Annotated in this window: 155 protein-coding genes and 1 pseudogene (1 of these 156 running past the window's edge); 73 read left to right on the forward strand and 83 right to left on the reverse strand. The window is 59.7% G+C overall.

Features of this window, described 5'->3' with window-relative positions:
* From mrdA to leuS, 7 genes are all read right to left on the reverse strand, one after another.
* Nucleotides 1-131, reverse strand: partial view of a penicillin-binding protein 2 gene (mrdA, locus tag G5306_RS09250; RefSeq protein ID WP_216953017.1) — the beginning only. It extends 1,792 nt beyond the left edge of the window; only the first 131 of its 1,923 coding nucleotides appear in the window; it begins with the start codon at nt 129-131; the stop codon falls past the left edge of the window.
* Nucleotides 132-180: 49 nt separating this feature from the next.
* Nucleotides 181-648, reverse strand: a complete 468-nt coding sequence (rlmH, locus tag G5306_RS09255; protein ID WP_005335166.1) for a 23S rRNA (pseudouridine(1915)-N(3))-methyltransferase RlmH — start codon at nt 646-648, stop codon at nt 181-183.
* A gap of 19 nt (nt 649-667) precedes the next feature.
* The gene (gene rsfS / locus G5306_RS09260) at nt 668-1,009 is read right to left on the reverse strand and encodes a ribosome silencing factor (protein ID WP_005335165.1); all 342 of its coding nucleotides are present in this window, start codon (nt 1,007-1,009) and stop codon (nt 668-670) included.
* A gap of 103 nt (nt 1,010-1,112) precedes the next feature.
* Nucleotides 1,113-1,763, reverse strand: a complete 651-nt coding sequence (gene nadD / locus G5306_RS09265; protein WP_157162082.1) for a nicotinate-nucleotide adenylyltransferase — start codon at nt 1,761-1,763, stop codon at nt 1,113-1,115.
* Complete coding sequence (holA, locus tag G5306_RS09270; protein WP_075115452.1) at nt 1,757-2,794, reverse strand: DNA polymerase III subunit delta; 1,038 nt, start codon at nt 2,792-2,794, stop codon at nt 1,757-1,759. Before holA ends, nadD begins: the two co-directional genes overlap by 7 nt.
* Complete coding sequence (gene lptE / locus G5306_RS09275; protein ID WP_005335160.1) at nt 2,794-3,276, reverse strand: LPS assembly lipoprotein LptE; 483 nt, start codon at nt 3,274-3,276, stop codon at nt 2,794-2,796. Before lptE ends, holA begins: the two co-directional genes overlap by 1 nt.
* Before the next feature lie 113 nt (nt 3,277-3,389).
* A complete protein-coding gene (leuS, locus tag G5306_RS09280; protein ID WP_421312766.1) occupies nt 3,390-5,966 on the reverse strand; it encodes a leucine--tRNA ligase in 2,577 nt (858 codons plus the stop codon).
* Nucleotides 5,967-6,111: 145 nt separating this feature from the next.
* Between leuS and G5306_RS09285 the strand changes: the two genes are divergently transcribed.
* Nucleotides 6,112-6,606, forward strand: coding sequence for a zinc ribbon-containing protein (locus G5306_RS09285; protein ID WP_005335155.1), 495 nt, complete (start codon nt 6,112-6,114; stop codon nt 6,604-6,606).
* Between the two features lie 140 nt (nt 6,607-6,746).
* Here G5306_RS09285 and G5306_RS09290 read toward each other — a convergent pair whose 3' ends face one another.
* The 3 genes from G5306_RS09290 to fldB all read right to left on the reverse strand — a co-directional run bounded on the left by G5306_RS09290 (nt 6,747) and on the right by fldB (nt 10,208).
* Nucleotides 6,747-8,087 (reverse strand): TldD/PmbA family protein, encoded by a 1,341-nt coding sequence (locus G5306_RS09290; protein WP_421312767.1) that lies wholly within the window; start codon nt 8,085-8,087, stop codon nt 6,747-6,749.
* Nucleotides 8,087-9,487 (reverse strand): TldD/PmbA family protein, encoded by a 1,401-nt coding sequence (locus G5306_RS09295; RefSeq protein WP_421312768.1) that lies wholly within the window; start codon nt 9,485-9,487, stop codon nt 8,087-8,089. Before G5306_RS09295 ends, G5306_RS09290 begins: the two co-directional genes overlap by 1 nt.
* A 202-nt stretch (nt 9,488-9,689) precedes the next feature.
* Complete coding sequence (fldB, locus tag G5306_RS09300; RefSeq protein WP_005335151.1) at nt 9,690-10,208, reverse strand: flavodoxin FldB; 519 nt, start codon at nt 10,206-10,208, stop codon at nt 9,690-9,692.
* 250 nt (nt 10,209-10,458) lie between these two features.
* On the opposite strand from fldB, the gene xerD reads away from it, so the two are divergent.
* A complete protein-coding gene (xerD, locus tag G5306_RS09305; protein WP_100654759.1) occupies nt 10,459-11,358 on the forward strand; it encodes a site-specific tyrosine recombinase XerD in 900 nt (299 codons plus the stop codon).
* Nucleotides 11,359-11,430: 72 nt separating this feature from the next.
* Here the strand turns inward: xerD and mscL are convergent, their stop codons facing one another.
* The gene (gene mscL / locus G5306_RS09310; RefSeq protein WP_042054731.1) at nt 11,431-11,841 is read right to left on the reverse strand and encodes a large-conductance mechanosensitive channel protein MscL; all 411 of its coding nucleotides are present in this window, start codon (nt 11,839-11,841) and stop codon (nt 11,431-11,433) included.
* A gap of 316 nt (nt 11,842-12,157) precedes the next feature.
* On the opposite strand from mscL, the gene G5306_RS09315 reads away from it, so the two are divergent.
* The 4 genes from G5306_RS09315 to nqrE all read left to right on the forward strand — a co-directional run bounded on the left by G5306_RS09315 (nt 12,158) and on the right by nqrE (nt 15,970).
* Nucleotides 12,158-12,805: a disulfide isomerase DsbC N-terminal domain-containing protein gene (locus G5306_RS09315; protein WP_421172117.1), complete on the forward strand. Its 648-nt coding sequence runs from the start codon at nt 12,158-12,160 to the stop codon at nt 12,803-12,805.
* Nucleotides 12,771-14,501, forward strand: a complete 1,731-nt coding sequence (recJ, locus tag G5306_RS09320; RefSeq protein WP_257691310.1) for a single-stranded-DNA-specific exonuclease RecJ — start codon at nt 12,771-12,773, stop codon at nt 14,499-14,501. The genes G5306_RS09315 and recJ overlap by 35 nt, the downstream gene beginning before the upstream one ends.
* Before the next feature lie 278 nt (nt 14,502-14,779).
* The gene (locus G5306_RS09325; protein ID WP_254204248.1) at nt 14,780-15,172 is read left to right on the forward strand and encodes a hypothetical protein; all 393 of its coding nucleotides are present in this window, start codon (nt 14,780-14,782) and stop codon (nt 15,170-15,172) included.
* 198 nt (nt 15,173-15,370) lie between these two features.
* A complete protein-coding gene (nqrE, locus tag G5306_RS09330) occupies nt 15,371-15,970 on the forward strand; it encodes an NADH:ubiquinone reductase (Na(+)-transporting) subunit E (RefSeq protein WP_257691309.1) in 600 nt (199 codons plus the stop codon).
* 65 nt (nt 15,971-16,035) lie between these two features.
* On the opposite strand, the gene lnt is transcribed toward nqrE, so the two are convergent.
* From lnt to miaB, 5 genes are all read right to left on the reverse strand, one after another.
* Nucleotides 16,036-17,580, reverse strand: coding sequence for an apolipoprotein N-acyltransferase (gene lnt, locus G5306_RS09335; protein ID WP_265773791.1), 1,545 nt, complete (start codon nt 17,578-17,580; stop codon nt 16,036-16,038).
* Between the two features lie 148 nt (nt 17,581-17,728).
* A complete protein-coding gene (corC, locus tag G5306_RS09340; protein ID WP_203118663.1) occupies nt 17,729-18,613 on the reverse strand; it encodes a CNNM family magnesium/cobalt transport protein CorC in 885 nt (294 codons plus the stop codon).
* A gap of 95 nt (nt 18,614-18,708) precedes the next feature.
* Nucleotides 18,709-19,173: an rRNA maturation RNase YbeY gene (gene ybeY / locus G5306_RS09345; protein WP_421312769.1), complete on the reverse strand. Its 465-nt coding sequence runs from the start codon at nt 19,171-19,173 to the stop codon at nt 18,709-18,711.
* Complete coding sequence (locus G5306_RS09350) at nt 19,170-20,219, reverse strand: PhoH family protein (protein ID WP_421312770.1); 1,050 nt, start codon at nt 20,217-20,219, stop codon at nt 19,170-19,172. Before G5306_RS09350 ends, ybeY begins: the two co-directional genes overlap by 4 nt.
* 54 nt (nt 20,220-20,273) lie before the next feature.
* Complete coding sequence (gene miaB / locus G5306_RS09355; RefSeq protein ID WP_421312771.1) at nt 20,274-21,707, reverse strand: tRNA (N6-isopentenyl adenosine(37)-C2)-methylthiotransferase MiaB; 1,434 nt, start codon at nt 21,705-21,707, stop codon at nt 20,274-20,276.
* A 265-nt stretch (nt 21,708-21,972) separates the two neighbouring features.
* Between miaB and G5306_RS09360 the strand changes: the two genes are divergently transcribed.
* From G5306_RS09360 to G5306_RS09370, 3 genes are all read left to right on the forward strand, one after another.
* Nucleotides 21,973-23,136: an FAD-dependent oxidoreductase gene (locus G5306_RS09360; RefSeq protein ID WP_421312772.1), complete on the forward strand. Its 1,164-nt coding sequence runs from the start codon at nt 21,973-21,975 to the stop codon at nt 23,134-23,136.
* A gap of 49 nt (nt 23,137-23,185) precedes the next feature.
* Nucleotides 23,186-23,752 (forward strand): cysteine hydrolase family protein, encoded by a 567-nt coding sequence (locus G5306_RS09365; RefSeq protein WP_247823304.1) that lies wholly within the window; start codon nt 23,186-23,188, stop codon nt 23,750-23,752.
* Between the two features lie 132 nt (nt 23,753-23,884).
* Complete coding sequence (locus G5306_RS09370) at nt 23,885-24,568, forward strand: excalibur calcium-binding domain-containing protein (RefSeq protein WP_421312814.1); 684 nt, start codon at nt 23,885-23,887, stop codon at nt 24,566-24,568.
* A 90-nt stretch (nt 24,569-24,658) separates the two neighbouring features.
* Here G5306_RS09370 and G5306_RS09375 read toward each other — a convergent pair whose 3' ends face one another.
* A complete protein-coding gene (locus G5306_RS09375) occupies nt 24,659-25,567 on the reverse strand; it encodes a LysR family transcriptional regulator (protein WP_216953030.1) in 909 nt (302 codons plus the stop codon).
* Nucleotides 25,568-25,683: 116 nt separating this feature from the next.
* Between G5306_RS09375 and G5306_RS09380 the strand changes: the two genes are divergently transcribed.
* The gene (locus tag G5306_RS09380) at nt 25,684-25,929 is read left to right on the forward strand and encodes a hypothetical protein (RefSeq protein WP_088868650.1); all 246 of its coding nucleotides are present in this window, start codon (nt 25,684-25,686) and stop codon (nt 25,927-25,929) included.
* A 20-nt stretch (nt 25,930-25,949) separates the two neighbouring features.
* A pseudogene (locus G5306_RS09385) lies at nt 25,950-26,618 on the forward strand (HAD-IA family hydrolase).
* Nucleotides 26,619-26,827: 209 nt separating this feature from the next.
* Here the strand turns inward: G5306_RS09385 and dcuC are convergent.
* The 3 genes from dcuC to G5306_RS09400 are packed head-to-tail and all read right to left on the reverse strand — an operon-like array spanning nt 26,828 to nt 30,977.
* The gene (gene dcuC / locus G5306_RS09390; RefSeq protein ID WP_227342077.1) at nt 26,828-28,189 is read right to left on the reverse strand and encodes a C4-dicarboxylate transporter DcuC; all 1,362 of its coding nucleotides are present in this window, start codon (nt 28,187-28,189) and stop codon (nt 26,828-26,830) included.
* A 54-nt stretch (nt 28,190-28,243) separates the two neighbouring features.
* Nucleotides 28,244-29,161, reverse strand: coding sequence for a ribonucleoside hydrolase RihC (gene rihC, locus G5306_RS09395; protein ID WP_421312773.1), 918 nt, complete (start codon nt 29,159-29,161; stop codon nt 28,244-28,246).
* Between the two features lie 16 nt (nt 29,162-29,177).
* Nucleotides 29,178-30,977, reverse strand: a complete 1,800-nt coding sequence (locus G5306_RS09400) for an adenine deaminase (protein ID WP_421312774.1) — start codon at nt 30,975-30,977, stop codon at nt 29,178-29,180.
* 135 nt (nt 30,978-31,112) lie between these two features.
* Here G5306_RS09400 and G5306_RS09405 point away from each other — a divergent pair, with 135 nt between their 5' ends.
* Nucleotides 31,113-32,051 carry a LysR family transcriptional regulator gene (locus G5306_RS09405; protein WP_216953035.1) on the forward strand — a complete coding sequence of 313 codons (939 nt, stop codon included), beginning with the start codon at nt 31,113-31,115 and terminating at the stop codon, nt 32,049-32,051.
* Nucleotides 32,052-32,229: 178 nt separating this feature from the next.
* Here G5306_RS09405 and G5306_RS09410 read toward each other — a convergent pair whose 3' ends face one another.
* Nucleotides 32,230-32,832: a nitroreductase family protein gene (locus G5306_RS09410; protein ID WP_216953036.1), complete on the reverse strand. Its 603-nt coding sequence runs from the start codon at nt 32,830-32,832 to the stop codon at nt 32,230-32,232.
* A gap of 273 nt (nt 32,833-33,105) precedes the next feature.
* Between G5306_RS09410 and G5306_RS09415 the strand changes: the two genes are divergently transcribed.
* On the forward strand, nt 33,106-34,641 hold the full coding sequence (locus tag G5306_RS09415; RefSeq protein WP_421312775.1) for a diguanylate cyclase domain-containing protein: 1,536 nt from the start codon (nt 33,106-33,108) through the stop codon (nt 34,639-34,641).
* A gap of 247 nt (nt 34,642-34,888) precedes the next feature.
* Nucleotides 34,889-35,371 carry a YMGG-like glycine zipper-containing protein gene (locus G5306_RS09420; protein WP_421208799.1) on the forward strand — a complete coding sequence of 161 codons (483 nt, stop codon included), beginning with the start codon at nt 34,889-34,891 and terminating at the stop codon, nt 35,369-35,371.
* Nucleotides 35,372-35,467: 96 nt separating this feature from the next.
* On the opposite strand, the gene G5306_RS09425 is transcribed toward G5306_RS09420, so the two are convergent.
* The 5 genes from G5306_RS09425 to G5306_RS09445 form a co-directional block, all read right to left on the reverse strand.
* Entirely contained in the window at nt 35,468-36,424 is a 957-nt protein-coding gene (locus G5306_RS09425; protein ID WP_421312776.1) for a D-2-hydroxyacid dehydrogenase, read from the reverse strand.
* 144 nt (nt 36,425-36,568) lie between these two features.
* Nucleotides 36,569-37,333 carry a DUF3530 family protein gene (locus tag G5306_RS09430; protein WP_164536241.1) on the reverse strand — a complete coding sequence of 255 codons (765 nt, stop codon included), beginning with the start codon at nt 37,331-37,333 and terminating at the stop codon, nt 36,569-36,571.
* 134 nt (nt 37,334-37,467) lie between these two features.
* Nucleotides 37,468-38,034 carry an elongation factor P gene (efp, locus tag G5306_RS09435; RefSeq protein WP_005335100.1) on the reverse strand — a complete coding sequence of 189 codons (567 nt, stop codon included), beginning with the start codon at nt 38,032-38,034 and terminating at the stop codon, nt 37,468-37,470.
* A gap of 45 nt (nt 38,035-38,079) precedes the next feature.
* The gene (earP, locus tag G5306_RS09440) at nt 38,080-39,276 is read right to left on the reverse strand and encodes an elongation factor P maturation arginine rhamnosyltransferase EarP (RefSeq protein ID WP_421312777.1); all 1,197 of its coding nucleotides are present in this window, start codon (nt 39,274-39,276) and stop codon (nt 38,080-38,082) included.
* A 96-nt stretch (nt 39,277-39,372) separates the two neighbouring features.
* On the reverse strand, nt 39,373-40,416 hold the full coding sequence (locus G5306_RS09445; RefSeq protein WP_005348017.1) for a GMP reductase: 1,044 nt from the start codon (nt 40,414-40,416) through the stop codon (nt 39,373-39,375).
* A gap of 381 nt (nt 40,417-40,797) precedes the next feature.
* Between G5306_RS09445 and G5306_RS09450 the strand changes: the two genes are divergently transcribed.
* On the forward strand, nt 40,798-41,292 hold the full coding sequence (locus G5306_RS09450; RefSeq protein WP_421276397.1) for an ATP-dependent zinc protease: 495 nt from the start codon (nt 40,798-40,800) through the stop codon (nt 41,290-41,292).
* 38 nt (nt 41,293-41,330) lie between these two features.
* Here the strand turns inward: G5306_RS09450 and G5306_RS09455 are convergent, their stop codons facing one another.
* From G5306_RS09455 to G5306_RS09485, 7 genes are all read right to left on the reverse strand, one after another.
* The gene (locus G5306_RS09455; protein ID WP_421235960.1) at nt 41,331-42,767 is read right to left on the reverse strand and encodes an ATP-binding protein; all 1,437 of its coding nucleotides are present in this window, start codon (nt 42,765-42,767) and stop codon (nt 41,331-41,333) included.
* Nucleotides 42,764-43,450 (reverse strand): response regulator, encoded by a 687-nt coding sequence (locus tag G5306_RS09460; protein WP_005335091.1) that lies wholly within the window; start codon nt 43,448-43,450, stop codon nt 42,764-42,766. Before G5306_RS09460 ends, G5306_RS09455 begins: the two co-directional genes overlap by 4 nt.
* Nucleotides 43,451-43,580: 130 nt before the next feature.
* The gene (locus tag G5306_RS09465; RefSeq protein WP_127005911.1) at nt 43,581-44,213 is read right to left on the reverse strand and encodes a tetratricopeptide repeat protein; all 633 of its coding nucleotides are present in this window, start codon (nt 44,211-44,213) and stop codon (nt 43,581-43,583) included.
* 1 nt (nt 44,214) lies between these two features.
* Nucleotides 44,215-45,084, reverse strand: a complete 870-nt coding sequence (locus G5306_RS09470) for an SDR family oxidoreductase (protein ID WP_270817691.1) — start codon at nt 45,082-45,084, stop codon at nt 44,215-44,217.
* Between the two features lie 42 nt (nt 45,085-45,126).
* A complete protein-coding gene (locus G5306_RS09475) occupies nt 45,127-45,780 on the reverse strand; it encodes a TenA family transcriptional regulator (RefSeq protein WP_421312778.1) in 654 nt (217 codons plus the stop codon).
* On the reverse strand, nt 45,777-47,243 hold the full coding sequence (locus G5306_RS09480; RefSeq protein WP_421312779.1) for an AMP-dependent synthetase/ligase: 1,467 nt from the start codon (nt 47,241-47,243) through the stop codon (nt 45,777-45,779). The genes G5306_RS09475 and G5306_RS09480 overlap by 4 nt, the downstream gene beginning before the upstream one ends.
* Nucleotides 47,240-47,914, reverse strand: a complete 675-nt coding sequence (locus tag G5306_RS09485) for a thermostable hemolysin (RefSeq protein WP_421312780.1) — start codon at nt 47,912-47,914, stop codon at nt 47,240-47,242. Before G5306_RS09485 ends, G5306_RS09480 begins: the two co-directional genes overlap by 4 nt.
* A gap of 144 nt (nt 47,915-48,058) precedes the next feature.
* On the opposite strand from G5306_RS09485, the gene G5306_RS09490 reads away from it, so the two are divergent.
* Nucleotides 48,059-48,706, forward strand: a complete 648-nt coding sequence (locus G5306_RS09490; RefSeq protein ID WP_421312781.1) for a class I SAM-dependent methyltransferase — start codon at nt 48,059-48,061, stop codon at nt 48,704-48,706.
* A 41-nt stretch (nt 48,707-48,747) separates the two neighbouring features.
* Here the strand turns inward: G5306_RS09490 and G5306_RS09495 are convergent, their stop codons facing one another.
* The gene (locus G5306_RS09495; protein ID WP_421312782.1) at nt 48,748-50,136 is read right to left on the reverse strand and encodes an NAD(P)/FAD-dependent oxidoreductase; all 1,389 of its coding nucleotides are present in this window, start codon (nt 50,134-50,136) and stop codon (nt 48,748-48,750) included.
* A gap of 28 nt (nt 50,137-50,164) precedes the next feature.
* A complete protein-coding gene (locus G5306_RS09500; RefSeq protein ID WP_421312783.1) occupies nt 50,165-51,088 on the reverse strand; it encodes an ABC transporter six-transmembrane domain-containing protein in 924 nt (307 codons plus the stop codon).
* A gap of 107 nt (nt 51,089-51,195) precedes the next feature.
* Here G5306_RS09500 and G5306_RS09505 point away from each other — a divergent pair, with 107 nt between their 5' ends.
* The 3 genes from G5306_RS09505 (at nt 51,196) to G5306_RS09515 (ending at nt 53,964) form a co-directional block, all read left to right on the forward strand.
* The gene (locus G5306_RS09505) at nt 51,196-51,789 is read left to right on the forward strand and encodes a TetR/AcrR family transcriptional regulator (RefSeq protein WP_005335070.1); all 594 of its coding nucleotides are present in this window, start codon (nt 51,196-51,198) and stop codon (nt 51,787-51,789) included.
* Nucleotides 51,790-51,896: 107 nt separating this feature from the next.
* Complete coding sequence (locus G5306_RS09510) at nt 51,897-53,123, forward strand: winged helix-turn-helix domain-containing protein (protein ID WP_421221915.1); 1,227 nt, start codon at nt 51,897-51,899, stop codon at nt 53,121-53,123.
* Between the two features lie 91 nt (nt 53,124-53,214).
* The gene (locus G5306_RS09515) at nt 53,215-53,964 is read left to right on the forward strand and encodes an amino acid ABC transporter substrate-binding protein (protein ID WP_167573476.1); all 750 of its coding nucleotides are present in this window, start codon (nt 53,215-53,217) and stop codon (nt 53,962-53,964) included.
* An 89-nt stretch (nt 53,965-54,053) separates the two neighbouring features.
* Here G5306_RS09515 and G5306_RS09520 read toward each other — a convergent pair whose 3' ends face one another.
* The 10 genes from G5306_RS09520 to mscM form a co-directional block, all read right to left on the reverse strand.
* Nucleotides 54,054-55,178, reverse strand: a complete 1,125-nt coding sequence (locus G5306_RS09520; RefSeq protein WP_421312784.1) for a M20 family metallopeptidase — start codon at nt 55,176-55,178, stop codon at nt 54,054-54,056.
* Between the two features lie 25 nt (nt 55,179-55,203).
* The gene (locus G5306_RS09525; protein WP_005335063.1) at nt 55,204-55,671 is read right to left on the reverse strand and encodes a YjiG family protein; all 468 of its coding nucleotides are present in this window, start codon (nt 55,669-55,671) and stop codon (nt 55,204-55,206) included.
* Complete coding sequence (locus tag G5306_RS09530; protein WP_320545889.1) at nt 55,668-56,396, reverse strand: nucleoside recognition domain-containing protein; 729 nt, start codon at nt 56,394-56,396, stop codon at nt 55,668-55,670. The genes G5306_RS09525 and G5306_RS09530 overlap by 4 nt, the downstream gene beginning before the upstream one ends.
* Before the next feature lie 252 nt (nt 56,397-56,648).
* Entirely contained in the window at nt 56,649-57,005 is a 357-nt protein-coding gene (gene frdD, locus G5306_RS09535) for a fumarate reductase subunit FrdD (protein ID WP_040066869.1), read from the reverse strand.
* A gap of 10 nt (nt 57,006-57,015) precedes the next feature.
* Entirely contained in the window at nt 57,016-57,414 is a 399-nt protein-coding gene (locus tag G5306_RS09540) for a hypothetical protein (RefSeq protein WP_005335058.1), read from the reverse strand.
* 16 nt (nt 57,415-57,430) lie between these two features.
* Nucleotides 57,431-58,165 carry a succinate dehydrogenase/fumarate reductase iron-sulfur subunit gene (locus tag G5306_RS09545; protein ID WP_005335057.1) on the reverse strand — a complete coding sequence of 245 codons (735 nt, stop codon included), beginning with the start codon at nt 58,163-58,165 and terminating at the stop codon, nt 57,431-57,433.
* Entirely contained in the window at nt 58,158-59,942 is a 1,785-nt protein-coding gene (frdA, locus tag G5306_RS09550) for a fumarate reductase (quinol) flavoprotein subunit (protein ID WP_047437968.1), read from the reverse strand. Before frdA ends, G5306_RS09545 begins: the two co-directional genes overlap by 8 nt.
* A gap of 509 nt (nt 59,943-60,451) precedes the next feature.
* The gene (locus tag G5306_RS09555) at nt 60,452-62,329 is read right to left on the reverse strand and encodes a methyl-accepting chemotaxis protein (RefSeq protein ID WP_257691287.1); all 1,878 of its coding nucleotides are present in this window, start codon (nt 62,327-62,329) and stop codon (nt 60,452-60,454) included.
* Between the two features lie 153 nt (nt 62,330-62,482).
* On the reverse strand, nt 62,483-63,166 hold the full coding sequence (locus tag G5306_RS09560; protein WP_270656437.1) for a glycerophosphodiester phosphodiesterase: 684 nt from the start codon (nt 63,164-63,166) through the stop codon (nt 62,483-62,485).
* A 24-nt stretch (nt 63,167-63,190) separates the two neighbouring features.
* Nucleotides 63,191-66,472, reverse strand: a complete 3,282-nt coding sequence (gene mscM, locus G5306_RS09565) for a miniconductance mechanosensitive channel MscM (protein ID WP_320545892.1) — start codon at nt 66,470-66,472, stop codon at nt 63,191-63,193.
* Between the two features lie 155 nt (nt 66,473-66,627).
* Here mscM and G5306_RS09570 point away from each other — a divergent pair, with 155 nt between their 5' ends.
* Entirely contained in the window at nt 66,628-67,965 is a 1,338-nt protein-coding gene (locus tag G5306_RS09570) for an MATE family efflux transporter (RefSeq protein ID WP_160882464.1), read from the forward strand.
* 88 nt (nt 67,966-68,053) lie between these two features.
* Here the strand turns inward: G5306_RS09570 and G5306_RS09575 are convergent, their stop codons facing one another.
* Entirely contained in the window at nt 68,054-68,875 is an 822-nt protein-coding gene (locus G5306_RS09575) for a peptidoglycan DD-metalloendopeptidase family protein (RefSeq protein WP_421312785.1), read from the reverse strand.
* 302 nt (nt 68,876-69,177) lie between these two features.
* On the opposite strand from G5306_RS09575, the gene G5306_RS09580 reads away from it, so the two are divergent.
* Nucleotides 69,178-69,957, forward strand: a complete 780-nt coding sequence (locus G5306_RS09580; protein ID WP_320545893.1) for a BPSS1780 family membrane protein — start codon at nt 69,178-69,180, stop codon at nt 69,955-69,957.
* Between the two features lie 66 nt (nt 69,958-70,023).
* Here G5306_RS09580 and G5306_RS09585 read toward each other — a convergent pair whose 3' ends face one another.
* Nucleotides 70,024-70,923, reverse strand: a complete 900-nt coding sequence (locus G5306_RS09585) for a LysR family transcriptional regulator (RefSeq protein ID WP_167573451.1) — start codon at nt 70,921-70,923, stop codon at nt 70,024-70,026.
* Between the two features lie 126 nt (nt 70,924-71,049).
* Between G5306_RS09585 and G5306_RS09590 the strand changes: the two genes are divergently transcribed.
* From G5306_RS09590 to oxyR, 4 genes are all read left to right on the forward strand, one after another.
* Nucleotides 71,050-71,910 (forward strand): Vmh family MBL fold metallo-hydrolase, encoded by an 861-nt coding sequence (locus tag G5306_RS09590; protein ID WP_421312815.1) that lies wholly within the window; start codon nt 71,050-71,052, stop codon nt 71,908-71,910.
* A 73-nt stretch (nt 71,911-71,983) separates the two neighbouring features.
* The gene (locus G5306_RS09595) at nt 71,984-72,628 is read left to right on the forward strand and encodes a DsbA family protein (protein WP_216953053.1); all 645 of its coding nucleotides are present in this window, start codon (nt 71,984-71,986) and stop codon (nt 72,626-72,628) included.
* A 171-nt stretch (nt 72,629-72,799) separates the two neighbouring features.
* Nucleotides 72,800-74,440 (forward strand): methyl-accepting chemotaxis protein, encoded by a 1,641-nt coding sequence (locus G5306_RS09600; protein ID WP_216978208.1) that lies wholly within the window; start codon nt 72,800-72,802, stop codon nt 74,438-74,440.
* Nucleotides 74,441-74,582: 142 nt separating this feature from the next.
* A complete protein-coding gene (gene oxyR / locus G5306_RS09605; protein ID WP_216953055.1) occupies nt 74,583-75,482 on the forward strand; it encodes a DNA-binding transcriptional regulator OxyR in 900 nt (299 codons plus the stop codon).
* 49 nt (nt 75,483-75,531) lie between these two features.
* Here the strand turns inward: oxyR and G5306_RS09610 are convergent, their stop codons facing one another.
* On the reverse strand, nt 75,532-78,003 hold the full coding sequence (locus G5306_RS09610) for a penicillin-binding protein 1A (RefSeq protein ID WP_421312786.1): 2,472 nt from the start codon (nt 78,001-78,003) through the stop codon (nt 75,532-75,534).
* Between the two features lie 299 nt (nt 78,004-78,302).
* On the opposite strand from G5306_RS09610, the gene tapM reads away from it, so the two are divergent.
* The 18 genes from tapM to G5306_RS09700 all read left to right on the forward strand — a co-directional run bounded on the left by tapM (nt 78,303) and on the right by G5306_RS09700 (nt 96,099).
* Nucleotides 78,303-79,364, forward strand: coding sequence for a PilM family type IVa pilus assembly protein TapM (gene tapM / locus G5306_RS09615; RefSeq protein ID WP_323137627.1), 1,062 nt, complete (start codon nt 78,303-78,305; stop codon nt 79,362-79,364).
* Nucleotides 79,352-79,930 carry a PilN family type IV pilus biogenesis protein TapN gene (gene tapN, locus G5306_RS09620; protein ID WP_216953058.1) on the forward strand — a complete coding sequence of 193 codons (579 nt, stop codon included), beginning with the start codon at nt 79,352-79,354 and terminating at the stop codon, nt 79,928-79,930. The genes tapM and tapN overlap by 13 nt, the downstream gene beginning before the upstream one ends.
* A complete protein-coding gene (tapO, locus tag G5306_RS09625) occupies nt 79,927-80,526 on the forward strand; it encodes a PilO family type IV pilus biogenesis protein TapO (protein WP_216953059.1) in 600 nt (199 codons plus the stop codon). The genes tapN and tapO overlap by 4 nt, the downstream gene beginning before the upstream one ends.
* Nucleotides 80,523-81,056, forward strand: coding sequence for a pilus assembly protein PilP (locus G5306_RS09630; RefSeq protein ID WP_216953060.1), 534 nt, complete (start codon nt 80,523-80,525; stop codon nt 81,054-81,056). The genes tapO and G5306_RS09630 overlap by 4 nt, the downstream gene beginning before the upstream one ends.
* Before the next feature lie 16 nt (nt 81,057-81,072).
* Nucleotides 81,073-83,286 (forward strand): type IV pilus secretin PilQ, encoded by a 2,214-nt coding sequence (locus G5306_RS09635; RefSeq protein ID WP_421255651.1) that lies wholly within the window; start codon nt 81,073-81,075, stop codon nt 83,284-83,286.
* Nucleotides 83,287-83,477: 191 nt separating this feature from the next.
* Nucleotides 83,478-83,996, forward strand: coding sequence for a shikimate kinase AroK (aroK, locus tag G5306_RS09640; RefSeq protein WP_266134309.1), 519 nt, complete (start codon nt 83,478-83,480; stop codon nt 83,994-83,996).
* A 14-nt stretch (nt 83,997-84,010) separates the two neighbouring features.
* Nucleotides 84,011-85,093 carry a 3-dehydroquinate synthase gene (gene aroB, locus G5306_RS09645; protein ID WP_421312787.1) on the forward strand — a complete coding sequence of 361 codons (1,083 nt, stop codon included), beginning with the start codon at nt 84,011-84,013 and terminating at the stop codon, nt 85,091-85,093.
* Nucleotides 85,083-86,663: an SPOR domain-containing protein gene (locus tag G5306_RS09650; RefSeq protein ID WP_421312788.1), complete on the forward strand. Its 1,581-nt coding sequence runs from the start codon at nt 85,083-85,085 to the stop codon at nt 86,661-86,663. Before aroB ends, G5306_RS09650 begins: the two co-directional genes overlap by 11 nt.
* Nucleotides 86,664-86,733: 70 nt before the next feature.
* Nucleotides 86,734-87,606 carry a Dam family site-specific DNA-(adenine-N6)-methyltransferase gene (locus G5306_RS09655; protein ID WP_005335008.1) on the forward strand — a complete coding sequence of 291 codons (873 nt, stop codon included), beginning with the start codon at nt 86,734-86,736 and terminating at the stop codon, nt 87,604-87,606.
* Nucleotides 87,607-87,795: 189 nt separating this feature from the next.
* Complete coding sequence (gene rpe / locus G5306_RS09660; RefSeq protein WP_421312789.1) at nt 87,796-88,470, forward strand: ribulose-phosphate 3-epimerase; 675 nt, start codon at nt 87,796-87,798, stop codon at nt 88,468-88,470.
* Complete coding sequence (locus tag G5306_RS09665; protein ID WP_139494141.1) at nt 88,457-89,125, forward strand: phosphoglycolate phosphatase; 669 nt, start codon at nt 88,457-88,459, stop codon at nt 89,123-89,125. The genes rpe and G5306_RS09665 overlap by 14 nt, the downstream gene beginning before the upstream one ends.
* A 42-nt stretch (nt 89,126-89,167) precedes the next feature.
* A complete protein-coding gene (gene trpS, locus G5306_RS09670) occupies nt 89,168-90,172 on the forward strand; it encodes a tryptophan--tRNA ligase (protein WP_005362251.1) in 1,005 nt (334 codons plus the stop codon).
* A 118-nt stretch (nt 90,173-90,290) separates the two neighbouring features.
* The gene (locus G5306_RS09675) at nt 90,291-90,506 is read left to right on the forward strand and encodes a hypothetical protein (RefSeq protein ID WP_005334997.1); all 216 of its coding nucleotides are present in this window, start codon (nt 90,291-90,293) and stop codon (nt 90,504-90,506) included.
* 21 nt (nt 90,507-90,527) lie between these two features.
* Nucleotides 90,528-91,109, forward strand: coding sequence for an aminodeoxychorismate synthase component II (locus tag G5306_RS09680; protein WP_216953065.1), 582 nt, complete (start codon nt 90,528-90,530; stop codon nt 91,107-91,109).
* A gap of 277 nt (nt 91,110-91,386) precedes the next feature.
* Complete coding sequence (locus G5306_RS09685; protein ID WP_421255653.1) at nt 91,387-92,604, forward strand: aspartate aminotransferase family protein; 1,218 nt, start codon at nt 91,387-91,389, stop codon at nt 92,602-92,604.
* A gap of 76 nt (nt 92,605-92,680) precedes the next feature.
* A complete protein-coding gene (gene astA, locus G5306_RS09690) occupies nt 92,681-93,700 on the forward strand; it encodes an arginine N-succinyltransferase (RefSeq protein ID WP_278167812.1) in 1,020 nt (339 codons plus the stop codon).
* A 72-nt stretch (nt 93,701-93,772) separates the two neighbouring features.
* The gene (gene astD / locus G5306_RS09695; RefSeq protein WP_421255654.1) at nt 93,773-95,242 is read left to right on the forward strand and encodes a succinylglutamate-semialdehyde dehydrogenase; all 1,470 of its coding nucleotides are present in this window, start codon (nt 93,773-93,775) and stop codon (nt 95,240-95,242) included.
* A 59-nt stretch (nt 95,243-95,301) separates the two neighbouring features.
* Nucleotides 95,302-96,099 (forward strand): DUF1338 domain-containing protein, encoded by a 798-nt coding sequence (locus G5306_RS09700; protein WP_421255655.1) that lies wholly within the window; start codon nt 95,302-95,304, stop codon nt 96,097-96,099.
* A 92-nt stretch (nt 96,100-96,191) separates the two neighbouring features.
* On the opposite strand, the gene G5306_RS09705 is transcribed toward G5306_RS09700, so the two are convergent.
* Together G5306_RS09705 and G5306_RS09710 are read right to left on the reverse strand one after the other, a co-directional pair.
* Complete coding sequence (locus G5306_RS09705; protein ID WP_421202767.1) at nt 96,192-97,298, reverse strand: anhydro-N-acetylmuramic acid kinase; 1,107 nt, start codon at nt 97,296-97,298, stop codon at nt 96,192-96,194.
* Nucleotides 97,299-97,421: 123 nt separating this feature from the next.
* A complete protein-coding gene (locus G5306_RS09710) occupies nt 97,422-98,747 on the reverse strand; it encodes a peptidoglycan DD-metalloendopeptidase family protein (protein ID WP_421312790.1) in 1,326 nt (441 codons plus the stop codon).
* A 109-nt stretch (nt 98,748-98,856) separates the two neighbouring features.
* On the opposite strand from G5306_RS09710, the gene tyrS reads away from it, so the two are divergent.
* A complete protein-coding gene (gene tyrS, locus G5306_RS09715) occupies nt 98,857-100,056 on the forward strand; it encodes a tyrosine--tRNA ligase (RefSeq protein WP_019445249.1) in 1,200 nt (399 codons plus the stop codon).
* A gap of 42 nt (nt 100,057-100,098) precedes the next feature.
* Here tyrS and G5306_RS09720 read toward each other — a convergent pair whose 3' ends face one another.
* Nucleotides 100,099-101,034 (reverse strand): LysR family transcriptional regulator, encoded by a 936-nt coding sequence (locus G5306_RS09720; protein ID WP_319919378.1) that lies wholly within the window; start codon nt 101,032-101,034, stop codon nt 100,099-100,101.
* Nucleotides 101,035-101,142: 108 nt separating this feature from the next.
* On the opposite strand from G5306_RS09720, the gene budA reads away from it, so the two are divergent.
* Both budA and alsS read left to right on the forward strand, forming a co-directional pair.
* Complete coding sequence (gene budA / locus G5306_RS09725) at nt 101,143-101,937, forward strand: acetolactate decarboxylase (RefSeq protein WP_005338506.1); 795 nt, start codon at nt 101,143-101,145, stop codon at nt 101,935-101,937.
* An 18-nt stretch (nt 101,938-101,955) separates the two neighbouring features.
* A complete protein-coding gene (gene alsS / locus G5306_RS09730) occupies nt 101,956-103,626 on the forward strand; it encodes an acetolactate synthase AlsS (RefSeq protein ID WP_227342117.1) in 1,671 nt (556 codons plus the stop codon).
* Between the two features lie 114 nt (nt 103,627-103,740).
* On the opposite strand, the gene G5306_RS09735 is transcribed toward alsS, so the two are convergent.
* Together G5306_RS09735 and G5306_RS09740 are read right to left on the reverse strand one after the other, a co-directional pair.
* The gene (locus tag G5306_RS09735; RefSeq protein ID WP_076492884.1) at nt 103,741-105,153 is read right to left on the reverse strand and encodes an MATE family efflux transporter; all 1,413 of its coding nucleotides are present in this window, start codon (nt 105,151-105,153) and stop codon (nt 103,741-103,743) included.
* Nucleotides 105,154-105,226: 73 nt separating this feature from the next.
* On the reverse strand, nt 105,227-106,165 hold the full coding sequence (locus G5306_RS09740; protein WP_064338523.1) for a LysR family transcriptional regulator: 939 nt from the start codon (nt 106,163-106,165) through the stop codon (nt 105,227-105,229).
* A gap of 498 nt (nt 106,166-106,663) precedes the next feature.
* Here G5306_RS09740 and G5306_RS09745 point away from each other — a divergent pair, with 498 nt between their 5' ends.
* Entirely contained in the window at nt 106,664-107,956 is a 1,293-nt protein-coding gene (locus G5306_RS09745) for an HAAAP family serine/threonine permease (protein ID WP_005338498.1), read from the forward strand.
* A 91-nt stretch (nt 107,957-108,047) separates the two neighbouring features.
* Here the strand turns inward: G5306_RS09745 and G5306_RS09750 are convergent, their stop codons facing one another.
* Both G5306_RS09750 and G5306_RS09755 read right to left on the reverse strand, forming a co-directional pair.
* Nucleotides 108,048-108,767, reverse strand: a complete 720-nt coding sequence (locus G5306_RS09750) for a substrate-binding periplasmic protein (protein ID WP_021229181.1) — start codon at nt 108,765-108,767, stop codon at nt 108,048-108,050.
* Nucleotides 108,768-108,858: 91 nt separating this feature from the next.
* Complete coding sequence (locus tag G5306_RS09755) at nt 108,859-109,881, reverse strand: MBL fold metallo-hydrolase (RefSeq protein ID WP_421312791.1); 1,023 nt, start codon at nt 109,879-109,881, stop codon at nt 108,859-108,861.
* Nucleotides 109,882-110,036: 155 nt separating this feature from the next.
* Here G5306_RS09755 and G5306_RS09760 point away from each other — a divergent pair, with 155 nt between their 5' ends.
* The 6 genes from G5306_RS09760 to pdxY all read left to right on the forward strand — a co-directional run bounded on the left by G5306_RS09760 (nt 110,037) and on the right by pdxY (nt 119,518).
* Nucleotides 110,037-110,936, forward strand: coding sequence for a LysR family transcriptional regulator (locus G5306_RS09760; protein WP_421312792.1), 900 nt, complete (start codon nt 110,037-110,039; stop codon nt 110,934-110,936).
* 101 nt (nt 110,937-111,037) lie between these two features.
* The gene (gene yjeH / locus G5306_RS09765) at nt 111,038-112,318 is read left to right on the forward strand and encodes an L-methionine/branched-chain amino acid transporter (protein WP_421312793.1); all 1,281 of its coding nucleotides are present in this window, start codon (nt 111,038-111,040) and stop codon (nt 112,316-112,318) included.
* A 392-nt stretch (nt 112,319-112,710) separates the two neighbouring features.
* The gene (gene cadC / locus G5306_RS09770; RefSeq protein ID WP_021229174.1) at nt 112,711-114,264 is read left to right on the forward strand and encodes a lysine decarboxylation/transport transcriptional activator CadC; all 1,554 of its coding nucleotides are present in this window, start codon (nt 112,711-112,713) and stop codon (nt 114,262-114,264) included.
* A gap of 755 nt (nt 114,265-115,019) precedes the next feature.
* The gene (gene cadB, locus G5306_RS09775; protein ID WP_216948159.1) at nt 115,020-116,354 is read left to right on the forward strand and encodes a cadaverine/lysine antiporter; all 1,335 of its coding nucleotides are present in this window, start codon (nt 115,020-115,022) and stop codon (nt 116,352-116,354) included.
* Nucleotides 116,355-116,431: 77 nt separating this feature from the next.
* Complete coding sequence (locus tag G5306_RS09780) at nt 116,432-118,564, forward strand: lysine decarboxylase CadA (protein WP_042055201.1); 2,133 nt, start codon at nt 116,432-116,434, stop codon at nt 118,562-118,564.
* A gap of 93 nt (nt 118,565-118,657) precedes the next feature.
* Nucleotides 118,658-119,518: a pyridoxal kinase PdxY gene (pdxY, locus tag G5306_RS09785; protein ID WP_108612855.1), complete on the forward strand. Its 861-nt coding sequence runs from the start codon at nt 118,658-118,660 to the stop codon at nt 119,516-119,518.
* A gap of 76 nt (nt 119,519-119,594) precedes the next feature.
* Here pdxY and G5306_RS09790 read toward each other — a convergent pair whose 3' ends face one another.
* Both G5306_RS09790 and G5306_RS09795 read right to left on the reverse strand, forming a co-directional pair.
* Nucleotides 119,595-120,032 (reverse strand): PliI family lysozyme inhibitor of I-type lysozyme, encoded by a 438-nt coding sequence (locus tag G5306_RS09790; RefSeq protein ID WP_257687151.1) that lies wholly within the window; start codon nt 120,030-120,032, stop codon nt 119,595-119,597.
* Between the two features lie 58 nt (nt 120,033-120,090).
* Nucleotides 120,091-122,124: a M13 family metallopeptidase gene (locus G5306_RS09795; RefSeq protein ID WP_421312794.1), complete on the reverse strand. Its 2,034-nt coding sequence runs from the start codon at nt 122,122-122,124 to the stop codon at nt 120,091-120,093.
* 180 nt (nt 122,125-122,304) lie between these two features.
* On the opposite strand from G5306_RS09795, the gene tilS reads away from it, so the two are divergent.
* Complete coding sequence (gene tilS / locus G5306_RS09800; protein ID WP_421312795.1) at nt 122,305-123,663, forward strand: tRNA lysidine(34) synthetase TilS; 1,359 nt, start codon at nt 122,305-122,307, stop codon at nt 123,661-123,663.
* An 83-nt stretch (nt 123,664-123,746) separates the two neighbouring features.
* Here the strand turns inward: tilS and G5306_RS09805 are convergent, their stop codons facing one another.
* Entirely contained in the window at nt 123,747-124,649 is a 903-nt protein-coding gene (locus tag G5306_RS09805) for a GGDEF domain-containing protein (RefSeq protein WP_005347848.1), read from the reverse strand.
* Between the two features lie 118 nt (nt 124,650-124,767).
* On the opposite strand from G5306_RS09805, the gene G5306_RS09810 reads away from it, so the two are divergent.
* Complete coding sequence (locus G5306_RS09810) at nt 124,768-126,720, forward strand: cation:proton antiporter (RefSeq protein WP_421312796.1); 1,953 nt, start codon at nt 124,768-124,770, stop codon at nt 126,718-126,720.
* A gap of 28 nt (nt 126,721-126,748) precedes the next feature.
* On the opposite strand, the gene G5306_RS09815 is transcribed toward G5306_RS09810, so the two are convergent.
* The 4 genes from G5306_RS09815 to G5306_RS09830 form a co-directional block, all read right to left on the reverse strand.
* On the reverse strand, nt 126,749-127,894 hold the full coding sequence (locus G5306_RS09815) for a patatin-like phospholipase family protein (RefSeq protein WP_421312797.1): 1,146 nt from the start codon (nt 127,892-127,894) through the stop codon (nt 126,749-126,751).
* 111 nt (nt 127,895-128,005) lie between these two features.
* The gene (locus G5306_RS09820; protein WP_270904695.1) at nt 128,006-128,884 is read right to left on the reverse strand and encodes an alpha/beta hydrolase; all 879 of its coding nucleotides are present in this window, start codon (nt 128,882-128,884) and stop codon (nt 128,006-128,008) included.
* Nucleotides 128,885-128,966: 82 nt separating this feature from the next.
* Nucleotides 128,967-129,563, reverse strand: coding sequence for a TetR/AcrR family transcriptional regulator (locus G5306_RS09825; protein ID WP_421312798.1), 597 nt, complete (start codon nt 129,561-129,563; stop codon nt 128,967-128,969).
* A gap of 113 nt (nt 129,564-129,676) precedes the next feature.
* Complete coding sequence (locus G5306_RS09830) at nt 129,677-130,321, reverse strand: response regulator (protein WP_005338467.1); 645 nt, start codon at nt 130,319-130,321, stop codon at nt 129,677-129,679.
* 170 nt (nt 130,322-130,491) lie between these two features.
* Between G5306_RS09830 and G5306_RS09835 the strand changes: the two genes are divergently transcribed.
* On the forward strand, nt 130,492-131,118 hold the full coding sequence (locus G5306_RS09835; protein ID WP_421312799.1) for a glutathione S-transferase N-terminal domain-containing protein: 627 nt from the start codon (nt 130,492-130,494) through the stop codon (nt 131,116-131,118).
* A 75-nt stretch (nt 131,119-131,193) separates the two neighbouring features.
* Here G5306_RS09835 and G5306_RS09840 read toward each other — a convergent pair whose 3' ends face one another.
* The 5 genes from G5306_RS09840 to G5306_RS09860 all read right to left on the reverse strand — a co-directional run bounded on the left by G5306_RS09840 (nt 131,194) and on the right by G5306_RS09860 (nt 136,688).
* On the reverse strand, nt 131,194-133,305 hold the full coding sequence (locus G5306_RS09840) for an alpha-amylase (RefSeq protein WP_421312800.1): 2,112 nt from the start codon (nt 133,303-133,305) through the stop codon (nt 131,194-131,196).
* A 228-nt stretch (nt 133,306-133,533) separates the two neighbouring features.
* Nucleotides 133,534-134,700, reverse strand: coding sequence for a hypothetical protein (locus G5306_RS09845; RefSeq protein ID WP_005338464.1), 1,167 nt, complete (start codon nt 134,698-134,700; stop codon nt 133,534-133,536).
* Nucleotides 134,700-135,071 carry a GtrA family protein gene (locus G5306_RS09850; RefSeq protein WP_005338463.1) on the reverse strand — a complete coding sequence of 124 codons (372 nt, stop codon included), beginning with the start codon at nt 135,069-135,071 and terminating at the stop codon, nt 134,700-134,702. Before G5306_RS09850 ends, G5306_RS09845 begins: the two co-directional genes overlap by 1 nt.
* Nucleotides 135,068-136,087 (reverse strand): glycosyltransferase family 2 protein, encoded by a 1,020-nt coding sequence (locus G5306_RS09855; protein WP_058056731.1) that lies wholly within the window; start codon nt 136,085-136,087, stop codon nt 135,068-135,070. The genes G5306_RS09850 and G5306_RS09855 overlap by 4 nt, the downstream gene beginning before the upstream one ends.
* A 55-nt stretch (nt 136,088-136,142) precedes the next feature.
* Nucleotides 136,143-136,688, reverse strand: coding sequence for a hypothetical protein (locus G5306_RS09860; protein ID WP_041202288.1), 546 nt, complete (start codon nt 136,686-136,688; stop codon nt 136,143-136,145).
* A gap of 316 nt (nt 136,689-137,004) precedes the next feature.
* On the opposite strand from G5306_RS09860, the gene G5306_RS09865 reads away from it, so the two are divergent.
* From G5306_RS09865 to G5306_RS09880, 4 genes are all read left to right on the forward strand, one after another.
* Nucleotides 137,005-137,769, forward strand: a complete 765-nt coding sequence (locus G5306_RS09865; RefSeq protein WP_421312801.1) for a substrate-binding periplasmic protein — start codon at nt 137,005-137,007, stop codon at nt 137,767-137,769.
* A gap of 92 nt (nt 137,770-137,861) precedes the next feature.
* Complete coding sequence (locus tag G5306_RS09870; protein ID WP_139432734.1) at nt 137,862-139,346, forward strand: L,D-transpeptidase family protein; 1,485 nt, start codon at nt 137,862-137,864, stop codon at nt 139,344-139,346.
* A 164-nt stretch (nt 139,347-139,510) separates the two neighbouring features.
* Complete coding sequence (locus G5306_RS09875; protein ID WP_421202826.1) at nt 139,511-140,056, forward strand: DUF882 domain-containing protein; 546 nt, start codon at nt 139,511-139,513, stop codon at nt 140,054-140,056.
* A 47-nt stretch (nt 140,057-140,103) separates the two neighbouring features.
* Entirely contained in the window at nt 140,104-140,355 is a 252-nt protein-coding gene (locus tag G5306_RS09880) for a lipoprotein (protein WP_005338457.1), read from the forward strand.
* 85 nt (nt 140,356-140,440) lie between these two features.
* Here the strand turns inward: G5306_RS09880 and G5306_RS09885 are convergent, their stop codons facing one another.
* Both G5306_RS09885 and cysZ read right to left on the reverse strand, forming a co-directional pair.
* The gene (locus tag G5306_RS09885; RefSeq protein WP_335841859.1) at nt 140,441-141,055 is read right to left on the reverse strand and encodes a trimeric intracellular cation channel family protein; all 615 of its coding nucleotides are present in this window, start codon (nt 141,053-141,055) and stop codon (nt 140,441-140,443) included.
* A 146-nt stretch (nt 141,056-141,201) separates the two neighbouring features.
* A complete protein-coding gene (gene cysZ, locus G5306_RS09890) occupies nt 141,202-141,966 on the reverse strand; it encodes a sulfate transporter CysZ (RefSeq protein WP_005338455.1) in 765 nt (254 codons plus the stop codon).
* 214 nt (nt 141,967-142,180) lie between these two features.
* Between cysZ and G5306_RS09895 the strand changes: the two genes are divergently transcribed.
* From G5306_RS09895 to ligA, 3 genes are all read left to right on the forward strand, one after another.
* Entirely contained in the window at nt 142,181-145,555 is a 3,375-nt protein-coding gene (locus G5306_RS09895) for an AAA family ATPase (protein WP_421312802.1), read from the forward strand.
* Between the two features lie 15 nt (nt 145,556-145,570).
* A complete protein-coding gene (gene zipA / locus G5306_RS09900) occupies nt 145,571-146,740 on the forward strand; it encodes a cell division protein ZipA (RefSeq protein ID WP_040066671.1) in 1,170 nt (389 codons plus the stop codon).
* A 99-nt stretch (nt 146,741-146,839) separates the two neighbouring features.
* The gene (gene ligA, locus G5306_RS09905; RefSeq protein ID WP_421312803.1) at nt 146,840-148,852 is read left to right on the forward strand and encodes an NAD-dependent DNA ligase LigA; all 2,013 of its coding nucleotides are present in this window, start codon (nt 146,840-146,842) and stop codon (nt 148,850-148,852) included.
* Nucleotides 148,853-149,050: 198 nt separating this feature from the next.
* Here ligA and ygjK read toward each other — a convergent pair whose 3' ends face one another.
* The 4 genes from ygjK to G5306_RS09925 all read right to left on the reverse strand — a co-directional run bounded on the left by ygjK (nt 149,051) and on the right by G5306_RS09925 (nt 154,528).
* A complete protein-coding gene (gene ygjK / locus G5306_RS09910; protein WP_421312804.1) occupies nt 149,051-151,531 on the reverse strand; it encodes an alpha-glucosidase in 2,481 nt (826 codons plus the stop codon).
* A 195-nt stretch (nt 151,532-151,726) separates the two neighbouring features.
* Nucleotides 151,727-152,527, reverse strand: coding sequence for a helix-turn-helix transcriptional regulator (locus tag G5306_RS09915; RefSeq protein ID WP_421205224.1), 801 nt, complete (start codon nt 152,525-152,527; stop codon nt 151,727-151,729).
* A gap of 11 nt (nt 152,528-152,538) precedes the next feature.
* Nucleotides 152,539-153,075: a YbhB/YbcL family Raf kinase inhibitor-like protein gene (locus G5306_RS09920; protein WP_421312805.1), complete on the reverse strand. Its 537-nt coding sequence runs from the start codon at nt 153,073-153,075 to the stop codon at nt 152,539-152,541.
* 196 nt (nt 153,076-153,271) lie between these two features.
* On the reverse strand, nt 153,272-154,528 hold the full coding sequence (locus G5306_RS09925; protein ID WP_005353870.1) for an adenylosuccinate synthetase: 1,257 nt from the start codon (nt 154,526-154,528) through the stop codon (nt 153,272-153,274).
* A 170-nt stretch (nt 154,529-154,698) separates the two neighbouring features.
* Between G5306_RS09925 and G5306_RS09930 the strand changes: the two genes are divergently transcribed.
* The gene (locus G5306_RS09930) at nt 154,699-155,613 is read left to right on the forward strand and encodes a LysR family transcriptional regulator (protein ID WP_216953092.1); all 915 of its coding nucleotides are present in this window, start codon (nt 154,699-154,701) and stop codon (nt 155,611-155,613) included.
* 107 nt (nt 155,614-155,720) lie between these two features.
* Here G5306_RS09930 and G5306_RS09935 read toward each other — a convergent pair whose 3' ends face one another.
* Both G5306_RS09935 and G5306_RS09940 read right to left on the reverse strand, forming a co-directional pair.
* Nucleotides 155,721-157,145, reverse strand: coding sequence for a TAXI family TRAP transporter solute-binding subunit (locus G5306_RS09935; RefSeq protein WP_421312806.1), 1,425 nt, complete (start codon nt 157,143-157,145; stop codon nt 155,721-155,723).
* Nucleotides 157,146-157,227: 82 nt separating this feature from the next.
* Nucleotides 157,228-158,373 carry a MalY/PatB family protein gene (locus G5306_RS09940; RefSeq protein WP_064340869.1) on the reverse strand — a complete coding sequence of 382 codons (1,146 nt, stop codon included), beginning with the start codon at nt 158,371-158,373 and terminating at the stop codon, nt 157,228-157,230.
* 181 nt (nt 158,374-158,554) lie between these two features.
* On the opposite strand from G5306_RS09940, the gene G5306_RS09945 reads away from it, so the two are divergent.
* Nucleotides 158,555-159,727 carry an MFS transporter gene (locus G5306_RS09945; protein ID WP_216953094.1) on the forward strand — a complete coding sequence of 391 codons (1,173 nt, stop codon included), beginning with the start codon at nt 158,555-158,557 and terminating at the stop codon, nt 159,725-159,727.
* Nucleotides 159,728-159,740: 13 nt separating this feature from the next.
* Here the strand turns inward: G5306_RS09945 and G5306_RS09950 are convergent, their stop codons facing one another.
* Nucleotides 159,741-160,655 (reverse strand): LysR family transcriptional regulator, encoded by a 915-nt coding sequence (locus G5306_RS09950; RefSeq protein ID WP_005353862.1) that lies wholly within the window; start codon nt 160,653-160,655, stop codon nt 159,741-159,743.
* Between the two features lie 105 nt (nt 160,656-160,760).
* The gene (locus G5306_RS09955) at nt 160,761-161,516 is read right to left on the reverse strand and encodes a YciK family oxidoreductase (RefSeq protein WP_005334909.1); all 756 of its coding nucleotides are present in this window, start codon (nt 161,514-161,516) and stop codon (nt 160,761-160,763) included.
* Nucleotides 161,517-161,738: 222 nt separating this feature from the next.
* On the opposite strand from G5306_RS09955, the gene sohB reads away from it, so the two are divergent.
* Nucleotides 161,739-162,746: a protease SohB gene (gene sohB, locus G5306_RS09960; RefSeq protein ID WP_216953096.1), complete on the forward strand. Its 1,008-nt coding sequence runs from the start codon at nt 161,739-161,741 to the stop codon at nt 162,744-162,746.
* Nucleotides 162,747-162,926: 180 nt separating this feature from the next.
* Nucleotides 162,927-164,150: an MFS transporter gene (locus G5306_RS09965; protein ID WP_421312807.1), complete on the forward strand. Its 1,224-nt coding sequence runs from the start codon at nt 162,927-162,929 to the stop codon at nt 164,148-164,150.
* 36 nt (nt 164,151-164,186) lie between these two features.
* Here the strand turns inward: G5306_RS09965 and G5306_RS09970 are convergent, their stop codons facing one another.
* Nucleotides 164,187-164,540, reverse strand: coding sequence for a DsrE/DsrF/TusD sulfur relay family protein (locus G5306_RS09970; protein ID WP_421312808.1), 354 nt, complete (start codon nt 164,538-164,540; stop codon nt 164,187-164,189).
* Between the two features lie 158 nt (nt 164,541-164,698).
* On the opposite strand from G5306_RS09970, the gene G5306_RS09975 reads away from it, so the two are divergent.
* A complete protein-coding gene (locus G5306_RS09975; RefSeq protein ID WP_216953098.1) occupies nt 164,699-165,094 on the forward strand; it encodes a DUF1090 domain-containing protein in 396 nt (131 codons plus the stop codon).
* A gap of 168 nt (nt 165,095-165,262) precedes the next feature.
* Here the strand turns inward: G5306_RS09975 and G5306_RS09980 are convergent, their stop codons facing one another.
* The 3 genes from G5306_RS09980 to G5306_RS09990 all read right to left on the reverse strand — a co-directional run bounded on the left by G5306_RS09980 (nt 165,263) and on the right by G5306_RS09990 (nt 167,871).
* On the reverse strand, nt 165,263-165,511 hold the full coding sequence (locus tag G5306_RS09980) for a YfhL family 4Fe-4S dicluster ferredoxin (protein WP_005334896.1): 249 nt from the start codon (nt 165,509-165,511) through the stop codon (nt 165,263-165,265).
* Between the two features lies 1 nt (nt 165,512).
* The gene (gene yegQ / locus G5306_RS09985) at nt 165,513-166,877 is read right to left on the reverse strand and encodes a tRNA 5-hydroxyuridine modification protein YegQ (protein WP_421312809.1); all 1,365 of its coding nucleotides are present in this window, start codon (nt 166,875-166,877) and stop codon (nt 165,513-165,515) included.
* Between the two features lie 256 nt (nt 166,878-167,133).
* Complete coding sequence (locus G5306_RS09990; RefSeq protein ID WP_421312810.1) at nt 167,134-167,871, reverse strand: EAL domain-containing protein; 738 nt, start codon at nt 167,869-167,871, stop codon at nt 167,134-167,136.
* Nucleotides 167,872-168,128: 257 nt separating this feature from the next.
* Here G5306_RS09990 and G5306_RS09995 point away from each other — a divergent pair, with 257 nt between their 5' ends.
* The 4 genes from G5306_RS09995 to G5306_RS10010 all read left to right on the forward strand — a co-directional run bounded on the left by G5306_RS09995 (nt 168,129) and on the right by G5306_RS10010 (nt 173,067).
* Complete coding sequence (locus G5306_RS09995; RefSeq protein WP_266134279.1) at nt 168,129-168,830, forward strand: hypothetical protein; 702 nt, start codon at nt 168,129-168,131, stop codon at nt 168,828-168,830.
* 42 nt (nt 168,831-168,872) lie between these two features.
* Nucleotides 168,873-169,355: a CS1 type fimbrial major subunit gene (locus G5306_RS10000; protein WP_266134278.1), complete on the forward strand. Its 483-nt coding sequence runs from the start codon at nt 168,873-168,875 to the stop codon at nt 169,353-169,355.
* 131 nt (nt 169,356-169,486) lie between these two features.
* A complete protein-coding gene (locus tag G5306_RS10005; protein ID WP_421263060.1) occupies nt 169,487-171,847 on the forward strand; it encodes a TcfC E-set like domain-containing protein in 2,361 nt (786 codons plus the stop codon).
* A complete protein-coding gene (locus G5306_RS10010; protein WP_421312811.1) occupies nt 171,799-173,067 on the forward strand; it encodes a hypothetical protein in 1,269 nt (422 codons plus the stop codon). Before G5306_RS10005 ends, G5306_RS10010 begins: the two co-directional genes overlap by 49 nt.
* A gap of 96 nt (nt 173,068-173,163) precedes the next feature.
* On the opposite strand, the gene G5306_RS10015 is transcribed toward G5306_RS10010, so the two are convergent.
* Nucleotides 173,164-173,802, reverse strand: a complete 639-nt coding sequence (locus G5306_RS10015; protein WP_421312812.1) for a response regulator — start codon at nt 173,800-173,802, stop codon at nt 173,164-173,166.
* Nucleotides 173,803-173,923: 121 nt separating this feature from the next.
* Between G5306_RS10015 and G5306_RS10020 the strand changes: the two genes are divergently transcribed.
* Nucleotides 173,924-177,382 (forward strand): ATP-binding protein, encoded by a 3,459-nt coding sequence (locus tag G5306_RS10020; RefSeq protein ID WP_421312813.1) that lies wholly within the window; start codon nt 173,924-173,926, stop codon nt 177,380-177,382.
* On the opposite strand, the gene G5306_RS10025 is transcribed toward G5306_RS10020, so the two are convergent.
* Nucleotides 177,353-177,646 carry a hypothetical protein gene (locus G5306_RS10025; protein ID WP_216953101.1) on the reverse strand — a complete coding sequence of 98 codons (294 nt, stop codon included), beginning with the start codon at nt 177,644-177,646 and terminating at the stop codon, nt 177,353-177,355. The genes G5306_RS10020 and G5306_RS10025 overlap by 30 nt on opposite strands.
* Nucleotides 177,647-177,849 lie beyond the last annotated feature (203 nt).

Below are 177,849 nucleotides of genomic sequence, written 5' to 3' on the forward strand. Positions count from 1 at the left end.
TGCAGATAATAGAGATTGCCCAGCAGCACCAGCATCAGCACGACGATGCCGATGTAGGCTACCAGGGTGCGCCGGAAGAACAGATTGCCCTCGGCACTGTGATCGCGCATCTCGATGCGTTGTTTCAGCATGCCTTTACCTCGGGTTTGTGGGGGGCAATAACAGCAGGAGCGGCATGGTTCACTCTCTGTGATAAGGGTGATTGGTCGTTATGCTCCAGGCACGGTAGAGGCTCTCTGCCACCAGCACCCGCACCAGCGGATGGGGCAGGGTGAGCGGTGACAGTGACCAGCTCTGTTCGGCTGCAGCCTTGCACTCGGGGGACAAGCCTTCCGGCCCGCCTACCAGCAGCGCGACATCGCGGCCATCGAGTTTCCACGCCTCCAGCTGGGTAGCCAACTGCTCCGTGGTCCAGGGCTTGCCCGGAATGTCGAGGGTGACGATGCGCGAGCGCCCCGCAGCCGCCAGCATGGCTTCCCCTTCCTTCTGCAGGATGCGCGGAATGTCGGCATTTTTGCCCCGTTTGCCTGCGCCAATCTCGACGAGTTCAAATGGCATGTCTTTGGGGAAGCGGCGACGATACTCTTCGAAGCCATGCTCTACCCAGGCGGGCATCTTGGTGCCCACCGCAATCAACTGGATCTTCATGGTCGTTACACTTGTGCTCTTATTGCGTATTCATTTGAGCGGCACCGCTCCACAGCTTTTCCAGTTGGTAGAAGTCACGATGTTCATCCTGCATCACATGCACGATCACCGAGCCCATATCTACCAGCACCCATTCACCGCTCAGTTGTCCTTCCACGCTCAGCAGATCCAGACCCGCGTGGCGGGCTTCGCTGGCCAGATGGTGGGCAATGGCGCTGACGTGACGACTGGAGTTGCCGGAACAGATGATCATGGTGTCAGTAATGCTGGATTTGCCGCGTACATCGAGGGTGATGATGTCGCGGCCTTTCATGTCATCGATCTTGTCGATGATAAAGGCATGCAATTCTTGGCCTTGCAATGAGTCTCTCCTGTATTCCGGCGCGCAGCGTTTGCGTCAGGGCGGCGGATTATATCATGGTCACTCCCGTTTCCCATCGGGTGAGGCGGGATTACGACAGAGGCTAGCGGCGGTTGGCGCGGTAGAGCCCCTGTTGATCAATATAGTGCGCAACCGACTCGGGCAAGAGGTAGCGGGTGTCTTGTCCCGCATCCAGCAAGGCCCGCAGTCGGGTGGCTGACAGTTCGATGGGCTGGTTGTCCGCCAGCCAGATATGGCCGGACAGACGCAGATGCAGCGCGTTGGCATCCGTGGTGTGCTGGCGCGCCAGCAACTGCGCCACCTCGGCCGGATAATCCGGTTGCCAGCCCGGCCGTACGCTCACCACCAGATGGGCATAGTCGAGCAGCTCCTGCCAGCGGTGCCAGCTTGGCAGGCTCAGCAGGGAATCCATCCCCATCAGAAAACAGAGCGGCGTATCGGGCAGTTCACGACGCAGCTCGATCAGGGTATCGATGGTGTAAGAGGGCTTGTCCCGTCTCAGCTCCCGCTCATCTACCACAAAGTGGTGGTTCTCCGCCGCCGCCAGTTTGACCATGGCAAGGCGCTGTTCGCTGGAGCAGAACGGATTGTCACGGTGGGGCGGGATATGGTTCGGGATCAGCCGCATTTCGGCCAGCCCGAGGGCATCGCGCGCCTCGATGGCCGGGCGAAGATGGCCGATATGGATAGGGTCGAAGGTGCCGCCAAGCAAACCGACAGGCGCCTTCAGCATGGCGCACTCTCCATCACCAGCGGCAGCGGGGTGCCATCACGAAAGCCGAGGGCAATGGTCTGCAGCATCAGCCACGCCTGTTCGGTATCGAAGCGGCGCTGGGCATCGTCCAGCTGGGCCATCAGCTGCCACAGTTGCTGCAACTTGGCAAACGGCAGGCGGGTCAGTGCTTGCTGAATGAGCTGCTGGCGGCTCTGCCAGATGCGCAGGCGGCTGAAGTGCTCACCCAGCGGCTGGCCGTTGCGCATCGCCAACGACAGCTCGGTCAGCTGCTCCAGCTCGCGGCAGAGGGTCCAGGCCAGCATCCCCGGCTCGGTGCCTTCGGCCCGCAGGGCGGCCAGAATGCGCTGGGCCCGGTTCACCTTGCCCTCCAGCAGGGTATCGACCAGCTGGAACGGGGTGAAGTGGGCGTGGCGGATAATGGTCTCTTGCAGATAGGTGACGCTGATGGGCTGGGGCGGCGAGAGCAGGGTCAGCTTCTCGATCTCCTGGCTGGCGGCCAGCAGGTTGCCCTCGTAGGAGTGGCACATGAAGTTGATGGCATCCGGCAGCGCCTTGAGGCCGAAACGCGCAAAACGGGCGCTCATCCAGCGCGGGAAGAACTTGGGCTCCGGATGGTTGACCGGCACATAGGTGCCAATCTGGTAGAGCTTGTCGAACCAGGCTGCCTTCATCTGGGTCTGGTTGAGGCGACCGCCACTCAGCACCAGCAGCAGGTCGGGATGAAGCTGCTTGCCAATTTCGCTGATGCGGGCAGCGAGATCCTTGTCCACCTTGGCGGGCAGCTCCAGCTCGATGATCTGGCGGGCGGAGAAGAGGCTCATGGCCTGACAGGCATCGTAGACCTGATTCCAGTCCAGCCCCTGTTCTACCACGAAGGTGTGGCGCTCATCGAAACCCTGCTTGCGGGCGACCTGACGGATGGCATCGATGGCCTCCAGTCGCAACAGGGGCTCGTCGCCAAAAACGAGATAGCAGGGCCGAAGCCCTGCTTTGAGGTGGTCACCAAATTGTTCCGGGTAAATCCGCATCAGAAGCTGACCTGACTCAACTGCCGGATCACCTGATTGGCCGCCTGCTCCTGCATCTCGCGGTTGAGCTGCTCCTGCTCACGAGAAGAGGCGAGTGCTGCATCAGGCTTGTTGAGGAAGCTGCGGTTGAAGTTGATGGGGAAGACCTGAGTCGGCTTGCCCGGTACCGAGATGGTGAACTGGGTGCCAAAGCCCAGTACATATTCGGTGTCCGTCCCCAGCGCGTTGACCGAGGCAACCTGACTGGTGCTGCCTACACCGCCCAGAGTGAGCACCGGAATGCCCTCCTTGTCGGCCAGGGTCACGCCAGAGGCCTTCAGGCGGGTGGTAACCATCCGGTAGAAGTCGCTCTTGTTGTCGCCCACGACCTTCATGGTCATCAGCTCGCTCGGAATGCCGTTGCCGCGCATGTGAAAGCCGCAGCCTTGCAGCAGCAGACCAGCCAGCACGATGGCCATCCAGCGGGTGAAGATGGTGCCCATAGAAAATCCTCTTTGCATTAAGGGAAAGCGGCGGGCGCAGGGCCCGCCGTTATCATCCGTTTGCTGTCACAGATTGGCAATGATCAGTTGGTAACCAATCAGTTGGCAGCCAATTAGTTAGCGACAATATTGAGCAGCTTGCCTGGTACATAGATCACCTTGCGCACGGTCAGACCGTCGGTGAACTTCTGCACGGAGGCATCAGCCATCGCCAGCTTCTCGACGTCGGCCTGGCTGATCTCGGCCGGCACGGTCAGTTTTCCGCGCATCTTGCCGTTGATCTGTACCACCACCAGCTTCTCGGTCTCGACCATGGCCGCTTCATCGGCCACCGGCCAGGCTGCGTGATCGATGTCGTCGCCCTTGCCCAGCATCTTCCACAGCTCGAAGCCGATGTGCGGGGTGATGGGGTAGAGCATGACTACCACGGCTTCCAGCGCTTCCTGCATCAGGGCGCGGTCCTGCTCGTCGTTGCCCAGCTTGGATAGATTGTTCATCAGCTCCATGATGGCGGCGATGGCGGTGTTGAAGGTCTGACGGCGACCCACGTCATCGCTCACCTTGGCGATTGTCTTGTGCAGTTCACGGCGTACCGCTTTCTGCTCGTTGGTGAGAGCAGTTACATCGAGTGCGGCAACGGCGCCACCGGAAACGTGTTCGAAGGTGACGCGCCACAGGCGACGCAGGAAGCGCTGGGCACCCTCTACGCCGGAGTCGGACCACTCCAGTGTCATCTCGGCCGGCGAGGCGAACATCATGAACAGACGGACGGTATCGGCGCCGTAACGCTCGACCATCAGCTGCGGGTCGATGCCGTTGTTCTTGGACTTGGACATCTTGGTCATGCCGGAGTGCATTACCTCACGGCCTTCGTTGTCGATGGCCTTGGTGATGCGACCCTTCTCGTCACGCTCTACCTTGACGTCAGTCGGGCTGACCCAGACGTTGCCGCCCTTCTCGTCCTTGTAGTAGAAGGCGTCAGCCAGCACCATGCCCTGACAGAGCAGGCGCTTGAACGGCTCGTCGCTGTTGACCAGACCCGCGTCACGCAGCAGCTTGTGGAAGAAGCGGGCGTAGAGCAGGTGCATACAGGCGTGCTCGATACCGCCGATGTACTGATCCACCGGCAGCCAGTGGTTGGCAGCAGCCGGATCCAGCATGCCCTTGTCGTAGTCCGGGGAGCAGTAGCGCGCGTAGTACCAGGAGGACTCCATAAAGGTGTCGAAGGTATCGGTCTCGCGGAACGCTTCCTGACCGTTGTAAGTGGTCTTGGCCCACTCGGCATCGGCTTTGATCGGGCTCTGGATACCATCCATCACCACATCTTCCGGCAGCCGCACCGGCAGCTGGTCTTCCGGCGTCGGCACTACGGTACCGTCAGCCAGGGTCAGCATCGGGATGGGGGCGCCCCAGTAACGCTGACGGGAGACACCCCAGTCACGCAGACGGTAGTTGACGGTGCGCTTGCCCTTGCCGAGCCCTTCCAGCTTGCTGGCGATGGCATCGAAGGCGCCCTGGAAGTCGAGACCGTCAAACTCGCCGGAGTTGAACAGCACGCCCTTCTCGGTGTAAGCGGCTTCGCTCACGTCGACGTTGCCATCAACCGGCTTGATCACCGCCTTGATGTCGAGGTCATATTTGGTGGCGAATTCGAAGTCACGCTGATCGTGGGCTGGAACCGCCATCACGGCGCCGGTGCCGTAGTTCATCAGCACGAAGTTGGCGACCCAGACCGGTACCTTGCGGTCATCCAGCGGGTGAATGGCATAGAGGCCGGTGGCCATGCCCTTCTTCTCCATGGTGGCCAGTTCTGCTTCGGCTACCTTGGTGTTCTTGCACTCTTCGATGAAGGCGGCCAGCTCCGGATTGTTCTGGGCCGCTTGCAGCGCCAGCGGGTGACCGGCGGCGATACCGACATAGGTGACGCCCATGAAGGTGTCCGGACGGGTGGTGTAAACCTCCAGCTGTTCAGTCTGCCCCTCGATAGCGAAGCTGATGTTGACCCCTTCGGAGCGGCCAATCCAGTTGCGCTGCATGGTCTTGACCATCTCCGGCCAGCCTTCCAGATTGTCGATGTCACTGAGCAGCTCTTCGGCGTAGTCGGTGATCTTGATGAACCACTGGGGGATCTCTTTTTGCTCCACCGGGGTATCACAGCGCCAGCAGCAGTTGTCGACCACCTGCTCGTTGGCCAGCACTGTCATGTCGTTCGGGCACCAGTTGACGGAGGAGGTCTTTTTGTAGACCAGACCCTTCTCGTAGAGCTTGGTGAAGAACCACTGCTCCCAGCGGTAGTAGTCCGGCTTGCAGGTGGCGATTTCACGATCCCAGTCATAACCCAGACCCAGCATCTTCAGCTGGTTCTTCATGTATTCGATGTTTTCGTAGGTCCAGGGCGCCGGTGCGGTATTGTTTTTGATCGCGGCGTTCTCGGCCGGCAGACCGAATGCATCCCAACCTATGGGTTGCAGCACGTTCTTGCCATTGAGGCGTTGATAACGGGAGATCACATCACCTATGGTGTAGTTACGAACGTGCCCCATGTGTAGTCGACCAGACGGATAGGGGAACATGGACAGGCAGTAGAACTTCTCCTTGTCTACCTTCTCCACGGCCTTGAAGGTTTTCTTGGCATCCCAGTGCTTTTGCACTGCTGGTTCGATTGATTGGGGAACGTATTGCTCTTGCATTGGTGACATCCGGATCTGTGAAATGAATAGATAAATCAGCTGGGAAATCGCAATAGAATACCCATATCCTGCGGCGGCAACAACCGCCAGCGTCCCTTGGGCCTTAAGCCGGGCCAGATCAGGGTTTAGTAGAGGAGTTAGAGCCATGGACAAACGTCAAAAAGGGTACGAAGCCTTCATTGCCGAGCTGCAAAAACAGTGGCAAGAGACTGAAGAGTTCCAGGGGGAGCGCCTCAACCGGATGATTGCCAAGGTGCAGGCCTATCTGGAGGCTGCCAGCGACCTGACCCAGGACGAACTGGCGCTCATCGCCGAGTACGTGAAGCGAGATCTGGGCAACTATGACGAGGGGCGCCATGACGATAGTGCGCAGGTGGAAGAGTCTGCCTTTATGCTGGCCCTCAAAGACACCGCCTGGTCCTGGCTGGCGGATGTGACCGACCGCGCCCAGGTGGAGTGGCGCGAGCTGGCCGACGAGCTGGAGCACAAGGGTGTTTACGAAGCGGGTGACTGGGTAGGGCTCGGGGTCATGGTGTGCGACCAGTGTGGCTGGCGTCATACCGTGCTGCATCCCCAGCAGCTCGATACTTGCCCCGAATGCGGCTGCGCCGAGTATCACCGCGAGCCGCTCTCGCCCTGAATCGACGTATTATCATTTTCATGTACCGACCTGTAGGGACGATTAGCGAAGCGTAATCGTCCATTTGGCCAGAGGTATCCATACCCAGCTTGCCAATAAGAGAGGCGCCCTCAGGCGCCTCTCTCTATTGATGGGCTTGATTACTTGCCCGCGACGGAGAGTCCACCAAAACGGATCAGCGGAGCGTAGAAGCCCTTGCCGTCGTTGTGGTGCAGGGTATCGCCGACCGCTTCCAGCTCGCCCAGCAGGCGGTAGAAGTTGCCTGCTACCGTGATGCCGCGCACCGGCCGCAGGCGAACTCCATCGCGACAGAGGAACCCTGACGCGCCAAAGGAAAAGTCACCGCTCACCGCATCGGCACCGGAATGCAGGCCGTCCAGCTTGACCAGCTCCAGATAGTCACCGCTCTGCACTTCCGCTTCGCAGTGGGGGCCCGCGCCAAACACCAGATGGCGAGCGGTCACATCGAGGGCGCTGCGGGCACCGCGAGCGGCAGAGCCGTTGCTGGCGACGCCAAAGTGGCGGGCGGTAGCGCTGTTGTGGAGCAGGGTTTTCAGCTCCCCTTCGCCAATCAGCAGCAGATCCGAGCTGGCCGTCCCCTCGCCATCAAACGCCTTGATGTTCATGCCGCCCGGCATATAGACCCGGCTCTCCAGAGTAAGCCAGCGTGACGCTACGCTCTGGCCGACCTTGCTGCGCCAGGGGTTGATCCCCTGCTGGGCCCACTTGCCCGACAGCACACCCTGAAAGCAGCCAAACAGGCTGGCGAAGCAGTTGGTGCTGAAGATGACGCTGTAGTGACCGCTCGGCACCGCTTCACCGGGCAGCAGACCATCGGCGATGGCGTAGATCTGCTCGATCAGGGCCTGACTGTCCAGCTCGTCGAAGCGGCGTCCATACTGCCCCTGCGAGTGCATCGACTGGCGGCCATCCCGTTCCACCAGCGCCGAGGTGTAGCAGCCGACGCTGAACTCGCCGTGCTGGCAGAGGGTGCCCTGACTGTTGGCGAGCCAGAGCTGGCTCTCCCCTTCGAAGAAGCTGTTGTAGGGGGCGCCGCTCACATCGGGCATGGCCAGCATGTCAGATTCCAGACGCAGGGCCAGAGCGATCTTCTCCTCAACCGGCGTGGTATCGGGCTGGTTGATCTCGGCGCAATCTGTGGTGATCCGGCTATTGGCCACCGAGATGCGCTGATCTGCATCCACCTTGGCAAAGCGGCTGGCATCGAGCGCATCCTGCAGCATGGCATCCAGCGCCAGCTCATCGAGGGATTCCGAGTAGGCGATGCCGACCCGACCCTCTTTTATCAGGCGAATACCGAGTTGCTGGCTGCTGGTGACCTTGTATTCACCCAGCTCGCCCTTGTCTGCCTTGAGGGAGAAGGCCTTCTCCTGATTGGCGATGATGTCTGCCTCGGCGCCGAGGTCGGCCACTTTATCCAGCAGGCGGGTGAGCAGTTGGTTCATGTCGATGGTGCTCATCAGGCGTTCCCTCCCACCAGAATATTGTCCACTTTTAGCGCCGGCTGGCCCACCGAGGTGGGGACCGAGCCCGAGACCGAGCCGCACATACCGGCGGCCAGTGCCAGGTTGCGGCCCACCATGGAGATCTCTTTGAGCACCTGCGGGCCGGTGCCGATCAGGGTGGCCGACTTGAGCGGCTTGGTGATTTTGCCGTGCTCAATGAGGTAGGCCTCCTGCACATTGAAGTTGAATTCACCGGTGCCGGGCTGTACCGAGCCGCCCCCCATCTTCTTGGCGTAGATGCCGTGCTCCACCGTGGCCAACATGTCGTCGAAGCTGTGGTTGCCCGGCTCGATATAGGTGTTGCGCATGCGCGAGGTGGGGGCGTACTTGTAGGATTCTCGCCGCCCCGAGCCGGTGCGGGCGTAGCCCGTCTTGAGGGCACCCATTCTGTCCACCAGAAAGCCGGTCAGAACGCCGTCCTTGATGAGCTGGGTGTGCTGGGTCGCCATCCCCTCGTCATCGACGTTGATGGAGCCCCAGGCGTTGCTCTGCAAGCCTTCATCCACCGCATTGACCACCGGATTGGCGATGAGCTGACCCATCTTGTCGTGGAACACCGAGGCCTTCTTGGCCACCGAGGTGGTCTCCAGCAGATGGCCGCACGCCTCGTGGAAGATGACGCCGCCAAAGCCGCTCTCCATGATGACAGGCAGGGTGCCGCTCGGGCAGGGAGCCGCGCCCAGTTTCACCAGCGCCTGACGGGTGGCGGTGAGGGCCAGCTCGCGCGGATCGATGCGATCGGCATGCTCCCAGCCCATCAGGGCGCCGGGGGCCTCGTAACCGACGCTCTGCTCGCTCCCTTCCATGGCGATGGTCTGGGCCATGATGCGGTTGTAGTGGCGGCGATCGGCGACTTGCACCCCTTCGCTGTTGAAGATTTCCACCTCCTGCTCCCAGCCCAGCACGTTGCCGGAGAACTGGCTCACCTTGCTGCTCTCGGCGCGGGCCGCCGCATCCATGGCGTGCAGATAGGCGATCTTCTGCTCCAGCAGCTTGTCTGCCGACAAGGGCCGCGCGACCGGGTTGCGATCGCTCAGGCGGGTGAAATCGAAGGCGGTGGCGGTCACCACGGGGTCGCGGCGGTCTTTGGCCGCCAGCAGGGTGACGATGCGCAGCAGCTCGTCGCGGCTGGCCAGATTGGTGTAGCCGTAGAGCACCTTGTGGCCGTAACAGAGGCGCACACCGATGCCGAAATCGAGGCCACCGCTGATGTTCTCTATCTGGCTGGAGAGCAGGCTGAGCTGGCTGCGGCGCTTGCGCTCGACAAACAGCTCGGCAAAATCGGCACCCAGCGCCAGCGCGTGATCGAGCACGTCACGGGCGATGGCGGGGGCCAACAGGGAGAATGGGGTCATAGAATATCCTTTTCTGGTCTGTCCGTTTGCTTCCGACATCCGGCTCTGATTGTTATGGGATGTCGAGTCCATTGTTGCAGACCAGCACAAAAAAGTCGCTATAGCGTCATGCGATGATACCGATTGAGAAAATCGGTGCGATAACTGCGCCCGGCGGCCAGGGCCAGGCGCTCAGGGTCGTTTTGCCAAAACGTGGGAAAGATCAGAGCAGGGCGTGGATTTCGCTCAGGATCTGCTCGACCCACTGCTCGATGCGCGGATCGGTCTGGTCATATTGGTTGGCATCATCGAGGGCCAGCCCGACGAAGTGACGGCCATCGTCGATCAGTGCTTTGGAGGCATCGAATTCGTACCCTTCGTTGGGCCAGTAGCCCACCAGCTTGACCCCTTTTGGCACCAGCTGATCGTGCAGCATGCCGAGGGCGTCCTGGAACCATTCGCCATAACCGAGCTGATCGCCGAGGCCAAACAGGGCTACGATGCGTCCCTCCAGATGGAGATCGGCGATATCTTCCCAGCGGGACTCCCAGTCCTCCTGCAGTTCGCCAAAATCCCAGGTGGAGATGCCGAGGATCAGGATCTCGTAATCCTCCATCCGGCGCAGGGAGACATCCTTGATATTGTGAATATCCACCAGCTCGGGGCCGATGAGGGCGCGGATCTTCTCGGCAGCCATCTCGGTGTAGCAGGTGGTGGAACCGTAAAACAGACCAATCTTCATCGCTCTTCTCTCTGTTGGCGCTTTCTCGCTTGCTTTTGGCGCGTTCTCGCATGCTCGTGTGGGCTGCGCCATGTTGGCAACACGATGGGTAACGTAAGGGGAGGGCGCCAGTCTAGCAGATTGCCATTTGACCTTCACCGCCCAGCAAGGGGCGTGGCAAACGTGCCTTATCTTTCCAATGAAAGTGCCTTGTCTTTCCAAGGAGTTGGCGCGTTACAATGGGCCATCGATCCCCTGATTGCAGCGCACCATGAGCAAACCCGACCCCCATCCCCTGATTGAACCCTTTCTCGACGCCCTCTGGCTGGAGCGGGGATTGTCTGACAACACGGTCAGCTCCTATCGCAGCGATCTGGAGAAGTTCTCCCTCTGGCTCGACGAGCAGGGGAGCTCGCTGCTGCTGGCGGGGATGGACGAGATCCAGCACTACCTCGCCTGGCGGGTCGATCACCAGTTTGCGGCCAGCAGCACCGCCCGCTTTCTGTCGGCCCTGCGCCGCTTTTACCAGTATCTCAACCGCGAGAAGCTGCGCAGCGACGATCCGACCGTGCTGCTGGAGGGGCCCAAGCTGCCGAAAAAACTTCCCTCCGATTTAAGCGAAGCGGAAGTGGAGGCACTCTTGAGTGCGCCGCTGGTGGATGACCCGCTGGAGCTGCGGGACAAGGCAATGCTGGAGCTGCTCTACGCCACCGGCTTGCGGGTTTCCGAGCTGGTGGGGCTCACTGCCGAGCATGTCAGTTTGCGTCAGGGCTTGGTGCGCGTAGTGGGCAAGGGCAACAAGGAGCGGCTGGTGCCGATGGGCGAGGAGGCGATGCACTGGCTGGAGCGTTACTACCGGGAGGCCCGCACCCTGCTGCTGGGGGGCACCAGCTCGGATGTGGTGTTTCCCTCCAAGCAGGCCCGTATGATGACTCGCCAGACCTTCTGGCATCGCATCAAGCTTTACGCGCAGCGGGCCGGGATTAACGGCGAGCTCTCTCCTCACACCTTGCGCCACGCCTTTGCCACCCATCTGCTCAACCACGGCGCCGACCTGCGAGTGGTACAGATGCTGCTGGGGCACGCTGATCTCTCCACCACCCAGATTTACACTCATGTGGCGAACGAACGGCTCAAGGCGCTGCACGGGGAGCACCACCCCAGAGCCTGAGTGGCTGACCTCCCAAAAACAAAAAACCGCCAGCAGGCGGTTTTTTTATCTCTACACGACAGGAGATGGCGCTTATTTCCCTTGCTGGGATTTCAGCAGATCACGGATCTCGGTCAGCAGCTCCTGATCCTTGGTCGGGCCTGCCGGGGCGGCGGCTTCCTCTTCCTGCTTTTTCTTGAGGGTGTTGATGGCCTTCAGTCCCATGAAGATGGCGAAAGATATGATCAGAAAGTCGATGATGGTCTGGATGAACTTGCCATAGGCGATGACCACGGCGGGTGTTGTCCCTTCTGCAGCCTTCAGGGTGACCGCCAGGTCGCTGAAGTCCACGCCGCCCAGGATCAGGCCGATGGGCGGCATGATCACGTCACCGACAAAAGAGGAGACAATTTTGCCGAAGGCGGCACCGATGATGATACCGACGGCCATGTCGATGACGTTGCCGCGGGCGGCAAAGGCTTTGAACTCTTGAATCAGACTCATTATTTCCTCCGAAATTAAACAAGATAGCGCGTTGACTACCCTGGCCAAAGGGCGAACTCTTGTCAGGAAAAACAGAGGCTAAGCTGCGTTATTCCTGTCGTCCTGACTAGCTTGCGGGCGTTATGAGTCCTTGGCAATCGGGGGGAACCATTTTTTTGGTACAAAGTGATATTAATTTTTTGATAAGTAGCTGGTTGAATGATGAGCTGTGCTGCTGTAGTTTGCTGGGTCGATTCATTCATACCGCGTGAGTAAACAAGTGAAGTATTTACTACTGGGAATGATGCTTTTGTGCACATTTGCTGCCAGAGCGGGGATGGATACCCAAACCTTGAAACAGACCATTACCGCCCGGTTAGGGGTCTCTGTTTATCTGGTGGAACAGACCCCCATTCCCGGGCTCTATATGCTGGGCACTTCACAAGGGGTGCTCTACAGCGATGCCAAGGGGAACTATGTGGTGCAGGGGGTCATGCTGGATATGACTCATAACATGAAGAACCTCACCATCTCGGGCATGCGCGAGCAGCGTCGACTGGGCTTGTCCCAGGTGACCCATACACCGGTCGTGCTCCAGGCCAGTAATGAGCGTCATCGGGTTGCGCTCTTTTTCGGTGAGCAGGATGCCGCTCGTCGCCAGCTGTCCGGCACGCTGCAACATCTGCAGGCGTCCGGGGTCAGTGTCGAGCTCTACCCCGTGATTGAACATGCAGGACAGGCTTCCCACTGGTGCCAGGATCCCCTGCTACAGAATGATCCCTTCAAAGCCTATTTGCCTCAAAAGGAATGTAGTGAGACCCTTATCGAGAATATTGGCCTGAGCCAGTGGTTGGGGGTCAAGGTACTGCCTGCCTGGGTCTCCTCTGATGGAGATCTGGTAAGGGGCTACCAGAGCCCGGAACAACTGCTCAAGATACTGGATCACATTGATGCCCCTGCAAATCCGTCGTCGTCCGCGAGTTGATGATTCCCATCTCCCCGCCACCCTGCACCCCCTGCTTCGTCAAATCTTCGCCAGCCGTGGCGTAGAGGATCCCGCTCTGCTCGAGCGCAGCGCCAGCCAGTTGCTGCCTCCCCAGCGCCTCTATGGGATGGAGCGTGCGGTGCCTCTGCTGGCGGATGCCCTGACTACCCAGAAACGGATCCTTATCGTCGGCGACTTCGACTGCGACGGCGCCACCAGCTCGGCCCTGTGTGTGCTGGCCCTGCGCGCCATGGGGGGGCGCCATATCGATTTTCTGGTGCCCAACCGCTTCGAGTTCGGTTATGGCCTCACCCCCGAGATCGTCGAGCTGGCGGTGGCCCGCGGCGCCGAGTTCCTGATCACGGTGGATAACGGCATCTCCAGCATCGCCGGGGTGGCGGCGGCCAAGGTGGCCGGAATGCAGGTACTGGTTACCGATCACCATTTGCCGGGTCAGGAGCTGCCTGATGCCGATGCCATCGTCAACCCGAACCAGCGCGGTTGCGATTTTCCCTCCAAGTCTCTGGCCGGGGTGGGGGTAGCCTTCTACCTGATGGCGGCCCTCAACACCCATCTGCGTCAGCTCGGCTGGTACGAACGGCAAGGGTTGCGCGCCCCCAATGTGGCGGATTACCTCGATCTGGTGGCCCTCGGCACGGTCGCCGACGTGGTGGCCCTCGATGGCAACAACCGCATTCTGGTCCATCAGGGGTTGCAGCGGATCCGGGCCGGGCGCTGTCGCCCCGGCATTCAGGCGCTGGTGGATGTGTCGGGCCGCGATGGTCGTCGCCTCACTGCCTCCGACCTCGGTTTTGCACTGGGGCCACGCCTCAATGCGGTAGGGCGCCTCGATGACATGTCCCTCGGGGTCGCCTGTCTGCTCTGCGATGATCTCAATCTGGCGCGCCAGCTTGCGGCCGAGATGGACAGCCTCAATCAGGAGCGCAAGGAGATCGAGCAGGGGATGCAGCAGGAGGCCCTCGCTACCCTGGAGCAGATCCGGTTTCGCGATGGCGAGGTGCCGTCGGGCATAGTGCTGCACCGCAACGAGTGGCATCAGGGGGTGGTGGGGCTGGTGGCCTCCAAGGTGAAGGAGAAGTACTACCGCCCGGTCATCGCGTTTGCCGAGAGCAGCGAGAGCGAGCTCAAGGGCTCTGGCCGCTCCATCCCCGGGGTGCATCTGCGCGATGCGCTGGAACTGCTCGACACCCGCCACCCGGGGCTGATGGGCAAGTTTGGCGGCCACGCCATGGCGGCGGGGCTGACCCTGCCCAAGGCCAATATCGAAGCATTCGGGCGGGCCTTTGAGGCGGTCATCAGCGAGCTGGTGACGCCGGAGCTCTTGACCGGGGTGCTGCTCACCGATGGAGAGCTGCTGCCGGACGAGCTCACTCTCGAGCTGGCGGAGCTTATTCGCGCCTCCGGCCCCTGGGGTCAGGCCTTCCCCGAGCCGCTGTTTGACGGCGAATTCGTGCTAGTGCAGCAGCGGCTGGTGGGGGAGAAGCACCTCAAGATGATGCTGACTACCGATTCTGGCCACGCGGTGGATGCCATCGCCTTCGGCGTCGATATCAAGCGCTGGCCCGATGCCTCGGTCAAGCGGGTGCGGCTTGTCTACCGGCTTGACGTCAACGAGTGGCGCGGCAACCGCAGTGTGCAGCTGCTGGTGGAGCATCTGGAGGCGGCCGGTCTCTGAGCAGGTAGGATTGCTGCTCTGATCGTTGACATCGCTGACAACGGCCACCCTCGGGTGGCCGTTTTACTGTGGGCCCGGGGGTGACTCTACCGCCTTGTTATGTTGGTATTTAATTGCTGGCTTTCTTAGAAAGAGGGTTTTTAGTATCGTTTTACGTCAGTTAGTACGGTTTCAAATTCAAGAAAAAGAGGCGTTGTGATACATTCATCCCCGCATCATTTTGTTGTTTGAACGGGACTGACTCTTTGCTGCCTTTTGGCCGACTATCGACCTGGGCGATGGTCCTCGCTATCGCCAGCCTGCTGTGGTTTGCCGCTTTCGCTGCGGTAGGGGTCACTGCAACACCTCATCAGGCGTCGGTCAGGCAGAAGGTCTCGATGCAGTTGCATGAGCAATCCGATCCGGGATTGGTCAACAGTGTCGGCCTTCCTCCTGCCTCCCAGTGGCGACTCGGCTTCGAGCCGGGGCGGCGACTCGAAGGGGCCACTCATTCCGAGCGCTATCAGATGGTGCTGGCCTGGTTCCAGCACGATATCCTCGGCCTGCTCTGCGGTCTGCTACTGGTTCTCCCTCTTCTCTATGTCAGGCAGCTCCCGGTCTACTTCGGTTATTTGCACCGACGGCTGCTGCGCTGTCGCCACCTGCAATATCGTTTCTGTCACGGCGACTAGCCCACCCTGCTGGCGGGCGCCCATCCACCTTTTCACTCGGTTTGTAACGCTCCTGATTGACTGACGGGCAGGCTGATACCTGCTGCCTGCGCTCTATCGTCTGGTGCTGCGTCCGCGCTTTCTGTTGTGTCGTCCATGCTGCTGGCCATCGGCCAGAGGCAGACTTTTCTTTGCGCAAACATCTGGTGAGCACACCCTATGGACTACTACTTCAACCTGTTTATTCACTCGATCTTTGTCGAGAACCTCGCCCTGGCCTTCTTTCTGGGCATGTGTACCTTTCTGGCCGTTTCGAAGAACATCAACACTGCCTTTGGCCTTGGCATGACAATCCTGGTGGTGATGGTGATCGCCATTCCCCTCAACAACTTGATTTACCGCCATATCTTGCGGGCAGGCAGTACCTTTTTCGGGGAATTCGATCTGGGATTTCTCGATTACATCATCTACATCGGGGTGTTGGCGGCGTTGGTGCAGGTGATGGAGATGCTGCTCGACAAGTACGTTCCGGCGCTCTATCAGGCGCTCGGCATCTATCTGCCTCTGTTGACGGTGCACTGCGCCATCTTTGGCGGGGTGATGTTTATGGCGCAGCGGGATTACGATTTTGTCGAGTCGCTGGTCTACAGCGCAGGCTCCGGGCTTGGTTGGCTGCTGGCCATTGTCGCCATGGCCGGTTTGCGCCAGAAGCTAAAATACGCCGATGTCCCCGATGGGCTGCGGGGCATCGGCATCACCTTTATCGTGGCAGGGCTGATGTCCCTTGGTTTCATGTCCTTCTCCGGCATATCACTTTGATTGGAGATGAAAAAAACGAGGCGCCTGCGGGCGCCTCGTTGTCTATCGGGGATGACGGGTTGGCATTACAGCTCGCGGGCCCAGGGGTGAGCCTTGGGGCGCAGTGCCAGCGCCAGACCCAGCAGCAGCACGGTCAGGCCGTAGAGGGGCCAGCTACCAAAGCGCATGTAGGGGGTCTCGCCGTGGGCGGGACGCACCTCGCTGCGCAGCACGCCCGCTTCAAACTGCGGGATCTGGCCGATGATGCTGCCATCGATCTCGGTCACGATAGTGATACCGGTGTTGGTGTCCCGCAGCAGCGGACGAGCTAGCTCCAGCGCGCGCATCCGGGCGATCTCCATATGTTGCCAAGGGCCGATGCTGGTGCCGAACCAGGCGTCGTTGGAGACGGTCAGCAGGAAGTCGGTATCGGTATTGACGTTGCGGCGCACCTCTTCCGGGAAGATGATCTCGTAGCAGATGGCGGCGGCAAACTTGAGCCCCTTGGCGATCAGGTTTGTCTGTACTTCGTCACCCCGGCTGAAAGAGGACATCGGCAGGTTGAAGAAGGGGGCGATGGGGCGCAACAGATCTTCAAACGGCACGAACTCGCCGATGGGCAGCAGGTGGTACTTGTTGTAGCGGTTGGAGTGGTTGTAGAAGTAGGACTCCTTGCCATCCGCATCCTGCACCCCCATGCCGAGCACGGTATTGTAGAAGCGCTGTTGCTGCTCGTCGTAGTGAATGATCCCAGCCAGCAGGCCGGTATCGTTCACCTTCATCGCCTTGTCCAGATTCTCCAGATAGGGGCCCATCGCCTTCTCGATGGCCGGGATCGCCGACTCCGGCCAGATGATGATGTCGGCATCCTGATTCTCGCGGCTCAAGTCCTGATAGGTGCGCACCGTGGGGGCCAGCGCCTCCGGATCCCACTTGAGGGACTGGGCGATATTGCCCTGCACCAGTGCCACCTTGACCGGTTCGCCACGGGTGACCCAGTTGAGCTGCATCAGACCGTGAGCACCTGCCACCAGCAGGGCAGGCACCGCCAGCCAGAGCGGGGAGCGGGATTTCCACACCAGCCAGATAGCGGAGGCGGACAGCAACAGGGCGAGGGTGATGCCCTGCACCCCGAGAATGGGGGCAAAGCCCTTGAGGGGGCCGTCGATCTGGCTGTAACCAAACCAGAGCCAGGGGAAGCCGGTCATCACCCAGCCACGTAGCCAGTCAGCCACCAACCAGAGGGCCGGGAAGGCGAGCAGCCAGCGGCTCCAGTGACGGCCGCCAAAGACGCGGGCAAAGACCCAGCAGGCGAGCGTCGGATAGAGTGCCAGATAGGCGGAGAGCCCGGCCAGCAGGACGAAGGCGACCGGCAGCGGGATGCCGCCAAACTCGGTCATGCTGACATGGATCCACCACAGCCCCGGCAAAAAGAGTCCCATGGCGTAGCCAAAACCGCGCCAGGCGGCCTGTTTCGGCGTTGCTTTGTCCAGCAGGGCGTAGAGGCCGAGCAGGGAGGGGATCACCAGCGGCCAGTAGCCGAAGGGGGAGAAGGCCAGCACTGCGATGGCACCAGAGGCCAATGCACTGAGGCTTAACAGAATTTTAGAAGTAACAGGGGATAATCTCACGGGCGATGGTGCTCGTCTTGGTGTGCAACTGGGGTCGAATGGCCGGTATCTTAACCTGTAAGCGGGGCAACGGCGAGCCTCGATGCCGGTGGCAGAGAGCACAACGCCCCGAGGTCGGGGCGTTGTTTCACACATTGAGCGGATCTGCCTATTGCGGCTCCGATTGCGCCGCCGCGTGGTGCTCGGGGATCTTCACCTGCAACTGCTGCAGACGACGCCGGTCGGCATGCATCACCTTGAACAGGTAGCCGTCCAGCTCGATCTCCTCGCCCTTCTTGGGCAGATGACTGAAGGCGTGCATCACCAGACCGCCTACCGTATCCACCTCTTCATCGCTGAACTGGGTGCCGAAGAAGTCGTTGAAATCCTCGATCTCGGTAAGGGCACTAACCGAGAAGACCCGTTTGCTGATGCGGCGGATTTCGTCCGGTTCATCCTCGATGTCGTCAAACTCGTCGTCGATCTCGCCAACGATCAGTTCCAGTATGTCTTCGATGGTCACCAGACCGGAGACGCCACCAAATTCGTCGACCACGATGGCCATGTGGTAGCGCTCTTCACGGAACTCCTTGAGCAGACGGTCAACCCGTTTGCTTTCGGGGACGATCACCGTGGGGCGCAAGATTTTCTCGAGCTGCAGCGGCTCGCTGGCGTGATGGCCGCCAAACCCGAAGGGGAGCAGATCCTTGGCGAGCAGAATGCCCTCCACATGATCCTTGTCCTCGTTGATCACCGGGAAGCGGGAGTGGCCGGACTCGATGATCACCGGCAGGATTGCATCCACCGGCTGGGACTTCTCGATGGTCACCATCTGGGAGCGGGGGATCATGATATCGCGCACGCGAAGATCGGCGATCTCCAGCACCCCCTCGATCATATCCTTGGTGTCCTGATCGATGAGGTCGCGCTCTTCGGCATCGGCTATCACGTCTACCAAATCATTGCGGTCTTTTGGCTCGCCCTGGAAGAGTTGGCTGAGCTTGTCGAGCCAGGTTTTCTTCGGCGAGCCGGTACTAGGGTGATCGTCGGTCATTTTCTCTCTTGGTTACTCGTATGAACACACTTGAAATAGTTCGGGTTATATAAGGATGGCCATCTGCTGTTTCAAGACGATGACCATCCGGTTCTTTACTCTTCGTCGTTCAGATAAGGATCGGCAAAACCTAGCTCCTGCATGATGTCGCGCTCAAGCGCTTCCATCTCTTCGGCTTCCTCATCCTCGATATGGTCATAACCTAGCAGATGCAGACTGCCGTGCACAACCATGTGGGCCCAGTGGGCCATGAGGGGCTTGTTCTGCTCCTCGGCCTCGCGCTCCACCACCTGACGGCAGATCACCAGATCGCCGAGCAGCGGCAGCTCCAGACCGGGCGGCGCCTCGAACGGGAAGGAGAGCACGTTGGTGGGCTTGTCCTTGCTGCGATAGGTGAGGTTGAGTTCGTTGCTCTCCGCCTCGTCGACGATGCGCACCGTCACTTCTGCCTCCTGCAGGAAGCCGAGAATGGTGCCGTCGAGCCAGCCTTGCAGCTGGGCTTCGGTGGGCAGGCCGTCAGTGCTGGCACTGGCCAGTTGCAGATCCAGGGTTACGCTCATTGCTCACTCTCTTTGCTGGCGTTTGTTTGGCCGGCCACCTTCTCGGCTGCCTGTTTGGCGTCGAACGCCTCATAGGCCTGCACGATGCGGGCCACCACCGGGTGGCGAACCACGTCTTTGGACTCGAAGAAGTTGAACGACAGACCATCGACCCCTGGCAGCACTTCCAGTGCGTGGCGCAGGCCGGATTTGGCGTTGCGCGGCAGGTCTACCTGGGTGATGTCGCCGGTGACCACTGCCTTGGAGTTGAAGCCGATGCGGGTGAGGAACATCTTCATCTGCTCGGTGGTGGTGTTCTGGGCCTCATCGAGAATGATAAAGGCGTCATTGAGGGTTCTTCCGCGCATATAGGCGAGCGGCGCCACCTCGATGATGTTGCGCTCCATCAGCTTCTCGACCCGCTCAAAGCCCAGCATCTCGAACAGGGCGTCGTAGAGCGGGCGCAGGTAAGGATCCACCTTCTGGGAGAGATCGCCGGGCAGGAAGCCGAGCTTCTCGCCCGCTTCCACTGCCGGACGGGTTAGCAGAATGCGGCGGATCTCCTGACGCTCCAGCGCATCCACAGCCGCCGCCACCGCCAGATAGGTCTTGCCGGTACCGGCCGGGCCTATGCCGAAGCAGATGTCGTGGCGCACGATATTGGCGATGTACTGGGCCTGATTGGGGCTACGTGGCTTGATGAGACCGCGCTTGGTCTTGACCGTCACCTCCTTGCCATAAGGGATGGAGGGGGCCGGTTCGTCATCCTGCTCCAGCACCCGCGACTCCAGAATGGCCAGATGAACCATGTCGGGGGTGATGTCGGTTACCTTGCCACCCTTGAGGGGCTGGGTTTCCACATAGAGGTGCTTGATGATGACGGCGGCGGCATCCAGCTGGGCCGGTTTGCCCACCAGCTGGAAGTGGCTGTCACGGTAGCTGATCTCGACGCCGAGGCGGCGCTCCAGCTGCTTGATGTTGTCATCGAAGGGGCCGCACAGGCTGGCAAGGCGCTGGTTGTCGGCGGGCTCCAGATGCAGATTCAGGGTCGAGATATGTCGGCTCAAAATATCCTCGTCTCAAGGCGCTCCCCATCCGCTGGGCGAATGGGGAGGAGGGGATTAATGGGGTGTGAAGGCGGCCACGCCCAGCTCGTCCGGCACGTTATCCGGGCGACGGGCCAGGATTTCGCTCGGGGCGGTGGCGATCCGCAGGTTCATCTCGCTCTCGCCGCGGATGAACTTGCCGCGCAGGGAGTTGGGACGTACCTCGGTGATCTCCACGTCGGCAAAGCCGCCGATCAGGGTGTGCTGGCCTTCGAAGTTGACCACCCGGTTGTTCTCGGTGCGACCGCACAGCTGCATCGGGTCGAGCTTGGAGGGCCCTTCCACCAGAATGCGCTGGGTGGTGCCCAGCATGGAGCGACCAATCTGCATCGCCTGGTTGTTGATGACGTGCTGCAGGCGGGCCAGACGGGCTTTTTTCACTTCCATATCGACATCGTCGGGCATGTCGGCGGCCGGGGTGCCCGGGCGCGGGCTGAAGATGAAGCTGAAGCTCATATCGAAACCCACATCCTCAATCAGCTTCATGGTCGCTTCAAAGTCTTCGTCCGTCTCATTCGGGAAGCCAACGATGAAGTCGGAGCTGATGGTGATGTCGGGACGGGCGGCACGCAGGCGACGGATCTTGGATTTGTACTCCAGGATGGTGTGCGGGCGCTTCATCATGGTCAGAATACGGTCGGAGCCGCTCTGCACCGGCAGGTGCAGGAAGCTGACCACTTCCGGGGTGTCTTTGTAGACTTCGATGATGTCGTCGGTGAACTCGATCGGGTGGCTGGTGGTGTAGCGAATGCGATCGATACCGTCGATGGCGGCTACCAGACGCAGCAACTCGGCGAAAGTGCAGATGCCGCCATCAAAGGTCGGGCCGCGGTAAGCGTTGACGTTCTGGCCGAGCAGGTTCACTTCGCGCACGCCCTGCTGGGCGAGCTGGGCGATTTCGTAGAGCACGTCGTCCAGCGGTCGGCTCACCTCTTCACCGCGGGTGTAGGGCACCACGCAGTAAGTACAGTATTTGGAGCAGCCTTCCATGATGGAGACGAACGCGGTGGCCCCTTCGGCGCGCGGTTCGGGCAGACTGTCGAATTTTTCGATCTCGGGGAAGGCGATATCAACCTGGGCACCACGGCCCTCTTGCACTTCCTTGATCATTGCGGGCAGGCGATGCAGGGTCTGCGGGCCGAACACGATATCCACATAGGGAGCGCGCTGGCGGATGGCATCGCCCTCCTGAGAGGCAACGCAGCCACCCACGCCGATCACCAGACCGGGTTTGTTGGCCTTGAGCTTTTTCCAGCGTCCCAGCTGGTGGAACACCTTCTCCTGCGCCTTTTCGCGGATGGAGCAGGTATTCAGCAGCAAGACATCTGCCTCTTCGGGCTCTTCGGTAAGGGTGTAGCCATTGCTGGCATCCAACAGGTCGGCCATTTTGGACGAGTCATACTCGTTCATCTGGCAACCCCAGGTTTTAATGTGAAGTTTCTTGCTCATTGCTTCTCTTGACTTGTTTTGAAATCGGCATGGTCAAAGGACCGCGCATTTTACTCCGCAATCTGGATACTGCCTAGCTAATATCCAGCTGGCAATGGTGCTCACCCGATACCTGTTGCCAGCAAGCTCAATAAGCTTTCTCCTTGATTTGACGCAGCAATTCCCCGTTTGTCTCACTGTTTATCAGTCGCCCTTGCGCTATCATGCAGCCATCCGGTTCACGTCCGGGCGCTGTCGCCGGACGCACCCTTTCAGGAATAAATGTATGGAACAGTGTGATATCGCCATCGTCGGCGCCGGCATGGTGGGCGCCGCCACCGCCTGTCTGCTGGCGGCTCAGGGCCTCTCGGTGCGGGTCATCGAGACCCAACTGCCGGAGCATTACGCACCGGAGCAGCCGCTGGATCTGCGGGTCTCCGCCATCAGTCAGGCCTCGGTGGCGCTGCTGGAGCTGGCCGGTGCCTGGCACCATCTGCAGCAGATGCGGCTCTGCCCCTATCGCCGACTGGAGACCTGGGAGCTGGACGGCTTTGCCACCCGCTTCAATGCCGCCGATCTCGGTCTGCCCCAGCTCGGCTACATCATCGAAAACCGGCTGGTGCAGCTCGCCCTGCTCAAACGGATGGAGGATTTTCCCACCATCCAGACCCACACCCCGGCGGCGGTGACCAGCCTGCGCCAGAGTGCGGATGAAGCTGTGCTGACTCTGGATGATGGCTCCGAGCTGGCGGCCCGCTGGGTGCTGGCCTGCGATGGTGCTGAATCCCACACCCGCAAGCTGGCGGGTATCGGTGTATCGCGCTTCGAGTACCGCCAGCACTGCATGCTGATCAATATCGACACCGACTTTGCGCAGGAAGATATCACCTGGCAGCAGTTCACCCCGAGCGGTCCGCGCGCCTTCCTGCCGCTGCCCGGTCAGCACGGCTCTCTGGTGTGGTATGACAGCCCGGCCCGGATCCGCGCTCTGGCGGCCATGAGCAACGAAGGGCTTGCCGCCGAGGTGCGTCGCCACTTCCCAAGCCGGCTCGGCGGGTTCACCGTCACCGGCAAGGGGAGCTTCCCGCTGGTGCGCCGCCACGCCAACGACTATCACTTCGGTCGGGTGGTGCTGCTTGGCGATGCTGCCCACACCATCAACCCGCTGGCGGGGCAGGGGGTCAACCTTGGCTTCAAGGATGTGGCCTGCTGGACTGATCTGCTGCAAGGAGCTGGCGCCGACTGGCATCAGCTGGCGTTGGCCGAGCGTTACGAGCGACGCCGTCGCCCCGACAACCTGCTGATGCAGTCGGGAATGGATCTCTTCTACGGGGTGTTCAGCAACGAGATTGGCCCCCTCAAGCTGGCCCGCAATCTGGCCCTCAATCTGGCGGACAAGGCGGGCCCGCTCAAGGAGATGGCGCTGCGCTATGCACTGGGGCTGGTTTGACAGGTAGAAACCAGATAACACGGGCTGAATGCGCGAAGGAGCAAAGGTGATGAGCAAGGCACTGCTGGTGATCGATTTTATCAACGATATCGCCCACCCCGACGGGCGCATTGCTGCCTCCGCAGCCCATGTGCTGGAGCAGAATGCCATCGCGCATGCCAATCAGGCGCTGGCCCATGCCCGCGCCAACGGCTGGCTGGTAGTGCTGATCAAGGTGGGCTTTGACGGCGGCTATCAGCTGCAACCCAAGGGGTCTCCCATGTTTGGTCGCGCTCACCAGTTGGGGGCGCTCTCTTTGGCTGACAGCGGCACCGACTTTCATCCTGATCTGGATGTGCAGCCCGGCGATCTGGTGCTGACCAAGCCCAGGGTCAGCTCCTTCTATGGCACGGCGCTGGAGCCTGCGCTGCGGGCCAATCACATCGACCACCTCTATCTGTGCGGGGTGAGCACCAGCTGGGCCATTCAGGCGGCAGCGCGGGATGGTCACGATCGCGACTACGCCATCACCATTCTGGATGATGCCTGCGCCGCCGCAGATGCCACCGAGCATCACACCTCGCTGCGGATGCTGGGTCGCATCGCCGAGATCATCAAGGTGTCCCAGCTGGCTTGATCCTTAACGCAGGCTGCGCCCGATCACCGTGTTGAGATTGACTCTGCAGATCCCTGTTGGGCCGCTGCGCTTTTGGGCAACATGATTGTCGGGCAAGATAGTGCTCACATGGATAACAACAAGGATGGACAGATGCGTTATCAGGGACGGATCGCGAGCTGGAACGAGGCGCGCGGCTTTGGATTTATTACGCCGGAGCAAAATGGCGCCGAGCAGACAATCAATGGATCACGCGGTGCAGGGCTGTTTGTGCATGTTACGGCGCTGCAATCAGATGGCCGGGTGCCCGAGCCGGGGGAGCATGTCACCTATCTGATCGGCAGTGGTCAGGATGGCAAGCCAAGGGCGTTGCAGGTCTTTTTCCCCGATCGCCCGCTCACGTTGGCGGGTGTTGTGCCGTCGGTCACACCATCAGCAGCAAGATCAGCCGCATCATCGGCGGCGCCTGCATTTCGGGCGGCAAGTCAGCCGCCAAGACCCACTTTTACCAGAGAGCGGAGTAACCCCTATCGACGTCGCAAGAGCAGCTGGAGTGGTAAATTGCTCCCCCTGTTGCTGCTCGTCGGCCTCTTTTCCATCTATTCCCGCTTCTTTGCCTATTTGCCGCCCGCATCGCCAGTTACTCAAGAGGAGGTTAGTCCCACCTTCAGTACGCCACAGGCAGCGACCTTTACTCGCCAGTGTGATGGTCGGCAGCATTGCTCCCAGATGACCTCCTGCGAGGAGGCAACCTGGTTTTTACAAAACTGCCCTGGTACCAAGATGGATGGGGAAGGAGATGGCATCCCCTGTGAAGATCAGTGGTGTGTTAATTGAAATGCTTTGATTCACAAAGGCCCGATTAATTCATCTCGATTGCTGAGCGCTATCTTCTCCTGGTTCCGTCTGCGGGAGTTTTTGGCTGGGTCAGCGATCGATTGTGGCTGGGTGCGGTGCGGGATGGGGATCGAGGACCAGCTGCACGAAGCGATCGCGGATCGGGTCGGCAAAGGCGGGGTTCCACACCAGACTTATCTCCCACTCGGAACAGGGGCCAAAGAGGGGATAGAGGGTGACGTCCGGGCCCGCGATAAAGCTGACGCTGTGCGGCAGGATGGCATTACCTATGCCTGCCGCAACCAATGCCACCAGAGTCTGAATATCCTCTGCCTCTTGAACCATGCCGGTCAGCCGGTTGGCGCCGAGAAACCCGGCGATCTGCCGGGTTAGGCCGGGACAACGGTAGCCCACCATCTGCAACAGGGGTTGACTGGTCAGTGCCTGCTGGACGTCAAACGATGACGGATCTGGCTGGGTCATCCGGGTTGGCACCGCCAGTACCAGCCGGTCGGTCAGCAGCCGATGCTCCTGCAACAGCGGAGTCTCTGGCCGACGCATAAAACCAAGTTGCAACTGGCCGGAGAGCAGCTGCTCCTGCTGGATCGCGGAGGGCATATCCTGCAGATGGACCATCACGTCCGTGACCTGCTGTTTGAAGCGGGCCACCAGCGCAGGGGCCAGCGCGAAACTCGACAGGCCAAACCCAATCTTGAGCCGACCGGCCACGCCACTCGCCACTGCCAGCGCGTGACGTTCAAACTCCCTGCCGTGTTTGACCAGTGCGCTTGCCTGAGTGAGCAGCTGGGCGCCGAGCGCCGTCAGCTCGGCACCATGGCGGCCCCGCTTGAACAGGGTGCAGCCCAGCGTCTGCTCCAGCCCCTGGATCTGCTTGGTGAGGGCCGGTTGGGTAATGAAGAGGCGATTGGCCGCTTCCCGGTAGTTGGCGGTCTCGGCCAGCGTCACAAACGCCTGCAGTTGCCTCAAGTCGAATTTCATTCCAATTGGTTATCCAAAGTGGCGATTTATTGATTATAAATTATCTAATCGCCTTGTTCTAATGGCTCGGCAAGGGGGGAATCGCCCTCCTCTGAACCGGAACAAGGAGCCATATCATGTCTACCCAACGTTATCTGTTTTTGATCAAGGGCAAGCTGGTGCTGGCTCAGCCGTTGGCGGCCCCGGAGACTGGGGAGCTGCTCGCCAGCCTGTTGCAACAGGGGTTTGTGGTCGGCCCGCTGCAGGTGTGGGCTGGCAGTACCGAGCAGGCGCTCGCCTGTTATGAGCGTGCCGCCCAGCAGCAGGCCTTTGCCGATGCGCTCTCTGGCTCTCTGCCCGAGCTGGCCGGGGTGCCTGTATGAGTGTCTGTATGAGTGCTGGCATGAACACGATCTCCCTGTCGGTATCCGCCCTGCTGCTCGATATGGATGGCACCCTGGTCTGCTCGACCGGCGATGTGGAGCAGGTATGGCAGCTCTGGTGTCGTGAACATCTGCTCGATCCCGAGCCGGTGTTGGCGATGTGTCACGGTATGCGTTCGCGCGAGGTGATCCGGTCGCTGGCTCCGCAACTGGATGTGGAGCGATAGGTCGCGCGGCTTGATGAGTTGGAGATGCTGCATACCGGCGGCGACGCCATCGCAGGAGCTGGCGAGTTGCTGCGCCACCTGCCGCCACAGCATTGGGCCATCGTGACCTCCGCTGGTGAGCGGGTTGCCCGCCATCGCCTGAATTGTGCCGGTTTGCCGCTGCCTAACGTGTTGGTGGGAGCTGAAGCGGTGGTCAATGGCAAACCCGATCCCGAGCCCTATCTGCTGGGCGCTGTACGGCTTGGCGTGCCACCCGCTCGCTGTCTGGTATTTGAGGATGCCCCAGCCGGTATTGAGAGCGCCCTGCGTGCAGGCTGCGCCGTGGTACAGGTGGGGGGCGATGCACCGCTCAACCCTGCGGTGGTGGCGGTGATCCGCGACTGGCGCGAGGTGAGAGTGGTGTCAGGGAAAGGCGAGTCCTTGCTGGTGATGCTGTCGATGCAGGGCGCCAACCAAGAATGACGGCACGAGAGCTCTGGGAGTTGAATTAGGGGGCTGAGCCTGATGGCTGGCGGCCAGTTACTCAGGCGTATGTGGCTCTTGGTCGCAAAAGTTATAGACGATCCCCACCGATTATCTTCCGGGCGTTTACATGCAGTGGGTTCACTTTCAACCGGAGGTAAAAAACCGTCTGCAGGCGACCGGATTGATCGCCTGCAGATGGAGCTGGTTTAGCTGAACAGCAGGTAGGAGAGGGTCATGCAGCAGATGATGCCCGAGATGATGGGCACCGAGGTGCGCTTGATGATCTCGATGGGATTGCTGCCGGTGATCGAGGCGATGACGATGATCACCGCGGCGACCGGCGACATGGATCGGATCAGGTTGGCAGTGAGCTGCATCGGCAGGGCCACCGCGACACTGTTGACGCCGACCTTCTCAGTGATCTCGGGAATGATGTTGATAAAGGAGTAGAAGACTGCCAGCCCACTGCCGCTGATAAAGCCGATCAGCGCCGCCGTACCGGAGAAGAAGAACATCAAGATGGAGCCGACGCCGTCGATGTGTTTCACGCTATCGACCAGGGTATCGATGATGCCGATGGCTTTCAGTCCCTCCACCAGCATGCTGGCCGCTACTATGAGCGAGACCACCTGAGCCAGACCCGTCCCCATGCCGGTGAAGAAGATGGCGAACTCCTTGCTGGTCTCCTTGATATTGCCTTTGCGCAAGAGTTCTACCCCTATGGTGAGCAGCAGGCAGACGAAGGTGATCTCCACCAGCCCGAGGGAGATATGGGTGAAGCAGATGCCGAACAGCAGTACCAGCACCAGCGGCAGTACAGGGAAGAGGCCGTAGTAGGCGGGTGGCAAGCCGGTGGGCACGGCGAGCGATTCCTCTTTTTCCTCCAGTCCGCTGCGCGACTGCTGCCGCTTGTCCATCGCCTTCTGCCAGAAGTAGTGCACCACTGCCATCAACGCCAGTGTCGGCAGCGAGATGGGGGCGTGGTAGGAGACGATGTACTCCACCAGCGGGATGCCCAGCTTCTGGGCGGCCAGCACGTTATCGGCCCCCAGCGGGCTGGGCATGATGGTGGCAGTGGTGGCAATGACGGCCCCCGCGGTGAGGGAGGACATGTTCGATGCCTTCAGTACCGGATAGAGGGTCGCCATCAGCAACACTGCCAGACTGGCAGCGCTTGGCACCACCAGCGAGAGCAGATTGCCCAAGAGGAAAATCACCGGCACCAGCAGGTAGGGGGAGCGGATGCGACTCAAGGGGCGGGTCAGCAGCATCACGGTGACGTCGTTGGCGCCGATGTGGCTCATGTAGCTGGAGAAGCCGAACAGCACCATGATGGTGAGGCCGACATTGCCCATCTGGCTGATGAAGATCTGCTTGATCTGGACGAAGGGATCAAGCCAGCTGAGGCCGCTGCTCTGCGCCGCAGGCAGCAGGGGGTGGCCCAGTCCGACGGCGGCAAACATCAGCAGCAGCCCGGCGCCAAACAGCACTATCTTGGCATCGTAGTTTTTGGCGATGAGATAGCCGCAGATGACCAGGATCAGGGTGCTGACAATTATTTCCAGCATGTTTCCAACACTCTCTTCTTGATGTGAATGGGCCAGCGGGCTGGCGGTTCGGGATCAGATGGCGCGGGCAAGGGTCTCCATGCACCAGGCCCTGAATCCGGGCACGTCGATATCGAGACACACCTCGGCGTTGGGCGGGCGTTTGAGCCGGTTGTTCATATCCATCGAGGTGGTGCCGAGGGTGTGCTCACCCCGGGTCTCGATGGCCACATGGCAGGCCCGGGTGATAAAGAGATCGGGGCGCACCAGATAGGCAATGGCGCAGAGATCGTGCATCTTGAGCCCGGTCTGCATACTGCCGCCGCGATAGTGGCCGAACAGGGCGTGGAGCATGGCGCCGGTGCGGTTGAGGGCGGGCAGCGCCGCAATCATCTCGCCGGTCAGGGTGGCCCGGCTGGTGACATCGAGTCCGCACATCACGATGGGCAGACCGCTGCTGAAGACGATGTGAGCCGCCTCCGGATCCACGTAGATATTGAACTCGGCATTGGGGGTGTGGTTGCCCCGACCGGCCGAGCCGCCCATCAACACGATCCGCGCGATCTTCTCCCGACACTCGGGGTGCAGGGTGAGCAGCAGGGCGATATTGGTCAGCGGCCCGATGGGCACCAGCGTCATGGATTGTTCGCTGGCGAGCAGGGTGGCCTTCATGGCTTCGACGGCATGCTCCGGTATCGGCTGTTGCCCGGGCTCGGCAAACTCGTAACCATCGAGGCCGGAGTGGCCGTGGATATGGCTGGCATTGTCGAGGGGGCGCACGAGGGGCTGGCTGGCCCCCTGTGCCACCGGCACCTCTTGGCCGAAAAAGTGCAGCAGGCGCAGGGCGTTGCGGGTGGTCTTGCTGACATCGACGTTGCCGGCGACCGTGGTGATGAGCGCCAGCTCGATCCCGGGGTGAAACAGGGCGGCGGCGATGGCAACGGCATCGTCGATGCCGGGGTCGGTATCCAGAATAATGGCGACAGGGTTCACGCTGTTCTCCTCGAGGTTAATCGGCTTGGCTGGCATCGTGGGGCCAGCAGCAGATAAAGGGGTCGACAATCTCGCGGGTCAGGCCATCGGTGAGACCGAGATCGGTCAGATGGGGCCCCGCATTGCAGGCAAGGCAGGTTCCCTCGATGGCCTTGAAGACACGGTAGGGGGGCTCCCACTCCACCACCTTGCCGCTCACTTCGCGCAGAGCGTGGAAGCTGGCGGCCAGCTCGCTGGCCGGCAGGTCGGAGAGCATGCCGGCGATGGGCATGGCAACGTGGGCCAGCACCTCACCCTGTTGGACGACCGCCATGCCGCCCCCGCTGGTGATCAGAGTGTTGGCGGCCAGCATCATCTCTTGCGGGTCGCGCCCCAGCACCACCAGATTGTGGGAGTCGTGGGAGTAGCTGGTGGCGATGGCCCCTTGCAGCTCGCCCCACCCCTCCAGCAGCGCCAGCCGGGTGCCCGCCTGATGGCGGCCATGGCGGTGTTGCACCGAGATGAGGCTAAATCCCGCAGGCACGATGACCTGACCATCCCGAACCTCAACCTCGGTTTCACTCCACTGGGTGAAGCGAGCCCCCTTGATGGTCTTGAAGCGGGCCCGACCCGCAGTCAGCCCGGGTACCCGGATGATGAACTCCTCCTGCGTGCGCAGGGGGATCTGCATGGTATCGCGCGGCGCCTGACAACCAGCGACAGGCTCGGAGGGTTTGAGAATGGCGCCATGGCGGGCGACCCGCTGGCCGCTGCTGTAGACCCAGAGCGGGTTGAGATCAGTGAGGTTGTCGAACACCACCAGGTCGGCGCAGCGGCCGGCGGCAACCAGCCCCAGATCGTTGCGCTGCAACCGGATGGCGGCATTGAGGGTGGCCATTCGCAGCACGTCGGGCACCGCCAGCCCCAGCTCTGCCAGCAGCTTGACCAGCGCAATCATGCCTCCCTTCTCCAGCAGCATGTCGGGCGGCACATCGTCGGTACAGAGGGTGACTTGGGAGGAGAGGTGGGGCAGCTGTTTCAGCGCAGCGACGATCTCCGGCAGCAGGTAGGGGTGGGAGCCGCGCAGCTGGAGGGTGAGCCCGGCCCGCAGCTTCTCCAGCGCATCGGCTGCCGAGGTGAGTTCGTGATCCGAGCTGACCCCGGCAGCCAGATAGGCTTGCAGCCGGTGACCAGTGAGGCCCCGGGCGTGTCCCTCAATCAGGGCATTGCGCTGCAAACCGGCATGCAGAATGCCGGTCATCCGCTCGCTGCCGCCCAGCACCCCCTGCATGTCCATCACCTCGGCGATCCCCGCCACCTCAGGCCACTCCAGCATGGTGGCCATCTCGGGGCCGTGGAAGTCGGCGCCCGACATCTCGAGACCCGGCGTCGAGGGAACGCTGGAGGGGGCGGCGCAGATGACCCGCAGCGGCAGATTGCGGCTGGCGTCGATGGCATAGCGTACCCCCGCCAGCCCGAGCACATTGGCCAGCTCGTGGGGATCCCAGAAGATGGTGGTGGTGCCCTGCGCGACCACCACATCGGCGTAGCGCTCCGGCGTCAGGTGGGAGCTCTCCACATGGACATGGCTGTCGATAAGACCGGGCGAGAGATAGGCGCCGGCCAGATCGTGGGTCTCGCGTGCCTGCTGGAAGGAGCCGACCGGATGGACGCTGGCAATCAGCGGGCCGACCAGCCCCACGTCGACGGGGCGGATCTCGCCGGTCACCATGTCGATCAGGTTGGCGTTGGTCAGCAGCAGATCGAAGGGGGCTTCGCCGAGGGCAGCCTGCACGGCGCGGCGGCGCAAGTTGAGGGATGCATCTTGTTCACACATGAAGGAGATGGCCTGACAAGGGGAATAATGGGCCCACTTTAGGGAGGGGATTGGTCCGTGCATAGCGCAAAGAATTTATAACTGGATAAGAAAGGGTTATGCTGCTGTAAACGTTTTTCTCCGGTTGTCGATTTCATGTCCGAACCCTGGCGCCGTCTGCCTGCGCTCTCTCTCAAGCAGATCCAGTATTTTGTCACGCTGGCCCAGCTGCGCCACTTCACCGAAACGGCCAATCAGATGGCCATCAGCCAGCCCGCCCTGAGCAGTGCCCTGCGCCAGATTGAATCTGTGCTTGGCGGTAAACTGTTTCACCGTACCGCGCAGGCGGTTACCCTGACCGAACAGGGGGAGGCGATCCTGCCCCACGCCAAGGGGCTGCTCAATGTAGCCCACGCCGCTTTTTCCGATATGCAGCAGGTGATGGTCGAAGGGGGCGATGGCACCCTGCGCATCGGTCTGATCCCGTCGGCCTGCACCCTGATGTTTCCGCTGGCGGCCGCCCGTCTGCAGCAGCAATTTCCGGGCTTGCGGGTCGAGTTTCAGGATCACACCAACGACGGTCTGTTGCAGGCGCTGGCCGAGGGGGCTCTGGATGCGGGAATTGGCGTGCTGGATGGCGAGTTGCCCGACTCGCTGGAGGTGACGCCGCTGCTGGACGATGCGCTGGTGGCGGTGATCAACCAGCAGGATCCGCTGGCAGGGGAAGAGGCCATCAGCTGGCATGAGCTGACCCGCCGCGACATCGCCCTTTTTGCCAGAGGCAACGTCAGCCGGCAGGTCAACGGACTGGCCCAGAGCCAGTTGCCCGGGCTCAAGCCCAGATACACCACAGATTATGTCGAGACGCTTTACGGCTTGGTGCGCTCAGGGTTGGCAGTTGCTATCCTGCCCGGACTCTATGCCGCGAACCTGCGCGATCCCCAGCTGAAAGTCGTGGCGCTGCACGAGCCAGTGCTGAGTCGAACCCTGGCGCTGATGTGGGCGAAAGGACTCTCCCGATCAACTCGCATCGACGAAGGGCGAGCCCTGCTGCGCGCCACCATTATCGAACAGCTAAGTAGTCAGCACGGCTGAGGCTGGCACGAGGTGAAGGTGGAACCTGGAGAGACATCCCTGCTGGTGACGCTGCCCGCCTGAGCTGTGGTGCGAGTGCGTGACGACCGCAGATTGCGGTATGAACCATCGCTATCCGAACTCTTGATGTCGCAATAAAAACGCCCCCGAGATGCGGGGGCGTTTTGCTATCTGGCCGTTATTTGAAAACGCGGAAACGGGTGGCATCGTCGATGAAGGTCTTGTCGCCGGCCGGTTGCTGGATGCTGCCAAAGGGCATCTGGGCACGCAGCAGCCAGCTGGCTGGCAGGTTCCACTCCTTGCGTACCGCCTCGTCGATGAGGGGGTTGTAGTGTTGCAGGGAGGCGCCGATCTTCTCCTGGGCCAGGGTGGTCCAGACCGCAAACTGGGCGATGCCGGTGGCATGTTCCGACCAGATGGGGAAGTTGTCTGCATAGAGGGCAAACTTTTGCTGCAGATCCTTGATGACGTCGGTGTCTTCGAAGAACAGCACAGTGCCGAAACCTGCGCGGAAGCTGCCATCCACCTTGGCCTCACTCTGGGCGTAGGCCTCCGGCGGCACGATCTTTTTCAGCTCGGCTTTGACGATATCCCACAGCTTATGGTGCTGGGCGCCAAACAGGATGACGGCGCGGGAGCTCTGGGAATTGAAGGAGGAGGGGCTGTGCCTGATGGCATCCTGGATCAGGGCCGTCAGTTGTTCCGGTGTATGGGACACCTGGCTGCCCAGGGCATAGATGGTACGACGTGCTTTGATCTGTTCGATAAACGGACTGCTCATAACATCTCCTTGTTCTGCTTGGCGTTGCAGCCGGTGATGGACGGTTTGTCCAGCGCCGGCCGCGTCAGGTATAGACTATAACACCCGCAATGCAGAGCGGGGTTAACCCGGGGTAACTAGCGTTTTTCCTGTCAGTTGATATTCGTTTGCGAACCTTGATGTTTTGTTAGTATTGGAAATGTCATTAAAGGGGCGTTGAAGTGATATTAATCAATGATTCACTCTCCTTTCTCTCGCACAATCCCGCTATGTTTTCCCCTGTTCGGATGTCATGTGAGCCGCTCGTATCTCAACAAGCGTTACTATGTGCTGGCCCCCCTCTCCGCACTGCTTGGCTTGTTGATCCTGATCGTGACTATCATCATGGCCATTGCCAGCTATCTGCGGGATATCGACATGACGGTATCCGGCTTCGGTCACATGGCTTCCTCCGTTGAGGCGTCCTTGATCCACGAGATGGTGAAGGTCAATGAGCGGCAACTGGCAGTGCTGGAGGGCTCCCTAGACAAGGAGAAGATAGCCCGCGGCGAGCCGGCCGACTCTCCCATCTGGGCTATTGCCCATCAGATCAAGCCCGGCAACCACTATATCTACTTTTACAACCTGAAAGCGGATCGCATCGACAGTTACCCGGAGTGGCTCGCGCCCCCAGGTTATAAGGCAGCGCTGCGCCCCTGGTATCAGGTGACCGCCATGCCGGGCGACGGGCCCGTCTGGTTTGGCCCCTACCCTGAATACAATACTCAGGAGCTGATTCTCAGCCTGATCAAACGGGTGAGGGATGAGCAGGGGCAGTTGCTGGGTCTGCTGATGGTTGACATGTCATTCGACTCGCTGCAGCAGGCGCTGCAGCGCACGGTCGGTAGTAATCAGGCGGCACTCTATCTGACCTTGCGTGACACTGATCAGCTGGTAGTGGGCAGCAATATGGATCTGCTGGCGGCCAACACCATCAAGCAGCATCAGAATCAGCAGTGGCTCGGCCTGGATGTGCTGTGGCATGGGACGTATATCAAGCGCGAGCTGGCGGATATTGGTTGGGATCTCAACATCTATCTGCCGCCAGTACTGTTTCGTGACAGCCTCTACGATGCGTTGCAGATGGTGGTTTTTCCACTGCTCTCTCTGTTTGCCATCTGGTGTTGCAGCCTGAGTCTGCTGGTGCGGATCTTCCGCCAGGAGCAGGAGCTGGTGTCGGGCTCATTGACCGGCATCGTGCGCGATCTGGAGCGTTCAGCGCCTGTCAGTGAGCCCAAGACCTGGTTCGTGAGGCGTAGCCTGAACGAGATCGATCAGGTCAGGGCCAGTTTTCTCAAGGGGCAGGATGCGCTGTTGCGGGATCCCCTGACCGGTATCATGAACCGACGAGCCTTCGAGCAGCACAAGGCGGCACTGGAGCAGAGGGGGGCGTGCTTCTGGCTGCTGCTGTTTGATGTCGATCACTTCAAGGGGATCAACGACAGCCAGGGCCATGCCTTCGGCGATCAGGTGCTGTGTCGGGTGGCCAACTGTCTTGCTGATGTGCTGGGGGTGAGTACGGTTTACCGGATAGGCGGGGATGAATTTGCCGCTCTGCTGCAACAGCCACAGGATGAGTTGGCGGAGAAACTCGGTTGTCTGCTTGAACTGGTGCGTCAGCAACAGTGGCGTGAACACCATGGGCCGATCACCCTGAGTGCCGGCGGCGCCTGCCATTCTCCTGCCGCCGGCCCTATCTTCGAGCGGGCTGATGCAGCCCTCTACCGCAGCAAGGAGGCTGGCCGGAACTGCTGGCACCTGGCTGAAGGGGTGGCAGGGGGCCTTGACTGACAGCTTTTGTCCCAGCGCGCTGACTATTCGACAGGACGCGGCTGCCAGGTTATCGGTCACTTTGTCGTGACTGTCTGGTTCAATGTTCATTTTCACGTTTTAATTCAATAGGTTGACTCTACTCTTCCTGTGTTGGCTGTGACTGTACTGCCATCGACTGTCGCATCCCTGTTTTCTGCTGGCTGGCGAACCTGATAGCTCTTTGTATAGTGCTGCTGATTATTAATCAGGTTTGACAGGAGTATCCATGGATATGAGTACGCGTGGCATCGGTGCTCTGGCTCTGTTGGGGGCGTTATTGCTGGGCAGCACTGCGGCCCACGGTTCGGAAACTCTCAACACCATTCTTGGTGGCGGGGCGGGCGGGGTGGCGGGCACCATGATCGGCAAGGAGCTGGGGGGCGATACCGGTGCGCTGGTGGGGGCTGCGTTGGGCGGTGCTGCCGGTGGGGCTGCGACGGCCAACAAGGGCAACAAGAATGAAGCGGCCCTTGGCGGCGCGGTGGGGGCGCTGGGCGGTGCCGCCATCGGCAAGAGTGTCGGTGGTGATACTGGCCAGCTGATCGGCGCCGGGGTCGGCGGGGCGAGCGGTTCGGCCATCGGTGCCAAGACGGGCGATGGCCACAAGAGCCAGGATCGCTATTATGATGATGACGATGATCATCACCATCACAAGCACCACAAGAAGTACAAAAAGCATAAGAAGCACAGATGGCATGACGACGATTGATGTGCGCGCAGTGAGTGCGAAAGATGCAAAACGGGGGCTGTTGGTCCCGTTTTGCATGGTGTGGTCACTCGATTTTACGGTGACTCGCTCGTGCGGTTACACCAGCCGGTGCTGGCGGCGACCGGCAGCAAAGGCGTTGATGTTGTCGATCAGCTGATCGGCGAGACGCTGCATCGACTCTTCGCTGGCCCAGGCCACATGGGGGGTCAGAATGAAGTGGGGGTATTGCAGCGCTTTCATCAAGTGATGGTCGGGGGGCGGGGGTTCGACGCTCGCCACATCGAAACCGGCGCCACCGAGGCGGCCGTTGGCCAGCGCTTGCAGCAGCGCCTCCTCATCCACCAGCCCGCCACGGCCGACGTTGATCAGCAGGGCGCCCGGTTTCATCAGATCCAGCTCCCGCTCGCCAATCAGGTTGCGGGTGTAGGGGGTGAGCGGGCAGTGCAGGCTGATCACATCCGAACTTTGCAGCAACTCGTCGAGGGGCAAGCGATCCTCGTCGTGACTGGCGCCGACCTGGCTCTGGGCGTAACGCACTGTCATCCCCATCCCTTTGGCCCGCTCGCCGAGCGCCTGTCCGAGCGTCCCTTTGCCGATGATGCCAAGCTGTTTGCCGTGCAGATCCATGATGTTGTGGTCGAAGAAGCAGAACTGGCCGCTCTGTTGCCAGCGCCCCTCCAGCAGCGACTGGCGCCAGCAGAAGAGGTTGCGCGACAGTGCCAGCATCAGCGCCATGGCGTGCTCCGGCACCGAGGGGCCCGAATAGTTGCGGATATTGCACACCCCGACGTTGGCGGCGTGGCACGCCTCCAGATCCACGTTGTCGCTGCCGGTGGCGGCGAGCGCTATGAGTTTGAGCTCCGGTAGCTGGGCCAGCTCGGCGGCGCCGATCCGTACTTTGTTGATGATGGCAATACTGGCATCTTTCAGCCGCTCGACTACCTGTTCCGGGGCCGTGCTGGGATAACTCTGCCAGTGGTGGGGGAAGTCGGGATGACGCAGGGTGATGCCCGCATCCAGGGTATCGCTGTCGAGAAATACGATTTGCTGCATGGTCCTTCCTGCCATTTTTCCGGTGTCGAGGGATCATGATGCCAAACAGGATACAGTCATTGCCAGCTCGCCGCTGTGTAATGGCTGGGCTTTATCCGGCAGATGTGATCTTGCGCGCTTTATTGCGCCACGCTAGCGGCCGGTTTAGAGCCAGCCCAGATGGTTGAGCCAGCCCTGAATGCGGGTGGGGGTCTCCTCCAGCTCCATCAGGGCGTAGGGGCGATAGTTGAGCTTGTTGCTGCGCCGGCTCTCGCTTTTGCGGGCCTCGGCGGCCAGCAGTGGCCAGCGACCGCCATCCTCCTGATAGAGGTCCAGGGTGGGGATGGCCGCCTGAGCCACCTGTTTGGCCAGGGTCTGGTTGCTCTGCTGATTGGGGAAGAAGCCATCGAGCAGCACCAGCGCGTCGGGGGCGGGCAACTGTTCGCTGGCGATGAGATTGGCAGTCCAGGCGGCGCCGGTACCTTGCGCCAGGATCAGCTTGAAGCCCCCCTCCTGCAGCTTGGCATCCGCCAGCTTGCTGATCCGCTCGGCAAACTGCTTGCGAAACTCATCGCTGTTTTTCGCTTTTTTCTCGGCGGCTGGGTCCAGTTCGGTCTGCTGGGGGGAGGGCAGCAGCAGCAGGGTATCAAAGCCCAGTCGGCTGAGGGCGCGAGTCAGTTGCCAGAGTTGGCCGCTGCGCTGCCAGTCGGGCAGTAAAATGGCGAGCCCCAGATAGTTTTCACTGTCGTGTTTGGCGAACAGCACCGTCTGCTTGTCGATCTGGGTAGCATCGGGCAACCCTTTCCAGTCGCTGGCTTGCCAGTGGTCGAGGGGCATAGGTTCGGCAACGGGGGGGGCGACCTCGCTCGCCTCTGCCCCATGGCCAGCCAGCAAGGTCAATAACAGCAGTGATAAGGATAATCTGGCCATAGTGTGCTCCCCCGGTTATCTGGGTTAGCGGCGGCGGCGGGATTTTCTGAAGGCGGGCGGTGTGATGGCAACTCGGAGGCAATAAAAAAGCGAGCCGGTGGCTCGCTTTTTTGTAATCAATTCAAAGCGGTCAATTAGTTGACGCGACGCTTGAATTCGCCGGTGCGGGTATCGATTTCGATCTTGTCACCGATCTCTACGAAAGCGGCAACAGCCAGCTCGTAGGTAGTGCCTTTCAGACGGGCAGGCTTGGTTACTTTACCGGAGGTGTCGCCACGGGCAGCCGGCTCGGTGTACTCAACTTCACGCACGATGGTGGTCGGCAGTTCTACGGAGATGGCTTTCTCGTTGTAGAAAGTCACTTCACACAGATCTTCCATGCCGTCTACCAGGTAGTTCAGCACGTCACCCAGGTTGTCTTTCTCTACGTCGTACTGGTTGTACTCGGTGTCCATAAAGACATACAGGGGGTCGGAGAAGTAGGAGTAGGTGCACTCTTTACGTTCCAGCTGAACAACGTCCAGCTTGTCGTCGGCCTTGAAGACGGTCTCGGTAGCGCTGCCGTTCAGCAGGCCCTTCAGCTTCATTTTGACCACGGCGGAGTTACGGCCGGATTTGTTGAATTCAGCCTTCTGGACCACCATCGGCTCGGTGCCGATCATGACTACGTTACCAGCGCGGATTTCCTGTGCGGTTTTCATGTAAAAAATTCCTGTTCGTGAAACGGACGGATAAAAACTGCCAGATTATATACGGCTTTCTAAAAATTTCACCAACCGTGTGACGAGATCCCCATCCCGGAGCAACTTCTGTGACCAGCTTCGCCCATGTTGCTGCCAAATGGCGCTATATCGTGGCCATTGGCCCCAAAGTTCGCGGCAATCTTCGCCACGATTGAGAGCCAGATTAAAGCGGCGCAGCCATTGAGCACATTCGGCGGGCAGATCGGCAAGATAGTGGTCAAGGAACTGCTCCAGCTTGACCAGATGAGCCTCCTCCTCCTGTTGGTAGATATGCCAGAGGAAAGGACGAGCCGCCCACTGGGCCCGCACGAAGGAGTCCTCCCCACGCACCAGATTGAGATCGCAGCTCCACAGCAGTCGATCGTAGCCAGCCTGATCTGTCATCGGCAGCAGCTTGATGGTGAGGTTGCCCGAGTGGAGCAGATCCCCCGCTTTGGCTGCAGGGATGGCATCAGTCAGACCGGCACCGGTGAGCACATCGTTGAGGGAGCGCCCCAGCGGCAGCAGCAGGGTGACGGGGGTGGCGCTCTGGCACCAGCTCTCGACCAGACTCTTCAGCGCACTGCTCTCGTAGGTAAAGAGGCTGACCCGCAGCTCGTTATCTTTTTTTGGTGGCAAACCGAGGCTGGCCCAGTAGTCTGCCAGTCCCGCTTCATCTTGTTGCCACTGCTCCCGTTCGGCGATCAGGTCGTGCTCGCACAAAAGGCCGCCGGTTTTAGCGGTAAAGCCCGGGAAGAAGAAGTATTTATTGAGGCTTTTATTGCCAACTCGCTGGGGCGAGGCGAGGCCGTGGCAATCCTCTACCCAGCTCTCTGCCGAGAGGTATTCCAGATTGAGCCAGCATGGGGGGCTGGGTTGGCTCGCCATCAACTCTATGAAGGGGGCGGGCAGTTCACAGGCAAAGGCCTCGATCACCACCTTGGCCGGGGTCATGTCGCTCGGCAGGGTCTCATGCCAGTGCTGGATATAGATGCCATCGACCCACTGGCCATCCTGCGCCGGGTCGAGCCCCGGACAGATGCGGGCAAAGCTTGCCAGATCGTCCACCCAGAGCCGCACCTGAACCTCATTACTAGGTGCCGCAATATTCCCCTCCCGTTTTAGCTGGCGGGCGAGTCGCCAGGTGACGCCGATGTCACCAAAGTTGTCGACGACGCAGCAGAAGATGTCCCAGTCAAACGGGGGTAGGGGAGTTGTCATTGCTCGGGGTTCCAGATGCAAAAAAACCGGTGCGCAGGGTAGCACACCGGTTGACTGGCTTCTAACCGTCAGCGTGTGACGGCGGTCTGTGGCAGGTTACTCCTTGCCGTAGACGTTGTTCTCTTGCTCGCGAACCCGAATAAAGGTGGTGCGTTTGGTCAGCTCTTTCAGCTGGCTGGCACCCACGTAGGTACAGGTGGAGCGCACGCCGCCCAGAATGTCGCGCACCGCGTTTTCGACCGGGCCGCGGTAGGGCAGCAGTACGGTTTTACCCTCGGAGGCACGGTACTCGGCGACGCCGCCGGCGTGCTTGTCCATGGCGCTGGAGGAGCTCATGCCGTAGAACTTCATGAAGGGTTCGCCGTCTACATCGACGATCTCGCCACCGCACTCCTCGTGGGCTGCCAGCATGCCGCCCAGCATCACGAAGTCGGCACCGCCGCCGAATGCTTTGGCGACGTCGCCCGGGCAGGTGCAGCCGCCGTCACCGACGATCTGGCCGCCGAGGCCGTGGGCCGCATCGGCACACTCGATGATGGCGGAGAGCTGCGGATAACCGACACCGGTCTTGACGCGAGTGGTGCAGACCGAGCCCGGGCCGATGCCGACCTTGACGATGTCGGCGCCGGAGAGGATCAGCTCTTCGACCATCTCGCCGGTCACCACGTTGCCCGCCAGAATGACGTGGTTGGGGCAGGCTTCACGAATTTTGCGCACGAACTCGACGAAGTGTTCGGAGTAGCCGTTGGCCACGTCGACACAGATGAAACGCAGCGCTTCGGACATGGCGAGGATCTGGCGGGTCTTGGCGAAATCTTCAGCCGAGGTGCCGGTGGAGACCATCACATGGCCCAGCAGCGCCGGGTCTGTCTCGTTGACGAAAGCTTGCCACTGCTCAAGGCTGTAGTGCTTGTGTACCGCGGTCATCATCTCGAAACCGGCCAGCGTGCGCGCCATGGCGAAGCTGCCGACGGTATCCATGTTGGCGGCGATAACGGGTACGCCTTGCCATTGGGTCTGAGTGTGTTTGAAGGTGAACTGACGGGTCAGGCTTACTTGGGAACGGCTCTTGAGAGTAGAGCGCTTGGGGCGGAACAGGACATCCTTGAAACCGAGCTTCAAGTCTTCTTCGATACGCATTACAAATTCCTTATTGAGCCTTGTTGAAAGTCACTTTTGCAGTGGCAAATTTTCGGCAGGCGCAAAAAAACCGGTGGTTTTCAGGCCCTCCGGTTTACAACAGTGTAGGCAAAAATCCCTTCAGAACAAGACTGATAATTTGTAAATCCTTGTGGTAGCCTTTGGCGTCACAACCTGAGGTTAACCACCAGTTTCATCCAGCACCGTTCGGTGCCTTGCTCTCCTTCGATATTCCCGCCCGCTTGGGCCGCCGTTCGGCCACTCTTTGTCGTCTCTCTCCTGACCCGCCAGATATTATCCAAGTAGCTGAAATAAATCGGATTGACCCACAATGGGACTGTGGTAGATCTGGGCGCAGGATTGACAAGGCAGGGCAGTAAAATGGGCAAGATGATGGTGGGGATCACCCTGATGCTGGCACTGTGTGGCAGTGCGCTGGCAGAGACCCCGACCAGCTATGGCTGGATCGAGAAGGGACTTATTTTGCCCACCGGCGTGGCGGTGAAGATGAAACTCGACACCGGGGCGCTCACCTCTTCCCTCGATGCACGCTCTATCACCAGATTCAAACGGGATGGCAAGCCCTGGGTGCGCTTCACGTTGGTGGTGACCGATGCCGACAGCGGCAAACTGGTCAAGCAGCAGTTCGAACGGCGGGTCGAGCGCAGCGTGACGGTGCGTGGGGCGGGCGGCATGGAGCAGCGGCCAACGGTGACCATGTCCATCTGTCTGGGGGACAAGGTGTATGAGGAGTGGTTCACCCTGCGGGATCGCAGCAAGATGATCTATCCGGTGCTGCTGGGCCGACGTCTGCTGGCGGAGCTGGGCCCGGTGGACTCCAGTCGAACCTTTACCGTGCAGCCAGATTGTCATTGAAAGTAAAGAGCCCGCATCGCGGGCTCTTTACTTATCGCTTATCTTGCCGGCGGCAGCGGGAGCAGCACGCTCACCTCCAGCCCCCCTTTCGGCCGGTTGTGGACATCGAGGTCGGCGCCGTGCAACTGGGCGATGCGTGAGACGATGGCCATGCCGAGACCCACGCCATCCCCCTGCTGGGGATTGACCCGAAAGAAGCGTTCATACAACCGGGGCAAGGCGCTGGCGGGAATGCCGGGGCCATTGTCGCTCACATCCACCCTCACCCGATTGCCCTCTCGCTGAACCCGCACCCTGATCTCGCCCTCCGGCTGGGTGTAGCGCAGTGCATTGTCGATCAGGTTGCTAAACAGCAGTTCGAGCAGGGTGGCCTGCCCCATCACCAGCTGCGGCACTTCACACTCCAGCGACAGCTGCTGATCCTTCTTGAGCGCGATGGGGGCCAGGGTCGCCAGGGTGCCTTGCAGCAGGTGGCCCACCTCCAGCTCGGTCAATACCAGCCCCTGTTGGTTGTCGATACGAGCCTGGGTCAGCAGTTGGCGGATCAGCCGATCGCTGCGGTCTAGGGCTTGCAGCATCTTGTGCAGGGATTGCTGGCGGCTCACTTCATCTTCGGCAGCCAGGGCATTTTCACTGTGGATCCGCAGCACCGCCAGCGGGGTGCGCAGCTCGTGGGCCGCCTCGTTGGTAAACTGTTTCTCCCGCTCTATGGTCTCCGCCAGCGCCTGCATCAGCCGGTTGATCTCGTTGGTGAGGGGGGTCAGCTCCTGAGCGCTTATCTTGAGGCTGAGCGGGCTCAGGTTGGCGGGGTGACGTTCACTGATGGCCTGGGCCAGCTGACGCAGGGGGGCCAGCCCGCGGGTGATGAGCCACCAGAGCAGGGCCAGCAGGAAGGGCAGGGTGATCAGCAGCGGCAGCATGGTGAGGGTGGCCATCTTGCTGGCCAGTTCGCTGCGCTCGTCGTCCCGCTCGGCCACCACCAGCCAGGTCTGCTCCTGCTGGTTGTAGAGAGTGAAGGTGCGCCACTGGTGATTATCTTTTTCGACCGTGTCGAAGCCGATGGCCAGGGTGACCAGCGGCTGATCCGGGGCGCTGGGGGCGCGCAGCAGCAAGCCGCCCTTTTCATCGAGCAGCTGGAAGTAGAGATTGCGTTCGAACTCGTGGCCGTAGGGGGTGATCTCCCGATCTTCGCCGGTCAGGTTGAGGCTGGGATCTTTTTGCCACTCATCGGGGTTCTGCGCCTCCCACTCCTGATAGACGGTGCCGTTGGCGGGCAGTTGCCCCTGCTGGGCCATGTAGCGGACCAGCAGCTGATTGGTGATGCGGGCCGACTGGGCGAGGCGGGCATCAAACAGCTCCTCCATTTCGTGGCTCGCCTCCATGTAGCCGATAAAGGCGCTGATGGTAAGACTCAGGCTCACCAGCGTCAGGATACCGGTGAGCAGAAAGCGGCGAATGGAGCGGGGACGTTTCATCGTGCGGGTGTCCGGCTTGGCTGTTCGAGCTGAGGAATGATGTAGCCGACCCCGCGAATATTGCGGATGAGGTCGCTGTAGAACTTCTTGCGCAGATGGTGGATATGCACCTCTACCGCGTTGCTCTCGGCCCCTTCATCCCAGCCGTAGAGGCTCTGTTGCAGCTGATCCTTGCTCAGCACCCGGCCGCTCTGGCTGATCAGCTCCTGCAGCAACTTGTATTCATGGGGGGTGAGTTTGACCGCTTCCCCCTGATAGGTGACCTGCTGGGATTCGGGATAGATGAGGATGTCGCCATACTCCAGTACCGCCTGAGCCTGCCCCTTGCTGCGACGAACCAGAGCGCGCAGGCGGGCGTTGAGCTCCTGCAGGGCGAAGGGCTTGACCATGTAGTCGTCGGAGCCGGCATCAAGGCCGACCACCCGATCGTCCAGCGCATCGCGGGCGGTGAGGATCAGCACCGGCAACTGGTGGCCTTCACGCCGCAACTTGCGCAGCAGGCTGAGGCCATCGATGTCGGGCAGGTTGAGATCGAGGATCAGGGCGGCGAACTCGTCGCTCTTGAGGGCTGCCAGAGCGGGCAACCCCTGTTGCAGCCAGTCCACCGTGTAGCCGCTATGGCGCAGTGCATCCTGCATACCATCCCCCAGCATCACATCATCTTCTACCAGCAGGATCCGCATTCTTTTCTCCCTGTTTGTTGGGTGTGGCGATCTGGCTCAGCGCCAGGGCGTGCCGTGGCATAAACAACCCTGCCCACCAGTATGCAAGCTGGTGGGCAGAGTTTAAATAGTTCTTTGATCCATCAGGGTTTTATAGCTTGGCCAGCCGATCGCGGATCTCCATTCTGCGCCCTTCGTCGGCCACTTCGCGACCCGGGCGGGCCGGGGCTGCCAGCGCCTTGTCGAGGTAGGTTTTGGCCTCGGCCTTGCGACCCTGATCCAGCAGGAAGTCACCGTAGAAAAAGTTGGGGTCGATGCCATCCGGATTGATGGCCAGCGCCTGCTTGAGCAGCTGTTCTGCCTTTTCGTCATCGCCAAAGCCGACCGGCCAGCCGGGCACCTGATAGTAGAGGGAGCCCAGACTGGTGTAGGCAGAGCCATCCAGCGCCTTGGGATCCTGCTTGAGCGCCAGCTCCAGCTTGGCCTTGGCCTCTTTCACCAGACCCAGTGCCCCCAGCCCCCCTTTGGCCCCCGCCCAGGTGCTCTTGACGATGGCAGACCAGATCAGCAGGTCGGCGCGAAAAGGCTCCTTGGCGCTGGCCGCTTCGGCCTGGGTGCTCAGGGTTTCGAGGCAGCTCTCTTTCGCCTTGCCGCTCTGTTGATACTGGCAGACGGCCCACTGTTGCTGGATGGGGATGAGGGCATCATCCGCGGCCATGACTGAGGTGGATCCCAGCAGGATGGCGATGGCACAAGAGGTCACTGATTGACGGAAAAAGTTCATATTAATGCTCCTTCTTGGTCGGGATCGGGCGGGACAAGTCTGGTTGTGGCGCACTGTTGGCGCCGGCATCAGTCGTCCCTGGCTGAAGATGACGGGCATAACGTTTGATGATCGGCAGCTGTCTGGCCAGCGCCTTGTCGACGATGCCGGGCAGCAGGGCATTGAGCCGCACGAACAGTTTTTCCGGCCAGCCGAGCCAGCTGCGGCGGGTTTCGTTGCACAGGGCGATGACCGCCTCTTCGGCCACCTCCTGCGGGCTGTCGGTCTGAGTGCCGAGCGCCGCATTCATCTCGTAAGCGGCCTCGGAGTTGAGCTTGGTGCGGGTGGCGCGGGGGGCAAAGTGCAGCACCTTGATACCACTCCCCTCCAGCTCCCGTCCCAGCGCTTCGCTAAAGCCGCGCAGGGCAAATTTGCTGGCGCAGTAGACGCTGTAACCGGGGTAGCCGATGCTGCCCAGGCTCGAGCCCATGTTCATGATGATCCCCGGCTTGCGCATGGTTGGCAGCAGGGCACGGGTGAGCTGGATGGGCGCCTCGATATTGAGCAGCAGCTGGCGCTCCACCTGCTCGAAGCTCTGATCTTCCAGCCAGGCAAACTGGTTGCAGCCAGCGTTGTTGATCAGGATGTCGATCCCGTCCTCCAGCGCAGGGTGTTGCAACAGCTTGGCCCGCTCCTGCGCAGAGCCGAGGTCGGCGAGCACCACCTGATGGCGCTCGGGGTGGGGCAGTGACTTGCACAGCCGCTCCAGTGCCGGCCCGCGACGACCGTGCAGCAGCAGGTGTGCCCCTTGGGCGGCCAGCTCCTGCGCCAGCTCCTCACCTATGCCACCGCTGGCGCCGGTGAGCAGCACGAGTTTCCCTTCAAGGTTCATGGTGTGGGTTCCCTTTTTGCTGTCTGCTGATCCGCTGCCAACTTACGGTGTGGCGGTGAGGTTGTAGAGCATCTCGCCATAGAGGCGGTAGACCACCTTGGCCCCGTGGATGATGGCCGCCTGATCTGCCGGGCTATCGACCTTATCCATCAAGGATTCAAAGAACTTGAGGTGCTCCTGATCCAGGGCGCCGTGGGAACTCAGGTAGCTCATCGCCTGGGGTGGCAGGCCGAGACCCTTTTTCAGCTGGTCGGCGACGGTGAGGGCGATGGCGACGCTGGTGCCTTCCAGCACCTGTACCATGCCGAAGAAGCCCATGGGGTTGCCGCGCTGGATCTGGTCGTAGAGGAAAGCGACCATCAGCTCGATGGGCAGCCCGGGCTGGCCGTGGCGCACCGCCTCGGCATCACCGCCACAGGCGCGGATATCGTTGAGGATCCACTCCTGATGGCCATACTCCTCGTCGATGTACTCGGCAATGGCGCCGCGCACCCACTCGTACTCCTGACCCAGCTTGCCGCCGGTTGCCATCAGGAGTGGAACTGTGTGGCGCACGTGGTAGTAGGCCTGCGCCAGAAAGGCGAGATAGGTGTCACGGCTGATATCGCCACGGCGACAGGCTTCGATAATGGGGGCGTTGAACAGATGCTCACGCTCACTGGCAGTGGCTTGTTGCAGAGTCTGGTAGAAGCTCATGACGATTCTCCTGTAAGGCATTGGCTGATTTGCCGGGAAAAGTGTTGGTAAATCTCGTTGCGACGGGGGCGCCCGTTGGCGGTCAGCAGCCCGGGATGTTGATCCAGCGCCACCGGCAACCAGTGGTGCAGCCGGGCATAATCGGGCAGCCGCTGGTTCAGGCCTGCGATCTGGCGGGGCAGATCCGCCTCTTTGCCCGGCAGGGGCTGGATCAGCGCCACGTTGGCAGGCTGACCATCGCCAAAGACCACGATGCGGGCGATGGCGGGGCAGAGCTGGGCCTCGGCTTCCACCCACTCGGGGGAGAAGTTGCGGCCAAAGGCGGTGATCTGGACATTCTTCTTGCGCCCGGTGATATGGAGGTAGCCCTCATCATCCAGATGACCCAGATCGCCTGTGGCAATCTGTTCGGGAGTCGGTTCGTTGCTGCCGAGATAGCCCAGCATGGCACTGCCGCTCACCATAATTTCGCCGTCGCTGGCGATGGTGACCTGACAGTGGGGCAGGGGGCGGCCGACGCTGCCTGGCTTGTCAGCATCCGTGCTGTTGAGTGCCACCACGGAGCCACACTCCGAGAGGCCATACCCCTCATATACCGGCAGGCCGAGCTGGCGGGCGTGTTTGATCAGGTCGGGGGCCACCTTGCCGCCACCGACGGCAATAAAGCGCAGGCTCTTGAGCTGTTGGGCCAGCGTCGGGGTGTTGGTGCAGAGCGCCAGCAGCAGGCGCAGCAGTTCGGGCACCAGCACCAGACTATGGGTCGACCAGCGCAGCAGCGCTTCCCCCAGCGTGGCTGGATTGAGCGAACTGGAGCCGGTGAAACCGAGCTCCCCGAGAGATGGAATGCGGCTGCAGGCGCCGGTCAGCAGCGGCACATAGAGGCCGGTGAGGTTCTCAAGCAGGGTCGCCAGCGGCAGCAGGGTCAGGTGTTTTTCCACCTTGGCTGGTGCGACCCGCTCGGCCAGCGCATGGCTCACCGCCATCATTTGGCTCAGTGACAGGCAGACGCCCTTGGGCTGGCCCGTGGTGCCGGAGGTGTAGGTGATCTTGGCGGTACCCTTGGGCAGCGCCGGTCGATTGGCTGGTGCGTGGCGCCAGAGCGGCAGCTCGCCGGTGATCAGCGAGAGCGGCTCGGCGGCATGCCACCCCTGATGATATGGGCCGACCAGCGCATCGGCACCGCTGCTCTCCAGCAACCAGGCCTGCTGGGCCTGACTGAAGAAGTGGGGCACCGGGATCACCACGATACCGGCGCGGGTGCAGGCGAGATCCAGCAGCGCCCAGGGCAGGCCGTTGTCCAGTTGCAGCGCCAGACGGCTGATGTCGAGCTGTTGCAGCTGGCTGGCCAGACGCTGGATCTGTTGCCACAGGGTCTGGTAATCGAGACGCTGCTGGCTGCTCAGCAGCGCTGGGGATTGCGGATCCTCGTGGGCATGTTTGGCGATGGCGTCGAACAGGCTCATTGGGCGCACCTTTTTTGATGGGTCTGGTTATCACTGCTCTCGCTGGTCTCGTCAAACAGGGTTGGCATGGGGGCTAGCAGATTGAGCAGCAGACTGCGCTGGGCGAGCACCTCGCGCCCCTGATTGATGTCACCCACCATCACCTTGGGTTGGCAGCGGTAGTACTCACCCCAGGCGTCGGCGTCGGCTCCCACCTGATGGGCCTGTGCAGGGGCCAGCTCCACCGGGTTGAGTTGCAGGCGGGCAAAGCTGTTGCGCAGCTTGGCAGTGCCGGTAAAGACCACGTAGTCGAGGGCGTTTTCACACAGCAGACGACACAGGGCCGCGAACATCAGGCGGGCATTGCCCGGTTCGCTGCAGGCCAGATTGCCCACTTCGATAATGCGGTTGCGTGCCGGATAGACTCCTAGGCGGGTGTTGATGGCGGCCTCGATGGGTTGCTCCAGATACTGTTCCAGATAGAGAGGCCCCTCACTGGCATGATTGAGACCACAGGCACCGACCAGCGTCCCATCCGCCCGATATAGCCCCAGCAGACAGGGGAGAAAATGGGGGATGCGGGCGTTGAACTCGAGGGTGTAGGCGGCCTGGATATAGGTTTGCAGCGCCATGACCTGCTGCGGGGACTTGGCTAGCTGCAATCGGTAGGGGGCCTGGATCTCGATGGTCATGGGTGACTCCTTCTCTTGCGATGGTTTGAGAGTAAAAGGGCAAACTTAAGAAACCCTTAAGGAGCAAAAAAAGTTGTCAGCGAGGCAGCCTGCAGGCAATCTGCGCCGCTGTTATCCAACAGGAATCCCCCAAGAGGAATCGCCATGTCATCCACCGTCAGCTGCCCCCTGTGTGCCAGCCATCGCAGTTATCCCCTGCCGGTGGCGGGCAAACGCTATCATCGCTGCCTCGCGTGCGAGCTGGTCTGGCTGGATCAGGCGGATCATCTGGATGAGGCGGCGGAGAAGGCGGTCTATGACGGTCACGACAATCGGGTAGATGATCCCCGTTATCGCACTTTTTTGATGCGGGCTTTTGGCGAAGTGCTGGCGCGGGTGCCGCTACCTGCCAGTGGTCTCGATTTTGGCTGCGGTCCCGGCCCTGCGCTGGTGGCGATGGGACGCGAGGCGGGTTACCAGATGGCGGGGTATGACAAGTTCTACGCCGATTTTCCAGAGTTGCTGACGCGTCAGTATGACTTCATCACCAGTACCGAGGTGATCGAGCATATCGCCGAGCCGCGCACGGTGCTGGCGCAGTTGTGGGATTGCCTCAAGCCCGGTGGCCTGCTGGTGTTGCAGACCCAGCGGGTGCTCGGTGACGAGCGGTTTAAAAACTGGCGCTATCGCCACGACCCGACCCACATCGTCTTCTTTGCCGAGGCATCGTTTCAGGTGTTGGCCGCCAGCTGGCAGGCCGAACTTAGCTTCCCCCACGCCGATGTGGCGGTATTGCAAAAAGGCACGCCCTGAGGCGTGCCTTCGTCTGTTACTCGTCGGGTTCTTGCTCGGCGCTATTCCTTGTAGCCCTTGTCCTGCCACTGGTAGTACATCAGGGCAGATTTGACGCCGATTGACTTGAACGGCTCTGGCGGCAGCCACATTGGCAGGGTCTGCTCCGCATGGTTGAACCAGGGGTGATCCTTGCCTTGATAGAGGCTGGCCACGATGTCGCCAAACAGGAAGGAGAGGTTGATGCCGTGGCCGTTGTAGCCGAGGGCGTAGTAGATGTTCTTGTGATCCCCCATTACCCCCACCGCTTCGGTGCTGTCGCCGGTCATGCCGAGCACCCCGTCCCACACCTGCTCAAACTTGATCCCCCTGAGGGCCGGATAGAGGGTCACCAGCTCGCTCATCATCATCTCGCTGACCCGATTGAGGTCGCCCTTGTAGTTGAGGCCGTCGTTGAAGACGTACTCGGCATTGCCGCCACCGATGACGATGCGGTTATCCGGGGTCAATACCAGATGGAACAGGATGTTGCGGGTGTCGTAGTAGGGCACCCGACTCTGCCACTGGATGGCGGCCAGCTGTTTTTTGGTAAGCGGCTCGGTGACTGCGCTCTGGGCGTGCACCGGAAAGACCCGGCCGCTGAAGTAGCCAAGTTTTGAGGTATAGCCGTTGGTCGCCAGCACTATGCTGTCGGCGGTCACCTTGTACTTGTCGGCCACATTTAGCTCGATCTGCTTGCCCTCCTTGATCCCCATTACCGGGCTCTGTTCGTAGATGGTAACGCCCGCCTGCTCCACCGCCTTGCGCAGGGCATTGACCAGTTTCATGGCGTGTACCTGACCGCCATTGGGGTCATATACCGCCCCCACGTAGCGATCGGTGCCGAGTTTTTCCTCTGTGGTATCGGCGTTCCAGTACTGGAGCGGGATGCCGAGGCGATTGGCGGTTTTCACATAGTCGCGGTACTCGGGGATATCCTCCTCATCGAGGATCGCCTCCACATAGCCATCGAGCTTGAGGTCGGCCTCGACGCCGGTTGAGGTGACCAGCGCCTGCAGCTTGCGCATGCTGGCGACGGTGAGATCGTAGTGGCGCTTGCTCGCTTCCCCCTCTTCGTAGAGGTCCATCACCTCGGAGCCCGGCAACACCATGCCGCCGTTGCGGCCCGAGGCGCCGCTGCCCACCTGTTTGGCTTCGAAGATGGCGATCTTGAGCGACGGATTGGCCTTGGCCAGATGCCAGGCGCTGGAGAGGCCGCTGTAGCCGCCACCTATGATGGCGATATCCACCTTCAGGTCTTGCGACAGCGGGGCACTCTCCTCTGTCGGTTTCTCCTTGAACCAGTAGCTGGTGTTGGGCTCAAAGTCGCTCATCTTGGGGCCGCAGGCGGCGAGGAAAAAACCGCTGATGCACATGGTCAACGCTTGTTGGCAAAGGGTGGTCGGATTCATTTTCTACTCCGGTTACAGATACAAAATGTCAAATCATTTCATCGGGTTGGGCGGTATTGACCCGGCGACCTATGTCTCTCAGCCGGGCCAGCTGATCGGCAAGACCGGGCCCCTCATCCAGGCTGGTGACAAAGTTCCAGAGGTAGGTCATCACAGCATAGACATGGCCTGCCGAGACCTGGGGCTGGGCCATCAGCATGGTGATGGCCAGCAGGAACAGCAGGGAAGCGCTGATGCCGACCGCCAGAAAAGCGAGTGCCTCCCGATCCGAAATCCTGATGCGCAGCCAGGCCAGCGCGCGGTAGTGACGGGCGAGGTTGGCTGACTGGGCATGGGTGACCAGCTTGACCTCGTGTTCCAGTCGATCGTTGAGGCGCTCATGCAGCAGCTGGTTCTTGCGCGAAAAGCCGGGCAGCAGCAGGCCGAACAGCAGCAATACCCCCATGCAGGCGATGCCGACCCAGAACTCGATCACCATCAGCATCACGGCCGCCCCGACAATGGAGATCAGGCTGGTGGCCAGGATCGGGATATGTTTCTCGAAGAAGTCGACAAACTCCCGCGCCAGGGTGACCCGCGCCACTATGGTGGATTGCCCCTCCTGCTGCTGGCGTTGTGTCAGGATCACCGGCACCGCCAGCGCTGCGTAGATATGGGTGAAGGTGCGGGTATCGACCGCCCGGCGCAGGGCGCCGATGAGCCAGAACAGCAGCACGATGAGGGCGTAGCTCGAGGCCTGCAGCCACTGGCCCTTGACGATGGCGTCGATGGCAAAGCCGGCGAACAGGGGATAGACCACCAGCAGGATGTTTTCGAGGGCCACCAGCGAGAAGGTGCCCGCCAGCTTGAGGGGATTGGCCCGCGCAATCGCCCCCAGCGAACGACCGGCCGAGTGTGGCAACGGCGTGGCCTGCTCGTCGCAACTGGCTGCCGAAGTGGTTGGTGTTGTCATGGGTTATCTCCTAAGATGTCGGAAACGCTAAGTTTGAGCGAGTGCTCAAAGTTTGTTTGAGCGACTGCTCAAAGTCAAGCAGATCGATTGATATCGCAGGAGGTCAGATGGCACGCCCATCAGCAGAACAGCGCAAAGAGATGATCATCGAGGCCGTACTGGCCCTGTTTCGAGAGAAGGGAATGGCGGCATCGTCAACCCGTGATATTGCCGAGCGCACCGGTCTGGCGCGCAGTCACGTCTACCACTACTTCAAGGATTGGAAGGAGCTCTGCCTCTGCGCCGTGGAGCGTTTCACCTATCAGGAGATCGCCGAGCAGCGGGAGTGGCTGTTGCCGCTGCCAGCCCGCGAAGCGTTGCCGCTCTTTGTGCGGGACAACCTGCCGACCAGTCAGGATGCCTCCTGGGCCATCTATCTGGATGCCTGGAACGAGTCACTGCGCGACCCTGTGTTTGCCGAGAGCTACCGCAAAATCATTCTGGCGTGGCGCGAGGTGCTGGAGCAGATCCTGCAAAAGGGGATCGACAGCGGCGAGTTTGTGGCGGGCGATGCCCGGCGACTGGCGCGCCAGATCACCTCGCTCATCAACGGCTATGCCGATGACCTTATTCTGGAGCCGACCCCCGAGACGGTCGAGGCCACTTATCAAGAGATCATGCTGGTGGTGAATCAGCTGGTCTTGCCCCCGGCCCACTCATAGCGGCGCAGGCAAAAAAAGGTGGGGAGGCATGCCAGCGTGGTGCCTCCCCCTGTTTTGTTGGCTATCAGCCGGGCGCGCGATAGCCAGATACCAGGGAGCGGTTGTTGATGTCGATTACCCATTTGTCACTGCAAGATGCCCGTCATCTGCAACTGGCGGCGCAGGGGCTGCTTGCCCCCCGTCGCAGCAAGGCGACCCCGGCCGATCTGCTGGCCACCATCCGCCGCATGGCGCTGCTGCAGATCGATACTATTTCGGTGGTGGCCCGCAGCCCCTATCTGGTGCTCTTTAGCCGGCTTGGCCAGTATGAACCGCGTTGGCTGGAGCAGCTGTTGGCTGACGGCGAGATCTTCGAATATTGGGCCCACGAGGCCTGCTTTGTGCCCCGCGAGGATTACCGGCTGCTGCGCCACCGAATGCTCGACCCCACCGCCATGGGCTGGAAGTTTTCAGCCAACTGGCTTGCCACCCATCAGCAGGAGATTGGCCTGCTTATCGAGTGCATTCACCACCATGGCCCGGTGCGGGCGGCTGACTTTGAACGCACAACCGGCAAGGGGAATGGCTGGTGGGACTGGAAACCGGAGAAGCGCCATCTGGAGGTATTGTTTACCAGCGGTCAGCTGATGGTGCGGGAGCGGCGCAATTTTCAGCGGGTCTATGACCTGGCCGAACGGGTCATCCCAGAGTGGAGCGACCAGCGGGACCTGCCAAGCGTCGAGCAGGCGCAGCGGGATATGGTGCGCGCCAGCTGCCGGGCGCTGGGGCTGGTAAAAACTGGCTGGGTGGCGGACTACTACCGGCTGCGGCGCGGCAAATACGACGCCCTGCTCCATCAGCTGGCGGACGAGGGTGAGCTGCTGCCGGTACGGGTGGAGGGGTGGCAGCACGGCGCTTTTGTGCACGCCTCGCTGGCCGATGAGCTGGTGCAAGCCAAGGAGGGCCGTCTCAAGGCAACCCATACCACCGTCTTGTCGCCGTTCGATCCGCTGGTGTGGGATCGCAAACGGGCCAAGGATCTGTTCAACTTCGACTATCGCATCGAGTGCTACACCCCTGCCCCCAAGCGCCAATACGGCTACTTCGTGCTGCCCTTGCTCCATCGCGGCAAGCTGGTGGGCAGAATGGATGCCAAGGCTCATCGTCAGCAGGGGATCTTCGAGATCAAGAGCCTCTATCTGGAAGCCGGGGTGAGAGTGACCCGCAAGCTTGCACAGGATCTGGCGAAAGCCCTGCAAAAGCTGGCTGACTGGCACCAGACACCGCAGCTCCGTTATGGTGCCATTCCGGCCAATTTGCTGGCGTTGTGGCATGAAAGCGCCCCCGCAAAGTGAGATCTATCCCTTCTGGGCTAAGCTGCAAGAGGGATAAACAGTTCGGGAGCGGGAGATGAAACGAGCAGGAACATGGTGGGCGGGATTGGCGATGGCCATCTTGTCCCCTGCGTTATGGGGGCAAGAGCCGCCAGTGAAGATTTGCCTGGGGGAGGGCAACGAGTGGGCCCCCTTTACCTACTGGGAGCGCAAGGACGGGGTGCCCGATACCAGCCGCCTGACCGGTTCTGCGACGACGCTGGTGCTCGATGCACTGCAACAGAGCGGGCTCTCGCACCAGATCCGCTATCTGCCCTGGGCACGGGTGCAGCAGGAGCTGGCGGATTATCGCCAGAATGGTCTGTGCGAGCTGACCTGGGATGCCAGCTACAAGCCGGAGCGGGCCGAGTTTGCCTTCTACAGCGTTCCCCTCTACTACACCCACCTCGGTTTTTTCTATCTCAAGCGCCGCTACCCCGAACCGCCGGATCTGCAGACGGTCAATCGCTCCCGGGTGTGCGGGGTGATTGGCTACAACTACACCCCCTACGGGCTTGCGCAGGAGCCACGCCGGGTCAAACAGTTGCAGCAGGCGCTCGATATGCTGGAGCGGGATCGTTGCGACTTTCTGCCGAGCGAAATCGAACCTCTGGTGGCAGGCATTAGCCTTGGCATCTACCGCAGCGAGAGCGGTTTGCTCAATCTCGCCCTGCCCAGCCGCAAGGGGTTCTATCTGCTGGTGAGCAAGGGTTCCTCCCGCGGCCACCAGCTGGTGAATATCCTCAATCAGTCGCTGGTGGCATTTCAGGAAGAGGGGCATGCCGACGAGGTGATGCGCCGTTTCTTGCCACCGATGGAGTAATAGCGAAGGGTTGCTGTCATTTAGGGGGAGCAGATAAACAGAGGGCCAGCCGGTGCAAACCGGCTGGCCCTTTTTTACGTGAGAGCTTGTCAGTCTGCCAGACGGGTCAGTACCTTCACCAGCAGCTCGATGCGCGGGGCAATGCTGGCCAGATCCAGATACTCCTCGTCACTGTGGAAACCGGCACCGATGGGGCCCAGACCATCCAGAGTGGGAATGCCGAGGGCGGCGGTCAGGTTGGCATCGGAGCCGCCCCCCACCTCCTGCCAGCTGATCGGCAGTCCCAGTTCGGCACCACACTCTTCCACCAGCAGCATCAGTGCCTGAGTGCCCTCTGACGGCACCATGGCCGGTTTGTGGGCCTCGCGGGTCAGCTGGATGGTGACACCATCCAGATGGGGACGCTTGGCCAGGGTCAGCAGATGATCGTTGATCTGGTGGTACTCCTGATTGTCCCAGAAACGGACATCCACCACGGCGCTGGCATGTGCCGGCACTATGTTGGCGCCGTTGCCCCCCTCGACAATGCCGATGTTGAGGGTGGTGCCGTTCTCGAAGTTGGTCAGGGCGTTGATAGCCAGGATCCAGTGGCCCAGCTCGGTTATGGCGCTACGCCCCTTCTGCGGTTCGTTGCCCGCGTGAGCCGCCTTGCCGGTGAAGTCGATGCGATAACGGGCCATCCCCTTGCGCGCTTTGACCAGCGAGCCATCTGCGCGGGCAGCTTCGGCCACCAGCACCTGTTTTGCCTGTTTAGCCACCGCAGCCAACCAGTCGCTGGAGTGGAGGGAGCCGATCTCCTCATCCGGGTTCATGCAGACGCAGATGCTCAGGCGATCGCGCACCTCGCGGGGCAGTTCACGCAGGGCATAGACGATGTTGAGCAGGCCGGATTTCATGTCGGAGACACCGGGGCCGTAAGCGCGCTCACCATCAATGCCCATCGGGCGGGCGGCGGCGGTGCCGAGGGGGAAGACGGTATCCATATGGCCGATCAGCATTACATCGATCTGCGCCGCATCAGGCTGGTTGCGGATCTCCAGCCCCACCCCGGCGGCGCCACAGTCGACCCGCTTGATCTGCCAGCCGCCCATGGCCTCATATTTGGCAGCCATCAGGTCGGCCACAGCCGCAATGCCCGGCTGGTGCAGGGATCCGCAATCCAGATTGATCAGCGGTGCCAGTTCGGTCAGGTATTGATCCAGAGAAAAAGTCATTGCTTGCTCCACTATCAGGTTCGGGTCAGAGAAGGATGTTCATCACCAGCATGGCGCCGAAGGCGTTGAGTACCGAGATGGCGACCATGATGGGGATGTAACGCCCTTCGGTGCCGATGCAGCCGAGGATGCGGCCCATGTACTGCACCTGGGAGCCCATCAGGTAGATGGCTGGCGCCAGAATGGCGATGTGAGTGCCGTTGAGGATCCCCTGATCGAACAGGGTGATGACCACACCGACCGCGCCGCCCATCGACATCCAGGCGCCGATCAGCACGGCTGCCGCCTCACCGGGCAACCCGAAGATGGCCATGACAGGGGAGAAGATGGCGCCCATGGCATCCAGCGCGCCGGTGATCTGCAGCGCCTTGATGATGACGAAGGCCATCAGTACGTTGGGTACGGTGGAGGTGGTGGCGATGACCCAGCCCTTCTTGGCTCCTTCGACGAAGATATCGGTAACGATGGGTTTCTTGATGTTGGCCTGGCTCATTTGGCTTGCTCCTGAGTGTTGAGGGTCTGCTGGGTGTTGTTATCGGTCTGCTTGCCTTCGCTCATATTGAGGTAGACCCGGAACAGGTTGGCCCCGACAAATTTGAAGGCGAACATCACGATGACAGCCAGACCGATGGAGGAGCTGACCGCCGGGCTGCCATCCGCCAGCGTCAGGGTGAATAGCACGGCGCCGGAGGAGAAGAAGTTGACGATGGTGGCACCAGCGGAGAACTGGAACATGGTGAACACGTCGGTTTCACGCTTGGTGATGAGTCCTTCATCCTTGAGCTGACGGGTCATGGCGGCGCCGGCATCGGTACTCTGCAGGGAGGCGATCAGTGCCAGACCTGTATTGCCCGGGATCCCCATCAGCGGACGCAGCAGCGGGGTCAGCAACTTGCGGGCCGCTTCCAGCGCGCCGTAGTGTTCCAGCACATTGATCATACCGAGGGCAAACATCACGGTGGGGATCAGGGTCAGGGCAAACAAAAAGCCATCGCGAGCGCCGTTGCCCCCCTTGCCGCGCATGTCGGTCATGGCGGTCTTGATGCCGTCACCATTCTCGCTGACGCTCTGCACCATGGTGCCGAACGAACCGTTCAGCGTGGTGAAATCGAATACCCCGTACCACTCGCCGGATTGCAACAGTCCGGAGAAGAAGACCACGGCGAAGGCCAGTGCCAGGTAACTGCCTATGCTCACCGAGCGTGTTTTTTCTGTCATTAGCTAGCTCCATATGAATAATTATTTAATCTGAATAATTATAATTGATATGGATGTCACTAAATTGATGGTGGTCAAAATGGTTTGCTACAAATGACGAATGTATTGGTGTTATGTGACAGTGATCGCCATATGCTTGGACGATAATCTGGTTTATATCGAATTATTTGAGTGAGTAAAAAGCAGAGGCGGGATAGCGGGGCAATAAAAAACCGGGCACTTGGCCCGGTTTGGTCAATCAGTCAGATGTGATTACTGGAGTACCAGTACCATCAGCAGGCCGACGGTAATGGCAGATACCAGGAAGGCAAAGCCATAGAACACATAGTGGTGCAGCTTGGTGGTGTGGATCCCCAGATCGTGCAGACCGTGGTAGATACGGTGCATACCGTGCCAGACTGGCAGGGCGATGATCACCAGCAGGATGCAGGCACCCCACCAGGAGCTGGCGAACGCGTGCACGCGGTCATAGCTCATGGTTTCCACGTCCATGATGCCCATGGGCACCAGCAGACCGGTGATGAGGACAATGACCGGCAGCAGCATGGCAACGACCATGCCACCCGCACCAAACAGACCCCAGTAAATTGGTTCGTCAGAACGTCTCATTGTTTTCTCCTCAGGCCACGATGATCAGGACAAGCAGGGACACCACCGCCAGCGCCACATACTGGGCGAGAACGATCGGCTTCTCCGGTACCAAGTCTTCACCACGGAAGATACGCATGGCTTTCGGCGCCAGGGCGAACCAGGTTTTGGCATGGAACAGGCACGCCGCCAGAGCGACGACATGGAACAGGATGGCGATCGGGCTTTGCAGGGATTCCAGCCAGCCGTTGAACGCTTCCTGACCCTGAACCAGGCGCATCAGGCCCCACATCAGCACAACGGCGTAGATGGAGACGAAGATACTGGTGCCTTCACGGATCATGTAACCGGTGTAGAAGGCGTTCTTCAGCCACCAGTCTTTCTTCATTTCGCGGACGTAAGGTTTACGTTTGCTATCAGTGTTGTTCATGGTCTCAATCCTGCTCTCAATCTGGCTTGAACATGGCGATCATGTAGTCCTTGGCGCTTTCGACCTTGCCAAGCTGGATGGCCGCCGCCGGATCGACGCCTTTCGGGCACACTTCGGAGCAGTAGCCCACGAAGGTACAGCCCCAGACGCCTTCGTCCTGGCTGATGATGCGCATACGCTCTTTGGCGCCGGCATCACGGTTGTCGACGTTGTAGCGATAGGCCAGAGCCAGTGCCGCCGGACCGGTGAACTTCTTGTTGATGCCGTACTGCGGGCAGGCCGCGTAGCAGAGACCACAGTTGATGCACTGGGAGAACTGCTTATACTGCGCCATCTGGGCCGGAGTCTGGATGTACTCGCCATCACACAGGCTGCGCGGCTCGCTCGGGATGATGTACGGCTTGATGCTCTCCAGCTTCTCGATGAAGTCGGACATGTCGACCACCAGATCGCGCTCGATCGGGAAGTTGTTGAGCGGCTCGACGGTCATCTTGCCCGGCAGATAGTCGCGCAGGAACGCCTTGCAACCCAGCTTGGGCACACCGTTGACCATCATGCCGCAAGAGCCGCAGATCGCCATCCGGCAGGACCAGCGGAAGCTCAGGGTAGAGTCCAGGTGATCCTTGATGTACTGCAGGGCGTCCAGCAGAGACATCTCTCTCTGGTATGGCACCTGGAAGGTTTGCATCCAGGGCTCGTTATCCTGTTCCGGACGGTAGCGCAGGATCTCAATTTCAATCATCTCAGCCATTCTTCTTAGCCTCGTCTTGTTTCTCACCCTCGGAGCCGTATACGCGTTTCGCCGGCTGGGACTTAGTGATCTTCACATCGGAGTAATCGATGGAGGGCGTTTCGCCATTTTTGTAGAACGAGAGCGTGTGCTTGAGGAAGTTCACGTCATCGCGCTCTTCGTAACCATCCAGACGCTGGTGGGAACCGCGGGACTCTTTACGATTGATGGCGGAGTGCGCCATGGCTTCAGCCACGTCCAGCATGTAACCCAGTTCGATGGCGTACAGCAGATCGGTGTTGAAGACAGAGGACTTGTCGTTGATCTTGACCTTCTTGTAACGGGCTTTCAGCTCGTTGATCTTGTCAATGGTGCCCTGCATCAGCTCTTCGGTACGGTAGATACCGACACCGGCTTCCATGGACATGCCCAGCTCGTTGCGGATATCGGCCGGGTTTTCGGTACCATCTATGTCCATCAGGGAGAGGTGCTGCTTGATGAGCGCCTCGGCCTTGGCGGCTAGCGCTTCGGTGTTGCCATGCTTCTGGGTCTTGGCGAATTCACCGGCCTGTTCACCAGCCAGCTTGCCGAACACCACGATCTCGGACAGGGAGTTGGAACCCAGACGGTTGGCACCGTGCAGACCGACGGAGGCACATTCGCCCGCGGCGTAGAGGCCGGGCAGACGGGTGGCACACTTGTTGTCAGTCTCGATACCACCCATGGTGTAGTGGGCGGTCGGACGTACCGGGATAGGCTCTTTGGCCGGATCCACGTTGACGTAGGCTTTGGCCAGTTCGCAGATGAACGGCAGACGCTCTTTCAGGTACTTCTCGCCAAGGTGACGCAGGTCGAGGTGAACCACATCGCCCATCGGGCCCTGAATGACGCGGCCTTTCTGCTGCTCTTGCCAGAATGCCTGGGAAACGCGGTCGCGCGGACCCAGTTCCATGTATTTGCTCTTCGGCTGGCCGATCGGCGTTTCCGGGCCCAAGCCGTAGTCTTGCAGGTAGCGGTAGCCATCCTTGTTGAGCAGAACGCCACCCTCACCACGACAACCTTCGGTCATCAGGATGCCGGTGCCCGGCAGACCGGTCGGGTGATACTGGACAAACTCCATATCACGCAGCGGTACGCCGTGACGGTAGGCCAGTGCCATGCCGTCGCCGGTGACGATGCCACCGTTGGTGTTGTAGCGATAGACACGGCCAGCACCGCCGGTTGCCACGATCACGGATTTGGCCTGGATGAAGCGGGTGATACCGTTCTGGATGTCGAAGGTCAGTACGCCCTGAACGCGGCCGTCGTCCACGATCAGATCAAGACAGAAATGCTCGTCGAAGCGCTTGATGCTCGGGTATTTGACGGAGGTCTGGAACAGGGTGTGCAGAATATGGAAACCGGACTTGTCTGCGGCGAACCAGGTACGGGGAACCTTCATGCCACCAAACGGACGCACGTTGGCTTTGCCATCCGGCTTGCGGCTCCAGGGGCAACCCCAGTGCTCCAGCTGGATCATCTCTTTGGTTGCGTTGTTGACGAAGTATTCCACTACGTCCTGCTCGCACAGCCAGTCACCACCGGAGACGGTGTCGTTGAAGTGGTTTTCGAGGGAGTCGTCATCACGGACGACACCGGCGGCGCCGCCTTCGGCAGCAACCGTGTGGCTGCGCATCGGGTAAACCTTGGAAATCAGGGCGATGTCCAGGTCTGGCTGTGATTCGGCTATAGCGATAGCGGCGCGTAAGCCGGTACCGCCAGCACCGATGATGGCCACATCGGTCTTGATAATATCCACATCTGCCTCCTTAGGGATAGATTTGCTGGGCACGATTTTGCTCTATGAAAAAAATTCAGGCTTGATGCAAGTCAAACTGCTAGGTTTTATTCCCTTTTTATTGGTTATTTTTCTATAAAACACCCAAATCCCTGGATGAAAATGTCGTTATTATCGTCATTTTTTGGTGTTACTGAGCAGTTGAACACCTAGCTACGAGTACTTTAACTTCTGGATTGTACGTAGTTTTCTTTCAATAAAATGCGAATCACCTCTCTTTTTAGGTACTCGCGAAAAAAATTTTAAGTTTTTTATTGTAATTTTTTAATGAGAATTATTGGCATTTATCTATTCGGATAGAAATAGGTAATCCGAAGTGCGGCGGTGACCACGGCGGTGATCTGATAATTCCAGACGAATCACAAGGATTTCAAGGCGGGGTATTTGGCGGGTGATGTGAGATTACTCACTGAAAATTAAGCGCTATTTAGAAAAATAAAAGGGGCCTGTACGGCCCCTTTTGCTCATCCTCAAATGCGGAACATACCGACCTGATTGCTCAGTTCACCCGAAATATTTTTAAGTTGTTCAGAGAGATGGCGTGAGCTGTCTGCATCCACTGCCAGTTCGTCCGAGACATCTTTCACCGCCTGAATGTTGCGGCTTACCTCGTCGGTGACGGCCCGCTGCTCTTCAGCCGCGCTGGAGATCTGGGTCGCCATGTCGGAGATCTGGTTGATCGAGGTGGTGATCTGTTCCAGCGCGTGGGTGGCGTTGTTGGCGTCATCCACGCTGTTCTGGGCCAGCAGCTGGCCTTCGTGCATGGTGCTGACCGCTCCCTGGGTATTGCGTTGCAGGGTTTCGATCATATTGCGGATCTCGACGGTGGAGCTGTGGGTACGCTGTGACAGGACGCGCACCTCGTCGGCTACCACCGCAAAGCCGCGGCCCTGTTCACCGGCACGTGCCGCTTCGATGGCGGCGTTGAGTGCCAGCAGGTTGGTCTGCTCGGCGATGCCCTGAATGGTGGAGAGGATGGTGTTGATCTCCTGAGCGTTTTTCTCCAGTTCCTGAATGATGTTGGAGGCCTGTTCCACCTGGGTGGCCAGATCGGTGATGGAGCGCTGGTTGCGGGCGATCACCTGCTTGCCATGCTCGCAACTGCTGGAGGAGCTGCGGGCCGCTTCGGCGGTCTGCTCGGCGTTGCTGGCGACCTCGACCGCGGTGGCCGACATCTCGTGTACTGCAGTAGCGATCTGGGAGATTTCGTTTTGCTGACGTGCCAGCCCCTGATTCGCCTTCTCCGCCATGCTGTGGGAGGATTTGGCCTGCTGATTAAGCTGGGTCGAGGAGTTGGAGATATCCTGCACCATCACATGGATCCGGTCGATGAAGGTGTTGACGTGCTTGGCAACTGCGCCCACCTCGTCTTCCCGCTCTATCTTGATGCGGCGGGTCAGATCACCGTTGCCGCGTGAGAGATCGGCAATCGCTTCGCCCAGGGTTTTCAGGGGGGCCAGCGAACCATTGATGGCGACATAGGAGAAGCCAGCCACGATCAGTATGGTGATAAGCCCCTGGATGAGGGAGGAGGTGACCATGCTGCGCACCGACTGATAGGCGGTCTCCTCATCCACCATCATGCCGTAATACCAGTTGGTATTGGGGATTGCGTTGAAGTCAAATACCTCTTTCTTGCCACTGATTACCAGCTCGTTGATTGCGCCGTCATGGGCGATCTGGTTGATATAGGAAGCAGTCAATTCAGGGGCCAGGGCGGTGGCAGATTTGAGACTCAACGAGGCATCAGGGTGGGCGATGATGGTGCCATTACTGTCTACCAAAATGGCGTAGGTGCCCTCGGTGGTGACGGCCAGAATATCCGAGATGAGGGCGCTTATGGATACGTCACCGGCGATGACTCCCTGAGTGTTGCCGCGCTGGAACGGCTCGGCAATGGTGACAATCAGTTGTCCGGTAGAGATATCCGCATAAGGGGCAGTGATGACCAGTTTGCCAGCTGCCATTGCATCCTTGTACCAGGGGCGTTGACGGGGGTCATAACCGGCAGGGAGGTTGGTGGGCTTGCTCTGGATCATCTTGCCATCGGCAGTACCGGCATAGACCAGGTCGAATCCACCTGCATTCATGGATTGGGCCAGATGGCTGATGGGTTCATCCTCTTTGGTGAAAGCCTCCTTGGTGGTGCTGACGATGGCGATACGGGAGTCAACCCAGCGGGAGATCCCCTTGACGTTGGCCATGGAGCTTTCGTCGATGATATTCCAGACCAGTCGCTGGGTCTCGCTGCGCAGTTGCGAGGTGTTGTACCAGACCTGTATCCCGGTGATCACCAGAATGATGACCCCGATAGCCAGGACCAGCTTGTTTTTAATCGATAAGTTCATAGTTACATCCTTGTGAGCGTCAGTCTGAGTGTGTGGAAACTGGTTATTGTTATGTGCCTGTTCTTATCGGCTGAAGTTGAACTCTTTGTATCCCGGTCAGCTATTTAAAGTTAGTGCCTAAATCAGTGGTTATCCATGTGCGTATCCCCCCCCTCACTGCGCCAGAAAACGATCTGGTCGATTGGTGAAGATTCCATCGACCCCCATGCTAGAGAGCGTTTCATAATCTTCTGGATAATCAACGGTATAAACCAGAACTTTGAGCCCCCGGCGATGGGCATCATCGACCAGCGCGGCGTCGATGAAATCAACATCGCAATTGATGGACCAGGCCCCCAGCTCGTCGGCAAACTGCGCCAGGTTGAGCGGCAGGTTAGCGGTCAGGGCACCGAGCCGGATATCGGGCCGCAAGGCGGCAAATCGGGCCAGCTCCGGGTGATGGAAGGAAGAAACCACCCACTGCCCGGGAGTAAAGCCCAGCTCGGCCTCTGCCCGTCGGGTCAGGGCTGCCACCGCATCGGCGGTATGGGCGCCCTTGAGCTCGATATGCAGCTCGCAGCGTCCGTCGATGATCTCCATCACCTGCCACAGGGTCGGGATCACCTCTCCCTCACCGGCATCGAGCTGCTCCAGATAGGAGCGGGATTGCTCGGTCAGCACCCCCTTGCCATTGGTGCAGCGCTCCAGCCGACGGTCGTGGAAGACCCACAACTCGCCATCGGCCGCCTGCACGTCGATCTCGATGGCTGATGCTCCCAGCTCCAGCGCTTGTGCCATCGCCTTTAGGGTGTTCTCCGGTGCCAGACCGCTGGCGCCACGATGGGCAATAATCTGCATGTTCTGCTCCTTCTACCTCGCGGATCAGCCGCGGCTCAGGTGAATGTCGATCTGTTGATGGGGCAGGGTAAGTCCCTGCTGCTGCATCTTCTCCAGCACCAGCGAGTGAACCTCGTGAGTGATGGGCATTCGATGATCCATGTTGTTGACGTAGAGGCGGATCTCGTAGATCAGCGCCGAGTCGGTGAATTCGATCAGGAAGACCTCGGGCGTCGGTGTTTCCAATACCAGGGTCGATGCCTGGATGGACTCTTCCAGAATGCGCTGCACCAGTTTCGGATCCCGGGTCAGGCCGATCCGGATCCGCAGTTTGACCCGGGTGATGGCATCGGAGAGCGACCAGTTGATGAACTGTTCGGTGATGAAGGCCTTGTTGGGCACGATGATCTCCTTGCGATCCCAATCCACTATGGTGGTGGCCCGGGTCTTGATCTTGGTGACGGTGCCGGTGAGATCGCGGATGGTGACGGTGTCACCGAGCCGGATTGGCTTCTCAAACAGGATGATGAGGCCGGAGACAAAGTTGGCGAAGATCTCCTGCAGACCGAAACCCAGCCCCACCGAGAGGGCTGCGACCAGCCACTGGGTCTTCGACCAGTCGATGCCCAGCATGGAGAAGCCGGTGAGGGCGCCGATCAGGATCACAAGGTACTTGCTGGTGGTCGTGAGGGCAAAGCCGGTACCGGGGGAGAGACTGAGGTGTTGCAGCAGGGTCAGCTCCATCAGCCCCGGCAGGTTGCGGGCAGTCACCACGGTCAGAATGAAAACGAAGGCGGTCAGCATCAGATCCTGCAAGGTGATGGCCGAGAGCTGCTCGATGCCGCCAATCTTGCTGCTCACCTGCCACACCTCGATATTGCTGAGGAAGCTGAAGGCGGAGTTGAGATCTGACCATTGCACTACCACCAGCATGGTGAAGCCCAGCATCAGCAGGGTGCGCACCAGTCCCAGCGACTGGGCGCTGATGGTATCGAGATCCAGCTCAGTCTCTTCCACCACGTCTGGGGTCTCGGAGCTGAGCTCGTCATGCCCCTCTTCCCGGCCGCGCTGGGCCAGGATCTCGGCCCGCTTGCTCTTGGCGCGCTCGAAGGCGAGGCGGCGGCGCTGGATCAGCATCCAGCGTCTGGCCAGATAGTAGACCAGCAGGCAACCCAGCCCCATCAGCAGGCTAAGCTCCAGCTGGCGCAGCAGGGTGCGCGAGGTATAGAAGTAGCCAAACAGGGCGCCAATCACCGCCAGCAGCGGCGCCAGCATCAGGCTGTTCCAGATGAAGTGGTGCAGCAGATGGGGCTTGGTCATGTCGGTCTGGCCCCAGGTGAGTGGCAGCCGCTCCCGGTTGAGGCGGGCAAAGAAGAGCAACAGCCAGAGTGCACCGATCATGAAGGCCATCCGGCCGAGGGAGTCGTAGAAGGCGTGCTCCTGATAGCTGTTGGCCATCCCCTGCACAAAGAAACTCGGGATCAGCACCAGCAGCAGGGTGCGAAACTGCCCCCACACCTTTTGCACCTGTTCCCGGGGCCAGCGGAAGTGGTGGATCAAAATCCCCCTCTCCAGTGTCAGATGGCGGGCCATCACCAGCGCCAGCAGCAGAAACCAGATCTCGCCAAGACCGCGCGCCACCGCCACCGCAAACGGGTATTGCCAGGCCCCTTCGAGCAGGCCGCGCACCATCAGTACCATGGCGGGCAAGGGGAGGGCGGCAAGCAGGGAGCGCAGCAGCAAGCGGCTGGTGAGGCTGAATTTGTCCTGGGTCACCTTGCCGATCCGCGGCGCAATATGGTCGCAATAGAGGCTCAGGTGACGGGCCAGCTTGAACCAGCTCCAGGCCAGCACCAGCAGCCCAATACCGGCCAGCGTGAGGCTCAGCGGGCTATTTTCGGCGATGGCGTAGGGCAGTTGCAACCAGTTGTCCGGGTTGAAGGCCAGGGTTAGCGCGGCAGGAATACCGAGCATCACCTGTGGGGTAAAGGGGCGCACATCCGGCATCCAGAACAGGTGGCTGGCGCTTATTCCGCGGATCTCGTCGATCTTGCTGTTCTGGCGGCTGTAGAGCAGTTTGAGGCGGGTCTGCTCCTGAATGAGGGTGTCTGAGGCGTCGTTGAGCCGGGTCAGCAGTTGGCGCCGGGCCTTGAGCAGGTTGTCGAGCACCGCTTGCTGCGGCCGATCCAGCGTCACCTCCTCTTCGGCCATCAGCTTGTCGCGCAGCTGACGGGTATCCTTGAGCCCATCCTGCTCGCTCTCGTACTGGTACTTGGCCATGCGGGCGCTGACGATGGCGGACTCCAGCTTGTCGAGGGGGAATTGGGGAGGCAGATCGGAGAGTTTGCTGCGCAGGTTCTCGCCGTAGGCATTACTGATCTGCAGCCACTCCAGCTGTTCGCGTACCGAGTTGACCAGCTCATTCAGTTCAAACAGATTCTTGTCGACGCTGCGCTGCTCATCCTGCACCCGCTCAATCTGATCTTCCAGTGTGCCGAGCTGGATGGAGAGCGCCTGATTCTGCTGTTGCTGCTCCAGCAGCAGCGGCATGTCGGTGGTGAGTTGTTTGCGCAGGCGCTCGCTCTCCTCCAGCGCCTGCTCGGTCTTCTCCCTACGCAGCTGGTTCTGCTGGGTCAGCAGGCTGGCTTGCCACTCATCCTCGTCGGCGATGGCCAGATTGAGCTCCTGCAGTTTCAGCTTGCCGAGATCGTTGCGCTGCTGGGCAGAGAGCTGCTCCAGCTCCAGCATCTGGATCCGGTCGGAGAGGCTCTGCTCCTTCATTCTGGTCAGCAGCAGCTGTGCCTCCTGTTGGCGATCCGATTCGCTGCTGAAGCTCAGTCGCTCCAGCTGGCTGCGGGTCAGTTGCAGCTGTTTGCGCAGATCGTCCACCCGCAGGTGATACTCCTGCCCGGTGCTCTCCAGCTGGTTGAGGCTGTCCATCACCCCCTGCCGCTCCTTGCGCAGGTTGAGCTGGCGGTTGCTGCTCAGGCCAATGGCCTGGCGCAGCGCCTCCTCCTTGAGGCTCGCCAGCGGCGGGCGAGCGGCGGGCTGATAGTTGTGCAGGCTCTCCTTGAGGCGCGCCGACTCCTTGGGGTAATCGATAAGGATCTGCTGATAGGCTTTGCTCTGCTCCCGGTAGCGCTCGGCCTCTCTGGCAAATTGCAGCGCCTGCTGGTAGCTCTCCCGCAGCTTCTGGTTTTCCGGGGTATCGCTCTTGGGCACGCTCTGCAACAGGGATTCGGCCTGGGCAATGGCATCGTCGGCGCGCACGGTTGGCGGCAACAAGAGAAGGGAGAGCAGCAAGAGGGTGAGCAGGCGTTGCAACATGAGGCTCGTTTCCGTTCAGAAGAGGTGGCCCTAGCCTAAAACAGGGCAGGGAGGCGGGTAAAGCAGTCTATATTAATGATTCATAACACAAATAACAGGAAGTCGTGCTGCCGTTTCGCTATGATCCCGGCCGCTTTCTCTCCACCGAGTCGAATATGTCAGCTGTTGATCTGGGCACAGCCCCGCTATCTCGCCTTTTCTGGCGTTACGTAACCCCGACCGTGGCGGCCATGCTGATCACTGGCATCTATGTCACCATCGATGGCATCTTCGTTGGCCATGTGCTGGGTCAGGATGGCATGGCCGGTCTGATGCTGGCTTATCCCATCTGCGCCGTGCTCTATGCGGTGGGGGCGCTGATCGGCATGGGGGCCTCGTCGCTGGTCTCCTTCTATCTGGGGCAGGGCAACCCGGCCAAAGCCCGCCATATCGTCGGCAATGCCCTGGTGATGGTGTTGCTTGCCTCGGCACTGCTCAGTTTTATCGGGATCCGTTATGGCGAGCCCATGCTGGCCTGGATGGGGGCGGAGGGGGAGATCTTCACCGCCGGGCTCTCCTACCTGCAGGCCTACGCCTGGCTGGGCGTCTTTGCGGTGCTGTCGATGGCGTTCAGCTCGCTGCTGCGCAACGATGGCCGCCCCGGATTTGTCACCCTCATCATGGTAGTCGGGGGGTTGCTCAACGTGCTGCTCGACTATCTGTTGATGGTAGTGTTTCCGTTCGGACTGGCCGGGGTGGCGACGGCCACTATGCTTTCCCAGGCGGTGACGGGCCTTGCCTGCCTGTGGCACTTCTTCACACCGCGTAGCCAGCTGCGGATAAGTTGGGACACCTTGCGCCCCGATCTGCGGCTGATGGGCGAGACGGTGCGCCTCGGGATCTCCAGTTTTCTGATGTACCTCTATTTATCTGTGGTGCTGGCGCTGCACAACAAGGCGTTGCTGGCGGTCGGCACTTCGCTGCATGTGGCGGCCTACGGGGTGATCAGTTACACCGAGGCCTTCTTCTATCTGGTGTTTGAGGGGATCGCCATGGGTATCCAGCCCATCGCCAGCTTTAATGCGGGCGCCGGTCACTGGCGGCGGGTGCTGCGGATCCGCAATCTGGCACTCGGAGTGACGTTGGGGATCGCCCTGTGCGCCATGATCCCGCTCTATCTGTGGCCGGAGGCGGCGGTCTATCTGTTTGCAGGGGACAACGCCACCCTGCTGCCGGTGGCGAGCCTCGGGATCTGGCTCTACTTCTGGGGGCTGCCGATGGAGGGTTTGCTGCTGGTGGGGGCCACCTACTTCCAGGCCATCAATCGGGCCCGCATCGCCTCCCTGCTCACCGGCGGCAAGCTGGTGCTGATTGGCGGTTTTTTGTGGGGTTTCTCGACCCTGTGGGGTGTGCCCGGGGTCTGGCTTGCATTGCCAACGTGCAGCTCGCTGCTGGTGTTGGTGATGTGGCGGGCGATGCGTCGGGAGTCCGGCGCCCACGCACTGGCCGAATAGACAATCAGGTTCGACGTACAGATAGCAGACAGGCAGCCATGGGCTGCCTGTCTTGTTAGAGGTTTTTTTGTTAACGGGCTCTGCCGATTCAGGGCTTGAAGGCGCCGATAAAGATGGCGGGATCGACCCGGGTGTCGTTGAGACTGACGTTCCAGTGCATATGGGGGCCGGTAGCGCGGCCGGTCGAACCGACTCGCCCGACGATGCCGCCACGCGGCAGGCTCTGACCGAGCTTCACATCGATCTTCGACATGTGGCAGAACATGCTGATGAGCCCCTGACCGTGGTCGACAAAGACGGTATTGCCATTGAAGAAGTAGTTGCCGATCAGGATCACCTTGCCTGCGGCGGGGGACTTGATCGGGGTGCCGGCGCCCACGGCGAAGTCGAGGCCGGAGTGGGGGGTGCGCTCCTCGCCATTAAAGAAGCGACGCAGGCCAAACGGGCTGGAGAGGGGGCCGTTGACCGGCTTGTCGAACAGCAGGTTGCTCGGCTGGTTGGGGCTGAAGGTCTGGTAAGCCCGGGTCTGCTCCGCCAGCTCTCGGTTGATGCGGGTCATATCCTCGGCGAGCGGATTGACCTGACGGCTGTTCTTGAGCTTGATGTGCTGCTCGCGGTAGTGCTTGGGGGTCACGGTGAAGCCGAGAGTACGGCCATCACCTGTGGTCAGTTGCTGGGCGCCGGGCGTGCTTTTCAGAGAGATGCCGACGATGGCGATCCACTGGTTGTCTTCGCGCACTACCAGCACGGGCTTGTCGTGATAGCGGGCCGTGGGGGCAGTGGGTGACGCGCCAAGAGGGATCACCGCAACGCCACCTGGTACCGGATGGTTGAGCAGGCGACTGATAAAACCCTCGGCCAAGGCCGACTGGCTGGCCAGTAACAACAACAGACAACACACAACTCTCATGACGATACCACTCGATGTTAAAGCGCCCGGGATGGCGGGATGACAACCCCCTGTCCGGCATTCGTCGATCACTAAAGGGTGATCACGGCACGCTGGCCACGACAGGCGCGGCTGGGGAAGGGGGCAGATTGTGCCTCGTTATGGTCGGGGCAGCCAGAGGCGGGGCGTGGCTGACGCCCCTTTTGTGCATAGCTGCGTCAGGTTTTATGTCGTGGTCGGGCCGCTTCGCCATTGAGTCGCCCCCGCCCTGGCTCTAGAATCGGCTTCCGGCACTGATGCCACCGACACTCCGAGGAGACGATATGAACGGATTACCCCCTTTGCGCACCACTCCGGCCCGGTACACGACAGGTCGTGGCTGGCTCTGGGTTCGCAGCGGGTTCGATATCTTCAACAAGGGTATGGGGATCAGCGTGGCCATGGTGTTGGTCTGGTTTATGGTGGGCATGCTGCTGGAGCAACTGCCGGCGGGTGGCCTTATCTCCCAGCTGCTCTACATGGTGTGGGGCGCGGGTTGGGTGGCGGTCGCCGCTCGGGGTTATCGGGGGGAGCCGCTGCAGTTTGCCGATCTCTTCGCCGGTTTTCGCCACAAGCTGACCCCGCTGATGCTAGGCGGTCTGCTGGTGTTGCTGCTGTTCAGCCTGGTGGGCCTCGTCTGTCTCGGTCTGCTCTCCATGTGGGGGCTGCTCCCGCTGCTGACGCAGGATCCCGAGAGCATGGTGGTCTCAGCCAGCCAGTTGCAACAACTGCTGCTGGTATTGCTGGTGGGTATGCTGCTTATCATTCCCGTGCTGATGGGGGTCACCTTTGCTCCGGCGCTGATCTACCACCACGATATCGGCATCATCCAGGCGGTACGGCTGAGCTTCTTCGGCTGCTGGCGCAATATTTTTTCCTTCTTCTGGTGGGGGCTGCTCTCAGCCATTTTGTTGCTGTTTGGCGCTGTGCTGTTGCTGGTAGGTCTGCTGGTGGTGATCCCGGCGCTCAACTACTCCATCTATGTGGCTTATCGGGATATTTTCCTCGACGAGAGTGCGCAGCCGGAAGCGCCGCACTCAGAACCATTCGGATTTGAAGCCTGATCAAGGGATCAGAGTGAAGAAGGGGCCCGCAGCGGCCCCTTCGTTATGTTTGGGTGTGCGGAGTGCTTACTCCTGCCAGATGGGATCCGCCGCCATGCGGGCCAGCAGAAAATCGAGGAAGCTGCGCAGCAGTGGCGACATCTGCTTGCGGGTGGCATACACCCCGTAGACCCCGAGGCGCTTGGGTTGCCAGTCGGTCAGCAGGGGCACCAGTTCCCCACGCTCCAGATAGGGTTGTGCCGAGTAGCGGGGTTGCAGGCTGATCCCGGCACCTTCAAGCGTTGCTTCCAGAAGCAGGTTGGAGATATTGGCGCTCAGGTTACCGCTGACCGGCACTGACTCGGGACCGTCCGGTCCATTGAACTCCCACAGGCTCTTGCCAAAGTAGGTGTAGGTGAGGCAGTTGTGCAGCGCCAAATCCTGCACCTTGTGTGGCATTGGATGACGGGCCAGATAGGCCGGGCTGGCACAGACTACCGAGTGGCAGGTGCCGAGACGACGCGCCACCAGATTGGGGTCGAGGTCGTTGGTGATGCGCACCGCCAGATCGATCCGCTCCTCCACCAGATTGACGGTTCTGTCGAGCAGCAGAATGTCGATGGCCGTCCCCGGGTATTGCGCCAGATAGTCGTTAGCAGCCCCGACCAGCAAGGCTTCCGACAGGGAGTAGCTGCTGGTGATCCGCAGTTGTCCCTTGGGGGCGTCATCCCCCTTCACGGCGATCTGCTCCATCTCTTCGCCGAGGGCCAGCATGGCGCGGGCCCGGTTCAGCGCTTCCTCTCCCGGTCCGGTCAGACTCAGACGACGGGTGGTGCGGTGCAGCAGGCGGGCGCCCATCCAGCTCTCCAGCTCGGCCAGATAGCGCGACACCATGGCGCGCGACATATCCAGTTTCTCTCCGGCGCCGCTCAGGCTCCCCTGTTCGACTACGCTGACAAAGACCTGCAATGCGGTCAGTCGATCCATGTATGGCTCTCTATATGTTCGATATGTGCAACAGTGATGCGCTTTTTATGCTGTATTTGCACCTTAAGTGATCCAATACACTGTGTCCATCAAATGAACCCCCGAATACTTAATGAGGAATAGATGATGAACAACACCCTGATCCGCAACTTGACTCTGGCGACCACCCTGTTGAGTGGCGCCGCACTGGCCGCCCCCCTGAGCGTGACCGTCTACAACCCTGGCGAGAAGGCGATCTTCCCGGTCTCCTCCTCACTGGTGACCGGTGACAAAGAGGCCATCCTGATCGATGCCCAGTTCGACGTGCAAAATGGTCAGGCGCTGGTCGACATGATCAAGAAGAGCGGCAAGAAGCTGACCACTGTCTATATCAGTGCCGGTGACCCCGACTTCTACTTCGGTCTGGAGCCGGTCATGGCGGCGTTCCCGGATGTCAAAGTGCTGGCCGACCAGCATGTGGTTGACCATATCAACCAGACCAAGGATGCCAAGCTGAGCTACTGGAGCCCGATCCTCGGCAAGGGTGCACCGAAGAGCCTGACCGTGCCGCAAGTGATGACCGCCAGCCACCTGACGCTGGATGGCGAGAAGATTGAAATCAAAGAGATGAATACCCCGAATGCCTACCTCTGGGCCCCTTCCATCAAGATTGCTTTTGGTGGTGTGCCGGTCTACCACGGGGTGCATGTCTGGATGGCCGACAGCCAGACCAAAGCGGCTCGCAGCAACTGGGTCAAGGCGCTGGATAACCTGCTGGCCCTGAAACCCGAGCGTGTGGTACCGGGCCACTTCCTGGGCACTGCTCCCAAAGGCACTGCTGCTGTGACCTTTACCCGTGACTATGTAGAGCGTTTCGAACAGGAGCTGGCCAAGGCGAAAAACTCCGGTGAGCTGATTGAGGCTCTGAAGAAAGCCTATCCGGCACTGCCGGTTGACGATGGTCTGGCCATCGGTGCCAAGGTCAATACCGGCGAGATGAAGTGGTAAGCCACTGAGCCTGCTTTCCCTGTGTTTTTACCGGGCCTAAGGGCCCGGTTTTTTATCCGAGATTGAAGTGAGAATGAAGATGAGCGAACAACAAACCACCCTCCATTATGTCTATGACCCGCTCTGTGGCTGGTGCTACGGTGCCGCCCCCCTGTTGCAGGCGGCAGCCACCATTGCTGGGCTCAAGATCGAGCTGCATGCGGGCGGTCTCTGGCTGGGTAGTCGCCGTCAGCCTATGGGCGAGGCATTGCGTGATTATGTGCGCCCCCATGATCAGCGGATCGAGGCGCTGACCGGCCAGCATTTTGGCGAGCGCTACTTTAACGAACTGCTGCTGCGCGAAGGGTGTCTGCTGGACTCCGAGCCGCCGATCCGTGCGGTTTTGGCCGTCACGGCCTTGGGGGGGGATGGGTTGGCCATGTTGCACCGGATCCAGCAATCCCACTATCGGGACGGGATCTGGATTGGTGAGCCGGCATTTCTCGCCACGCTGGCGGCAGAGCAGGGGGTCAGTGAAGACGCGTTCCAGCAAGCCTATCTGCAGGCCCCATTGCTGCAACATCTGGCAGATAGCCAGGGCTGGATGAAACGGCTGGGTGGTCAGGGTTATCCCACCCTTGGGCTGATGCACAAGGGGCGGGTCACGCCTGTACGGGTTGCCGATTTTCTGGGGGAGCCGGATGCTCTGAGCACGCATCTGCTGGCTCTAATGACATGATGGCTGTTATTTGAACACGAGACCGATTCAGGAAAGGTGTCCAGGGCCGATAGGCAAACAATCACAGAAACGGTATGAAATCCTTCTGTTTTCCGGGTGCAGGCTATGCTCTATATGACCATTCCCGGTGGATGTTGCGGGAGTGAAGACTCATTTCAAGGAAGCCCTTATATGTTCAAAAACATGTCCATCGGCCAGAAACTGAGTGCCGGATTTGCCATCCTGGCCTTGTTGGTACTGGGCTTGGCCTGGTTTTCAATCAGCCAGCTGGCAAAGCTCTATGGTGATACCGAAACCATCACGGGTAATTTACTGCCTTCTACTCGTCTGGCGAGCCAGATGCATGTTGCCGTGCTGGATGCGCGTCGTTCAGAGTTGGCCCAGGTCATCGGTGGCCTGAACAAGGATGAGCAAGAGGTAAGCGATCGCACCCTGACCTTCAATAAGGCCAAGCAGGAATTTGAGCAAGCAGCCCAAAAATATGGTGCTTTACCTTTCACTACTGGTGAAGAGAAGCAGGTTTATGAGCAGGTGGTTGCGGCGGGGGCCAAGTATTTTTCGGTACATGACCAGCTGTTAAATGCCTTTGCTGCTGGCGATCTGGATAAAGTCAGAAGTCTGCGCAAAAACGAGACTCGTGCCGCATTGGAAGAGGTTGGTGCCAAGTCATATCGTTTGCGGGAGATCAATAACGAGATTGCCGATGAGATGGTGAAAGACATTGCGGCCATGTATAGCAATGCCAGAACCATGAGCATTATTGTCAGCCTGGTGACGCTGGCTTTTGTGGTGGTGATTGCCTGGCTGTTGACCGCCCAGATCCGCAATCCGGTGATGGCCCTGCTGGAGCAGACCCGCCGTGTCTCCTCCGGTGATCTTACCTCCCGCATCGATATGCAACAGTTCAACAATGATGAACTGGGGACTCTTGCCAAAGGGTTTGGCGAGATGCAGACCAATTTGCGTACCCTGGTCAGTGAAGTCTCGGGCTCAGTGGTGCAACTGAGTTCGGCCACCGAAGAGATGAGCTCGGTAGCAAGGCAGTCAGCGGCCAACATGAGTGCCCAGCAGCATGAACTTAATCAGCTGGCAACCGCGATGAACGAGATGCAGGCTACGGTTCAGGAGGTTTCTCGCAACACTAGCGATGCCGCCAGTGCCGCCACCTCGGCCAGCGAAACCGCAGAGATTGGGGCCAAGACTGTTAATGACTCTATTTTGCGCATCGAGCGGGTAGCGGGGGCCATCGAGAGCACTGCAGTGGTGATCCGCCAACTGGGCGATGATAGCCGCAATATCGGCATGGTGCTGGAGGTGATCCGCGGCATTGCCGAACAGACCAATCTGCTGGCATTGAACGCGGCGATTGAAGCGGCCCGGGCCGGTGAGCAGGGACGGGGTTTTGCGGTGGTGGCTGATGAGGTGCGTACTCTGGCCAAACGAACCCAGGACTCCACCTCCCAGATCAATACCATCATTGCCGAGTTGCAGCAGCGTGCCGAACAGGCGGGCAGTACCATGCAACAGAGTCAGGAGCTGATGAACACCACGGTAGCTACCGCTCGGGAAGCGGGCGAGTCCATTTCCCAGATCAGTGGCTCGGTCAGCAGCATCTCCCACATGAACATCCAGATTGCGACAGCCACCGAAGAGCAGGGGGCGGTGAGTGAGGAGCTCAACCGCAACGTGGTCAATATCAGCCACGCCTCCGAAGAGGTGGCTGCCGGTGCCACCCAGATGGCTCAAGCTTGCAATGAGTTGAACCATCTGGCCAGCCAGTTGCAGGATATGGTGCGCCGTTTCAGGGTGTAATCCCTTGTCGAGTCAAACAGCCCGATTGCCGCGAGGTGATCGGGCTGTGTTATTTCCGAGGGCCAGAGCGAGCCGATGACTTGTTCCGCCGGGTGATATTGTGCATGCTGATGGCCCATTTTCCAGGCAGGACTCTTGCTGTATGAATCTTCGCGATCTCGAATATCTGGTGGCGCTGGATGAGGAAAAACATTTTCGCAAAGCCGCTGAACGCTGCTTTGTCAGTCAACCCACCCTGAGCGGCCAGCTGCGCAAGCTGGAGGATGAACTCGGGGTCATTTTGATCGAACGTACCTCGCGCAAGGTGCTGTTTACCCCGGCTGGCGATGCCATGGCCCATCAGGCTCGTCGGGTGCTCAAGGAGGTGCGCGAGCTCAAGAGCATCGGTCAGCACTTCTCCGAGCCGATGTCCGGGGAGATCCATATCGGTTTTATTCCGACCGTGGGCCCCTACCTGTTGCCCCGCATTATCCAGACCCTGCGTGAGCATTTTCCCCAGCTGGAGTTCTATCTCTATGAGGAGCAGACCCAAACCCTGCTCAAACGGCTGGAAGAGGGGGAGCTGGATTGCGTCATTCTGGCCGAGATGCCGGGGATGGAGGGGTTTGGTTCAATCCAGCTCTACCACGAGCCGATGTGGTTGGCTGTGCCTTGCCATCACCCCGAAGCACAGGCCAGACAGGTGCCACTCGGCAATCTCAAGGGCAAGAAATTGCTGATGCTGGCCGATGGCCACTGTTTGCGGGAGCAGGCGATGGGATTCTGTTTCGCCGGCGGGATAGGTGAGGATCAACGCTTCAAGGGGACCAGTCTCGAGACGCTGCGCAACATGGTGGCCGCCGGTAGCGGCATGACCCTGGTGCCAAAGCTGGCCGTACCCGCCGATCATGATGAGGGAGGTGTGAGCTATCGTCCTGTGGTTGACCCTGTGCCGGGTCGTACCATCTCGCTGCTCTATCGCCACTACTCGGTACGTCGCCCCTGTTTCAACGAGCTGGCCGCCTCGATTGCCACGCTGATGAGCAAGCAGTTGGCCCAATAAAAAAACCGGCAGCCAAGGCTGCCGGTTTTGCTTCTGCCGCGAGAGCAGCTTAGAAGATATCGTCGGTTGAGACAGGCCCTTCCACATCGGGGTTGTCACCACCATAGACCTGATTGCCGTCCGAACTGGGCGCGGCGTAACGGGTCGGCTCGGTCCCTTCCTTGAAGTATTCGTCGGTTCCGCCACTGGTCGCCAGCAGTCCGGTTTCGCTGTCAATCTTCACCGTCATGATCCCTTCGGGAACCGGCATCTTGTGCTCCGGCAGCTTTTTGAGGGCGACTTTCATGAAGTCGATCCAGATAGGCTGTGCAGCGCCACCACCAAACTCGGCACGGCCAAGGCCACGCTGGTGGTTGTCAAAACCGATCCAGGAAGTAGCTACGATGTCCGGGGTATAGCCGGAGAACCAGGCATCCCGCGATTCGTTGGTGGTACCGGTTTTGCCGGAGATATCGTGACGTTTCAGGTCACGGGCTGCACGCCAGCCGGTACCACGCCAGCCGTTGCCACCCCAGATGGCTGTGCTCAAGGTGTCGGTGATCAGGAACGCGCTCTGGGCACTGATGGTATGCGGGGCGATGGTTGGCGCGAGAGGGGTCTGCGTGCCATCTTGTGCTGCGCCATCAACAGTTGGCTCCGACAGTGTGCTCTGCTCGGACGCCGTCTGCTGTTCGCAATTGTTGCAGGCAATGGCAGGATTGGCCTGATAGAGGGTGTTCTCCAGGCTGTCGGTGACTTTGTCGATGAAGTATGGGGTCACCAGGAAGCCACCGTTGGCCAGTACCGAGTAACCACGCACCACCTCGAGGGGGGTAAATTCGGCTGCGCCCAGCGCCAGTGACTCATGGGGCGAGATGAAGTCGCGGGGGAAGCCAAAGCGTGTCAGACCGTCGATATAGGTATCCAGACCGATGGCGCGCATCAGTCGAACCGACATCACGTTCTTGGACTTGGCCAAACCCAGACGCAGCGGGGTGGGGCCATCATAAACGGCCGGGGAGTTCTTGGGCTGCCACATGGGCCCTTTTGACGGATCCCACTGGTTGATTGGCGCATCGTTGATGAGCGACGCCAGGGTATAGCCGTGCTCCAGCGCGGTCGCATAGAGGAAAGGCTTGATATTTGAACCGATCTGGCGACGCGCCTGATCGACCCGGTTGAATTTGGATAGTTCGAAGCTGAAGCCGCCAACTACTGCTTCCAGCGCGCCATTTTTCGGGTTCATGGCAACCAGCGCGGCGTTGACGTCCGGGATTTGGGCCAGCAGCAATTCTTCGCCCTCTTCCCGCACCCAGATCTGGGCGCCGACTTTCAGTACATCGCGTGCCGATTTCGGGGCATAGCTTTGGCGGTCGTCGGTAATAAAGGAGCGAGCCCATTTAATGCCGTTCCAGCCCAGCTCTGCTTCCTTGCCATTTTTAAGTACCAGTGTGGCGCTACGGTCACCGAGCTTGGTCACGACTGCCGCCATCAGCGGATCATAAGTGGGTTGCTTGCCAAGGTGGGCCACGATCTGCTCGTAATCCCAAGCTGTTTCGCCTGCCTTCCACAACTGGGCCGTCGGGCCACGATAGCCGTGACGCATATCGTAGGCAAAGACGCCATCCAGCAGAGCCTGTCTGGCGGCCCTTTGGCGTTCGGCAGAAACGGTAGTGTAGACGTGCAGGCCCATGGTGTAGGCATCTTCACCAAACTGCTCTACCATCTTCTGGCGTACCATTTCACCCAGATAGGGAGCGTGCAGGGTCACTTCGGCGCCGTGAAAACGGGCCTTGATCGGCATTTTGGACGCTTCGTCAAACTGGGCCTGGGTGATCTTGCCGGTCTCCAGCATCCGACCAAGCACAACGTTGCGGCGCGCAAAGGCGCGCTCGGGGGATCGGATGGGGTTGAGCATGGAGGGGGCTTTGGGCAGACCGGCAATGATGGCGATCTCGTCCAGCCCCAGATCCTTGACCTCTTTACCAAAATAAACCTGAGCCGCAGCACCGATCCCGAAGGAGCGATAACCGAGAGGGATCTTGTTGAGGTACAGTTCGAGGATCTCGTCTTTTGAGAGATTCTGCTCGATCCGCCAGGCCAGGAAGACCTCCTTTATCTTGCGGATGATGGTTTTCTCATTGCTCAGGAAGAAGTTGCGTGCAACCTGCTGGGTAATGGTGCTGGCACCCTGACGGGCATGACCTGATACGGCCCAGACGGAGGCGGCGCGAATGATGCCGATGGGGTCAATGCCGGGGTGCTCGTAGAAGCGGGCATCTTCGGTTGCCAGTACGGCATCGATCATTGGTTGGGGGATTTCATCCAAGCGCAACGGAATGCGACGGATTTCGCCATATTGGGCGATCAATTCCCCATCTCGGCTGTAGACCCTCATCGGGGTTGCCAGTTTGACATCACGCAGTGCGGTGACATCGGGCAGTTGGGGTTTGATATAGAAGTAGATACCGATGAGGCTGGCAACACCCAGCACAGCACCCAGCATCATGACAATAAACAGGCGAACGAGCCATTTCAGCATGGAAGAACTACCAATCGTCTTAAATTTAGCCAACGGGCGCAGAGTATAGCCCTTTTGCCATCTGGAATTCGAGGTTTTCCTGTGGCAAGTGACCCATCGACAGGATGCGAGAGGTTAGCACTACAGTGAGCAATAACCAAGGTGCCTCCCTTTATCTCAAGAAAGCGAGGTGGGTCACTTTTCGGTATAAACTTTATGACATTGATAGTTAGAGCATTTAGGATGGATCAAGCTCTCATCTGATTAGAGTGTCCTACACTCAATTCAGGTATAAAACCCAATAACGCATGGATGTGTATATGTTTGGGCTATTTAATAAGGGATCCCTCCTCCCCCTGGTGGGCATTGATTTCGGTAGCCAGACCATCAAGGCCGTTACCCTCACTGGTCGTCCCGGCAAGCTTCATATTGAATCTGTTGCCGAGGTCGCCACCCCGAAAGGTACGCTGGTTGATTACCAGCTACAGGATATCGAGCGGGTCAGCCCATCTTTGAAAACCCTCAAGCGCCTTATCTCTGGCCACAGCGATTATGCCGCGACAGCGGTGACTGGTTCCAATGTGATCACCAAGGTCATCCAGATTGATGCTCGCCTTGGTGACAAGGAGCTGGAGAGTCAGGTGCAGCTGGAGGCCGAACAGATAATTCCCTTTCCCCTCGATGAAGTCAGCCTCGATTTTGAGGTGCTGGACACCAGCGCCAGTGAAGATCGTCAGGATGTCCTGTTGAGCGCAGCCCGTACTGAGAGCGTCAATGGCCGGGTCAGCGCTCTCGCTGAGGCTGGCATTGCCGTCAAGGTAGTGGATGTGGGAGCCCATGCCTTGGGGCGGGCCGTTGTGGCCTGTTTGCCCGAGTTGCAGGAGAGTGAGCGACCGATCGGGGTGATCGACATCGGTGCCAGTGCCATGACCTTCGCGGCGCTGGTCAAGGGAGAGGTGATCTACTCCCGCTTGCAAAACTTCGGCGGCGATCAGTACAGCCAGGCGCTCTCCTCCTTTTATGGCATGACGCTGGATGAGGCTGAGCAGGCTAAAACCAAAGGTACCTTGCCTGTTGACCATGAGCTGGATGTGCTGATGCCCCACATCAACTCGCTGCTGCAGCAAGTGCGGCGCAATATCCAGCTGTTTTGCAGTTCATCCGGTTATCGCGACATCGCAAAACTGGTGCTGACGGGGGGAGGCAGTCTGCTACCCGGTTTGTTGGTACAGGTAAAAGAAGAGGTCAATTGCGAGGTGTTGCACCCGGATTTGTTCGCCCTGTTTGGCAAACCGAAAGGAGAGGCCGAGCTGGTACATGGCGCTAAATATATGACGGCATTCGGGTTGGCTCTGAGGAGTTTTACACCATGTCAAATATAAACCTTCTCCCCTGGCGCGAGGCTCGTGCTCAGCGGCAAAAGAAACAGTTTGGTGCCCTGCTCGGGCTTTTCGTGTTGGTCACTGTCGCACTGAGCCTCTTTGCCAACTGGCTGGTCGAGCGTCAGATTGCCGCCCAGCAGCAGCGTAATCAGCGTCTGGTTCAGGAGATGACCATCCTGGATGCACAACTGGGAGAAATCCGCCTGCTTAAAGAACGTCGCAAGGAGCTGATCGATCGGATGCAACTCATCGAACATCTCCAAATGCGTCGAAATGTGCCCGTTCGTCTTTTCAACCAGTTGCCCTCTCTGGTACCCAATGGGGTTTACCTCAATACCCTCTCGTTGCAGAACAATATTATCGATGTCAACGGCAAGACAGAAGCTTATGGTCGAGTTGCCAGCATGATGCGTCGAATCGATGGTTCCGGCTGGCTGGGACAGTCGAAAATAAGCACCATTTTTGCAGCGGAGGTCGCGCCGGTATCGTTGAGTCAATTCTCGATGATGTTCCTGATTGCCAATAATACCGCGGCTGCCGGGGATATGGCCAAGGAGAGCAAATGAACCTTCAGCAACTCAACGAGCTTGATCTGAATGACATCGCGAGCTGGCCAAAATGGGCGAAAGCTGTCTTTATCCTGCTGTGCTGTGTGTTGACTGGTGGCGCTATTTATTACTACGTGATTGCCAATTCCTTAGGCAATCTGACCAAAGAGAGCGCCAGAGAGACGGAGCTTAAAGGCCAGTTTGAAAGCAAGGCGATGCTGGCAGCCAATTTGGGCGCCTACAAGGCACAAATGATCCAGCTCGAGCAACTGGTCGATACCCAGCTCAAGCAGTTGCCCAATACCCATGAGGTCGCCGGTTTGCTGGACGATATCAGTTTTATTGCCACCGATAATGGCTTGAAACTCAATCGCATCAACTGGGAACCTGAGGTCAAGCACGAGTTTTCTACCGAATTGCCCATGCGGATCGAGGTAGTAGGTAATTATCATCAGATCGGCAAGTTTACGGCAGATATGGCAGCCCTGCCTCGTATCGTCATACTCGACTCCTTTACCTTGAGTCAGAGCAAGGATGAGGGAGACCTGATTGCTATGTCGATGCTGGCCAAAACCTACAAGTACAACGGTAAAACAGTGGAGCAGAAACAATGAGACGCATCTGCTGGTTGTTACCTGCCCTCTTGCTGACGGCCTGTGGTGGTCAGGAGGAGATGGATTCCTATATTGCCGAAACAAAGGCAAGACCCCCTGTACCTATTGAACCCTTACCCCAGTTGAAGCCGTTTTCCCCCATGCACTATCAACAACGCGATCTGCGTAGTCCCTTCATGATGCCGCAACCAGAAGCAAGTGTCGGGCGCGCGAATAGTGCCCAGGTGAAGCCTGATTGCGCACAGGTTATGATGGACAGAGAAAAAGAGGTATTGGAAAACTACTCTCTCGCCAGCTTGTCAATGCACGGCTCCTTGGGAAAGGCCGGGCAGTTGTGGGCCCTGATCAGCACACCTGATGGAAAATCAATACGGGTCGGGCTCAACCAGTATATGGGGCTCGATCAGGGTAGAGTCATCAAGATTACTCCTACGGCAGTGGATTTACTGGAAACCATTCCGGACGGGAAGGGGTGCTGGGTAACAAGAGAAACCCAGTTGGCGATGGCCAATATGCAAGAAAAACAATAATCAGGGACGAACAGCAATGAGAACAACCATAGACAGTGTAACAAAAGTGGCTTTGCTGTTTTGCGCCAGTGCCTTTGGTCAGGCGTGGGCAGTGGCAACCTTGCAAGAGATAAAAGTTAATCCATTGCTGGCAGACCAGTTGCAACTGGAGCTCAGCTTCAGCGAGCCTGTGAGTGGCTTTACCGATCGTCTCTCCTATAAACCTAACCAGCTCCTGCTGCATGTCCCCGGTGCTGTGGGTGCACTCAAGGTGAACCCGCTGCCTATTCAGCGTCAGGGAGTAGACAACATCAAGGTGGAAGGGAAGGGAGCTGGCCTTGATATCAAGATTGCTCTCGATCAGCTGGCTCCCTATCAGGTGCAGCAACAGGGTAACAAATTGCTGGTTTCCCTTGGTGAAGGGACCTCATCAGCTCTGATTAATGGCGAAAGCGCCCTGATTGCACCAGCCGCAACGGCTTCCTCAGCCATGGTGGCCACTCCAGCTCCTTCGGCACTGCTCAATTCTCAGGTTGTTGCCAAGTCAATGCCTGTTGCACCGGTAACCCCTCCTGTTGCGACGCCTGCTGCCAGCAAACCACTGCTCGGCAGCTATCAAAACAGTGGCAGTGGAGCCTATTTCAACTCGGTGACCGGGGTGGATTTTCGTCGTGGCAAGGATGGTCAGGGGGAGTTTCTGGTCACACTTGACAACAGCTCGGCTGCCGTCGATGTGAGCAGCCGCGGTCAAACTGTGCTGGCCAAGTTTCATGGTACTCGCGTGCCTGATGGTTTGCTTAATCTGATCAATGTGCAGGATTTTGCGACACCGGTCTCTCAGGTTGAGGTGTCCCGGCAGGGCAACGATACCCTGTTTGAGCTGTCGGTTAATGGCCAGTTTGATTACCGTTACGATCAGGCTGATAAACTGTTCATTATCGAAGTGAAAAAACGCACGGCGGCATCTGCGTCTTCAAAGCAGTATCAGGGCAAGCCCATCTCATTGAACTTCCAGGATATCCCGGTTAGAACCGTGTTGCAGCTTATCGCTGACTTCAACAACCTCAATCTGGTTACTACCGATTCTGTGGCAGGCAATCTGACACTACGTCTGGATGGCGTGCCCTGGGAGCAGGCGCTCGACATCATTTTAAAAGTGCGCGGTCTGGATAAGCGGCTTGATAACAACATCCTGCTGGTTGCTCCGGCTGAAGAGATTGCGGCACGGGAGAAACAGCAGCTGGAGAGCCGGAATCAGGTGGCTGATTTGGCCCAGTTATATACCGAATATATGCAGATCAACTATGCAAAAGCATCCGAAGTGGCTGCTCTGCTCTCATCCGAGAGTACCAAGTTGCTATCGCCACGTGGCGCGGTGAGTGTGGATGAACGGACCAACGTGCTGGTTGTGAAGGATACGGCTGAGGTTATCAGCAGTATCAAGCGGATGCTGGATATTCTGGATATCCCGGTCAAGCAGGTGGTGATCGAAGCGCGTATGGTGACCATCGATGACGGTTTCGATGAAGCGCTCGGGGTTCGTTGGGGAGTGACCAAGAACGATGGTCACGGCAACAGCACTTCAGGCTCTATTGAAGGGAATGATTCGTCCGGTAATAACGACGGTAGTTCAACGATTACCAGACCCTCGGTCGATAATCGGATGAACGTCAATCTGCCGGTGACCAATGCTGCCGGTACCTTGGCATTCCAGGTTGCCCGTCTGGCCGATGGAACCCTGCTTGACCTTGAATTGTCTGCGCTGGAAAAAGAGAGCAAGGCCGAGATTATCGCCAGTCCGCGGGTGACCACTGCGAACCAGAAACCGGCGTTGATCGAACAGGGTACCGAGATCCCCTATGTGGAGTCCTCTTCCAGTGGTGCAACCTCGGTCACCTTCAAGAAGGCGGTACTGAGCTTGAAAGTCACGCCGCAGATCACCCCTGACAACCGGGTGATCCTCGACCTGACCGTGACCCAGGATACCAAGGGCGAAACCGTACCGACCGGTACCGGTGATGCAGTCTCCATCAACGCCCAGTCCATCACGACGCAGGTACTGGTTAACAATGGCGAGACACTGGTGCTGGGCGGCATCTATCAGCAGACTATCAAAAGCGATGTGACCAAGGTGCCCTTGCTGGGTGATATCCCCGGATTGGGCGCCCTGTTCCGCAAGACCACCAGCGAGAACAAAAAGCGTGAACTGCTTATTTTCGTGACCCCCAAGATAGTCACCGACGCCTTCTGAAGGCTTTACATGTGAAGGTAAAACACATATAACCTTACGCCCCAATGAGGCTGGGGCGTAAGGGCTGCGGTTGCCAGTCCCGATATCTATTGAGATAATCCCCCTCCTGATCCATCGCAAGATAAGGTTCATAGGTACCCCGATCCAGTATTTATCGGGGTCGTACAGTTTGTAATTACTAACGAAAAAACATGGCTGAGAAACGCAATATTTTCCTGATAGGTCCCATGGGTGCGGGCAAGAGCACCATAGGTAGACATCTGGCAGAACAACTGCATATGGAGTTTTTCGACTCAGATCATGAGATTGAGCGCCGCAGTGGTGCTGATATCGGCTGGGTGTTTGATGTTGAAGGCGAAGAGGGTTTCCGTATTCGTGAAGAGAAGGTGATCAGCGAATTGTCTGAGCAGCAGGGTATCGTGCTGGCAACCGGTGGTGGAGCCATCAAGAGCCGGGAGACCCGCAACAAGTTGTCTGCTCGTGGCATCGTGGTCTACCTCGAAACCACTATCGAAAAGCAGCTGGCGCGCACACAGCGAGACAAACGCCGCCCTCTGCTACAGACCGAAGAACCGGCACGCGAAGTGCTGGAACGTCTGGCACAAGAGCGCAATGCCCTGTATGAAGAGGTTGCCGACTTTGTTGTGCACACCGATGACCAGAGCGCAAAAATCGTTGCCAATCAAATTGTAAAGCTGATCGGTATGTAATCTAGAGGACGTCCATGGAACGGTTGAAGGTCGAACTGGGTGAACGCAGCTATCCCATCGAGATAGCTGCAGGGTTGTTGCAGCGCCCCGAGGCGCTGGTATCGACCATCAAGGGCAAGCGGGTGATGATAGTGACCAACACGGTCGTTGCTCCGCTTTATCTTGAACGGGTAACCGCTCTGCTGTCGGGTTTTCAGGTTGAACACCTGATCCTGCCTGACGGCGAGGCGTACAAGAACCTGGCGACTTTTGAGCAGATCATGTCTGCTCTGCTTGAAACCAACCATGGGCGCGATACGACGCTGATCGCTCTGGGGGGCGGCGTGATCGGGGATGTGGTGGGCTTTGCGGCAGCAAGCTATCAACGTGGCATTCCTTTTATCCAGATCCCGACCACTCTGCTCTCCCAGGTTGACTCCTCTGTTGGCGGTAAAACCGCGGTCAACCACCCCCTCGGCAAGAACATGATTGGGGCTTTTTATCAGCCCAAACAAGTTGTTATCGATACCGAATGTCTGAGTACCTTGCCAGCCCGCGAATTTGCCGCAGGGATGGCCGAGGTGATCAAGTACGGCATCATTTGGGATGCTGATTTCTTCAGTTGGCTGGAGCAGAACATGGTGCGTCTGCAACAGCTGGAACCTGCCGCGATGGCCTACGCCATCAAACGTTGCTGCGAGATCAAAGCCGATGTGGTCGGTCAGGATGAGACCGAGCACGGCGTCCGTGCACTGCTCAATCTGGGCCACACCTTTGGTCATGCCATCGAGGCTGAGCAGGGGTATGGCAACTGGCTGCATGGTGAAGCGGTATCCGCTGGCACCATGCTGGCAGCCTGGACTGCGCAGGCCCGTGGCGATATGAGCGAAGCGGACGTTGCGCGAGTGCGCGCTCTGCTGCTGGCCGCCAATTTGCCTATTCATGCGCCTGCCGAGATGGATTTCGCCGCCTTTATTCGCCATATGCGCCGTGACAAGAAGGTGCTGGAAGGCAAGCTGCGTCTGGTGTTGCCGGTTGGCATCGGCCATGCGCAGGTGGTGGGGGATGTGTCCGATGCCGAGTTGCTGGCGGTGATCGAGTCTGGTCGTGACGAATAAACTGCTAAAACTTCCTTCCCAGCGGCAGCTGGTTGACCGGCTGCTGCATCTGATTGAATTCAATCACCCTTTCATTTTTCTCTCCGGTAAACCCGGTTGTGGTCGCGGTACCCTGTGCGAATCCCTGCTCGGCGTGTTGCCGGAAAAAGTGCGGGTGGTAAGCCTGATTGGTACGCCTGCCATGAAGATGGTGGATGTGCGCCAGCTGTTGCTGCCACAGGTGGTGGCGCGCCCGCTGTTCAATCCACAGGATGCGCTGGCGGAGAGCTTCTTTCGCATGCTGGAGGGGAGCAAGCCTGCCACCCTGTTGCTACTGATAGAACGGGCCGACCAGTTGCCGGCCGACCTGCTGGGAGAGTTGTGGGCGATCATCCGTCATAACGATACCCTGGCGGCGCCCCATCAGCTGGCCATTATCGTCTCGGGCAGTGACGTCTGGTGTCGTACCCAACGGCCGCAGCTCAAAGGGCGTGCCATGCCAGCCCTTGAGCTGGAAGTGCCGCCACTGAGCCCGCCCGAGCAGCGCATCTTCTTGTATGAGAAAGCCAAAGAGCTCAAGATCCCGGCGACCCTCTTGCCCAAGCCGCAAGTGGAAGAGATCCTGAAAACGGCGAACGGACATCCGTCCACCATCATGCAGTTACTGGAGGATATCATGACCGACAGAAGGCCAAAGAAGCGTCAGGCGGAGTTGCCTGTCAAGAAGATTGCCACCGCTATCGCGCTGGTCGCTGGCGGCCTGCTGGCATTGAGTTACCTGCTGCCTGCGCTGTTTGACAATGAAAGCAAACCGGCGCTGCAGGATCCTGCACAGAACACGGCATTGCCGATCTCGGTAGCGGGAGGCGATCCCCTCACCGCAGGCGGTTCGAATACCGATACCGCTGCACAAGGCGCGCAAAACAGCGATGCAGCCAGCAATCACAATGGGGTTGTGAAAGATTGGCAGCCGGAGGCGAAAGTGTTGCCCAAATCGGTGGAGAGCGAAACCGTGACCACCGAATCAACCAATTACGAAGGGCGTCGGGTGGTGATCTCTGACGAGGTCGTGCAAAAGCTGATGACCGAACCCAAGGTGAGCGGCGCTCTGCCTACTGACGTGGTGGACGAGCTGACCGGCAAGAACCCGAGTGGCACAGCCCCCAGTGGTGCAATCGCAACCACGGCGCCAGCCAGTACCGCCAAAGCACAGAATCCGGTGACAACCGCAACGCCTGCGGCCACCACCAAAACAGCCAGCAACGAGCCGGTTGCCGCGCCTGCACCCAAAGTGGCCCTGACACCGGTCGCCACCTTGAACAAGAAGCCGCGCAACCACTACAGCGTTCAGTTGATGGGGGCGAGCAATACCAAAGCGGTGGATCAATTTGTCGCCGAGCATGGTCTGGCGGGCAAGGTATGGGTCTATCAGACCAAATTCCGTGGCAGCCCTTGGTATGTGGTGCTGCAAGGGGATTATGCCGGTTTGACCCAGGCCAAGAGTGCCATTCGCAAGCTTCCGCCAGCCTTGCTGAAAGGCCAGCCCTGGCCCAAGTCGTTTGCACAGGTACAAAAAGAGCTGAAGCAATAGCCTTGATACCGGATAAGGGGGTAGAATCGTCCCCCTTTTTGGGTCTTGCCTTCTTACACACCGGATTTCCATGAAAAAAACACGCGCTTTTTTAAAATGGGCCGGGGGAAAATACTCCCTGGTTGAAGAGATTGCCGAGCGCCTGCCGGCCGGGCGTGTGTTGCTGGAGCCCTTCGTCGGGGCCGGGTCTGTGTTTCTCAACACCGACTACGACGCGTATGTGCTCAACGACATCAATCCGGATCTGATCTGCCTGTACAACCACCTCAAGCTGACGCCGGACAGTTTCATTGCCGAGGCGCGCAAGCTGTTTGTGGCAGAGCACAACCACAAGGCGGCCTATTATCGGCTGCGTACCCAGTTCAATCAGACCGAGACCACCTTCGAGCGGGCACTCTTGTTCCTGTTTCTCAACCGTCACGGTTTCAATGGATTGTGCCGCTACAACAAGAAGGGCGGCTTCAACGTGCCGTTCGGTTCCTACAAGAAACCCTATTTCCCGGAAAAAGAGCTGTGGGCCTTTGCCGAAAAGGCGCAGAAGGCGACCTTTATCTGCGAGAGCTACGCCGACGCCATCAAGCGTGCCGAAGAGGATTGGGTTATCTACTGTGATCCACCCTATGCGCCGCTCTCCACTACGGCGAGCTTCACCACCTATGCCTCCGGTGGGTTTACCCTGGATGATCAGGCGATCCTGGCGCGACTGGCCCGCCACACAGCGGCTCACAAAGGGGTGCCGGTGCTGATTAGCAACCACGATATCGAGCTGACTCGTGAGCTTTATCGCGGTGCCCGCCTCGATGAAATCCTGGTCAAGCGCACCATCAGCCGCAACGGCGGCACCCGCAACAAGGTGGCCGAGTTGTTGGCGCTCTATCCGCCCGGAATCGAACCGGAGCAGGGCTACTATCCCAGCGACAGTGAACTGCTGCCACTGACGTAACAGACCATGCGGCGCCCAGGGGCGCCGTTTTTTATGGGCGAGTCCGCGCCCGTGCCGATGCCCCAAAACCCGGGTGGCAGGGGGAGGGGAGGCGATTGCCCCATTTCCCCCGCATTCGAGTCGTTTTCGCCCGCCTTTTACGTTAAAATTGCGCCGCTTTTTCTCCCTGGCTGCCAATGGATGATGCTGATGAAAGACTTTCTGATTGCCCCCTCGATCCTCTCTGCCGATTTTGCCCGTCTGGGTGACGATGTAGCCAAGGTACTGGCTGCCGGTGCCGACGTGGTTCACTTCGACGTGATGGACAACCACTATGTCCCCAACCTGACCATTGGCCCCATGGTCTGTCAGGCGCTGCGTGACTACGGTATCGAGGCCCCCATCGACGTGCACCTGATGGTCAAGCCGGTGGATCGCATCATTCCCGATTTTGCCAAGGCGGGTGCTTCCCTCATCACCTTCCATCCGGAAGCGTCCGATCACGTTGATCGCTCTTTGGGCCTCATCAAGGAGATGGGCTGCCAGGCGGGTCTGGTGCTGAATCCTGCTACCTCGCTCTCCTGCCTCGAGTATGTGATGGACAAGCTGGATGTGATCCTGCTGATGTCGGTCAACCCGGGCTTCGGTGGCCAGAGCTTCATTCTCGGCACCCTCGACAAGCTGCGTCAGGTGCGTCGTCTGATCGACGAGAGCGGCCGCGATATCCGCCTCGAGATCGATGGTGGGGTGAAGGTCGACAACATTCGCGAGATCGCCGAAGCGGGCGCCGACATGTTTGTCGCCGGCTCGGCCATTTTCAGCCAGCCTGACTACAAGGCGGTGATCGACAAGATGCGTGCGGAGCTGGCTCATGTCACACGCTGAGCGCGCATTTGATTTGGTGCTGTTCGATCTGGACGGCACCCTGATTGACAGCGCCGCCCAGCTGGCGCTGGCTGTCAATCTGACTCTGGCAGACCTCGGTCTGGCGCAGGCTGATGAAGCGGTGATCCGTACCTGGGTCGGCAACGGAGCCGACAAGCTGATCCAGCGGGCGCTCGCCTATCGCGAGGCCGATCCCGAGTTGTTTGCCAAGGCCAGACCGATCTTTTTCCAGCACTACAACGCCTGCCTGCTGCAAGGGCTGGCTATGTATGACGGGGTTGCCCAGAGTCTGCGTCGCCTGCAAACCCTGGGTTACAAGCAGGCGATCGTCACCAACAAGCCGAGTGATTTCGTGGCACCCATCCTCGATGCCCTTGGCATCAGCGATTGTTTCGAACTTTGGCTTGGCGGCAACTGCGTGCCAGTCAAGAAGCCGAGCCCGGAGCCATTGCTGCACGCTTGCCAGGAGTTGGGGGTGAGCCCGGCTCGCACTCTAATGGTGGGCGACTCCGAAAATGACGTGCTGGCGGCCAAGGCGGCCGGCATGAAGGTGGTGGGCCTGACCTACGGTTACAACTATGGCCGCCCCATTGCCGACTCCCATCCAGACTGGGTATTCGAGCAGTTTGCCCAGCTCGATGCACTTTTGGTCTAATAGCGCAGCTGGGCTGGCTGAATAACAAGGATTAACACTCTCATGACTAAACCAATCGTATTGAGCGGGGCGCAACCCTCCGGTCAACTGACCATCGGCAACTACATGGGGGCCCTGCGTCAGTGGGTCAACATGCAGGATGAGTTCGACTGCCTCTACTGCATCGTCGACCTGCACGCCATCACCACTCGTCAGGACCCGGCTGCCCTGCGCAAGGCTTGTCTGGACGCAGCCGCCCTCTATCTAGCGGTCGGTATCGATCCCAAGAAGAGCACTGTCTTCATCCAGTCTCACGTGCCGCAGCACGCCGAGCTGGGCTGGATCCTCAACTGCTATACCCAGATGGGTGAGTTGTCGCGCATGACCCAGTTCAAGGACAAGTCCGCCCGTTTCGAGAACAACGTCAACGTCGGCCTGTTCGGTTATCCGGTGCTGATGGCAGCCGATATCCTGCTCTATCAGGCCAATCAGGTGCCGGTCGGCAACGACCAGAAGCAGCATCTGGAGCTGACCCGCGACATCTGTACCCGTTTCAACAACCTCTATGGTGAAGTGTTCACCATGCCGGAGCCCTTCATTCCGACCGAAGGGGCGCGGGTGATGAGCCTGCAGGATCCGACCAAGAAGATGTCCAAGTCGGATGACAACGAGGCCAACTTCATCGGCCTGCTGGAAGATCCCAAGCAGATCGTCAAGAAGATCAAGCGTGCGGTGACTGACTCCGACGAGCCGGCGGTGGTGCGTTTCGACCCGGAAAACAAACCGGGTGTCTCCAACCTGCTGACCCTGATGTCCGGCGTGACTGGCCGCTCCATCCCCGAGCTGGAGCAGCACTTCGAAGGCAAGATGTATGGTCACCTCAAGACCGAGACCGCCGAAGCCGTGGTTGCGCTGCTGGAACCGATCCAGGCTCGTTTCCACGAGTTGCGTCAGGATGAGGCCCATCTGATTGCGATTCTGGCAGAAGGAGCACAAAAGGCGCGCGAAAGAGCTGAAAAAACCCTGACCAGCGTATATGATGTAGTCGGCTTCGTTCCTCGAGCCTGACATACTGGGAAGGTGTAGTAGAAGAGAGCTGGGTATTTGCCTGGCTTTCTTTATTTTCTGCCTAGCTATTTTGTTTAATTTCTTTATTTCAACCTGGGTAATATCCCCAAGAGAAAGCATGCCTGTTCAACCAACTATTTCTGCTGAAGAGCTGAGTGACAAAGGTCACTGGCTACGTAAATTTCGCAAGGCGAAAAACCTCAATACCCTGCAGTTGATGGTCTCCAATGCCATCGACAAGCACCATAAAACCCCTGCCGTTGCTGCCGCCATCTATCTGGCCGAGTGTCAGCGTGAACGGGAAATGGAACAGGGTCGTTATCTCGATCGTTAATTCTCCACTGTTGGTTATCTCATGCTGTTGTTGATCGATAACTACGACTCTTTTACCTGGAATCTGGTGCAATATTTCGGCGCCCTGGGACAAGAGGTTGTGGTCAAGCGCAATGATGAACTGACGCTTGATGCCATAGCGCAGCTCTCCCCCCGTTTTCTGGTGATCTCTCCCGGTCCCTGTACGCCCAATGAGGCGGGGATCTCTCTCGATGCCATCAGCCACTTCGCCGGCAAGCTACCCATTCTTGGCGTCTGCCTTGGCCACCAGTCGCTGGCGCAGGCGTTTGGTGCCCGCGTGGTTCGCGCGCGTCAGGTGATGCATGGCAAGACCTCCCTGATTCGCCATCGCGGCGAAGGGGTATTCTACGGTCTAAAGGATCCCTTGCGGGTGACCCGTTATCACTCACTGGTGGTGGAGCGCGACACGCTGCCCGACTGCTTCGAGGTCACCGCCTGGAGCGAGCATGCCGATGGCTCGTTTGACGAAATCATGGGATTACGCCATAAGACACTTCCTGTCGAGGGTGTTCAGTTCCATCCGGAGAGTATTTTGAGCGAACAGGGCCATTTGCTGCTGGCCAATTTTCTGTCCTGTTCATAAAAATTTGTGATCACCTTCTCAAGTTTGAAAGAAGGTAAAAAATATTTCTCTGACACTTTATTCAGCCCCCTTCCAGCCCAAATTATCTCTTGCCAAGCCCCCCTGAGTCGTTATGCAATGCGGTTGCCTAAAATCTCAAGGTCAATCGAACATTGTTCCTTATAGGTCGTCTTGTTACAGACTTTTTACTTTATTTCTGTGATAATCCCGTCACGTTTACACGGATTTAACTTTTAGGCGGTGGATTATTCTGTCGCCGAATCTGAAGGAGAGCTATATGTCAGAGTTGTTGGCAGTGACACGTGAAGTGTTTGATGAAGTGATGGTTCCCAACTATGCGCCCGCCAAGATCATCCCGGTGCGTGGTGAAGGGTCACGTGTCTGGGATCAGGAGGGGCGCGAGTATGTCGACTTCGCCGGTGGTATCGCCGTTAACGGCCTGGGTCACTGTCATCCCAAGCTGGTCGAGGCTCTGAAAACCCAGGGCGAGAAGCTGTGGCACCTCTCCAACGTAATGACCAACGAACCGGCCCTGCGTCTGGCCAAGAAGCTGGTCGCGGCCACCTTTGCCGACAAGGTCTACTTTTGCAACTCCGGCGCCGAAGCGAATGAAGCGGCCCTCAAGTTGGCTCGCCGCTACGCCATCGAGAAGTTTGGCGAGCAGAAGACCCAGATCATCGCCTTCAATCAGGGCTTCCACGGTCGTACCTTCTTTACCGTCAGCGTCGGTGGCCAGGCTGCCTACTCCGATGGCTTCGGTCCCAAGCCCGGTGACATTACCCATGTTCCCTACAACGATCTGGCGGCACTAGCCGAGGTGATCTCCGACAACACCTGCGCCGTGGTGATGGAGCCGCTGCAAGGGGAGGGTGGCATTATTCGTCCTACCGACGAGTTTGCCAAAGGGGTGCGCGAGCTGTGCGACAAACACAATGCCCTGCTGGTGTATGACGAAGTGCAGTCAGGGGTCGGCCGGACCGGTGATCTCTATGCCTATATGGGGCTCGGCGTCACGCCGGACATCCTCACCAGCGCCAAGGCGCTGGGGGGCGGTTTCCCCATCGGCGCCATGCTGACCACCGACGAAATCGCTTCTTACCTGAAAGTGGGCACTCACGGCTCTACCTACGGCGGTAACCCGCTGGCCTGTGCGGTCGCCGAGGCGGTGATCGACGTGATTAATACTCCCGAGGTACTGGACGGGGTCAAGCGGCGCGAACAGCTGTTCCGCGAGGGGCTCGAGGCGATCAACGCCAAATACCACTGCTTTAGCGAAATCCGCGGCAAGGGGCTGCTGCTGGGCGCCGCTCTGAGCGAGGACTTCAAGGGGCGTTCCCGCGACTTCCTGCTGGCCTCTATCGATCAGGGGCTGATGGCACTGGTTGCCGGTACCAACGTGGTTCGTTTTGCCCCTTCACTGGTGATCCCGGAAGCTGACATCAAGGAAGGGTTGGCCCGCTTCGAGAAGGCGGTTGCCCAGGTGGTCAACGCCTGATTCCAAATTGAGGTGGGGAGCTCTCCCGGCAGGAGCCGGGCCCCCACCTGTCGTCAATGAAAGGGAGTTGTCATTTATGTTGGTTATCCGTCCCATCGAGCAAAAAGATTTTGCCGGGCTCAAGACCTGCGCCATCGAGTCCGGCACCGGCATGACCTCGTTGCCCGTCAACGATGAGTTGCTGCAGCGCAAGATCGATGCTTCTACCCAGACTTTTTCCGACAAGCCCGCCGGCAAGGGGGACTGCCTCTACTTCTTCGTGGCTGAGGATCTCGAGACCGGCGAGATGGTCGGCACCTGTGCCATCGATGCCGCGGTTGGCCTCTCCCAGCCGTTTTACAACTACCACATCGGCAAGGTGGTGCACTCATCACCCAAGCTCGGTATCTACAACGTCGTTGAAACCCTGACTCTCTCCAACGACTACACCGGCAACTCCGAGCTCTGCACCTTGTTCTTGCGCGAATGTGCCCGCGAGGGGCTCAATGGTCGCTTGCTCTCCAAGCACCGCTTTCTGTTTATGGCCGAGCACCCCGAGCTGTTTGACGAGACCGTCTTTGCCGAGATGCGTGGAGTCTCCGATGCCGACGGCCACAGCCCCTTCTACGAGTGGCTACAAACCCATTTCTTCTCGATGGATTTTCCCACCGTCGACTATCTGACCGGCATCGGCAAGAAGCGCTTTATCGCCGAACTGATGCCCAAGTACCCCATCTACGTCAATTTGCTGAGCAAAGAGGCGCGAGCCGTCATTGGCCAGACCCACGAGAAGACCCGACCGGCCATCAAGATGCTGCAGGATGAGGGCTTCGTGAACCGTGGCTACGTCGATATTTTCGATGCGGGCCCCACCGTCGAGTGCGACGTGAAGAATATCCGTAGCGTGCGCCGCAGCAAGAAGCTGCGGGTGCTGGTGGGCGAGCCCATCGGTGGCAAGACCCATCTTATCTGCAACAGCCGTTTCGAGCATTACCGCGCCTGCTACGGCAATATCCGGGTCGATCTCGACAAGCACGAAGCCATCATTCCGCCGAAGATGGCGGCGGCACTCAAGGTGCAGGATGGCGACATGGTGCGGGTGGTTGACCTCGACTGAGACAGACAGGACAAGCAAACCGATTATCAGACAGGCAGCCGAGGCTGTCTGCCAGCGACAGGGAGTGAATGGATGAGCCAGTCAGTACAATTTATCGACGGTAAATGGCTTGCCGGTGAAGGCAAGCCGTTCGAGTCAAAGGACCCGGCCAAGAATCAGGTGATCTGGCAAGGGGAGGCCGCCAGCGCAGCGCAAGTGGATGCCGCCGTCAAGGCTGCTCGCGCTGCTTTCTACCATTGGGCGGATATGAGCCTTGAGGATCGTCTTACCATAGTGCGTCGCTATGCCGACCTGCTGGGTGAGCAGAAAGAGGCGCTGGCGCTGACCATCGCCCGCGAAACCGGCAAACCGCTGTGGGAGACCCGCACCGAAGTGGCCGCCATGCAGGGCAAGATCGCCATCTCCATCCGCGCCCATGACGAGCGCACTGGCACCGTTGAAAATGCCATGCCGGGCGCCAAGGCGTTTGTCCGTCACAAGCCCCACGGTGTGGTGGCGGTGTTCGGCCCCTACAACTTCCCGGGCCATCTGCCCAACGGCCATATCGTACCTGCACTGATCGCGGGTAACGCCGTGGTGTTCAAACCCTCCGAGCTGACCCCCATGGTGGCCGAAGCCATGGTCAAGGTGTGGCAGGAGGCCGGATTGCCCAAGGGAGTGCTCAATCTGGTGCAAGGGGAGGTCGAGACTGGCAAGGCGCTGGCTGGCAACCCCGATATCGACGGCCTCTTCTTTACCGGCTCCTCCCGCACCGGTCATTTCCTCCATCAGCAGTTTGCCGGTCAGCCGGGCAAAATTCTGGCCCTCGAGATGGGCGGCAACAACCCGCTGATCGTGAAAGACGTGAGCGACATCGATGGCGCTGTGCATGCCATCGTCCAGTCGGCATTTATCACCTCGGGTCAGCGCTGCACCTGCTCCCGCCGCCTGTTTGTCGAGCGCGGTGAGCGTGGCGATGCGCTGGTCAAGCGACTGGTCGAGGTGGTTAGCCAGATCAAGGTCGGCCTCTATAACGCAGCCGAGCAGCCGTTCATGGGCTCGATGATAAGCGAGAAGGCTGCACTGGGCATGGTCGAGGCGCAAGCCAACCTGCAGCGCCTCGGTGGCGAGAGCCTGCTTACCCTCAAGCACCTGGAAGCGGGCACAGGCTTTGTCTCCCCGGGTATTATCGACGTGACCTCAGTGAGCGCGCTGCCTGACGAAGAGTACTTCGGCCCGCTGCTGCAACTCATTCGTTACGATGATTTCGATGCTGCCATCGATCAGGGCAACGCCACCCGCTACGGTCTCTCGGCCGGTCTGCTGGGGGACAAGGAGGCGGACTGGCACCACTTCTTCAAGCGGATCCGCGCCGGTATCGTCAACTGGAACAAACCCATCACCGGCGCCTCCAGTGCCGCGCCGTTTGGTGGCATCGGCGCTTCCGGCAACCACAGGGCAAGCGCCTACTACGCTGCTGACTACTGTGCGTATCCGGTTGCCTCTGTCGAAGACAGCAAAGCAACCATGCCGGATCAACTGTCGCCCGGCCTGCGCTTCTAATAACGACACGGGGCATCCAGCGGTGCCCCCATCTGTACCCGCAATCAAAGGAAAGAGAGATGCAAATGGATATCGACACCCTGTTCAGCCATCTGTGGGACAACTACATCAAGGTGACCCCGAGCGCCCTCAAGGTGCACACCCTGCTGGGTGGCGGCGAGCCCATCGTCAACGATCACGTGGCGTTTCGTACCTACAACCTGCCCAAGCTGGGGCTGGAGAAGCTTGCCGCCCACTTCCTGGCGCTCGGTTACGAGCAGAAGGGCGAGTACGTTTTCAAGGCCAAGAAGCTCTACGCTAAGCACTTCGAGCATCAGGATCCGGACGCTCCCAAGGTGTTTATCAGCGAGCTGAAGGTGGAAGAGCTCTCCCCAGCGGCGCAGGCCATCATCCACAAGCTGGCCGATCAGGTGCCCGATCATCTGACCGATACCCCGGCATTTCTCTACACCGGCGCCCCCTGGCAGGTCTCCTATGCCGATTATCAGACTCTGCTGGCGGAGAGCGAGTACGCGGCATGGATGGCAGCATGGGGCTATCGTGCCAACCACTTCACGGTCAATATCAACAAGTTGAAGGATTTCGACACCATCCATCAGGTCAATGCGGCACTGAAGGCGGCGGGTTTCGTGCTCAACAGCGTGGGTGGCGAGGTGAAAGGGGACCCGCAGGTGATGCTGGAGCAATCCTCCACCATGGCCGACAAAGCAGAGGTGCCGTTCAGCGATGGGGTGCGTACTATCCCGAGCTGCTTCTACGAGTTTGCTCTGCGCTATCCGCAGGCCGACGGCGTACTCTATCCGGGCTTTGTCGAAGCGTCCGCCGACAAAATTTTTGAGTCCACCAATGCCATGTAACAACGGGTGTTGGCCAAAGTGCCACTGTTCATGATGTGACATGACGACAGCCCCATATCGGGGCTGTCGTCATTTGCATATCTGGGGGATATCTAGGGTGCGGGGTAGAGAGCACCCAGCACAGCCGGACGGCTGGCGCCGGTGACGGCGGGCAGGTTGCCGGGTTTGTGCTTGATAAAGCGCTCCGCCAGCCAGGCAAAGGCTGCGCCTTCCATCCAGTCGGGCGCAATGCCCAGTTCGGCAGTGCTGGCGATGCGCCAGCCGGGCAGCAGGCTGGCCAATTCGCTCAGCAGCGGGGCGTTATGGGCGCCGCCGCCGCAGACAAACAGCTCGGGACGGGTTTGCGCCTCATTCGGGGCAGGCAGCTGGCGGGCGATGCTGTGGCAGGTGAGCGCCTGCAGAGTGCGCTGCACATCCGCCGCAGCATAGGGGTGGCCAGCCAGCTCGCCATCGAGCCACGCCAGGGTGAACATCTCCCGCCCGGTGCTCTTGGGGGCGGGGGCGGCGAAATAGGGGTGAGCCAGCAGCTTCTCCAGCAGGGCCGGGATTGGCTTGCCGCTGGCCGCCCACTGGCCGCCGGCATCGTAACCGGTCCCCTTGGGGTGATGGCGGCGATACCAGCCGTCGAGCAGGGTGTTGGCCGGGCCGGTATCGAAGCCATAGACCCCGTTGGCATGGCCCGGCAGCACCGAGATATTGGCGATGCCGCCGAGGTTCAGCACCACCCGCAATGCACCGGGGCGGGCAAAGAAGGCCTGATGGAAGGCGGGCACCAGCGGGGCCCCCTGACCGCCGAGGGCCATGTCCATGGTGCGAAAGTCGGCGATGACATCGATGCCGGTCAGCGCCGCCAGCAGGGCCGCGTTGCCGATCTGCAGGGTGAAGCCAAGCTGGGGGCGGTGGCGGATGGTCTGGCCGTGGCTGCCGATGGCGCGAATATCGGCGGGCGTGAGGCCCGTCTTGGCCAGCAGGGCGTGGGTGGCGGCGGCAAATTCGCGCGCCACCAGATTGTCGGCCACCCCCATGCGATCGATCTCGTTGTCGCTAGGGGTACAGAGCTCATGCAGCTCGTGGGCGGTGGGCCAGGGGTGGCTGAGGGCCGCCTCGACCCGCAGTTGATCCCCGTCGATCACCACCAGCACGGCGTCAATACCGTCCATGCTGGTGCCTGACATCAATCCGATATAGCGTTCAGCCATTGGCTCTCCTCACTCGCTGGTCGGGATAGTCCGCTTCCCGACACCGATGCAGCATGGCGCCGAGCCATGCGCAGGCAAAATAAAAAGGGCTGGCGGGGCTGCTACCCCGCCAGCCCTGATGGCTTAGTTGCCGCGGCTATCCCGCTTGTTCTGGGCCAGCTGCAGCTCGGGGCTGTCGAGCTTGGCCAGTTGCGGCATCGCCAGCTTTTTGAAGTTGGCCAGCTCGCGTCCGCTCAGGGTCTCTGCCTGCGGCAGGGTGAGGGTGCGCGGGTTCTTGTGAATGCCGCCCACCACGAACTCGTAGTGCAGGTGCGGGCCGGTGACGCGACCGGTGCCACCCAGAGTGCCGATGGTCTGCCCCTGCTTCACCCGCTGTCCCTTGTTGACGGTGCGTTTGGAGAGGTGCAGGTACTTGGTCACATAGTTGCCGGCATGCTTGATAAAGACGTAGTTGCCGTTGAACTGGTTGTAACCGGCGGCCACCACGCTGCCTGAGCCCGCCGCCATGATGGGGGTGCCCACTGGCGCCACATAGTCGATGCCGTTGTGGGGGCGGATCTTGCCGGTCACCGGATGGAGGCGGCGCGGGTTGAAGTTGGAGCTGATGTATTTGAAGTTGACCGGCGCACGCAGGAAGCTCTTGCGCATGGCTTTGCCTTCCGGGGTGTAGTAGTTGCCATCTTCATTGAGCACGGCGCGGTAGGCCGTGCCCTGGTTGACGAACTCGGCGGCCAGAATATCGCCGGAGGCGACCCGCTCGTCGTCGCGGAACTTGTCTTCATAGACCACCCGGAAGCTGTCCCCCGGCTGCAAGTCCTGGGCAAAGTCGATGTCCCAGCCGAAGATGGCGGCCAAGTCCATGATCTGATCTTCGGTCATCCCCGCATCCACCGCCGCGCCCCAGAAGCTGGAGCGGATCTCGCCCTTGCTCACCTGTTCGTGGGTGTCGAGGGCGATCTTGACGTTGCGGGCGACAAAGGTCTCCTCCTTGCGGCTCACCTTGAGCGCCTGCTCCAGACTGTGGGGGTAATAGAGGCTGTGCAGCTCGCCGTTCTCGGTGAGCTTGAAGGTGAGCTCCTGCCCAGGTTGCAGCATCCGCAGGGGATCGCTGCCCTCGAGCTGATCGATCAGGTGCAGATCCGTGGTGCTCAGGCCAATGCGCTGGAAGATCACCCCCATGTTGTCGCCACGGCGTACCTTCACCTGCTTGGTGATATAGCGTGGCTTGGGCGGGGTAACGGGCTGGGCGGCCTCGGCCGGCAGCTCGTCGTTCAGCGCGTTATCGTTAGCCGGTTCCCGCAGGGCAATTTCGTTGCCGTTTTCATCGACCCGTGTTGCTACTGCCTGTTCGCTTGGCCAGGCAGCCAGCATCATGATCATGATGCTCAAGATCAGCACCATCTTGCGGTGCCAGTGGGGGAGTGCGTTGAAGGCGTGCCAAATAACCATGAGAAGCAGATGAAGTCGGGCAGAATGGACGGATTTTACAGCCTTTCCAATTGGCCCGCCATTCCAGTAATATGTTTGGCCCTGTGGAATCGTGATGGAGAGTCAAAAAATGTCCCAGCTCGAGGTGGCGCTAGCCGAGATCAAGCGCGGAGCGGAAGAAATTCTGGTTGAAGAAGAACTTGTCGCCAAGTTGAAGGAAGGGCGCCCGCTGCGCATCAAGTTGGGCATGGACCCAACCGCCCCCGACATTCACCTGGGTCATACCGTGATCCTCAACAAGCTGAAGACCTTCCAGGATCTGGGCCATGAAGTGATCCTGCTGATCGGTGACTTCACTGCCATGGTGGGTGACCCCTCCGGCAAGAATGCCACCCGTCCGCCGCTCTCCGAAGAGGCCATCAAGCACAACGCCCTCACCTATGCCGAGCAGGCGTTCAAGATCCTCGACCCCGCCAAGACCCGCATCGAGTACAACTCGACCTGGCTGAGCGAGCTGGGTGCGACCGGCATGATCAAGCTGGCGGCCAAGCAGACCGTGGCCCGCATGATGGAGCGCGACGACTTCAAAAAGCGCTACACTGGCGGCCAGTCCATCGCGATTCACGAATTCCTCTATCCGCTGCTGCAAGGCTATGACTCGGTCGCGCTGAAGGCGGACGTTGAGCTCGGCGGTACCGACCAGAAGTTCAACCTGCTGATGGGCCGCGAGCTGCAAAAAGATGCCGGCATGGCGACCCAGTGCGTGCTGATGATGCCGCTCTTGGTGGGTCTGGACGGCGTCAAGAAGATGTCCAAGTCCGCAGGCAACTACATCGGCGTTCATGACGCTCCGGGCGAGATGTTCGGCAAGATCATGTCCATCACCGACGATCTGATGTGGAACTACTACGAGCTGCTCTCCTTCCGTCCGCTGGCTGAAATTGAAGAGTTCAAGGCAGGTATCGCGGCCGGTACTCTCAACCCGCGCGACGTGAAGATCTGGCTGGCCAAAGAGATCATCGCCCGTTATCACGACGAAGCGGCGGCCGAAGCGGCCCACGAAGATTTCACCCAGCGTTTCTCCAAGAACGCCATTCCGGACGAAATGCCGGAAGTCGAGCTGGCACTGGAAGGTGAAGGGCTGGCCATTGCCAACCTGCTCAAAGAGGCCGATCTGGTGGCCACCACCTCCGAAGCGCTGCGGATGATCAAGCAGGGCGCAGTCAAGGTGGATGGCGAGAAGCTGGAAGATGGCAAGGCACTCATCGGTGCCGGTACCGCCGTCTATCAGGTCGGCAAGCGCAAGTTTGCCCGGGTGACTGTCAAATAAGCAGTACCGTCAAATAAGCCGTCGCATCAGGCAAGCTGGTCATCAAACCGGTTCAAGCTTGTTCAACAGGGCCTCCTTCGGGAGGCCTTGTCGTATCTGGGCGGCACGGATCTGGGCGATAAAGTGTCGCAGCACGGCACTGCTTGGGTGTGGCCGTGTCGCCAGACTGATGCTGGTCATCATGCCGTTGCCCTCAATGGGGTGATAACTGACCCCGAGCGGACGCAACGCCGCCACCGAGCTGGGCACCAGAGTCACGCCAAAGCCCGCCTGCACCATGCCGACGGTGGAGATCACCTGTGGGCATTCGGGCCCCAGTATCGGCTCGAACCCCGCCTCCCGGCAGAGACCCACGATGCCGTCATAGAGCCCGGGCCCGATGGCGTGGGGAAACAGAATAAGACTCTCGTCCTTCAGGCTGGCCAGTGGCAAGGGGCCCGGCTTGGCCTTGGGGTGGCTGGTGGGCAGGGCGATCAGCAGCGGCTCCTGCTCGATAAGGTGATGGGCAAAGCCCTCGCTACCCCGGCAGGGCAGCCGCAAGATGGCGGCATCCAGCCGATCGTTGCGCAGCGCCTCCACCAGTGACGGCATGGTGCCCTCCTGCGGGCTGAGAGCCACCTCGGGGTAGCGCTCCCGGTAGTCGTGCAGCAGGGTCAGCACCGCAGGGTGGAGCACGGTGGAACCGGCAAAGCCGATCCGCAGCGCCCCCTGCTCGCCCCGGGCAATCCGCTTTACCTTCAGTTTTGCCGCATCGGCCAGCGCCAGGATCTGCGCCGCATCCCGATAGAGGCTCTCGCCAGCCTCAGTCAGCTCGACACTGCGGGTCAAACGGCGCAGCAGCGGGGTGCCCAGGGTCTCCTCCAGCTTGCGGATCTGCTGGCTCAGCGGCGGCTGGGCCATGTTGAGTGATTCGGCTGCGCGGGTGAAATTCTGCTTTTCAACAACGGCCATGAAGTAGCGGAGCGTACGAAGTTCCATATCGATTGAGTCTCAAAGTCATGGGATCAGCGTATTGGTGTTGAAATGTGAACCAAGTCACCATTGGATCCGAACGCTAACAGGATTCACGGTGGAGGTGAAACCCGAATGGAACATATTGCAACATCTGACAGTGCCGGGTGCAGCTGTGCCCTCGAAGTGAGCCAGCAGTTTTCCCGCTGGCGCAGGCAGCATGACGGCGGTGAGATCTACCAGAGTTCCCTGATGAGCGCCCTGCTGGCGGGGGTCTACGAAGGGGAGACCACCATGAGCGAGCTGCTGCGCCACGGCGACTTTGGCCTCGGCACCTTCAATCACCTCGATGGTGAGCTGATCGCCTTCGAGCGGCAGATCCACCAGTTGCGCTCCGATGGCTCGGCCCGGCCCGCCCGCGCCGATCAGAAGACCCCCTTTGCGGTGATGACCCATTTTCGCCCCTGTCTGGAGCGTCGCTTCGATCACCCCCTCAGCCGTGACGAGATCCACCAGTGGGTGGATCGGCTGGTGGGCTCTGACAACGTCTTCGTCGCCCTGCGCCTCGACGGCCAGTTTGAAACGGCCAAGGTCCGTACCGTGCCGCGCCAGGAGCCCCCTTATCGCCCCATGCTGGAAGCCATCGAACAGCAGCCGCTGTTCCGCTTTGCCGCAGTGGCGGGGACTCTGGTGGGTTTTCGCTGCCCGCCGTTCGTGCAGGGGGTCAATGTGGCGGGTTTTCACGAACATATGATCACCGCCGATCGCAAGGGGGGCGGCCATCTGCTCGACTACACCATGGCCCACGGCACCCTGCGACTTTCTGTGGTGCGTCACCTCAATCTGGCCCTGCCATCGGATCCCGCTTTCCGGCAGGCCGACCTCAACCCCGCCGATCTCGATCGCGCCATTCAGGCCGCCGAAGGCTGATAGACAAGGAGCAATATCATGGAAAACAGACAATGGAAGTGCGGTGCCGAGCTGGTGGTTCGTCATCTGGAGGCGCAAGGGGTCAAGCAGGTGTTCGGGATCCCGGGTGCCAAGATTGACCGGGTGTTCGATGCGCTGGAGGACTCCCCCATCGAGACCATAGTGGTGCGCCACGAGGCGAACGCCGCCTTTATGGCGGCCGCCGTGGGGCGCCTCACCGGCAAGGCGGGGGTGGCGCTGGTCACCTCGGGCCCCGGCTGCTCCAACCTTATTACCGGGTTGGCGACGGCCACCTCGGAGGGAGACCCCATGGTGGCGCTGGGCGGTGCGGTGCGCCGTGCCGATGGCCTCAAACTCACTCATCAGAGCATGGATACGGTCAACCTCTGCCGTCCGGTCACCAAGTTCAGTGCCCAGGTCAACAGCGGGGCGGCGATCTCGGAAGTGATGGCCAACGCCTTTCGCGCCGCCGAGCTGGGACGGCCGGGGGCGGCGTTTGTCAGCCTGCCGATGGATATCATCAACAAGCCGGTGAAGGGCAATGTGCTGGTGCCTCGGGAAGTGCCGGAGCCGGGCTGTGCCGATGAACAGAATATGGAGCAGGCATTGACCCTGCTGCGCAACGCCCAGAATCCAGTGGTGCTGCTCGGCCTGATGGCGAGTCGGCCGGAGAATGCCGAGGCAGTGCGCGCCTTCCTCGACAAGGTGCGGCTGCCGGTGACCGGTACCTATCAGGCTGCCGGGGTGGTGGACAGCTGCCACTTCGATGACTTTGCCGGACGGGTGGGGCTCTTCAACAACCAGCCGGGGGATCAACTGCTGGCAGGGGCCGACCTGGTGATCTGCATCGGCTACAGCCCCATCGAGTACGACCCCGTGCTGTGGAATGGCGACCGGGAGCGGCGCATCCTCCATATCGACGTGCTGCCTGCCGATATCGACAGCAGCTACTGCCCGACCGCCGAGCTGGTGGGGTCGATCCGCGCCAACCTGTTGCAGCTGACCCGCATCATGGGCAATCCGAAAATCCGCCCCCCCGAGGTGGATCGGCTGCTGCAAGGGGTACGTCAGCAGCGGCTGCGACTGGCGATGCGGGCCGATGATATGCACGGCAATCCGGTTCACCCCTTGCGTATCGTGCGCGAGCTGCAGGATCTGGTGCGCGACGACATGACCCTCTGCGTCGACATGGGCAGCTTCCATATCTGGATTGCCCGCTACCTCTACAGCTTCCGCGCCCGTCAGGTGCTGATCTCCAACGGTCAGCAGACCATGGGGGTGGCACTGCCGTGGGCCATCGGCGCGGCGCTGGTAAGGCCGGGTGAGAGGGTGATCTCGGTATCGGGGGATGGCAGCTTTATGCAGTCGAGCATGGAGCTGGAGACGGCGGTGCGGCTCAAGAGCAATATCGTCCACATCATCTGGGTCGATAACGGCTACAACATGGTGGCGATGCAGGAGCAGCAGAAGTATTGTCGCACCTCTGGCGTCTCTTTTGGCCCCATCGACTTCAAACGCTATGCCGAATCGTTCGGGGCGGCCGGGTTTGCGGTGCGCTCGGCCGACGAGCTGCGCGCCACCCTGCGGGCCGCGCTGGCGGTGGAGGGGCCTGCTGTGGTGGCCATTCCGGTGGATTACTCCGACAACCCGGGGCTGATGGCCCAGCTCAGGCCAGAAGTATTGGCATAGTGTGGGCAGCAGTGCTGGCCTGAATCCTCGAGTAAGGGCAGGCAGACCCGCCCATATAGCAGAAACCGGCATCAGGGGATGCCGGTTTTTTATTGTTTTGCGGGATGGGTGGTCTTAACGGGCCAGCTGGACGGCGGCGCGTGCGCGGGCAGGTTGCGGGCGACGCTTGTTTTTTGGCGCGCAGGCCATCTTCAGGCGCAGCCACTCGCGCCACAGCAGCCAGCAGAGCGGCAGGGTGAGCAGCAGCACGGTCGCGGGCTGGGCCATCAGCACCCCATCACGACCCCACAGTTGTGGCAGCAGGAAGATGAGCGGCAGCAGCAACACGGTTTTGGCGATGGAGATGACCAGCGCCTGACGGGTACGCGCCATGGATTGCAGCAGCACTATGCCGAACATGATGATCCCCTCCAGCGGAATGGCGCCGAGGTTGAGGGTCAGGCTGCTGATGGCAGCGGCCAGCAGTTCGGGATCCTTGTCGCCGGTATAGAGCATGGCGACCTGTCCCGGCAGCAGCTGGATGGTGAGCCACACCAGCATGCCGTAGATAAAGGTGAACTTGAGCCCCATCTCCATGAGGTACTTGAGGTTGCGGTGGCGCTTGGCCCCCGCCGCTTTGCTGATGAGCGGCTGAATGCCGAACGCCAGCCCCTGCAGGATGACGATAAAGACCGCCTCGGTGTAACCGGCAACGGTAAAACCCGCCAGATCCTTCACATTGCCATACACCATCAGCTGGCTGTTGTGCAGCATCAGCAGCAGGCCGAGGTTGAACTGGGCAATCAGGCTCGGCAGGCCGGTAAAGAGCAGGTGCGGCATGGCGGGGAGGTTGGGCACCAGATCCCGCCAGCTGAGGCGCAGCCGCGCCCAGGGGGTAAAGAAGTAGCCAAGGCCGATCAGGCTCACCGCACCCTCTGCCATCAGGGTGGCTTGCGCAGTCCCGATCAATCCCAGCCCCAGCCGACCCACCATGATGTAGTTGAGGATGATATTGAGCACGGCGCCGCTGCTCACCAGCACCATGGCCAGTTTCGGGCGGCCATCGTTGCGCAGCAGATAGGGCACCGCCAGATTGCTGGCCAGCAGCAGGGTACCGCCGCCAATCCAGGTTAGGTAGTCGCTTGCCTGTTTCCAGGTCTCGGTGCCCTGTTCAATCCCCAGCCCCAGCAGGATATCGGTGTGGGTGTAATAGAGCAGCACCGGCGCAACGCCCCCGAGTCCGGCCAGCAGCCAGAGGGCGTTGACCAGCGCCTGACGGGCCAGCTTGTCGTTTTTCGCCCCTTGCTGGAAGGAGATGGCAGTGGCGGCCCCCATGCTGATCATGGCGGCCAGACCAATCAGCACCATGATTACCGGATAGACCAGGTTGATCCCGGCGAGGCCAGCGGCACCGACATAGTGGCCGACGAAGATGCCGTCGATGAGGTAGTAGGCCCCCGAGACCAGCATGGCAAGAATGGAGGGGAGGGCGTAAGCCCAGAAGCGACGGGTCATGGCCCGTTGCCGCAGTGTTAAATAGGCAGACATATCTGTTCTCTCGGGGAGTTCGATTATCGAACAGCTAGTCTAGATTAATACTTATTTGGCGATAATCAGGGTTTCACTTGATGAATTGCTGAGTATTACTCATTAATCCGGGGTTTTGGTAGTGGGCCTTGAGCATGTCGATCAGGATGCGCAGGCCGCTGCCCAGTTGATGCCGACTGGGATAGAAGAGGTAGAAGCCGGCAAAGGTGGGGCACCAGGGCTCCAGCACGGTGAGCAGTTTCCCTTCCGCGACTTTTTGGCTCACCTCCTCTTCCAGACAGTAGGCGAGCCCCAGCCCCGCCTCGGCGGCGCCCAGATAGAGGGCTGGGGTGCTGGTAGTGAGCGGCCCGGTCACTTCGATCTCCAGCATGGTGCCATCGGCGGCAAAGGCCCAGCGATAGTGATGGTGCGGGGTGAGGCGATAGCCGATGCAGGCGTGGCGGCTCAGCTCGCTCGGGTGCTCCGGCGTACCGTGCTCCGCCAGATAGGCCGGGGAGCCCACCACCAGATAGCGCTGGGGCGGGCCGAGGGGGATGCCGATCATCTCCTTGGGCAGCAGATCCCCATAAAAGAGCGCGGCATCGTAACCATCTTCAATCAGCCGGGGCATCAGCTCCTGCTCCACTACCTCCACCTGCATCCGCGGATAACGGGCCAGATAGTCGATCAGCACAGGTGCCAGCAGACTGTCGATGGCGCCGCGGGGGGCGCAGAGTTTGAGTCGACCCACCGGTTCATCGCTGTTGCGGGCCAGCTCGCAAAGCGCCTCTTCAAGAGTATTGAGGGTGGGGAGCAGCTGCTTGAGCAGCCGCTGGCCCGCTTCGGTCGGTACCACGGCGCGGGTACTGCGGTTGAGCAGCCGCACCCCCAGACGGGCTTCCAACCCTTTCAGGCTGTGGCTGAGGGCGGAGGCGGAGACCCCGAGTTCGAGGGCGGCCTTGCTGAAACTGCGGTGACGGGCGACGGCGGCAAACACCGCCAGTTCGGCGAGATCGGTACGGGTAATGGTCATCATCAATCAACAAAAAGGCGTGAGTCACAAGGGTACGCCAAGGCCGTGTCGCACACAATCCGCGCTAAACGGGTGGCTTGTTGCAAATATGTAGCTGCTCGCAGGCCATTGATTCCAGTGAAACTAAGTTGAATTGTTAAAAAAAACTCACAATAAGGCGCCTTGAGTGTGATCTTGGTCGTCCGAAAGGCGACCAAAATCAAACTTTGGTTGATTAATTCAAAAAAACGCTGTGATTAATAAGGGCATTTAATTAAAGTCAGCCCATCAAGAGTGGTGCACGTTAATCGGTTGTTAAGTGAGACGGGCGCCGACCCTCAGGGTCAAAATCTCGCACTGTTGTTTGTTGCAATCCTGTTGTCACAAGGAGTGATGGCCAGGTTGCCGGGGGGCGAGAGGTTAATATCAAGGACGGACAGCAGGCGTTCCAGGGAGATGGAACCGGGCCAAGGCCCGACCAAACAAGAATCCCATTTTCCTAGATGACAGGAACAACGTATGTCTGACATGAATATTGCAGCTGATGGTCGTTTAGCCAGCAACACCTCCCGCGGCGTCAACAAGGCCGATGTGGTCTGGATGCTGGGTCTGTACGGTACCGCGATCGGTGCCGGTGTGCTCTTCCTGCCAATCAACGCCGGTGTAGGTGGCCTGTGGCCGCTGGTTGCCATGTTGATCCTGGCGCTGCCGCTGACTTTCTTTGCTCACCGTGGTCTGACCCGCTTCGTGCTGTCCGGCTCTACCCGTGATGGCGACATCACTGAAGTAGTAGAAGAGCACTTCGGCAAGACCGCAGGCAAATTCATCACCCTGCTCTACTTCTTTGCCATCTACCCGATCGTGCTGATGTATTCAGTCGCCATCACCAACACCGTCGAGAGCGTGATTGTTCACCAGCTGGGCATGTCTGCACCTCCCCGTGCCGTTCTGTCACTGGCTCTGATCCTCGGTCTGATGGCGGTTGTTCGTCTGGGCGGCCAGGTTATCGTCAAAGCGATGAGCGTGCTGGTATTCCCGTTCGTGCTCACCCTGATGGGTCTGGCGTTCTACCTGATCCCGCACTGGAACGGTGCCATCATCACTGAAGCTCCGGCCCTGTCCGACGCCTTCAACGGTGACTTCATCAAGACCCTGTGGCTGGCTATCCCGGTAATGGTATTCTCCTTCAACCACTCCCCGATCATCTCCTCCTTCGCGGTGGACAACAAAGGTCGTTACGGTGAAGGTGCCGAGAAGAAGTGCAGCAACATCCTGCTGGGCGCCCACGTCATGATGGTGATGACCGTTATGTTCTTCGTATTCAGCTGCGTACTGAGCCTCTCCCCGGCTGACCTGGCTGCTGCCAAAGAACAGAACATCTCCATCCTGTCCTACCTGGCCAACCACTTCGATAACCCGGTTATCGGTACTGTGGCTCCGCTGATCGCCATGGTTGCCATCAGCAAATCCTTCCTGGGTCACTACCTGGGGGCGCAAGAAGGCATGAACGGCCTGATGGCCAAGGCGCTGCGCGAGAAGGGCAAGAACGTTGACACCAAGCAACTGAACAAAGTCACTGCCGTGTTCATGATCCTGACCACCTGGGCCATCGCTACCATCAACCCGAGCATCCTCGGCATGATTGAAGACCTGGGCGGCCCGATCATCGCAATGCTGCTGTTCCTGATGCCGATGTACGCCATCACCAAGGTTCCGGCCATGCGCAAATACGCTGGCAACATCAGCAACGGCTTCGTGACCATCATCGGCCTGATCGCCATGTCCGGTATCATCTACAAGCTGATTGCCTGATAACTCCGGTTACCAAGTTGAATGAAGAAGCCGCCTCGCAAGAGGCGGCTTTTTTTATGGCTGTTTGGGGCGCCGAGCGGATGCGGTATCGCTACTTCATCAACTTCTTCACCTCGTCGCTGGCCAGCGCCTTGTTGAATTTGTCCCGTGCCTCTTTCCCCTTGGCAGAGTTGGTAAAGCAGACGTGGAGAGACTTGTCCTCGAGGATCTTGCCGTTGAAGCCGAGGTTGGCGGCAACGTCCTTGAGCTGGGGATCGCTCTCCAGCAGATAGGTCATCACATTCTGGTCGATAACCGCCAGATCGAGCCGACCGTTGCCGAGCTTGAGCAGGTTCTGGCTGTCCGAGCTGGTGGCATCGGCCGAGAGCGCCTTGCTGGCCACTTTTTCGTCGAACTCGGTGGTATTCACATAGCCGGTGACGACACCAATTTTCTTGCCCTTGAGGTCATCAAGGCTCTGCCAGGTGACCGGCTGATCGGCTCGCTGGGCAAACCCGAGGGGGCCGTTACCTATGGGGTCGGAGAAGAGGCAACTGCTCTTGGGGTCGAGATACTCGGGGAAATAACCCAGTACCTCGGGGTTGTTGGTCGCCTCGTCCACGGCCCGTTGCCAGGGATAGAACTTGATAGTCAGCGGGTCGCCAGCCAAGGCAAAGGCTGCAGTCACCACCTGACTGCTCTTGCCCTGTTCAGGGAGGCTGGCGCTGGTGTAAGGGGGCCATTCAAGGCTGGTCAACACCGCCGCCTGCGCGGCCGTCATGCCGAACAAGGGAAGAGTGGCCAGGGCGAGGTGCTTCCATTTCAGGCTCATAGAGATAACTCCTTGTGGTCAAACACCCCTTAAAGATAGCCCCCGGTGTCGATTGCGGATGCCGGCCATGGCTGACCGGCATCCGTGCCAGCTATTTATTGTCGATATTCTCCGACTGCCAGAGGGCATAGCCCTTGCCGGAGGCCGTGGTGGGCAGATCAATCTGCATCAGGTCGTTGCCGATGACAAAGGGGCCCGAGTAGCGGGCGCGTAGATCCTGCGCCAGATCTTTGACCCTGATCTTGCCGTTGAGGCCGATATGGCTGAACACGGTCAGCGCCGGTTTGGCTTCGTTCATTACCTGGGCCGCCTGCTCAGGGGAGGCGAGGTGACCGGCGATCGCCTTGTAGCCGGGGTTGGCCTTCATCTGCTCGGCAGAGGTCATGGAGACGCAGTGCACCAGCAGATCGGCCCCTTTGGCCTGCTTCACTACTTCGGGGCTGTAGCGGGTATCGCCGGAGAGCACCACGCTGTGGCCGTGGTAGTCGATGCGATAGCCGAATGATGGCTTGATGTTGACCCCGTGGTCGTTGTCAAAGGCAGTCACCTTGACCCCGTCCTGGTCGTAGACCACCCCGGCGGTGACCTCGTGGCTGTTGATCTCCACCCCATCCAGCGGCGTTCCCTCATCCTTGACCCGGGTGGCGATGTCGGTGGCGTAGGCCTGCTGCAAGCCACGGGCGAGAGCTGTGGTGCCTTTGGGGCCGTAGAGTTCCATCGGCGCGTGGCGCTGGCCATAGGCCGGTTGCAGCCAGCCGGTCAGCCAGAGATCCGCCAGCCCGTTGGTGTGGTCGGAGTGAAAGTGGGTGAGGAAGAAGGCGTTGACCCGGCCGATGGGGATATGCAGCTGCCACAGGCGAGTGGCGGAGTTGCGGCCAAAATCGAACACCAGCTTCTGGTTGCCCGCCTCGATCAGAGTGCTGTAGCCGCCCCGGCTGATCTGGGGCACCGGAGTGCCGGTGCCGAGCAGGCTGACCCGAAAGATATCGGGCCGGGCTTGAGTTGCTGAGGCAGGTGCATGGTCGTGGTTGCTGATAAAGCTGCTCTCGGCGGCCTGACTGGCGCCGCTGGCCAGCAGACCGACCAGTAATGCGGCCAGATAGGTGCTTTTCATGGGAATTTATCCTGTGGGGAAGGGACGGCATCACTGTATTGGTAACTAAAGGTTGAATAAATTGGCTAAAATCCATTTCTTACTAAACTTTTGGTTGTGAATTAGGGCCCTTGTCGCGGGCCAAACGGCCTTGAAACGGGCAAAAAGGAGGGGTTGTGGACCGATTGACCAGCATGCGTATCTTCACCCGAGTAGTGGATCTCGGCTCCTACAGCGCGGTGGCGAGCGAAGAGGGGATCAGCGCCCAGATGGTGGGCAAGCATGTGCTGGGGCTGGAGCAGTGGCTGGGGGGCAAGCTGTTTCACAAGACCACCCGCCAGCAGACTCTCACCGAACTGGGCCAGCTGTTTTTGGCTCGCTGCCAGCGGGTGCTGGAGGAGCTGGCACTGACCGAGTCGCTCACCCAGAACCTGCTGGCCGAGCCGGCCGGACGGCTGAGCATCACCGCTCCCCTCAGCTTTGGCCACCATCGGCTGGTGCCGCTGCTGCCCGCTTTTCTCGACCGCTACCCCAAGCTGGATCTGGATCTGCAGCTCACCCCCCGCTGGGTCGATCTGGTGGAGGAGGGATTCGATGCCGCTATCCGCACCCTGCGCCCGCAGGATGAGGCACTTATTGCCCGTCCGCTGCTGACCCAGCACTACCGCCTCTGCGCGGCGCCCGACTACCTCAATCGCCACGGTGTGCCCCGTCATCCGGCCGATCTAGTTCGCCACCAGTGTCTGCACGGCAACTGGGGGGAGCACGAGCGTTGGCAGTTTGTCGGGGGCGATGGCCAGAGCGAGGAGGTACGGGTCGCCTCGCGCCTGCGCATCAATCACTGGCCAGCGCTGTTGACGGCTGCGCTCTCGGGGGCTGGCATCACCTTGCAGCCCGCCGAACAGGTGAGTGACCATATCGCTGCGGGGCGTCTGCTGCCGCTGCTTGGTCGCTATCAGAGCCCTGCCAAGACCCTCTACTTCATCTATCCGGCGGCGCGGCGGCAGGTGCTCAAGATCACCCTGCTGGGGGATTTTCTGGCCGAGTCCCTGCAAGCTGGGCCCGAGCCCGAATAAAAGGCTGCATATTCTCGCAGCCGCGCTTAACCATCGTGCTTAACAAAGGGGCGGAGCAGGCCTAACATGGCGGGATGTTTTTCTAGTCGGGACAAAAGGATATGTCTGGGTTGAAAAAGGATCTCGGGCTCTGGCAGGGGATGGGGCTGCTCGCCACCTCGCTGCTTGGCACCGGGATCTTCGTGGTACCGGCGACCGCCGCCTCGCTGGCGGGTGGGGCCTCGCTCTGGGCCTGGTTGCTGCTGATTGCGCTGGTGCTGCCCATCGCCTTTACCTTCGCTCGCCTCGGCCGTCGCTATCCCCATGCGGGCGGCGCGCCGCACCTGATTGGCCTCGCTTTTGGCAACGGCGCCGAGCGCTTCTCCGCCTTCCTCTTTCTGGCTGTGCTGCCGGTGGGGCTGCCTGCCGCCCTGATGATTGCCGCCGGCTTCTGGCACGCCCTGTTCGAGATGGGGGAGTGGACCCTCTGGGCCATCCAGCTGCTCACCCTGCTCGGGGTATTCCTGCTGGGGCTGCGCGGGGCGCGCTCCTCCGGCAATCTGCAACTGCTGATTGCGCTCGCCATTTTGGGGCTGACCCTGCTTATCTGGTTCAAGGGGGAGGTGAGCTGGCGCGATGCGGCCCGGCCGCTACCGAGCGCGGACGAGTGGCCCCCTATGGCTACCGCGCTGGCGGTGATGTTCTGGTGTTTTGTCGGGCTGGAAGCCTTCGCCCACATGGGGGAGGAGTTCAAGCGACCGGAGCGGGACTACCCCATTGCCCTGCTCGGCGGGGTACTGCTGGCGGGGCTCATCTACTGGGTACACTCGCTGGTGGTGCTCAAATATGGCCTCTACGGCGATGAGGCGAAAAACGCCACCGCTATCCCCTCCCTGCTGGCGCTGCTGTTCGGCCCCACCGCCAAGTGGCTGGTGGCGGTGCTCGGTTATCTCTCCTGCTTTGCCAGCATCAATATCTACATTCAGGGCTTTGCCCGGCTGATCTGGAGCATGGCGCGGGAAGGCAAGTTGCCCCCCTCGCTGGCTGTGCTCACCGCGCGCGGCGCGCCGCTGCGGGCGCTCGGTCTGGTGCTCGCCATCTGTCTGATCTGCATCACCCTAATCATCTGGCTGCGACTGCCGCTCGATGAGCTGATCCGCTACGCCAACGGCAATTTCGTGCTGGTCTACCTGCTCTGCATGGCGGCGGGCTGGCGTCTGCTCGGCGGGGTGGGCAAGGGGCTGGCAGGGATAAGCGTGCTGCTCTGCGCTCTGGTGCTGGTGGCGCTCGCCACTCAGGTGCTCTATGCGGTGGTGCTGAGTCTTGGCTACGGCGGCTTCTCGTTGTGGCGGCGTCATCTGCGCCGTAGTCGTCAGCAGGATGCGCTCCCGGTAGCGAAGTAACGTCTCCCCGATTGTCGAAGAAATGAGAAAGCCCTGATGTTCAGGGCTTTTTGATTCCGGCATATGGGATGTTCATATGGATACTAGTTGGCACGCTATTTGCCGAAAAGTGCGGTGTCGGATCAACTCAACGGCGATTTATAGCCAAAAAAAGTGGGATCCAGCTCCCGTTTTGCTTAAAGTGATCCCTTCCGATCCCGGTGGTCGGAATGCCCGCAAGGATGCCCTTCAGACGTAAACAGGATGGCCTGGCCAGACTGACTCTCAGAGATGTGATTGCTTCGGTTCTCTTTTTATCTGTCACCTGTGGTGATAGCGCCTTGTTCCGTTCAGTCAGCCCGGGTTTTGCGTCTCTCTCATCGTGCATTGTCACCATCTGCAGCGAGTGAATCATGAGCGAATCGGTTTTTGAGATCCACGACTGGACCCTGAGCGTTGACGACAACATGCTGTGTCGCCCCGACCGCGAGGTCTACCTCGAACCCAGACTGGTCAATCTGTTGCGGTTTCTGGCCCATAATGCCGGCACCGTGTTTGGCCGCGATGCCTTGATCAACGAGGTGTGGGATGGCGCCGAGGTGACCGATCAGGTAGTGACCCAGTCCATCTTCGAACTGCGCAAGATCCTCAAAGATGGTCGCACCGATGCGACCGACTATATCGTCACCGTACCCAAGCGCGGCTACAAGCTGGTGGCACCGGTGCGGCCGCTGCAGGTGGTTTCCGTGGTGATGGCGGACGAGCAGCCCGCGCCCGCGGTCAATACCGCTCTCTCCGACAACCCGACGCTCTCCGATCTGAGCCCGCCCGTGGCTGAGCAGGATGATGATGCACAGCCCAATGTCGCCCCTTTTCCCGCCGGGCCCCTGACCCGCGCCATCTCCACCCATGCCAAGGATGCCCGCAGCCGCTGGAAGATGGTGAGTTTCGATATCTTCGTTGCCATCGTGCTGATCGCCATTGTCAGCATGCTCAGCTACCAGCACACCAGCCCCCAGGTGCATGCCATGCTGGATCCCAATCTGCTGGTGTTCCGCTTCCACTCCGGCATGGATGACAACAACGAGAACGTGCGCCTCGCCGACGGCATTACCCGAGCCCTGATGGGGGAAGTGGCGGTGGCCACGCCGCTGCGGGTGCAGTATGGTGCCACCACTCTGATGGGGGGCATCATGCCCGGCAAGGAGCTGAGTGTGCGGGTCACCCGCCAGCCGCGCGGCACCTATCTCGATCTGGAGTATCGCAATATCAACACCAACCGGGTGCTGTTCAGCCATCAGTACCAGCTCAGTCGCCACAGTGTGCACGGCGTGTTGCAGGCGAGCAGCCAGGATCTGCTGCGTGCCCTCGACCAGCCCGATGCCGAGCCGGGGATGGGCTGGCCCACCGATGATGCCTCCCTGATGGCGATGATGGAGGCGCAGTACTACATCAACAGCCGGGATCCGGTCGCCCTCAAGCGTGGTATCGATCTGCTGGAGCAGGCGCTGATTGCCCATCCGGATCAGCCGCTGCTGCTGGCGGAGCGCTATCTGGCGGGCGAGGCGCTGGCCACCCTGGCAGGCAAATCCGAGAGCGAGCGGCTGCAGGGGATTGGCACTCATCTCGCCAGCGTGGTGCAAAACAGCGGTGCCCTGCCAGCCCGGGTGTGGGAGGCGTTGACCCTGCAGGCGATCCTCAACGGCCAGCAACAGCAGGCCAACTATCTGCTGGAGAAGGCGGCGAGTCGCGGCCGCTCGGTGCTCTATTACATACTGCAGGGCAAGCTGGCGGAGCTGGACGGTCGCCCCGAGGCGGCGGGTGATGCCTACAGTCAGGCCTTCCTGATGGAGGCGACCGAGCAGACCTATCTGCTCTGCCAGCAGCTCGGTTTCTACAGCAATATGGAGAGCCTAACTCCGGCTCTATTCAATGCGCTGGGTCAGAGCAAGGTGAAGCTCTTCTAACTCCGCAGTGTTGGTTCTCCCCGGTCGGCACGGTTGCCGACCTCATCCACAGGCTGCCTTCGGGCGGCCTGTGCGGTTTCTGCTTGTCTCAATCCTGCTTGTTTGCCACCGGGGATAGTCGCTCTGGTGCGGCCCGATTTATCCCCCGAAGCTCCCCACTATCCCCACTTGCCTTTGCCTTGCACGCGGCATTCGCGGCATTCGCGTTTGTTCGGCTTTACGCCGCGCGCGCAGCTTCTGACATCTGCTCATGGTTGGCGACGGGATAAGCTGTCTGTCTCGACCCATTTCTCATTGCTTACCGGTTATCGCCGTTGCGCTTTACCTCTGAGTTTGGATTGTGATGAGCCGAGCGAAGGGCCGAACAGGAGGTGAGCGGCCATTTAGGGTTATGACCCAAAGGGCGTTCGGATGGTTACAAGGGGAGTGGGCGCATTGGGAGCTGCTTTATCCCGGGTTTATCTGGCCAAAAATATCAAGACGGCGAGATAAGGGGGTTATCAAGGGGCAAAAACGGGTTGGCCGGATATCAAGGTTTTATCAAGAGGGCTGTGTGATGTGATGTCAATTGACTGTTTTTAAATGGTTTTTATCAAAAGCGACGAGGCGGCGAAAAAAGTTGCCTCATATTTTTATCCGTTAGCTGGTCTTTATGTTTTCCGGGGATGAGAGGCCTAGTCTGTGCCCATTCTTTGGCGGGGCGTTCCGCCAAATGTGTATGTGACGACCCGACCTTTTATAGAACCGGAGATCTTATGTCCCTAGATACGAGCAAGAAGATTGGCCTTATCGCCTGTACAGGTGTGGTGGCCGGCAACATGATGGGGAGTGGCATCGCGCTGCTGCCTTCGGCACTGGCCACCATCGGCTCCATCTCTGTCTTTAGCTGGGCAATCTGTCTGGTAGGCGCCATGGGCCTCGCCTTTGTCTTCGCCCGCCTGGCTACCAAGAACCCGCAAGAGGGTGGCCCCATTGCTTACGCTGGCGAGATCTCTCCGGTGTTCGGTTTCCAGACCGGTGTGCTCTATTACCACGCCAACTGGATCGGTAACCTGGCCATCGCCATTACCGGCGTCTCCTACCTCTCGGTCTTCTTCCCCATTCTCAATAGCCCAATTCCGGCCGCCGCAGCCACCATCGCTGCCGTCTGGATCTTCACCTTCGTCAACCTGCTTGGCGGCAGCTGGGTGAGCCGACTCTGTACCCTGGGTCTGGTGCTGATCCTGCTGCCGGTTGTCGGTACTGCGGTGATGGGTTGGGGTCATTTTGATGCCACCGTCTACAGCCAGAACTGGAACACCACCAGCGGCAGCGACCTGCATGCGGTCATCAGCGCCGTGCTGATCTGCCTCTGGTCCTTCGTCGGTGTTGAATCTGCCGCCGTCTCTTCCGGCATGGTGAAGAACCCCAAGCGCACCGTACCGCTTGCTACCATGCTGGGTACCGGTATCGCGGGTGTTATCTACATCCTCTCTACCCAAGTGATCAGCGGCATGTTCCCAGCCGGTGAAGTGGCTGCCTCCGGCGCCCCGTTTGCCATGGCCTCTTCCGCCATCTTCGGTAGCTGGTCTGCGCCGTTCGTCTCTGCCTTCACCGCCCTGGCCTGCTTCACCTCGCTCGGTTCCTGGATGATGCTGGTAGGCGAGGCGGGCAAGCGTGCCGCCAACGACGGCAACTTCCCGAAAATCTACGGCGAAGTGGACAAGAACGGCGTGGCCAAGAAGGGTCTGATCCTGGGTTCCCTCAAGATGACTGCCCTGATGGTTGGCCTGACCGCCTTCACTTCCCAGTCCGCTCACGCTGCTGATCTCTTCAATGTGCTGACCACAGATGCGGTGCTGCTGACCATGCTGCCCTACTTCTACTCCAGCATTAACCTGATCCGTTTTGAAGGCATGACCTCCCGCAGCATCGGCGCCATGATCTTCTCCGGTGTGGCCTGTGTCTTCTGTCTGGTAGCCCTGATGGGTGCCAAGGGTTCCAACCTCACCGCTACCTTCGTGGTGTCGCTCATCATCCTGATGTTCTACGCCAAAAAACAGGGTCTGCGTCAGCACGACGCCCTGCTGAAAGAACAACCCAGCAACTAATTCCCCCTTTTATCTTCCGAGCGCTCTTCACTCACCATCCCTGATGGAGAGCGCCCCTTTACGTGTGGAGCATTACGATGAATATCATTGCCATCCTCAACCACCTGGGCGTTTTCTTTAAAGAAGAACCCATTCGCCAGCTGCAAGCCTCCCTCGAGCGCAAGGGTTTCGAGGTTGTTTATCCGGTCGACGTCGCCGACCTGCTGAAACTGATCGAGAAGAACCCCCGCGTTTGCGGCGCCATCTTCGACTGGGACAAATACTCTCTGGGTCTGTGCAAGGAGATCCACGATCGCAACGAGAAGCTGCCGATCTTCGCCTTCGCCAACGACCAGTCCACCCTGGACATTCACCTGACCGACCTGCGTCTGAACGTCCATTTCTTCGAGTACCGTCTCGGCATGGCTGACGACATCGCCCTCAAGATGGGTCAGGCCACTCAGGAGTATCAGGACGCCATCCTGCCGCCGTTCACCAAGGCGTTGTTCAAGTATGTGGAAGAGGGTAAATACACCTTCTGTACTCCGGGTCACATGGGCGGTACCGCCTTCCAGATGAGCCCGGCCGGCAGCATCTTCTATGACTTCTACGGCCCGAACGCGTTCAAGGCTGACGTATCCATCTCCATGCCGGAGCTGGGCTCCCTGCTGGATCACTCAGGTCCGCACAAGGAAGCCGAAGAGTACATCGCCCGTACCTTCAACGCCGATCGCTCCTATATCGTTACCAACGGCACCTCCACTGCCAACAAGATCGTCGGCATGTACTCCGCGCCAGCCGGCAGCACAGTGCTGGTTGACCGTAACTGCCACAAGTCGCTCACTCACCTGATGATGATGAACGACGTGACCCCGATCTACTTCCGTCCGACCCGCAACGCCTACGGCATTCTGGGTGGTATCCCGCAGAGCGAATTCAGCCGCGACACCATAGCTGCCAAGGTTGCCGCGACACCGGGTGCCCAGGCTCCCCGTTACGCCGTCGTTACCAACTCCACCTATGATGGTCTGCTCTACAACACCGGCTTCATCAAGGAAGCGCTGGATACTCCTTACATCCACTTCGACAGTGCCTGGGTGCCTTACACCAACTTCAGCCCGATCTATGAAGGCAAGTGCGGCATGAGCGGTGAAGCGATGCCGGGCAAGGTGTTCTACGAAACCCAGTCCACCCACAAGCTGCTGGCGGCCTTCTCCCAGGCCTCGATGATCCACATCAAGGGGGACGTGGAGGAGGAGACCTTCAACGAAGCATTCATGATGCACACCTCCACCTCGCCGCAGTACGGCATCGTGGCCTCTACCGAGATCTCTGCTGCCATGATGCGTGGCAACACCGGCAAGCGTCTGATCAAGGACTCCATCGATCGCGCCATCTCCTTCCGCAAAGAGATCAAGCGTCTGCGTGATCAGAGCGAAGGCTGGTTCTTCGACGTATGGCAGCCGGACAACATCGACACCGTCGAGTGCTGGAAGCTGGATCCGAAAGATGACTGGCACGGCTTCAAGGACATCGATGACAACCACATGTACCTGGATCCGATCAAGGTCACCCTGCTGACCCCGGGTATGGGTCGTGACGGCCAACTGCTGGAGAAGGGCATTCCTGCTTCACTGGTCTCCAAGTTCCTGGACGAACGCGGCATCGTGGTCGAGAAGACCGGCCCCTACAACATGCTGTTCCTCTTCTCCATCGGTATCGATCAGTCCAAGGCGATGCAGCTGTTGCGCGCCCTGACCGAGTTCAAACGTGGTTATGACCTGAACCTGACCATCAAGAACATACTGCCGAGCCTCTATCGTGAAGACCCGAGCTTCTACGAAGGGATGCGCATTCAGGAGCTGGCGCAGCGCATTCACGAGCTGACCAGCAAGTACCGTCTGCCGGAGCTGATGTTCAAGGCGTTCGACGTACTGCCGGAGATGAAGATGACTCCGCACGCCGCATGGCAGCAAGAGCTGGCCGGCAACGTGGTGGAAGTGCCGCTGCGTGACATGGTTGACCGCATCAGCGCCAACATGATCCTGCCGTACCCGCCGGGAGTTCCGTTGGTACTGCCGGGCGAGATGGTGACCCAGGATTCTCTGCCGGTGCTCGAGTTCCTCGAGATGCTGTGCGAGATCGGTGCCCACTACCCGGGCTTCGAGACCGACATCCACGGCCTCTATCGTCAGGCCGATGGCAGCTACACCGTCAAGGTGCTGCGTTAATCGACAGTGACAACAGTCGAAAGTGACAACAACGGGCCGCAAGGCCCGTTTTTCCCTCCGGAATTCCTGTTCTTATTGCGTGAGTCGCCAATCATGAAGCGAGTGCTCTCCATTCAATCCCACGTAGTCTTTGGCTGTGCCGGCAACAGCGCCGCCGTTTTTCCCATGCGTCGCCTCGGGATCGAGGTGTGGCCGATGAACACGGTGCAGTTCTCCAACCACACCCAATACCGCGAAGGCTGGCAGGGGATGGTGATGCCCGGCGGTCATATCCGTCAGCTGGTAAACGGCCTGGCGGAGATCGGCGTGCTGGCCGAGTGCGATGCGCTGCTGAGCGGCTACCTCGGCTCGGCCGAACAGGGGGAGGAGATCCTGGCGGCGGTGGCCCGGCTCAAGGCGCTCAATCCGGCCGCCCTCTATTTTTGTGACCCCGTGATGGGTCACCCCGACAAGGGGTGCATAGTGGCACCCGGCGTCGCCGATTTTCTGAAAAACCGGGCACTGGCCTGCGCCGATATGCTGGCCCCCAATCTGCTGGAGCTGGAACAGCTCACCGGCCGCGATATCCGCAATGTGCCGGAGGCCATCGAGGCGTGCCAGCAGCTGCGCGCGCAAGGGGTCAAGCTGGTGATGGTCAAGCATCTGGGCAAGGCCGGCTTTGCCATGGACCGCTTCGAAATGTTGCTGGTGTGCGAGGAGGGAACCTTTCATCTCTCCCGCCCACTCTACCCTTTTGCTCGCCACCCCATCGGGGTGGGGGATCTGCTAAGCGCCACCATGCTGGCCAATCTGCTGGCCGGTTGCACCCCGGTGGCGGCGTTCGAGCTTACCAATGCCAGCGTTGATGCCGTGCTGGCTCGCACCTGGCTGGCGGGGGCTTACGAGCTGCAACTGGTGGCGGCCCAGCACGAGATGGCGCTGCCGCAGGTCTCCATCCGGGCGACCCGCCTCTGAGCTGTTTGCGCCAACAGCAGAAACAACAAAGCCCTGATCATCAGGGCTTTTTATATGTCAGATGTCGGGAGAGGGCTTAGTCCTGCGGGCTTTTGAGCGCCTTGACCACATCCTCTTTGGGCTCCAGCTCCTTGACCTGATTAAAGATCTCCAGCTCCCCTTGCGGGCTGACGGTGTAGGCATCGGCATCCTGATAGCTGCCGCTACCGGCGCTCTCGATGATGACCACCAGCTCGGGCTGCTTGTCGCCATTCAAGTCGACCAGTTTCAGCTCCCTGATAAAGCCGTTGCGGGCCATCACCTTGCCATCCTGAAACTCATCCAGTGGAAATTTGGCGTTCTGGCCCGAATAGAGCCGCACGTCATAGCTGCCGATGGAGGCGGGCTCACCCACCCCCTGCGCCACCCGGATCACCTGCCCGGAGGGGAGGGTCAGTTGCTTGCTAAATCCCTCTTCGGCTTGTGCCGCCAGCGGCAGGGTCAGCAGCCCTGCCATCATCAATGCTCTGTTCATCTTGCAACCTCTTGCTGTCTCTTGAGTGCGGGCTCCCGGGGAGCCCGCCGTGATGCTGTTACCAGATCTTCACCCGCTTCTGGGGCGGCAGATAGAGCTTGTCACCCGGCTGGATGTTGAATGCCTCGTAGAAGGCGGGAATGTTCGGCACCACGCCGTTGACCCGGTACTCGGGGGGCGAGTGGGGGTCGGAGCGCAGCAGCATCTGCATCAGCTCGGGGCGATACATCCCCTTCCACACCTGTGCCCAACCGAGGAAGAAGCGCTGTTCGCCGGTGAAGCCATCCAGCACCGGCGCCTCCTTGCCATCCAGTGACAGCTCGTAGGCTTTGTGGGCGATGGTGAGACCGCCCAGATCGCCGATGTTCTCACCCAGAGTGAACTGGCCGTTGACGAACTGGCCGTTGATGGGCTCGAAGCGGTTGTACTGGGCCACCAGACGGCTGGTGCGGAAGCGGAACTCCTTGAGATCTTGCGGTGTCCACCAGTCGCGCATCATGCCGTCACCGTCGGATTTGGCCCCCTGATCATCAAAACCGTGGCCCATCTCGTGGCCAATGACCCCGCCGATGGCGCCGTAGTTGACCGCATCATCCGCCGTCATGTCGAAGAAGGGGGGCTGCAAAATGGCCGCCGGGAAGACGATCTCGTTGTTGCTCGGGTTGTAGTAGGCGTTCACCGTCTGCGGCGACATGTGCCACTCGTCCCGGTCCACCGGCTTGCCGAGGCGCGCCAGACTGTCTGCGTATTCAAAGGCTTGCGAGCGTTGCAGGTTGCCCACCAGATCATCCGGTTTGATGGTGATGGCGCTGTAATCCTTCCACTTGTCGGGGTAGCCGATCTTGGGGCGGAACTTGGCCAGCTTCTCGAGTGCCTGCGCCTTGGTCTCGGGCGACATCCAGTCGAGCTCCTTGATGCTCTGACCGTAGGCGGTGCGCAGGTTCTCAACCAGCTGCTCCATCCGCTCCTTTGCTGCTGGCGGGAAGTAGCGGGCCACATAGAGCTGGCCGACTGCTTCACCCAGATGATCGTTCAGCACCCCGAGTGCCCGCTCCCAGCTGGCGCGCTGCTTGGGCGTGCCGCTCAATGTGGTGCCGTAGAAGGCAAAGTTGGCGCGGTCGGTCTCGCTGTCGAGATAGGGGGCGTAGTCGGTCAGCAGTTGCCACTTGAGGTAGGCCTGCCAGTCGGCGATGGGGGTCTGGGCCATCACCTGATCCAGCGCGCTCAGATAGGTCGGCTGACCGATGATGAGCTCCGGCTGGCCAGCGATGCCCGCGGCATTGAGATAAGCCTGCCAGTCGAGATGGGGGGCGAGCCGTGCCAGTTCGCTGACGGGGCGCTTGTTGTAGTTCTTCTCCCGATCCCGCAGCGCGACGTTGTCCCACTGGATGGTGGCGAGCCGGGTTTCGAGGGCCAGAATCCGTTTGGCCTTGCCGCTCGGGTCAGATTCCCCGAGGCGGCTCAGCATGGCGGCGATGTGCTGCTGGTACTTCTGGCGCAGGGCCTGACTCTCGGGATCCTGCTTGAGGTAGTAGTCCCGATCCGGCAGCCCCAGTCCACCTTGATAGAGGTAGACCGCATAGCGGTCGGGGGACTTGGCATCGGCGTCGATCCAGATGCCAAACGGTGCGCCACCGCCCATGCGGCCCGACTGGGCAAAGGCACGGGCCAGCGCGGCCTGATCACCGATCCGATCGATATCTGCCAGCGCCGGTGCCAGCGGGGTGAGCCCCTTGGCGTCACGGCCTGCCTGATCCAGATAGCTGGCGTAGAGATCGCGGATCTGCTGGGTCGGCGTGCCGGTGGCAGCCTCCTGCTTGGCCAGCCCCTCGACCAGCACCCGCACATCGGCGAGGGATTTGTCCCGCAGCATGTAGAAGGCGCCATCGGCGGGGCGATCGTCGGGGATCTTGGCGGTGGCGAGCCACTTGCCATTGACGTAACGGAAGAAGTCATCGCCGGGTTTGACCTGGGTGTCCATATTGGCCAGCGCCAGCCCGGAGTGTTTGGGGGAGTCTTGCGGTACCTGACTGCAGCCAGCCAGCAGGGCCAGTCCAATCAGGCCGGCCAGTAAGCTTTTCTTATTGTTCATCTTGTTTGATTCCAATTCCGATTGTTTGCTTCCCTGCCCATCTTCCTTGTTCCAACCGGTTGTGCGACCGCCTTGCGGCCAGCCTGGTGGAGAGGGCGGGCGAGCCTCACTCTAGCAGCAGGGTTGCAGCTTGATAAGCCCGACTCTGCTAAGATCAGCCGGTCCGTTTTGGGGAAGCCTATGATTTCTCATCTTTATTCTCGCTTTTGTCTGACTATGCCAGCGCCGGAAGGTTCCACCGGTCTGCTGGTGGCCTTCAGTGGCGGCCTCGACTCTACCCTGCTGCTGGTGCTGGCAGCGCAGTATGCCCGCGAGCACAGCCTGTCACTTCGCGCCCTGCACGTGCACCACGGCCTCAGTCCCCATGCCGATGAGTGGGTCGCTCATTGTGACGCCGTGTGTCAGCAATTGGCGGTGGAGCTGCTGGTCGAGCGAGTGACTCTGGCCCGTGGCAATGGCGAGAGTCTGGAGGCGCAGGCTCGCACCGCCCGTTATCAGCGGCTGACCGCCCGGATGCGGGAGGGGGAGTGGCTGCTCACCGCTCACCATCAGGACGATCAGCTGGAGACCCTGCTGCTGGCCCTCAAGCGCGGCGCCGGTCTGCGCGGTCTGGCGGGGATCTTGCCAAGCCAGCCCTTTGCCGGTGGCCTGTTGCTGCGCCCGCTGCTCGATATGAGTCGTGCCGAGCTGGCCGAGGCGGCGGCGAGCCTCCCCTTTGGCTGGGTGGAAGATGAGAGCAATCAGGACGTGAGCTATGACCGCAACTTTTTGCGCCAGACGCTTATCCCCCAGCTCAAGGCGCGCTGGCCCGCCATGGCCCAGACCGCGGCGCGCAGCATGGCCCTGTGCGCCGAGCAGGAGGCGCTGCTGGATGAGTTGGCCGAGAGTGACTGGCAGCTGGCGGGCGAGGGGGAGGCGCTCCATATCGGCCCGCTGCACGCCCTCTCTCCCACCCGGCGCAACAACCTGCTGCGCTACTGGATCCGCCGTCAGGGGGGGGAGATGCCATCCCGCGAGCAGCTTGCCCGGTTGTGGCAGGAGGTCGCGTTGGCGCGCGGCGATGCCAACCCCCAGCTCAACTGGGGGCGCCAGAGCTGCCGCCGTTTTCAGGAGCGGCTCTATCTGGTGAGCCCTGACTTGCAACCTTGTCATCAGGTGTTGCCGATGATTGTGGGCGAGCCGCTGACCCTGCCGGATGGTTTGGGCGAGCTGGTGGTGCGCATGGCGGAGCACGGCGAGGATCTGTTGCGTGCCCCCCGAGCGAATGAACCGATCTCGGTGCGTTTTCAGGTGGCGCCCGGGATCCCCCTCAAACCGGTTGGGCGGAGCGGCAGTCGGCGGATGAAAAAGCTTTTGCAGGAGTATGGCGTGCCTTCGTGGCAGCGTGGGCGCATCCCCATCCTCTACTATGGCGAGCAGGTGGCGGCGGTGGTGGGGCTTTTTGTCTGCGACGGTTTTATGGCACAGGGTGCCGGGCTGGTGTGTCACTGGCAGGGGAGCGGTGCCGCCCCGGTTCTGCCCGAGCAGGATCTTTCCTGAGGTGATCGGTGTGAGCGGGGACCCCAAAAAAAGAAGCTCCGGTCACATGGCACGCATGTGCCGGAGCAAAGAAGAGTTCGGGATTATTCGTTAGGGCTGGCCTTGCCGGCTTTTTTGCGGGCGTAGAGGTGGCTGTCGGCCGCCTCGTAGAGGCTCGGCACATCGACCCCGGATTGCCAGCTGGCGGCGCCAAGGCTGCATCCGACCGAGAAGGTGCTGAGCTCCTTGTTGGTCATCAACATATGCTGCAGTCGCAGCCAGACCGGGCGCCACGCCTCGGGTTCGGCCGGTTGCAGCAGCAGGGCAAATTCATCTCCCCCGAGCCGGAAGGCTTGATCCGTGCTGCGGATACACCCCTTGAGCAGCTGGGCGAAGCGGCTCAGCACCAGATCCCCCACCGGATGACCCCAGGTGTCATTGATCTGCTTGAAGCGATCGAGATCCAGCAGCACCAGCACCAGACCGTGGGGCTCTCGGCTGTGCTGCTCGATGGCGCGACCGATAGCCTCGTCAAAGTAGGAGCGGTTGCCAAGGCCGGTCAGGTGATCGAGCCGGACCAGCTGATCCAGTTTTTCCAGCCGCAGATAGAGGGGCAGCAGCAGGCAGAGCAGCTGATGGTATTGCATCAGTACCCGTTGCTGGCTGCCGCTCAGCGGATGTTCCAGCTCGTAGTGAAGCTGGCCGAGCAGCTGGCCATGCTGACCGCGCAGCTCGAACGGATAGTTGTGCAGGTTGAGGGTGGCCAGCGGCGGGTGCTGGATCAGCACATGGGGCTGGCCACAATCGAGGTAGAGACCGTGGATCCTGACAATTCTTGCCGCACGATCGGCAAAAGTTGTCAGCAGACCGCCGAGATCGCTCTGCCCCAACAACTGCTCGAGCAACTGGTTGCGTTCAACGCTGGGCAACGGCGTGAGCCGCTCCATCTGGCGAACCCACTGCTCGATGCCATGGCTAAAGCCATTAAGTGACGACGTATTTTCCATGGTCTTCCACCTGTAACACCTGACTACTGTCTCCTCCCTGCAATTGGCATGCCCAATATATCTTTCCTGCCCGCCAGATCGGCTGACTAAGCTTAAGTCGATAAAAGGAGAGGAAAATTTGTACACCGACCTGTTGATCCTGCTGTTCGCCGCCGTTCTGCTGGTGGCAACTTTCCGGCGCCTCGGCTTGCCGGTCATCCTTGCCTACCTGATTGCCGGCGTCTTGCTCGGCCCCCACGGGCTGGCGGTGATCACCGGCCAGTCGATCATGCAGACCATTGCCGAGCTCGGGATCGTCTTTCTGATGTTCTCGCTGGGGCTGGAGTTCTCCCTGCCGAAATTGCTGGCGATGCGCCGGTTGGTGCTGGGGGTGGGGATGTTGCAGGTGCTGCTCACGTCACTGCTCTTCTTCGCCATCGGCTGGTGGTGGGGGCTGGGTCTGGCCCAGTCGCTGGTGGTGGCGGGAACGTTGGCACTCTCCTCGACGGCTGTGGTGATCAAGCAGCTCGGCGAGCAGAAGCAGCTCCATACCCGCCGCGCCCAGCTGGGGGTGAGCGTGCTGCTGTTTCAGGATCTGGCGGTGGTGCCCCTGCTGGTGATGATCCCGATCCTCGCCCAGCCGGAAGTGCAGGGGAGTGCGCTGGCCGCCGAGATCGCCTGGGCCACCCTCAAGGGGCTGTTTGCTCTCTTCACTCTGCTGGCGGTGGGCAAGTGGTTGCTGCCGCTGCTGTTTCACGAGGTGGCGCGAGCCCGCTCCGACGAGTTGTTCGTGCTGAGTGCCCTGCTGGTGGCGCTGCTGGCTGCCTACATGACCCATTCACTCGGGCTGTCGATGGCGCTGGGGGCGTTTCTGGCGGGGATGATGCTGGGGGAGTCCCACTACCGTCATCAGCTGGAGGTGGACATCAAGCCCTTTCGCGACGTGCTGATGGGGCTCTTCTTTATCACCATCGGCATGGCTATGGAGTGGGAGCTGGTGGCGCGGGCTTGGTGGCAGGTACTGATTTGCGTGGTGCTGCTGGTGCTGTGCAAATCCCTGCTGGTGCTGCTGGCCGGGCGGCTGATGGGGGAGCGAAAGCGCGACAGCATGGCCGCCGGCATCATGCTCAGTCAGGTGGGGGAGTTCGGCTTCGTGCTGCTGGCGCTGGCGCTCCACCACGGCCTGCTGGATCAGCAGCTGGTCTCCCTGCTGATCGGCATTGGGATCATCTCCATCGCCATGACCCCTTGGCTGGTGACTCAGGCCCATTCGCTGGCCCGCAGCCTCACCGATCCGGCGCTGCTGACTCGCTCCGAGGTGGCACAGTCGGGCCTGAGCAAGAGCCAGCACGTCATCATCGCCGGGTTTGGCCGGGCCGGGCAGACCTGCGCCCGCTTCCTCAAGCTCGAGGAGATCCCCTTTCTGGCCCTCGACCTCGACCCGGAGCGGGTGAGCGAGGCCAAGCTGGCGGGGGAGCAGGTGGCCTTCGGCGACGCCAGCCGCCGCGATATTCTGCTGGCCGCCGGGTTGTTGCGGGCACGGCTGGTGATCATCACCTTCGATGATCGCAAGCGGGTGGAGGCGATGCTGGCACTGATCCGCGAACTGGCGGGGGATCTCAAGGTGCTGGTGCGCACCCGGGACGACAGCTTTCTGGAGCAGTACAAGCAGGCGGGGGCCTTCGAGGTGATCCCCGAATCCCAGGAGGGGGCCCTGATGTTGGTCTCCCACCTGCTGCTCAACTGCGATATCCCTATCGGCCGGGTGATCCGCCGGATGGAGCTGGAGCGCAGCAGCCAATATCGCTTCCTGCACGGCTTCTACTGGGGGGATCAGAGTGCCAGCAATCTGGAGGCGGATCAGCTGCTTGAACGTCTCCACCCGCTGTTTCTGCACGATCAGGCGTGGGCGGTAGGCCGTGAAGTGCGTGAGCTGCCGCTCGATGAGGTGCGGATCAAGGAGGTGCAGCGCGGCGATCAAAGTCTGGAACCCAGACCCGAGCTGGTGCTGGCAGCTGGCGATCGGCTGATCCTGTTTGGTACCGTGGTGGCGATGGAACAGGCGGAGCAGCGTTTGCTGGAGGGGCGCTGAGTCCCCTTGCACTCATCGGTTACCCCCTTTACTCCCGCTCTTTTGGTAGCCCTTCGATATCGAGGAAGGCGACGACCCGCTCCCGCTCCCTCAGGGTGTCCTGATAGCCCAGCTTGATCAGCTGCTGACAATAACCCGGATAGAACATCAAAAAGCTGGCCAGACTGCTGGTCTCATCCCCCTTCACACCCAGCACCCGCAACAGGCGGCGCAACTTTAGCGGCAGTTTGCGCAGGTAGGCCAGTGCGATGGTGTCGAGATCCTGACTCGGTTTCAGCACGCAGGTCTCCACCCGCTTCAGCTTGAGGCGATTGCGCTCCCGCTCAGGGATAAGATCCAGAGTCTGGTTGATGCGCCATAGCCGCTCCAGATCGGAGTTGAGGGTGTCGGTAAAGACCGTATCGAGCAGATGGCTGGCAATATTGGAGCTGGTGAGATGGCCGTGATGATGGGTCGGTGCCGAGTGGGCTGGCGGATCCAGGGTGATCAGCAGGATCCGCTCCGCCCCCAGATGGATGGCGGGGCTGAGCGGGCTCAGCTGGTGGATGGATCCGTCGCCGTAGAACTTCTCGCCGATCCGGGTGGCCGGAAAGACGAAGGGGAGCGCCGAGGAGGCGAGCAGATGCTCAGATGTAAGCACTGTGCGCACCCCGCGCCGTCTGGCCCGCTCCCACGGATGGTGGTCGGCACGCCCCTGAAAGAAGGTGGTGGAGAGGCCGTCATCGTAATCCGACGCCGTGATGGCGAGCGCCTCCAGACTGCCGAAGAGGATGTTATCATCGATCCGATGATAGTCGATGAGCTGATCCAGCAGGCGGTGCAGCGGCGCGTTGTCAAAGAGGTGAAAGGCGTGGTTGGTGTGGGGGTTGATCAGCCCCGCCGACCCCTCGTATAACAACCGCCACAGCAGGCGCCCCGGGTGAAAATCGAAGATGTGGTGAGTCTCGAAGCGGCGCCAGACCCACTCCAGCTTGCGCACTCCCAGATGGAAGCAGGAGGCGTAGCAGGCCAGTGCAGTGACATTGATGGCCCCCGCCGAGGTGCCACAGAGGATGGGAAAAGGGATGCCAAGATTGCGCGGGTAGAGCTCCGCAATCGCCTTGAGGGCACCGACCTGATAGGCGGCGCGAGCACCGCCACCGGTGAGCAACAACGCTGTATTGGGTCTGGCCATATGCTGGCGCCTTATTGTGTACTGACAAGAATGTTCCCACTGACAAGTTAACTATAAGGCGCTGTATCAAATATAAAAACGGGCGCTCGCCCGTTTTTTCATGGCCCCATGTCAAAGGGCGCGGTGAGGATTTTCCGGCCGCGCCAGCTGATCGAAGGCGGCGAATACCGGGGCGCTGGCGAGGATGCGACCGTGGCCCAGACCCCGGGTGCTCACCAGCCGGGTATGACCATCCTGACTGGCCCGCAAGGAGTCGCTATGGGGGGCGAATCTGTCCTCCTCGTCGTGCACGATCATTGCCGCACCGCTGCGACTGGCGAGGCGACCCAGCGGATCGACCGTGCTCAAGGGGTGCTGGTACTCCTGCTCAATCTCCTTGACCACCGCATCGAACAGCCGGATGGAGTAGCCGGAGCGTGCCACCATGCCGTAGAGCTGGGGCACATAGTCGAGCACCGGCGAAATCAACAGCAGCGGCAGGGTATCGATACCCGGCTGACGGCTGGAGAGGGTGACGGCGCCTCCCATGCTGTGGGCGATGACCCCGTGCAGCGGGCCTGCTTCGCTGGCCAGCTTGGTCGCCAGCTCGTCGAAGGCACGTACGAAACGGGGCAGGTGGCCAGTGTTGCCCGCGCTCTGGCCGTGGGCCGGATGATCGTAGGCAATTGCGGTGAAACCCTGCGCGGCGATATGGCTCATCAGCGGATAGAACTGGCTGGCGCTGCCGGACCAGCCGTGCATCAGCAGCCACAGCGGCCCCTGACCGAGCCGATAGCTCATCAATACCCCTTCGCTGGTATGGACGGCCTGCTTCACCAGACCGGCTGGTTCGTGGCCACCGCGCTGGTTGCGCTGGGGGGTGAGCAGCAACTTGCTGGCGGTGCGCTTGGCATGGGTGGGGGCGAGTCTGTGGTGCAACCGGGTGCCGATCCCCAGCAGCCATTTGCTCGGGCTGAAGCGGCGGGTGTTGAAGTAGATTTTGCTGCTCATGGTCATCCTGTGGTTTTTATGTGCGAACGGTCGTGCTTTTTTGTCGGTTTTTAAAAAGTCGTGTTGAACGGATGCCAAAACATCAGCGCCAGCTGGCGAGCAGAGCATCCACTTCGGGCCAGAAGTGGCGAGCCGGATCCTGACACAGTTCGAGGTCGTTGAACACCTGATCCGCCAGATAGAGGCCATAGAGGCGATAAACGGCGCGCCAGGGATCCATCTCCCGTCGCCACTCACCAGCGGTCTGCCCCTGCATCACCTGACGGGCCAGATAGTCGAGCCAGAAGCGCACCAGTTGCCGGGCGGCTTGCTGCACCTGGCTCTTTTGCTCATGGCCATCCTGCGCCGAGGTCCAGGCGTCGAGGAACATGCAGCGTCCGGCGAAGCAGTGGTTCCACGCCTGCCAGGCGCGCAGCAGGGCGATCAGCTTGTCGTGCTGGCTCTGGTGCTCCTGCTGGCGTACCGGCTGGATCACCCGCAGCCGGAAGACCTCGGCGGCGTACTCCAGCACGGCGATCTGCAGATTGTCGCGGGATTGAAAGTGGGCAAACAGGCCGCTTTTGGACATTTCGCAGGCGCTGGCCAGCGAGCCGATGGTCAGGCTCTCCAGCCCTTGCTGGCTCGCTTGCTCAAAGGCAGTCTGCAAAATGTTTTCCCGGGTCAGACGCCCCTTGCTCATCACTCTCTCCTCGTTGGCGCTGGCAGCATAAAGTACGATCGTGCTAATTGTCGAGCAACAAATAGCCAGCATGGCTGGCGATCTCATCTGGCCTGTGTCGCCGCGTTCGGGGTTCAGCTCTCCTTGATATCGAGCTGTTGCAGGGCGATAACCGCCTGAGTGCGGTTCTTGACCCCGAGCTTGCGGAAAATGGCGGTGATATGCGCCTTGATGGTGGCCTCTGAGACGTTGAGCTCCCAGGCGATCTGTTTGTTCAGGCTGCCGTCGCGCAGCATGATCAGCACCTTGTATTGCTGGGGGGTGAGGCTGGCCAGCTTGCTGGCGAAATCGGGGCCATCTTCCGATTCGGGATGGAGCGAGATGCCTTCCGGCACCCAGTTATCCCCCCCGATCACCGTATTGAGGGCATTGACCAGCTCCTTCATCGGCACCGATTTGGGAATGAAGCCGAGCGCCCCGAGCCGCAACACCTGCTGGATGATGGCCGCATCTTCCGAGGCGGAGACCACCACTATGGGCAGGTCGGGATATTGGCCGCGCAGGTGGGCCAGCCCCTCGAAGCCATTGGCTCCCGGCATCTTGAGATCGAGCAGCAACAGGTCGACCTCGGGGTGCTCGCCGAGCAGGCTGGTCAGGCTGTCGATGGAGTCCGCTTCCAGCAATTGGGCGTCGTTGATGGCCATGTGCACCGCTTGGTATAGGGCGCCCCGAAACAGGGGGTGGTCATCTGCGATGACGATGGTAAATTGGCTGTCCATATTTCGGTTAATGGCTCACATTGTTGCTAACTGATTGTTTTGAAAAATCAAACTAGCATCGCTCACCAAGAGGGTCAAACCCGCCGGTGCGCAAATGTGAAGCGACCATCGGATGTTTTGCCATCAGGGCAGATCGGCCGGTCGCAGGCAACTCATGCAGGAGGCAACAGATGGGATCCTTGGTATTGGCGGTGGGCACCGGCTCCACCTGGGCGATGCGGGCGGCACTGGTGCTCGCCATGAGCGGGCTGACGTGGCAGGAGCAGGTGTTCGATCTGGAGGATGCCAAGTCGCTGGCGCGGCTCAAGCGGTTGGCACCGGCCGGTCTGGTGCCCTGGCTCGAACACGATGGCGTGCGGGTTCACGACTCGCTGGCCATTGCCGAATATGTTCACGAGCTCTGTCCCGAGCGCCAGCTCTATCCTGTTTCGCTGGCCGAGCGGGCACTGGCTCGCAGCCTCTGCGCCGAGTTGCATGCAGGATTTCGGCAGATCCGTTTTCTACTCCCCTTCTTTCTTGGGGCGCCAACCCGTATCGATCCCCCGGTGGAGGCGGTCGGTGAGCTGGCCCGTTTGCAGGAGATCTGGTCGCAGACGCGGGGCCCCTTCTACTTTGGCGAGGCGGGCATTGTCGATGCCTTCTATGCGGTGATGGCCTATCGGCTGGCCAGCTACGGCATCCTGTTGCCCGGTCTGGCGCGAGTCTATCAGCAGGCGCTGCTCTCTTGGCCTCTGTGGCAGGAGACCCTACTCAAGGCGCGGTTGCAGTGGCCGGTGGCGGCGCGCCAGTCACAGTGAGCCTTGGCAGATAGATAAACGAGAGAGGGGAGCCAGTGGCTCCCCTCTCTGTTGCTGGTATATATGGCCCAAGAGTTACTTCTGCCGACCGGCAAAGACCACCACCACCTTGTCATCCCCCTTCTCCCGCACGAAGGCGTAGGGGGTATCCGAGAGTTTCTGGTGGCTGCCAGCCGCAATGGCCGGATGGGCGGCGCGGAACTGGCCCAGTTGCTGCCAGTGCTTGACCAGCTCGGCCTTGTCTCCGCTGGCCAGCTCCTGCCAGTTCATGTCCGAGCGCAGCGCCTGATCGAACACTCCGCCATCCTTGGCCAGCCCGCGGCCTGACTCATCGCCGTAGTAGAGCTGGATGCCGCCCGGCAGCAGCATAAAGCTGTTGGCGACCCGGCGCTGTAGCGGCACATCCTGATAGTCGCCAAAGAACAGCTTGGTGTCATGGGAGCTGATGTAGCTCAGCACGTTGAACTCGGGATCCTGATTGATACGGCTGGCGTAGCTGGCATAGGTGGGCTCGGCGCTGGCCATGCACTGGGCCTGTGACAGTGCGAACTCGCGCTGATAGTCGAAGTTGATCAGGGAATCGAAACCGTTCTGATACCAGAAATCCTTGGCCACCCCGTGATCCCACACCTCGCCCACCATGTAGAAGGGCAGATCGTCGAGGGCCTTGCTCGGGTTGTTGGTCTTCCACTCCTTGAGTGCAGCGGTGCCCGCCTGCTTGAGCTTGGCCCACACCTCGGGCTCCAGATGCTTGACAGTGTCGGCGCGGAAGCCGTCGATGCCAAAGCGGCGTACCCAGTCGGTGTGCCAGGCGATCAGGTAGTCGCTCACGGTCGCGTCGGGCAGCGCCTTGGCGAGGGTATCTTTTTTCGCGGCCAGCAACGGCGGCAGCCCTACCGGTTTGGTCGATTCGGTGAGAAAGTCCGGCAGCCCCGCCACCGAGCCGGTGACATCGTCGGTGCCGGGCTGCGGGTAGCCGGGCAGACCGGCGCGCACCCAGTCACCACTCCACCACTTGTTCCACGCGGGTGATTGATAGTCGATGAACTGGTTGTAGCCATGCCAGTTGAGGCCACCGCTCGGGCGCCACTGGTTCCAGACGGTCGGCAGCTTGGCTGTATTCTGGGCCAGTTCGGTGAGCCCCAAATCCTGCAAGTCGGCGAGGGTGGCGTAACCGGCATGGTTCATCACCACGTCGAGGATGATCCGCATGCCGCGTTTGTGGGCCTCATCCACCAGGGTTTTCAGGCTCTCTTCATCGCCGTAGTTGGGGTCAATCTTGGTGAAGTCGAGCGCCCAATATCCGTGGTAGGCGTAGAAAGGGAAGTTGCCCTGCTCGCCACCGCCGATAAAGCCGTGCACCTGCTCCACCATGGGGGTGATCCAGATAGCGTTCATGCCGAGGCTCTTGATGTAGTCGAGCTTCTCGGTCAGCCCCTTGAAGTCGCCGCCGTGCCAGGTGGCCACCTCATCCTGTCCATCCTTCTGGCGGCCGAAGCTGTGGTCGTTGGCGGGGTCACCATTGTGGAAGCGATCGGTCAGCATAAAATAGACGCTCGCCTGATCCCAGCTGAATGGTGCTGGCTTGGCTGCCTTGACCGGCTCGAGCAGCAGCAGGCCTCCGCTCTCTTTGCTCGGGGTCAGGGTCAGCTTGCCCTGTTTGACTACTGCCTCCTGTTTCGAGTAGGCATCCCGCAGTCGGGTGCCGTCGGGCCAAACCCCTTTCAGCGACACCGTGACCGGGCCGCCATCCCAGCTGATGCAGGGCTCTTGTGGTGGCTGGCGTTTGAACTCGCTCTTCTTGGTCGCCCGCAGCACCTTGAGGCTGGGGGTATCCGGGTTGAAGGTGAACTGATACTCCCCGGCCAGCATCACCCGCAGGGTAAAGCTCTGATCCTTGCTGCATTTGTCCATGGGTTGGGCGGTGCCGAAGGGGAGTGGCTTGCTCTCGCTCGGGCCAAAGCTGGTGCCGCAACTGTTGCCCGGGTCGCTGATGCGGATCTGGTGGCTCCCTTTGGCAAGGGGATGGGTCAGCTCCACCGTGCCCTTGTCCAGCGCGATCGGGGTCGTGACCGGCTGACCATCCACATAGAGGTGAACCTCGGGAGCGGCCATCGCCTGTTGGGTGAACAGAGGGGCGGCCAGCAGGGCGAGCCAGAGAGGGGATAAGTGATGAGCACGACGCATAAGCCATTCCTTGAGCAGGGCAGTTCGGACAAGGGCCCATTCTAGGAGCAGCAAAGCGCGCCTTGGATCGGCAAAATGCCGATTTGTGACGTCAGTTCAAATGGTTACGTTTTCAAGCCGAGGAAAGTGTGACGGAGAGGAGATGGGACGCTCTGTCGATAAAAATAGCGCCCATAAAAAATGCCGGTCAGGTGACCGGCATTTGGTGTATCAGGCTTTGTCGTCACATCAGACGGTGAAGAACTTGAAGTTGACGAAGGCCACCGCGATGAAGGAGGCCACCATGCCGCTGATGCATAGCACAGCAGGGCGGATGGCGGGCCAGCGATGGGTCAGCAGAATGATGGCCAGCAGGGTCGGGTAGAGCCCGAACATGTAGCGTGGCATGGCGTTGAGGCCGGTCATCAGCGGGATGGTGCAGCAGATGAACATCAGAGTCGCTTCAGCCCAGCGTTTCTGGCTGAACAGGTAGCCGTTCAGGCACCAGCCGAAGATCACCATGATGGAGAGGTAAGCCTTGCGGCCGCCCAGCTCGAAACCGCTCAGCCACCAGTCCAGCGGGCTGTCCATGTAGCGACCCCAGGCCACCTGAATGTGCTTGAAGGCGAAGGCATCGCCGGTCAGGTGATAGAGGTAGACCATGTAGGCAAACAGGCCAAACGGGATCATCCAGAGGGTGAAGACCACCTTGAAGGCGCGCTCGGTAAAGCGGAAAAATTCCCGCCAGCCGTAGGCCTGCAGCGCCAGGATCAGCACCGGGAAGACCATCATCACCCCCAGGTTGCGGGTGGCGGAGATACAGACCCCCAGCACGGCCACCATCAGCCACTGCTCCCGATAGGCGAACAGGAACATCCCCAGCATCAGCGCCATAAAGGTCGACTCGGTATAACCGGAGACGAAGTAGGCTGAGAAGGGGGAGAAGGCGAGCAGCCAGACGCCGAAGCGGGCGGTATCGTCCCCCAGCTTGAGCTGACGCAACACCAGCAGCATCAGCGGCAGGCTGGCGAAGAAAGAGATATTGGTAACAATAATGAGGCCGATCAGGCTCTCGACATTGAACAGGTTGGAGATGGCACCGGAGACCATCGGATAGAGCGGCATAAAGGCCCAGTTGGCCGCATTGCCCTTGCTCAGCCAGCGCGGGTAGAGGTCGTAGCCGTTTTCGATGATGCGCTGGAACCAGACGCAGTCGAACTGGCAATAGGCCTGCAGCGGGCCGATGTCGGGGGAACCATAGAGCTGGACACCGAAGTAGCCCATGCCATACAGCGCCACCCGGCTCAGCATGAAGGCGGCGATGATCATCAGCCAGTCACGGCCGCTGATGCGCAGTGACGGGCGATAGGGGAGTGCAGCCCCGGTTAGCGGGGCAGTATTGGTCATATCATTCATCAGGCAAAAACCCAGACGCGAGAGAGAACGTAAGTGAGGACGGTAACGGTCAGGGTGGCGATGACCACCGGTAGCAGACCGGAGAGCCCCGCAAACAGCAGGCCGCTCAGGATCAGGTTACGCACCGCCAGCGAGAAGAGGGCGACCAGCAGAAACTTGCTGGCGGCTCCCTGCTTCTGGAAGGTAATGTAGCGGTGACCAAAGAAGGAGAACCAGAATGCGATGGCAAAAGCCAGCGTGGTAACCAGGTGCTCCGAGATGGTGGGCCAGGTATGAAACAGTGCGATGGAGGTGCCAAGGTCGACGAGAGTAGCCCCCCCGCCGACAAAACCGAAACGTACCAGCCGCCAGAATTCCTCGCGGGAGATCATTGAGGCGCCTGCTCCTGCTGCTCTTGCGGGTTGCTGTCAGCGCTCTGCGGTTTGGCCGCATCCTGCTTGGCATACTGGCCATAGACCCCTTCAATGAGGTAGACCGGGCGCTGTTTCACTTCCACGAACATGCGGCCGATGTACTCGCCGATGATGCCGAGCGACAGCAGCTGGATACCGCCGAGGAACAGCACTACGGACATCAGGGAGGCGTAACCGGGCACGTCGATGCCGAAGAAGATCACCTGGGTGATGATTTTCAGGATATAGAGGAAGGCGACCAGCGAGACGCTGACCCCCACATAGCTCCAGACCCGCAGCGGCCAGCTGGAGAAGCTGAGCAGACCGTCGAGGGCGAAGTTCCACAGTTTCCAGTAGTTGAACTTGGTTTCACCGGCGTGACGGGCAGGGCGTTCGTAAGGGACGCCAACGGCACGGAAACCGGCCCAGGCAAACAGACCCTTCATAAAGCGGTTGCGCTCTGGCAGCAGCTTGATCGCCTCGACCACGCGACGGTCGATCAGACGGAAGTCACCGGCGTTTTCCGGCAGCTTGGTGCTGGTGGAGAGGGCGTTGAAGAAGCGGTAGAAGCCACCGGCAGTCAGGCGCTTCATCGGGGTATCGGCGCTGCGATCGACGCGGATGCCGTAGACGGTGTCATAGTCACCGGTCTGCCACAGTTTGACGAACTCCAGGATCAGGGCAGGAGGATCTTGTAGATCCACGTCCATCGGCACGATGGCATCCCCTTTGGCCTGATGCAGACCGGCGGTCAGGGCCGCTTCTTTACCGAAGTTGCGTGCCAGGTTGACCAGGGTCACGCGCGGATCGCGGGCGATGGCCTGCTCGACCACTTCACGGGTGCGGTCACGGCTGCCATCGTTGACGAATACAATTTCAAGCTGGTCTTTCAGCGGGGCCAGTTCGTTGTCTATCGCGTTGATGAAGGCATCGATGCTCTCTTCCTCGTTGTAAACGGGAACGACCAGAGAGAGTCGAAAATCTGGATGCGACATAAGAACGTCCTTATTTGGGATAGTTGTTTTTATAAAATGGTATTCGGGGCAAGGATCACTGGGCTACGGTCAAACGTACCGACTGCACATTGATGGGAGTAGGTGCCGAGAGCGCCAGAAAATTGGGGCGCTTGGGATCTGCCGTGAGCGAGTCGCCGGGCAGACTGAGGCGGATTTCGTTGATACCCGCTTTGGCCAGTTTCACCGTGGTGGTGAAGTCGTGACCCAGCGCCACTTTCAACAGGGCACCAGCTTCCGGGCTGTTGATGCGGGCCTGTACGGTAAGCTGATCCGGATTGGCTGCCTGCTTGGGCAGCACAAAGTAGAGACCGCCCTGACCGCTGAGCAGGGTACCTTCGTCGCTCGGCTTCTTGGCCCAGCCTTCGCTGGAGAGGAAGCGGCTTGGCTTGGTCAGATTGAGCTCGTTACCCGGCTGATAGGTCATGCTGGAGTTGTGTTCCCAGAAGCGGGTCTTGCCTTCCAGATAATAGAGTTTGTAGGCCAGGCTCACGTTGGGGTGAGCAGCCAGATAGAGGGTGTAAAGATAAAAACCGCTTAACGCCAGAATGGCAGTCAAAAAACCGAACTTTTTGTACGTCATATCACTCTCTATGCCTGACAGAATGGGTAGGCCGATGTCGCGCATATGCTAATCCAATTGCAAAAAAAGCATAGTGGATCACAAAAAAATATTTGGTCACATATTAACCCCTTTTTACCCCTGTTCCAAACGTTGCTGTTTCCCGGTTAAACAGGTTTGGCGGGGCGCCGGTTGCCAATGGTGCTTCGGCAGGGCAATTGGCAAATAGAAGCGCTTTGCTGCGTCATTTTCTAGCGGATGCGATAGTCATCTGGCTTCTATCGCCATTTTGCAGGGGGCGATTTATGATGACTCACCTATTCGTCAAGGATGACATATGAAGTGGATCTCTTGCTGTCTGCTGCTTGGATTATGGGCGCCAATGGCATTGGCCAGGGCCCTGTGTCCCGAGCCTATTCAGGTCGGTTACGATAACTGGCCACCCTACCATTATTACGAAGCCGACTCACCGCAAGAGGTGCGCGGTTATGCCGCCGAGGTGCTGACGGCTGTGCTCACTTCCATGCACTGCAAGGTCAACTATGTGGAGCTGCCCTGGAAGCGGGTACTGCACGAAATGGAGCATGGCGAAATAGACATGGCGATGGAGGCGAATATCAATGATGAGCGCGCTCGTTATGCCTGGTTTTCCGACGCCTACAACCCGGGGCGCACCTTGCTGTGGATCCGCAAGGGCAGCCACTATCCCGAACAGGATCTGGCGAGCTGGCTGGCCAGTGGTTACTCCCTCGGCGTTACCAAAGAGTACTTCTATGGTGAGGAAGTGATGTCGCTGCTCGCTCGCTATGCCAAACAGGTGAGTGCGGTGAGCGACCAGCAAAATTTTGAGAAGCTGGCCCGCGGGCGGATCGACGGTTTCCTTGGTGACATGCTGGCTACCCCCAGCGCCCTTAACAAGGAGGGGATGAGCGGTCTGTTCACCAGCCATCCCATGGTGGTATCTGAATCGCCGAGCTTCTTTATGTTGGGCAAACGCAGTTTTTCGCCGCAGTTCTTGCAACAATTTAATCAGGCGTTGGCGCGGTTCAAGGAGACAGATGCGTATGACATTATCTGGCAGCGTTATGCCCCCGGGCGCTAGCAAAGTATTGGCCGTTCACGCATCATGAGCGGCCTGAGCATCGGGTCTGCTTGTCAGGCCCGACAGAGTGAACAAACCGTTTTGAGGTACCCATGGGGATGAAGTATTGGCTGGCCCTTGCCAATCTGGTGTGGCTGGGATGTTTGCCCGCTGGCGCGGTACATGCGACCGAAGCACAAGTTGTGGTGGCGGCCAGTGAAACCGGACACGACTGGTATCAGGGCAGTCAGGCCGAACAGGCCCGTGTCGAGCTGGAGCAGCAGTTGCAAGAGGCTGTGCTTGCCCAGCTGCATCCCGATTTTTTCACGCTGTGGAAGCGTCTGCAGGCCACCCCTGCAGACAAGCGTGGTGCCATCTATGACGACATTTTTACCAAGTTGAGCCGTTTCCAGCACGCCTGGCGGGGGATGGATCTGGTCTCGCGCGAGCAGATGAAGACCCTCAAGCTCGATTTGAACCGCCCTGTGGTGACCCAGCCCAGCGATGATGACCTGCTCACCCAGGTGAAATCCCTGCGCCCTCAGGTGGCGGAATACGAGGCGGTGCGGGCCAAGGTGCACAAACTGCTGGCGATGCCGATGGCCAGCAAGTGGCCAACCCTCGATATGCCGACCCTGCGTGCCGGAGAGAGCTCCGCCGAGCTCGGCCAAATCCGCGCCATGCTCAACGAGCTGGGCGACAGCGCCCCGAGCCATGGTGATCAGATTTACGATGGTGATACCGAGCAGGCCATCAAGCAGTTCCAGCGTCGTCATGGTCTCACCGCGGACGGCATTATCGGTCGTCAGACCCGCTCCTGGCTCAATACCGGCCCGCAAGTGCGCGCCAGCCTGCTGCTGCGCAACCTGTGGCGTCGTGATCTGGTGGATCAGCTCGCCGGTGGCCGGTACGTGCTGGTCAATATTCCCGACTACCGTCTGAGCGTGGTGGAGTCCGGCAACGAGGTGTTTACCAGCCGGGTCATCGTCGGCAAGGAGCAGCGCGCCACTCCCATTCTGGCCAGCGAAATTCGCTCCATCGTGCTCAATCCCTCCTGGCATGTGCCGCGCTCCATCCTGAGCAAGGACATCCTGCCCAAGCTGGGTCGGGATCCCGCCTACCTGAGTCGCGAGCAGTTCGAGGTGATCGACAGCGAGGGCAATCCGGTCCAGTTCACCGAAGAGGGGTGGCATCAGGCGCTGGCCGCCGGTTTCCCCTATCGCCTGCGGCAAAAGCCGGGTGATCACAATGCCCTGGGGCGCTACAAGTTCTACCTGCCCAACAATGACGCCATCTATCTGCACTCCACTCCGCGCAAGGCGCTGTTCGAACAGGGGGCGCGCGCCTTCAGCTCGGGCTGCATCCGGGTGGAGCATGCCGACGATCTGGCCGAACTGTTGCTGGCGGACTCCCGCTATCAGCCGGACAAGGTGGCCAATATCCTCAAGGAGAGCCAGACCAAATGGTTGCCGCTCACCACGCCGATCCCGGTCTTTACTGTCTACTGGAGCAGCTGGCTCGACGAAAATGGTCGCCAGCAATTGCGTAACGATATCTACGGATTTGATCGGGTCAGCTTCCAGAGCCGCCTGCTGTGATCCCTGCCACAGAGTGAAAAGCCCGGCCTGTGCCGGGCTTTTCTATGGGCGATTGAGGTTTGACAGGGCCCCCCGCCGGAGGGTAGTTTCAAGCGCCTGTATCACATTCAATCAGTGATCTTATTCAACTATTTTCGCTTGAATCTGCGATGGACGAACCCCTTATGCTGGAACAAGAGATAAGTCGACGTCGCCTGTTGCTGGGAGCCGGTTGCCTGCTGGGCAGCTCGCTGATCTCCTTCCCTGCACTGGCCAGCCGCAGTACCACCGGGCGTGAACTCAGTTTCTTCAATCTCAATACCGGCGAGCGGGTGCGCGCCAGCTATTGGGAAAATGGCCACTATCTGAGCGACGGGTTAGCCGAGCTCAACCACATCTTCCGCGATTACCGGCGCAACGAAGTGTTCAACATCGACAAGAAGCTGTTTGATCAGCTGTTTCTGTTGCAGCACAAGCTGGGTCGGCGCAGCGAAATTCAGCTGATCTCCGGCTATCGCGCCCCGGCAACCAATCGTCAGAAGCGCCACAAGAGCCACGGCGTGGCCAAACACAGCTACCACACCCTGGGGCAGGCGGTGGATGTGCGGATCCCCGGCGTACAGCTGGCCCATCTGCGCAAGGCGGCGCTCCAGCTCAAGGTGGGTGGGGTTGGTTACTATCCCCGTGATAACTTCGTTCACCTCGATACCGGCCCGGTGCGCAGCTGGTAAAGGGGATGGCAAGCTGCCAAGCTCTTCCCACCAGAGAGGAGATAGCGATGAAAAAGATAGTGATTGGCGGCCTGATCGCCCTGTTGTTGACCGGTTGCAGCAAGCTCAACCGTGAAAATTACGACCAGTTGAAGATGGGGATGAGCTACGCTGAGGCCAGCACCATTCTGGGCAAGGCGGAGCGCTGTGATGATGCGCTGGGCACTACGAGCTGCCTCTGGGGCGGGGAAGGGAAGAACATCAAGATCCGCTTTATCGCCGACAAGGCGACCTTCTTCAGCTCGGAAGGGATTAACTGAGTCGCAGACCGTCCATGAAAAAAGCGCCACTCGGGCGCTTTTTTGTTGCTCGCAATCCAACCCGCCTCGCCAGAAGCTGGCGTACTCAGTGGGTCGCGTACTGATAGTCGAAGGTGGGCAGACCCCACTTGAAGCGAACCGCCAGCAGCCGCAGTACAAAGCCGATCCCGATGGAACCGAACGCGGCCCAGTTGGTCGGCAAGCCCTGATCCAGCGCCAGACAGTAGAGGGCTGCGGTGATCAGCGAAATGGCTGCATAGAGCTCGCGACGAAATACCAGTGGAATCCGCTGGCAGAGCAGATCCCGCAGCACGCCGCCAAAGACCCCGGTCACCACCGCCATGATGCAGGCAATACCGGCGCCGTGGCCCATATCCAGCGCCCGGGCCGCACCGAAGATGGAGAAGACCACCAGTCCCAGGGCATCAAGGGCCATGAACAGCTTGCCGAGGTAGCGCATCAGGGGGGCGGAGACCACACCCGCCATCGCGGCTGCGGCAACCAGCAGCACGTATTCCGGATGTTCAATCCAGAGCAGCGGATAGTGGCCCAGCAGCACATCGCGAATGGTGCCACCACCGATGGCCGTCGCCGAGGCGATGATCACCACACCAAACAGATCCATCCGTCGCCGACCCGCGGCCAGCGCGCCGGTCATCCCTTCGGCCACCAGGCCAACCAAGAAGAGTGCATGTAACATGAGATATCCCAGGGAACGAGAAAGGCCAGAATCCTACCAACTCGTGTCATATGGGACAAGCTATCGAATGCATGCATTAATTTAATTCATGCTAAATGTGAAAAAGGCACCGTTTCGGGTGCCTTTTTCTAATCAATGTTCAAGGGTTAGCGCCCCAACTGCTCCTGCCGGTAGTGATCGACCCACATGGCGGTGGCGCCACAGATGGCGACCGGCATCACGAAGAGGTTCACCACCGGAATGGCGGAGAAGAGGGTCACCAAAGCGCCGAAGCTGAGGCACTTGCCACGGCGTTGCTTCAAGGCGTCACGCATGGTGATGAAGTCGATCTTGTGGTTGTCGAACGGATAATCCACATACTGGATCGCCATCATCCAGGCGCTGAACAGGAACCAGAGCACAGGCGCCAGGGTCTGGCCCACCACCGGGATCAGAAACAGGATCAGGCAACCGATAGCCTTGGGCAGGTAATACTTCAGCTTGGTCCATTCGCGGCCGAAGGTACGTGGCACATCCTTGACGATATCCAGCATGCCACTGTCATTGGCGGGCTGGCCGGTGAGGATCTGCTCCACCTTCTCCGCCAGCAGGCCGTTGAAGGGGGCTGCTACCCAGTTGGCAACCGAGCTGAAGATAAAGGAGAAGACCACCAGGATGGTGATGAGGGCGATGGGCCACAGCAGATAGTCCAGCCAGTCGAGCCAGGCGGGGATCTGCTGATGGAGCCAGGCGAACAGGCCGTCCAGTTGCAGCAGCAGGGCATAGAAGGCCCCGGCAAACAGCACGAAGTTGACCAGCAGGGGGATCAGCACAAAGGTGCGGATGCCCGGTTGGCGAATAAGGGAAAAACCGCGCAGAAAGTAGTCTGCACCGCTGATTGAATCTTTGACCATATGGGGTGATTGGCTCATGTGAGCTCCATCTATGCATGGGAGAACTGCCAGCATATTACAAACAAGCCTTTGATTTGGTAAAGTCGCCGACTATTCCTTATTTCGTGCCGTGGCGACTGAAAATCGGGCATTGAATGGGGATGATGCCTGCATATTACAAACAAAGCCGGGTCTGGATTTGGTAAAATCGCCTGCCCGCCTCCTCATTATTTAGCCACTGATACAGGTCGCCATGCGTCTGAAACTGATCAAACTCGCCGGCTTCAAGTCGTTCGTCGAGCCGACCCGCATCGAACTGTCGGCAGACATGACCGCCGTGGTGGGCCCCAACGGCTGTGGCAAATCCAACGTCATCGACGCGGTGCGCTGGGTGCTGGGGGAGAGCTCCGCCCGCCATCTGCGCGGCGAGAACATGACCGATGTCATCTTCAACGGCTCCATCAATCGCAGTGCGCACGGGCGCGCCTCGGTCGAGCTGGTGTTCGACAATCCCCACAACCGGGTGCCCGGCGAGTTCGGCCGCTTTACCGAGATCTCGGTGCGCCGCGAAGTGCTGCGCGACGGCTCCAACCACTATCAGATCAACGGCCAGAAGTGCCGCCGCAAGGATGTGACCGACCTCTTCCTCGGCACCGGTCTTGGCCCCCGCAGCTACGCCATCATCGAGCAGGGCACTGTCAGCCGACTGGTGGAGTCACGTCCGGCCGATCTCAAGCTCTTTATGGAAGAGGCCGCCGGGGTTTCCCGCTACAAGGAGCGGCGCCGCGAGACCGAACAGCGCATTCGTCACACCCAGGAGAACCTGGAGCGCCTCGGCGATATTCGCGGCGAGCTGGGCTCGCGCCTTGACCACCTCAAAGCCCAGGCCGAGACCGCCGAGCGCTACAAACAGCTCAAGAGTCGTTCGCGCGCAGCTCGCGCCGAGCTGATTGGCTCCGAGTTGTGGGCGCTGGAGACGCGCCTTGGCGAGGCCAAAACCGAACTGGCGCAAGCCGAGCAGGCGCTGGCGGCGCTCGATGCCAAGCGCACCGCCGATGAGGGGCGCCACGTCACCCTGTCGGTCGCCAGACAAGAGGCGCAAGCCGAGCAGGCGAGCCGTCAGCAACAGATTTTTCTCGGCGGGCAGGCCATCGCCCGTCTCGAGCAACAGCAATTGCACCAGAGTGAACTGGGGCGCGACTGGCAGGCCCGTGCAGAGGCGCTGGGCGAGCGGATCGCCACCCGCAAGGCTCAGCTTGCCAGCCAGCAGGATCAACTGACCGAAGGGGTATTGCGCGCCGAGCAGGAGAGTGCCCGGCTGGAGCAGTGTGAGCAGTTGTTCACCGAGCAGCAGGAGGCCCGCCAGCACGCCAGCGAGCAGCTGGAACAGGCTCGCTTGCGCCAGCAGCAGTGGCAGCAACAGTTGGCCGGGTTGCAGGGGCAGCTCAACCAGACCCGCACCCGGTTGGGTGGCCTGCAGGAGCTGCAAGCCAAGACCCGGCTGGCCCGCCTCAAGCTGGAAGATGAACGCGCTGGCCCCCTCGGTACAGAGGCCGACGATCTGCAACCGGCCCTCGATGCCCTGAGTGGTGAGCTGGAGCTGACGCGGGCGGCCAATGGCGAGCTGACCGAGCAGCTGGCGCAGGCGGTCGACACCCATGAACAACTCAAGCAGCAGCATGGCCAGCAGTTGAGCCTGCAACGGGAGCTGGAGGCGCGGCTGGCGACCCTGGATCAGATCCTCGGCGAGCAGATGGAGGGTGCAACCCTGGCCGACCGGTTGCAGGTTGCCCCCGAGTGGGCACCGGCGCTCGACAAGGTGCTGGGTCGCTGGCTCACCGCAATGCCGGCGGACGAGTGCAATCTGGCGCAAGAGGGGCTCTGGATTGGCCCGGCGCAACCGGCGGTTGCCGGTACGCTGGCGGCGCAACTGGGCGGCGAGCACATTCCCGCCTTCCTCAACGCCATCTGGCTGGTGGAGAGCCGGGAGGCCGCATTGATCCGCCAGCCAAGCCTTGCAGCCGGTGAGTCGGTACTGACTCCTGCTGGCGACTGGCTGGGGCCAAACTGGGCCGATTTGGGACAGGGCGCGGCGCTCGGCACCATGGCGCTGCTGGGTGAGCGTGAGCGGTTGCATACCGAGCAGGAGAAGGTTGCCGCTGGGCTGGCACAGCTGAGCGAGCAACTTGTGGCTGCCGATGCCCGGCGTGCCCAGCTTGCCAGTGCGCAGGAGTTGTCGCAGCGAACCTTGCGCGAGCAAGAGCAGAAATGGCAACAACTGCGCGAAGCCTGGAGTCTGCAACAGGGTCAGCGGCAGGAGCGGTTGCAGCGGCTCGGTCAGCTCGGCGAAGAGCTGATCCGGCTCGATCAGGAGCAGGCCGAAGAGGCAGAGCGACTGGCCTGCGCCCGTGAACAACTGGAACTCGATGAGGCACGCCTTGCCGAGTTGCAGGTGCAGGGGGAGCCGCTGAAGCAAGGGTTGCAGCTCGCTCAGGAGCTGCTGACCCGCTGCGAGCGGGCGGTCGACGAGGCCCGTGCGCGCCGCGAGCAGCAACAAGCGGCCTGCCAGCGTTTGCAACTGGAGTTGGGCAATCTGCGCCAACTCATAACCCTGGGCGAAGAGGAGCTGGCGAGGCTTGGGCTGGAGCTGGCCGGGCTGAAAGGGCCGGATAGCGAGGCAGTGCCGGATCTGGCGCCCCTGCTGGCCGAGCAGCGCAATCTGGAGGCGCAGCAGCTCGCCTGCCATCAACGGCTTGCGGAGCTGGAGCGCCAGCTCGGTGAGCTGGAGCAGGCCAGAAGTGCCGATCACAAGCAGTTGGTGACGTTGCAAGAGAAGCTGGCAACCCTGCGCCTTGAGCGCGAACGCAACCTCACCCGTCGACAGGGGCTGCACGAGCAGTTTGAAGAGCTGGGGGTTCGACTGGTGGATCTCGATCAGGCGGTGTTGATCGCCGCTGATCGTGGCAAGCTGCGGCAGGAGATCCAGACTCTGGAGGCGCAAGTGGAGGCGCTCGGCGCCATCAACCTGGCGGCGCTGGAGGAGTACGAAGAGGCGAAAACCCGGGCAACCTATCTTGAAAATCAGTGCCAGGATCTCGAGCAAGCGCTGGAAACCTTGAGCCAAGCCATTAAAAGAATTGATAAAGAGACACAAATACGGTTCCGGGACACTTTCGATAAGGTCAACGAAGATTTAAAATCCCTGTTTCCGAAAGTGTTCGGTGGGGGCAGTGCCTGGCTTGAGCTTACCTCCGATGATCTTTTGGAGGCCGGAGTGAGCATCATGGCGAGACCTCCGGGTAAGAAGAATGCTACCATTGCCCTGCTTTCCGGGGGGGAGAAGGCGTTAACCGCGCTTGCGCTGGTTTTTGCCATCTTCAGACTCAACCCAGCACCTTTTTGTCTGCTGGATGAGGTGGATGCACCGCTCGATGAAGTGAACGTCGGTCGCTTCTGTTCTCTTGTCAAAGAGATGTCGAGCACAGTACAGTTCGTTTACATCAGTCATAATAAGGTCTCCATGGAGATGGCTGAGCAGCTGGTTGGCGTCACGATGCAAGAGCCCGGGGTTTCTCGCATTGTGTCGGTCGATATCGGTGAAGCCGTCGCTTTGGCTGAGCAAAACTAGAAAGAGAAGCAGCTAATGCAGGAATTGCGTTACATCTTGGTTGCCCTGGGCGGTATTGCTATTGCGGCATTGCTCATTCACGGGTTGTGGAGCAACAAAAAGAATCGTCAGGCACCGATCAAAGAGAAACCGATTGGACGGATGGACTCCAAGTCGCGGGATCGTGATAACGACGCCTTCGACAGCGATGGCATCGGCCAGGTACGCGTGGTCAGTGGTGGCCGTCGTGCCGAGCCCAAGCTGCGCAGTGAAGAGAGCCGCCAGCCGGAACTCGGTCGTCGCCCTGCCGTCCCCGCCTTTGATGATGAAGATGACGAGGACGATCTGCCGCCGCCCGTAGTGCGCAAGCCTGCTGCCCGCCCGGTTCCGCCGCCTCCTGTCTATGAAGAGGAGGAAGCGTTCGATGAACCGCTGCCCGAGGAGATCGACGAGGCGCCCGCCGCGCCGGTGCGCAAACCTGCTCAGGTCAATCGTCGTACCCCGGTCTACCGTTCCCGTCCCCAGCGCGAGCCCATGATGCAGTCGCTGGACGACGAGCCGCTGGTCGAGCCCGCCTACGCGACCGCCCCGACTTTTGGTGCCCGTGCAGAGACAGTCCGTACCGCTGACACCGTTCGTGCCGAACCGGTGCGTGCTCCCGAGCCGGAATATCAGCCGCAGCCCCGTCATGTGGCTCCCGAGCCTGTTTATGAAGAGCCGGCCTATGTGGCACCTGCTCCTGTGGTGGAAGAGCCGCGCATGGCGCCCCAGCCGGTCGAGAAGATCTGGCAGGATGTCTATGTCATCAACCTGATGGGCCGTCCGGGTCACGACTTGCAAGGTGCGACCCTGCTCTCATCCCTGATGGCGCTGGGCTTCAAGTTTGGCGAGATGGATATTTTCCACCGTCACGAAGATCCAAACGGTAAGGGTGAAGTGCTCTTCTCCATGATCAACATGGTCAAGCCAGGCACCTTCAATCCGTACCGGATGGAGCAGTTCACCACGCCGGGTGTCTCCCTGTTCATGCAACTGCCGCTGCGCAGCAATGCCGCGTTTGCCTTCGAGGATATGTTGCAGGCTGCCGATCAGCTGGCCAGCGATCTCGATGCAATGCTGACAGATATGGATCGCAGCCCGCTGAGCGACGAGACCATTGCCCGTTACCGTCACGAGCTGGCTGCCTACGAGGCCAGTCGCGACTAATACGCCATGCGGGTCGAGTGAAGAAAAAGTGCGGTACCCAGGTACCGCATTTTTGTTTCTACCCCGACCGTATGTTCAATCACACTTCGAGACTTTTTCATGAGCGACACCCTCTCCCGCCACCGTCAATTGTGTGAACTGCTTACCGAATATGGTCACCAGTACTATGTGCTGGATAACCCTACAGTGCCGGATGCCGAATACGACCGTCTGATGCGCGAATTGATCGCACTGGAGGCTGACCACCCCGAGCTGAAAACCCCGACTTCGCCGAGTGTGCGGGTCGGCGGTCAGCCGCTGACCGCCTTCAAACAGGTGCGCCACGAGATCCCCATGCTGAGTCTGGATAACGTCTTTAGCAGCGAAGAGTTGCTGGCGTTCGAACAACGGATGAGCGATCGCCTCAAGCGTGACGTGCGTTTCACCTTCTGCTGCGAGCCCAAGCTCGATGGTCTGGCGGTGAGCCTGCTCTATGTAAATGGTCAGCTGGTGCAGGCGGCCACCCGGGGTGATGGCGCCACCGGTGAGGAGATCACCGAGAACGTGCGCACCATCAAGGCCATTCCGCTCGCATTGCGGGGCTCTGGCTGGCCCGATCGGCTGGAGGTGCGTGGCGAAGTCTTTATGCCCAAGGCCGGTTTCGAGGCGATGAACGCCAAGGCGCTGGCCGCAGGCGAGAAGGTGTTCGTCAACCCGCGCAACGCCGCCGCCGGCAGCCTGCGTCAGCTCGATTCACGTATCACCGCCAGCCGTCCCCTGAGCTTTTACGCTTACGGTGTCGGTGTTGGCGGCGAGCAACTGGGCGACTCCCACTTTGGCCGTCTCACCCAGCTCAAGGAGTGGGGGCTGCCGCTCAGTCCCGAGGTGAAGCTCAAAGAGGGGGCAGCCGGTTGTCAGGCGTTCCACGACGACATTCTGGCCCGCCGTGGCGAGCTCCCTTACGAGATCGACGGCGTGGTCTACAAGGTGGATGCTATCGCTCTGCAAGAGGAGCTGGGCTTTGTGGCCCGCGCCCCGCGCTGGGCGACCGCCCACAAGTTCCCGGCGCAGGAGGAGATGACAGAGCTTGAGAACGTCGAGTTTCAGGTTGGTCGCACCGGCGCCGTGACGCCGGTGGCCAAGCTCAAACCTGTGTTTGTTGGCGGCGTCACCGTCTCCAATGCCACTTTGCACAACGCCGACGAGATCGAGCGCCTTGGCGTCATGGTCGGCGATACCGTGATCGTGCGCCGGGCAGGGGACGTGATCCCGCAGATCGTGGCCGTGGTGGAGGCACAGCGCCCTGTTGATGCGCGTGAAATTCTCTTCCCGACCGAGTGCCCGGTCTGTGGCTCTGCGGTGGAGCGGCTGGAAGGAGAGGCGGTTGCCCGCTGCTCCGGCGGCCTGTTCTGCGAGGCGCAGCGCAAGGAGGCGATCAAGCACTTCGCCGCCCGTCGTGCCATGGATGTGGACGGCCTTGGCGACAAGATTGTCGAGCAGCTGGTGGACAAGGGGCTGGTGAAGACCCCCGCCGATCTCTTCAGCCTCAATGCCATCCAGCTGGCCGGTCTTGAGCGGATGGGGCAAAAATCGGCCCTCAATCTGGTGGCTGCTATCGATGCTGCGCGCAGTACCACCCTGCCGCGCTTCCTGTTTGCCCTGGGGATCCGTGAAGTGGGGGAGGCGACTGCGCTCAACCTTGCCAACCACTTCCTCACCCTGGATGCCCTGCGCGCGGCCTCGGTGGAGCAACTGCTCGAAGTGGCCGATGTGGGTGATGTGGTGGCCAAGCATGTCTACTACTTCCTGCGTCAGCCCCACAACGTGGAGGTGCTGGAAGCCTTGCTGGCTGCCGGCATCCAGTGGCCGGCCATCGAGAAGAAAGAGGCCGCGGAGCAACCCTTTGCCGGCAAGACCTTCGTGCTGACCGGCACCCTGACCACCTTGTCGCGCAACGACGCCAAGGCGGCATTGCAGGCGCTGGGGGCCAAGGTGGCGGGTTCGGTATCTGCCAAGACCGATGTGCTGGTCGCGGGGGAAGCGGCCGGTTCCAAGCTGGCCAAGGCACAGGAGCTTGGCATTACCATCTGGAGCGAAGAGGAGTTGCAGCAGGCGCTGCAAGGCCAGAGCTGAGTTCGTCTCTCTGATAAAAAAACAACCCGGTATTCGTGCCGGGTTGTTTTTTATTCCCCCGCTATCACCATTTTTTGCGGGGGTGCAGCAAGCGCCTGAGCAATATTTCCCGAGTGCTCAGTTTGCTCAATCAGTATGGCAACACTCTACAAGGCCACCTGATGCATCAAGCCGAAGGGGGGCATCCTCTCTCGAGGCTTATTCCTGTGGCTTGAGGAAGTTGCGATAGAGCATATAGAGGTGGGCCGAGCTCCAGCTGAAGTTGCTGGCCCCCTGCATGGCGCCGGTCTCCGGATTGTAGTTTTCGCGGATGGGGCCGCTGCCCGCCAAGCCTTCTGCGTTGTTGAACAGTTTGTTGACCAGTGCTTCGGCATCGCTGCGGTAGCCGTAGTTCTCCAGCCCCTTCACCCCGAAGTAGAACTGATCGAGCCATACCCGGCCACGCCAGTAGATATTGGGGTCGTAGGCCGGGTTGGTGAGTGCGGCTGTGCCCAGCGGGATCTTTGTGTTGAACTCCTGGGCGTTGAGCATCACCTCACGCACCCGCGCCGCTTTCTCCTTGTCTGCGACCTCTGCCCAGAGCGGGCTCCACCCTTCCGGGCCACGGCCGCGGGCGGTCAGCAATTTGCCGACGCAGCCGTTGCCGTCAGCGACATCCCCCTGAGCAATCTGGCGATCGTAATAGAAGCCTGACGCCTCATCGAACATGCAACTGTTGATGTAACCAGCCAGCTGGGTCGCGCCATCGCGGTAGCGGCTCGCGTCGTCCGGCTTGCCAAGCAGGTCGGCCATGTCTGCCAGAATGCGTTTCTCCTTGGCGAGGAAGGCGTTGAGCTCCACCGACTCCTGATCGATGGAGAAACCGATCAAATCGCCATTGTCCTGATGGTTTTCAAAGAAAGCGACGTTCCAGTCCTGACGTGCCTTGGCCAAATCTCCGCCATAGGTCTTGTCGGCATAGCGTTGCAGCTGGCCCGGTTCGATAAAGCCGAAGCGGGCGGCGTTGTCCATGCCGGACTCCCAACCGGCGCCGTGCTGGGCACCGATATCCATGTCGCTGTACCCGCCCACGTTCAACACCTGTTGATAGAGCGGCATTCCGGCGCAGGCATACCAGCCATCCCCCTCACTGGTACAGCTTGAGAGATCCAGCCCGGCGGGAATACCGTTGGAGTACTGCACCTTGAAGGTGATATTGCCGTACTCGTCGTTGTGCTCCACATGCTTGGTTGCGCCATATTCGATGATGCCGTTGCGGTTGTTGTCCCGCGCGCGGTACCACCAGTCGTGGTAGGCCTGCAGCTTGGGATACATCTCGGCGATAAAGGCCTTGTCCTTGGTGGCGCTATAGATTTCCCAGATGGCCCAGGCGGAGAGGGGCGGCTTGGTGTCGCGCTCGTTCCAGTTGCCGCCATCGCCACCGCGATCCGCCAGCTTGTTGTAGAAGACGGCGTCGATCACCATGCCCGCATCCTGCGGTCGTACCGGATCATCCGGATGTACCTGATAGTCATACATGGCGCGCACGTTGTTCTTGGCGACCTCCGGGTTGAAGTGTGCCATGGCATAGGCGTGCTTCCAGCTGTCCCAGGCCCAGACGCCGTCGAACCAGCGGGCGGTATTGGAGGGGGTCACCCCGTCGTGGAGGATGGCGCCAGCCGGGGAGCGCCAGTTGCCGTTGAGGGTCTCCATCGCCTTGACGGCGATGCGACGCTCCGACTCGGGGATCCCCTGATTGGAGAGACCCTTGGCAAGGTAGCCCTCCCAGCGGCGGATGGAGTCGGCAAAATAGCTGGCCGGGTTGGCCAGCAGGGCCTGACGGCTCTGCTGATGGCGGCTGGCGTCATCTGCGGAGTGGAGATAGCTCTGCAGGGTGTAGATATCCTCGCTCCCCTTGGCGGCCAGGGTAATGCTGGCGTCGCTTTGGTAGCCCAGTGTCTTCTGGTCGAGGGTGGTGCGACTTGGCAGGGTGCGGTCGATTCGATAGCGGGCGCTGCCGCTCTGCATGATGTTCCAGGTGCTGCGCAGTTTACCGAACTGGAATTCGATTCCTTTGTCGCTCTCGCTGATGGTGCGTGTCCAGCCTGGATATTTGCTGGCAATCGTATCCTTGGCATCCCATTGATTGAGCAACTCGCCCTGCCAGTTGAGGTTGAGGGTGAGCGGTGCATCGGTCTGGTTGATGAGTCGGGTGCGGATAAGAGCGGTACGGGCATCGCCATAACGCAGCTCCAGCTCCAGCGTAAAGGGCTCGAACTCGAAGCGTTGCACCAGTGCACCGGGAATGGCGTACACCTCCTGCTTGCGGGCGCTGGTGAGCGGGAACGGGCGCCCGCTCGCATCGCTGAGGGTGAGCTTGTCCAGCTCGCTGGCAAAGAAGAGGCTGTACTCCTCGGAGATGACCATGGGGCCGGTAAAGCCCCCCCACTCCTTGTCGCTCGCAGGCAGCAGGAAACCGTGCCATGCCCCCAGATCGAGCAGTGGGTTGTATTTGAGGTTGGAGTAGCTGTCAAAGTCGCGGAATTGGGTCGGAGTTCCCCGACGGTCGATCACGTCCTTGTACTGGATGGCCTGCTCCGGTTTGGCGACTGTGCTGCTCTCTGTCTGGTTATCGTTGCAGGCGGTCAGTCCGAACAGGGCGGTGCCTAGGGCTATCGAGAGTAAAGTTTTACGAAACATTTCTCGCTCCAATTCCGTTTATGTAGGTTAAAAGGAAGATTTTTTACGCTTATTTTTAGTGAAAAGGTGTTCGGTAGCCATTGTATGGCAAGGGGAAAGGGAGCGCTGGCGCGAGATCACACTCTGAAGAGACGGCAATGTGAGCGGGATCACCGGGTTACATCAGGTTACATAGAATGGTCTTTAAGTAATATTTTACTTTTCGTTGCTCGCCAATCTGGCAGGGCAGGTGTGCAGGTATTGGTGGGGCGTCAGGCCGAACTCCTGTTTGAAGCGGGCGGCAAAGCGGCTTGGGGAGTCATAACCGCAGGCGAGGGCGACCTCCAGCGGGGTCAGGCCCTGCTGCAACAGGTTGAGGGCGTGGTTCATGCGTACCTGAGCCAGCAACTGGCGAAAGCTGCGACCTTCGGCGGCCAGCTTGCGCACCATGGAGGCGCGGCTCATGGAGAAGTGGGGGGCCACCGCCTCCAGGGTGTGGTCGATGCCGGGTTCCACCGCCAGGTAGCGTGCCAGCCGCTCTGCGAGGGTCATGGTGCTGGCGGGAAAGAGTAACCCGAGGGCGTTGGCGGCCCGCAGTTCGGCATAGAAGCCGCGCAGCAGTTCGGCCTGGGTCGCCTCGCTCAGTCCCCGTTCGGCCATGGTGCTGATGAGCTCAAAGCAGAAGGCGAGCCCGGGGGTGACCTTGACAGCGGGTTCCTCCAGATCGGCGTGGGAAGGGGCTGACTCGGCCAGCCATTCTGGTGGCGGCGGAGTGAGCAGCGTGATGGCGTGGGAGCGAAACTTGCCCTGCTCCGGCTGATTGACGAAGGTGAGCTGGTGGCCTGCCGGGATCAGCAGCCACCGCTCCCTGTCAAACGACAGACGCCGCTCGCGCCACCATAGTTGCTTGCTCCCCTGGGTGACCCAGATGAGGGTTGGGGCATAGATGAGCACCCGATGCAGGGGCTGCTGGCGGATCCCGAGATAGTGGCTCTGTTGCAGCAGGGGAGTGCTCATCCGGTTGGCTCCTAGGGAGTGACGAAGGTGGCGGTCAGGGTGGCCTTGCCGAGCGCCATGCTATTGAGCATGTAGCCTACCATAGCGGGCGGGGTATCAGCCTTTACCTCGAGATCATGGGGCAGGGCCCAGGCGGTGAACTGATAGCGGTGCATGCCGTGACCAGCGGGCGGGCAGGGGCCGCCGTAACCCTGGCTGCCAAAGTCGGTGCGGATCTCCAACCCCTGCTTGAGCTTGCCGGAGGCATTGCTGGACAGCTCGCTCTGGGTGGCAGGCAGGTTCACCACCAGCCAGTGCCACCAACCGCTGCCGGTGGGGGCATCGGGGTCATAGGCGGTGATGGCAACACTCTTGGTGCCTGCCGGCAGATCTTGCCAACTCAGCTGGGGCGAGTGGTTGTCGCCGCTGCAGCCAAAGCCGTTGAAGCTGAACTGTTTGTCCATCAACTGGCCTTCGTGAATGTCCGTGCTCTTCAGGGTCATGGCAAAGGCTGGCATGGCCGTCAGGCAGAGCAGTGGCAACAGGGCACTCTGTTTGAGCAATTTCATCGGGTGACTCCTCGTGTGGTAACGGGTTCACTTTAACGAGGGCAGGGTAGAATGTTATTGCAGAACTGCTCAATGTGAGGTCGATTGGTGAGTTAATTGAGCCTTTGGGTGGTTTTATGGCAAGAAGGTAAACGGCAGCCATAAAAAAACCGGCATCAGGGATGCCGGTTTTTTGTTTGACGATGAGAAATGCGGCTTAGCGCAGGATCATCTCGTCACGGCCCGGGCCGACGGAAACCATCGGAACCGGTACGCCGAGCAGCTCTTCGATACGCAGCACGTACTGCTGGGCAGCGCGCGGCAGCTCTTCGAAGGTGCGGCAACCGGTGATGTCTTCGCTCCAGCTTTCCATCTGCTCGTAAACCGGCTTCAGGGCTGCAGTTTGCGGCCAAATCGGGTTCTCGGTGTGGGCACCTTCGTAGGCCACGCAGATCTTCAGATCCGGCAGACCGGTCAGGCAGTCCAGCTTGGTCAGGGCCACTTCGGTGGCGGCTTGCAGCTCGACACCGTTCTTGGTGGCGACAGCGTCGAAGTAGCCGACATCACGAGGACGGCCAGTGGTAGCGCCGAACTCGTTGGTGATCTTGCGGAACTCGTCCTGGTTCTCCATGGCGGTCAGCAGGGTGCCGGTACCGACAGAGGAGCTGAATGCCTTGGCCACAGCGATGACGCGCTCCGGACGCAGACCCGGCAGACCGCCACCGATACCGGCGTAGGCGCCAGATACGTGGGAGGAGGTCACCCAGGGGTATTCGCCGTAGATCAGGTCACGGCCAGCGCCCAGCTGCGCTTCGAACAGCAGGGTCTTGCCTTCGGCCTGCAGCGCTTTGAGCGGCATGCTGACGTTGCACACGGCGTCGATCCACGGTGCAGAGACTTCCAGCAGCCAGTCAGCCATCTCCTGGGCAGTCTGGGTGAATTCGAAGGAGGGGTAGATAGCCTTCATCTGCGGCAGTTTCCAGTCCAGCATGAACTGGATGCGCTCGACCAGCACGTCCGGCTGTTTCAGCCAGCCGACCAGGATCGCTTTCTTCATCACGCGATCGCCGTAGGCAGGAGCGATGCCCTGACGGGTGGAGCCATAGGCGCCGTCACCCAGACGTTGCTCTTCCAGGGTATCTTCCAGTGCGTGCAGCGGCAGGCAGAGGGTAGCGCGGTCAGAGATGGCCAGCTTCGGAGTCACGCCGGAGGCTTTGACTTCGTCGAGCTCGACGGTCAGTTTCTCGGGGCTGATCACCATGCCCGGGCCGAGGACAACCAGGCAATCCGGGTTGAATACGCCACTCGGAACCTGGTGCAGCTTGAAGGTGCCAAGGTCGTTGACCACGGTGTGGCCAGCGTTGTTGCCGCCCTGGAAGCGAATGCTGGCGCCAGCTTGACCTGCCAGATAATCCACGATGCGGCCTTTGCCTTCATCACCCCAGTTAGCACCTACGACTACGATAGACGACATGACTCTTTCTCCTAAGACGTTAGGCGTCCATCCTAGGAGCCTGATGCGGATTAGAAAAATTAATTATCTTTATAATTCCGATAAGAGAACCATATAATTATGGCCAATTAAGCGGCAAACCGTCCGATTTTGCCTGGCAAGCCCCGCACATTGCGGGTTGAGGGACTCTTATGCTGGATATTCACTGGTTGCAAACCTTTGTCACCCTGGCCCGATTGCAACATTTTGGCCAGACAGCCACCGAGCTGCACATGACCCAGCCCAATGTCAGCCTGCATATCAAGCGGCTGGAGCAGGCGACCCGGGTGAGGCTGATCGAGCGCAGCCCGTTTCGCCTGACGCAGGCGGGGGAGCGGCTGCTGCAAAGCGCCGAGCGCACCATTGCCGAGTTGCAGCTCTGCCAGTCCGATCTCAATGCCCTCAACCAGCTGAGTCAGGGGACGCTGGCCATCGCCGCCAGCGACATCATCTCCCGCCTGCTGCTGATCCAGCCGTTCCAGCGCTTCAAGCGGGAGTTTCCCGGCATCGACCTCACCCTGTTCAACACCACTTCGGATCAGGCTGCCGAGCTGGTCAAGGCGGGCAAGGCGGATCTGGGTTTTGTCATGGCGCAAAAGCGCAGCGAACCGCTCTTCTATACCGAGTTGCAACAGGTGACCTGGTGCGCGCTGGGCCACGGCCTTGCCCGCTGGCAGGCGCGGGCGGTGGCGGGAGAGAGCGACCCCCTCGACGAGCCGACCCTGATCCTGCTCGGTCACGACACCCGCACCCGGGCGCTGATCGACCCGTCCCTGCCGCTGCTGGCCTTGCCCCCCTGCCGCATCATGGAGGTGGGCAGCGTCGACGCCCAGCTCGATTGGGCCGAGGCGGGCTTTGGTGTCGCCATCGTGCCGGATTTCTCTCTGCATCCGCGCCTCAACCTCACCGCGCCGGTCACCAGCCTCGGCGACTTTCCCGGTACCAGTCTGGGTTATGTGGTGCGTCAGAATCAGGTGTTGTCGCGGGCCATCAAGCAGTTGCTGCATTGGGTGGAGGAGGAGATCCAGAAGCCCAACCCCTATCTGACTCGGGGGATGGAGCTTTAGCGGACGGCAAGGTGAGCAGGCCAATCAGGGTGACTCGCCACTATCGAGCGCATATCAACAATCAGGGCAGCCTAAGCTGCCCTGATGCATTTGTGGGCGCTGACCACTCAGGGCTGCAGCTGAGTGGCTGCGCTGGTGGCAGGGGCGGGAGGGGTGTCGGTTTTATCCTGCGGTGGGGTTTCGTCAGCAACCGCACTGCTGGCAGGCTGGGTTGCCTGCTCTTGCGGCGAAGTGGCCGCAGAGGTGCTCTGTGGCAACTGAGTCGACACGGCAGCCGATGGTGATGGAACCGTTGACGCTGCGGCCGAAGGGGACACGCTCTCATCATCGGTGGTCGGCGTGGCAGTGAGCTCGGGGGTGATCTCGAGCGCCTCTTCAGGCAAGGGATTAACCTCTGTGGCTTCTGTTGCCACTGCGGCACTGCTGGTGGCGGTCGCGTCAGAGGGCGCTTCAAGGGGGGCAGTCGTCCTGTCGGCGGCACTCACCTGTTCTGCCGTTGGTGCCGCCTCCGAGGTCGATGGTGCTGGTGTTAACGGCTCTGGTGTCAGCTGTTCCGCAGTTAACTGCTCGGGGGTCAGTGGCAAGGGGGCTGGCGGTTGATCCGACATCCCCGCATGGAGGGGCAGCTCGGTTTGCGCCTGCAACTGCTCGGGGGTCACCTTGCTCAGGGCGGGGTGCAGCCGGCTGAACTGCTTGAACCGGGCCAGCAGGGTATCGCGCACGGTACGGACGATGGGGTCCGGCAGGCTGGCCAGCGCCACCAGTTCGGCACTCATTCCGATATTGTTGATGGCGGTGGTCTGCCCCGGATAGAGGTTGGCGGCGATGCGGCTGCGCTGGTAGTAGGGGTGTTTCTTGAGCAGCGTGTCGATCTGCTCCCCTTCGATAGGGATGAGGCGCACTTTGCAGCGGCTGATCAGATCGCCGACTGCCAGACTGGGGTGACCGGCTACCACAAAAGCGGCATCCAGCGAGCCATCGCACAGCCCTTCCAGCGGTTCGCTGTCCGATTTGAGCTCATAGGCAGCAAACTGCCCGGGTTGCCATCCCATGGCTGCCATCAGGGCCTGACTGGTGATCTGCTCACCGGCGCCCTTGTTGCCCGGATAGACCCGCTTCCCTTCGATATCTGCCAGGGTGGTGATGCCGCTATTGGGGGCGGCCAGCAGGGTTAACGATTCCTGATAGAGGCGAAACAGGCTGCGCAGCTCATTGTTGGTCCCCTGCCCGCTGAAGGGACCGGTGCCGTGCAGGGCGTGGTGCAATATATCGGACTGCACCAGCGCCAGCTGCACGTCCCCTTTGCCGAGCGCCTTGAGGTTGGCCATCGAGCCGCGGGTGCTCTGCACGGTGCAGCTGTCCCCATGGAGGGCATGGTCGGCATTGAGCACCCGGCAGATGGCGCCACCGGTCGGGTAGTAGACCCCGTTGAGCGGGCCCGTTCCGATAGTCAGCGCCTGGCTGCCAAAAGGGAGCAGCGCAGAGAGTGCACAGAGGGGGAGCAGAAGGTGATGCAAGATCCGTAGAGACATAATTGACCGTTGACTGAGTTGACCGCTGGCTGATGACACAGGGTAAAAGGGATGGGGCTTGCCCATCCCGTTGCTGGGCTGATCAGGGCTTGCTGTGGTTGAGGATTGCCCGCTCCATCCGCGCCAGCGCGTCGGTCAGTCGTGCCCTGGTGCAGCCGAAGTTGAGCCGCACAAACTGACCGTCGCCAAACTGGGCGCCGGGGGAGAGACCAACGCCAGCCTGCTCGAAGAAGGCGATGGGATCGGCAAGGCCAAGGGCGCTCACATCGATCCAGGCCAGATACGTCGCCTGATGACTGGCCAGCTTGACGCCCGGCCAGCGAGCCACCGCTTGCTGGATCAGGGCCAGATTGGCCGCCAGATAGTCGAGTTGCTCGGTCAGCCACTGTTCGCCACCCTCATAGGCCGCTTCGGCCGCGACAAAGCCCAGCAGATTGACGTCGGCGCTGATGCCTCGCATCGCCTGCTGTAGCCTGAAGCGCAGACGGGCGTTGGGGATAATAGCGAAGGAGCAGCAGAGACCGGCGATATTGAAGGTCTTGCTCGGGGCCATCATCACCGCACAGCGCTCGGCCGCTTGCGCACTGATGGCGCCGTAGGGAATGTGGCGGGCGTTTTTATCCAGCAGCAGATCGCAGTGGATTTCATCGGAGCAGATCACCAGATTGTGGCGCGCAGCGATGGCATCGATGGCCAGCAGCTCGTCACGGGTGAAGATGGTGCCGCCCGGGTTGTGGGGGTTGCAGAGCAGCAGCAGATCTGCGGCGGGGGCCTGACGCTCAAGCTCTGCCAGATCCAGCACCCAACGACCTGCCTCTTCAATCATCGGCACGGTGAGCAGGGGACGATCATTGAAGCCCGGCGCCTGCAGGAAGGGGTAGTAGACCGGCTTGGGGGTGATGATGCCGCGGCCATGCTGGCTCCACGCCTTGCAGGCAAGGTTGAGCCCCGGCACCACGCCCGGCAGGAACACCAGCCATTCGGGCTCGATAGCCCAGCCATAGCGGGTCGCCATCCGTTCGATAATGAGTTCGATCAGGCGCGGCGAGGGGCGTGAATAGCCGAAAATGCCGTGGGCAACCCGTTTGGTCAACGCCTCAATCACGGACGGGGGGGAGACAAAGTCGGTATCGGCAACCCACATGGGCAGCACATCCTGACCCTTGTACTTGTCCCATTTCAGGCTCATGGTGCCACTGCGGTCTACTTCCTGATCAAAATCAAACATGCGAACTCCTTGTGCTGGCAGGATGGGCTTTCACTCTACGGGGTCGCGGCCTCCCTCGCAAGGCGCACTCCTGCTTATGCATCCTTGAGCCCGCTCTTGATAGTGACATAAGATAGGCGCCGAATTTTCATACGGCTGCCGCCCGTTAGCCCGTATCGTCCCTCCAACCAGTGGTAACCCTATGAGCTTGTCGATAGCGGCGGTCAAACGCCCTGACCCCGTCTCTCTTTCATTTCTTGCCGTGACCTTTATGACCGGCGTCGCGGTGGCACTGCAGGTGCCTACCTTAAGTCTGTTTCTGGCCGAAGAGGTGCAGGTGCGCCCCTTTCTGGTCGGGCTCTTCTATACCATCAATGCGGTGGTGGGCATTCTGGTCAGCCAGTGGCTGGGCCACCGCTCTGACAACAAGGGGGATCGCAAGCGACTGATCCTGCGCTGCTGCTTTGCCGGGGTGGCGCTCTCCTTGCTGTTTGCCTGGAACCGCAACTACTGGCTGTTGGCGAGTCTGGGGGTGATGCTGGCGGCGCTGGCGGCCACTGCCAGTCCCCAACTGTTTGCGCTGGCGCGGGAGTATTCGGACAGCCGCAACAAGCGGGCGGACATGTTCAGCTCGGTGATGCGAGCCCAATTTTCGCTGGCCTGGGTCATAGGCCCGCCCATCGCCTTCGCGCTGGCCATCGGCTATGGTTTCGAGCTGATGTACCTGGCCTCGGCACTGGCCTACCTGCTCTGTGCCCTGGTGGTGTGGCGCTGGCTGCCCTCTCTGCCGCTGCCCAAGCTGGCTGAAGAGAGCGAGCGGGTCAGCAGTTGGCGGGATCCGGCGGTGCGGGCGCTCTTTATCGCCTCCACCCTGATGTGGACCTGCAACAGCATGTACCTCATCAATATGCCGCTCTACATAACCCGGGAGCTCGGGATGGATGAGAAGCTTGCCGGTATCCTGATGGGCACGGCGGCGGCGCTGGAGATCCCCTTCATGCTGCTGGCGGGTTACTACACGGCGCGCTTTGGCAAGCGCCCCATGATGTTGCTGGCGGTGCTGGCTGGCGCGGCCTTTTACACCGGACTGGTGACCCTCACCGACCAATACGCCCTGATCGCCTTGCAGCTGTTCAACGCCATCTTCATCGGTATCGTGGCGGGGATCGGCATGTCTTATTTTCAGGATCTGATGCCGGGGCGAGCCGGGGTGGCGACCACCCTGTTTGCCAACAGCATCCGCACTGGTTCCATCATGGCAGGGGCCATCGCCGGTGTGGTGGCGGAGGTGTGGAGTTTCCACGGGGTCTTTATGGTGGCGCTGGGATTGGCGCTGGTGGCACTGGCCGCCAGCTGGCGGGTACCCAACGTCTGACGGGGGCTGGCTGTTATTTGTCGTGCCGGGGCTGGGCGTGCGGGAGCTGCGATGACTCGCCCTGATATTCGTTGCGCAGGCAGCGTAGTAGCAGCTCGGTCGCAGGGCCGAGAGATTCGGGGGAGAGGGTCAGCAGGTAGGTGTAGAGGTGGCGCTCGTTGCCGCTCTCCAGATCCAGCTGTATGAGTGAACCTTCCGCCAGCTCCCGCTCAACCAGATGGCGCGGCAGCCAGGCATAGCCGAGGCCGAGGCGCAGCATGGCGAGCACTTCGTGGTAGTGGGTCGCCTTCCAGCCGGTGTCATCCGCATCGTTCCAGTCCACCGAGCGGTGAATGGGGGGATGGAGGCTGATCTGGTTGTGGCTGGTCAGCACGTCGCTGCGGATGGGCCCCTCCTCCTGTGCCAGCGGATGGCTGGCGGCGCAGAGGGGCAGCAGGCACACCTCGTCCAGCAGCAGACCGGTGCGATCGCCGGGCAGGTGCTCGGAGAGCATCAGATCCCCCGGTTGCAGGGCGTTGAAGTGGCAGTGAATGCGTTCGTGCAGGTTGACCCGGCAACCCCGGCTGCGGGGATAGAAGCTGGCCAAGGCCCGATAGAGGCGATCCCTTGGCTGCAGCGCCGAAACATAGAGGTTGATCTGCGGCTCCCATTGCCGCTCCAGGTTGTTGGCCAGATTTTCCAGCTCTTCCACCTGTTGGCTCAACTGACGGGCCCGCTTGAGGAAGATCTCGCCCGCCGGCGTCAGCACCGCCTTGCGGCCGCGCACCTCCAGCAAGGGCACCCCCAGACTCTGCTGCAACTTTGCAACCGCATGATTGAGGGAGGACTGGCTCTTGTTCAGCGCCTCGGCCGCCTGGGCGTAGCCGCCGCAGTCGACCACCGCCTGAAAGATCCGCCATTGCTCAAACGTGCTCTTGGGACGAAACATAGTTCAACCTGATTGGAGATAGGATGGTCAGTGGTTCGAACAGGGAGCCTGTGCCCCCTATTCAATTTAACCCCTGCCGCACAACACTCTGGGTATTTTATTGATTTATTTGGGCTGAGCCACAAAGGTCTGGCCGGTTTTTCCGCGGCTGTCCGACCCCATCAGGTAGAGGTAGAGCGGCATCAGGTCGGCCGGAGTCTTGAGGTTCATGGGATCTTCCGCCGGGAAGGCGCTGGCGCGCATCTTGGTACGGGTACCGCCCGGGTTTAGGGTATTGACCCGCACACCGGTGTTCTCAAGCTCGTCGGCCAGCACTTCCATCATCCCCTCGATGGCAAATTTGGAGATGGCATAGGTGCCCCAGTAGGCGCGCCCCTTGCGCCCCACGCTGGAGGAGGTGTAGACGATGGAGGCATCGCCCTGCGCCTTGGCAGTCTGGCGCAGCAGCGGCAGTAGGGCCTGGGTTAGCAGGAATTCCGATTTGACGTTGACCTGCATCACCTCGTCCCACTCCTTCTCCTGAATGTGTTCAAACGGGGAGAGGGTGCCAAGCAGACCGGCGTTGAACAGCACGCCGTCGAGGCGGCCAAACTGCTGGGCGAAGGTTTCTGCCATGCCGCGGTAGTGGGCGGCGGTGGCCCCTTTCAGATCCACCGGCACGATGGCGGGCAGCGGATAACCGGCCGCTTCAATCTGGTCATACACGGCTTCGAGTTTGGCGCTGGTGCGGCCGAGCAGGATCACGGTGGCACCGTGAGCGGCGTAGGTGAGGGCGGCTTCGCGGCCGATCCCGTCGCCGGCACCTGTGACCAGAATGACTTTATCCTTGAGCAGATCGCGGGGTGCCTGATAATCGAGCATGACAACTCCTGTTAACAAATTCCGGCCATAAGTGCATGGCAATCGGCGCCAAGTGTACTGATCCGTGCGCCTGTTTGACCAGCCAGCGGCAAGAAAAATGTGAAGAAAATAGAGAGGTTGTGATGCTCGGGTTGGTTTTTCCTGGCACTGGCTGCGATTTTTTGCGCGCCTCCATCAAACTCCCTAGAATGTGACGAAAACCGATCCATTCTGGAGTCCATCGTGACATTTCTGACCGAATATGGCCTGTTTTTGGCCAAGACAGTGACCTTCCTGCTGGCCATCGGCGCCATCATCCTGATGATTGTGAGCACTCGCCAGCCGAAAGCGCGCAAGGGGGAGCTGGTGGTGACCGATCTCTCGAGCGAGCTGGAGCAGGGGCAATTTGCCCTCAAGAGCGCGCTCGTAAGCAAGGCCGAGCGCAAGGTGCTGGAAAAGCAGCAGAAAGAGGAGCAGAAAAAGCGCGCCAAGGCCGGTGATGAGCGCAGTCGCCTGTTTGTGCTCGATTTCAACGGCAGCATGGATGCCAAAGAGGTGGCCTCCCTGCGCGAGGAGGTGAGCGCGGTGATTGGCGTCGCCCAGCCCGGCGACGAGGTGCTGCTGCGGCTCGAATCTGGTGGCGGCGTGGTGCATGGTTACGGCTTGGCCGCTTCCCAGCTGCAGCGGCTGCGCGATCGTGACATCAAGCTCACCGTGGCGATTGACAAGGTGGCGGCGAGCGGCGGCTACATGATGGCCTGTGTGGCAGACAAGATCTTGGCTGCCCCCTTTGCCATCGTCGGCTCCATCGGGGTGATCGCCCAGCTGCCGAACTTCAACAAGTTGTTGAAAAAGCACGATATCGAGTTCGAGATGCACACTGCCGGTCAGTACAAGCGCACTATCACCATGTTCGGCGAGAACGACGATCTGGGGCGCGAGAAGTTTCGTGAGGAGCTGGCGGCGATCCACGAGCGTTTCAAGGCCTTTGTGGCCGAACATCGCCCGCAACTCGATATCGATCAGGTCACGACCGGAGAGCACTGGCTGGCAAGTCAGGCCAAGGGGCTGGGGTTGGTGGATACCCTCTGCACCAGTGATGACTATCTGCTGGCACAGGCCAGCCACCACAAGGTGATCGGCATCAGCTATCGCAAGCCAAAAAGCCTGACCCAGAAGCTGGGGCAGCAGGGCGCGCAGGCGCTCGAGGCAGGACTTGGGCGGCTGTGGCAGCAGAGCCCCTGGCGCTAGCCCGAGGGAAATCCCGCGATAAAAAGGCCAGCCGATGCCCATCGGCTGGCCTTTTTGCATCCGGTTGCACCTTGTCGGTGAGCGAGGGTTGTTTCTATTGAGGCCCTCTGTTACAACTGAATGCTTTCCCCGTTTATGACAGGATCTTGTGGTAAGAGCTGCGGGGCATGGAGCATAGCGATGTCATGGAGCACCTTCAGGCAATTTACCCCGCTGGTCTGGATCGTCATTCTGGGTACCTTTATGGTGCGTACCAGCTACTACATGGTGTGGCCCTTCCTCTCCATTCTGCTCTATCGGGAGTATGACCTTTCGGCCACCTTCATCGGCCTGTTGCTGGGGGGCTCGATGGCCCTCTCTACCCTGGTCAGTTTTTACGGCGGCTGGCTCTCTGATCGCTTCGGGCGGCGCAGCATACTGCTGGCCGGTTGTCTGGTGGCGATGAGCTGTTTCGGCCTGCTCGGTTTCTCCCATGCGGTGTTCTGGCTCGGGGTCGGGGTGATGGGCAGCGGCCTCTCGTCGGGGCTCATCGATGCCCCCGGCAAGGCGTTGATGGCCGACAGTCTGGCCTCGGCCAAGGCGCGGGAGCTGGCACTGCACCTGCGCTATTTTCTGCTTAATCTGGGGGCCGCGTTGGGGCCGCTGCTCGGGGTGACCCTCGGGATCAACGCCCAGCAGGAGACCTTCCTGTTTCTGGTGGTGAGCTATCTGCTGCTGGCGCTGGCCTTTGGCTGGGGATTTCGCCGGGCTGGCAGCACAGGCAAGCTGGGGACTGCTGGCCCCGGACTGCGGGATGCCATCAAGGTGTTGCTGGCGGATCGCGCCTTCCTGCTGCTGGTGATGGCCAATCTCCTGATGGTGCTGGTCTACTCCCAGTTTCACTCGCCGCTGGTGCAGTACCTGACCCGGGCCGGTATGCCGCAGGTGGACGAGCTGGTTGCCCTGCTGGTGGCGACCAATGCACTGACCGTGGTGCTGCTGCAGTTTCCGCTGCTGCGGTTGTTGTCACGCTGGCCAGTGCGGGTACGCCTTCATATCGGCATGGCGCTCTTTCTGGCGGCCCAGCTGCTCTTCGCGCTGGGGGACCCGATGGTGCGCAGCCACTGGTTTGGTGCCGTGCTGCTGCTCAGCATCGGCGAGACCATCCTGTTCCCCCTGCTCAACGTGCTGATCGACCAGATGGCCCCCACCCACCTCAAGGGGAGCTACTTTGGTGCCAGCGCACTGGCCGGGTTGGGAGGGGCTGCCGGCGCTCTGCTGGGAGGCTGGATCCTCGAGCAGTGGAGCGGTCAGTGGCTCTATGTGCTGATGGCGCTGCTTTGTGTGGCGATCTTTGCGCTTTATGAAGCAGGCGCCCGACATCATGGTCGGCGAAGTGCCCGGCAGGAGTCGGTGATAGGCTAACCGGGCTGACTTCGCCGCTGGCCAGCCCCTTATGGTTCAGAAGGTCAGCACCTTGTCGGCAGCCAGGGTCCATTGGGCCAGCATCGGCAGGGTGCCGACCTCAATGCCCTCGATCAGCGGCAGGGCGGTGATGCCACGGGTATCGGTGCAGGTCTTGCACAGGCGAATGGTGACGCCTTGCGCCAGCAGGATCTCCAGCATCTGGCGCAGGTTGTACCCCTCGGCCGGTGCCTGACCGGCCAGTGCTGCACTCACCGCATCGGACATCAGGAACAGCTTGAGGCTGGCACCACCCTGTTCGTTGAGGGCGATAGCGAGACGCAGGGCGTTGAACAGGGATTCGCTGCCATAGGGGGCACCGTTGGCAATGACCACAATTTGTTGATTCATAACAGACTCCCGATTGAAAAGAGCGCCATTGTAGAACCAACAGGGTGGCAATTGCGTGATGTTGCACAACTTCTGTCGCACCTTTTTCCCGCTTGCTTGACCCTGCCGCCGATCGAGGTTTTTATGGTCAGCTCGCAAACAAGACCGGATGAATCGAGATGTGGAAAGTATTGGGAGCCGGCTTGCTGCTGTTGGCGGGTCAGGCCTTTGGCAGTGAGGCGGTCGGTTGCAAGGCTCGTCTGCAGGCCGTCAACGACCAGCTGGTGTTTGCCAAAGCACACAACAATACCGGGCAGATTGCCGGGCTCGAACAGGCAGCGCGCAATATCAAGGCCAACTGTACCGATGAAGGTCTGCTCAAGGAGCAGAAAGAGCGGGTTAACAAACTGCGCGGCGAGGTAGATGAGCGCCTGCTCGAGCTGCAGGAGGCGAGAGTCAGTGGCAAGCCGGACAAGATTGCCGACAAGCAGAGCAAATTGGAGCAGGCACAGACCGACTTGCTGACGGCGCAGCGGGAACTGGATGAATTGCACCGGTTGGTAAACAAAAAATAGCCATCATGGAGATGAGGGCGGGATCAAAAAAGGCCGGGATTTCCCGGCCTTGTTGCATTTACTGTCGGTGCATCTGTACAAACTTCTTCATCAGCAGCGCTGCGGTTTCATCATATGGACGGGCTCCCGGAGGATGCAGCCTGTGAGTTGTTGATGCTGATACCGAGGTTACTGCCGATGCATCCGCACAAACTTTTCCATCAGCTGATCTTCGGTTTCCACATGAGCGGGATCCCAGATGATGCAGTCGATAGGGCAGACACTGATACAGGTCGGCTTCTCATAGTGACCGACGCACTCGGTGCAGCGACTGGGGTCGATCTCGTAAATCTCCTCACCCAGGCTGATGGCCTGGTTCGGACACTCGGGATCACACATGTCACAGTTGATGCACTTGTCGGTGATGAGCAGTGCCATCTCAGGCGGCCGAGTGGGGCTGACGGGTATCCTGACGCTCACCGAGGTTGCGCAGCAGGATGCCGTAGTTCACGTCCACTTCCTTCGGCACCGGCACATAGACTACGTGGCCGTTGCCCGGTGCGGTGTCGATCAGCTCGCCCTTGCGGTTCTGCATCTGCTCCAGATTGAAGCTGAGGTTGCCCTGCGGGGTCATCAGCTCCAGGCTGTTGCCCACCAGGAACTTGTTCTTTACCTCGACCTCGACCATGTCACCGTTGCGACCGGTGATCTCGCCGACGAACTGCTGGGTGTCGGAGACGGAGTAGCCGTAGTCGTAGTTCTGGTATTCGCTGTGGTTGTGACGGCGCAGGAAGCCCTCGGTATAGCCGCGGTGGGCCAGATTTTCGAGGGTGCCCATCAGGCTGCGGTCGAACGGACGGCCTGCAACCGCATCGTCGATGGCCTTGCGATAGACCTGGGCGGTACGGGCGCAGTAATAGAAAGACTTGGTGCGCCCTTCGATTTTCAGCGAATGGATGCCCATCTTGGTCAGGCGCTCGACATGTTCGACGGCGCGCAGATCCTTGGAGTTCATGATGTAGGTGCCGTGCTCGTCCTCGAACGCGCTCATGTACTCGCCCGGGCGGTTGGACTCCTCCAGCAGCACCAGTGCATCGCTCGGCTTGCCGAGGCCCAGCGTCGGGTCAACTTTCTGCACGGCGATGGGCTCCTGACGGTGGACGATCTGGCCCACGTCATCTTCTTTACCTTCGTGAACCTTGTACTCCCAGCGGCAGGAGTTGGTGCAGGTGCCCTGGTTGGGGTCGCGCTTGTTGATATAGCCGGAGAGCAGACAGCGGCCGGAGTAGGCCATGCACAGAGCGCCGTGAACGAAGACTTCCAACTCCATCTCCGGCACCTGCATGCGGATCTCCTCGATTTCGTCCAGCGACAGTTCGCGGGAGAGGATGACCCGAGTCAAGCCCATCTGATGCCAGAACTTCACCGTGGCCCAGTTGACCGCGTTGGCCTGCACCGAGAGGTGAATGGGCATATCAGGGAAAGCTTCGCGCATCATCATGATGAGACCGGGGTCTGACATGATCAGCGCATCCGGCTTCATCTCCACCACCGGACGCATGTCGCGGATAAAGGTCTTGAGCTTGGAGTTGTGGGGCTGGATGTTGGCCACCACATAGAACTGCTTGCCGAGGGCATGAGCCTCGTTGATGCCGAGCTGAAGGTTCTCGTGATCGAATTCGTTGTTACGCACCCGCAGACTGTAACGGGGCTGGCCGGCATAGACTGCATCGGCGCCATAGGCGTAGGCGTAACGCATGTTCTTGAGGGAACCTGCGGGGGAGAGCAATTCTGGTTTAAACATGTCGGACTCTTTATGTCTGATTGCAAATCAGGACAACGCCACCTGATGGCGTCGTAGTGGTTGAGTTGCGGTGCAAGATGCCCTCCGAGAGGATGCTCAATGCAGCGCGACCCGATGACGGCATATCTGGGGTTATCGAAAGAAGATGCGCCGGATATTCGGGGTGCGAGATTGTACTCGCCCCCACGTCATCATGCAATTTGGCAGGAAATTGTTGGCTGCGCGAGCCGATAGGATGCCGAAATGAAACAGCCGCTCAGGCCCAACGGGAGAGGGGAGATGGCATGGCATGGGCATAACCCTGCTGATAGTCACAGCCGAGCCGATTGGCGACCTCGATGTGTTGCTGGGTCTCGACTCCCTCGCACACCACCTTGGCGCCGAGCCGCTGCAGGTACTCTACCAGACCGGTGAGCATCCGCAGTGCATGGCTACTCTTGGTCGCTTGCAGCAACAGGGAGCGATCCAGTTTGATGATCTCGTAGGGCAGCGCCAGCACCCGTTGGAAGTTGCACTCCTGGGTGCCAAAGTCATCGCAGACGATATGGGCGCCGTGGCTGCGCAACACTTCTATCAGGGCCAGCTCCTTGTGCTGTAGCGGGGCGTGCTCAAGTACCTCGAACCAGATGTCGAGCCCTACCTTGCGCGCCTGGATCAGTACCAGCAACAACAGGTTCTGGTAGGTGGGGCTGTTCAGAGTCGGGTTGAGGTTGATTGAGAGCAGACTGGTGCTGCTCTGCGCGAGCGTCGGCAGGTCGCGCAGAATCGCTCTGAGCATGACGATGTCCAGATGAAGGGACTCCTCATCGCTGAGGGAGAGAAAGTCGATCCCCTGATAGCGCTGCTGGCGTGGTTTCCAGCGTCTGGCCAGCGCCTCAAAGCCGATGAGCTGGTGGTTCCGGTCAACGATCGGCTGATAGAAGGGGATGGCAATATCCGCTGTTGCCAGGGATGCCACGTCACCGACCGGAAACTCTTCTTTGAACGCAAACATGGCGCTTACCTGTTTAGAAAAATGGGGATGAATAATACAGGATGTTTTTAAAGAACTGCTGTAGGAATAGTCTGAATGTTGGCGGAATACATTATGATGGTATCGGATTATTCCTATTAATTATGGTGTGCTGGTTGTCTAGACTGGCTAAGAAGAGATGGGTTGTTGAGCTTGGTTTGGACTTTTTATTGTGACAGTAATATTGCACATGCTTCCCAATCCTATTTTTCTCCTTGTTTTTGCTGGGTTCAATGTCAATGAGTAAATTTTGCGCGTTATTTTTAATATTTAGCAGTAATGTTTTTGCGTCGTCTGACATCAGTGTTGGTACTTTATATGACTACCTGTCAGCAGAAAAAAACACTCAGCTAAAAAGAGTTCGTAATCTCGGCGATGAAACGGCTTTTGTCAAAATCAACTTGGCCGAAATTGTATATGGGGACGACGGGCAGCCAAAGGAGCAGTCCCTACCCGAGGAGGGGGTTCGCCAACTGGTGACCAGCCCGTCCAGGCTGATTATTCCTGCTGGTGGCTCACAGGCTACCCGCTTTATATATATGGGGGAACGTGAGCGGGAGCGCTATTTTCGTGTGCGCTTTGTTCCGGTCAAACCACAGGGAGATGAAATAACCACATTGTCTCTTAATCAGCAAGTCAGTGCCGGTGTCAGCATAATGACCGGTTTTGGCACCATTTTATTTGTCGCCCCCAAAGAGCCTCGTTATGACACCCGAATTGACCGTGACAACGGAGCTCTATATGTGGAGAACAGAGGCAATGCCACCGTGATTCTCGATTATCTGGAACTGTGTGACAAAAAGGAAACCTCATGTAGTCAACCGGAGAAAGTACATCTGCTGCCCGGCGTTAAAAAACGGCTCAGCAAAGATGCCACCAAGACGGTTCGTTTTGAACTGCTCGAAGGAAATAAATCGATATTCAAGGAGTTCAAAGCCTGACTATCGGTATTTCACAAAAAAGTCTCACAATAAGGAGTGATTATGAAGATGTTATGGTTCGCCCCCGTTCTGCTGCTGGCAAGTGGTTATCTGATGGCTGTCGAACGAGTCGAACATACGGTGACGGTGACGGCGCAGATCCCGACCGAAAACTTTTATGTACAGCCAGTGGGGGATTGGATGAATACTCCACAGAAACTGTCTTTTAACCCCTTTAGCCAGAAGCTGGAACCGTTGGCCAAGCAGCTGGAGATGAAGAGTTCGCTTGGCCCCATCAAGGGTTATCTGGTCTATCCCGCGACTATGGCCAGTGGTAAGGAGAGCATCGGCTTGACAGTCAAGGTTGGTGGGGTCACGCTGACCACTACATCATCGGACTTGCTGAATCAGGCTGATGCCAAGACAGGTAGACAGGTCGGGCTCGAGATTATTCCCGCTGCTGCGCCAACCGGTGGTTACAAACCCGGCAACTATCAGGGGATAGTCAGCATGATGTTTGAGTCAGACGCACCACCGAAAGCTTGAGATGAATATTCGGGGGGCCACAGGCCCCTCTTTCATTGAGATGAAATGCATTCGGGAGTGACGTAATGATTCGCTTTATTCTCCTCTCGCTCGGTTTTTTTTCCTGGTTGGTGTTGGCAGGAGATCCTGTATTGCTGTTGAAACAGGCACAGCAATTACCGGAGGGATTTGAAGAGCACTTTTTTGGTGTGCCTCTGATGGTGCGTGTTACCGTCGACGGCCGGTTGCTGGGGGATGGTGAAGTGCTGCTGGGGCGGGATAACTCGGTACAACTGCTATCTCTGGTGGATGTGCAGGATAGCGATTTTGACGAGGGGGCGCGTGAACGCTGGTTGAGCAGGCTGGGAAAAAAAATACCGCTCGGTGAGTGTGGCCGAGGCTGCCAAGAAGGAATCTTGGGACTGCAATACAGCCTGGAAGAGTCCCAGCTCTCGGTGCTGACTTCTCAGGTGGAGCGGGAGGCGCGGGATCAGCGCTTTATGGTTTTGCCCCAGGAGAGCAAGGGGTTGCTTGTCCAGAACCAGCTGAACCTGGTGCAGGGCAGCCAGCGCAATGGACACTACAACCTGCAGTTGGAGGGAAGCTGGGGACAGTGGACCCCTTTTATGGAGGGGGATGCCACCTGGCAAGAGGGTGGGCCAACTGATCTGGGGATAGCTCAGGTCTATGGAGAACGGCTCCATGAGGCCAATTTTTATCGCCTTGGTTTCTTCTTTCCCACAGCGCAAGGATTGGTGCGACAGCCGAACTACTACAGTGGTGCAACGCCCACAGTACTCGGGGTTATGTGGGGTAGTTCGGATCTGTTGCGTCGAGAGCGCGGAGTGCCCAGCTTGGCTCCGATCCAGGTCGCGCCAGCACGGCCCGGCATGGTGGAGATCTATCGTGATGGCAACCTTATCCAGTCGCAGCCGGTGATTGCTGGCCTGCAGGCGCTCGATACCCGCTCGCTCCCTGGTGGCATCTATGAGGTGGAGCTGCGGCTGCTGGAGGATGGCCAAGAGAGCCGCCGTTGGCGCGAGATGGTCTACAAACCTTCCAACTGGCAGACGCCGGAGGAACCGTGGCGATTTAACCTGTTCGCTGGGCGTCAGACCCGCTGGTTGGAACGGCAGGGGGAGAGTGATCTGGAAGGGGCCAGTGGTGGCATTGCCGTTAACCATCTGCTGCTTCCTTCGTTGGTGGTGGGAGCGGGTAGCCAGTATGTGGACAGACGGGTTCAGAACGCCATTTCGCTCGACTGGCAGGCTAGCAGCCAGTTCCATGGCTTTGCCTCTGTCAACCAGAGTATCGATATGGGGTGGGGTTACGATCTGCAGGGGATCTACTGGCATGGTAACAGTAGTCTGGTGGCCAGCCATTCGCGCAACTTGCGCAAGCAGGGTGAGACTAGCACCACCTCCAGCCTGTCGTTGCAGCAATCGTTGGAGAAGTGGGGCTCCCTCGGTATCTATTTTTCTCACCAGTCCGGTCGCGGCAATGGCGCCGATCTCGGATGGCACTACAGCGACAGATTGTGGGGACGCTGGGTGACTTGGGGGGTGACTTTGTTCGATCGTCCTGGCAGTGAGAGTACGGCGCAGCAGCGGGATCGCGGTAGTACCCTGAGTCTGACCGTCAACCTTGGGGGGGCTGATGATAGACAGCTGTCGCTGGGGCTGGGCAGTAATACCTCCCGTTCAGGCGGCGCTCAGCGCAGCGCCAATCTCAACTATCAACAGCAGGTGGAGTGGGGACCGCTTAGCCAGGTGAGAGTCGGCAGCATGCATGATAGTTATGGTACTGGTCTGTCCGGCTATGGCCGCTTCGCGGCACCCTGGCTGGGAGGGGATCTTTATGCTCAGCACTCCTCCTATAACGGTGAGGTGACAGGTGGAATCAATCTGGAAAGCACGGTGGCACTGGGGCGGGCAGGAGAGGTCGCTCTCGGTTCCCGCGATATGATCGGCATGGGTAATGAGGCAGCGATGATCCTCGATATCGACGCCGATGACGAGGCGGCGCGTATTAGGGTCAGTAACGATAGTGGTGGGGTGCAGACATTGGGGCCCGGTCGCCATCTGGTCTCTGTACCAGCCTTGCAAAGTGGCTCCTTGCAATTGGAGATGGCCGACCACGAAGGGACACCACTCACCATCAAACCCAGTGTGCTTCCCTATCACCTAAATCGTGGTGGGGTTGGTTATGGGCAAGTGAATGCGGTGAGCACAGTCACAGTGATTGGTCGTTTGCTTGATGAGCAGAACCGGCCGCTGCGTGGCGCCATGGTCAGCAACCCCATTGGACGGACATTTACTGAAAACGACGGTTTTTTTGCTCTGGAGTCGAGTCGGCTACAGCCGGAGTTTAGTGTGGAACAAAATGGCACTCTCTATTGCTGGCGTTCGATGGGCGACAAGGAGCGCATGGAAGAAATGGATATTATCATGCTAGGAGAGTTGACATGTTCATCGTGGCAAATGGCCAATCAGAATCAGGCATTAACAAAATAATGAATCTTAAAAACTGTCATTTTTATCTAGGTGGTGACACGTTTATTTGCGTCTGTATTGCAATAACATTGTTATTATTGTCGTTTAATGTTTCTGCAAAAACTATCGAAGTGACAGCCGAGTATACACCACAGTCATACGACATTAATGGTGATTCCTTTAATAGCACCACAAAATGTAGTCAAGGTGCATCAGGAATGCTTAATTACAATTGTGTGAGTGGTGTACTCCCCCTAGATAATTTATTTTTCCCTATCAGTATGGATATGCTACGTACGACCAAGGAAAGATTTTCAGATCCGAAGGATGCATTTACTTATCTGGAAATACCGAGGAAAAGAAATGTGGTACTAACTTCAGAGAATGGTGATAAATACACGGTATCTTTTCTACCAAAAACCATAGGTATTCATTATAGTACGAATGTTGACCCTGATATCGGCAGGCAATTTTTTAACAATAAGCTGTCAAATATAATTGGAGGATGTAATCAGATTGATAAATACATGGAGGGCGGGAAAAGTACGAGTGAGTGGATGGTATTATGGCAAGGTTCTGCTGGAAACAGATGTCATACAAAAGCCTCTGTGTTATCAAGTGGGGTGGTCAAGAAGGTTTTATTCGGTTTTGCAATAAAACCTCCATCTCCTATTAACATTCCTAACGGTAAATATAAAGGTAGTCTTGAATTATCTATTGGCAAAGATGGCGATATCAGTCTGGGTAATGGAATTTATTCTGATAATGTTCTTTTAATAAATATTGCTCTTGTGGTTAATCATCAGTTCAAAATCATGTTCCCGATAAATGGAAATCGAGTAGAGTTACAACCCCCGAGGGGATGGCACGACTGGATACATAGAAATAACCGTGGTGTTCCAGAAAAATTGGAGGCTACACTATCAGCCAGAATATGGACTTCAGCAAAGTATAATGTGAAAGTGAAATGTCAATATTTAAATCAAGTAGGGGATGATTGCATGATTAAAAATGAAAAAAATCATTCAGCAATTGTTCGCGTATATGCAACAGGAATTAATCGAAGGTTGTGGCCAATATATGCGAGTAAACATGAGAATTTCAGTGGACATACAGTTTTATCTGGTGAGGAAAGACCATTCAAGTTTGAAATAACTGGGTGGCAATTGAGTGAGATGATGAAACGTCCTGGGAGTCGTTATAAAGGTGACATAACCATTATGATTGATGTTCTTATTTAATTATATGGTAAACGACAACATTGTATTTTGGATTTTAATAGGCTACTGGATATATAGTTTGTAACTGTTGATTCACCTATGGATCTCAATGCAATGTTAACATAACCCATACTCATTGGCATACTTAAAAAGTTCACTATCGCTTTGCAAGCCTAGTCGCATCATGGCACTCTTTTTCTGTGTACTGATGGTCTTCACACTGCGATTCAAGTGTTCTGCTACCTGGGTGACCGACATGCCACTGGCCAGAAAACGCACTACCTCGCTCTCTTTTGGTGTAAGCGGGGTGAGATCGGTGTGACGAGATATGCCGGCCTCAGTCAGCAGGGTTTTAACAGACTTACCTATATAAGTGTGGCCAAGCAGCACTTGGCGAATGGCTTCTGATAACTCAGTGATAACAGATTTTTTTAATATCAGGCCACTAATCCCACATTGAAGCAGAGCCTGTAATATTGCATTGTTGTGGAGTTGTGTCAGTACAATGATCGCCAAATTGGGATACTCTCTGCGTAATTGCTGTACCATTACGAGGCCATCACTGCGACTATCACCCGGCATGCTGAAATCCGTTATCAGCAAGTCACATGGCTGTTGCCTTAATAAAATATACAAATCAGAAACCCTATATGCCTCTGCTACGACATCACAGCGTGGGGTTATTTTTTCAATCAGGCTACGGATACCAGCTAAAATCAATGGATGATCATCGGAAAGTATAATTCTGAAGGTCATAAATGAGTCTCTATTGATGCGATTAGTAAAATTAAGGCTATCAAATCTGACATTGATATACTACCGTACGATCCCTGTTTTTTATATGCATACACTGATTTGTAAAAATATGTAAACCACTATGTCGATATGTTGCTCAATAAAGTCATTGCTCAGTCAAATTACCATTATTGTTGGATTTTCTTTATTCTTTACCCCTGTATTACAGGCTTCTGAGCCGCCTGAGGTTGCCACTATTGAAGTCGGTATATTAGCAGGAGGATGGGCTCCATTTCAGCGATGGGATGGTAAGGTTGCCGCTGGATTCAGCGTGGAATTAATGGAGCAATTAGCTAAAAAACTGGATTACCGGATTGCCTGGCATGCCTACCCTGACTGGGATGCCATGTATGCGGATATTTGCCGTGGCAAGATTGATCTCTTGCTCGATGCTTTTAATGCTGGGGGACGCCCATGTGTCACCTACAGTTTGCCCTATTACACCTCACCGACCGTGGTAGTTGTGCGTCAGGACAGCGCCCTCTTTCGCGACGTGAGCCGGTTACAGTCTGCGAGCATAGCCATCGAAAAGGGCTTTATGACCGAGACGCTGGTCAAGCTGCACTATCCGAAGGTCACACCGCGGCTCTTCGTAGATACTCACAGCGCACTGCAGGCGGTGGAGCAAGGGCGCGCGGATGCCTATATCGGCAATCTGTATGTAGCCAATCTGTTTATCAAGCGTCACCCTGCGCTGGCGGTTGTTGCACAGTCTCCCCTGTTGATGGAGACCCTTCATCTTGCTGTTGCCAGCCAGAATCAAACGCTTTCTACCCAGCTTAATACTGCCATTCAGGCGTTGACGGTCGAGACCCGCAGCGAGCTTGAGAAGCGCTGGTTGGGGGAGAACCTGGTCCCCAACTTTATGGGGCACAGTAATTTTTTGCTGCGCCCTGATGAGCGAGCATGGTTGTCGGCTCTGCCACCATTGAAGTTGGGGTTGAGCCCCAATTGGATGCCTTTCTACTATCGTGACAGGGATGGCAATCTGGTTGGAATGGTAGTTGACTATCTGGCGCTGCTGCAAGAGAAGCTTGGCTTGGCTTACAGCAGGGTTCCGGTTCAGAGCTGGCCTGATCTTCAACAACAGTTGCTGCATCATGATGTCGATCTTGTTGTGCTGCCAACCCGCATCATCGACAGGTTGATGGGGTGGCATGCCAGCCAGCCTTTCGCATCATTTCCCATGGTATTGGTGACGGCAAGCGGTACGCCCACCATAGGAGATATCACGGACCTGACAGGCAAGCGACTGCTATTGACCGACGGTATGTTAATTCCACAGATCAAGGCGCTGTTGCCGGATGTGACGATTAAGGTGACAAGCAACGCCAGTGAAGGGTTGGCGGCAGTTGCGGCTGGTGAGGGGGATGCCTATATCGGCAACCTGGTGGTAGTCTCGCGACTCATTGCGGATCAGTTTGAAGACCAGCTTAATATTGCGGCTCCTTCGCCCTTCAAGGATGAGCTGGTGGTAGCGGTACGTGAGCCCTATACCCCTCTCTTGCCTTTGGTCAATCGGGTGCTGGCCAGCATGAGCGACAAGGAGCGACGGCAGATCCGCAATACTTGGTTGGCTTTGAACTACAGCGAGGGGGTGTCATGGCAGCAACTGATGCGCACACTTATCCCGCTGGGGTCGGGTATAACCCTCTTTATACTGGTTATCTGCATTGCGTATTGGCGCCTTCGTCAGGAAATTACCAGACGTCGGCAGGTGGAGCTGGCACTGGCCAGAGCGAAAGAGCGGGCGGAATCGGCGGCGACCATGAAAGGGGAGTTTCTGGCCACCATGAGCCACGAAATTCGCACCCCCATGAATGGTATCGTCGGCATGGCGGAGCAGCTCACCTTCACCGAGCTGACTCAGGAGCAGCGCCAGATGGTCGAGATCATCAACCGCGGTGCCCTAGGACTGCATGCACTGATCGACAATGTGCTCGACTATGCCAAGCTGGAGGCAGGCAAGATGCAGCTCGAGCAAACCCCGTTTCTCCTCCGTGAGCTGATCGACAGTGTGTTGACCATGACGGTGAGCGAGATACACCGCAAGGGGTTGCGCGTCTACTTGTGGGCTGATGCCGGTGTTGCGGCCCGGGTAAGCGGCGATGAGCTGCGTTTGCGTCAGATCCTCTTCAACTTTGTCAGCAATGCCATCAAATTTACCGAGCGGGGCTTTATCGAGATTTCGGTGCAACTGCTGGCACAGGGGGAGGGACAACAGCAATTGCGCTTCGGTGTGCGCGACAGTGGCATCGGCATGACACCCGAAGCGCGTGACCGGATCTTTAATGCCTTTGAGCAGGCGGAGAGCTCTACCACCCGCAGTTATGGTGGTACTGGCTTGGGGCTGAGTATCTGCCAGACCCTGGCCACCTTGATGGGGGGCGAGATCCGGCTGGAGAGTGCCCCGGGGCTCGGCACTTTTATCACCTTGACAGTCACGTTGCCTGTTCTGGTAAAGCGAGAGCCGGATCTCCGTCTCAATGGCCTGCAAGCCAGCATTGAACTGCATGACGATAAGCTGTGTCACACCCTGTTACTGCATCTTGACGCGCTGGGAGTCACGCGAACGTCGCCCCCTGATAATGCTCAGTTGCGTTTCAGTGACCATGACTTGGCGGCTGAGGGCGTTATCCGGGTGCTGCCGCTGGCAACCCCTCTTGGCTATCGCAGTGATGAGAAGGGTTACATTCTCAACAGCAATCCCATGACCTGGCATGCAGTGCGGGAAGTCTGCTATCGCCAGCTGGTCTTGAGCGATGAGACCGCCTCACAATTGATGCCCAATAGCGCTGCGCGTGGGTCCATGCTGCCCTGTCGGATACTGCTGGTGGAAGATAATCCCCTTAACCAGCAGCTGGTGATACGCCAGCTCGGGCAGCTCAAGCTGAACTGCGAACTGGCTGAGCACGGCCAGCAAGCCCTCGAGATGGTCGCGCAGTATCCCTATGATCTGGTGCTCTGTGACTGTCAGATGCCGGTGATGGATGGCTATGAGTTCACGCGCAGGGTACGGGCTGGGGAGGATAAGAAGCGCTTGCTGATCATTGCCATGACGGCCAATGTCATGCCTGAGCAGGCTGAACGCTGCTTTGCCGCCGGCATGGATGATTTGCTGGGCAAGCCGGTGCTGCTGGATGGTTTGCGTCAGATGCTGCAAAAGTGGCGTATCCTGCCATCGCCATCCTTGATTGATGTCGCGGCCATGGAGGCATTTTTTGGCCAAGGTGACAAGTTACGGCAGATGTTTCCGCTATTTCGCCAAGAGCTTGAGCAAGCGATGGTGCAGCAGCCACAGGATGACAAGGCACTGGCGAATTGGGTGCATCGTCAGGCGGGGACCATCAGCATGATGATGGCGCCGCAGCTGGCTGAAGAGGCATGGCGACTGGAAGAGAAGATCCGCCAGCTCGGGTCCTCATCTTGTGCTGATGAGCTGACCGGATTTCGTGCCCAATTACAGCAAATCATCGGGGAGCTGAGGGGGTTAAGCGAACGGTATGAAGAGTCAGTTGTTGTCGAGGGAGAACTGAAATAAGGGGAACTGCTCACTCATAAAATCGCGGGGTGTATGGCCATTACCAGCCCCAGCCAGCCACTCCCAGTCCAGTCTTGGCGAGCCCGCTTTAAAGCGCTGGTAGGCCACTCCCTTGTGAACCGTCAGAAAAAGAGTCGTGGGGAGTCCCAGCTTGTTGCTGTAGCGCACCATCAGATCGCCCTGATAGTCGTTGCTGATTCTGATTTTGAGTGCCTGCAGTGTCAGACCTGTTGCGTGGCCATGCTCATCCCAGACTTCAAACATGATGTGAACACTCTGATGTTGATGATGCCACGATGAGCAAGGTGGGATGCAATTGCAACTGTCAAATCTGACAAGGGCGGAAAGTGTTAGTGGGCAAGAAAGCGAAAACCCGGCGCAAGGCCGGGCTTTCTGAATGATGGTGGAGGGAGAAGGATTCGAACCTTCGAAGGCAGAGCCGTCAGATTTACAGTCTGATCCCTTTG

The organism is Aeromonas sp. 603404 (assembly GCF_049171775.1).
GTDB lineage: Bacteria > Pseudomonadota > Gammaproteobacteria > Enterobacterales > Aeromonadaceae > Aeromonas > Aeromonas veronii_A.

Bases quoted from the DNA above. Each gene is read 5' to 3' on its own strand.
- rlmH (WP_005335166.1), bottom strand. From the start codon at position 648: ATGAAGATCCAGTTGATTGCGGTGGGCACCAAGATGCCCGCCTGGGTA.
- nadD (WP_157162082.1), bottom strand. From the start codon at position 1,763: ATGCTGAAGGCGCCTGTCGGTTTGCTTGGCGGCACCTTCGACCCTATC.
- holA (WP_075115452.1), bottom strand. From the start codon at position 2,794: ATGCGGATTTACCCGGAACAATTTGGTGACCACCTCAAAGCAGGGCTT.
- lptE (WP_005335160.1), bottom strand. From the start codon at position 3,276: ATGGGCACCATCTTCACCCGCTGGATGGCCATCGTGCTGGCTGGTCTG.
- leuS (WP_421312766.1), bottom strand. From the start codon at position 5,966: ATGCAAGAGCAATACGTTCCCCAATCAATCGAACCAGCAGTGCAAAAG.
- G5306_RS09285 (WP_005335155.1), top strand. From the start codon at position 6,112: ATGGACAAACGTCAAAAAGGGTACGAAGCCTTCATTGCCGAGCTGCAA.
- G5306_RS09290 (WP_421312767.1), bottom strand. From the start codon at position 8,087: ATGAGCACCATCGACATGAACCAACTGCTCACCCGCCTGCTGGATAAA.
- G5306_RS09295 (WP_421312768.1), bottom strand. From the start codon at position 9,487: ATGACCCCATTCTCCCTGTTGGCCCCCGCCATCGCCCGTGACGTGCTC.
- fldB (WP_005335151.1), bottom strand. From the start codon at position 10,208: ATGAAGATTGGTCTGTTTTACGGTTCCACCACCTGCTACACCGAGATG.
- xerD (WP_100654759.1), top strand. From the start codon at position 10,459: ATGAGCAAACCCGACCCCCATCCCCTGATTGAACCCTTTCTCGACGCC.
- mscL (WP_042054731.1), bottom strand. From the start codon at position 11,841: ATGAGTCTGATTCAAGAGTTCAAAGCCTTTGCCGCCCGCGGCAACGTC.
- G5306_RS09315 (WP_421172117.1), top strand. From the start codon at position 12,158: ATGGATACCCAAACCTTGAAACAGACCATTACCGCCCGGTTAGGGGTC.
- recJ (WP_257691310.1), top strand. From the start codon at position 12,771: ATGCCCCTGCAAATCCGTCGTCGTCCGCGAGTTGATGATTCCCATCTC.
- G5306_RS09325 (WP_254204248.1), top strand. From the start codon at position 14,780: ATGGTCCTCGCTATCGCCAGCCTGCTGTGGTTTGCCGCTTTCGCTGCG.
- nqrE (WP_257691309.1), top strand. From the start codon at position 15,371: ATGGACTACTACTTCAACCTGTTTATTCACTCGATCTTTGTCGAGAAC.
- corC (WP_203118663.1), bottom strand. From the start codon at position 18,613: ATGACCGACGATCACCCTAGTACCGGCTCGCCGAAGAAAACCTGGCTC.
- ybeY (WP_421312769.1), bottom strand. From the start codon at position 19,173: ATGAGCGTAACCCTGGATCTGCAACTGGCCAGTGCCAGCACTGACGGC.
- miaB (WP_421312771.1), bottom strand. From the start codon at position 21,707: ATGAGCAAGAAACTTCACATTAAAACCTGGGGTTGCCAGATGAACGAG.
- G5306_RS09360 (WP_421312772.1), top strand. From the start codon at position 21,973: ATGGAACAGTGTGATATCGCCATCGTCGGCGCCGGCATGGTGGGCGCC.
- G5306_RS09365 (WP_247823304.1), top strand. From the start codon at position 23,186: ATGAGCAAGGCACTGCTGGTGATCGATTTTATCAACGATATCGCCCAC.
- G5306_RS09370 (WP_421312814.1), top strand. From the start codon at position 23,885: ATGCGTTATCAGGGACGGATCGCGAGCTGGAACGAGGCGCGCGGCTTT.
- G5306_RS09375 (WP_216953030.1), bottom strand. From the start codon at position 25,567: ATGAAATTCGACTTGAGGCAACTGCAGGCGTTTGTGACGCTGGCCGAG.
- G5306_RS09380 (WP_088868650.1), top strand. From the start codon at position 25,684: ATGTCTACCCAACGTTATCTGTTTTTGATCAAGGGCAAGCTGGTGCTG.
- dcuC (WP_227342077.1), bottom strand. From the start codon at position 28,189: ATGCTGGAAATAATTGTCAGCACCCTGATCCTGGTCATCTGCGGCTAT.
- G5306_RS09400 (WP_421312774.1), bottom strand. From the start codon at position 30,977: ATGTGTGAACAAGATGCATCCCTCAACTTGCGCCGCCGCGCCGTGCAG.
- G5306_RS09405 (WP_216953035.1), top strand. From the start codon at position 31,113: ATGTCCGAACCCTGGCGCCGTCTGCCTGCGCTCTCTCTCAAGCAGATC.
- G5306_RS09410 (WP_216953036.1), bottom strand. From the start codon at position 32,832: ATGAGCAGTCCGTTTATCGAACAGATCAAAGCACGTCGTACCATCTAT.
- G5306_RS09420 (WP_421208799.1), top strand. From the start codon at position 34,889: ATGGATATGAGTACGCGTGGCATCGGTGCTCTGGCTCTGTTGGGGGCG.
- G5306_RS09425 (WP_421312776.1), bottom strand. From the start codon at position 36,424: ATGCAGCAAATCGTATTTCTCGACAGCGATACCCTGGATGCGGGCATC.
- G5306_RS09430 (WP_164536241.1), bottom strand. From the start codon at position 37,333: ATGGCCAGATTATCCTTATCACTGCTGTTATTGACCTTGCTGGCTGGC.
- efp (WP_005335100.1), bottom strand. From the start codon at position 38,034: ATGAAAACCGCACAGGAAATCCGCGCTGGTAACGTAGTCATGATCGGC.
- earP (WP_421312777.1), bottom strand. From the start codon at position 39,276: ATGACAACTCCCCTACCCCCGTTTGACTGGGACATCTTCTGCTGCGTC.
- G5306_RS09445 (WP_005348017.1), bottom strand. From the start codon at position 40,416: ATGCGTATCGAAGAAGACTTGAAGCTCGGTTTCAAGGATGTCCTGTTC.
- G5306_RS09450 (WP_421276397.1), top strand. From the start codon at position 40,798: ATGGGCAAGATGATGGTGGGGATCACCCTGATGCTGGCACTGTGTGGC.
- G5306_RS09455 (WP_421235960.1), bottom strand. From the start codon at position 42,767: ATGAAACGTCCCCGCTCCATTCGCCGCTTTCTGCTCACCGGTATCCTG.
- G5306_RS09460 (WP_005335091.1), bottom strand. From the start codon at position 43,450: ATGCGGATCCTGCTGGTAGAAGATGATGTGATGCTGGGGGATGGTATG.
- G5306_RS09465 (WP_127005911.1), bottom strand. From the start codon at position 44,213: ATGAACTTTTTCCGTCAATCAGTGACCTCTTGTGCCATCGCCATCCTG.
- G5306_RS09470 (WP_270817691.1), bottom strand. From the start codon at position 45,084: ATGAACCTTGAAGGGAAACTCGTGCTGCTCACCGGCGCCAGCGGTGGC.
- G5306_RS09475 (WP_421312778.1), bottom strand. From the start codon at position 45,780: ATGAGCTTCTACCAGACTCTGCAACAAGCCACTGCCAGTGAGCGTGAG.
- G5306_RS09480 (WP_421312779.1), bottom strand. From the start codon at position 47,243: ATGAGCCTGTTCGACGCCATCGCCAAACATGCCCACGAGGATCCGCAA.
- G5306_RS09485 (WP_421312780.1), bottom strand. From the start codon at position 47,914: ATGACCATCGAGATCCAGGCCCCCTACCGATTGCAGCTAGCCAAGTCC.
- G5306_RS09490 (WP_421312781.1), top strand. From the start codon at position 48,059: ATGTCATCCACCGTCAGCTGCCCCCTGTGTGCCAGCCATCGCAGTTAT.
- G5306_RS09495 (WP_421312782.1), bottom strand. From the start codon at position 50,136: ATGAATCCGACCACCCTTTGCCAACAAGCGTTGACCATGTGCATCAGC.
- G5306_RS09500 (WP_421312783.1), bottom strand. From the start codon at position 51,088: ATGACAACACCAACCACTTCGGCAGCCAGTTGCGACGAGCAGGCCACG.
- G5306_RS09505 (WP_005335070.1), top strand. From the start codon at position 51,196: ATGGCACGCCCATCAGCAGAACAGCGCAAAGAGATGATCATCGAGGCC.
- G5306_RS09510 (WP_421221915.1), top strand. From the start codon at position 51,897: ATGTCGATTACCCATTTGTCACTGCAAGATGCCCGTCATCTGCAACTG.
- G5306_RS09515 (WP_167573476.1), top strand. From the start codon at position 53,215: ATGGCCATCTTGTCCCCTGCGTTATGGGGGCAAGAGCCGCCAGTGAAG.
- G5306_RS09520 (WP_421312784.1), bottom strand. From the start codon at position 55,178: ATGACTTTTTCTCTGGATCAATACCTGACCGAACTGGCACCGCTGATC.
- G5306_RS09525 (WP_005335063.1), bottom strand. From the start codon at position 55,671: ATGAGCCAGGCCAACATCAAGAAACCCATCGTTACCGATATCTTCGTC.
- G5306_RS09530 (WP_320545889.1), bottom strand. From the start codon at position 56,396: ATGACAGAAAAAACACGCTCGGTGAGCATAGGCAGTTACCTGGCACTG.
- frdD (WP_040066869.1), bottom strand. From the start codon at position 57,005: ATGAGACGTTCTGACGAACCAATTTACTGGGGTCTGTTTGGTGCGGGT.
- G5306_RS09540 (WP_005335058.1), bottom strand. From the start codon at position 57,414: ATGAACAACACTGATAGCAAACGTAAACCTTACGTCCGCGAAATGAAG.
- G5306_RS09545 (WP_005335057.1), bottom strand. From the start codon at position 58,165: ATGGCTGAGATGATTGAAATTGAGATCCTGCGCTACCGTCCGGAACAG.
- G5306_RS09555 (WP_257691287.1), bottom strand. From the start codon at position 62,329: ATGAACTTATCGATTAAAAACAAGCTGGTCCTGGCTATCGGGGTCATC.
- G5306_RS09560 (WP_270656437.1), bottom strand. From the start codon at position 63,166: ATGCAGATTATTGCCCATCGTGGCGCCAGCGGTCTGGCACCGGAGAAC.
- mscM (WP_320545892.1), bottom strand. From the start codon at position 66,472: ATGTTGCAACGCCTGCTCACCCTCTTGCTGCTCTCCCTTCTCTTGTTG.
- G5306_RS09570 (WP_160882464.1), top strand. From the start codon at position 66,628: ATGTCAGCTGTTGATCTGGGCACAGCCCCGCTATCTCGCCTTTTCTGG.
- G5306_RS09575 (WP_421312785.1), bottom strand. From the start codon at position 68,875: ATGAGAGTTGTGTGTTGTCTGTTGTTGTTACTGGCCAGCCAGTCGGCC.
- G5306_RS09580 (WP_320545893.1), top strand. From the start codon at position 69,178: ATGAACGGATTACCCCCTTTGCGCACCACTCCGGCCCGGTACACGACA.
- G5306_RS09585 (WP_167573451.1), bottom strand. From the start codon at position 70,923: ATGGATCGACTGACCGCATTGCAGGTCTTTGTCAGCGTAGTCGAACAG.
- G5306_RS09590 (WP_421312815.1), top strand. From the start codon at position 71,050: ATGAACAACACCCTGATCCGCAACTTGACTCTGGCGACCACCCTGTTG.
- G5306_RS09595 (WP_216953053.1), top strand. From the start codon at position 71,984: ATGAAGATGAGCGAACAACAAACCACCCTCCATTATGTCTATGACCCG.
- G5306_RS09600 (WP_216978208.1), top strand. From the start codon at position 72,800: ATGTTCAAAAACATGTCCATCGGCCAGAAACTGAGTGCCGGATTTGCC.
- oxyR (WP_216953055.1), top strand. From the start codon at position 74,583: ATGAATCTTCGCGATCTCGAATATCTGGTGGCGCTGGATGAGGAAAAA.
- G5306_RS09610 (WP_421312786.1), bottom strand. From the start codon at position 78,003: ATGCTGAAATGGCTCGTTCGCCTGTTTATTGTCATGATGCTGGGTGCT.
- tapM (WP_323137627.1), top strand. From the start codon at position 78,303: ATGTTTGGGCTATTTAATAAGGGATCCCTCCTCCCCCTGGTGGGCATT.
- tapN (WP_216953058.1), top strand. From the start codon at position 79,352: ATGTCAAATATAAACCTTCTCCCCTGGCGCGAGGCTCGTGCTCAGCGG.
- tapO (WP_216953059.1), top strand. From the start codon at position 79,927: ATGAACCTTCAGCAACTCAACGAGCTTGATCTGAATGACATCGCGAGC.
- G5306_RS09630 (WP_216953060.1), top strand. From the start codon at position 80,523: ATGAGACGCATCTGCTGGTTGTTACCTGCCCTCTTGCTGACGGCCTGT.
- G5306_RS09635 (WP_421255651.1), top strand. From the start codon at position 81,073: ATGAGAACAACCATAGACAGTGTAACAAAAGTGGCTTTGCTGTTTTGC.
- aroK (WP_266134309.1), top strand. From the start codon at position 83,478: ATGGCTGAGAAACGCAATATTTTCCTGATAGGTCCCATGGGTGCGGGC.
- aroB (WP_421312787.1), top strand. From the start codon at position 84,011: ATGGAACGGTTGAAGGTCGAACTGGGTGAACGCAGCTATCCCATCGAG.
- G5306_RS09655 (WP_005335008.1), top strand. From the start codon at position 86,734: ATGAAAAAAACACGCGCTTTTTTAAAATGGGCCGGGGGAAAATACTCC.
- rpe (WP_421312789.1), top strand. From the start codon at position 87,796: ATGAAAGACTTTCTGATTGCCCCCTCGATCCTCTCTGCCGATTTTGCC.
- G5306_RS09665 (WP_139494141.1), top strand. From the start codon at position 88,457: ATGTCACACGCTGAGCGCGCATTTGATTTGGTGCTGTTCGATCTGGAC.
- trpS (WP_005362251.1), top strand. From the start codon at position 89,168: ATGACTAAACCAATCGTATTGAGCGGGGCGCAACCCTCCGGTCAACTG.
- G5306_RS09675 (WP_005334997.1), top strand. From the start codon at position 90,291: ATGCCTGTTCAACCAACTATTTCTGCTGAAGAGCTGAGTGACAAAGGT.
- G5306_RS09680 (WP_216953065.1), top strand. From the start codon at position 90,528: ATGCTGTTGTTGATCGATAACTACGACTCTTTTACCTGGAATCTGGTG.
- G5306_RS09685 (WP_421255653.1), top strand. From the start codon at position 91,387: ATGTCAGAGTTGTTGGCAGTGACACGTGAAGTGTTTGATGAAGTGATG.
- astA (WP_278167812.1), top strand. From the start codon at position 92,681: ATGTTGGTTATCCGTCCCATCGAGCAAAAAGATTTTGCCGGGCTCAAG.
- astD (WP_421255654.1), top strand. From the start codon at position 93,773: ATGAGCCAGTCAGTACAATTTATCGACGGTAAATGGCTTGCCGGTGAA.
- G5306_RS09700 (WP_421255655.1), top strand. From the start codon at position 95,302: ATGCAAATGGATATCGACACCCTGTTCAGCCATCTGTGGGACAACTAC.
- G5306_RS09705 (WP_421202767.1), bottom strand. From the start codon at position 97,298: ATGGCTGAACGCTATATCGGATTGATGTCAGGCACCAGCATGGACGGT.
- G5306_RS09710 (WP_421312790.1), bottom strand. From the start codon at position 98,747: ATGGTTATTTGGCACGCCTTCAACGCACTCCCCCACTGGCACCGCAAG.
- tyrS (WP_019445249.1), top strand. From the start codon at position 98,857: ATGTCCCAGCTCGAGGTGGCGCTAGCCGAGATCAAGCGCGGAGCGGAA.
- G5306_RS09720 (WP_319919378.1), bottom strand. From the start codon at position 101,034: ATGGAACTTCGTACGCTCCGCTACTTCATGGCCGTTGTTGAAAAGCAG.
- budA (WP_005338506.1), top strand. From the start codon at position 101,143: ATGGAACATATTGCAACATCTGACAGTGCCGGGTGCAGCTGTGCCCTC.
- alsS (WP_227342117.1), top strand. From the start codon at position 101,956: ATGGAAAACAGACAATGGAAGTGCGGTGCCGAGCTGGTGGTTCGTCAT.
- G5306_RS09735 (WP_076492884.1), bottom strand. From the start codon at position 105,153: ATGTCTGCCTATTTAACACTGCGGCAACGGGCCATGACCCGTCGCTTC.
- G5306_RS09740 (WP_064338523.1), bottom strand. From the start codon at position 106,165: ATGACCATTACCCGTACCGATCTCGCCGAACTGGCGGTGTTTGCCGCC.
- G5306_RS09745 (WP_005338498.1), top strand. From the start codon at position 106,664: ATGTCTGACATGAATATTGCAGCTGATGGTCGTTTAGCCAGCAACACC.
- G5306_RS09750 (WP_021229181.1), bottom strand. From the start codon at position 108,767: ATGAGCCTGAAATGGAAGCACCTCGCCCTGGCCACTCTTCCCTTGTTC.
- G5306_RS09755 (WP_421312791.1), bottom strand. From the start codon at position 109,881: ATGAAAAGCACCTATCTGGCCGCATTACTGGTCGGTCTGCTGGCCAGC.
- yjeH (WP_421312793.1), top strand. From the start codon at position 111,038: ATGTCTGGGTTGAAAAAGGATCTCGGGCTCTGGCAGGGGATGGGGCTG.
- cadC (WP_021229174.1), top strand. From the start codon at position 112,711: ATGAGCGAATCGGTTTTTGAGATCCACGACTGGACCCTGAGCGTTGAC.
- cadB (WP_216948159.1), top strand. From the start codon at position 115,020: ATGTCCCTAGATACGAGCAAGAAGATTGGCCTTATCGCCTGTACAGGT.
- G5306_RS09780 (WP_042055201.1), top strand. From the start codon at position 116,432: ATGAATATCATTGCCATCCTCAACCACCTGGGCGTTTTCTTTAAAGAA.
- pdxY (WP_108612855.1), top strand. From the start codon at position 118,658: ATGAAGCGAGTGCTCTCCATTCAATCCCACGTAGTCTTTGGCTGTGCC.
- G5306_RS09790 (WP_257687151.1), bottom strand. From the start codon at position 120,032: ATGAACAGAGCATTGATGATGGCAGGGCTGCTGACCCTGCCGCTGGCG.
- G5306_RS09795 (WP_421312794.1), bottom strand. From the start codon at position 122,124: ATGAACAATAAGAAAAGCTTACTGGCCGGCCTGATTGGACTGGCCCTG.
- tilS (WP_421312795.1), top strand. From the start codon at position 122,305: ATGATTTCTCATCTTTATTCTCGCTTTTGTCTGACTATGCCAGCGCCG.
- G5306_RS09805 (WP_005347848.1), bottom strand. From the start codon at position 124,649: ATGGAAAATACGTCGTCACTTAATGGCTTTAGCCATGGCATCGAGCAG.
- G5306_RS09815 (WP_421312797.1), bottom strand. From the start codon at position 127,894: ATGGCCAGACCCAATACAGCGTTGTTGCTCACCGGTGGCGGTGCTCGC.
- G5306_RS09820 (WP_270904695.1), bottom strand. From the start codon at position 128,884: ATGAGCAGCAAAATCTACTTCAACACCCGCCGCTTCAGCCCGAGCAAA.
- G5306_RS09825 (WP_421312798.1), bottom strand. From the start codon at position 129,563: ATGAGCAAGGGGCGTCTGACCCGGGAAAACATTTTGCAGACTGCCTTT.
- G5306_RS09830 (WP_005338467.1), bottom strand. From the start codon at position 130,321: ATGGACAGCCAATTTACCATCGTCATCGCAGATGACCACCCCCTGTTT.
- G5306_RS09835 (WP_421312799.1), top strand. From the start codon at position 130,492: ATGGGATCCTTGGTATTGGCGGTGGGCACCGGCTCCACCTGGGCGATG.
- G5306_RS09840 (WP_421312800.1), bottom strand. From the start codon at position 133,305: ATGCGTCGTGCTCATCACTTATCCCCTCTCTGGCTCGCCCTGCTGGCC.
- G5306_RS09845 (WP_005338464.1), bottom strand. From the start codon at position 134,700: ATGAATGATATGACCAATACTGCCCCGCTAACCGGGGCTGCACTCCCC.
- G5306_RS09850 (WP_005338463.1), bottom strand. From the start codon at position 135,071: ATGATCTCCCGCGAGGAATTCTGGCGGCTGGTACGTTTCGGTTTTGTC.
- G5306_RS09855 (WP_058056731.1), bottom strand. From the start codon at position 136,087: ATGTCGCATCCAGATTTTCGACTCTCTCTGGTCGTTCCCGTTTACAAC.
- G5306_RS09860 (WP_041202288.1), bottom strand. From the start codon at position 136,688: ATGACGTACAAAAAGTTCGGTTTTTTGACTGCCATTCTGGCGTTAAGC.
- G5306_RS09865 (WP_421312801.1), top strand. From the start codon at position 137,005: ATGAAGTGGATCTCTTGCTGTCTGCTGCTTGGATTATGGGCGCCAATG.
- G5306_RS09870 (WP_139432734.1), top strand. From the start codon at position 137,862: ATGGGGATGAAGTATTGGCTGGCCCTTGCCAATCTGGTGTGGCTGGGA.
- G5306_RS09875 (WP_421202826.1), top strand. From the start codon at position 139,511: ATGCTGGAACAAGAGATAAGTCGACGTCGCCTGTTGCTGGGAGCCGGT.
- G5306_RS09880 (WP_005338457.1), top strand. From the start codon at position 140,104: ATGAAAAAGATAGTGATTGGCGGCCTGATCGCCCTGTTGTTGACCGGT.
- G5306_RS09885 (WP_335841859.1), bottom strand. From the start codon at position 141,055: ATGTTACATGCACTCTTCTTGGTTGGCCTGGTGGCCGAAGGGATGACC.
- cysZ (WP_005338455.1), bottom strand. From the start codon at position 141,966: ATGAGCCAATCACCCCATATGGTCAAAGATTCAATCAGCGGTGCAGAC.
- G5306_RS09895 (WP_421312802.1), top strand. From the start codon at position 142,181: ATGCGTCTGAAACTGATCAAACTCGCCGGCTTCAAGTCGTTCGTCGAG.
- zipA (WP_040066671.1), top strand. From the start codon at position 145,571: ATGCAGGAATTGCGTTACATCTTGGTTGCCCTGGGCGGTATTGCTATT.
- ligA (WP_421312803.1), top strand. From the start codon at position 146,840: ATGAGCGACACCCTCTCCCGCCACCGTCAATTGTGTGAACTGCTTACC.
- ygjK (WP_421312804.1), bottom strand. From the start codon at position 151,531: ATGTTTCGTAAAACTTTACTCTCGATAGCCCTAGGCACCGCCCTGTTC.
- G5306_RS09915 (WP_421205224.1), bottom strand. From the start codon at position 152,527: ATGAGCACTCCCCTGCTGCAACAGAGCCACTATCTCGGGATCCGCCAG.
- G5306_RS09920 (WP_421312805.1), bottom strand. From the start codon at position 153,075: ATGAAATTGCTCAAACAGAGTGCCCTGTTGCCACTGCTCTGCCTGACG.
- G5306_RS09925 (WP_005353870.1), bottom strand. From the start codon at position 154,528: ATGTCGTCTATCGTAGTCGTAGGTGCTAACTGGGGTGATGAAGGCAAA.
- G5306_RS09930 (WP_216953092.1), top strand. From the start codon at position 154,699: ATGCTGGATATTCACTGGTTGCAAACCTTTGTCACCCTGGCCCGATTG.
- G5306_RS09935 (WP_421312806.1), bottom strand. From the start codon at position 157,145: ATGTCTCTACGGATCTTGCATCACCTTCTGCTCCCCCTCTGTGCACTC.
- G5306_RS09940 (WP_064340869.1), bottom strand. From the start codon at position 158,373: ATGTTTGATTTTGATCAGGAAGTAGACCGCAGTGGCACCATGAGCCTG.
- G5306_RS09945 (WP_216953094.1), top strand. From the start codon at position 158,555: ATGAGCTTGTCGATAGCGGCGGTCAAACGCCCTGACCCCGTCTCTCTT.
- G5306_RS09950 (WP_005353862.1), bottom strand. From the start codon at position 160,655: ATGTTTCGTCCCAAGAGCACGTTTGAGCAATGGCGGATCTTTCAGGCG.
- G5306_RS09955 (WP_005334909.1), bottom strand. From the start codon at position 161,516: ATGCTCGATTATCAGGCACCCCGCGATCTGCTCAAGGATAAAGTCATT.
- G5306_RS09965 (WP_421312807.1), top strand. From the start codon at position 162,927: ATGTCATGGAGCACCTTCAGGCAATTTACCCCGCTGGTCTGGATCGTC.
- G5306_RS09970 (WP_421312808.1), bottom strand. From the start codon at position 164,540: ATGAATCAACAAATTGTGGTCATTGCCAACGGTGCCCCCTATGGCAGC.
- G5306_RS09975 (WP_216953098.1), top strand. From the start codon at position 164,699: ATGTGGAAAGTATTGGGAGCCGGCTTGCTGCTGTTGGCGGGTCAGGCC.
- G5306_RS09980 (WP_005334896.1), bottom strand. From the start codon at position 165,511: ATGGCACTGCTCATCACCGACAAGTGCATCAACTGTGACATGTGTGAT.
- yegQ (WP_421312809.1), bottom strand. From the start codon at position 166,877: ATGTTTAAACCAGAATTGCTCTCCCCCGCAGGTTCCCTCAAGAACATG.
- G5306_RS09990 (WP_421312810.1), bottom strand. From the start codon at position 167,871: ATGTTTGCGTTCAAAGAAGAGTTTCCGGTCGGTGACGTGGCATCCCTG.
- G5306_RS09995 (WP_266134279.1), top strand. From the start codon at position 168,129: ATGAGTAAATTTTGCGCGTTATTTTTAATATTTAGCAGTAATGTTTTT.
- G5306_RS10000 (WP_266134278.1), top strand. From the start codon at position 168,873: ATGAAGATGTTATGGTTCGCCCCCGTTCTGCTGCTGGCAAGTGGTTAT.
- G5306_RS10010 (WP_421312811.1), top strand. From the start codon at position 171,799: ATGTTCATCGTGGCAAATGGCCAATCAGAATCAGGCATTAACAAAATA.
- G5306_RS10015 (WP_421312812.1), bottom strand. From the start codon at position 173,802: ATGACCTTCAGAATTATACTTTCCGATGATCATCCATTGATTTTAGCT.
- G5306_RS10020 (WP_421312813.1), top strand. From the start codon at position 173,924: ATGTCGATATGTTGCTCAATAAAGTCATTGCTCAGTCAAATTACCATT.
- G5306_RS10025 (WP_216953101.1), bottom strand. From the start codon at position 177,646: ATGTTTGAAGTCTGGGATGAGCATGGCCACGCAACAGGTCTGACACTG.